The organism is Xylanibacter brevis ATCC 19188 (assembly GCF_000621725.1).
Lineage (GTDB): Bacteria > Bacteroidota > Bacteroidia > Bacteroidales > Bacteroidaceae > Prevotella > Prevotella brevis.
Map to the genome: position 1 here is coordinate 70,968 of NZ_JHXM01000001.1, position 219,828 is coordinate 290,795.

Annotated in this window: 129 protein-coding genes, 2 tRNA genes and 2 pseudogenes (1 of these 133 cut by a window edge); 54 read left to right on the forward strand and 79 right to left on the reverse strand. The window is 50.7% G+C overall.

What is annotated here, in order from left to right:
- Positions 1-77: the 5' portion of an aminotransferase class V-fold PLP-dependent enzyme gene (locus T433_RS0100255; protein ID WP_027454394.1), read on the reverse strand. The gene continues 1,144 nt to the left of window position 1, outside the view; only the first 77 of its 1,221 coding nucleotides appear in the window; the start codon lies at positions 75-77; its stop codon lies beyond the left edge, outside the window.
- Positions 78-252: 175 nt separating this feature from the next.
- On the opposite strand from T433_RS0100255, the gene T433_RS15690 reads away from it, so the two are divergent.
- Positions 253-2,679, forward strand: a complete 2,427-nt coding sequence (locus tag T433_RS15690; RefSeq protein ID WP_248616450.1) for an NPCBM/NEW2 domain-containing protein — start codon at positions 253-255, stop codon at positions 2,677-2,679.
- A gap of 419 nt (positions 2,680-3,098) precedes the next feature.
- Here T433_RS15690 and sufD read toward each other — a convergent pair whose 3' ends face one another.
- Positions 3,099-4,454: a Fe-S cluster assembly protein SufD gene (sufD, locus tag T433_RS0100265; protein ID WP_027454395.1), complete on the reverse strand. Its 1,356-nt coding sequence runs from the start codon at positions 4,452-4,454 to the stop codon at positions 3,099-3,101.
- Positions 4,455-4,513: 59 nt separating this feature from the next.
- Positions 4,514-5,269: a Fe-S cluster assembly ATPase SufC gene (gene sufC / locus T433_RS0100270; RefSeq protein ID WP_027454396.1), complete on the reverse strand. Its 756-nt coding sequence runs from the start codon at positions 5,267-5,269 to the stop codon at positions 4,514-4,516.
- A gap of 146 nt (positions 5,270-5,415) precedes the next feature.
- On the opposite strand from sufC, the gene T433_RS0100275 reads away from it, so the two are divergent.
- Complete coding sequence (locus T433_RS0100275) at positions 5,416-7,440, forward strand: sensor histidine kinase (protein ID WP_027454397.1); 2,025 nt, start codon at positions 5,416-5,418, stop codon at positions 7,438-7,440.
- A 7-nt stretch (positions 7,441-7,447) separates the two neighbouring features.
- On the opposite strand, the gene sufB is transcribed toward T433_RS0100275, so the two are convergent.
- The 6 genes from sufB to T433_RS0100305 form a co-directional block, all read right to left on the reverse strand.
- Positions 7,448-8,893, reverse strand: a complete 1,446-nt coding sequence (gene sufB, locus T433_RS0100280; protein ID WP_027450706.1) for a Fe-S cluster assembly protein SufB — start codon at positions 8,891-8,893, stop codon at positions 7,448-7,450.
- Between the two features lie 65 nt (positions 8,894-8,958).
- Entirely contained in the window at positions 8,959-9,903 is a 945-nt protein-coding gene (locus T433_RS15695; RefSeq protein ID WP_081778272.1) for an RsiV family protein, read from the reverse strand.
- 126 nt (positions 9,904-10,029) lie between these two features.
- Entirely contained in the window at positions 10,030-12,897 is a 2,868-nt protein-coding gene (gene infB / locus T433_RS0100290) for a translation initiation factor IF-2 (protein WP_027454398.1), read from the reverse strand.
- 108 nt (positions 12,898-13,005) lie between these two features.
- A complete protein-coding gene (gene nusA / locus T433_RS0100295; RefSeq protein WP_027450708.1) occupies positions 13,006-14,265 on the reverse strand; it encodes a transcription termination factor NusA in 1,260 nt (419 codons plus the stop codon).
- A gap of 13 nt (positions 14,266-14,278) precedes the next feature.
- Positions 14,279-14,746 (reverse strand): ribosome assembly cofactor RimP, encoded by a 468-nt coding sequence (rimP, locus tag T433_RS0100300; RefSeq protein ID WP_027450709.1) that lies wholly within the window; start codon positions 14,744-14,746, stop codon positions 14,279-14,281.
- A 139-nt stretch (positions 14,747-14,885) separates the two neighbouring features.
- Positions 14,886-16,577 (reverse strand): S41 family peptidase, encoded by a 1,692-nt coding sequence (locus T433_RS0100305; RefSeq protein ID WP_155808195.1) that lies wholly within the window; start codon positions 16,575-16,577, stop codon positions 14,886-14,888.
- Between the two features lie 169 nt (positions 16,578-16,746).
- Between T433_RS0100305 and T433_RS0100310 the strand changes: the two genes are divergently transcribed.
- The 3 genes from T433_RS0100310 to T433_RS0100320 all read left to right on the forward strand — a co-directional run bounded on the left by T433_RS0100310 (position 16,747) and on the right by T433_RS0100320 (position 18,743).
- A tRNA-Asn gene (locus T433_RS0100310) sits at positions 16,747-16,820 on the forward strand.
- Positions 16,821-17,133: 313 nt separating this feature from the next.
- Positions 17,134-18,081: a hypothetical protein gene (locus T433_RS0100315; protein WP_155808198.1), complete on the forward strand. Its 948-nt coding sequence runs from the start codon at positions 17,134-17,136 to the stop codon at positions 18,079-18,081.
- Positions 18,078-18,743, forward strand: coding sequence for an ABC transporter ATP-binding protein (locus tag T433_RS0100320; protein WP_155808201.1), 666 nt, complete (start codon positions 18,078-18,080; stop codon positions 18,741-18,743). The genes T433_RS0100315 and T433_RS0100320 overlap by 4 nt, the downstream gene beginning before the upstream one ends.
- Before the next feature lie 28 nt (positions 18,744-18,771).
- Here T433_RS0100320 and T433_RS16895 read toward each other — a convergent pair whose 3' ends face one another.
- Positions 18,772-19,320 (reverse strand): DapH/DapD/GlmU-related protein, encoded by a 549-nt coding sequence (locus tag T433_RS16895; RefSeq protein ID WP_044108884.1) that lies wholly within the window; start codon positions 19,318-19,320, stop codon positions 18,772-18,774.
- A gap of 876 nt (positions 19,321-20,196) precedes the next feature.
- Here T433_RS16895 and T433_RS0100330 point away from each other — a divergent pair.
- Positions 20,197-22,413: a glutamine synthetase III family protein gene (locus T433_RS0100330; protein ID WP_027450714.1), complete on the forward strand. Its 2,217-nt coding sequence runs from the start codon at positions 20,197-20,199 to the stop codon at positions 22,411-22,413.
- A gap of 623 nt (positions 22,414-23,036) precedes the next feature.
- On the opposite strand, the gene T433_RS0100335 is transcribed toward T433_RS0100330, so the two are convergent.
- From T433_RS0100335 to gltB, 4 genes are all read right to left on the reverse strand, one after another.
- Positions 23,037-24,272 (reverse strand): LL-diaminopimelate aminotransferase, encoded by a 1,236-nt coding sequence (locus T433_RS0100335; protein WP_027454403.1) that lies wholly within the window; start codon positions 24,270-24,272, stop codon positions 23,037-23,039.
- A gap of 222 nt (positions 24,273-24,494) precedes the next feature.
- The gene (dapF, locus tag T433_RS0100340; RefSeq protein WP_027454404.1) at positions 24,495-25,373 is read right to left on the reverse strand and encodes a diaminopimelate epimerase; all 879 of its coding nucleotides are present in this window, start codon (positions 25,371-25,373) and stop codon (positions 24,495-24,497) included.
- A gap of 15 nt (positions 25,374-25,388) precedes the next feature.
- Positions 25,389-26,837, reverse strand: a complete 1,449-nt coding sequence (locus T433_RS0100345; protein WP_027454405.1) for a glutamate synthase subunit beta — start codon at positions 26,835-26,837, stop codon at positions 25,389-25,391.
- Between the two features lie 171 nt (positions 26,838-27,008).
- Positions 27,009-31,616 carry a glutamate synthase large subunit gene (gene gltB / locus T433_RS0100350; protein WP_027454406.1) on the reverse strand — a complete coding sequence of 1,536 codons (4,608 nt, stop codon included), beginning with the start codon at positions 31,614-31,616 and terminating at the stop codon, positions 27,009-27,011.
- Positions 31,617-32,038: 422 nt separating this feature from the next.
- Between gltB and pyrG the strand changes: the two genes are divergently transcribed.
- The 5 genes and pseudogenes from pyrG to T433_RS16090 form a co-directional block, all read left to right on the forward strand.
- On the forward strand, positions 32,039-33,679 hold the full coding sequence (pyrG, locus tag T433_RS0100355; protein WP_027454407.1) for a CTP synthase: 1,641 nt from the start codon (positions 32,039-32,041) through the stop codon (positions 33,677-33,679).
- Positions 33,680-33,768: 89 nt separating this feature from the next.
- Positions 33,769-35,508, forward strand: coding sequence for an amidophosphoribosyltransferase (locus tag T433_RS0100360; RefSeq protein ID WP_027454408.1), 1,740 nt, complete (start codon positions 33,769-33,771; stop codon positions 35,506-35,508).
- Between the two features lie 43 nt (positions 35,509-35,551).
- Positions 35,552-37,252 carry an asparagine synthase B gene (asnB, locus tag T433_RS0100365; protein ID WP_027454409.1) on the forward strand — a complete coding sequence of 567 codons (1,701 nt, stop codon included), beginning with the start codon at positions 35,552-35,554 and terminating at the stop codon, positions 37,250-37,252.
- Between the two features lie 313 nt (positions 37,253-37,565).
- Positions 37,566-38,141 carry an ORF6N domain-containing protein gene (locus T433_RS0100370; RefSeq protein ID WP_027454410.1) on the forward strand — a complete coding sequence of 192 codons (576 nt, stop codon included), beginning with the start codon at positions 37,566-37,568 and terminating at the stop codon, positions 38,139-38,141.
- Positions 38,142-38,389: 248 nt separating this feature from the next.
- A pseudogene (locus T433_RS16090) lies at positions 38,390-38,533 on the forward strand (ORF6N domain-containing protein); the annotation flags it as partial.
- 132 nt (positions 38,534-38,665) lie between these two features.
- Here T433_RS16090 and T433_RS14170 read toward each other — a convergent pair.
- From T433_RS14170 to T433_RS0100395, 5 genes are all read right to left on the reverse strand, one after another.
- Positions 38,666-41,851, reverse strand: a complete 3,186-nt coding sequence (locus T433_RS14170) for a type I restriction endonuclease subunit R (RefSeq protein ID WP_081778273.1) — start codon at positions 41,849-41,851, stop codon at positions 38,666-38,668.
- Between the two features lie 117 nt (positions 41,852-41,968).
- The gene (locus T433_RS0100380; RefSeq protein WP_027454411.1) at positions 41,969-42,280 is read right to left on the reverse strand and encodes a hypothetical protein; all 312 of its coding nucleotides are present in this window, start codon (positions 42,278-42,280) and stop codon (positions 41,969-41,971) included.
- A gap of 62 nt (positions 42,281-42,342) precedes the next feature.
- Complete coding sequence (locus T433_RS0100385; RefSeq protein WP_027454412.1) at positions 42,343-44,871, reverse strand: N-6 DNA methylase; 2,529 nt, start codon at positions 44,869-44,871, stop codon at positions 42,343-42,345.
- Between the two features lie 814 nt (positions 44,872-45,685).
- Complete coding sequence (locus T433_RS0100390) at positions 45,686-46,603, reverse strand: bifunctional hydroxymethylpyrimidine kinase/phosphomethylpyrimidine kinase (protein ID WP_027454413.1); 918 nt, start codon at positions 46,601-46,603, stop codon at positions 45,686-45,688.
- Between the two features lie 78 nt (positions 46,604-46,681).
- A tRNA-Leu gene (locus T433_RS0100395) sits at positions 46,682-46,763 on the reverse strand.
- A gap of 136 nt (positions 46,764-46,899) precedes the next feature.
- Between T433_RS0100395 and T433_RS0100400 the strand changes: the two genes are divergently transcribed.
- On the forward strand, positions 46,900-47,991 hold the full coding sequence (locus T433_RS0100400) for a mannose-1-phosphate guanylyltransferase (protein ID WP_027454414.1): 1,092 nt from the start codon (positions 46,900-46,902) through the stop codon (positions 47,989-47,991).
- Here the strand turns inward: T433_RS0100400 and T433_RS0100405 are convergent.
- The gene (locus T433_RS0100405) at positions 47,988-48,377 is read right to left on the reverse strand and encodes an HIT family protein (RefSeq protein ID WP_027454415.1); all 390 of its coding nucleotides are present in this window, start codon (positions 48,375-48,377) and stop codon (positions 47,988-47,990) included. The genes T433_RS0100400 and T433_RS0100405 overlap by 4 nt on opposite strands.
- 175 nt (positions 48,378-48,552) lie before the next feature.
- Complete coding sequence (gene greA, locus T433_RS0100410) at positions 48,553-49,020, reverse strand: transcription elongation factor GreA (protein WP_027450724.1); 468 nt, start codon at positions 49,018-49,020, stop codon at positions 48,553-48,555.
- Positions 49,021-49,528: 508 nt separating this feature from the next.
- Between greA and T433_RS14175 the strand changes: the two genes are divergently transcribed.
- The 9 genes from T433_RS14175 (at position 49,529) to T433_RS14180 (ending at position 66,334) form a co-directional block, all read left to right on the forward strand.
- Positions 49,529-51,955, forward strand: a complete 2,427-nt coding sequence (locus T433_RS14175) for a glycoside hydrolase family 31 protein (RefSeq protein ID WP_081778274.1) — start codon at positions 49,529-49,531, stop codon at positions 51,953-51,955.
- Positions 51,956-51,967: 12 nt separating this feature from the next.
- Positions 51,968-52,888, forward strand: a complete 921-nt coding sequence (locus T433_RS0100420; RefSeq protein WP_027454416.1) for a SusF/SusE family outer membrane protein — start codon at positions 51,968-51,970, stop codon at positions 52,886-52,888.
- Between the two features lie 19 nt (positions 52,889-52,907).
- Positions 52,908-54,173, forward strand: coding sequence for a hypothetical protein (locus T433_RS0100425; protein WP_155808204.1), 1,266 nt, complete (start codon positions 52,908-52,910; stop codon positions 54,171-54,173).
- A 40-nt stretch (positions 54,174-54,213) separates the two neighbouring features.
- The gene (locus T433_RS0100430; protein ID WP_081778275.1) at positions 54,214-57,261 is read left to right on the forward strand and encodes a C10 family peptidase; all 3,048 of its coding nucleotides are present in this window, start codon (positions 54,214-54,216) and stop codon (positions 57,259-57,261) included.
- A gap of 6 nt (positions 57,262-57,267) precedes the next feature.
- Positions 57,268-59,199: a glycoside hydrolase family 97 protein gene (locus tag T433_RS0100435; RefSeq protein ID WP_027454419.1), complete on the forward strand. Its 1,932-nt coding sequence runs from the start codon at positions 57,268-57,270 to the stop codon at positions 59,197-59,199.
- Between the two features lie 42 nt (positions 59,200-59,241).
- The gene (locus T433_RS0100440) at positions 59,242-62,829 is read left to right on the forward strand and encodes a glycoside hydrolase family 38 C-terminal domain-containing protein (protein WP_027454420.1); all 3,588 of its coding nucleotides are present in this window, start codon (positions 59,242-59,244) and stop codon (positions 62,827-62,829) included.
- A 75-nt stretch (positions 62,830-62,904) separates the two neighbouring features.
- Positions 62,905-63,855, forward strand: a complete 951-nt coding sequence (locus T433_RS0100445) for an aldo/keto reductase (protein WP_027454421.1) — start codon at positions 62,905-62,907, stop codon at positions 63,853-63,855.
- 4 nt (positions 63,856-63,859) lie between these two features.
- On the forward strand, positions 63,860-64,672 hold the full coding sequence (locus T433_RS0100450) for a bifunctional hydroxymethylpyrimidine kinase/phosphomethylpyrimidine kinase (protein ID WP_027450731.1): 813 nt from the start codon (positions 63,860-63,862) through the stop codon (positions 64,670-64,672).
- 63 nt (positions 64,673-64,735) lie between these two features.
- A complete protein-coding gene (locus tag T433_RS14180; protein WP_081778276.1) occupies positions 64,736-66,334 on the forward strand; it encodes an SGNH/GDSL hydrolase family protein in 1,599 nt (532 codons plus the stop codon).
- 3 nt (positions 66,335-66,337) lie between these two features.
- Here the strand turns inward: T433_RS14180 and T433_RS0100460 are convergent, their stop codons facing one another.
- The 3 genes from T433_RS0100460 to queC all read right to left on the reverse strand — a co-directional run bounded on the left by T433_RS0100460 (position 66,338) and on the right by queC (position 71,142).
- Positions 66,338-69,211, reverse strand: coding sequence for a family 43 glycosylhydrolase (locus T433_RS0100460; RefSeq protein ID WP_027454422.1), 2,874 nt, complete (start codon positions 69,209-69,211; stop codon positions 66,338-66,340).
- Between the two features lie 326 nt (positions 69,212-69,537).
- Positions 69,538-70,434: a hypothetical protein gene (locus T433_RS0100465; RefSeq protein WP_027454423.1), complete on the reverse strand. Its 897-nt coding sequence runs from the start codon at positions 70,432-70,434 to the stop codon at positions 69,538-69,540.
- A gap of 54 nt (positions 70,435-70,488) precedes the next feature.
- Positions 70,489-71,142 (reverse strand): 7-cyano-7-deazaguanine synthase QueC, encoded by a 654-nt coding sequence (gene queC / locus T433_RS0100470; protein ID WP_027450734.1) that lies wholly within the window; start codon positions 71,140-71,142, stop codon positions 70,489-70,491.
- Positions 71,143-71,229: 87 nt separating this feature from the next.
- On the opposite strand from queC, the gene T433_RS0100475 reads away from it, so the two are divergent.
- A complete protein-coding gene (locus tag T433_RS0100475) occupies positions 71,230-73,896 on the forward strand; it encodes a GH92 family glycosyl hydrolase (protein WP_027454424.1) in 2,667 nt (888 codons plus the stop codon).
- 2 nt (positions 73,897-73,898) lie between these two features.
- Positions 73,899-77,144 carry a GH92 family glycosyl hydrolase gene (locus T433_RS14185; RefSeq protein WP_044108888.1) on the forward strand — a complete coding sequence of 1,082 codons (3,246 nt, stop codon included), beginning with the start codon at positions 73,899-73,901 and terminating at the stop codon, positions 77,142-77,144.
- Between the two features lie 18 nt (positions 77,145-77,162).
- Here T433_RS14185 and T433_RS0100485 read toward each other — a convergent pair whose 3' ends face one another.
- Positions 77,163-79,697 carry an LruC domain-containing protein gene (locus T433_RS0100485; protein WP_027454425.1) on the reverse strand — a complete coding sequence of 845 codons (2,535 nt, stop codon included), beginning with the start codon at positions 79,695-79,697 and terminating at the stop codon, positions 77,163-77,165.
- 282 nt (positions 79,698-79,979) lie between these two features.
- On the opposite strand from T433_RS0100485, the gene T433_RS0100490 reads away from it, so the two are divergent.
- The 4 genes from T433_RS0100490 to T433_RS0100505 are packed head-to-tail and all read left to right on the forward strand — an operon-like array spanning position 79,980 to position 86,034.
- Positions 79,980-81,212, forward strand: coding sequence for a nucleoside recognition domain-containing protein (locus tag T433_RS0100490; protein WP_027450738.1), 1,233 nt, complete (start codon positions 79,980-79,982; stop codon positions 81,210-81,212).
- Positions 81,213-81,222: 10 nt separating this feature from the next.
- Complete coding sequence (locus T433_RS0100495; protein ID WP_027454426.1) at positions 81,223-82,713, forward strand: oligosaccharide flippase family protein; 1,491 nt, start codon at positions 81,223-81,225, stop codon at positions 82,711-82,713.
- 36 nt (positions 82,714-82,749) lie between these two features.
- The gene (locus T433_RS0100500; protein ID WP_027454427.1) at positions 82,750-84,822 is read left to right on the forward strand and encodes a S46 family peptidase; all 2,073 of its coding nucleotides are present in this window, start codon (positions 82,750-82,752) and stop codon (positions 84,820-84,822) included.
- A gap of 33 nt (positions 84,823-84,855) precedes the next feature.
- Positions 84,856-86,034 carry an aspartyl protease family protein gene (locus tag T433_RS0100505; RefSeq protein WP_027454428.1) on the forward strand — a complete coding sequence of 393 codons (1,179 nt, stop codon included), beginning with the start codon at positions 84,856-84,858 and terminating at the stop codon, positions 86,032-86,034.
- Here T433_RS0100505 and T433_RS0100510 read toward each other — a convergent pair whose 3' ends face one another.
- Positions 86,035-87,108, reverse strand: coding sequence for a hypothetical protein (locus T433_RS0100510; protein ID WP_155808207.1), 1,074 nt, complete (start codon positions 87,106-87,108; stop codon positions 86,035-86,037). It lies immediately after the preceding gene.
- A 261-nt stretch (positions 87,109-87,369) separates the two neighbouring features.
- On the opposite strand from T433_RS0100510, the gene T433_RS0100515 reads away from it, so the two are divergent.
- From T433_RS0100515 to T433_RS0100545, 7 genes are all read left to right on the forward strand, one after another.
- Positions 87,370-88,548, forward strand: a complete 1,179-nt coding sequence (locus tag T433_RS0100515; RefSeq protein ID WP_081778278.1) for a tail fiber domain-containing protein — start codon at positions 87,370-87,372, stop codon at positions 88,546-88,548.
- Between the two features lie 9 nt (positions 88,549-88,557).
- Positions 88,558-90,483 (forward strand): C1 family peptidase, encoded by a 1,926-nt coding sequence (locus T433_RS0100520; RefSeq protein WP_081778279.1) that lies wholly within the window; start codon positions 88,558-88,560, stop codon positions 90,481-90,483.
- A 46-nt stretch (positions 90,484-90,529) separates the two neighbouring features.
- Positions 90,530-93,169, forward strand: coding sequence for a carboxypeptidase-like regulatory domain-containing protein (locus tag T433_RS0100525; protein WP_155808210.1), 2,640 nt, complete (start codon positions 90,530-90,532; stop codon positions 93,167-93,169).
- Between the two features lie 99 nt (positions 93,170-93,268).
- Positions 93,269-94,144 carry a leucine-rich repeat protein gene (locus tag T433_RS0100530; RefSeq protein WP_027454433.1) on the forward strand — a complete coding sequence of 292 codons (876 nt, stop codon included), beginning with the start codon at positions 93,269-93,271 and terminating at the stop codon, positions 94,142-94,144.
- Positions 94,145-94,620: 476 nt separating this feature from the next.
- Positions 94,621-96,126, forward strand: a complete 1,506-nt coding sequence (locus T433_RS0100535; RefSeq protein WP_027454434.1) for a GH3 auxin-responsive promoter family protein — start codon at positions 94,621-94,623, stop codon at positions 96,124-96,126.
- A 12-nt stretch (positions 96,127-96,138) separates the two neighbouring features.
- A complete protein-coding gene (locus tag T433_RS0100540) occupies positions 96,139-98,127 on the forward strand; it encodes an Ig-like domain-containing protein (protein ID WP_155808213.1) in 1,989 nt (662 codons plus the stop codon).
- An 8-nt stretch (positions 98,128-98,135) separates the two neighbouring features.
- A complete protein-coding gene (locus T433_RS0100545) occupies positions 98,136-98,954 on the forward strand; it encodes a DUF3108 domain-containing protein (protein WP_248616451.1) in 819 nt (272 codons plus the stop codon).
- 208 nt (positions 98,955-99,162) lie between these two features.
- Here the strand turns inward: T433_RS0100545 and T433_RS0100550 are convergent, their stop codons facing one another.
- Positions 99,163-100,917, reverse strand: a complete 1,755-nt coding sequence (locus T433_RS0100550) for a sensor histidine kinase (RefSeq protein ID WP_027454437.1) — start codon at positions 100,915-100,917, stop codon at positions 99,163-99,165.
- A 125-nt stretch (positions 100,918-101,042) separates the two neighbouring features.
- Here T433_RS0100550 and T433_RS0100555 point away from each other — a divergent pair, with 125 nt between their 5' ends.
- From T433_RS0100555 to ybeY, 10 genes are all read left to right on the forward strand, one after another.
- On the forward strand, positions 101,043-102,908 hold the full coding sequence (locus tag T433_RS0100555; RefSeq protein WP_027454438.1) for an AAA domain-containing protein: 1,866 nt from the start codon (positions 101,043-101,045) through the stop codon (positions 102,906-102,908).
- Positions 102,909-102,986: 78 nt separating this feature from the next.
- Positions 102,987-104,522, forward strand: coding sequence for an endonuclease (locus T433_RS15700; RefSeq protein WP_052356913.1), 1,536 nt, complete (start codon positions 102,987-102,989; stop codon positions 104,520-104,522).
- Between the two features lie 25 nt (positions 104,523-104,547).
- A complete protein-coding gene (locus T433_RS14195) occupies positions 104,548-105,537 on the forward strand; it encodes an HNH endonuclease signature motif containing protein (protein WP_081778281.1) in 990 nt (329 codons plus the stop codon).
- A 43-nt stretch (positions 105,538-105,580) separates the two neighbouring features.
- Positions 105,581-107,215: an endonuclease gene (locus tag T433_RS15705; RefSeq protein ID WP_052356915.1), complete on the forward strand. Its 1,635-nt coding sequence runs from the start codon at positions 105,581-105,583 to the stop codon at positions 107,213-107,215.
- A gap of 2 nt (positions 107,216-107,217) precedes the next feature.
- A complete protein-coding gene (locus tag T433_RS0100575; RefSeq protein WP_027454439.1) occupies positions 107,218-108,402 on the forward strand; it encodes a THUMP-like domain-containing protein in 1,185 nt (394 codons plus the stop codon).
- Between the two features lie 247 nt (positions 108,403-108,649).
- Complete coding sequence (locus T433_RS0100580) at positions 108,650-109,810, forward strand: hypothetical protein (RefSeq protein ID WP_027454440.1); 1,161 nt, start codon at positions 108,650-108,652, stop codon at positions 109,808-109,810.
- A gap of 103 nt (positions 109,811-109,913) precedes the next feature.
- Entirely contained in the window at positions 109,914-111,881 is a 1,968-nt protein-coding gene (locus tag T433_RS0100585; RefSeq protein ID WP_027454441.1) for a DNA topoisomerase IV subunit B, read from the forward strand.
- A gap of 11 nt (positions 111,882-111,892) precedes the next feature.
- The gene (locus T433_RS0100590; RefSeq protein ID WP_027454442.1) at positions 111,893-112,846 is read left to right on the forward strand and encodes a LuxR C-terminal-related transcriptional regulator; all 954 of its coding nucleotides are present in this window, start codon (positions 111,893-111,895) and stop codon (positions 112,844-112,846) included.
- Between the two features lie 41 nt (positions 112,847-112,887).
- On the forward strand, positions 112,888-114,435 hold the full coding sequence (locus tag T433_RS0100595; protein ID WP_052356916.1) for a S41 family peptidase: 1,548 nt from the start codon (positions 112,888-112,890) through the stop codon (positions 114,433-114,435).
- Between the two features lie 5 nt (positions 114,436-114,440).
- The gene (gene ybeY, locus T433_RS0100600; RefSeq protein ID WP_027450757.1) at positions 114,441-114,851 is read left to right on the forward strand and encodes an rRNA maturation RNase YbeY; all 411 of its coding nucleotides are present in this window, start codon (positions 114,441-114,443) and stop codon (positions 114,849-114,851) included.
- Here ybeY and coaD read toward each other — a convergent pair.
- The 20 genes from coaD to T433_RS0100700 all read right to left on the reverse strand — a co-directional run bounded on the left by coaD (position 114,838) and on the right by T433_RS0100700 (position 154,067).
- Entirely contained in the window at positions 114,838-115,305 is a 468-nt protein-coding gene (coaD, locus tag T433_RS0100605) for a pantetheine-phosphate adenylyltransferase (protein ID WP_027454444.1), read from the reverse strand. The two genes, ybeY and coaD, sit on opposite strands and share 14 nt — an antisense overlap.
- 59 nt (positions 115,306-115,364) lie before the next feature.
- Complete coding sequence (locus tag T433_RS0100610; RefSeq protein ID WP_027454445.1) at positions 115,365-115,580, reverse strand: helix-turn-helix domain-containing protein; 216 nt, start codon at positions 115,578-115,580, stop codon at positions 115,365-115,367.
- A 31-nt stretch (positions 115,581-115,611) separates the two neighbouring features.
- Entirely contained in the window at positions 115,612-117,387 is a 1,776-nt protein-coding gene (locus tag T433_RS0100615) for a hybrid sensor histidine kinase/response regulator transcription factor (RefSeq protein WP_081778282.1), read from the reverse strand.
- A 275-nt stretch (positions 117,388-117,662) separates the two neighbouring features.
- Positions 117,663-118,703 carry a Holliday junction branch migration DNA helicase RuvB gene (gene ruvB, locus T433_RS0100620; RefSeq protein ID WP_027450760.1) on the reverse strand — a complete coding sequence of 347 codons (1,041 nt, stop codon included), beginning with the start codon at positions 118,701-118,703 and terminating at the stop codon, positions 117,663-117,665.
- A gap of 384 nt (positions 118,704-119,087) precedes the next feature.
- Positions 119,088-124,595, reverse strand: coding sequence for an FIVAR domain-containing protein (locus tag T433_RS0100625; protein ID WP_027454447.1), 5,508 nt, complete (start codon positions 124,593-124,595; stop codon positions 119,088-119,090).
- A 47-nt stretch (positions 124,596-124,642) separates the two neighbouring features.
- The gene (locus T433_RS16360; protein ID WP_155808216.1) at positions 124,643-124,837 is read right to left on the reverse strand and encodes a hypothetical protein; all 195 of its coding nucleotides are present in this window, start codon (positions 124,835-124,837) and stop codon (positions 124,643-124,645) included.
- 18 nt (positions 124,838-124,855) lie between these two features.
- Positions 124,856-128,713 (reverse strand): hypothetical protein, encoded by a 3,858-nt coding sequence (locus tag T433_RS0100635; RefSeq protein WP_155808218.1) that lies wholly within the window; start codon positions 128,711-128,713, stop codon positions 124,856-124,858.
- Between the two features lie 83 nt (positions 128,714-128,796).
- The gene (locus T433_RS0100640; RefSeq protein ID WP_155808221.1) at positions 128,797-131,736 is read right to left on the reverse strand and encodes a hypothetical protein; all 2,940 of its coding nucleotides are present in this window, start codon (positions 131,734-131,736) and stop codon (positions 128,797-128,799) included.
- A gap of 52 nt (positions 131,737-131,788) precedes the next feature.
- The gene (locus tag T433_RS0100645) at positions 131,789-133,921 is read right to left on the reverse strand and encodes a TIM-barrel domain-containing protein (RefSeq protein WP_248616452.1); all 2,133 of its coding nucleotides are present in this window, start codon (positions 133,919-133,921) and stop codon (positions 131,789-131,791) included.
- Positions 133,922-133,948: 27 nt separating this feature from the next.
- Positions 133,949-136,966 (reverse strand): hypothetical protein, encoded by a 3,018-nt coding sequence (locus T433_RS0100650; protein ID WP_155808224.1) that lies wholly within the window; start codon positions 136,964-136,966, stop codon positions 133,949-133,951.
- Between the two features lie 70 nt (positions 136,967-137,036).
- Positions 137,037-137,768: a SusF/SusE family outer membrane protein gene (locus T433_RS0100655; RefSeq protein ID WP_081778283.1), complete on the reverse strand. Its 732-nt coding sequence runs from the start codon at positions 137,766-137,768 to the stop codon at positions 137,037-137,039.
- Between the two features lie 15 nt (positions 137,769-137,783).
- Complete coding sequence (locus T433_RS0100660) at positions 137,784-140,036, reverse strand: glycoside hydrolase family 31 protein (RefSeq protein ID WP_027454453.1); 2,253 nt, start codon at positions 140,034-140,036, stop codon at positions 137,784-137,786.
- Positions 140,037-140,241: 205 nt separating this feature from the next.
- Complete coding sequence (locus tag T433_RS0100665) at positions 140,242-141,822, reverse strand: DUF6377 domain-containing protein (RefSeq protein ID WP_155808228.1); 1,581 nt, start codon at positions 141,820-141,822, stop codon at positions 140,242-140,244.
- 469 nt (positions 141,823-142,291) lie between these two features.
- Complete coding sequence (locus T433_RS0100670; protein WP_027454455.1) at positions 142,292-145,276, reverse strand: efflux RND transporter permease subunit; 2,985 nt, start codon at positions 145,274-145,276, stop codon at positions 142,292-142,294.
- Positions 145,273-148,305 carry an efflux RND transporter permease subunit gene (locus T433_RS0100675; protein WP_027454456.1) on the reverse strand — a complete coding sequence of 1,011 codons (3,033 nt, stop codon included), beginning with the start codon at positions 148,303-148,305 and terminating at the stop codon, positions 145,273-145,275. Before T433_RS0100675 ends, T433_RS0100670 begins: the two co-directional genes overlap by 4 nt.
- A gap of 15 nt (positions 148,306-148,320) precedes the next feature.
- Positions 148,321-149,412, reverse strand: coding sequence for an efflux RND transporter periplasmic adaptor subunit (locus tag T433_RS0100680; protein WP_027450772.1), 1,092 nt, complete (start codon positions 149,410-149,412; stop codon positions 148,321-148,323).
- 1 nt (position 149,413) lies between these two features.
- The gene (locus tag T433_RS0100685) at positions 149,414-150,889 is read right to left on the reverse strand and encodes a TolC family protein (protein WP_027454457.1); all 1,476 of its coding nucleotides are present in this window, start codon (positions 150,887-150,889) and stop codon (positions 149,414-149,416) included.
- 364 nt (positions 150,890-151,253) lie between these two features.
- Complete coding sequence (locus tag T433_RS0100690) at positions 151,254-151,655, reverse strand: hypothetical protein (protein ID WP_155808231.1); 402 nt, start codon at positions 151,653-151,655, stop codon at positions 151,254-151,256.
- Between the two features lie 2 nt (positions 151,656-151,657).
- On the reverse strand, positions 151,658-152,809 hold the full coding sequence (locus tag T433_RS0100695) for a 6-bladed beta-propeller (protein ID WP_162164149.1): 1,152 nt from the start codon (positions 152,807-152,809) through the stop codon (positions 151,658-151,660).
- Positions 152,784-154,067, reverse strand: coding sequence for a BF3164 family lipoprotein (locus tag T433_RS0100700; RefSeq protein WP_027454460.1), 1,284 nt, complete (start codon positions 154,065-154,067; stop codon positions 152,784-152,786). The genes T433_RS0100695 and T433_RS0100700 overlap by 26 nt, the downstream gene beginning before the upstream one ends.
- A gap of 412 nt (positions 154,068-154,479) precedes the next feature.
- Here T433_RS0100700 and T433_RS0100705 point away from each other — a divergent pair, with 412 nt between their 5' ends.
- Both T433_RS0100705 and T433_RS0100710 read left to right on the forward strand, forming a co-directional pair.
- Complete coding sequence (locus T433_RS0100705) at positions 154,480-155,343, forward strand: BRO family protein (protein WP_027454461.1); 864 nt, start codon at positions 154,480-154,482, stop codon at positions 155,341-155,343.
- 140 nt (positions 155,344-155,483) lie between these two features.
- On the forward strand, positions 155,484-156,278 hold the full coding sequence (locus T433_RS0100710) for a glycerophosphodiester phosphodiesterase family protein (RefSeq protein ID WP_027454462.1): 795 nt from the start codon (positions 155,484-155,486) through the stop codon (positions 156,276-156,278).
- Positions 156,279-156,365: 87 nt separating this feature from the next.
- Here T433_RS0100710 and T433_RS0100715 read toward each other — a convergent pair whose 3' ends face one another.
- The 15 genes from T433_RS0100715 to T433_RS0100785 all read right to left on the reverse strand — a co-directional run bounded on the left by T433_RS0100715 (position 156,366) and on the right by T433_RS0100785 (position 179,721).
- A complete protein-coding gene (locus T433_RS0100715) occupies positions 156,366-157,493 on the reverse strand; it encodes a hypothetical protein (protein ID WP_155808234.1) in 1,128 nt (375 codons plus the stop codon).
- Positions 157,494-157,601: 108 nt separating this feature from the next.
- Positions 157,602-158,798: a 6-bladed beta-propeller gene (locus tag T433_RS0100720; RefSeq protein WP_044108898.1), complete on the reverse strand. Its 1,197-nt coding sequence runs from the start codon at positions 158,796-158,798 to the stop codon at positions 157,602-157,604.
- 86 nt (positions 158,799-158,884) lie between these two features.
- Entirely contained in the window at positions 158,885-160,015 is a 1,131-nt protein-coding gene (locus T433_RS0100725) for a 6-bladed beta-propeller (protein ID WP_027454465.1), read from the reverse strand.
- A 116-nt stretch (positions 160,016-160,131) separates the two neighbouring features.
- Entirely contained in the window at positions 160,132-161,310 is a 1,179-nt protein-coding gene (locus T433_RS0100730; RefSeq protein ID WP_027454466.1) for a 6-bladed beta-propeller, read from the reverse strand.
- Positions 161,311-161,397: 87 nt separating this feature from the next.
- On the reverse strand, positions 161,398-162,483 hold the full coding sequence (locus T433_RS0100735) for a 6-bladed beta-propeller (protein WP_044108900.1): 1,086 nt from the start codon (positions 162,481-162,483) through the stop codon (positions 161,398-161,400).
- Between the two features lie 96 nt (positions 162,484-162,579).
- Positions 162,580-163,632 (reverse strand): 6-bladed beta-propeller, encoded by a 1,053-nt coding sequence (locus T433_RS0100740; RefSeq protein WP_081778285.1) that lies wholly within the window; start codon positions 163,630-163,632, stop codon positions 162,580-162,582.
- Between the two features lie 79 nt (positions 163,633-163,711).
- The gene (locus tag T433_RS0100745; protein WP_027454469.1) at positions 163,712-164,896 is read right to left on the reverse strand and encodes a 6-bladed beta-propeller; all 1,185 of its coding nucleotides are present in this window, start codon (positions 164,894-164,896) and stop codon (positions 163,712-163,714) included.
- 1,156 nt (positions 164,897-166,052) lie between these two features.
- Complete coding sequence (locus T433_RS15710; RefSeq protein WP_162164150.1) at positions 166,053-169,331, reverse strand: metallopeptidase TldD-related protein; 3,279 nt, start codon at positions 169,329-169,331, stop codon at positions 166,053-166,055.
- A gap of 1 nt (position 169,332) precedes the next feature.
- A complete protein-coding gene (locus T433_RS15715) occupies positions 169,333-170,430 on the reverse strand; it encodes a thioredoxin family protein (RefSeq protein WP_081778287.1) in 1,098 nt (365 codons plus the stop codon).
- Positions 170,431-170,435: 5 nt separating this feature from the next.
- Complete coding sequence (locus tag T433_RS15720) at positions 170,436-171,797, reverse strand: TlpA family protein disulfide reductase (protein ID WP_052356920.1); 1,362 nt, start codon at positions 171,795-171,797, stop codon at positions 170,436-170,438.
- Between the two features lie 3 nt (positions 171,798-171,800).
- Positions 171,801-172,727: a hypothetical protein gene (locus T433_RS0100765; protein WP_027454471.1), complete on the reverse strand. Its 927-nt coding sequence runs from the start codon at positions 172,725-172,727 to the stop codon at positions 171,801-171,803.
- Positions 172,728-172,736: 9 nt separating this feature from the next.
- On the reverse strand, positions 172,737-174,356 hold the full coding sequence (locus tag T433_RS0100770) for a RagB/SusD family nutrient uptake outer membrane protein (RefSeq protein ID WP_081778288.1): 1,620 nt from the start codon (positions 174,354-174,356) through the stop codon (positions 172,737-172,739).
- A 13-nt stretch (positions 174,357-174,369) separates the two neighbouring features.
- Positions 174,370-177,831, reverse strand: a complete 3,462-nt coding sequence (locus T433_RS14220) for a SusC/RagA family TonB-linked outer membrane protein (RefSeq protein WP_162164151.1) — start codon at positions 177,829-177,831, stop codon at positions 174,370-174,372.
- A gap of 178 nt (positions 177,832-178,009) precedes the next feature.
- The gene (locus T433_RS0100780; protein WP_027454473.1) at positions 178,010-179,101 is read right to left on the reverse strand and encodes a FecR family protein; all 1,092 of its coding nucleotides are present in this window, start codon (positions 179,099-179,101) and stop codon (positions 178,010-178,012) included.
- A gap of 74 nt (positions 179,102-179,175) precedes the next feature.
- Positions 179,176-179,721: an RNA polymerase sigma factor gene (locus T433_RS0100785; protein ID WP_044108903.1), complete on the reverse strand. Its 546-nt coding sequence runs from the start codon at positions 179,719-179,721 to the stop codon at positions 179,176-179,178.
- Positions 179,722-180,164: 443 nt separating this feature from the next.
- Between T433_RS0100785 and T433_RS0100790 the strand changes: the two genes are divergently transcribed.
- The gene (locus T433_RS0100790) at positions 180,165-180,557 is read left to right on the forward strand and encodes an endonuclease domain-containing protein (RefSeq protein ID WP_027454475.1); all 393 of its coding nucleotides are present in this window, start codon (positions 180,165-180,167) and stop codon (positions 180,555-180,557) included.
- A gap of 924 nt (positions 180,558-181,481) precedes the next feature.
- Here the strand turns inward: T433_RS0100790 and T433_RS0100795 are convergent.
- From T433_RS0100795 to T433_RS0100860, 13 genes are all read right to left on the reverse strand, one after another.
- A complete protein-coding gene (locus T433_RS0100795; RefSeq protein ID WP_155808237.1) occupies positions 181,482-182,030 on the reverse strand; it encodes a DUF4488 domain-containing protein in 549 nt (182 codons plus the stop codon).
- Positions 182,031-182,147: 117 nt separating this feature from the next.
- The gene (locus T433_RS15725) at positions 182,148-182,879 is read right to left on the reverse strand and encodes a TonB family protein (protein ID WP_081778290.1); all 732 of its coding nucleotides are present in this window, start codon (positions 182,877-182,879) and stop codon (positions 182,148-182,150) included.
- 836 nt (positions 182,880-183,715) lie between these two features.
- Entirely contained in the window at positions 183,716-184,267 is a 552-nt protein-coding gene (locus T433_RS0100805; protein ID WP_155808240.1) for a hypothetical protein, read from the reverse strand.
- A gap of 396 nt (positions 184,268-184,663) precedes the next feature.
- Entirely contained in the window at positions 184,664-186,145 is a 1,482-nt protein-coding gene (locus T433_RS0100810) for an insulinase family protein (RefSeq protein ID WP_027454478.1), read from the reverse strand.
- 39 nt (positions 186,146-186,184) lie between these two features.
- Positions 186,185-187,477, reverse strand: coding sequence for an insulinase family protein (locus tag T433_RS0100815; RefSeq protein ID WP_162164152.1), 1,293 nt, complete (start codon positions 187,475-187,477; stop codon positions 186,185-186,187).
- 1,240 nt (positions 187,478-188,717) lie between these two features.
- Positions 188,718-189,965: a family 43 glycosylhydrolase gene (locus T433_RS0100825; protein WP_044108905.1), complete on the reverse strand. Its 1,248-nt coding sequence runs from the start codon at positions 189,963-189,965 to the stop codon at positions 188,718-188,720.
- A gap of 89 nt (positions 189,966-190,054) precedes the next feature.
- Positions 190,055-191,209: a SusE domain-containing protein gene (locus tag T433_RS14230; protein WP_044108907.1), complete on the reverse strand. Its 1,155-nt coding sequence runs from the start codon at positions 191,207-191,209 to the stop codon at positions 190,055-190,057.
- A 44-nt stretch (positions 191,210-191,253) separates the two neighbouring features.
- Positions 191,254-193,266 carry a RagB/SusD family nutrient uptake outer membrane protein gene (locus T433_RS14235; RefSeq protein WP_044108909.1) on the reverse strand — a complete coding sequence of 671 codons (2,013 nt, stop codon included), beginning with the start codon at positions 193,264-193,266 and terminating at the stop codon, positions 191,254-191,256.
- Positions 193,267-193,288: 22 nt separating this feature from the next.
- The gene (locus T433_RS0100840) at positions 193,289-196,396 is read right to left on the reverse strand and encodes a SusC/RagA family TonB-linked outer membrane protein (protein WP_027454482.1); all 3,108 of its coding nucleotides are present in this window, start codon (positions 196,394-196,396) and stop codon (positions 193,289-193,291) included.
- Positions 196,397-196,670: 274 nt separating this feature from the next.
- Positions 196,671-197,618: a glycoside hydrolase family 43 protein gene (locus T433_RS0100845; RefSeq protein ID WP_428837364.1), complete on the reverse strand. Its 948-nt coding sequence runs from the start codon at positions 197,616-197,618 to the stop codon at positions 196,671-196,673.
- Between the two features lie 48 nt (positions 197,619-197,666).
- Positions 197,667-200,036 (reverse strand): glycoside hydrolase family 76 protein, encoded by a 2,370-nt coding sequence (locus tag T433_RS14240; protein ID WP_027454484.1) that lies wholly within the window; start codon positions 200,034-200,036, stop codon positions 197,667-197,669.
- A gap of 5 nt (positions 200,037-200,041) precedes the next feature.
- The gene (locus T433_RS0100855; protein ID WP_027454485.1) at positions 200,042-201,508 is read right to left on the reverse strand and encodes a glycoside hydrolase family 125 protein; all 1,467 of its coding nucleotides are present in this window, start codon (positions 201,506-201,508) and stop codon (positions 200,042-200,044) included.
- Between the two features lie 185 nt (positions 201,509-201,693).
- Positions 201,694-203,001: an MATE family efflux transporter gene (locus tag T433_RS0100860; RefSeq protein ID WP_044108911.1), complete on the reverse strand. Its 1,308-nt coding sequence runs from the start codon at positions 202,999-203,001 to the stop codon at positions 201,694-201,696.
- Positions 203,002-203,206: 205 nt separating this feature from the next.
- On the opposite strand from T433_RS0100860, the gene T433_RS0100865 reads away from it, so the two are divergent.
- The 4 genes from T433_RS0100865 to T433_RS0100880 all read left to right on the forward strand — a co-directional run bounded on the left by T433_RS0100865 (position 203,207) and on the right by T433_RS0100880 (position 207,142).
- Positions 203,207-203,443 (forward strand): acyl carrier protein, encoded by a 237-nt coding sequence (locus T433_RS0100865; RefSeq protein WP_027450804.1) that lies wholly within the window; start codon positions 203,207-203,209, stop codon positions 203,441-203,443.
- 178 nt (positions 203,444-203,621) lie between these two features.
- The gene (fabF, locus tag T433_RS0100870) at positions 203,622-204,884 is read left to right on the forward strand and encodes a beta-ketoacyl-ACP synthase II (RefSeq protein WP_027450805.1); all 1,263 of its coding nucleotides are present in this window, start codon (positions 203,622-203,624) and stop codon (positions 204,882-204,884) included.
- A 60-nt stretch (positions 204,885-204,944) separates the two neighbouring features.
- Positions 204,945-205,973 (forward strand): ribonuclease III, encoded by a 1,029-nt coding sequence (rnc, locus tag T433_RS0100875; protein ID WP_027454487.1) that lies wholly within the window; start codon positions 204,945-204,947, stop codon positions 205,971-205,973.
- Complete coding sequence (locus tag T433_RS0100880; protein ID WP_027454488.1) at positions 205,970-207,142, forward strand: BaiN/RdsA family NAD(P)/FAD-dependent oxidoreductase; 1,173 nt, start codon at positions 205,970-205,972, stop codon at positions 207,140-207,142. The genes rnc and T433_RS0100880 overlap by 4 nt, the downstream gene beginning before the upstream one ends.
- On the opposite strand, the gene T433_RS0100885 is transcribed toward T433_RS0100880, so the two are convergent.
- From T433_RS0100885 to T433_RS0100900, 4 genes are all read right to left on the reverse strand, one after another.
- Entirely contained in the window at positions 207,139-208,185 is a 1,047-nt protein-coding gene (locus T433_RS0100885) for a lysylphosphatidylglycerol synthase transmembrane domain-containing protein (protein ID WP_044108913.1), read from the reverse strand. The genes T433_RS0100880 and T433_RS0100885 overlap by 4 nt on opposite strands.
- A 27-nt stretch (positions 208,186-208,212) precedes the next feature.
- A complete protein-coding gene (locus tag T433_RS0100890) occupies positions 208,213-209,196 on the reverse strand; it encodes a CDP-alcohol phosphatidyltransferase family protein (protein ID WP_027454490.1) in 984 nt (327 codons plus the stop codon).
- A gap of 55 nt (positions 209,197-209,251) precedes the next feature.
- On the reverse strand, positions 209,252-210,337 hold the full coding sequence (locus T433_RS16365) for a glycoside hydrolase family 43 protein (RefSeq protein ID WP_044108951.1): 1,086 nt from the start codon (positions 210,335-210,337) through the stop codon (positions 209,252-209,254).
- A 1,037-nt stretch (positions 210,338-211,374) separates the two neighbouring features.
- Positions 211,375-212,340, reverse strand: coding sequence for a glycoside hydrolase family 43 protein (locus T433_RS0100900; protein ID WP_044108915.1), 966 nt, complete (start codon positions 212,338-212,340; stop codon positions 211,375-211,377).
- Positions 212,341-212,617: 277 nt separating this feature from the next.
- Between T433_RS0100900 and T433_RS0100905 the strand changes: the two genes are divergently transcribed.
- The 3 genes and pseudogenes from T433_RS0100905 to T433_RS0100915 all read left to right on the forward strand — a co-directional run.
- Positions 212,618-213,043 (forward strand): T9SS type A sorting domain-containing protein, encoded by a 426-nt coding sequence (locus T433_RS0100905; RefSeq protein WP_027454492.1) that lies wholly within the window; start codon positions 212,618-212,620, stop codon positions 213,041-213,043.
- Positions 213,022-219,537, forward strand: a complete 6,516-nt coding sequence (locus T433_RS16095) for an RHS repeat-associated core domain-containing protein (protein ID WP_155808243.1) — start codon at positions 213,022-213,024, stop codon at positions 219,535-219,537. Before T433_RS0100905 ends, T433_RS16095 begins: the two co-directional genes overlap by 22 nt.
- 13 nt (positions 219,538-219,550) lie before the next feature.
- Positions 219,551-219,828 (forward strand): annotated as a pseudogene (locus T433_RS0100915) (hypothetical protein); the annotation flags it as partial.

Here is a 219,828-nt window from a genome sequence, read left to right on the forward strand (position 1 = left end):
AGATAGACCAGGGGTTTTCCATATACTTCCCGCTGCAGGATGGGGAAGTCTTCGCGTATCTTATCTATATTATACATCCTTATTCAATTTTGCATGCAAAAATACAAATAAAAGGTGAAAAACGATGCGCAATTTGCAAATAAATTAGTACTTTTGCACCGAAAACTACAAACTATTTAAATTATGAAAAAACTAACATTAACAATCATTTCCTTATTTCTTATGCTGAACACTTTGACAGCGCAAGAAGAAATGGCAACCTTTCGCACCTGGGCAATGACGCCCCCTATGGGTTGGAACTCATGGGACTGCTACTACTCATCGGTTACAGAAAAAGAGGTTCTTCAAAATGCACAGTACCTGGTTGACAACGACCTGGTGCGCCACGGATGGGAGTATGTCGTGGTGGACATACGTTGGTACTGCCAACATCCGTCACTGGGCGGTGGCAACTACAACCAGCGCGGCGACCAAGGCTACGTTATCGATGAATACGGACGATATCTGCCCTCACCTACTCGCTTCCCTTCGTGCATGGTCAATGGCAAAAACGAAGGTTTTAAGGCGCTGGCCGACAAGATTCACAAGATGGGATTGAAATTCGGAATCCACATCATGCGTGGCGTTCCCAAATCGGTGGTAGGCAGTAGCTACAAGCTGAAGGGAAGCGAGCAGACAGCCTGGTCGCAGGTTTACAATGGCACAACGTCGCCCTGCACCTGGCTAAAGGACAACCTGCTGGTGAGAAACAACGAAGCTGGTCAGCTGTACTACAACTCTATCATGGATCTGTATGCCGAATGGGGTGTGGACTTCCTGAAGATTGACGACCTGAGTAGGCCGTTCTACACGGACGAGATTCACATGATACGCAAGGCTATAGATCAAACAGGACGCCCCATAGTTCTGTCGCTATCACCTGGAAAAACACAGTATCAGTATGCCGAAGAATGTCTGCAGAATGCCAACATGTGGCGCATGATGGACGATTTGTGGGACAACTGGAGCGCTGTGGATGCCGTTTTCAACGAAGCCAACGAGTGGAGTCAGTATGCCCGACCTGGCAATTATGCCGACTGCGACATGCTGCCATTGGGACAAATTGCCATGACCATTGGCGACCAAGGATTTACGAATGCCGATAAAGGACGGTGGACGCTGCTGACACAGAACGAACAGATGACCATGATGACACTATGGGGCATCTGCCACTCGCCATTATTCTTCGGTGGCGAGATGACCAAGAATGATGCTTTCACGCTGTCGCTGCTGAACAACGAGGAGTATCACCGTATGCATAAATATGGCATCAATGCGCATCAGGTGAACAACGACGAGGACAACGGACGTGTAGTTTGGACGTCTAAAGACCCAGTGACAGGCAACCGCTGGCTGGCTCTGTTCCAACGCGACAACAACCGCTGGATAGCAGGCAACAAGGCGCTCTACAAGTCGGAGACGGTGGCTTACACGACCGACGGTCATGCTGTAAACGTGGATATCGAATGGCCCCAAGGAGCCAAGACCCTTGTTCTGGTTGTTGACGACGGCGGCGACAACTTTAACTACGATCACGGCGACTGGATTAACCCCACACTGGTGCTGCGAGACGGGACCGAGGTTGAACTGACCGGCACCTACAAGACGCGTCAATACACCAAGTCGTACTTTAACCGCGTGTATGAGAACAAGAACGTGGACCATGGTGGAAAGATGAAGGTGATGGGCACGACCTATGATCGCGGTTTCTCGACAGATGCCAATGCGGCTATTTTCTTCACGATACCCGACAACATGGATGTGGTTCGCTTTAAAGCAATGGCTGCTGCCGATGACTCTGGCATCGGACAGACGGGCGCCACAACTTCCGTGAGGTTTATGGTGTTCGACCAAAACCCATTGACCGACGAACAAGAGGATTATGCCGCGCGCTCTGGTCTTATCTCACGCACTGGCACCAAGTCGAAAGTGCTTGAAGCCGACATAACAGATGCCGAGCAACTGAAAATCTTTGTGAGCAACTATGGCGATGGTTTTGCCTACGACCGTGCCGATCTGATTAATCCCGTCTTGATTGATGCCGATGGAAACGAGACTTCATTGACCACATTAAGCCATAATTCGTATAGCTCGGAGTGGGGTTCTTTACACGTCAACAAAAATGTGGAAGGAAATACGCTGCGCGTTGATGGCGTGAACTATGAGACAGGACTGGGGCTCAACGGTCAGTGTACCTTAGTTTACAACCTGCCAGAGGGGCATCAGTTCAAAACCTTTAGGGCATTATGCGGTTATGATTCCAGCTGCGACACAGACAACCCATCGACCACGGGGACTACCATGGAGTTTTTCTTCTATGTCACAAAGAATGATAGCTACGATGTTGACCTGACACAGTTTGGATATTCGGCCGACGAAGACATCCCGCTTTACGACATTTGGGCAAAGAAGGATGTGGGCACCGTCAGCGGCACGCTGAAGACCAAGGTGCCCAGTCACGGCGTGAAACTGTTCAGATTGGGCAACACGCCTGTGCCTTCGGCAATCAAAGACACGCAGAAGGGGACGGCTACAAACCTGATACACAGCGACAAGTATTTCGATCTGAACGGCAGAGAAACAGCCAAGCCGCAGTCGGGCATATACATAACAAATGGGAAAAAGGTCATCAGCAGATGACCTTTTTTCTTTCCCCCCACATCCCGAGCAGTCCTCCTACAACTTCATACAGCCACTTTCATCATCCTGGAGCGGAAGTATTAAACCGTCAAACGGACACGATGAAACGACAACAGTAAAACAATGGTGTTGATTCCAGCCCCTGGAAAACTTGTTTTTAGCCCCTGGACGCATCATTTTCAGGGGCTAGAATGGGTGTCTCTAGGGGCTGGATGCGCGCGCTCCAGGGGCTAGATGGACACCAAAAGTGGCACTATTGCAGCGCAAAAGTGGCACTTTGATCTGATAAAAGCGATGGTTTGACGTAACGAAAGTGCCACTTGGGCCACGGCAAACAAACAACTTTCCCGTAACGAAAGCAGCGCTTTGGTTACGGGAAAGCAGCACGTCTGTGACGCGTCAAGGGGGGAAAAGTGCTCTTAGTGACAGAGCTTGCAGCCTTCACACTTGTTCAGTTCGCCACGGAAGCGCTTCTCTACCAAGTGGTGGAGACGGTCGCGGAGGGGTTCGAGCACCATCTTGTCGATGACCTCATTGATGAAGGCATTCTGCAACAGCAGTTTGGCTTCCTGCAGCGAGATGCCGCGCTGGCGCATGTAGAAGAGGGCGGCATCGTTGAGCTGACCTACGGTAGAGCCGTGAGCACACTTCACATCGTCGGCATAGATCTCGAGCATGGGCTGAGTGTACATGCGGGCCTCCTTGGTGGCCGTCAGGTTCTGATTGGTCATCTGCGAAGAGGTCTTCTGCGCACCATGTTCCACCAGCACTCTGCCAGCAAAGGCACCTACGGCCTTGTCGTCGAGCACATATTTGTAAAGTTCGTTAGAGGTACAGTGCGGTACGCGGTGAACGATCAGGGTGTTGTTGTCCACATGCTGCTGCTTGTCAGCTATCACGCAACCATAGCACTGGCACTCGGCACCCTCGCCATTGAAGACCAGGTCGAGGCGGTTGCGCGTGATGCCGTTGTGCAGGGTGATGACATTATGGTTCACACGGCTGTTGGCCTGCTGCGAGATATAGACATTGCTCAGGCGCACATTCTTGTGATGCGTCTCCTCCATGCAGTAGAGGTCGAGCGAGGCGTTCTCGCCGACGCATGCCTCGATGACCTGTGTGGCCAGGAAGTGGCGGTCGTCGGCAGCATGATCGCAAAACAGCATCTTGACCTCGGCACCCTCTTCGACCACAATCAGCACGCGGCGATTGACCATCAGGTCGGGCACCTGGCGTTGGGCGTTCTGGGGGGTGGTTTTCAGGATGTTGATGACCTGAATGGTGCGGTCCACCTTGACATTCCGTGGCACATAGACCAGCAGGCCGTCTTGCGCCAACATGGTGTTGAGTGCCGTGATGCCATCGTCAGAGGTTTTGGCCAACTTGCCATAATACTGGGCCACCACCTCGGGATAGTCGCGCATGGAACCCACGATGACGCCTTCAGGCAGATGCGCCTTGGGCTTGTCGTCGTGGAAGAACATGTCGTTGACCACGAAGTAGAGGCTGGTGCTGAGGTTGGGCACGTCGCAGTGGAAAGCCTCATAGGGATCTACGGGTATCTGCAAGCGGTTGATGTTGACGCCATAGTCGGGCTCAAAGAGCTTCTGCACGTCGGTGTATTTATAGCGCTCCACCTTCTTGCTGGGAAATCCAGCAGACACGAAGTCGCTGAAAGCCTCATCACGCACGGCGTTCATGGGCTCTGGGGCATGCGAGAAAATCAGCTCGCGCGCCTCTTTGTATAATTCTATGTATTGCTGTTCTGACTGCATATCAAGTGTGGTAGCAAAAATCTTCACTCTTCACTTTTCACTCATCACTGGCGTACGAGCTACTCTTCTCCGATCTCTTCCTTAATCCAGTCGTAGCCGTGCTCCTGAATCTGCTTGGCAAGTTCAGGACCGCCAGTCTTCACGATGCGGCCCTTGTAGAGCACATGTACAAACTGCGGACGAATCATTTCGAGCAGACGGTCGTAGTGGGTAATCACGATGCACGACGTCTCGGGCGTCTGCAACTTGTTGACACCCTCGGCCACGATACGCATGGCATCAACGTCAAGACCAGAGTCTGTCTCGTCGAGGATAGAGAGCTTTGGCTCGAGCATGGCCATCTGGAAAATCTCGTTGCGCTTTTTCTCACCACCGCTGAAGCCTTCGTTCACCGAACGGTTGGCCAACTTTGAGTCAAGCTCCACGATCTTGCGCTTCTCGCGCTGCAGCTTCAGGAACTCGGCAGCATTCAGCGGCTCCAGGCCGTGGTACTTGCGCTTCTCGTTGATGGCGGCCTTCATGAAGTTGGTCATCGAAACGCCGGGAATCTCTACAGGATACTGGAACGAGAGAAACAGACCCTCGTGGGCTCTGTCTTCGGGTTTCATCTCCAGCAGGTTCTTACCATTGAAGAAGGCCTCGCCCTCGGTCACCTCATAGAGGGGATTGCCCACCAGCACAGCGCTCAGCGTGCTTTTTCCCGAGCCGTTAGGACCCATAATGGCATGCGTCTCGCCATCATTGATTACCAGGTTGATGCCTTTCAATATCTCCTTCTCACCAATCTTGGCATGCAGATTCTTTACTTCTAACATCTTTTTCTTTCTTTTTGCCTGCAAAGTTACAATTAAGTAGGCACACTACAAAAGAAAAAATCATAAAATAAGAAAAATAATTAGCTTTGTTTTATGCTCGTCTAACCTTTTTATTGTATCTTTGCAATCATAAAGACAACAAGACTATGAATCTACTACGAATAACAAAACACTCCATATATGCACTGACCATCATGGCTGCCGTGCTGGTGCTACTGACAGCATGCAACAGCACGCAGGCTGAGCAGACCATCATCGTGAAGGCCGACTCGCTGATGAACGAGGCCTACCTGAGGCACGACTACGACTCGGTCTTGTTGCTGGCAGACCGCTTTGAGGCGAATCATGAGATGACACCCATGAAGGTGCACTACTGGCGCGGCTATGCCTACTCCAGACAGAAGAGGGTGAGACTGGCCGAGAAACAGTGGCGCAAGGCGTTCGAGATCAGTATCGACACCGACGAGGACATGGACTACTATGCCAAGTGCGCCAACCGCCTGTCGGGACTGCTGCTGGTGAAGGGCGACCAGGATGCCATCATGAAGGACATCGTGCCAGCCATGCAGCGACTGAAAGAAGTCAAGAAAGACAATAGCACAGACTTTGCCTTTATGCAGGTGGCCGTGGGATGCTGCCAACTGCAACTGGGCAACCCGAAGGATGCAACCGACGATTTCGAGGATGCCTACAAAAAATATCTCGACATCATCCGAAAAGACCCGAGCATCAGCAACTTCACCAGTGCCATCGTGGGCGTTATCAACATCACCGAACAGAACCTGGCAGCCAAAAACTATCAGGATGCTAACGACTGGACGGAGCACTTCGCCGAACTGCTGCAGCAATACATGCTGCTGCCTGCACCCAACAAGGTGTTCCTCGACAAGCAGCTGGGACGACTCAACTTATACCGTGCCAGTGCTCTGGAAGGACTGGGACACAAGGCTGAAGCCAAGGCGGCATACAACAGGGCCATGATGACCAACTATGCGAAGAGCGCCGAAGGACAGTATGAGGCCATCAGCTACCTGATGACGGCACAGCGCTGGCAGGAGGCTGCACGCAATTTCGAACGTCTGGACGAGCTGAATCAGCGCTATGAACGCACACTGTCGCTGGAATACTTGCACAACTTCCTGCTGCCGAAGTATCAGGCCAACATCAATGCGGGCAAGATAGACTCGGCACTGGCCGTAGGTACAAAGATCTACGTGGAACTGGACTCGGCCATCGCCCGCATGCAGCGCGACGATGCTGCAGAGCTGGCAATGCTCTACAACACGCAACAGAAAGAGACAGAACTGGCTGAACAGAAGGCGCAGATGGAGCGTCATCGCTTCTGGAACCTGGTGGTGGTGTTTGCCATCTTCAACATTGGTTTCTTCTTGATTCACTACCTACGCATGCAGTCGTCCAAACGACTGAAGAAAGCCTACCTGCAACTGGAAGAAGCTAACGAGCGAACCAAGGAGGCATCGCGCATGAAGACGTCGTTCATCCAGCAGATATCGCATGAGATACGTACACCTCTGAACATCCTTTCAGGTTTCACGCAGGTCATCACAACACCTGGCATGGAACTGGACGAGGAGACACGTAAGGACGTGAACCAGAAGATTATTGAGAATACCAACCGCATCACGGGATTGGTGAACAAGATGCTGGAGCTGAGCGATGCCAACAGCAAAACGGTGTTGGACCGCAACGACCATATCCCTGCCCTACAGGTGGTGGCCCTGGCCATGGATAGTTTCTCAAACACGGAGAAATACAAGATTCCCATCGACCTGGAACTGGGCGAAGGCACCGACAGCCTGATGATTACCACCAACGAGCAGGCAGCCAGACGTGCGCTGACGCTGCTCCTCGACAATGCTGAGAAATTTACGAAAGAAGGAAAAATCACGTTGAAGACGGAAGTTGACGACAAGCAGGTTCGCTTCATCGTGGAAGATACAGGTATCGGCATACCTGCTGACAAGGCCGAGGTGATCTTCGAAGAGTTCGTGCAATTGGACGACTACTACGAAGGTACCGGCATCGGTCTGACCGTGGCACGCAGTCTTTGTCGCCGTCTGGAAGGCGAAATCGTGCTCGACACCAGCTATACCGGCGGAGCACGATTTATCATGACGCTGCCCTTAGACAGCCCACAGTCGCAAAATTAAGTTTGATTTATCCCACAGTGCCTTCGAGCGATACGCTGAGCAGCTTCTGGGCCTCAACAGCAAACTCCATGGGAAGTTTCTGAATGACTTCCTTGGCATAGCCGTTGACAATCAGACCCACAGCCTGTTCGGTGGGGATGCCACGCTGATTGCAGTAGAGCAACTGATCCTCGGAGATCTTAGACGTGGTGGCTTCGTGCTCGAAGATGGCGGTATCGTTGTGCACATCCATGTAGGGGAAGGTATGAGCGCCACAGTCTGAGCCCAGCAGCAGCGAGTCGCAGCTGGAGTAGTTGCGGGCATTGTCGGCCGTAGCAGCCGCACGCACCAGTCCGCGGTAGGAGTTCTGTGAATGACCGGCGGAGATACCTTTTGAAATTATAGTTGACTTCGTGTTCTTACCAATATGTATCATCTTGGTACCGGTGTCGGCCTCTTGGTAGTTGTTGGTCACAGCGACACTGTAGAACTCTGCCACGCTATTATCTCCACGCAGGATACATGAGGGATATTTCCACGTAATGGCCGAACCGGTCTCTACCTGTGTCCACGACAACTTAGAGTCAACGCCGCGCAGGTCTCCACGCTTGGTCACCAGGTTCAGCACACCACCCTTACCATTCTCATCGCCCGGATACCAGTTCTGCACCGTAGAGTATTTCACCTCGGCACGGTTCATCACGATAATCTCGACGATGGCAGCATGAAGCTGGTTCTCGTCGCGCATGGGAGCCGTACAGCCCTCGAGATAGCTGACATAGCTATCGTCGTCGGCAATGATCAGTGTGCGTTCAAACTGACCGGTGTTACGGGCGTTGATGCGGAAATACGAGCTGAGCTCCATGGGGCAACGGACACCCTTGGGGATATATACAAACGAACCATCGCTGAACACGGCCGAGTTGAGCGCAGCAAAGAAGTTGTCCTTATAGGGCACCACGGTGCCTAAGTACTGGCGCACCAGGTCGCCATGCTCCTTGATGGCCTCACCGATGGAGCAGAAGATAACGCCCTTTTCGCGCAGTTTCTCTTTGAAGGTGGTCTTCACGCTGACCGAGTCCATGATAGCATCGACAGCCGTATTGCCAGAAAGAGCAAGACGTTCTTCCAAGGGTATGCCCAGCTTGTCGAAGGTTTTCTCCAGCTCCGGGTCTATCTTGCCGTCGCCCTCGGGCTTCTTGGCCATGGGATCGGCATAGTATGAGATGGCCTGATAGTCAATCTCGGGCACGTGTACATGTCCCCACTTGGGTTCCTGTTGCTCCTGCCAGTAGCGGAAGGCCTTCAGGCGGAACTCCAGCATCCACTCAGGTTCTCCTTTTTTCTGCGAGATGAGGCGCACGATGTCCTCGTTCAGTCCCACAGGAATAATTTCTGTATGTACATCGGTGGTAAAACCGAACTCATACTTCTGTTCGGCTACCTGTCGTACAAATTGATTCTTTTCTTCCATCACATTTTCCTTTCGCCTGCAAAATTACAATAAAAGTGCGAAATCCTTGTCTCTTTACCCTTGTTTTATTTCAAATAGTCCTTCAACAGGTTGAGGGCATCGTCGGTGAGAAACGGCTTGATCTTGCTGTAGGGCACCACAAACGACGGCATGCCATCGGCATAGCACGCTATCTCGTACTGGCCATAGCAGAACAGCAGTCCCTCGCTGGTGGGACAAGGTTGCCACAGGGGCAGGGGTATCTGACGCTTCGGACCGTCGAAAGGCAGTTGCAAGCGCTCAAACAGTTCGTCGGTGGTCATCGGCTGCTCGCCGGCCTCGCTGTAGTATTGCTTCAGTCCTTCCACGAGCAGTGGCTGCATGGCCACCACACGGGTGGTATCTACAAACTGACTGACGACATGTCCATCTGTCTTGTCAAAGGTGATATAGCCATCGCCGCCCATACCTCCGTGCGCACCACCGGTGTAGGTATAGTCTTGCGACAAGAAGACAACGTAGTTCAGCGTGTCGGCCGTCTTCAGCAACTTGTACTCATAGCCCCAGTTGGGCAAGTCGTTCAGCGCCTCTGATTTCTGCTCGGGTGTGAGCGTCGTGTCCTCTTCGAGATAGCGCTTACGCTCACCGATGTCGTTGGCTGAAAGCGTGTCGAGCAGCAGCATGGTCTCCTTGAAATAGTACTTCAGCTGTGTGGCAGCATCGTCGCTGTCTCCATGATAGAGCGGATAGGCGCGTCTACCCTCGTAGGAGGTCACATAACTGAGGCGGTCGCCAACAAGCTGGAGCAGGTAGCTACGCATCTTTGTCGTCACCTCATCGGCTGCCTCGGGCAACTCGATGTTGATGGTGAGGTAAGCATTGTCGGCAGAATCAGCATAGTCAAAGTGCTCGGAAACCACAACCACACTATCAGCGTCGGCCGAAGTGCCCTCGCCACCCTTCTGCTGCGAACAAGCACACATCAGGGTCAGCCATACCACTGTCAAGACAAAAAGACAACTCTTCTTCATTTGCAGTCTGTCAGATACTAAATTTGCAGTCAATCGAATACTGAATTTACATCAGTCAGATTCTAAAAGCGATTAAAATCCCGAACAGACGGAACCATTCGGGATTTTAGTATAGTGTTGCTGGTTTTACAGCTTCTGCTCCACCTCAATCTCGGTGAAGGTCTCAATCATATCACCAGCCTGGATATCGTTGAAGTTGACGAGCGAGATACCACACTCCAGTCCGGTGGCTACCTCCTTAGCGTCGTCCTTATAGCGCTTCAGCGCATCGATATTGGCTGTATGGATCACGATACCATCACGGATGACGCGGGCCTTATCCTTGTTGTGTACCTTACCTTCGACAACCAAGCCACCGGCAACAGTACCAACCTTCGAGATCTTGAATACCTGCTTCACCTCGATCATACCGCTGATCACTTCCTTCTTCACCTTGTCAAGCATACCCTGCATGGTTGACTTAACCTCGTCAATAGCATCGTAGATGATTGAATAGGTGTTGATCTCCACGCCCTCGCGCTCGGCCAGTCGGCGTGCCTCACTAGAAGGACGCACCTGGAAGCCTACGATGATAGCATCTGATGCAGAAGCCAGCATGACGTCGTTCTCTGAAATCTGACCCACGGCCTTGTTGATCACGTTCACCTGTACCTTCTCAGTAGAAAGCTTGATGAACGAGTCAGACAGAGCCTCGATAGAACCGTCGGTATCACCCTTGACGATGATGTTAAGCTCGTGGAACTCACCCAGAGCAATACGGTGTGAGATCTCATCCAGACCCACGGTCTTGGTGGTGCGCAACGACTGTTCGCGCTGCAGCTGAGTACGCTTGTTGGCAATATCGCGAGCCTCCTGTTCGCTGTCCATCACGTGGAAAGAGTCACCGGCAGTAGGAGCGCCGTTGAGACCCAGGATGATGGCAGGCTCGGCAGGACCGGCCTGGTTGATGCGCTGGTTACGCTCGTTGAACATGGCCTTCACCTTACCCCAGGCAGTACCTGCGATAACGACGTCGCCGACCTTCAGCGTACCGTTGGATACGAGTACGGTAGAAACATAGCCACGACCCTTGTCCAGTGAGCTCTCAATGATAGAACCTGTGGCCTTACGGTTAGGATTAGCCTTCAGGTCGAGCATCTCAGCCTCGAGCAATACCTTCTCCAGCAGCTCATCGACACCGATACCCTTCTTGGCACTGATCTCCTGACACTGGTACTTACCACCCCACTCTTCTACAAGCAGGTTCATGTTGGCCAGGTCCTCACGAATCTTATCGGGGTTAGCACCGGGCTTATCAATTTTGTTGATGGCGAACACCATAGGCACGTTGGCAGCCTGAGCATGGGCGATGGCCTCCTTGGTGGTGGGCATCACCGAGTCATCGGCAGCCACAATGATGATAGCAATATCGGTTACCTGAGCACCACGGGCACGCATGGCGGTGAAGGCCTCGTGACCTGGTGTATCCAGGAACGTGATCTGACGGCCATCCTTCAACTTCACGTTGTAGGCACCGATGTGCTGCGTGATACCGCCGGCCTCACCTGCAATCACGTTGGTGTTGCGGATATGGTCGAGCAGCGAGGTCTTACCATGGTCAACGTGTCCCATCACTGTAACGATAGGAGCACGAGAGATCAGGTCGTTCTCGTCGTCCTGTTCCTCGGTGATAGCTTCCTGTACCTCGGCACTTACATATTCTGTGGTGAATCCGAACTCCTCGGCCACCAGGTTGATGGTCTCGGCATTCAGACGCTGGTTGATACTTACCATGATACCTACAGACATGCAGGTACCGATAACCTTAACCACGGGCACGTCCATCATCGTAGCCAGCTCAGAGACGGTCACGAACTCGGTCAGCTTCAGCACCTTGCTCTCTGCTGCCTGTGACTCCATCTCTTCCTGCATACGTTCGGCCACTGCATCGCGCTTCTCCTTACGGTACTTAGCGCCTTTCTTGTTCATGGTGGTCTTCGAGGTCAGACGAGCCAGCGTCTCTTTTACCTGACGTGCTACATCCTCTTCGTTGGCCTCCAGTGGCTTGGTAGCCATGCGGTTCTTGTTCTTCTTGTTCTTACCGCCCTGCTGGCCGTTGTCCGAGAAGTTCTGGTTGCCGCCCTTGTTCTTCTTCTTGGCGTTGCCCTGCTGATTCTGCTGCTGTTGCTTAGCAGCCTCCTCGATATCTACCTTACCGGTACGGATGCGCTCGCGCTTGCGCTTCTCGCCATTCTGCTGGGCGTTGCCGCCGTGCATCTGGGCAGACTTCTCTTCGCGCTGCTTGCGCTTTTCCTCCTTGGTCTTCTTCTTAGGACGAGTGCTCTGGTTCAGTGCAGACAAGTCAATCTTGCCCAGCACGTTCACCTTTGGAGCCAGTTTGGCCTCACTCTTCAGCGTGAAGATACCAGAGTCTTTATTGGTCTCGGATTCCTTTTCAGCCTTCACCTCTACAGTCTTTTCCTCAGCCTGCTCCACCTCGTTAGTCTCTTCTACGACCTTAACGGGCTCGGGCTTCTTCTCTACGACCTTTACTGGTTCGGGCTTCACCTCCTCCTTGACGGGAGCAGGAGTTTCCTCCTTCACGGGCGTCTCCTCTACCTGGCTTTCGGCAGCAGCCTTTGGTTCGGGTTCGCTCACTGGTTTTGCAACAGGTGCGGGCTTCGGTTTGTTCAAGCTATCCAGGTCAATCTTGCCCAGCGGTTTGAACTGCTGGCGATGCTCTGAATGCTCCTCAGTCTGTTCCCTTGCAGGTTTCTCAGCCTTCTCTGACTTCTTCTCCTTTTTCTTGGGGAAGAGCATGTCGGCCTGCGTCTTCACGGCTTTATCGGTGCTAAACTCTCGCACCAGGGCTTCATACTGTTCGTCTGAAATCTTGGTGTTGAAAGTAGCATCGTCGCGAATTTCGCCCAGACTCTTTTTATTCTTTAGGAAATCAACTGCCGTCTGAAGTCCTATGTTCAGTTCTGTTAAAACTTTATTTAATCTAACTCCCATAATCTAAGGTAAAAGTGAATAGTGAGAAAGTGAAAGATAAGCTTTCGTTCTTCACAATCACTTGATTTCTTTTTTCTTTTTTATTGTTTAATTGTCACCGTAGCCTTCTTATTCGAATTCCGAACGAAGTACTTCAAGCATCTGATCGACGGTCTCTTCCTCGAGGTCGGCCTTCTCAATGAGCAACTCACGGGGAGCGTTCAGTACCTCCTTGGCGGTGTCGTAACCCAGTGCCTTGATGGCATCGATAACCCACTGGTCGATCTCATCGCTGAACTCGTCGAGGTAGATATCCTCGTCGCTCTCACCCTCGTTAACCACGCGGAATACGTCGATGGTATGCTCGGTCAGCATAGAGGCCAACTTGATATTCATACCGCCCTTACCGATGGCGAGTGAAACTTCCTCAGGCTGCAGGTAAACCTCGGCCTTGCTGTTCTCCTCGTCCAGGTTGATGCTGGTAACCTTGGCAGGTGCCAGTGCGCGCTGAATAAACAGCTGTACGTTGCTGGTGTAGTTGATCACGTCGATATTCTCGTTGCAGAGCTCGCGAACGATGCCATGCACACGACTACCCTTCACACCTACGCAAGCACCTACTGGATCGATACGATCGTCGAAGCTCTCTACGGCCACCTTGGCACGTTCTCCTGGCATGCGGGCCACCTTGCGGATAGCAATCAGTCCGTCGGCAATCTCGGGAACCTCGGCTTCCAACAGGCGCTTCAGGAACTCAGGACTGGTGCGGCTCAGCATGATGCGGGGGTTGTTGTTGTCGTTGTTCACCTCCTTCACCACGGCACGCACGGTCTCACCCTTGCGGTAGCTGTCTGCAGGAATCTGCTCGGCCTTCAGCAGGTGAAGCTCGTTGCCCTCGTCGTCCATCAGCAGCACTTCGCGCTTCCAGATCTGATAAACCTCGCCGCTAACGATGGTGCCCACCTTGTCCTTGTACTTCTGGTACAGGGCATCGTGGTCAAGTTCCAGAATCTTTGAAGCCAGTGTCTGACGCAGGTTCAGGATGGCACGGCGACCAAACTTAGTGAAGTCCACCTCCTCGCTCACTTCCTCGCCTACCTCATAGTCGGGCTCAATCTTCAAGGCCTCAGACAGTGCGATCTCCTTGTTCTCGTCCTTCACCTCACCGTCTTCTACAACGATACGGTGGCGATGAATCTCGAAGTCACCCTTGTCGGGGTTCACGATTACGTCGAAGTTCTCGTCAGAACCAAACATCTTTGCCAGTACGTTACGGAAGCTTTCCTCCAGTACGCTCACCAGTGTGGTGCGATCTATGTTCTTGGTCTCTTTAAATTCCTGGAAGGTCTCAAACATGCTGGGACCCTTCTCTTCTTTCTTAACTGCCATTATTCTTTTGTTTTTATTTGAATGCTAACACATATTTCGTTGACTTCACCTCGTCCATTGAGAACTGCTTGTCAACTTCCACTTTCACAGGGCGCTTCTTGCCCTCAGGTACTTGTTTCTCGAGCACCGTCACCGTGAACTGACGACCCTCAACGGCCTTCAGCACACCCGTCAGCTTCTTGCCATCGGCGGTCAGCACCTCTACCTCGTCACCGACGTGGTTCAGGTATTGCTGCTCCACCTTGAAGGGCTGGCCGATACCAGCCGAACCTACTTCCATCTCATACTCGCCCAGCTCTTCGCCCAGCTTGTCCTGCAGAAAGCGGCTCAGCTCTGCACAATCTTCAATCCAGACACCGTCTGCATGATCAATCTCAATAGCAATACGATCGCCATCCATCTGGATGTCTACCAGGAAGTAGTTGCCTTTCTCCGTCAGCCACTCTTCCACTAATGTCTTTACTGTCTCTTTCGTTATCATTTAACGTCAATTTATAAAGAAATGAGAGACCCTTTCGAGTCTCTCATTCCACTGAACGGGTGCAAAGATAATACTTTTTCCCGAACTAAACAAATATTTACTATGTTTTTTATGCTAACTGCTTAAAAAACTTATAGTTTCACTTCTTCTGAGGTTCAAGAATCTTCTTCATTTCATCCTCCGACTTCAGGATGCGAACAGCCTCTTTCAACTGTTTGTCGTAGGCCAGTCCGGCCTCGATGCTACCCTTCTGATAGTAGAAGGCCGAGATAATGTCCAGCTCTATCATCTGCTGAATGGTGGCGCGATGCTTATCCAACTGGCTGGCCACGTCGTGCTGCAGCTTCTTCTCCAACACGTCGAAGGCATCCTTTGCTTCGTCATAGTAGCCCTCGAACTTGGCTGCTTTGACCAGCTCGTCAAACTGCTTTTTGCTCATAGCATCGTAGGTAAAGCCACTCTTCACCACGCGCTCTTTAAATTCCTGCCAGTCTTGTTCCGTGAGGTGGAACGCTCGTGGAGCAGCTATCTGCGGGTGCTTGGCGATGTAGTCCACCACATAGTCGAACATCACCTCGGTGGAATCCAGTCCGCCCACCGACAGGTAGTACACGATATTAGGCATCGTGTCGTTCTTCACCTCTACGTCGGGCTTGATGCCACCGCCATCGCGCACCTCTCGACCATTACGGGTGTAGAACACGTGCGTCAGCGAGTCGGCGATGCGCTCCTTATAGCCCCCACCCTCACCACGCTTGTAGTTGATGGCCTGAATGCAACGGCCCGAGGGGATATAGTATTTCGACGTGGTAATCTTTACATTAGTATTATAGGGCAGATCCATAGGCACCTGCACCAATCCTTTACCGTACGTACGCGTACCTATAATGATTGCACGGTCTAAATCCTGCAGCGAGCCACTCGTAATCTCCGATGCCGAGGCCGTCTCGCCGTTCACCAGCACCACCAAAGGCATCACCGTGTCCACGGGCTCCAGTCTCGTCTTGTATACGCGGTTGGCCTGACGCACCTTGCCGCGGTTCTCCACCACGGTCTGTTCCTGTGGTACCCACAGGTTCACTATATCCACGGCCTCCATCTCGCTGCCGCCACCATTGCTGCGCAGGTCAAACACCAGCGCCTCGGCGCCCTGCTTCTTCAGTTCCACAAAGGCACGGCGCACCCCTTTGGCGCAGCCCTCCGTAAACTGGTTCAGGTTGATATAGCCTATCTTCTTTTCCTCATCGGCCAGCATGCCGTAGTAGGGCAACTCGGGCAGTTTGATGTTTTTACGCGTGATCTTAAACTTCATCACCTTTCCTGTCGAGGGGCGCTTCACCTTTAATATAAAGCTCGTACCGGCATCGCCACGCAGATGCGAACTGACGTAGCTCACCTGCTTGTCGGTCATCACCGAGTCGTCTATCGCCAAAATGATATCACCCTTCTTCACGCCAGCCTCAGCAGCAGGCATTCCCTCGTAGGGCTCGTCTATCACCACACGCTTCAGGCCCAGATGATACTTTATCATAGCACCGATACCCGCATACTTACCTGTCAGCATCATCTGCAGGTTCTTGGTCTCGGTCTCAGGATAGTATTCGGTATAGGGGTCCAGCGAGCGCAGCATGCCATCAATGGCAGCCGTCATCGTCTGCTGGGGGTTCAGTGTGTCCACATAGAACAAGTCCAGATTGCTGTACAGGGCATTAAAAATATCCATGCTTTTGCCCACCTCAAGGTTATGGTTTGCTTGCGCCAAACCTATCGTTTGCTGACAGCAAAGCACAACTATGCTCAGCAATAAGCGTTTCATCAGCTTCGTCATCATACTCTTTATTATTTCTTTTTCGACTGCAAATTTACACCTTTGCCACCAAAAACGGGCGAAAAGCAGTAACTTTTTGCAAAAAATTCGCTTTTCTCGCAAATTTTTCTCGAAAAAGTTTGCGTAATTAAAAAAAACGTCTTACCTTTGCACCCGCAAACAAGCAAACACTGCTTCAGTAGCTCAGTTGGTTAGAGCACCTGACTGTTAATCAGGGGGTCGTTGGTTCAAGCCCATCCTGAAGCGCGAAATCCTCAACTTCGGTTGAGGATTTTTTGTTTGTAGCAAAATTGAAATGAACAAGCAAACACTAAACCATTGAAAGTTGATCTTTAAGCATTGACCCAATAAAAGTAGCCGTTTTGTGTAGCAAAAGCTGCTGTTTCAGCGTCTAATAGTTATGGTATTGCATCGCAATTCGGTAAGTATTGCAAAGCAGCCAGAGTCTGGAAACAGAGCGACAGCCGAACTATTGGCCCCCGAAAGCCATCCACCAGGCCGGCGAAACGCCGAGAATTGGCAGTCCATTCGGCTCAAATTGGAATCAAGAAGATATAACATGAACGATATACTAAAACTATATTTCACACTGAGAGTGAAACGCCTTTGGCGAATGATCAAGGAACTGGGATTCGTGGCCATCCCAGCCATACTACTTCTTCTGTTCCTGTCAGCATACATGATTTCAGGACTCATCGCCTCCCCCATCTACTACAGTGTGGCACTTTATGCCCTCTTGTTGCCTGGGCTTCATTTCGTGCGTGGCGATGCTGCATTCCTCTATGCCCTTTTCGGCGTGAAGCAGACGCAGCTATTGTTTACCATAGAATACGCGCTGCTATCAATCCCCTTTCTATGTTTCTTCCTCTTCCGCGGCGAGCTTTGGGCCACAGCAATCCTACTGCTACCTCTGCCGATGGTGTACGCGATACCGAGCGGAGGCTTCTCTTTGCGTCTTCCCACATTCCCTTGCCTGACCTCCGGCAGCTACGAGTACCATCGGGCCGGACGCCTGTCCCTACCTCTATTCTTATTGCTCATGGCTGGCGGAGCGATTGGTGCATACATCGGGAATCGGAATCTGGTAGTGGCAGTCAGTCTGATTGCGGCTACAGTCATGAGCATGCTGTTGATGCGCGAGTGGCATGTGGAGTATCTGTTTCACTACAAGAGTGCCTTGAGGTTTCTCTGGCTGAAACTCCTTTTCGCCCTGAGAAACGCGTGCATCATCTTCCTACCGTTTATAGTATGCCTACTATTGGTCGATTTCAGTTTAGGAGCATTATATTATCTTGGCGCCATCCTACTGTTGTTTCAAGTGGAGATGCTATGCCTGTTGAGCGGCAGAGCCAACGGCGGCAATGACATCATATCAGCGTTTGCGTTTATGGTCCTGAATGCCATATTCTTCGCCTCACTGATCGTGCCACTCGTCATGCCGTTCTCTATCGTCACATCGGTAGTCCTGGCTTATTATGCCTATTCAGTAATAAAAAGATTAAAATGATGATAGAAGTTAAGAACTTGACCAAGAAATACGGCAAGTCAACCATCGTTGACGACTTTAGCCATTCCTTCTGCGAAGGCAAGGTATATGGAATCATGGGCGAGAACGGAGCAGGCAAAAGCACTCTGTTCAGATGTATTGCCGGCATCGAATCATACGATGGCACCGTCGTCATCGGCGAGAACTGCCAGGTAGGCTATATGAACGACACGCCCTTCTTCTACTCATACGTCACCGGCATGGAGCACATTGAGTTCTGTCTTCGCGCCAAAGGAAAGGACGTTAGCCGTGAGGCCATCAACAAACTGAATGACAAGTTTGCCCTGCCCCTCCATAAATATGCCAGCAGATACTCCTTAGGCATGAAAAAGCGACTGATGCTGCTGGTGCTCATGCTTCAAGACAACGACGTCGTCATCATGGACGAGCCATTCAACGGCATAGACCTTGCCGGCACCATCGTTCTCCGTCAGTGGCTAAAGGAGTTGAAGACCAAGGGAAAGTGCGTCATCCTATCCTCGCACATCATCTCCGCCATCTCTGACATCTGCGACGAGATCACCTACATTCACAAGGGCAAGGTCGTCGCCGACTTCTCCGGCATGTCTGCCGACTCCATCGAGCACCACATCCTCGAAGAATACCTTTCGGCTGGCGACTAGGGCATGGACCTTATGTTGGTTAGATCTGTCACTTAATTCTTTTAATGATTCGGGCGGGGTTGCCGCCTACTACGACGTTGTCGGGCACATCTTTGGTTACAACCGCGCCAGCGGCAACAACGGCATTTTTTCCAATGGTAACACCCGGACAGATGATGGCGCCGATGCAAATCCAGGCATTCTCTTTGATGGTCACTTGTCCAAAATGGAACAAGTTGTGCCGGTCGTACAGGTCATGATCTACCGTAGCAATCTTAACCTCGGGACCTATCAGCACATGGTCTTCTATCACCACCCTGCCTGGCGAGAGAATCGTAGTTCCCTTGTTGATGGTTATATGCTTTCCTATAGTCATCCTGCAGCCGCAATCACAATAGAACGGTGAAACGATAGCTACACTATCATCAACCTCACACCGAAATAGTTCTTCCAACAAGCCCTTATAATCAGGATCAGTTGGTTTCTTGGAGGAAATTTTCAGGCATAGTTCATGACTACGTATCATTTCAGCTTCCACTTCTCGCATCCGAGGGTCATCGTGGTAGCCGGATCCTGTGGCATCAATTACGTCAAACATACCATTTACTGTTTAAAAAAGAATATGATTCATTCTCTTACGCTATTCATCAATTCTGCTGCAAATATAAACAATATTTCCAAATAAATCAGACAGATGAGATAAAAAAGCGAAAAAACTGAAGTAAACCCAAGAAGCTACGTTCTACTTCTTGGGCTCACTTTAAACCTATCCCTATAATCTTCGCTTATTCTTCCACGATATTCGTGAAACGTTTCCAATAACTTTCTTTATAAGCATTGAGGCAACCTGACGGAACATACAAGGTAGCGGAAGAATACGTTTTTTTCCTCGAATATGTATATAATAGGAGGGAAAATAAATTAAAATAAGCCCTTTTGACCCGCTATCGCGGCACTTTGGCGGTGCTGCTTTGGCGCTTTGGCGAGGCGAAAGTGTAGGTATGGCGGGGCGTCTAGCCCCTGGAAATGTGCTTTCTAGCCCCTAGATGAGAGACATCTAGCCCCTGGATGCGGGCTGTCTAGGGGCTGAAATGGAGCTGGCCAGGGGCTAGAACGGGACCAAAAGTGGCACTCTTGCAAGTCAATAGTGGCACTTTTGCAGATCAATAGCGCCACTATTGCGTGGTGATAGGGGTGCTTTTGGGGAGTAAGAGCGGCACTACCGCGTGTGGGAAGTAGAGCTTTGCGGGGGCATTGCAGACGCAAAACTTTCACATCGGGCTTTCTATTTGGGGTCTAACTTTCAATTTGCAAGAAAAAGGGGTACGAATATAACAGATTGTTATTTTTGATAAAAAAGAAGATTAAATGTGTTTCACTGCGAAGTGATTTACTTTCTTATTGTCGTACCTTTGCAGCGAATTCATTGCAAAGTGTAATTTAATGTGTAACAAGCATCTGATATAAAATTATTATGGAAGCATTAAGATTTCAGGTTGTCGGCGAGGCATTCAAGAAAAAGCCCCTCGACGTAAAAGCCCCTAGTGAGAGACCTTACGAGTACTTTGGCAAGAAGGTCTTCAATCGTGAGAAGATGTACAAGTATCTGCCCAAGGACGTGTATGAGAAGATGGTGGATGTCATCGACAATGGTGCCCGTCTGGATCGTGCTGTGGCCGACGCAGTGGCTATCGGCATGAAGCAGTGGGCCACAGAGAATGGCGTCACTCACTATACTCACTGGTTCCAGCCCCTGACTGAGGGTACTGCCGAGAAGCACGACTCATTCATTGAGCACGATGGCAAGGGCGGTATGGTAGAGGAGTTTTCTGGAAAACTGCTCGTTCAGCAGGAGCCTGATGCTTCTTCGTTCCCCTCTGGTGGTATCCGCTCTACATTCGAGGCTCGTGGTTATTCTGCTTGGGATCCCACATCGCCCGTATTCATTATAGACGACACGCTGTGTATCCCCACTGTGTTTATCAGTTATAGCGGTGAGGCGCTCGACTACAAGGCTCCACTGCTGCGCGCCCTGCATGCTGTCAACGTGGCCGCCACTGATGTTTGCCATTATTTTGATCCTACGGTGAAGAAGGTAACCTCGAATCTCGGATGGGAGCAGGAGTACTTCCTCGTGGACGAGGGCCTCTATGCCGCACGCCCCGACCTGCTGCTGACGGGTCGCACCCTGATGGGGCACGACTCAGCCAAGAACCAGCAGATGGACGACCACTACTTCGGTGCTATCCCCGAGCGTGTGCAGGCCTTCATGAAGAACCTCGAGTTTGAGGCACTGGAGCTGGGCATCCCCGTGAAGACACGTCACAACGAGGTGGCTCCTAACCAGTTTGAGCTGGCTCCTATCTTCGAAGAGACCAACCTGGCCGTGGACCACAACATGCTGCTCATGTCGGTGATGAAGCGTATCGCCCGCAAGCATGGCTTCCGCGTGCTGCTGCACGAAAAGCCCTTCGCTGGCATCAACGGTAGCGGTAAGCACAACAACTGGAGCTTGAGCACCGACAACGGCATCCTGCTGCATGCTCCCGGCAAGACCCCCGAGGCCAACCTGCGCTTTGCTACCTTCATTGTAGAGACACTGATGGGTGTATATCGCCACAACGGTCTGCTGAAGGCTTCTATCATGAGTGCCACCAATGCACACCGTCTGGGTGCCAACGAGGCTCCCCCAGCCATCGTATCAAGCTTCCTGGGCAAGCAGGTGAGCGAGCTGCTGGATCACATCGAGAAGGCCGACGTAGATGATATTCTGGCCATGGCCGGCAAGCAGGGCTTGAAGATGGACATCCCCGTGATTCCCGAGCTGTTTATCGACAATACCGACCGTAACCGTACGTCGCCATTCGCCTTCACCGGCAACCGCTTTGAGTTCCGCGCCGTGGGTAGCGAGGCCAACTGCGCCAGCGCCATGATCGCCCTGAACAGTGCCGTAGCCGAGGCTCTGACCGACTTCAAGAAACGCGTAGATGCCCGCATCCCCGAGTTCACCGAGAAACTGAAGGGCACCGACCACAGCGCCACCTTCCACGCCATCATCGCCGTACTGCGCGAGGATATTAAGACCTGTAAGCCCATCCGCTTCGACGGCAACGGCTACAGCGACGAGTGGGTAGCCGAGGCTGAGAAGCGCGGTCTGGACGTAGAGAAGAGCTGTCCGAAGATCTTCGAGCGCTATCTCGACGACGCCAGCATCAAGATGTTCGAGAGCCTGGGCGTGATGACCAAGAAGGAGCTGGAGGCACGCAACGAGGTGAAATGGGAGACCTACACCAAGAAGATCCAGATTGAGGCACGCGTGCTGGGCGACATCTCGATGAACCACATCATCCCCGTGGCCACACGCTACCAGAGCGAGCTGCTGAAGAACCTGAACAACATGGCAGTGGTGTTCCCCATCGATACTGCCGACAAGCTCTCTGCTCGCAACAAGAAGATTATTCAGGAGATAGCCGAGCGCACCTTCGCCATTGAGAAGGGCGTGGAAGAGCTGGTAGATGCTCGCAAGAAGGCCAACAAGATAGAGAGTGAGCACGAGAAGGCCATCGCCTATCACGACGAGGTAGAGCCTAAGCTCGACGAGATTCGTTATCAGATCGACAAGTTGGAACTGATCGTTGACGATGCTCTCTGGCCACTGCCTAAATATCGCGAACTATTATTTATCAGATAACCTTTTTAATTCGTCCAAGGTCATTCCTTGTTATTGAACGCATTTGCCCGAAGCTGAGACAGTTTCGGGCAAATTTCATTTATAACTAGACCTCCAGACTCACTCCTAACCTCCGGACCCCCTCCTAACCTCCCCCTGAATGGGGAGGAATGGATAGTTTTTGGCTTTTGGTACTATATTCTTTTGTTCCTTGCGGGACATCCAAATTGGTTTTTAGGACCGAAGGTCCGCGGTTTTTCCTTTTTGAGACAGACAGCCCCAGAATGGGGTAACGGTATTGGTGGAAGACGGGCCGTGAACTTGTTCACGAGCTAGTCATCCACCAATAGCGTTAAAGACTCGATAGAGACTTCTGTCTCAAAAAGGGGGTTTATATGGTTTTTGTTATATCACAAGGGAAACAACCCAATCATTCCATGCATCAAAAAAAAAGTTGTTGATGAATTCACATTCACCAACAACTTCTGCAAAAAACTAGAATAAGGGGCGGTTTTTAGTCTTTCATTTACTGCTAATCGTTTCTTTTTTTGCTGTCTATCATCTTCCATTTAAAAGTCTAACCATTCCTCCCCATACAGGGGGAGGTTAGGAGGGGGTCCGGAGGGTCCGAGGTCTTACCCTGGCTATTTACCAGCACTCCATTTCTGAATTCTCTCCAGAGCCTCATCGGTGGACTCATGCGTGCCGAAGGCCGTGAAGCGCACATAGCCCTCGCCACTGGGACCGAAGCCCACGCCGGGCGTGCAGACCACATTGGCACCGTAGAGCAACTCCTCGAAGAACTGCCATGAAGTGGTGCCCTCGGGCGTGCGCATCCATATATAAGGTGCGTTCTCGCCTCCGTAGCACTCGAAGCCGGCAGCACGCAGTGTGCTGAGCATCTTGGAGGCGTTCTGCATGTAGTAGTCGATGGTCTGCTTCACCTGCTGCTTGCCCTCGGGGGTGTAGATAGCCTCAGCAGCGCGCTGCGAGATGTAGCTGGTGCCGTTGAACTTGGTGCACTGACGGCGGTTCCACAGGGGGTTCAGCGCTATGCGACGGCCGTCGATGGTGGCTGCCGTGAGGTCCTTGGGCACGATGGTGTAGCCACAGCGCACGCCAGTGAAGCCAGCGGTCTTGGAATAGGAGTGGAACTCGATGGCGCACTTGCGGGCACCACGAATCTCGTAGATGCTGTGGGGCACGTCGGGGTCGGTGATGAAGGCCTGATAGGCGGCATCATAGAAAATCAGTGTGTCGTTCTTCAGGGCGTAGTTCACCCACTTGCGCAACTCCTGTTTTGAGATGACCGTACCCGTGGGGTTGTTGGGATAGCAGAGGTAGATCACGTCAACACGCTGCTTGGGCAACTGTGGCGTAAAACCATTCTCGGCATTGCAGGGCATATAGACCACGTTAGACCACAGGCCGTTCTGCACCGTTCCGGCGCGACCTATCATCACGTTGGAGTCGATATACACGGGATAGATGGGGTCGGTGACACCGATGGAGTTGTCCCAGCGGATAAGCTCCTGGATGTTGCCGGTGTCGCTCTTGGCGCCATCGTTGATAAAGACCTCGTCGATGTCCAGATGGATGCCACGAGGCAGGAAGTCATTCTTTAGGATGGCCTCGCGCAGGAAGTCGTAGCCCTGCTCAGGACCGTAACCGCGGAAGCCCTGATGCGTAGCCATCTCGTCGGTGGCCTTGTGCATGGCCTCGATCACAGCGGGGCAGAGGGGTTGGGTGACGTCGCCAATGCCCATCGAGATGACGTTGGCATTGGGATGTGTTACTTTGAAGGCATTGACCTTCTTGGCTATATCTGCAAACAAATAGTTGTTGGGCAGTTTCAGAAAATGTTCGTTGACTAGTGCCATATATCTAAGCCCCCTAAGTTAGGGGGATGGGGGTCTGAACGCGAGCCCCCTAAGTGAGGGGGTTGGGGGTCTGAACGCCCCTCGTGTCTTTCCCGTTAATTGTTAATAATATGTGTAAGAGAGCCTGTTCAGACCCCTAAATCCCCTTATGAAGGGGACTTTGGCCTGTTCAGACCCCTGTTGCCCCCTCGCTCGGCTTTGCCGCTTGGCTCGTCCAAGAACTTAGGGGGCCGTAATTTCTCCATCGAAGGCGAAGGCTGCGGGGCCCGTCATATAGACATGGTTATCACTCTCGCGCCACTCTATGCTGAGAGTGCCTCCATCCATCACAATCTGCGAGGTGCGACCAGCCTTGCCAGTCAGAGCTGCAGCCACGGCTGTGGCGCAAGCACCCGTGCCACAGGCCTGGGTGATGCCGCTGCCACGCTCCCACACACGGGTGCGGATAGAAGCCTCCCCCTGCCCCTCCGAAGGGAGGGGAGATGCAAACTCAATATTACAGCGCTGGGGGAAGGCGGGATGAACCTCCAGGGCGCGACCTTTGGTCTCTACCTGATCGACGTCGTCGGTGAAGATGACGTAGTGGGGGTTGCCCATGGAGACAAAGAGACCCACCCCCTGCCCCTCCCTGTGAGGGAGGGGTGTTGATAGATTTGGGGTGAATAATTTATCATCTTCTAAAACCGGTTTGCCCATATCCACCGTGACGCTCTCCACGCTCTCGTTGACAATGTGGAGATGGAGCCGCTTGATACCCGACAGCGTGAGCAATCGAATCTCGGCCTCCAGGTATCCATCCGCCTCTCTCACAGGGAGGGGCCAGGGGTTGGCCTTCTCATAAAGATATTTGCCGATGCACCTCGAGGCATTGCCACACATCATCGCCTCGCTGCCGTCGGCATTGAAGATGCGCATGGTGAAGTCGGCCTCGGGGATGGGCGACTCGCCTATCAGCACCAGTCCGTCGGAACCGATGCCCTTATGACGGTCGCTCCACTGGATGGCAGCTGTCACGGGGTCGGCAATGGGATACTGCGTGGTGTCAACATAGATGTAGTCGTTGCCACAACCGTGCATCTTGGTGAATTTGATCTTGCGCATAGGATAAACGGGGGATTAATGGGTGTTCTGAGCGAGGAAGTCATGCACCTTCTGTGCTGTCTGTCGGCCGCTGGCCAGCGCACGCACCACGAGAGATGCACCATTGGCTGAGTCGCCACAGACGAAGACATTCTTGGGATATTCGGGATGTTCGGGTTTGAGGAATCCCATGGCCAGCAGGCAGAGCTCGGCCTTGATGATCTCGGGTTTGCCTTTCTCCACCATGATGGGGCGACCACCCTCGGGATTGGGTTTCCAGTCAATCTCCTGCACCTTGACGCCCGTCAGTTTGCCGTCCTTACCCAGGAACTCCAGCGTGTTGATGTTCCAGCGGCGCGTACATCCTTCTTCGTGCGAAGAGGTGGTCTTCAGCGTACGGGGCCAGTTGGGCCAGGGGTTCTGTGGGTCTTCAGGACCTTCCACGGGACGAGGCATGATCTCAATCTGGGTGACACTCTTGCAACCCTGACGGTGGGCCGTACCGATGCAGTCGCTACCGGTGTCGCCACCACCAATCACTAGCACATCCTTACCCTTGGCGCTGATGCGCTCGTCTTTCGAGAACTCGATGCCAGCCAGCACACGGTTCTGCTGCGCCAGCAGTTCGAGGGCATAGTGCACGCCCTTCAATTCGCGGCCGGGGGCTTTCAGATCGCGGGCGGTGGGGGTGCCTGATGCGATGACTATGGCGTCGAAGGCCTCCCCAAGCCCCTCCGAAGGAGGGGATGTTTGATTACCTGAAGCATCGGAATTGTTCCCTGAAACATTGGATAAATGTATCTCAACACCCCCTCCTTCGGAGGGGCTTGGGGAGGCTTCAACATTGTACTTAAACTCGATGCCCTCCTGCTCCAGCAGGGCGATGCGACGGTCGATCACTGCCTTGTTCAGCTTAAAGTTAGGGATACCGTAGCGCAGCAATCCGCCTGCAGCTTCGTTTTTCTCAAATACGGTGACGGTATATCCCATGTGGTTCAGGTCGTTGGCGGCAGCCAATCCGGCAGGACCAGCACCAATCACAGCCACCTTTTTTCCGTTGCGAACGATATCGGTCTTGGGCTGGATAAAACCCTCCTGGAAGGCCATCTCGATGATGGCACACTCATCTTCGCGGTTGGTGGTAGGCTCGTGGTTGAAGCGGTTCAGCACGCAAGCCTTCTCGCAGAGGGCCGGACAGATGCGGCCGGTGAACTCGGGGAAGGGGTTGGTGCTGCTCAACAGCTTGTAGGCCAGTTCCCAGTCGCCCTTATACAGAGCCTCATTCCACTCGGGCGCCTTGTTGCCCAGCGGACAGGCCCAGTGACAGAAGGGCACGCCGCAGTCCATGCAGCGTGAAGCCTGCAACTTACGTTCGCGGGTGCTGAGCGTCTGCTCCACCTCTCCGAAGTCGTGTATTCTATCGTTAATAGGGCGGTAGCCCGCCTCCTGGCGATGTATCTCTAAGAATGCTTTTGGATTTCCCATTTTTTTAAAATTTAAAAGTTGAAAGATTGAAAAATTGAAATTCTCTTTAATTCTTCCATTCTTTAATTCTTCAATTTTTTTTTGGATTTCCCATTTTTTTTAAATTTAAAAGTTGAAAGAATGAAAAATTGAAATTCTCTTTAATTCTTCCATTCTTTAATTCTTCAATTTTTAGTAGTCGCGCTGGATGTCGGCAATCTTTTCGTGCAGACGTGCCATCTTCTCCTCTTCGAGCACACGCTTATACTCGATGGGCACCACCTGAATGAAGTCCTCGATGTGGCGATGCCAGTCGTCGAGCATGCGTCCGGCCAGGGCCGAACCCGTGTGCAGGTAGTGCTGACGAATCAGCTCGAGCAGTTCTTTGCGCGACACAGAGTCCTCTACCAGCGAGAGTTCCACCATGTCCATGTTGCAGAAGTAGTCGAACGTATGGTCGGGGTCATAGACATAGGCCACACCGCCACTCATACCTGCGGCAAAGTTGCGACCGGTCTTGCCCAGCACCACCACGCGACCGCCAGTCATATACTCACAGCAGTGGTCGCCGGCACCCTCGATGACAGCGATGGCACCTGAGTTGCGCACGCCAAAGCGCTCGCCCACCTTACCGTTGACGTAGAGTTCGCCGCTGGTGGCTCCGTAGAGACCGGTGTTACCTGCGATGATATTGTCTTCGGCCTTGAAGTCGTTGCTGCGACGGGCGGGTGGCAGGATAGAGATTCGTCCACCAGAAAGGCCCTTACCGAAGTAGTCGTTACACTCTCCCTCGAGTTTTAGGTTCACGCCATGAACGGCAAACGCACCGAAGCTCTGACCGGCCGAGCCTTTGAACTTGATGTTGATCGTGCTGTCGGGCAGCCCGGCTTCGCCATATTTCTGGGCGATGACACCAGAGAGCATCGTGGAAACGGCACGGTCGGTATTCTTGATGGCGTAATCGAGCGTTATCTCCTCGCCATCGTTGATAGCCTTCTCTGCAGCCTTGATAATCTCCTCATCCTTCACACCGGTAACCTTGGTATATGCGCCACGGTCCCAATAGAGGGCCTTGTCTGTGTCGGGCTTATGCAGCAATCGGGCAAAGTCGATAGACTTCTGCTTGTCGGTAGCGTTCTCGGTGTTCACCTCTATCAGTTCAGTGTGTCCGATGATCTCCTTCAGCGAGCGAACACCGATCTCGGCGAGGTACTCGCGCACCTGCTCGGCCAGGAAGGTGAAGTAGTTCACCACATACTCTGCACGACCCTCGAAGTGCTTGCGCAGCTCTGGGTTCTGGGTGGCCACACCCATCGGACAGGTGTTGGTGTTGCACTTACGCATCATCACACAGCCCAGCACGATGAGGGGCAGTGTGCCAAACGAGAACTCGTCGGCACCGAGCATCGCCATGATAATCACATCCTTGGCGGTCTTCAACTGGCCGTCGGTCTGCAGGCGTACCTGGTTGCGCAGACCATTGACCACCAGCGTCTGCTGGGTCTCGGCCAGACCAATCTCGGGCGAGATACCTGCAAAGCGCATACTTGATGCGGGCGAAGCACCCGTGCCGCCCTCGGCACCACTGATCACGATGAGGTCGGCCTTTGCCTTAGCCACACCTGCGGCAATAGTTCCTACGCCACTCTCGGCTACTAACTTCACACTAACGGCAGCCGTGGGATTGATGTTCTTCAGGTCGAAGATGAGCTGTGCCAGGTCTTCAATCGAATAGATATCGTGATGAGGTGGTGGCGAGATGAGCGAGATGCCGGGAATGGCATTACGGGTCTTGGCAATGATGTCGTTCACCTTGAAGCCGGGCAACTGTCCGCCCTCACCAGGCTTGGCACCCTGTGCCACCTTGATCTGTATTTCTTCTGCATTCACCAGGTATTCAGCAGTCACACCAAAGCGTCCTGATGCAATCTGCTTGGTCTTTGAACTGAGGCTCACGCCATCCACCTCCGTGTGGTAGCGGGCGTTGTCCTCACCACCCTCACCGGTGTTAGAGCGGGCGCCCAACTTGTTCATAGCCAGTGCCAGCGCCTCGTGGGCCTCGATGCTCAAGGCACCAAACGACATGGCACCCGTCACGAAGTGCTTCACGATGCTCTCTACGGATTCCACCTCGTCGAGACTCACCCCCTGCCCCTCTCTGTCAGAGAGGGGAGTAGATACTTTCTTGAATCGAAGGAAGTCACGCAAGAAGATGGGAGATTCTTTCTCGTCAACCAATTTTGACCACTCTTTAAACTTCTCGTACGAGCCTTGTCGACAGGCCAGTTGCAGTTTGGCGATAGTCTCTGGGTTCCAGGCGTGCTTGATACCATCCTTGCGCCATGCAAAGAGGCCCTGGTTCTGCAGCAGAGTCTGCTCCTTGGCAGCCTCGTGCAGCGCAATGGCGTCGCGGGCAATCTCCTTCAGGCCCACACCACCGATGGTGCTCACCTCTGTACCGAAGTAGCGGCGCAGCAGGTCTTCGCCCAGTCCGATGCTCTCGAAGATCTTGGCTCCACGATAAGAGCGGATGGTAGAGATACCCATCTTCGACATAATCTTCTTCAGACCCTTGTCCACGGCCTTGATGTAGTTCTTCTCGGCGGTGGCGTACTCCTCCTGAATCTTGTGATGCTTCACCAGATCGTCGAGTACCGCAAATGTCATGTATGGGCACAGGGCGCTGGCACCGTAACCCAGCAACAGGGCAGCGTGCATCACCTCGCGAATCTCACCGCTCTCAACAATCAGGGCAGTCTGCACGCGCTTACCTACGCTAATCAGGTAGTGGTGAACGGCAGAAACGGCCAACAGAGATGGGATGGCGGCGTGCGTCTCGTCCAGGTCGCGGTCGCTCAGGATGATGTAGTTAACACCCTCGTCTACACTGGCTTCGGCCTGATGGCACAGATCGTCAAGTGCCTGGCGCAAGCCTTCCTCACCCTTGGCCATCTCAAACAGGATAGGCAATTTCTTGGTGTTGAAGCCCTTGTAGCGGATGTTACATAATATATCAAGTTGTGTGTTGGTCAAAACGGGTTGGGGCAGGCGCACCATCTTACAGTTAGATGCATCGGGCGTCAGTATGTTGGTACCTACGGCACCGATGTATTCCGTCAGACTCATTACCAGCTCCTCGCGGATGGGGTCGATGGCGGGGTTGGTGACTTGCGCAAACTGCTGACGGAAGTAGTTGAACAGCACCTGCGGACGGTCGGAGATGACTGCCAGCGGCGTATCGTTACCCATCGCAGCCACGGGCTCTTGGCCGGCAGTGGCCATGGGGATGATGGTCTTGTCGATATCCTCCTGTCCGAAGCCAAACTGCACCAGCTTAGCGTTCAGATGATCCACACCGTTGTCCACCTTGCGTCCGCTCTTCAGCTTCTCCAGCTGCACGCGGTTCTCGTTCAGCCACTCGCGATAAGGATGGGCCTTGGCGAGTTGTTCCTTGATCTCGCCATCGTAGTATATCTTGCCTTCCTGGGTGTCGATGAGCAGGATCTTACCTGGCTGCAGACGACCTTTCGATACCACGTCACCCGGCTCAAAGTCCATGACGCCGACCTCAGAGGCTACCACCATCATACCTTGCTTGGTGATGGTGTAGCGGCTGGGGCGCAGACCGTTGCGGTCCAACATTCCGCCTGCGTAGCGACCATCGCTAAACAGCAGTGCGGCAGGACCGTCCCAGGGCTCCATCAGGATAGAGTGATATTCATAGAAGGCTTTCAAATCTTCAGAAATGGGGTTCTTGTCGTTGAAGCTCTCGGGCACCAGGATAGCCATGGCTTGAGGCAACGAGAGTCCGCTCATCATCAGGAACTCAAACACGTTGTCGAGACTGGCAGAGTCGCTCATGCCGTCCTGCACAATGGGGCGCAGGTCCTTGATGTCGCCCAGCGCCTCGCTCGAGAGCACACTCTCGCGGGCCTTCATCCAACCGCGGTTACCACGGATGGTGTTGATCTCACCATTGTGGGCCAGCAGGCGGAAGGGCTGTGCCAACTTCCATTTGGGGAAGGTGTTGGTAGAGAAGCGCGAGTGAACCAGTGCCAGTCCGCTCGTGAAGTAATCGTTAGACAAATCGGGGAAGTAGCGACGCAGCTGTCCGCTGGTGAGCATACCCTTGTAGATGATATTCTTAGAAGAGAGGGAGCAAATGTAGAAATCGGACTCTCCCCCCTGCCCCTCCCTGTGAGGGAGGGGAGTAGATAGTTCTTCCATTTTGGCTACCCTATTCTCGATTCTCTTCCTTATTATATATAATGTGCGCTCGAATGTCTTCTCCTCTTCGTCTGGAGTGTAATCACTCCCCTCCATTACAGGGAGGGGATGGAGGGTGGGTCCCCTCTTCACGAAAATCTGTTTGATGTCTGGTTCCACCTCACGTGCAGCCACACCCAGCACCTCGGGGTTGGTGGGCACCGTGCGCAGATGCATCAGTGTGAGTCCCTCGCGCTCAATCTCCTCGATCATCACGCTCAGTATCTGCTGCTGTGCCTGCGCATCCTTAGGCAGGAACACCAGTCCTGTGCCATACTTTCCTTTCTCGGGCACGGGGATGCCCTGAAGCAGAATAAACTCGTGGGGAATCTGCACCATAATACCAGCACCATCGCCGGTCTTATCGCGTGTCTCAGCACCGCGATGCTCCATGTTCTCCAACACCTTCAGTGCATTGTCCACCAACTCATGACTCTTACCGCCATGAATATTAACCACCATGCCTACACCACAGGCATCGTGCTCGTATTCACTTTGATAGAGACCTTGATTGTTTAGTTTTCGTTGTGTCATATTATCCTCTATTAAACTTACGCTTTTTAAAAATTTGCGTGCAAAGATATTGCATTTGTCAACAAACTAGCCAATACTGCTGACGTTTTTATCTACTTTTTGTCCAAAAGTAACAATCTGTAAGTATTCTGCATTATAAACTAACAATTTGTAATTTACCCGATAAAACGACCTTCTATTTGTCTTTTTCTGCCGTTTTAAGACGGTTAAAAGCCGATAAAAAGGGGTTTTGTATATAGTTTTTTAGTACTCTAACGCAGTATTATCATTACATCATGATAATATTTCAATCCGAAAGAAAATCGTATAATTTCCTTTCGAATTATCAGTTTGGGCAAAAAAGTAGATAAAAAGTTGGGCGACTAGCAGGACTAATCGCATGGGAAAGCGTAATTTTGCAGTCCATAAAATAGATAAGTTTTATGGAAACAAAGTACATTTTCGTAACAGGAGGCGTGGTGTCTTCATTAGGTAAAGGCATCATTTCAGCCAGTATTGGAAAACTGCTGCAAGCACGCGGCTATAAGGTAACCATCCAGAAGTTCGACCCCTACATCAACATAGACCCAGGCACACTGAATCCCTATGAGCACGGCGAGTGCTACGTGACTGAAGACGGATTCGAGACCGACCTGGACCTGGGACACTACGAACGCTTTACCGGCATTCACACCACGCGAAACAATTCTATCACAACAGGACGTATCTACAAGACGGTCATCGACCGCGAACGCCACGGCGACTATCTGGGCAAGACAATTCAGGTAGTGCCACATATCACCGATGAGATTAAGAGGAGGATGCTGAGGACCTCCCCCCACCCCCCCAAAGGAGGGGAGAATGGTTCCTCCCCTTCGGGGAGGTTAGGAGAGGCCTTCGACTTCGTCATCACCGAGGTGGGCGGCACCATTGGCGACATTGAGAGTGCTCCTTTCATGGAGGCCATTCGCCAGTTGCGCTACCAACTGGGACGCAATGCCGTATGCGTACACCTGACGTACGTGCCCTATCTGAAAGCGGCCGACGAGCTGAAGACCAAGCCTACACAGCATAGTGTGAAGGAGCTGCAGGGCATGGGCATCCAACCCGACATTCTGGTGCTGCGCACCGAGCGCCATCTGGACGACGGCATGCGCATGAAGGTGGCCTCGTTCTGCAATGTGGACCTGGAGTGTGTGATACAGAGCGAAGACCTGTCGTCTATCTACGAGGTGCCCGTGAACATGCAGCACCAGGGACTAGACGCCGCCATCATGCGTAAGATAGGTATCCCCGTGGGCGAGACACCGGCCATGAAGCCTTGGCACGCCTTCCTCGACAAGCAACGCAACGCCACCACCGAGGTACACATCGCACTGGTGGGCAAGTACGACCTGCAGGATGCCTACAAGAGTATCCGCGAGAGCTTGAACCTGGCGGGCATCTACAACGACGTGAAGGCGCGCCTGCACTTTGTAAACAGCGAGGAGATCACACAACAAAACATCGCTCAGAAGTTGAAGGGCATACAGGGCGTCATCATCTGTCCGGGGTTCGGCAGTCGCGGTATTGAGGGCAAGATCATTGCTGCCGAGTACACGCGCACCAACGACATACCCACCTTCGGCATTTGTCTGGGCATGCAGATGATGGTCATCGAGTTTGCTCGCAACGTGCTGGGCTATAAGGATGCCAACAGTGCCGAGATGGACACCGAGACACCACACAACGTGATTGACATGATGGAGGAGCAGAAGACCATCACACAGATGGGCGGTACCATGCGACTTGGTGCCTACGGCTGCGAACTGGTGAAGGGCAGTCGCACCTACGAAGCTTATGGCGAAGAGTCACTCATCAAGGAGCGCCACCGCCACCGCTATGAGTTCAACAATGCCTATCAGGAGGAATACGAGGCTGCAGGCATGAAGTGCGTGGGCATCAACCCCGATGCCAATCTGGTGGAGATCGTCGAGATACCCGAGAAGCGCTGGTACATCGGCACACAGTTCCACCCCGAATACACCTCTACGGTGCTGAACCCACACCCCCTGTTTTTGTCATTCATTAAGGCATGCCTTTGAGAATTCTTTTAGTCGGCCTATGGCCTTTGTAAAAGCGTCACAAGTGCTGAGCGGAGAATTGATAATTGATAATTGACAACTGATAATTAATGGAGCAACTGAAGCATGAATGCGGCGTGGCGATGATTCGCCTGCTGAAGCCGCTGGATTATTACGAGAAGAAATATGGCACCTGGGCCTACGGATTCAATAAGCTCTACCTGATGATGGAGAAACAGCACAACCGCGGACAGGAGGGTGCTGGATTTGCCACCGTGAGCATGAGCAAGGAGGCAGGAACAGAATATATGTTCCGCGAAAAGGCCGAAGGCAAGAATGCCATCACTGAGATATTTGGCAGAGTGACCGAAGAGATGGCGGGCGAACTTTATATGGGTCATCTGCGCTACTCTACCACGGGCAAGAGCGGACTGCAATACGTGCATCCTTTCTTGCGCCGCAACAACTGGCGAGCCAAGAACCTGTGTCTGTGTGGCAACTTCAACATGACCAACATCGACGAGGTCTTTGACTATATCACAGCGCAAGGTCAGTCGCCACGTATCTACAGCGACTCGTACATCACACTCGAGCTGATGGGACACCGACTGGACCGCGAGGTGGAGAAATGCTTCGACGAGGCAAAGGCTCAGGGACTGGAGGGACTGGACATCACCAATTATATAGAGGACCACATGGAGATGGCCAACGTGCTGCGCACCACCATGAAGCACTATGATGGTGGCTTCGTGATGTGCGGACTGACGGGCAGCGGCGAGATGTTCTCGGTGCGCGATCCGTGGGGCATACGTCCAGCCTTTTACTATCGCGACGATGAGATCATCGCACTGGCCAGCGAGCGACCCGTGCTGCAGACCACCTTCGACCTGCAGGCTGAGGATATCCACGAGCTGATGCCGGGCGAAGCGCTTATCGTGAGAAAGAATGGCGAGAGCCACTTGGAACAGATCATGCCGGCACAGCAGTTGAGTGCCTGCTCGTTTGAGCGCATCTACTTCAGCCGTGGTTCCGACTGCGACATCTATCAGGAGCGCAAGCGCCTGGGCGTACAGCTCACGCCGGCCATCCTGAAGGCCATCGATAGCGATGTGGAGAACACGGTGTTCTCGTATATCCCCAACACGGCCGAGGTGGCCTACTATGGCATGACCGACGGTTTCCGTCAGCAGGGCTATAATGTGCGCACCGAGAAGGTGGTGTGGAAAGACATTAAGTTGCGCACCTTTATCTCTACCAACAACGAGCGCAACGACCTGGCTGCCCACGTCTATGACGTCAGCTATGGTTCGCTCAAGGCGCATGTGGACAACCTCGTGATCATCGACGACTCCATCGTGCGCGGCACCACGCTGAAAGAGAGTATCTTCAAGATTCTGGACCGCCTGCACCCCAAGAAGATTGTGATGGTGTCCAGCTCGCCACAGATTCGCTACCCTGACTACTACGGCATCGACATGGCCCGCCTGGAGGAGTTCTGCGTCTTCCGCGCCACCATGGCACTACTCGAGGAGACCACCCGCATCGACGGACAGGCACTGATACAGGAGGTATATAAGGCCTGCAAGGAGCGCCCCATGGAGGCCAACCACGTGAGAAAGCTCTACGAGCCCTTCACGGTGGACGAAATCAACAAGAAGATCGTGGAGATGCTGCGCCCGAAAGATATGCAGGCCCCCATCGAACTGGTGTTCCAGAGCATCGAAGGTCTGCACGAGGCGTGCCCCAATCATCCGGGCGACTGGTACTTCACAGGCCACTACCCCACTCCGGGTGGCATGCGACTCTGCAACAAGGCCTTTGTGAACTACATCGACAGCCTACAGAAATAGCTTATAACAACAAAAACAACCAAAATAAACTAGAAAAAAGACTATGTGTGGAATCGTTGGAATATTCCGCTCGGCAACGCCAGAAGGAGTTTGCCAGAGCAACAGTGAACAGGAACAGACGCCAGCGCTGCGCGAAAAGGCGCTGAGAATGAGTCAGAAGATACGTCACCGCGGACCCGACTGGAGCGGCATCTACTGTGGCGGTTCGGCCATCTTGGCCCACGAGCGTCTGAGCATCGTCGATCCCGAGAGTGGCGGTCAGCCGCTCTTCTCGCCCGACCGCAAGCAGGTGCTGGCCGTCAACGGCGAGATATACAACCATCAGGAGATTCGTCGCCGCTATGCGGGCCAGTACGAGTTTCAGACGGGTAGCGACTGCGAGGTGATCCTGGCGCTCTACCGCGAAAAGGGCATCGACTTCCTGGAAGACCTGAGTGGCATCTTCGCCTTTGCACTCTACGACGAGGAGAAGGATGCGTTCCTCATTGCCCGCGATCCCATTGGCGTGATTCCTCTTTATATTGGTTATGATGCCGACGGCACCGTGTATGTGGCCTCAGAGCTGAAAGCCCTCGAGGGCCAGTGCGAGCGCTACGAGCCTTTCCTGCCCGGCCACTTCTACTGGAGCTGTGACCCTGGCATGAAGCGCTACTACCAGCGCGACTGGTTCGACTATGACGCAGTGAAGGACAATGGCGCCAGCGTAGAGGCTATCCACGATGCACTCGAGAGTGCCGTGAAGCGCCAGCTGATGAGCGATGTACCCTACGGCGTGCTGCTCTCGGGCGGACTCGACTCAAGCGTCATCTCGGCCATCGCTGAGAAGTTTGCTGCCCACCGCATCGAGGACAACTCGCAGACCAAGGCCTACTGGCCCCGCCTGCACTCGTTTGCCGTAGGACTGAAGGGCGCCCCCGACCTGGCTAAGGCGAAGATGGTGGCCGACCATATAGGCACCGTTCACCACGAAATCAACTACACCATCCAGGAAGGTCTCGACGCCATCCGCGACGTCATCTACTTCATCGAGACCTACGACGTGACAACCGTCCGAGCCTCAACGCCTATGTACCTGTTGGCGCGCGTCATCAAGTCGATGGGTATCAAGATGGTGCTCAGTGGCGAAGGTGCCGACGAGATCTTTGGTGGCTACCTCTACTTCCACAAAGCGCCCAACGCCAAGGAGTTCCACGACGAGACCGTGCGCAAGCTATCCAAGCTGCACCTCTACGACTGTCTGCGTGCCAACAAAAGCCTGAGCGCCTGGGGCGTGGAGGGACGCGTGCCCTTCCTCGACAAGGAGTTCCTCGATGTGGCCATGCGCACCAACCCAGAGGCCAAGATGTGTCCAGGCTCGGTTGTTGAAAAAAAGATTGTCCGCGAAGCCTTTGCCGACATGCTGCCCGAGGAAGTTGTTTGGCGACAGAAGGAACAGTTCAGCGATGGTGTGGGCTACTCGTGGATTGACACGCTGAAGGCCATCACCGCTGCTGCCGTGAGCGACGAGCAGATGGCGCACGCCGCCGAGCGATTCCCTATCAACCCTCCCAAGAACAAGGAGGAGTATTACTATCGCTCCATCTTCGCCGAGCACTTCCCCAGCGACTCTGCTGCACTTAGCGTGCCCAGCGAGGCTTCCGTAGCCTGTTCTACGGCCAAAGCCCTGGAGTGGGACGAGGCTTTCAAAAACATGAACGACCCCTCGGGTCGAGCCGTTAAAGGCGTGCATGAGCAGGCCTATTAACGGAATGTCCTCACATTCCAAGGGCGTGCATGAACAAGCATATTGATATTCACTTTTTATAGGTTTTATTTTTGCTACGGCGGCAGGTGCTTTTCGCAAGAACCTGCCGCCAATTTCTATAGAGTTGCTATTTCAAAGGCTTTCTCTCTGATGAGCGGATACCAACTAGTCGAACCATTTCGCAAACATTGTTTTTATTCATATTCTACTCCAAATAATAGTGACACCTTTTTAATCTAAAGAGGGTTCTCTCTTAGAAAATTTGGAAGAATCAGAATTCTTTTATACCTTTGCACGACTAAATAGCAATCATATGACCGAATTACAAAACATCCAAAATCTCATATATGTCATTCGCGGACAGCGTGTGATGCTCGATTTCGACCTCGCAATGTTATATGAAGTTGAAACCAGGTCTCTTAACCAAACTGTCAAGCGCAATATCAGACGTTTTCCCGATGACTTTATGTTCCAGTTGACAGAACAGGAATGGAGTCTTATCTCATCACAATTTGTGATGACATCAAGAATGAAGCGCCCAAAGAAATCTCTACCATACGCTTTCACAGAACTTGGTGCCTTGATGCTGTCGAGCGTGCTTCGTAGTCCCGTTGCAGATGAGACAAGCATCAAGATAACAAGAGCGTTCGTTGCAATGCGACAGATGCTTACATTCTCTACCCTTCCTGAGAAAGTAGTCACCTTGGCCCAAGAATTATATAAGCTCAAAGAAGAGGTAAACGACATTCTTGCTGACCAAAACGACATCAATGAGAGCACCCGCGCCCAAATCGATGCCATCAGTACTGCATTGGCAGAGCTACAGGCCAAGCCTACTATAGGAAAGACTCGCCGTCCCATTGGTTTTATCCAACCAAAAGACGAGTAGTATTCTTAACTTCCTTGTGTCACTATGTCAAAGAACTCTTGCACGAAGATTCCTCTTTCGTGCTTTTTTTATATCGTTTCGTTTTGTACGTTAACTTCTAAGCTGTAGGGGTCAGTTTAGAAGGAAGAGGATAATACATAACAAATAGTTCTGATATATACCTGAAGCCTTTTCGCAACACGTCAGCTACTCCACGTTTCACCAACTGATTATTCAGTTCTGTAAAGAAACCCCTTTCAGACAAAGCATTAGATTTCGACCTTGCGACAATCTATCAGGTGGAAACTGCTCAACTCAAAAGACAAGTTCGACGTAATATTGAACGATTTGAAGGAGAGGATTTTATGTTTGAGCTTTCTCATGAAGAACTCTTGAGATGCAAAATTGGCACCTCAAGTTAGGGTGGTAGTCGTTAGGGGGGGTGCATGAGCAAGCTTATTGAATTTATTACTCGTATTTTTATAGGTTTTGTTTTAACTACGGCGGCAGGTGCTTGTGAAAAGCATCTGCCGCCAATTTCATTGTTACATCTTATCTTCTTCTGCTGCCATAGGATAACTAAGAGAAATCTCCTTCGCCTTAGGACTTGAAGCACCTCTTACCAGAGGAGTATAGGCTTCTATGATATGGCGCCAGTCGTTATTACTCATACCAAGATAGCGTTCACCAAACGTTTTCTGGACCTCTACTTGCAACTCGCCATTGCTGATGCTGATATCCATCTGCAGTCGGTCGAAGATAAGGTTGCGGACATCCCTGTCGTCTTCTACACTCTCCAACTTCCTGTACGACATCATCAGTCCGCTATATACCGAATCAAACACGCGATTGTTGATTGCAGCCATAAAGTCAGGATTGTCTAGATAGTAACGGCAGAACTCAGTATTCTCGTTCAACATGCCAGCCACAATCATCATCAACGACGCAGCACATTGCTGCATAGCCGTTTCCCTATTGCTGTTCTTTGCAGCATTGACAAACGTCTCGTCTGCACGCAGACGCTCAGGCAACTCCTCCAATTGCTCTTTAGCCTTTTCCATATTGCTGAAGTGAAGACTATTCCATTCGTTCAGAATGTCGCTCAACTTCACCATGTCCGGATCCTGTGGACCTTGGGCTGTTCCCACGGGTATCGGCGCAATCTCAGAGTTCTTATTCTCCAGTTCTATCTTTTTCTCATCATTCTTTATCAGGCGGTATTTATCAAAGTCGATAGACTTCAACAGTCCGTCCGTAAAGTCCTCGCCCATCAGCTTTGGCAGTTTGTGTACGAGCAATGAGAAATAGGTGTCTAGCATTTCCCACTCCGTACTCTTAAAGGGCATAACAGCTGCGATGAAGGGATAGGTGCGCATGAACGCCTTGATACTGCTCTTCGTAGTTATCTGCGTATTCTCGTTAAGTGTCTTGAATCGTTCCACCGCTTTGTTCACTATCGGGTCGAGCATGTCTCTTGGCGCATTGCTCCAATACTTCTCGTTCAGATCCCTCACCTCTTCCTCTGTATAGATGTTGGCCTCTTCTATCTGCATCAGCAAATCATTCAATTTATTGGGGTCTGTTTCCTTTGAGAGAATGGTGGTCTTGTAGAACCGCTGGAACGACTTCTGTATATCATCAGCCTCGTTAGCGAAGTCCAGTACAAAGGTATCACGCTTCTTAGGATGACAACGATTCAAGCGTGAAAGGGTCTGCACTGCCTTTACATCGGTCAGTACCTTGTCCACATACATTGTGTGCAGTAATGGCTGGTCATAGCCCGTTTGGAACTTGTCTGCCACCACCAGTATGCGATATGGATCGTGCTCCATATTCTCCTCAATATCCTTTGAGGGAAAGCCGTTGATGTCTGCTTCGGTCACATCCTTTCCACCATAGTTCTTAGAACCTGAGAAGGCTACGATAGCCTTGTATGGGCTCTTGCGTTCCTTCAGCAGGCGCATTATCTCATAATAGAACTCGATGGCTCTGACTATGCTACTTGTCACGACCATTGCCCTAGCTTGTCCGCCCACCTTTCCTTTGTCAATCACCTGCGTATGGAAGTGTTCCACAATGATGTTGGCCTTCTGTTGAATCGTCTCCGGTCTACCCTCCACAAAGGCGCGCAACTTCTTCATAGCCTCCTTCTTGTCGAACATGGGGTCATTTTCCACTGCCTTTACTATTTTATATAAAGAGGTATATGTGGTATAGTGCGCCAATACGTCCATGATGAAGCCCTCTTCTATGGCTTGCTTCATGGTGTATTCGTGAAAGGGTTTATGTCCTACCTCTCCGTCTGGCCGTTGGAAGGGTGTGCCAAACATCTGCAGCGTTTTGTTCTTGGGCGTAGCCGTGAAAGCATAGTAGTTGGCATTCTTCACCATCTTGCGTCCCTCAATGATTGCCAGCAATCTTTCTTCCAAATCCATATCGTCATCGCCTGCATTACCACTCAAGGCGATGTTCATCTTGGCACTCAGCGAACCGTTCTGACTGCTGTGCGCCTCGTCGATAATGATGCCAAAGCGCTTGTGTTTCAGTTCACCGCCGATAGCCTCCAAGATGTATGGGAACTTATGAACAATGGTGATGATAATCTTCTTGCCACTCTCCAGATGTTCCCTCAACGACTGAGCACTATCTGCCCAAGCCACCAAGTTCTGCAGACGCTTAAAGGCCACGATGTTGTTCTTTATCTGCGTATCCAAGTTCACGCGGTCGGTCACCACAATCACACTGTCAAGCAAAGCCTGAGTACCATCCAGCAATCCCACCAGCTGATAAGCCAGCCACGTAATAGAGTTCGACTTGCCAGAACCTGCAGAGTGCTGAATCAAGAACCGTTGTCCTACACCCTTGGCTTTTGTCTCTGCCAACAGTTTTCTGACGCAGTCCAACTGGTGGTAGCGAGGCCATATCACGCTTTGCTTCTCTGTATTGGTCTTAGGGTCGAATTTCTTCACCACCTGAGCATAATTCTCGATGATGTCAGAAAGCGAATGTTTCTCCAGTATCTCTTCCCAAAGATAAGCGGTGCGAACTCCATTCGGATTGACAGGGTTTCCTGCTCCACCATTCACACCCTTATTGAAAGGCAGGAACCACGAACTCTTGCCGCTGAGCCAAGTACACATCTTGATATCATCATCATCTACCGCAAAGTGTACGGCACAGCGCTTTGGTGCCAGCAAAGGGTCTTTAGGGTCTCTGTCTGTCTGGTATTGCTTCACGGCATTCTCAACCGTCTGCCCTGTATAGTGGTTCTTCAGTTCCATGGTGATCAGAGGCAGACCGTTCAGCGACACCATCAAGTCAATGCGATTGTCATTCTCCTTGCTATATGCCAACTCCTTGGTGATGCAGAAAATGTTTTTCCTGTATAGCTCCTGTGCCGTCGGGTTCAGTTCAGATGGCAATGGGTAGTACATGTCGAAGAGTTCTGATATATAGCGAAAGCCCTTGCGCAGCACATCCGTCACGCCACGATTAGCCAATTGTTTGGCCAACTCCATAAAGAACCTGCGTTCAGATATAGCATTGCTAAAACATGCCGTATTCTCCACTTTCAGCCTTTGCGTAGAAAGCAGGAAACGCTTCACTCGCTCCGTATCCAGAGCATAGTCTTTCACGTAGTCATTGCTCGCGCCCTCTTCATATCCCTGCTTGTCTCTCAGGTAAGCAAGAATCATGTCTTCGAGGTTCATTTCACTTACATTTGTCGGCATTGTCTTTATCTTGTTTTATTAACGTCTTAATTCTAATCAAGACAATAGCGACACAAGAAAGCGATTATTGCTTTTGATACAACCTTAAAGGTTTTCGCTCTGATGAGCGGATACTAATTAGTCGAGCCATTTCGCAAACATTGTTTTAAACTCGCCCATAGAAACGACTTCTCCACGCTCTACTTCAGCCAATTCTTCCTCAATATCAGAAGTGACCTGCAAAGTCCCATCAACTATGTTAGCATGGTCAACGGTTTCGGGCATTTCATAGTCTGTAACCATTGCTGTAGCAGCAACAGCTTCACCAGCCGTCATCACTTTGCCGTCCTCTTCGTCAATCCTTGGGTATGGTTTACTCTCTTTCATTTGCGTTCTTATCTTGGGGCAAAGATACGACCAATAATCGAGAATTCCAAAGATTTCTATCATTTTCTTGTGCCACTATGTCAAAGACCTCTTTTCTTGCACAGCTTTTCAGCCATACCTTGATTTTATATCATTTCGTTTTGTACGTTCACTTGTCCTGTTACGCAGTCGGCAATGAGTCGCTGCTTATATTCTTTCAAATAGTCTATTTCTGATTGTAGCTCAGAAGCAAGTTTATCTATCTTCTCGCACTTCTCTTCGATATAGGCAACTATGGATTGCTGCTCGTTGATAGGTGGTAGTGGAACAAAGATATTTCTCATTTCACTATATCTTGTTGTCCATAAATCAGCAACGATACCACGACCTATTCTATAATATTCTTCTATGTAGTCATTACTTCTGAAAAGGTGATGAAAGTATTGTACCTCAATATTCTCGCGAGGTGATAATACTATATTGATTAGTGATACAGAGCCTGTATAAGGGGAAACGCCACAAGAACCCTTTCTGTCAGAACGAGAGTTTACAACAAAATCGTTCTTGCATACTTTCTTGCGATTATCTCCATTGTCTGTTTTTACTGCAGTATCAAGTTGTGGAGTTATACCTTGCTTTGAGACTGAAAGTGCTGGATATTCTTTATCAGAAACTTTCTCCCTTCTTTCAATAAACAACGAACCAATCTTCTTTACTTCCCAATGCTCTGGTATTTCCCCAATCCACGAGATGCCACTATCCTTCATCTTCGCATCAGGATTCAAGCCTTTTGTGACTGCATCGGCAATATCTTCTTTAATAGAAAGGATTTCGTTCAACAATCCATCTGTGCGTTCCTCTATGCCACGAATATCCTGGCTGATTTCGTCGATAGTACGCAGCTGCTTGGGCTTATAGAAATATTTGGTGAATGAGAGTTCATAGCCTGTCTCGACACTCTTCATGTCGATGATAGCATCTGGAGAATATGGCTTGATTTCATTCTCAAAGAAACCTTCTATGCCTCCTTCATAGCGGAAAGGTATAATCTCAACATCCTTGCTCTTCTTATCTATCACAGGAACTCCTTTCTTCATGACGATGTTGCCCTGCTCATCACGCTGTGGCTGATAGACTTTCACACTCCAGTAACCAAACTCGTTGTTAGGGAATATCTTGCTTTGAGGTGTCTCTTTGAAGTCCATCAGCAGCTTCATAATCTGAGCACGGTCTGTATCAGAAGTCTCGCAGTTCTTCTCACCTAAGTTCTTACGCAAAGGTGTTTTTATCTCTGTAGCATCAATGAGCTGCACAAAGCCCTTACGACGCTCCTCTTTCCTGTTCGTAACAACCCAAATAAAGGTGCCGATACCCGTGTTATAGAAGTCTTTTTCAGGCATAGCAATGATGGCTTCGAGCAGGTCGTTTTCGATGATATACTGACGCAAGTTGCTGGCACCACTTCCTGCATCGCCCGTAAAGAGCGAAGAGCCATTGTGCACTTCCACAATACGGGTGCCAAGTGCTGTATCTTCACGCATACGGGAAAGGTTGTTGGCAAGGAACATCATCTGCGCATCGCCAATATCGGGAATAAAAGAGAGTTCCTTGCCCTCACTATCAAGTACTGTAAAACGACTGTCGGTAAACTTCTTCTTCTCGTTCTCGCCCAAGCCGCGTTTCTTCAAGTCCTCTTTCCAAGGCGTGCCAAAAGGAGGATTCGAAATACAGAAATCGAAGGTTTCGCCAGCATGACCGTCGCGACTGATAGTGCTGTCGAAAGCGATATACTCGCGTGGCTCTATTCCGTGCTGATACTGGAACGACTTGATGTTTTCTGAAATCATCAGGTCAGCCTTGCAAGTAGCAAAGGTATCGGGCTGCAACTCCTGTCCGAAGATATTGACATGCACGTTCTTGCCCCGTTCATGGGCTATCTCCAAGATACGATCCTGAGCGATGGTTAGGATGCCACCCGTGCCGCATGCACCGTCGTAGATGTGATAGGTGTTGTCGGTAATCTTGTCGGCAATAGGCAGTACGGCGAGGTCGGCCAGCAGTTTCACATAGTCACGGGGCGTGAAGTGTTCACCCGCCTCGGTCACATTGTTTTCCTCGTTGAACTTACGAAGCAGTTCCTCGAAGATAGTTCCCATCGTGTGGTTGTCGAGTCCTGGCAGGCGCACATTGCCATTATCATCTAGTACAGGTTTATTAGAAAGGTTTATCTTGTCGTCTGTAAACTTCTCGATGATACTGCCCAGTCGTTCAGCCTCTGTCAGATTATCCACCATCTGGCGCAGGTGGAACTTGTCGATGATGTCCTGCACATCCTTGCTGAAGCCATTCAGATAGTCAATGAAGTTCATCTTCAGGCGCAGAGGGTCGGTTTCGCTTTTCAGCGTCTTCATGGTGAACTTCGACGTGTTGTAGAAAGGATAGTTCGTTACAGTATATAGGATGGGGTCTTGATTCTGTATGTTGTTTGCATCTAGCATTTGCTTTCGCTTTAGCAGTTGCTCCTTGGTGGGTTCCAACAATACATCAATACGACGTAGCACCATCATGGGCATAATGATTTTCTTATACTCACCTTTTTCGAAGGCATACACCAAAACATCTGTTGCAATGTTCCAGATGAACGAGAACAGTTGATTATATTGACTTTGATTCATAGTCTATGCAATATTGTTTTAGGCAGCACACTCGTCATCGGTATTGTTACAGGCTCAAAAAAAAAGACTAGGGCCTCCAGACACAGAAAAAGCGTAGAACGCTACTTACCCATATCTGGAGGCCCTAGGAAAGCCCATATACCCTGATAAGTCGTGCCTACGCTATCGCATAGGCATCAATCTTGTCATTTGGATATATCTATCTTGTGAATTTCCTAGGTTCCCAGATATTACCAACAACATTAATGCTGTATTAATCTTCCTCAAAAATCATACCGCCACCCTGCGCTCAGGGAACAGGCCGTGGCTTTTACCGTTTACGGTGCATCGGCGATACTTGTTGCAAAGATACAAATAATTCTGATAATATGGTGTGTTTGGGAGAAATTAAATTTGAAATAGGACGTCTTACGCTGCCAAATGATGAACCTGTACCCCTGCTCCAACGGTATTTATAATATATAAAGGTATATAGACACTGAAGGGGCTGCACGATGATACCACTGGTTTTACTCGACAAAAGGGATGGAATGGTGGGGCTATTTCGGCCCAGAAGAAGGGAGAAATGGGTGCTTTCAGAATGTAATACGGGAAGTATGGGATTTATTCTAGACTCTGGAATGAACGATTCTAGAGTCTGGAAGAGGGGAATCTAGACTCTGGAATGGAGCGGTCTAGACTTTAGATCTGGGCGTTCTAGAGTCTAGAACGGATGCAAAAGTGGCACTATTGCATGGTAAAAGTGGCACTATTGGGAGTTCTTTGTGGCACTATTAGGGCACTAAAGTGATGTTTGGGGATGGTCCTTGCGACATTATGACTGGCCGCCAGACTTCAGCTTTTGAAGATACTCGGACGGCGAACAGCCTTTGTGCTTCTTGAAGTAGCGCGAGAGGTGGGCCTGCGACGAGAAGCCCAGGCGCTGGGCAATGTCTTTGAGGGGACGATGGGTGGAGGTGAGCAGCGAGGTGATCTCGCTGATGATGCGCTCGTCGATGATGGCTTTGGGCGAGCGGTTGGCGGTGCGACGCGTCACCTGCCCCAGGTAGCGGGCGCTGACATTAAGCTGTTCGGCATAGAAAGCCACGTCGGCATAGCGGTGGAAATAGCGCTCGACGGTGGCTAGGAACTGATTGTAGAGTTCGTCGCTGCGGGTGTTGCCTTCGGCATAGTCGGCAGGCAGCGTACGGAGATAGGTCTGAGCATGGAGCATAGCGTCGGCCTCCGTTTCGCCCAGACTGAGATAGTAGGCCAGGGCCGAGGCCAACTGGTTGGCATGTCCGTGACGACGAGGGCCAGGGGGCAGGTCGGAAGGCGAGAGGATGATGGTGCACAGGGGCATCAGCAGGCGCTGGATGACTTCATAGACGCGCGGCAGCACCAGCAGTTCGCCCTTGGCAGAATGCAGCACTGGGGCGTAGATGACATGCTGGGGGCGGTATTTGCTCAGCACGCCGGCCAGCACTTCTACCACGTCTGTGCGGCGCAGCAGACCGATCTTGACGATTTGAGGCTGAAGGTCATTGACGATGGCCTCTACCTGCTGCTGAACGACAGCGGCGGGCAGGTCGTAGAACTCCTGAATACCCAGCGTGTTCTGCACCGTGATCGACGTGATGACTGATGCCGCCTTGCCTCCCAGCGCATGTATCAGCTGGATATCGGCCTGGACGCCCGACCAGCCAGTGCCGTCGCTACCGGTGATGGTCAGTATGGTCTGTCTGTTGTTCATCTCATTTTCCTTTTCTTGGTTAAAATGAAAAGTGCCGCAAAGTTTCCCTTGCAGCACTCCATGCTTCTTGAGCTTTTGTACCCAGACCCGGGGTCGAACCGGGACGGGTTGCCCCACTGGTGTTTGAGACCAGCGCGTCTACCGATTCCGCCATCTGGGCTCTTAAAGCGGGTGCAAAGATACAACATTTTTTTCATTCCCGCAAAATATTCTGAAAAAATCTGCATTTTACTTGGTGCTATCATGATTATTTTGTATCTTAGCACCCAGGAATCATAAACTTTCTAATCTGATGTATGGAAAAAAACAGCAATAATTATTGTGTCATCTTAGCAGGAGGCCGCGGCAAGCGCCTATGGCCATCGAGTAGGACCGACCGTCCGAAGCAGTTTATCGACTTTTTTGGCACCGGAAAAACACTCTTACAGACCACCTTCGACCGCATGGCAGCCCTACTGCCGAAAGAGAATATCTACGTATGTACGTGCAGGGAGTTTGACACGCTGGTGCACGAGCAGCTGGGCGAGCTGGACGATGAACACATACTCTATGAACCCGTGAACCGCAACACGGCGCCTGCCGTGGCGTGGGCTGGCGTCACCATCCACCGACGTTGCCCGGAGGCGCGCATCGTGGTGGTGCCTGCCGACCAGATCATCTTCAACGAGGAGGCGTTCTGCAAGGACATCACCGACGGACTGGAGTTTGCCGCCGGCAAGGACTTCATACTGACCATGGGCATCAAGCCGTCGCGCCCCGAACCGGGCTACGGCTATATTCAGATGGGCGACCACACGCTGAAGGACAACATCTACAAGGTGCAGTCGTTCACCGAGAAGCCCGAGCGCGAGTTTGCTCAGATGTTTATGGACAGTGGTGAGTTTCTGTGGAACACGGGTATCTACATTGTCGATGTGAACCACCTGCGCAAGTTTTTCATCGAAGTGATCAAAGACCTGCCCCACCGCCTGGCCGACCTGCTGGAAATGCAGTCGAAAGAGGAGGTCGATGCCTACGTGAACATGCACTATCCGGCCTATCCCAACCTGTCGATGGACAAGGCCGCACTGGAAATGTCTGAGGATGTGTTTGTGATGTGCTGCAGCTTCGGTTGGGCCGACATCGGAACGTGGCACGCCATCTACGAGTGTATGCAGAAACAGGAGAACGACAACGTGGTCATCGACTCGGAGGTCATTCTCGAAGAGTGCAAGGACAACATCATCAAGTTACCAAAAGGACATATCGGCGTGATCAACGGACTGGAAGGCTACATCGTGGCCGAGCAGGGCGACGTGCTGCTGATATGCAAAAAGAGCGACTCATCGTCGCTCATTCGCAAGTATGTCAACGAGGTTGGCATACGCTATGGTGAAGAATATGTTTAGAAGTTCTTTCTAATCTCCTCTGCAATATGCTGCATCTCTTCTTCCAAGAGGTGCAGTTTTTCTTTGCGGAAGTCCACATCGGCCTCGGTGTTCATGGGGATGAGGTGGATATGTGCGTGGGGCACTTCAAGACCCAGCACCACCTGAGCCACCTTCTTGCAGGGGAAAGCTTTCTTCAGGGCAGCGGCCACGCGCTTGGCAAACACCTGATACTCGGCCAGTTCATCGTCGTCCATATCGAAAATGTAGTCCACCTCGCGACGTGGAATGACCAGTGTGTGGCCCTTAGCCACCGGACTAATGTCGAGGAAAGCATAGAACTTCTCGTTCTCGGCACACTTGTAGCTGGGAATCTCGCCAGCAGCAATCTTACTGAATATATCCATAATACCTTATTATTAATATTTAGATGAGAAATGAAAAATGAAAGATATGATTAGACTTTTTAGATGAGAAATGAAAAATGAAAGATATGATTAGTTCCAGCACAGAATCAAGCGAACGAATCTAATCATATCTCTCATTTTTCATCTCTCATTTTTCATCTCTCATCTGGAAAAATTATCCAATCGTGATCTTCTCGATGCGCAGTCTGATGGTGCCGCGTGGAATCTGCACCTCAACCTCGTCGCCCACCTTGTGGTTCAGCAGTCCCTGAGCGATAGGCGTGGTGATAGAGATCTTGCCTTCCTTCAGGTTGGCCTCGCTCTCGCTCACGATGGTGTAGGTCATGCGGGCCTTGTTGGCCAGGTTGGTCATCTCCACCTTCGACAGGATCTGTACTGAGTCGGTGCTCAGACGAGAGGTGTCCACAATCTTAGCCTCGGTGATGGCCTGCTTCAACTGGTTGATTTTCGACTCCAGATGAGCCTGAGCCTCCTTGGCGGCTTCATACTCACTGTTCTCACTCAGGTCGCCCTTATCGCGTGCTTCAGCGATGGCGGCCGATGCCTTAGGGCGCTCAACACCCTCCAAACGTTTTAACTCGGCTATGAGCTTATCATAGCCCTCTTGTGACATGTATGACATATTTACAATTTTTGGTTCATTAATATAGAAAAATCAAAAAACAAAGAATCCCGACTATCTCGTAAAGTCGGAATCCTCGTTATCTCTAATTTTCTTCTTTTACCTTTTCTTATTCGCAGGCAAAGTTAGGCATTTTTCCCGAATCCGCCAAATTTTTTTAGCACAAAGTTTTTTTGGTCCGACGGGGGCGTTTGGAAAATATCGTGTCAAGCAAGGCCACTATTTGGTCAAAAGCACCTCTGAAGAATGCATTAACAGGAGAAAAGACGTTGAAAACGGATTAAATTTTGTAATTTTGGACCCATGTATAATCAAAATTCACCAATATTATGTTAATACAAAACCAGCGTCAGCAAAATTTTAATCAGTTAGAAATCAGCCTATTACAATTTGTATAATTCAAAAACCACTTATACAAATCGGTTTCTCTATAGAAAATAGGAAGAAAATGCCGAACTTTGCCGGAGAAAAAGTTAGTAATAGTTTTAGTTAGGTTTTTATTGTTAGAATGAAGAAAATTGTTTCTTTGTTGACGCTGTTGGTCGGCTGCGTGGTGCAGCTGGCCGCAGCAGTAGAAAGTCCCAATCCGCAGGCAGACCCAGAGGCCATCGTCACCTCGGGCCGTGCACGATTCACTGTGTTGACACCCGAGATGATTCGCATCCAGTACAGCACCACCAAGAAGTTTGAGGATCGCGCCACGTTTGCCGTCATCAATCGTCGCCTTGCGGTACCACGATATACCACCCGCGAAGAGGGTGGCTACCTCTATATTGAGACCGACAAGCTCACCCTGCGCTACAAGGTGGGCTCGGCTATCAACCCCACCATGAAGTCGCCCAACAACCTCAACATCACCATGAAGGTGAACGGCGTGAACGTGACCTGGTATCCCGGCAAAGAGGATGCGCTTAACTTAAAAGGTACGCGTAGAACACTGGACGGCGGCAGCGGCGACAACTACCGCAACGACCTGGAAGACGGAATCATCTCGCGCGGCGGATGGGCCATCATCGACGAATCGCCCCGCACCACACGCGGCGACGGCTCCACCACCTTTGCTTTTGACAAGCAGGTGGACGGCATCGACTGGGTGGCAAAACCCGTAGATGCCAATGCCTACGACTGGTACTTCATGGGCTATGGTCACGACTATAAGAAGGCCATCGGCGACTATATCAAGATTGCCGGCCGACAGCCACTCCCACCAATCTACGCGCTGGGCTATTGGTACAGCAAGTATCAGCGCTATACACAGTCTGACTTCCTCAGTCTGGTCAACGAGATCCAGAAGAACAAGATACCCATCGACGTGATGATCATGGACATGGACTGGCACCTGGACGGATGGACCGGATGGACATGGAACAAGGATATCATCCCCAACCCCACAGGACTGATCCGCTGGATGCACGACCAAGGACTGAAGGTGTCGCTGAACCTGCACCCCGCCGATGGCGTGGCCAGTTATGAGGAGCACTTCTCGGAGATGAGAGACGACATGGGACTGAGCACCAGTGTGGACCGAATCCCCTGGGAACTGGAAGACTCTACGTTCTATCGCGCCATGTTCGACCGCATCATTCGCGACCGCGAGAAACAAGGTGTGGACTTCTGGTGGTTGGACTGGCAACAGAACCTGACCAGCGATGCCACCCCCGGACTGAGCGAGACCTTCTGGTGTAACCACGTGTTCTTCAACGACATGCGTCTGAACCGCAAAGACCGTCGCCCCATGATCTTCCACCGCTGGGGCGGTATGGGTAGCCACCGCTATCCCATCGGCTTCTCGGGCGACACCTATGGTACCTACGGTTCGCTGACCTTCCAGCCCTACTTCACCGCCACCGCCTCTAACGTATGCTTCGGCTACTGGGGCCACGACATTGGCGGTCATCTGCAGATTGGCGAGACCAACCCCGAACTGATGCTGCGCTGGCTGCAGTTTGGTGTATTCAGCCCCATCTTCCGCACCCACGGAGCCAGTCAGGCAGGCAACGAGCGCCGCATCTGGAAGTACGACAACTTCCCCTTGCTGCTGGAGTGCGTGAACCTGCGCTACGAGCTGATGCCTTATATCTATACAGCGGCCCGTCAGGCCTACGACACCGGCATCTCTATCTGTCGCCCACTGTACTACGAGTGGCCCGAGGAGAACGAGTCCTATCGTCAGGAAGGCGAATATATGTTTGGCGACGACATCCTGGTATCGCCCGTCACCACCGCAGCAGAAGATGCTGAGAAGACATTCCGCCGCACATGGCTCCCCAAGGGTACATGGTACGACGTGTGTCGCCACCGCCTCATCGAAGGCGAGCAGACCATCAGCGACTTCTATGCCATGAACGAGATACCTTATTTCATCAAGGCTGGCACCATCATCCCTTGCAATCCCCACATGGACAACCTGAAGACGCAGGCCGAGGAGCTGGTGCTGAAGGTAGTGCCTGGTGCTGAAGGCAGTACCGTGCTCTACGAGGACGAGGGCGACACTCAGGGCTATATGGAGGATGCCTATACGAACACCACCATCACCCAGACCATGGGCACGGACCGTCGCATCGTGAGCATCAGTCCGCGCGAAGGCGCCTACAAGGGCATGATCGAGGCACGCAAATACACCGTGATGTTCCTGGGCGAGACAATGCCCGACTGTGTGAAGGTTGACGGACAGGTGGTTGACACCTGGACCTTCGACGAGACGACCGGAACAGTCACCGTCACCATCGACAAGCGCAACTGCAACCAGCCGGTAAACATCGACGTGCAGCACTGGACCGAGCAGATACAGGACGCCACCACCCGCAACATGCAGAGCGAGCGCTTCTTCGACATGCAGGGTCGCGAACTGGCACGCCCCGAGATCGGTCATCCCTACATCGTACGTCGCACCTGGAGCGATGGCAACATTACAACGCAGAAAGTTATCCAATAAGCAAAGACCCCTATGAAGAAGATACAAACCATCCTACTGCTCATCACGTTACTACTGCCCGCAAGCCTGGCAGCACAAGGCTTCACCGCCCTTTGGGCCACAGGAAGTGCCGTGCCCAACGGCACACAACAACTGGCGAAGCTGCCCAACGGCAACTTTGCTTTCAAAGGTGCGCTGAACGTGGGCGAGGTGAAAGTGATGACCACCGAGACCTATCAGGAGGGTGTCACCCAGTTTCTGAAACCTCAGTTGACAGACTCATACCTGATCAACAAGGGCCTCAACTATGTCACCACCAAGGATGCCAGCCAGCCCGGATGGGTGGTGTCGTTTCAGGAAGACTACTATCATTTTGTGATCACGCCCAACGACAAGAAGTTGCAGGGCGAATTGTTCTTCCCATGGAACGAGCTGCTGATAGCCGGCAGCGCCATTCGCTATGGTGCCGACAACATAGAATGGAAACGAGACAACATGCTGCCTTTCGTGCGTGACCACGAGGATCCCTACCTCTTCACATGGGAAGGAGAATTGGGAGTATATAATAATGTGGTGGAACCCGGTTACTTCAAACTGGAAGGTCAGATGACCTGGGGACCACGCGAACTTCACCCCTATCAGCATGGTGAAGACATCCTGGATGCCCAACAGGTGTGCATCGGGGGTAATGACAACAAGTGGAAGGTGACCAAAAACGGCAGATACCGCATCACCGTGAACCTCTACACTGAGACCATCCACGCAGAAATGCTGCCCTCCAGCAGCTATCCCTCACAAGAGGTGCTGGGCATCAGCACAACAGAAGGTGAGGCAGGCACACCGGCATCGGTCTATGACCTGAACGGCATGAAACGAGCGTCGCTCGGTCCGGGACTGAACATCATACGTAGAACTGACGGACGAATCATTAAAGTCGCGAAAAGAAAAATATAATAAATAGTATTAAGTAATAATGAGTAAACTGATAGCAACATTGCTTATCACCCTTTTATGGGCTGCCGATATGGCAGCCCAATCGGGTATCTATGTGGGTGGTCATATCAGACGTGAGCGCCCTAACACCGTAACTAAACTAAAAAACTCTGGTTTCACGTATGCCATCCTGTTTAATGTCAACGTGGAAACCGACGGTACACTAACCACCGACGGCGAGACCATCTGTAAGGATGGCGTCTATGTCTTTGCCAACCAACAGCCTCACTACGTGGAGGATGTGGAGGCCCTGAAGACCTGGCCCACAGGCATCCAGCGCCTGGAGATTTGTATTGGCGGTTGGGGCAACGAGTCGTATTATCGCATCAAGGATCTGATCAACGCTCAAGGCACTGGCTCAAACACCATTCTCTACAAGAACTTCAAGGCTCTGAAGGAGGCGCTGCCCTGGGTTGAAGCCGTGAACAACGACGATGAACACTGCTACGATGTCGCCACCGCTGTGAAGTTCCACACCATGATGTACGACCTGGGCTACAAGACCACCGTGGCTCCCTATATGAACAAGTCGTTCTGGCAGAGCCTTGTGTCACAACTGAACAACAAGCGTGCTGGTGCATGCGACTGTGTGCTGATTCAGTGTTATGGCGGTGGCGCCAATAACAATCCCAACGACTGGCATTTTGGCAACATTCCCCTACATGCAGGTCGTGAGAACTACCAAGACGGCTCAAACCTTACAACCTGCATAGAGAAGATGCAGTCTTGGCACGACAACAACAACGTGACGGGTGGGTTCCTCTGGGTCTATAACGATGAGACATGGGATCTGAACAAGTGGGCATCGGCCATCAACCGTGTGTTCCCACCGAAACAAAACGAGGAACCTGTTGTTACGCTCTATAGCAGGAATAGCTATGGCGGTTATGCCGTTAGTCTGGCACCTGGCACCTATTGCGCCGGTGAGCTGTCTAACCACGGCATCGGCATGAAGGAGATTATGTCTATGAAATTGGCCGAAGGCTATCGACTGACTGCCTATCAGGAGGCCGATCTGACCGGCACCAGCAACAGCTGGACTGGCGGAGATTACCCACGTTTGGCAGCCTGGACACTGCGTATCAGTTCGCTGAAAATCGAAAAGATAGACGACACCGAAGGTATCAAGACCGTGAGCCAAGCAAGCAAGGACGATACGGTCTTCAACCTGCAAGGACAACCCGTACAGCAGCCTCAGCGCAAAGGCATCTACGTGAAAGACCAACATAAATTCGTAGTGAGATAAAAGCAATAATATAACCAAACTAAATAACCAAAACGTAATAATGATTAAGCACAAAATTACAACTGCTATGGCTCTGCTCATGGGCCTTTCTTTGCAAGCAGCAACAGTATCTGTCAACCAAGCACGTCAGCAGGCTCGCCAGTTCTTGAGCGAGCGCGGCATCAACCTTTCGGAAAAAACACCAGCCAAAGCTCCACGTCTGGGGCAAGGCACTGCCGACGAGGCTTCCTATTATATCTTTAATGCCGATGCCAACCGCGGTTTCGTCATCATCTCGGGCGACGACCGCACACCGTCTGTGCTCGGTTATACCGACCAGGGACATTTCGATGCCGACAATATGCCCGAAGGATTGAAATGGCTGCTGAACAGCTATGAGTCACAGATCAACGCCATTGGCACGACTACCGTTAAAAGGGCGCCTGCCAAAGCTGGCGATGCCAAACCTATGGCGCAGCCTGCCAAGCACAACATTGCACCGCTGATGACCACCACCTGGAACCAAGGCAGTCCCTACAACGACCTCTGTCCCAAATACATCAAGGAAGATGGCACCGAAGGCGACCGCAGTGCTACGGGTTGTGTGGCTACAGCCATTGCTCAGGTTATCAACTACTATCGTCAGCCTGAGGCGCTGTTGCGCACCATTCCAAACTATACGGTAGATTACAAAACCACCAGCGGCACGCGCACCGTGACCATTCAGGGCATCAAGAAGGGTGCCGTGATCGATTGGGACAACATGCTCGACAACTACAATGGCAGCGAGACGCAAGCTCAGAAGACCGCCATTGCTCAGCTGATGCTCTATGTGGGCGTGGGCTGCAAGATGGGCTATGGTCCTTCATCGGGCGCTGGTTTCCCCGAAGGTGTCAAGACACTGATCAACAACTTCGGCTTTGACGACGGTGCTCACATCGAGAACCGCAGCAATCACAGCATCGACAGTTGGAACAACCTGCTCTACAACGAGCTGGCCACGGGCCATCCCATTGCCTTTGCAGCTTCCAACTCGGGCGGTGCACACGCTTTCGTGCTCGACGGCTACGACATTCAGGGTCTCTATCACGTGAACTGGGGTTGGGGAAGTCTTGACGACGGTTACTTCCGTATCGATGTTATGGCTCCCGACAACAACAGCGGTATCGGTGCCAGTGCCACCCCCGACGGCTACAACATGGGACAGGACGCCATCATCGGCCTGCGCCTGTCCGACAATATCGTTGCTCCACGCGAGCAGCCTAAACTGACTGTCAACGACTGGGAACTACGTGACGGCAATAAGTTCTTTGCCAACTACGTCAACTGGTCGGGCACTGGTGGTCAGTGGGACATGGGTATTGGCTATATCAACGAAGCTGGCAAGCTCATACCTATTGCCAGCCAGACGAACAGGGAACTCGGCGCAAACTACTATTTTGGTTTGGAGTTCCAGATTACCAATTTGCAGCCAGGCACCTATCACCTGGTGCCCATCAGCAAACGCAGCGCCAGCTCTGATTGGCAGACGCACGTGAACCCTGCCATCCGCTATATCCTGGCAGAGGTTGACGGAGAAAACAACATCACACTCAGCATGCATCCCGTTGAGGACGTCACCGTGACGGGCATCACCTTCCCCGGCAACCATAAGGTCAACGAGAACCAGCCCATCAGCGTGAACTTCAAGAACAATGCCGACGAGTACTATCGCGAAATTCATATCTTAGTCAGCCAGACCGAAGATAAAGGTACTAGCATCGGACGCACGGCTGTCACCATGACCGAAGGCGGCGAAACCACCAGCTCGTTCATCTTCAAGCCAGAGAAGACCGGCACATGGAACATCTGGCTCTCTACAGACAACCGCGGCAACAACGTCATTGCACACGCCACCGTTGACATCACCGAAGAGGGTATCACCCGCAATCGCAACCTGCGCTATGTTTCACACACCATCAACAACAAAAGCAGCAACAACGTTTATGGCGACCGCATGCAGGGCACGGTAACCGTTCGCAACAATGCTAACGAGACTTACGACGACAACATCCGCCTCTGGCTGTTCAAACTGGAAAGCAATGGCTATTTCTATGGTGCCAACAGCATCATGGTGCCTGCACACATTGAACCAGGCGAGACTGCCGAGCTGAGTTTCAACTTCGACAACCTTGCCTTAGGTGCTAAATACAATATGAGCATTATCTATGGCGACAGCCAGGGTGGAGACATCAACGATGGTGGTTTGAAGGACATGGGTACCACTCAGAAAGGTGTTATGTACTGGACCATCGACAACGAGTTGAAGGGAACTGCTGGAAAGGCAACCTACACCATTCCTTCCGAAGCCGTGGCTGTGGATATGACCAGCATCAACAGCCTCATCAGATCGGTGCGTCCTAACAACAACCCCAACACACTCTACTTCCTGACTAAGGAGACCACGGGTCTGGAGAACGCCAATACCATCATCAACGGCGAGGCTGCGCGCATCACCCTGATTGACGGCAAGAACTTCATGTCGCCCAAGCGCTTCAAAGCTAAGGAGATTAATTATAAGCGTCCTGCCAACACCGCAAAATGGGAGACCATCACCCTGCCTTTCGAAGTTTCTCAGCTTCCTTCGCACACCGTTGTGAAGGCATTCGACCGCGAGGAAGACGGCATTGCCCACTTCGAGGCTGTAGAGAAGATGGAAGCTGGTGTGCCTCACATCTTCTACACAACAAAACAGGACACAATTACGTTTTATAGTAAAGACGCCACCGTGCTGAACTCTGCATCGGTCATGAAGGCCATGACCGACAACTACCAGTTTGTTGGTACTACAAACGCTAGCAACACAGGTGCAGATGCAATGGTTATCAACGAAGCTGGCACTGCCTTTGTTCATGCCGAGGCTGCCACATCGGTAGATGCTTTCCGTGCATGGCTCGTTGCGCCCACAGAGGCTGAGGACATCGTCATCGGCATGGAAGAGGTGCTGGGCATCACCACCACCCCACGCCAGCAGTCTTCTGACGTCATCTACGACCTGCAGGGCCGCCGCTCTTCGGGCAAGCAGAAAGGAATCTACATTCTTAACAATAAAAAATTTATCAAGAACTAAAAAACTATGCGAAAATTAATCCTTAACCTGGCCATTCTAGCCATGATGCCACTGAGCATGCTGGCACAGAAAACCTTGACTCTCACATCACCCAGTGGTGAAATCCGTGTAAATATAGCAATCGGCGACAGCCTGTCGTTCGCTATCGAGAAAGGCGCCGAACAGCTGCTCAGCCCCAGTGGTATCTCGCTGCAAAACGGCAAGAAGCTGTTGGGTGTCAAGCCACGCCTGCGTCAAGCCAAGCGTTCATCTATCAACGAACAGATTAAAAACCTGATTCCCTTGAAGAATGCCGTGACCCCCAACGTGGCCAACGTGCTGACCCTCCAGTTTGCCGACAACTACAACGTGGAGTTCCGCGCCTACGACAATGGTGTGGCCTACCGCTTCATCCTGAAAGGCAAGGGCACCACCGATATCGTCAACGAAGGCATGACCCTCAACCTGGCTCAGGACATGACCGCCCACCTCTCACAGTGCGGCTCGTTCATGACTTCCTATGAAGAGGAGTACTCTCACCTTCAGACCAGCACCTATAAGGCTGACGATAAGATGACCCACCTGCCCATCCTGCTGGAGACGCAGAAGGGCACCAAACTGCTTTTCTCTGAGAGCGACCTGCGCGACTATCCCGCCATGTTCCTCAAGAGTACTGGCAACAATGGTCTCACGGCCCTGTTCCCTCGTTCTCCCGAGAAGTGGGAGCCACGAGGCGACCGCAGCGAGACCATCACTCAGGAGGGCAACTACATTGCCCGCACATCGGCCAGTCGCAGTCTGCCCTGGCGCTTCCTGGTCATCGGCGACGATGCTACCATTGCTGCCAACGAGATGGAGCGCATCCTGGGAGGCAAGAGCCAGCTGGCCGATGCCTCATGGATTCGTCCGGGAAAGGTAAGCTGGGACTGGTGGAACCACTGGACCGTATGGGATGTGGACTTCGTTACGGGCATCAACAACCAGACTTATAAGTACTTCATCGACTTCTCGTCGAAGTACGGCATCGAGTATATCCTGCTGGACGAGGGTTGGAACAAGGATGTTCGCAACCCCTTCGTCACCATCGACGACATCGACGTGAAAGAGCTGGTGGACTACGGTCGCGAGAAAGGTGTCGGCGTGTGGCTCTGGCTGTCATGGCTCACCGTAGAGCAGAACATGGACCTCATCCCCTTCTATGCTAAGATGGGCGTCAAGGGTTTGAAGGTTGACTTCATGGACCACAGCGACCAGTGGATGGTGAACTTCTACGAGCGTGTGGCTAAGGCTTGTGCAGACAACAAGCTGATGGTTGACTTCCACGGATCGTTCAAGCCTGCAGGTCTTGAGATGCGCTATCCAAACATCGTCTCTTACGAGGGCGTTCGCGGCATGGAGAACAACCAGTGGTGCCGCACCGAGAACACCATCTGGCAGCCATTCATGCGTAATGCCGTGGGCGGCATGGACTTCACCCCCGGTTCTATGCAGTCTGCACAGCCCGAAGACAACCATAGCTGTGGCTCGCTGCCTCAGGGCACTGGCACCCGCGCCTATCAGATGGCCATGTATGTGGTCTTCGAGAGCGCCTTCCAGATGCTGGCCGACAGTCCTACCCGCTATCTGCGCGAAGACGAGTGCACCCGTTTCATTGCCTCTGTTCCCACCACCTGGGACGAGACCCGCGTGCTGGCAGCCAAGGCCGGCAGCTACTATGCCGTAGCTAAGCGCAAGGGCAACAAGTGGTATCTGGGTGCTATCACTGCCAACAATGCTCAGGAGCTCAAGCTGAACCTCGACTTCCTGAAGACCAGCGGTCAGCTGACCTCGTTCGAAGACGGTAAGAACGCCTATCGCATTGCCGTTGACTACAAGAAGCGCCAGCAGCCCGTATCGCCTGCTACCACCATGACCATCAAGCTGACACGCAACGGTGGTTGGTGTGGTGTCATCGAGTAAGGCATCCTTTCCAATACTTATAAACTAAAACATCCATTAACCATGAACAAGAAAATACTGATTATCGCTTTATCACTTCTTTCCCTGGGCGCCACCGCTCAGGAAAAGAAGATGAAAGCATATATGGTCTCTGACGCTCACCTCGACACCCAGTGGAACTGGGATGTTCAGGCCACCATCCGCGACCACATCCGCAAGACTCTGACTCAGAACCTGTACCTTCTGAAGACCTATCCTGACTACATCTTCAACTTCGAAGGTGCTGTGAAGTATGCCTGGATGAAGGAGTACTACCCCAGCCTTTATGAAGAGATGAAGAAATATGTGGCCGACGGTCGTTGGCACATCACAGGCAGCAGTTGGGATGCCAACGAAGCCGTGGTTTGTTCGCCCGAGTCGTTCATGCGCAACATCATGCTGGGTCAGAACTTCTACCGTAAGGAGTTCAACACCGAGGGCACCGACATTTTCCTGCCCGACTGCTTCGGCTTCAGCTACACACTGCCCACCCTGGCCAGCCACTGCGGCCTGATTGGTTTCTCGTCGCAGAAGTTGGCTTGGCGCGTAAAACCCTTCTACGAGGGCAACCGCCGCTACCCGTTCACTGTAGGACTGTGGCAGGGCATCGACGGCAGTCGCATCATGATGACCCACGGCTTTGGCTATGGTCAGCGCTATAAGGACGAAGACCTGTCGAAGAACGAGCAGCTGCAGCGCGAGGTCAAGGAGAGTCCGCTGAACACCGTCTATCGCTACTATGGCACCGGCGACACCGGTGGCTCGCCCAACATCCCCTCGGTCCGCGCCCTGGAGAAAGGTCTTAAAGGCGATGGTCCCATCGAGATCATCAGCGCCACCAGCGACCATCTGTACAAGGACTACCTGCCCTACGAAGGCCATCCCGAGTTGCCCGTGTTCGACGGCGAACTGCCCATGGACGTGCACGGCAATGGCTGCTACACCTCACAGGCAGCCATGAAACTCTATAACCGCCAGAACGAACACCTTGGCGATGCCGCTGAGCGTACGGCTGTTGTGGCCGACTGGCTGGGTGTCAACCAATACCCCGCCAAGCAACTGACCGACACCTGGCAGCGTTTCATCTGGCACCAGTTCCACGACGACCTGACTGGCACCAGCATACCTCGTGCCTACGAGTTTTCATGGAACGACGAGTTGCTGAGTCTGAAAGGTTTCTCCGATGTAATGACGCACAGCATCAACGGTATCGCCTCCAGACTGGACACCAAAGTGGCTGGACAACCCATCGTGGTGTACAACAACGAGACCTTCCCCGTTGACGGCATCGCACAGGTAGTCATCAACGACGGTAAGAGCTACCAGGTCAGCGGTCCCGACGGCAAGCGCGTAGCCTCACAGATTATTGAGAAGAACGGCCAGCGACTGCTGCTGTTCCACGCCACAGTACCATCTACCGGTTACGCCGTTTATAGCCTCAAGTCCGGTGGCAAGACAAGCACCGTCAGCCAGCAGGGCACCATCATCGAGAATGCAGCCTATCGTCTGCAGGTAGATAAGTATGGCGACATCACCTCACTGCTCGACAAGCGCGCCAACAAAGAGTTGGTGGCTGGCGGCAAGAGCCTCCGCCTGGTGGTCTTCGACGACTGTCTCTCTGAAGTATGGCCCGCATGGGAAATCCAGAAAGCCACCCTCGACCGCGAGCCCGTGGCCGTTCACGACAATGTCAGCATTGCCTTAGAGAAAGGTGCCATGCGCCAGACACTCATCATCCGCAAGAAGTATGGAACGTCTGACATCGTTCAGCGCATCCACCTTTATAATCATGGTCCCATCGACCGCATCGACTTCGAGAACGAGGTTAACTGGCGTTCCGAGAATGCGCTGCTGAAGGCTGAGTTCCCACTCAGCGTCAGCAACAAAGAAGCCACCTACGACATCGGTCTGGGCAGCGTGAAGCGCCCCAACAACCAAGACCACCTCTTTGAAGTCTATGCACACGAATGGGCCGACCTCACCGACCGTTCCGACAACTATGGCGTCAGCCTGTTGACCGACTCTCGCTATGGCTGGGACAAGCCCTGCGACAATACCATGCGTCTGTCGCTGCTCTACTCTCCAAAGGTAAAGAAGAACTATGTCTATCAGGCTCGTCAGGACATGGGCTACCATGTCTTCACCTACAGCCTCATCGGTCACCAAGGCGCACTCAACATGGCAGCAGTCAACCAGCAGTCGAAAGCCCTGAACAGTCCGTTGAAGACCTTCCGCACCACCCGTCATCAAGGCACCCTCGGCCGCTCTTTCTCTTTTGTCAGCTCCGACAACGACCAAGTGATGGTTCGTGCCCTGAAACGTGCAGAGCGCAGCAACGAGTATGTGGTTCGTGTTTACGAGTTGAGCGGCAAGCAAAACCAGAAAGCCAACATCACCTTCGCTGCTGACGTCACCTTAGCTGTCGAGGCCGACGGAACCGAGCGCACCATTGGTGCAGCACAGTTCGATGGTCGTTCGCTGCAAGTAGAACTGAAGCCCTTCAGCGTGAAGACCTATAAGGTCACCCTGAAGCGCCCCGCACAGCGTCAAGCTGTAGATTGTCAGCAGCTGGCTCTCGACTTCGACCGCCACTGCTTCAGCAGCAATGCCTTCACCGGTTCATCCAATTTCGAAGGCGGCTACAGCTATGCTGCAGAACTGTTGCCTACAGAAGGTCTGACTGTCAACGACATCCCCTTCACCTTCGGCGATACAGACGCAGCCAACGGTCACACCTGTCATGGCGACACCCTGCTGTTGCCCACCAACAAGCACTACCGTCACCTCTACCTCCTGGCAGCTTCCGACAAGAACGACCGTCAGGCACAGTTCAAGGTGACAGGTCGCAAGCAGACGTTCAATCAGCAGCTCACCGTGCCCAACTACACCGGTTTCATCGGACAGTGGGGCCATGACGGTCAGACCGAAGCCTATCTGAAAGATGCTCAGGTAGCCTACGTAGGCACTCACCGCCACTCTTCTGCCGGCGACGAGCCCTATGAGTTCACCTATATGTATCTGCTGAGAATTGATCTCCCTGCCGAGGCTACCCAGGTGATCCTGCCCGCTGACCAGCACATCGTCCTCTTTGCCGCCACACTGGCCAACGACAACAGCAGCACCACAGCTGCGGCACCCCTGTTCCAGACCTCTATGAAGAGTACCGAACAGAAAGGTGATGCCAGCAAGGACAGTCTCAAGGACAACCTGCTGAAAAAGGCCAAGGTAGTGGCTGTCTCTGGCGAGTGCAAGGACAACGAGCGTGCCGTCAACCTGACCGATGATAATGCAGAGACAAAATGGTGCGACGTGACCGATGCCCCCAACTATGTGGTGTACGACTTCGGTCAGCCCACCACCATCAGTCGATGGTATCTGCTCAACGCTGGCGCAGAAGACCAGTCGTGCATCACGCGCACCTGTCTGCTGCAAGGTCGCAACAGTGCCACCGAGGAATGGCAGACACTCGACATGTTTGACAACAACCGCAACGACATCGTTGACCGTCGTTTCAAACCAGCCAGTGTTCGCTACGTACGTCTGTACGTTGTCAGTCCCGCACAACGCCCTAACGATGCTACCCGTATCTATGAATTTGGACTCTATGAATAAGTTTTTCGCAGCCTTGTATGTCAGTTCGCATTTTTTTAGTACCTTTGTTCCCAAATTAATAAAGTAATAAGGAGTATGAGCATGACATACAAGGCTGACGAACACCGCTATGATGAAGGCGGTATGACATTCAAGAGATGTGGTAACAGTGGTGTACTGCTGCCACAGGTATCATTGGGCTTCTGGCATAACTTCGGAAGCGTGGATTCCTATGAGCGTTCACGCGAGATCACGCGCTATGCTTTCGACCACGGCGTCACCCATTTCGACCTGGCCAACAACTACGGTCCTGTCTATGGATCGGCCGAGGAGACCATGGGCCGACTGATGGACGACACCTTCCGCCCCTATCGCGACGAACTGTTCATCGCCACCAAGGCCGGCTACGACATGTGGCCTGGACCTTACGGCAACTGGGGATCCAGAAAGTACCTCATGGCATCACTCGACCAGAGTCTGAAGCGCATGCACCTGGACTACGTGGACCTGTTCTATAGCCACCGCTACGACCCCAGCACCCCGCTTGAAGAGACCCTCCAGGCACTGGTGGATATCGTGCGCAGCGGCAAGGCCCTCTACGTCGGCATCTCGCGCTGGCCTCTCGAAGCTACCCGCTTTGCCTACAACTACCTGAAGCAGCGCGATGTGCCCCTGCTCATCTATCAGGGTCGCCTGAACATGCTGGACCGCGAGCCACAAGAGTCGGGCATCATGGACTTCTGTGCAGAGCACGGTGTGGGCTTCATCTCGTTCTCGCCACTGGCCCAGGGACTGCTCACCGACCGCTATCTCAACGGCATTCCCGAGGACTCGCGCATGTCGAAGGGCAAGTTCCTGAAGGAGAGCATGCTCACCCCCGAACTGCTGGAGCGCCTGCGCGGCTATAATGCCAAGGCTCAGCAGGAAGGCATGACGCTGGCCGAATATGCCCTGCGCTGGATTCTCCAGCAGCGCGGCGTCACCTCTGTCCTCGTTGGCGCCAGCAGCACCGCCCAGTTAGAGAAGAACCTGAAGTGCGTGAAGTAACCCTATGAAACAAGTTCTTCTGGTCAACGATATCGCCGGTTATGGAAAGGTAGGCATGGCAGCCATGCTCCCCATCCTTAACTATATGGGTATCCCCGCTTTCAACCTTCCCACTGCCTTAGTATCAAACACCTTGAACTATGGCGACTTCGCACAACTTGACACAACAGAATATATGCGCCAGACGCTTCCCGTGTGGAAACGTCTGGGCTTTCGTTTTGATGCCATCTGCACCGGACTGATGTTCAGCGAGGAGCAGGCCCGCCTGGTGGCCGACTTCTGTCGCGAACAGGCCAAGACGGGCTGCACCGTGTTTGTAGATCCCGTGATGGGCGACGGCGGCAGCCTCTACCACGGCATCGGTCAACAACAGGTAGAGCTGATGCGCGAGATGGTCAGCGTGGCCCACGTCATCTTCCCCAACTACACCGAGGCTTGCTATCTGGCTGGCGTGCCGTTCCGGGAGGAAGGTCTGACGCGCCGCGAGGCCTGTCAACTGCTCGACCGCCTGGTGGCTTTGGGCGCCCATTCAGCCCTCATCACCAGTTGCATCATCGACGACAAGAACCAGGTGGCGGGCTACGATGCCGCCACAGGCAAGTACTTCCTTCACGAGTACAACGAGATTCCCGGCCTGTTTCATGGCACCGGCGACATCTTCTCGGCCGTGCTGATCGGCCACATGATGAAAGGCGAGTCACTCTCGGCCAGCACCCGCCAGGCCATGGATGTGGTTCGCGAGATGATCTATCGCAACCGCGATGTTGAAGACCGCATGTGCGGCATCTACATAGAACGCTGTCTGGACTTGCTCTAGACAGCTTCTATCCCCACATACAGTATAGTAAGTAAGTAATAATAACTAAAATTCTAAACACAAATGATGAAAAAAGCTTTAGTAGCACTCCTGCTACTCGTTTCACTAGTGGGCTATGCCCAGACCAAACTGTATCTGAAAGGAAACATCGTCACGTCCCCCATTCTCTTGGAACAGGTTGAAGACCAGGTGTGGCAGTCGGAGGTCACCCTCGACGACTCACGCGTGTTCCTGTTCAGCGACAAGTATGTTTATTTCGAGGCTGACGAGCCTTCTTACAAGTCCAACAATATCCGCATCAATGGCGGCACCTACACCGTGCGCTTCGACATGAAGAACAAGGCATGGAGCTTCACCGCCCCCGTCGATGCCAACCGCATCTCAGCCTTCGGCTCGTCGGTGTGCAACGGCACGGGTGCCTCGAACAACAAAGGCTATGCCTACCTCTATGGCGAACAGCTGAAGAGTCGCTTCAACAGCAACGACAGCCAGACACCCTTCTACGTATCGGGCATCGCCATTGGCGGCAACACCACCAACGACCTGCTCAACCGCTATGCCGAGATGACCCGCGACCATGCCCGCTACGTCATCATCGGTCTGTCGATGGGTAACGAGGGCATCCATGGTGCTGCCGACCAGCAGAAGATCTTCAATCAGTTTGCCAACAACATGCAGTTGCTCATCCGCAAGATCAAGGCCGACGGCAAGATCCCCGTGGTGATGAACAACTACACCCGCGCCGACTATACCGACCAGGACTACAGCTATATCAAACAGATGAACCTGCTCATCCACAGCTGGGACGTGTCTTCTGTCAACACGCTGGGAGCCATCGACGATGGCAAAGGCCACTGGGCCACTGGCTATAAGGACGACGACTACCACCCCACCACCGCCGGTCACCAGGAGTTTCTCTATGCCATGACACCATCACTCTTTGATGCCATCGCCAGCGGCAAGTCACAGCCCGTGCGCAACACCACCGCTGCCATGCAGCTGGGCCAGGGCGACGTGGTTAGCTTCCAGGGCGAAGGCACCGTGCATCCCTTCACCATCAGTCTGCGCGTGAAAGGCGGCAAAGCCGGTCGTCTGCTCACGCTGAAAGCCACCCGCGGCAGCCGCGAGGGCAACCTGACGGTCAACGACGAGGGTAAGGTGGTTTACACCAGCATGTATGGCGACCAGATGACAGCCGACGCATCCATCAACGACGACCAGTGGCACACCATCACGCTGACCCACTACTATGCCCAGCGCCGTGTGCTGCTCTATGTGGACAACAAATCGGTTGAGGCCACAGAGCGCATCAACACACAGTTTGCTGCCATCGTGGGCGACTCTACCAGTCAGGTATCACGTCAGTTCAGCGAACTGTTCTTCTGGCGTTCAGCCTTCTGTCCTGAAGAGGTCGAGCAGTTGACTGCCGGCAAGATGCTGAAGTCTAGCCTCGAACTCTACGTGCCCATGGTAGCTGCCGACCAGTTGGAGAACAAGGCCATGAGCCTCAACACCGTCAACTTCGTGTCAAAGCAGACCACAGGCATCCGTCCTGCGGTAAAAACAATCGCCCCAACAAGACGTTATGACTTGTCGGGGCGTGCCGTAAATACTAAACAAAAAGGTATTATCGTGCAGAACGGTCGTAAGTACGTGCTGTAAGCATCACTTCACGACGACCTTACGTCCGTTGATAATATACAGACCTCGTGGCAAATTGCTATCCAGCGATTTGCCATTTTTTATGGCTCGGCCTTGCAGGTCATAGACGGTGGTGGCCTGTTGGGCGGGCTGCTGTGTCATGTCGGCAATGCCGGTGGGGTTCAGCGTCCAGAAGTCAAACACGCGGTTTTCCATCGTGTTCAGCGCCAGTGCCTCGGCAAACGACAGCGAACGGTCGTACACGATGAGGTCGTCGTAGCGCGCATCGGCCGAGCCCCAGAAGCCACCATTGCCCAGATACAGATACTGGCAGGCCGACAGGTGATCCAGCACGAGACTATAGTCGAAGTCTGCCACCTTGTTGATGGCCACACCCTTCAGTTTGCCATTAGCGGTGCTGAACGTCTTCTGACCGCCCGAGACATAGAGCTTGATGCCATCCTTGGCGAAGCTCAGCGTCACGAGTTGCCATTTGTTCTCCGACAGCCACTTGCTCTCGATGGCATCGGGGTGGTTCAGGTCCAACCAGTTGTTCCACACCTCACTGCCGGCATCCTCTGTCTTGCCATCGTTGTAGCCCAGATAGGCATTACCCGTGAAGAACAGGCGTGCCGCACCGTCGATGGCGCCCAGCAGTGTGCCATAGAGGTTGCTGTTGCTGCGATTCACCCACACCGAGATGGCAGCACCATTCTCCAGGTTCTTGCCATAGAGCGGGTTGGGCACAGCCACGTAGCTCTCGCTCTTGTTCACCGATGGGAAGGTGTGTACCACGCGCCCGGTGCGCATCGGGTCGCCGTCTTCCAGTGCGGGCTTGGTGCCACTGCCGTTCTTGCCCAGCGTGGCCTCCTGCGTGGCGTCAAACGAGTTGCTGAGCTGCGAATGGTCGAAGCCATAGTGTGCCAGCATGCTGCCCTGCCAGTTGGCAGTGGGAATGCTCTCCTTGTTGGCATACACCTTGTAGTTCTGCGTCCAGAAGTAGTTGGCCACATCCAGGCGTGCCGTGAGTGTCAGCGGCGTGTCTTGCGTCAGTCCGCTGGGGTTATACTTTCCATATTCCGAGATCACCTCGGGCTGTTCGCTCTGCCAACTCAGCACCGAGTTGGGCGAGGTGCAACCGATGTTGTGCAGATACACATCCTTGCTGACGTATTGGTTCTGCTTCACGGGCACCGTCATGTTGTTCAGCATCCATGCCAGCTCGTACTTAGGCATCAGCTTATAGGCCCAGATGTTTGCACCCGTCGTGCCACAGGCCGTGATGGCCAGCGCATGCAGCGACTGGTTGTCCATAGTCTCTTCGACGACCACACCCTGATACTCTATCTTGTTCAGCGTCAGCGTGATATAGCTCGTACCCTCTGTCATGCGCCACGTGCCCGTGTACTTACCCGTCACGGTGCTGTCGGCATTCAGGTTCACCGTCACAGGCTCCACCTGTTCCAGCTGTGTGCGGTTGTTTGCGAACTTATGCATCAGCAGATTGTAGGTGCCCACCATCTCCTCCTGTGTGAAGGGCTGTTTGGTGGCAATATCCTGGTCGGTGGTTTGCTCGCCATTATACTCGAAGGGAGCAGCCACAAGCCAACCGTCCTGCGTCTGGAACACCTGGTGCACGCGCACCTGATGGCCCTCGTCACCATCTTTGTTGTCATTGCAGAAGCGCGTGTGATACACCAGATAGGTACGTCCGTCGGGTGCCGCGATGATCGAGTTGTGACCTTGCGAGCGCTCTCCCTGCTGCATGTAGCCCCAGTGACTGTAGGGGCCTAACAGCTTCTCGCCGCGAGCGGGCGCATTATTGCCGAAGTTCAAGACATAACTCGAATATATAGGCGAGCGCTTGCCGGGATCGGAATAGGGCCCGTCAGGATTCTCCGAGCGATACACACGCATGTTGTAGTCGCCGTTCTGCTGCAGTTCGCCATAGGTCACAAACAGATAGTAGTAGCCACCGATATATTCTATATAGGGTGCCTCGCCCGACGAGTAGTAGCCGCCGGCTATCTTCTTGCCGAAGTAGGCATCGCTGGTGTCGCTGTTCTCATACTCCACGTCATAGTCGCGCAGTCCCGTCTGCTCGTTCAGCTCCAGAATGAAGATACCACCCGACCACGAGCCGTAGGCCATCCACAGCTTACCCTCCTCGTCGTAGAACACACAGGGGTCGATATTGTTTGGGAAACTGGGCTTCGTAATGCTGGCCCAAGGACTGTTATAACGTGAGGGCAGCGACGGCTGTGTGCCCAGCACCAGTTCCAGGTCTGTCTTCTTATAGTCCGTGTTGGCGTTCAGGCCAAAGCCGCTGATCACCACCGGACCCTGATATTCGTAAGGTCCCTCGATATTATCAGACGTCAGCAGGATGATGCTCGAGTTCCACTTCGGTCCGTTGATGCTCAGATACTGGCACCACTTCTGCATGATGGGGTTCCAGATCACGTCGGGCGCCCACATGTTGCCGTTGATGTGCCATGGATTGCCGTTGCCGTCGCGCCAGTCAGGATAGGCTGCCGCCCACTCATAGGCATTGAAGGCTGGGAAGTCCACCTCCTGACCGCCCTTCATCACCTTCGTCACCTTGGGTGTCACGAAGGCATCAGTATTCGAGGCGTTGTTATTGGAGCCCACCTTCCAGGGCGAGCTAAACCACGTCCAGTTCTGCAGGTCTTGCGTCCAGGCCTGCGCACGGTGTGAGCCAAAGATGTAATATCGCTTGGAATTAGGTTCCCAGACCACAGAAGGGTCATGCACACTGACCCAGCGCTTGCTTGTAGTCTTGTACAAGGTCTTCGCCTCCGTCTGTGTCAACTCTGTCTGGGCGGTGCTGTTCAGTGCCAGCAATCCCATAGTTAACAGTGTAAAGATTCTCCTCATAATTATCTGCAGATTAGTTGTTTCTTGCTTGCAAAGATAAACATTGTTTTCTGTATAGCCAAACTTTTGATACAAAAAACAATCCAATCTCGGCCATATAGCGGTATAACAGAGCCACTTTTTCAACCTAAAAGTGCCGTTTCTGTAGTTCACGACTTAAGTCGAAAGGCACCAAAGGGACCGTTTTGCGCCGCTAAACCTCCACGCTTAGGTCGCCATGGCTTAGCTCTTGAGTTGCTGTTTCTGCCGTTGTGAAAAAGAACAGCTCCCATCCTGGCCGACAGGCAGTAGGATGGGAGCTGTTGTTATGTTGACAGGAGTCCTGCTTAATCGTCACTGTCCAGTTGCCAGCCCTTGTCTTCGAAATAGGTGTAGTGCAGTGTTGGCGAAACGAAGCGCTGACCGTCGTACACGCCCATCATGACACGACCCACGGGAGTCACGTCTTCATACTCCATCAGGATCTGGGCCTTCGCGGTATTGTCGCTCGTCTTGCACACGTTGCGTGCCTTAATCACGTCCAGCTCAAAGGCTTTAAGCATCACATCCTCGTACTTTTCCTTGGCTTTAGCCTTGTCGTAGGCACTGGCTTTAGAGTCAACGGCCTCTGTAGCTGGCTCATCGGGCTGGAAAGCTTCCTCGCTCTCTTCATATTCAGCCACCGTGTCGGGGGTCTCTACGACAGCTGGTGCTTCGGCCTGTGCTACAGGCTTTGAAAACTCCTCAGCTTCCACCTTGTACTCGGGATACTTGCTCAGGTCTATCTCCTGATCGAGCTTCAGCTCCTTGGTGTCCTCATCGAGTTCGGCTTCCTGGGGTTCATAGAGCAGAGCACGACCTTTCTCGGTCAGCTCGACGGTCACGAAATAGGTGTCCACCTCTTCGTTGACATAGTAGCTCTCGGTGGTCCAATATCTGTAATAGTAGCCTGCCTGCACGCGGCGCTTCTTCCTGACGCGCTCTGTCTTTTTCACCACGTCGCACTTGTAGGTCACGATGTCGTTGGCAGCCAACTGGCGCAGTTTGTAGCGATCCTCGTTGTCGTTGCACTCGTAATAGCCGGTGCGAACATTTGCAAAACCTTCAAGACGATGCGTACGCGCCATCTCTTTCTTAAACAGCTTCTTAGCTTTTGATGCACCCAGACTGTCGGGACTGTCACTGCAAGCCGTCAAACACAGGGCGGCCACCAGAATCAATAACAATGACGATAGTTTCTTCATAATGTAGTAATATTAAAAGGTTAGTATAAAAGTAGTTATTGGTATGCAGTAGGATTAGTCTTCATAGACAGTACGGTCGTCGATGCCTGCCAGCTCAAACGCCTCACGGCGCTCTACGCAGGTGCCACAACGACCACAGTGGTGCTCACCACCACGATAGCACGACCACGTCTCGCTGTAGTCGATGCCCAGCTCCTTGCCGCGGGCGGCAATCTGTGCCTTGGTCAGGTTGGTATAGGGCGACAACAGGCGCACGCCATTGTACGTGCCGGCCTGCGCCGTGGCATCGAAAGCATCCACAAACTCGGGGCGGCAGTCGGGATAGATAGTGTGATCGCCGCCGTGGTTGGCCATCATCACATACTGCAGGTTGTTGCTCTCAGCCATGCCCACAGCGATAGACAGCATGATGCCGTTGCGGAAAGGCACCACCGTTGACTTCATGTTCTCGTCGGCATAGTGGCCCTCGGGGATGGCATCAGCGCCCGACAGCAGCGAACTGCGGAAATAGGTGGCCATAAACTGCAGGGGGATGGTGATATGACGGATGCCCAGTCGCTCGCAGTGCATGCGGGCAAAGGGTATCTCGCGGGCATTATGATTAGAGCCATAATCAAACGAGATGGCCATGGCGATACGGTCTTTGTAATCGTAGAGCATGGTGGTGGAATCTACGCCACCGCTCAAAATCAAAATGCTGTCTTTCATATTCTTTCTCTGCTATTCGGTTGCAAATATATGCAATTTATTTTAATTGGAGCACATTCAAAAGGAAAAAATGTATATCTTTGCACTATGAAACTAAAAACCATACTACTATTTACAAGTCTTCTGAGTCTTTTTTCGGAACTGTCGGCCCAGTGCTGGCAATATGTGGATCCGCGCATCGGCAGCGTGGGCGTGGGACGCACGTTCCCTGGCCCCTGCATGCCCTTTGGCATGGTGAAACCAGGTCCCGACTGCGGGGTGCTGCCCAATGCGGGATGGGCCGAGATGCCTGCCAAGGTGACGGGCTTCTCGCAGACGCACGTTAGTGGCACGGGAGGCGGACAGAAGTATGGTAACATCCTGATACAACCATGCCTCACGGACAGTGACTGCAGGGAGCAGGCACGCCGTGAGGAGCATTTTGCGCTGGGCTACTACGCCACCACCTTCGACAACGGCATCCGCACGGAGATCACCACCGATGAGCGCTGCGCCTACTATCGTTTCCACTATCCTGCCAAGGGGGCACTACTACTGGACGTGACCCACTTCCTGGGCAAAGACCCTGTGCCCAACCAGCGCGAGCGACAGCAGTTTGTGGAGGCGGCCTACCGCGTGGTGAGCGACCGCGAGGTGCAGGGCTACTCCTGCATCCGGGGCGGTTGGAACAATGGCGGCCCCTACACGGTATATTTCTCGCTACAGACCGACCGGCCCTTCACAGCCAAAGGCAGTCTGCTGTGCTTTGACGATACCACGGTCAACGTGAAGATAGGCATCTCTTATGTCAGTCAGCAGCAAGCCCAACGGAATGTGGGCAAGCGCTCGTTCGACCAGCAACTGCAACATCTGCGCACCACGTGGGAGGGGTATCTCTCCAAGGTGCACATCGACGGCACCGCGCAGCAGAAGCGGATGTTCTACACAGCGCTCTATCACACCATGCTGATGCCGGTGGACAAGACGGGCGAGAACCCACGATGGAAAGAGGGTGATTACTATGATGACTACTACGCCATCTGGGACACCTACCGCACGTCGTCGCCTCTGCTCACGCTGCTTTGCCCCGAGCGCGAGGTAGCTATGGTCAACGCGCTGCTCAACATCTACAAGCACGAGGGATATATGCCCGACGCACGCAGCGGCGATTGCAATGGCAGGACACAGGGCGGCTCGAATGCCGACGTGGTCGTGGCCGATGCACTGGCCAAGGGACTGAAAGGCATTGACTACCAGCTGGCGCTGGAGGCCATGCTGAAAGACGGCGAGGTGGATGCCGGCAGCGACCACGAGAAGCACGGGCGCGGCGGACTGAACGAATATATCTCGCTGGGATACATCCCCTATGGCATTCCGCGAGCCGGCACCCGCACCGTGGAATATGCCTTCAACGACTGGTGCATAGCCCAGGTGGCCCAACAGTTAGGCGAGACAGAGGTATATCAGCGCTACTTGAAGCGGTCTGACAACTGGAAGAACCTGTGGCGCAAGGATTATACCTACGACGGCATGCGTGGCTTCATCATGCCAAAAGACGCACAGGGCCAATGGCTCGACGCTGTACCCTGGGGCCACTCCAAGGTGTTCCACCCCACCATCCCCTATACGCCCACAACCAAGGTGGCACCGTGGTACCTGCCATGGTGGGACACGTTCTTCTACGAGGCCACCAGCGAAGAGTACTCACTCAGCATCCCGCACGACGTGGAAGGACTCATCGAGGCCTGCGGCGGTCAGGAGGCTTTCCAACAGCGCCTGGACCTGTTCTTCCAGAAGGGATATTACAACGTGCAGAACGAGCCCTCGTTCCTCTCGCCCTGCCTCTATCACTGGATCGGGCGCCCCGACCTGAGCACCCAGCGCATCCACCAGATCATCAACGACCACTACACCGACAGCCCCGACGGACTGCCCGGCAACGATGACTCGGGCGCCATGTCGTCGTGGCTGGCCTTCCACATGATGGGCCTCTACCCACTGGCAGGCACCGACACCTACCTGCTCAACCTCCCGCTACTGCCCCACTACTGCTTCACCCTGCCCAACGGCCAGCAGCTGGAGGTAGAAAGAACGGGCGACGGCCCCCACTTCGCCGCCGTCACCTGGAACGGCCGCCCGCTCCCCGCCGCCCGCATCACCCACCAAGACCTCCTAAAAGGCGGCAAGCTCCATTTCACCGCCGCCCCTGCTCCCGCAGCCTCGAAGCCCGAGCCCGCTCTCTCCGAGCCAGGCCAAGCCCTTTCCGCCCCCGGCGTTGCCCTCTCGAAGCCCGGGCCCGCTGCCCCCGCAGCCCTTCTCCGTAGGCCAGCCGTTTCGGCTGGCACTCCCGCCTCCCCCAGCGCCCATATCGCCTTCACCCTGAACCGCCAGTACCGCAGCTGGCCCCTGGCCTACAGCTGGCGCGCCGACACGCTGGTGCTCACCTGCAAGCAGACCACCTACCACATCCCGCGCCAGGAGGTAGAGCAAGCCACCACCTTCTGCTGGCTCACCCCGCAGCAAGACGGCACCACCTACCACGCCGTCAAGGGCACCTTCGCCTTCATTTCGCAAAAGGCCTATGCCGAGCTAAGGACAAAGGGCGCCTTCGTTTACGACGCCATCACTTGGCGCAAGGTAGATGAAACGCCCGACGTGGTGCACGTGAAGGCCGACATCGACGCCACGGAGATGTGGATCGTGAAGAACGAGACACTGCCGCTGGTGCTGGAGATGAGACACAACCCACTTGGTATTGACTGGACAATCAGATAGCAATGAGAAGACTAAGCATCCTAACAACGTGCCTGCTATGGGCACTGACAAACCTGGCGCAAGCGCTGTCGCCCGAACAGACGGGCGGCGTGTATTATGCCTACCCCGTGACAGTGGCAGAGAAATGCACCTTTCCCGATGGATTCGACGTTTTTTATATCTCGCACTACGGCCGCCACGGTTCGCGATGGTTGCCCGACGAGCAGCGCTACACGTGGGTGCTGCAGCAGTTTGCAGACGATGACAGGCTGACGCCGATGGGCCGCGATGTCAAGAAGCGCTTGCTACGGGTATGGAAGAACGCCAAAGGAAACGCGGGCCAACTGACACCACTGGGCGCCAGGCAGCACCGACAGATAGCTCAGCGAATGGCGAGAAACTACCCACTGGTCTTTGCTAAAGGGGCCATGCTGCAGGCACGTTCGAGCACGGTGACGCGCTGCAGGGCGTCGATGCTGGCTTTCTGCAGCCAACTGCCCAACAAGGACATCCGCCCCGAGACAGATGCACGCTTCATGGCGTATATCAACTACGAGTCTGACGAGCTGAAAGCGCTGTCGCAAAAAACCAAGAGTCAGCTCAACATCTCAACAGAGCGCTTCATCAGTCGTCTGTTCAAGTCGCCACTGGCCGACCCCACGACCGAGAGGCGCCTGCTGTCTGAGCTGCACACCATCGCTGCCGACATGCAAGACATCCCGATGAGACTGCAGTTTTGGGACCTTTTCACCGAGGAGGAGATGCTGGCTGTGCACCAGGCAAACGACGAACGAATGACGATGATCAACGGACAGACACCCCTGAACGATGGCATCCCTGCCCGTTCGAGCATCCCCCTATGGGAAAACATCGAGCAGGAGGCCGACGCCATGATAGCCAGTGGCGGCCATGGGGCCTCGCTGCGCTTCGGCCACGACACGGCCCTGTTCCGCCTGTTGACACTGCTGCAGTTGTCATTACCCGGCAGCGGCATGGAGGACATCGTGCCGATGGCGGCCAACCTGCAGATGGTCTTTGCCCGAAATGCGGAAGGCCAGGTGCTGGTGCAGCTGCTACACAACGAAAAACATCAAAAACTGCCCATTTTATCGGTTGGCGACAGTTACCGATGGGAGGATGTAAAGACCTACATGCACCAGCGCATCCACATGCTGAGCCACGTCAAACAACTGGCCGCCCTGAACACGATGGTGGGCACTGCACCCGCCAACACACAGTCGGCAGGCTTGTTTGGAAAAGGATCCGAGGAACACGGACAGACGTTGCCCGCCGTGCTGGTGCCTCACGGCCAGACGTTCTGGACACCACAGACGCGCGACACGGAAAAAAAATGTGTGGCGCCTTATTACTATACCGACTCACTATTTCAGGGCATACGGGCCAGTCACTGGCTGGTGGGTGGCTGCACGCAGGACTACGGGTCGTTTACGGTGGCAGCCCTGAGCGGCAAAGCACGCCTTACGGCAGCGCAACGGGCCACACGCTTCTCGCATGCTGACGAGGTGTCGCACCCTTATTATTATAAGGTATATCTGCCCGACGAGCGACTGACCATCGAGATGACGGCACTGAGCCACAGCGCCATCATGCGCGTCACACCATCGGAAGATGGTCCTGTGCACATCGTGGTGAGCACCAATAGCGATGAGAACGAGGGATGGATAGGCCACGACAGCACGAGTCAGTCGGTAGAGGCATGCAACCCCGTGCACCGCATCTATCAGGGATGGGGCGAACGGGCAGGCTTTAGCGGATATTTGAGGATGACCTACAGCGATGAAATGGCCGCTTTTTCGTCATTTCATCAGGGTATTTGCCTCACCTTCAACGGCCAAAAGGGGCGCCCCATGGAGTTCCGGTTGGCCACCTCGTTTACTGGAAGAGAAGGGGCAGAAAGGAACCTGAACGAACAGCTATCGTTTGAGGAAATGATGGAGGCAAACATCAAGCTATGGAACGAACGGATGCACACCATCGACGTGAGCGACAGCGATGAAAACAAAGTGAGCCAGTTTTACGGTGCGCTGTATCGGACCTCGTTCCTGCCGCGCGAGATGAGCGATGTGGATGGAACATATCCCACCTTTGCGGGAACAACAAATCAAAAAGGGAATGGCAGAACGCACTATGGCGACTTCTCCATGTGGGACACCTACAGGGCCGTGCACCCGCTGCTGAACCTGATAGACCCACAGCGCTCGGCCGACATGATGCAGTCGCTGGTGGACATGTACGAAGAGGGCGGCTGGCTGCCCATCTTCCCGTGCTGGAACAGCTATACGGCGGCGATGATTGGCGACCACTGCGCATCGGTGCTGGCAGACGCCTACCTCAAGGGTATCAGGAATTTCGACGCGACGAAAGCCTACGAAGGCATGCGGAAAAATGCGATGGAATGGCCAAAAACAGAAACTGAATACAAGGATGGACTGGGCCGCAGGGCACTGAAATCGTACCTGAAATATGGCTATATTCCCATGGAAGACCATGTAGAAGAGGCTTTTCATACGGATGAACAGACCTCGCGCACCCTGGAATATGCCTATGACGACTTCTGCGTGGCGCAGATGGCCAAGGCTTTGGGCCATGAGGCCGACTATCAGAAGCTGATGGCACGCAGCGAGAACTGGCGCAACGTGATCAATCCGCTGACGGGCTATGCCGACGGGCGCCATGCCGATGGCCGCTGGGAGAACAACAGCGACCTGACTCATCGCAAGCAGTACATCACCGAGGGCGCCACTTGCCACTACACGTGGTACGTGCCACAGAACATGCCTGGACTAATACAACTGATGGGTGGGCGCCAGGCTTTTGTGGCTAAGCTCGACTCGATGTTCAGCGAAGGGCGCTACTGGCATGGCAACGAGCCATGTCATCAGGTGGCGTGGCTCTATGCCATGGCGGGTGAACGCGAGAAGACGTACCAACAGGTGAGCCATATCCTGAAGACTGAATACAACAACACACCTGGCGGACTGAGCGGCAACGACGATGCCGGACAGATGTCTGCATGGCAGGTGTTTGCCATGATGGGCTTCTATCCTGTTTGTCCGGCCACCACGGAATATGTGGTGGGTGCACCAGCCTTCGAACATATCACGCTGAACCAGAGCAACGGACAAATATTCACGATTTCATCGGGAAAAAGCGGTGGCAACCCCACATTAAACAACCACCCCTTACAACGCAACAGCATTCAGCATGAAGACATTGTAAGGGGCGGCAGTCTGGAATATTTGCCTTAACAGCAATCTGACCTCTTATTATTTATAGACATCCTCCGTGGTAGGATATTTATACCAGTCGGTGGCTTGCTTCTGATCGCGGGCCCACTCTACGAAGGAGTGGCCTGGCGTTCTGTAGGCACCAATCACCTCACCACTCTTGTCGTTACCAATGGTGGTCCACTCATAAGGATACTTGAAGTTGCCCGGTACGCAGATGGCCCATGGGAAGTTGTCGCCATAGAGCTCTTTCTTTCTGTTGGTGGCATAGTCTCTCATCACCTCGTCAGTCTTGTAAGGCACGGTGTGCACCTCCCAATAGGCCGAGTTATAGGGCTCGAGGATGAACACATCGAGATCCTTCTCAGAGAAATGAGCGGCAGCCTCAGCACTGTTCAGCTCGAAGGTGAAAGTCACCTCGGCAGGTGTCACACCATTCTTCTTGCCGGCATAGCCACTGGTGGGGTTGACGGTGTTATAGAACCAGTTCTGCACTGAACCGATATTGGCGATGGTACGACCAATAGACCAGTGGGCATTGTTGAAGAGTCCGATCACCACATCGGTGGTGTTGTTCTTGGCACTGTTGCTGACCAGTCCGTTCTCGCCCATGCCATTGATGATGACACGTGAGGTGTTAGGATAGTTGGAGTCGAGGTTTCCCGTACGCACACAACTCTTAATATCACTGTCTTTCAGGCCAACCACGCGGATGGCTGCAGCCAACTGCTTGGTAGCACCCACGGCATCGAGGGTCACCTTCAGTGTGACGTTCTTGCCATTGACGGTAGGTGTGACGGTGAGCACGACGTCGTTGAAGTCGTAGTCACCCAACTGCGGGAAGTTATCCTCGAAACAATAGCGGAATCCCAGAGGACCTGCCTGAGGCTCTTCCTCCTGAGGCTGACCGCCATAGCCAGGCGAGCACTGGCCGGCCTCAATCTTCACATCGGCACCATTATACGATGACATCTTAGCACCCGATCTGCTGTCCAGGCGGTAGAAGGGCTGGTTGCCTATTTCGCCATTGGCAATCTGTTCGTCGCTCTTGTCGCTATAGCCGAAGTTGAAGTGCTTGTCGGTGGCCACATAGACACGGTTGAAATAGTTAGCTACAAAGCCCTGACGAGGATTGATATTGCTACGACGGGTTATCTCTTTGGCCTGGAACACGGCATAGCCGCCTCGGGTGGGACCGTAGATGCCATAGACATCCTTGGTAATGGCCATATAAGCCTTGCCAGTGACATGGAACAGCGAGCCTGAACCCATCTTGATGAAGCCAGGACCAGAGAATTCAAAGTCCTTTGTGACCACAGAAGCGCCACCATTCAGCTGGAAGCTGTTGCGATCGGTATCACCCAAACCGATGTAGAAACGGTCGGTGACAATCATCTTACAGTTGTTGATCACGTCGGTACTACCGGCTGTGTAGGTAAACTTCTGAGTTGTATAGGTACCGTCGTTGTGCCAGGTAGCCTGGTTACTGCTGACGGTGGTCTCGCCCGTGACGGTCATATTACCGTCGTTGTAGAGGTCGGCACTGCCAGCCACACCGACAGTTCCTGCTGTACAGGTGCCCTCGTTGATAAAGAGCGATTCGGTGTTCTCTACGCCCAGATGACCACTCACGGTCATGGTGCCCTTGTTCAGGATCTGACCAGTCTCTGCCACATTAATCGCAGCGGCGGTGATTGTGCCGGCATTGACCAACTGAGAATGGCTATTGACATTGATAGTGCCAGAAACCCTCACGGTTCCTTCATTATACAAGGTTCCATCAGAAGCATTAGGATCATTCCACCATGGATTATACGAACTATAGAGGGTCAGGACAGAAACATTCATAGTACCCCTGTTATAGATATGCACATTGGTATTAATACTGCTCGTCAACGTAGCACCCTGAGCCACATAGACATTGACATTGCCATATTTCATACCAACATCCATCGTGACCACTGCACCAGACAGCAAGTAGATATTTGTATTGTTGTTAACACCCGTGAGCTTCACATTGTAAGTACCTGCTCCGAAATACAAATTACAGTTACCGTTCCACACGTTCACCTGTGTATCACTGGTTCTCACATAGTAGTTACCGCTCTGTGTCTCATAGTACCTGTCAACCGTCTTTGCGCCATTTGGAATAGAGGTAGCGAAAAGCGATGCGCTGGGTGCGTCGGGGAAGTTGACGTTATGCGCCTTTTGACGCTGAGGAGCCATCTTTCGCGATTCCTCAGTAGGCTCATCACTGATGACGCCCTCTATCTTACCGTCGGTGATGCCGAAGGGATAGACGCTCATATAGCGGTCTTTGTCGAACAAGGCCACAAAGACATAGTTCTTATCCAATGTATAGCTGAGCACGGTGGAAAGAGTCTCACCGTCGTTGACGGTACCCTGTGCCAGCAAGGTGAGTGAGTCTGGGTTACCGATAGGGTTCTCATCGTAAATTCTCACGTCGTACGTCTCGCCAGTACCCATGTTCACACCGAGTTCCACGCTGGCCGTACCGATAGTTGTCCATGTATGTTCTGGGTCCACATTCATCACTGGGAATGCGGCAGCCACGGTTTGTCTATACTTCTCTAAGTCGAATAAATCCCTCTCGCAAGAGGTAAAAACCAACGATAATAAAACAAAACTGAAAATAGATTTTCCGTTCATCATAAATCTTCTAAAATTATATACCATTACCAATTCGGATGCAAAATTATATATTTTTTTTCAGTTGACAATCATTACATTTCTCTTTTTATCTATAATTATGTACGCAGGCGTACATTATTAACATAGCTTAACTTATCATTTCTTTTGCATATTCCAATATTTTACACTACCTTTGCATTTTGTATGGTACTGAATTATATTTGGATTGCATTCTTTATCATCGCCTTTGTGGTTGCATTGGTGCGATTGATATTCCTGGGAGATTTCGATGTCTTCCCAGACATGATGGACTCTACGTTTTCATCTTCGAAGACGGCGTTTGAGATTTCACTCGGATTGACAGGCGTGTTGTCCCTGTGGTTGGGCGTGATGAAGATAGGTGAGCGCGGTGGTGTGGTCAACGTGCTGGCGCGCCTGCTGAGTCCTGTGTTTGTAAAGCTGTTTCCGGATGTGCCAAAAGGTCATCCCGTGACGGGCAGCATCTTCATGAACATCGCTGCTAACATGCTGGGACTGGACAATGCGGCCACGCCCTTAGGTCTGAAGGCCATGGAGCAACTGCAGGAGATCAACCCGAAGAAAGACACGGCTTCTAACCCCATGATTATGTTCCTGGTGCTGAACACCAGCGGACTGACGCTGATACCCGTCAGCATCTTGGTTTACCGTGCACAGATGGGCGCTGCCCAACCCACCGATATCTTTATTCCCATCCTTCTGGCCACCTTCTTTTCCACGATGATGGGCGTACTGATCACGTCTCTTTTCCAGCGCATCAACCTTTTCAACGTGCCCGTACTGGCCACATTAGGCGGTGCCTGTCTGCTGGTGTCGGCCATTATCTGGGGCTTCAACCAGTTGGACAGTTCACAGATGAACCTGGTGAGCACCTCGGCAGCCAACATCATCCTGATGAGTATCATCATCTGCTTCATCACTGCAGGACTGCTGAAGAAAATCAATGTCTATGATGCCTTTGTGGAAGGCGCCAAAGATGGCTTCACCACAGCCGTGCGCATCATCCCCTATCTGGTAGCCATCCTCGTTGGAATCGGCGTTTTTCGCGCCTCGGGAGCCATGGACTTCCTGATAGACGGCATCCGCTACGGCATTGAGTCGATGGGCATCGACGCCCAGTTTGTAGGCGCCTTGCCTACTGCCCTGATGAAACCGCTCAGCGGCAGTGGTGCCCGTGGCATGATGATTGACGCCATGACCACCTATGGTGCCGACTCGTTCGTAGGCCGCCTGTCGTGTGTGTTCCAAGGTTCCACAGACACCACGTTCTATATCCTGGCCGTTTACTTCGGTTCGGTGGGCATCCGCTATACGCGTCATGCCGTAGCCTGCGGCCTGCTGGCCGACCTTGCCGGCATCATCGCCGCCATCTTGATAGCATACATGTTCTTTGGATAAAAGAAAACCCATGGCAAATCTTAAATCACTAGTAAAAGACACGGCCATCTATGGCCTTTCGAGCATTGTTGCCCGCTTTATTAATTACCTGTTAGTGCCCATCCAGACCGCACGCTTTGCGGCCTCGGGCGGCGAGTATGGCGTCATCACCAACGTCTATGCCTACGTGTCCATACTCATCATCCTGCTCACCTTTGGCATGGAGACCACCTTCTTCCGCTTTATGAACCGCGAGGGCGAGCAGCCGGAACGCATCTATTCCACCACCCTGCGCATGCTGGCCACCACCTCGCTGCTGTCCATCGTGCTGGTGCTGTTGCTGCTTGACCCCATAGCCAGTGCTGTGGGCTATGCCGACCATCCGGAGTATGTAGCAGTGATGTACGTCACCGTGGCCATCGATGCCTTTATGGCGGTGCCCTTTGCCTACCTGCGCTATCAGCACAAACCCGTGAAGTTTGCGGCGCTGAAGATCATCAACATCCTGCTGAACATCTCGCTCAACCTGCTATACCTGATCATTCTGCCGGCCCTGAAGCTGAATCCTTTCGGCATCTACGACGAACAGTTCACGCTCGACGTGGCCTTTGTGTTCTACATCAACCTGGTTTGCACGCTCTGTTCGCTGCTGCTGCTTTGGAAAGAGTTGCGCGGCTTCCGCTTTGGCTTCGACGGTGCAGCATGTCGGCGTATGCTCAGCTACACATGGCCACTGCTCATCATGGGTGTGGCAGGACAGCTCAACCAGGCCGCCTCACAGATTCTGTTCCCCTATCTCTACGACGGTTCCGTCGAGGAGGCGCGTGCACAGCTAGGCATCTATGGTGCCTGCATCAAGATAGCCATGATCATGGTCATGATTACCCAGGCCTTCCGCTTTGCCTACGAGCCCTTTGTCTTTGGCAAGTCTAAGGACAAAGACAACCGCGAGACCTATGCCCAGGCCATGAAGTTCTACGTGATATTCACGCTGCTGGCCTTCCTTTGCGTCATGGGTTTCATCGACGTACTGAAGTACATCATCGGCGAGAGCTACTGGGAGGGTCTGAAGGTGGTGCCCATCGTGATGGCCGCCGAGATTATGTTTGGCGTGTTCTTCAACCTGTCGTTCTGGTATAAACTGACCGACCGCACCATCTGGGGTGCCTATTTCTCGGGCTTTGGTGCACTGATACTGATCAGTATCGACATACTGTTTATTCCCCGCTTCAGCTATATAGCTTGCGCATGGGCCGGCTTTGTGGCCTATGCAGCATCGATGTTGCTGTCGTACTTCATCGGTCAGCACTATTATAAGATCAACTATCCACTGAAAGACATCGCCCTCTACGTCGGTGCCGCAATGATACTCTTCGTATTCATGCGCAGCACCAGCAGTTGGCCACTCTTAGGCTCGCTGTTGTTCAACGCGCTGCTCATCCTGCTGTTTGTGGCACTCATCGTGAAGCGCGACCTGCCCCTGGCCGGTCTTCCCGTCGTTGGCAAATACTTCAAGAAATAATATAAAAAACACACACAAGTTATTTAAACAACAACAATGAAAAAACTATTATTCTCATTCCTCACCATGCTGGTCGCCCTTGGAGCAAAGGCCGACGAAGGCATGTGGACTCTCTACGATCTGCCCCAGGCCGTCTATGAACAAATGCAAGGCTATGGTTACCAGCTCCCCTACGATCAACTCTACAAGGCCGACGACGCCATCATGAAGTCGGTGGTCTGCTTCTCGGGCTACTGCTCGGGCGTGGTGGTGAGCCCCGATGGCTTGGTGTTCACCAACCACCACTGCGGCTTCGAAGCCATCCGCTCGCACTCCACCGTTGAGCACGACTATATGCTGAATGGCTTCTGCGCCAAGTCGTTCGAAGAAGAACTTCCCAACGAGAATATGTTCGTGGCATTTATGGTTGACCAGAAGGATGTCACCGACGAGCTGATGAAGCAGGGACTGGGCACCATGAGCGAGAAGGAACGCTCGATTTTCCTCGATTCCATCGAGAACGAGATGTCTAAACAGCTCAAAGCCAAGGACTCTACGCTGCGCCTTGAATTAAAACCCTTCTACGAGGGCAACCGCTACTTTGCCACCACCTATCGCGACTTCACCGACCTGCGTCTGGTCTTCACCATTCCGAAGTCTATGGGTAAGTTTGGCGGCGAAACCGACAACTGGATGTGGCCACGCCAAACGTGCGATTTCTCGGTGTTCCGCATCTATGCCGACCCCAAGACCAATGGTCCTGCGGCCTATTCAAAAGATAATGTGCCCTATCATCCCGAACACTGGGCCCGCATCTCTGACGAGGGCTACAAGGAGGGCGACTTCTCAATGACTATTGGTTATCCCGGCAGCACCAGCCGCTACCTGTCGAGCTATGGCATCGAAGAGCGCTATGTGCAGAACGCCATTCGTGCTCAGGTGCGCGGCGTCAAACAGGAGGTCATGAAGCGCCATATGGACGCCTCTGAGGCTGTACGTATCAAGTACGACTCAAAGTATGCGCAGTCGTCCAACTACTGGAAGAACTCTATCGGCATGAACAAGTGCATAGACAGCATCCAGCTGATACAGCAGAAGCGCGACTTTGAGAAGACGCTGCAACAATGGCAGAAAAACAGCGGTTTCCTGGCTGGAAAGCTTAACTTCGACAAGATGAAAGAGCTGTATGGCCAGCGCATCAAACTGATGGAGGCGTATATGTACTGGATGGAGACCTTCCGCCGCACCGACGAGCTGTCAACACGCGCCATGTTCGTCCACAACGGGGCATCGCCCGTGGGCAAAGGCAAGCGCCAGCGCATCACGCTGAAAGACAACAGCGAGACCTTCGACCAGGCTACCGACTGCGAGATACTGGGCACGCTGCTGCAGAACTTCCGCCAGCAGATGACGCAGAAGCAGTATCTCTCGGCCGTCTATGAACTCATCGACAAGCAGTTTGATGGCGACTGCCAGAAATATGCCGACTTCCTCTATGCCGAGTCAAAGCTCATGAAGAAGGGTGCACGCCTCTATCCCAACAAGAAGTCGTTCATGAAAGATCCCGGCGTGTGGTTTGGCTTTGAGTTGACCGACATGATGAACCAGCTGCGCGAGGGCATGCAGAAAATCAACGATTCCATCGCTATCCAGGAGCGCTACCTCTGCGACGCCAAGATCCGCATGGAGCAGGATCTGCCCCACTATAGCGACGCCAACATGACCATGCGCCTCAGCTATGGACAGGTGAAGGAATACAACCTGGGTGGCAAGCCCTCCGGCTACTTCACGGCTGCACCCAGCATGGTGGAGAAGATGAAGACCGGCGACCGCATCGAGGACTACAAGGTGGAACCCGAGATGATTCCCCTGATGGAGAGTGCCGGCAATATGAACCTTTGTTTCCTCACCACCAACGACATCACGGGCGGCAACAGCGGCTCGCCCATGTTCGACGGCAAGAACCGCCTCATCGGTCTGGCCTTCGATGGCAACTGGGACTCGCTCTCCAGCGACATCTTCTTCGACAGCCACTTGGCTCGTTGCATCGGTGTGGACATCCGCTATGTGCTCTTCATGATGGACAAGTGGGGACATGCCGACCGCCTCATCAACGAGATGAAACGATAAACCATCATCACAGCAACCATCTGCTGACAGCCTATGACACGATGGATACTACTTTTAGCGAGCTGGCTGTGCATCAATGCCGATGCACAGTTAGCTCGCTACTCGTTGGATTTCACGCTGTCGCACAAAGATTTCGTCGATTCCATCGCCATTGAATGGAATCGTCAGCAAATCTATCTGCCAGTCGAAATCAATGGTCGCCAACATCGTTTTCTGTTAGATACTGGCGCCGGCCAAAGCGTTATCTTCAGCGACACCCAACCGGAAGGCTGTCTGCCAGCAGGACTGATGATTGCCTACGATGCCAACAACCAGCGCGACACGGTCGCTGTGGTGAAGTTACCGCCACTCACGCTGGGCCACCTAACGCTCACGGGGCTGCAAGCCACCGTTCAGCAGCGTACAGCAAACAATCAAAACATCGATGGAATCATCGGTTTTGACATCTTTTGCAAAGGTATTCTTGGCAAGATTGATGTAGCCAACCGCCGCCTCATCCTGACCGACCGAAAGAAGTTCTTCGACCGGGATGCAGGTTTTGACGTGCGCTATCGTCTAAATTATCACGTGCCCTACATACAGGTGAAACCTTTCGAACGCTACAAAGAACGCGTGCTCTTCGACACGGGCAGTCGCTGTTTCTACGTAATGAACAAGCAGAGCTTTGATCGTGGCAAAAAGAAGAATGCCCGCACAATCTTCACCCAGATAGAAGGATGCAGCGAAGGACGTCATGTCATGGGACATTTTGGTGTAGAACAGCGCGGCGAGGTGGTATTTCTCCATCTTCATCAGTTGTGCATGGGCGACTTCCTCTTTACCGACCTCCACGCCATCACCACCCAGGGCGGCTCACATCTTGGCGCTGCCGTGCTGGACTATGGTTCGCTTATCATCAATCCCTTGAAACACCGTCTGCGCTTCCTGCCCTATGACGGTCAGCCCTTTGCACAGATCAGCAATCCCCAATTAGAGATTGCCTTCATCGAAAAAGACGGTCTTCCCACCGTAGGCTTGGTGTGGGAAGGCGGCACACCCTATCAGCAAGGCTTTCGCGAGGGCGACATCATCCTGCAGATAGACCACCGCCCGGTGCGCAGTTTCCAGCAGTTCCTACGCTGGGCTTTCGAACCGGGCCGTGAATATCGTTTCACCCTTCGCGATGCCCTCGGCACTCAGCGCGAGGTACACTGGGTGAGAATCAGCAAATAGTTACTCTTTCGTCTGCTCCGGATCCCATGTCACGGGTACATTCTGCAAATAGATGTAGCCAGAATGGTCACCACCATCCAACTTCACGCAGAACCTCATCACGCCCATGCTCCGTATGGCCTTTGACATGTTCTTATAGCGGGTATTATCATTGAGCACCACGCGCAGCGGTTTTCCCGGCTCAAACGTAAATGCATCCGACAGGTTCTTATAAGGCATATACAGGTTGGCATCTTGGTCAATGGCCAGTGTGGGAGCACTACTACCCCAGTTGCTGCCTATTGCCACACGCTTGAATGGCTGCTTGGGCTTCAGCGTGAGCACCGTATAGATGGTACCAAAACCCTCTTCGGTTGTCTGACCATATACACCTTCCAACTGAATATCCAGCACATCGCGCAGCGGATTAATAATCAGAGGAACGCCAACAGGCGGCTGGCTACTCATCTCCAAGTGCACCTTCGGCTCCACATCCCACTGGATGGGCACATCTCTCAGTTTCACCACCTTCCATTTCGTGTCCTGCGTAGAGAACATATAGTCCACCAGGGCTAAGTGTGTCAACGATCTAGGCACATCCACAAAGCGGCGACTGTCGTCCAACTTGATACGCACAAAGAAGCCTTCCTGCACATCATAGTTACCAATAATATTCATTTTCTGCTTGTACGCAGTACCCTTTGCATCATAAGCAAACGTGTTGCCGGCGTTGCCGTGGTCACCGCCAATACCAAGATTCGTCTGTGGCACCTTCATCTTAACCTTCAACACAGCATACACTTCACCAAACGATGGCGATGTGGTGCGACCATACACGCCTTCGCACTCCACATCCATATAGTCAGCCAGCGGATTCTCCAGCATACCGCCGCCTTCAATATTCACCTGCACTGTTCCCTCCGGCAGCTTTGCCGCCTCCGTATTATTCTCACCCACGATAGCATTAGTCACCTCGCTGGCCTTGTCAATGGCATCACCCATCTTCTTCAGCAGTTTACCAAACTGGGCATTCGCCGGTGTACACATCATGATTCCAAGAACCACAAGTCCGAAAAGTCTCATTAGGTTTCTCATAATCCAAATCTATTAAATGAATAATATTCTGTTTGCAAAGATAAACAAAAAACGCTATCATTCTTCCATTTCCCTCATTTTTTTGTCACCGATAACTGTCACAAGTGACAAGAACGCTCAGCAAAACATCACATTAAGGACAGAAAGAAGTTTGTCACTTTGTTTGTAATGTTTAACGTTTTATGTTTGCATGATACTGAAAAGATATTTATATTTGCAAAATAATTCCATACAATAACTAATAACTAAAACTAATCAATCATGAACAAAAGAATTATCTTCAGCGTATTCGCATTGTTATTGTTGTCCGAGTACACTTCAGCTCAGTTGAAAGTCACATCTGATGGGAAAGTGGCTGTAGCGACAACTACACCATTGTCTTTGGCAAAGCTTACCGTGGGGAGTAATAGCTTCAACAACTCTCTTTATAACATGGGAACATACTCCCATATTGATGGTTTCCATTCTACTGTCGGTGTTGGCGTTTATGGTTATGGCCATAATACACTCAAGCCTTCTCCTTGTTTAAGTATTGGCGTAATGGGCGTTGGAGCATCTTCTGCCGGTGGGACAGAGTATGGCGTGCTTGGACTTATCAGCGGTTCTATGAATGGTGCTGGTGTATTAGGCACGAAGTCTCCGCGAGGATGGAATGTTCCAGGCAGATATGCAGGGTTCTTTTATGGTGACACATACGTTGATGGTTCACTGACTACCGATGAGGTAATTACTCCATCAGATATGAATCTTAAGGAGAACGTCTCGCTGCTTAGTGATAGAAAGGGGGATGTACTTGATAACATCATGAACATGAATGTTATTACATACAATTACAAATATATCTCTCCATCCGAAAGTGAAGGACTTCCCGGTATTGAAGATAACAAGGAGCTATCCTTGGGTTTGAAGGAGGCGGAAACAGATGCTCGCAAGAGGGCAGCCCAGAAACATTTTGGTCTCTCAGCTCAGGAACTACAGACTATCTATCCTGAATTGGTACGCAAAGGTCAGGATGGAAACCTCGGTGTAAACTATATTGAGTTGGTTCCCATATTGATTCGTTCTATACAGGAGCTGAAAGCAGAACTTGACGAAGTAAAGGGGAAAGACGATGCCATGCGCAGAGCATCATCTAATGCAATGGAAGTTGCTTCTATTGCAACCTCAGATGCTATTCTCGAGAAAGCAAAGTTATTCCAGAACACCCCCAACCCTTTCAGTTCTCAGACACAGATTCACTTCACTCTGCCTGATGATGCAAAAAGTGCATATATCTACATCTTTGACATGACTGGCAAGATGCAGAAACAAATTGCTGTTAATTCTTCTATGGAATCTGTCACCATCAATGGCTACGAACTCTCAGCAGGTATCTACCTGTACTCTCTTGTGGTAAATGGTCAAGAAGTTGACACGAAACGAATGATATTGTCGAAATAGTGTAAGACCATGAAAAAGACATTTATATTCTTGGTATCCCTATTTGTCGTAAGCTATGTCTTTGCAGACGATTGCTTCTCCTTGCGCAGCTCGGCCAAGCGGACAAGAGGAATGGATATCTGTTTTGAACAATCAAGTAGATATCATATACCAGACCTGAATCAGAAGGTAGGTGGATTCTCTATTAGTGGCACACTCGTAAAAAAGAGTCCAGAGTATTCCGCCTCTGTTATTCTCAAAGATACTGAAGGAAAGGAATATTTGGTGATGGAATCCTATGAGGAGCTGAATAGTGATAGCGTCTATATATTTTCCAATTATTGCGACGAGACTGCAATCCTGGATGGTGTAGTTCCAGATAGTCTTATCGTTTATCTTCACGATGCAACCTTGACTATTTCCTGTTGTCAGACTTCAAATACGGACAAGCGCCTTCGTGCATCTGCTGTTAATTTGAGGAGAGAGCAACTGAATAGCAAAATAGACAGAATAAACGCATATAACAAAGCAAATCGTCGTTTATGGAAAGCTGGAGAGACCGAAATGTCCAAACTTGACTATGCGCAGAGAAAAAAGATTCTTGGTTTTCCCGACAGCATGTCTACAGGTGGTCTCGAATACTACGTTGGTGGAATCTTTGAATTTGGTCATACAAGGGAAAAAGCTTCCGCAAAGTCGTACACTCCGTATGCAGACAGTTTTGATTGGCGTAATCGGCATGGGAAGAATTGGATGACGCCAGTTAGGAATCAAGGAATGTCGAATTATTGTACTTCTTTTGCAACAGCTGGATGCGTTGAAGCTATGACGAATTTATTTTTTAACAGAAAGATTATTGATAGTCTGTCTGTTCAAGAACTTGCCAGCTGCTCGTATGAAGAACCCCAGGTTTGGTGGGAATTCTCCATATCACCCTATTATACTTTAGAATATGCTAAAAACCATGGAATATACGATGAATTGTCATATCCATTTATAAATCACAAAGATAACAACTTAATGTGTAATAGTGATATTATTACCCCAAATGAAGTTATTAGAATAAATGATTATCATTCTGTACTAGGACAAGAGGAAAAACTGAAAAACGAGTTAATAAACAAAGGACCACTTCTATCAGGATACAGTACATCAGGAGATCTTCACGCAGTAGTTTTGGTGGGATATGGAACGATACATTGGGGAGATACTATTCCTATAAAAAGATATATAGAATCTAATAGCGAGTTCCAACCAATAGGAGTGGTTTACGATAGCACTTTAATAGGAAAAACATATTGGGTCTTCAAAAATAGCTATGGCAAAGAAAATGATCAGGATGGATATAAATATTGCCTATTCCATAATACGAATTTCCTTCCGATGAGCAATTTGACATACGCGATAGAAACTCCAATATATTCAATGAAGTATTCTAATGACGACATCCTTATAGAAGATGCCGATGGTGATGGTTATTACAACTGGGGTATAGGTCCAAAACCTTCTACATGTCCTTCATGGATATATGAATTCCCTGATGGCGACGACTCTGATAGTACGATAGCGACAATGGATTCCTATGGAAATATGATGCCTTTTGAAAAGCGTGGTAGCATTGATACATGGCCAGGTAGAACTTATTCTGAAAACGAGACGGAGAGCGCCGATCTTATTATAACACATTGGACTGAGGTTAACGTAACAGGTTCTTTATGTATGCTGGGACGCACCACTGGTATTTATATGAATTATGGTGGCTCTTTGAATATTGATGGCGGTGTTCTTGCCAATGCAGATGTACACATGTCGCCAGAAGCATTTCTTAATATTTCAAACGGCGGTAAAATGTATATGCGAAAAGGAGTTGATTTTGAAGTGCCATTAGGATGCTCACTTGAGATAACTGAAGGCGAGATTTGTGGACCTTACAAAAAAGATTCCCAGAATCCATGAAACGCAAGGTTTAAGTATATATCTGTAAACGAAACATTATTAGATTATGAATAGAACGATATTACTATTACTGACTTTCTTTGTGCAAATTGTTATTGCACAAACGGGCTACAAGCCCTTGTTGGAAGACGGAAAGGTGTGGACAGTAAATTCTGGTAATGCAATAGATGAGCCTTTGCGGATGATGAAGTTCGTGGTTGCAGGAGATACTGTTTGTGATGGTGAGACATTCAAGAAAATCAACTGGGATTATTATGGCATAATGATGCATAGCAATAAATTAGAGCATGTTGATAGCGGGCTATATTGCTTAATGCAGGAAAAGGACAAGAAGATATATGGCAAACTGAGGGGAGATAAGAATCCTCGCTTGCTTTATGACTTCAGCATGGAGGTTGGTGACACGATGAAGTATGAAGACCGTTATGACAAGTTGCTTCATCAGATATTGTTGACAAAGATCGACACGATAGAAGTAAGGGGGAACTCCTATAGGCGTTTTCATCTTCAAAATCTTGACAGTGGTTACCATGAAGGCTATCAAGATGGTCTTCATTCTTACTATTATGAGTGCTCCGATTTCATTTGGGTAGAAGGTATCGGAAGTCCTGTTGGTTTCCTGAATCCATTCCCTTCCCTACCAGAGTTCTCCATACGTAGTTTCTATTCTTGCTCAGACGACACAGGAGTGTTGTTTTTCAAACATGACTTCTTTACTGATCCCATATCAGAAGCAAATCAGAATGATTACATTACCTCAACATATACTCCCATGACAAGCAACAAAGTGGGGACAGGTGCTCCGGTGTTAGCGACATCGGCAAAGACGAAGTCACAGATCAACTATAGCAACATCCCTGATAATGCCAGAATAGTCAAGATGACATTCCGTGGATATAACGAGGGCGAGAATGTGACACGCCATGCCAAGGTGTATTTCCTCGAAACGTCTCAAGTACTTACACTGGAGACTCCCTTTATATCAACCTCAGATATGACTTGTGTTTTTGACGGAGACTGCGTGATTAAGAAGGGAGGCACTGCCACTCAGCACGAGAACATACTGGAAATAGAACTAAGCCAGCCATTTGTCAGTCATGGCAAAGTATTGTATGTCGTCATGGAACTCTCGGGAGAAACCACGGACACCGATGTATATTTCGAACAAGATACATATACCAAATGCGCCATGGCTATTAGCGATAACCCCAATGAAGATTTGCCCAATAGCTCTATGCTGGGAAATACGCCAAGCGTTGCTTTTACCATCCAAACCCCTATGCAACATCTCTCTGGACGCGTCGTCGATCAAGACGGACAACCGGTTATTGGAGCAAAGGTACAGATGGGACGAGGCGACTATGGTTCGTTTGAAGCCATGTTTGAAGGCACTACTGATGCCACTGGCTACTACGACATCCGGGTGGAGAGCACACAGCCTTACTATAGCATTGCTTGTTCTGCGCTGGGGCATCTGCCTTTTTACTGTAGGGGCATAGATTATGACCAACAGGATATTGCCGAGATGAACTTCAGACTATTTAATCGTGTGACCTACCCCGCTGGCCAGCGCTGCACCATTGTACTGCCCGTGAAGCCCGACGCCACCGCAGGCCGCTATTACCGGTTGTATGAAGAAGTGGCAGACACTTTGTTCTTTATGCGCGAGCCAGAACCAAAGGCAAACATGCCATACCTATTCTTCCCTGAGCGCGACTATCAGGTAGAGGTCAGCAACTTGGATCTGACGCCAAAAACAGTAGAACCCAGCACTCAAGGAGTTTCGTTCTTCGGTATGTATTATAGCAGTGACGTAGGGATCGTGCATGCAGGCAACTACGGAACCTTCATCACTGACAGAACGTTAGGATGTTCGCGAGACACGCTTTGCGGACTACATGCATATTTCAATGCCTACATGACCAGTTGGAAAGCTCTTCAAGAAGAGAACTTCAAGTTCTTTGAGCAGGAGCCTAAGACAGAAGGCTATATCCCGCTATTGAAGGATGGTCGTACATGGAACTACACCAGTGCTACAGGCAATTTCCGCGAATTCATCGATGGCGACACACTGATAGCAGGTGAGACTTGGAAGAAAGTATTCATTGAGAAACCACTCGGCACACCAGCTGTCTATGAAAAGGCGATGCGTGAACAGGGACGAAGAGTATATGCGATGACTCCCCACATCAACAATATCAATGTGGTGAGCTACCTATTTGCCGACTATTCCTTAGACACAGAAGATAAACTCGACGGCACGCTATTGCGACTCTTTTGGGATTTTTACAGATTAACCGTGGCTGAGAAAGATTCTATTCAGTCGTGTGGGCGGCTTTATCCGCAACTAAAACTAGTGCAACATATTCCAAATGAATCTTCAACGGGCAGCACCACATGGATAGAAGGCATCGGAGGCGATTGTGGCATTTATAATGCCGTGCTGTGGTCAAACGGTAACTTGGCAGGATTGTTCGACCCCACGGCAGAGCTATTGACTTGCTATGACAGCGATGTGTGCATCTATAATCGCGATGATGTCAGCGACAAGACCGATGGAATTATTTCACGCAAACTATTCCATTCACAAGGAGAGGAAGCCATCTTCGACCTCCAAGGCCGTCGCCTCAGTCGCATTCCTGAGAAAGGGATGTATATTAAGGATGGGAAGAAGTACGTGAAATAACAGAAGGTGAAATCAGTGGGCCTTACAGAAAAGATTCTCAAAACCCATAAGAATTAAGAATTACATAATTGCACTTATACACCTATTATTTTACGCATTATGAAGAAAATACTTATACTATCCATTGTATTAAACGTATTCTTCTCCCTAAACATATTTGGAGAGGGAGAGGGCGTTCTTATTGACGGTCTTTATTATGTATTATTTGAGGAATCTGACGAAGCGATAGTGGCCAATGGGAACAATACGTGGAACGGAGAATTGAGAATTCCTGAAAAAATAACCTATAATGAAAAAGACTATACGGTAGCATATATAAAATCGCTGGCCTTTATGAATTGTAATGGGTTAACAAAAGTGTTCATTCCCTCATCAATCAAGGATATATTGCACGTCTATCAAAATCTGGACAGATATAAGAATCCCTTTATATATTGTATAAATTTAGATTCAATAAACGTTGATCACGACAACCAGTATCTTACATCACAAGATGGGGTGTTATTCGATAAAGAAAAAAAAGAACTATACGCCTACCCAAGTGGAAATAGCCGAGTGTCTTACAACGTTCCTGAGGGTACAACAAAAATTTACGATCTAGCCTTTGAGGGAAGTAAGAACTTAGCATGTATTCAAATACCCACTTCTGTGAACAGAATTGGCGGCAGCGCTTTTGCTGGCTGCACATTAGACGCCCTTGTCATTCATGGCATTCTTAAAGATGATATCACGCAAGACATATTCCAGTATATGGATACATCAACGGTAATCTATACTCAAATCTGTCAAATTGAAAAAATCCAAAAGATCTATAAAGGTAAAGTTCTGCCATTATCAGATTATAGTTTGCGGATTTCAGAATTGCACCAATTGAAAGGAAATGAGACAATCATCGACCTCCAGGGCCGTCGCCTCAGCCGCATTCCAGAGAAAGGGATGTATATTAAAGATGGGAAGAAGTACGTTCAGAAGTAGAACAAAGCCACAATGCCATCGAAAAATGACGGTTTGACGCATGAAAAGTGGCGGTTTGACGATGCAATACCTTTGGTTTGATGATGTCATTCGGTAAGTTTTACTCCGCATCCAGCCCCTGAAAAGGTCAAATCCAGGGGCTGGATGCGGTCGTTTCAGCCCCTAGACGCGGTCAGTCCAGGGGCTGAAAACAGGCTTTCCAGGGGCTGGAACAGAAATGATTGTTTGGGTTTTAGACTTCAGAACTGCAACTTTCAGACTCTAAAACCACTACTCCTATACTTTAAAAATAATGCTCCAAGACTCTGGATTGGAAACTCTCCCTCGGAAAATTGCAAATTAATTTGCTTTTTCGCTCACTTAATCGTACCTTTGACAAAAATGTCGAAGATACTCACGCTCGACAAAAAAAGAATAAAATTCTTTGTTTTGTACTCGCTTATTCGTACCTTTGAAAAATATTAACAAAAGAACAAATGGATTTTACAGGAATAGCAAGAATGGTGTTTGCTTCGAGAGCGCGAGAGATAGAGCGCTACAACAACGAAGCAGAGGCACTGCAGAGAGCAGCGCTCAATCATTTATTGGACAAAGCTAAGGATACGGAATACGGACGGAAACATATCTTTGCCGCCACCCGTGGCTACGAGGACTTTGTGAAGAACACACCCGTGAACACCTACGAGGAACTGAAGGGCGACATAGACCGCATGCGCCATGGTGAAAGCGACGTGCTGTGGCCCGGACGAGTGAAGTGGTATGCCAAATCGAGCGGCACTACCAACGACAAGTCGAAGTTCATACCCGTGAGCCCCGACGGACTGAAGCGTGTGCACTACCGTGGTGGTACCGATGCCGTGGTGCTCTACTTGAGAAACAACCCACAGAGCCGCATGTTCAGTGGCAAAGGCCTGATACTGGGCGGCAGTCATGCGCCTAACTACAACCTGCCGGGCTCGCTGGTGGGCGACCTTAGCGCTATCCTGATAGAAAATATCAACCCCATGGTGAACCTATTTCGCGTGCCTGCAAAAGAGACTGCCCTGCTGAGCGACTTCGAGATCAAGCGCGACCGCATTGCCAAGGAGGCCATGACCAAAGACGTGACCAACCTGAGCGGTGTGCCCTCGTGGATGCTCTCGGTACTGAACCGCGTGATGGAACTGTCGGGCAAGCAGCACCTGGAAGAGGTGTGGCCCAACCTGGAGGTGTTCTTCCATGGTGGCGTGGCCTTCACGCCCTACCGCGAACAGTATCAGCAGCTCATCACCTCGCCACGCATGCACTACATGGAGACCTATAATGCCAGCGAGGGCTTCTTCGGATTGCAAGACGATCCTGCCGACAAGTCGATGCTGCTGATGATAGACTATGACGTGTTCTACGAGTTTCAGGAGATGGGCACCGACAACATCGTACCTCTGTGGGGCGTGGAGAAAGGCAAGAACTATGCCATGCTGATCAGCACCTCGTGCGGTCTGTGGCGCTACATGATTGGCGACACGGTGATGTTTACCTCTACCAATCCCTATAAGTTTATCATCTCTGGTCGCACCAAATACTTCATCAATGCCTTCGGCGAGGAGCTGATACAGGATAATGCCGAACAGGGACTGGCCTATGCCTGCGAGAAGACTGGCGCACAAGTGCTGGAATACACCGCTGCCCCCGTATTTATGGACCAAAACGCTAAGTGCCGCCACCAGTGGCTCATAGAGTTCTCTACACCACCTGCCGACATCAACGAGTTTGCCTCGATACTGGACCGCAAGTTGCAGGAGCTGAACAGCGACTACGAGGCCAAGCGCTACAAAGACATCACCCTGCAACCACTGGAGATTGTGGTGGCACGCCAGGGACTGTTCAACGACTGGCTGAAGGCTAAGGGAAAACTGGGCGGACAGCACAAAGTGCCCCGACTGAGCAACGAACGCAAACATATTGAGGAGTTACTGGCTCTTTCATCGGAAGATGAGAGATGATAGATGAAAGATATGATTAGATTTAACAATAAGAGCCAACGGAAAGGTGTGTTTGGGAATATGGTAATCATATCTCTCATCTTTCATCTTTCACTTTTGGGTGGGATCTTCTCTTCCTGCGCCCGCATGGGCAGCCCAGACGGCGGCTGGTATGACGACACACCACCACGCGTGGTGAGCGCCTCGCCAGCAGAAAACGGGGTGAACGTGAAGAGCCACAAGGTGGTGATCAACTTCGACGAGTATATCAAGGTGGAAGACATACAGAACAAGGTCATCGTGTCGCCACCACAACTAGAACAGGCCGACATCAAGGCCACGGGCCGACGCATCGTGGTGGACCTGAAAGACTCGCTGAAGGCCAACACCACCTACACCATCGACTTCAGCGATGCCATCACCGACAACAACGAGGGCAACCCCATGGGCAACTATACGTTCAGCTTCTCTACCGGCACACAGATAGACACTCTCGAGGTGAGCGGCTACGTGCTGAACGCAGAGAACCTGGAGCCCATGAAGGGGGTGCTGGTAGGACTGTATCAGAACTTTGCCGACTCGGTCATTCACCGAGAGCCCATGATGCGCGTGTCGCGCACCAACGGCAGCGGACGCTTCACGGTGAAGGGCGTGGGCCCAGGTACCTATCGCATCTATGCGCTGCAGGATGCCGACGGCGACTTCCTCTACGGACAGAAGAGTGAATACATGGCTTTCTCGCACGACAGCATCGTGCCCAGTTGCATGCAGGACATGCGCCAGGACACCATCTGGCGCGACTCGCTGCACATAGCCAACATCGTGAAGGTGGGCTACACGCATTTCCTGCCCGACGACGTCACACTGCTGTGCTTCCAGGAGCCACAGACCGACCGCTTCCTGCTGAAGACCGAGCGCAAGGAGCCCAACCGACTGGACTTCTACTTCACCTACGGCAGTGACTCGCTGCCCGTGCTGAGGGGACTGAACTGCAACCTGGACGGCACCGTGATACCGGAATACTCGCTGAAGAACGACACCATCAGCTACTGGCTCAGCGACACCACGCTGGTGAACCAAGACACGCTGTTGGTGGAGTTCAGCTATCTGGCAACCGACACGCTGGGACAACTGGTGCAGCGCACCGACACGCTGGAACAGATTGCCAAGACGCCCTACGCCAAACGACTGAAGGAGCAGCAAAAGGCCTTTGAGAAATGGAAGAAAGAACAGGAGAAGCGCAAGAAACGCGAGGAGCCTTACGACACCATCATGAAGCCCAAGGCACTGGAGGTGAAGATCAACGCCAACCAGAGCATCAGTCCGCTACACGTGCTGCGCTTCGAGATGCCTGAGCCACTGGCACACTGCGACACTAGCCTTGTGCACCTCTATTCAAAAATAGACACCGTGTGGTATCGCACACCCCACGACTTCCGACAGATTGGCACCCGCATCTACGAGATGGACGTGGACTGGCGACCCGACACGGAATATAGTCTGGAGATAGACACGGCGGCCTTCGAGGGCATCTACGGACAGGTATCAAAACCCATCAAGCAGGGCATCAAGGTGCTGAACGACGACGCCTTCAGCACGCTGACCGTGGAGATTAGCGGTGCAGAGAGCGCCGACTCGGTGGTGGTGCAGCTGATGGACAACAGCGACAAGGTGAGACGTCAGGCGGTGGCTCACGGTGGTCAGCCTGCTGAGTTCTACTACTTGCAGCCTGGCAGCTACTACCTGCATGCCTTCATCGACAAGAACGGCAATGGCATCTGGGACACCGGTCGCTACGACGACGACTTGCAGCCCGAGCCCGTGTTCTACAACCCCGAGATAGTGGAGTGCAAAGCCAAATGGGACGTCTCGCGACAGTGGAACCTCACATCACTGCCCCGCTACAAGCAGAAGGCAGCTGCCATCACCAAGCAGAAGCCCGACAAAGAAAAGCAACTACGTAACCGCAACCTTGACCGAGCCAAGAAGCTGGGCAAGGAGTATATTGATAATATTAAATAATATAAGGTATGATAAAGAGAATCATTTTTACCGCTATCATAGGCATGATGAGCATCATCAGCGTGAATGCACAGTCGTGCGGCATTGAGAACAAGGCCTTCAAATCGGGCGAGTTCCTGGTCTATGACCTCTACTTCAACTGGAAATTTGTGTGGGTGAAGGTGGGCTCGGCCTCTATGTCAACCATGGAGTCGCGCTATGCCGGCAAGAAGGTGTTTCGCAGCAGTCTGACCACACGCGGCAACCAAAAGTTGGACGGCATCTTCGTAATGCGCGACACGCTGCTGTCCTACTGTGATGCTGCCACGCTGGCTCCCGTGTATTTCCGCAAAGGTGCCCTGGAGGGTAAACGCTACTACGTGGACGAGCTGTGGTACAGTTATCCTGGCAACAACTGCCGACTGAAGATGCACCGCATCGATGCCGACGGCGAGCAGCACTGGATCAACAAAGAATATACGGATTGTGTTTACGACATGATGAGCATCTTCTTGCGTGCACGCAACTTCGACGCGTCGAAGATGAAGAAGGGCGACATCATCCCCATGCCCATCAGTGACGCCCGCCGCCTGACGAACTCATGGCTCAAATACCGTGGCAAGGAGAACTTCAAGGTGGATGGCACCGGCGAGAAGTTCCGCTGTCTGGTATTCTCGTTCTACGAGAAAGAGGACGGCAAGGACCACGAGCTGATCCGCTTCTACGTGACCGACGACCAGAACCATCTGCCCGTCAGACTAGACATGTTCCTCAGCTTCGGCTCTGCCAAAGCCTTCCTCAGAGGCTATAAGGGCGTTAGGAATCCGATGAGCGCGAAAATAAAATAACTTTTCGGGCGAAAAGTTATTAGATGAAAGATGAAAGATGAGAGATATGATTACTTTCTGCGCTAAGTGAAGCATATAAGTCTAATCATATCTCTCATCCTTCATCTCTCATCCTTCATCTCTCATCCTTCATCTCTCATCTCTCATCTCTCATCTTTCATCTCTCATCTTTCATCTCTCATCTTGCGGCAACGCCGCACCTCTCAGTTCACGCATACACCGGCAGCGTAATCACAAAGCGGGCACCTTGGCGATAGGTAGTGTCCAGAGAGACGACGCCACCCAGGTGCTTCACCAAGACACGACAGAGGGAGAGGCCAAGGCCAAGACCCTCCTTAAAGTCGTCGAGCTTCACAAAGCTCTCGAAGATACGCTCGGCATCGACCTCAGAGACACCGATGCCCGTGTCTGTCACCGACATAATGAGCTGACGCTCGTCGAGCTGGGCTGCCAGCGTGATCGTACCAGCAACGGTATATTTCTTCGCATTCTCTATCAGGATGTTGAGAACGCGCTTAAGCACCTTCGCATTGGAACGGAAGGCAAAGTTCTCGTCAACCATGCACTCCACCGTTATCTTGATCTTCTCGCTCAGCTGTTCGCTGTTCTCGGCCTGCACCGCATGAAGCAGCGGGCACACCTGCACCACATCGTTTTTGTCGATACTGGTGGTGGACTCGTTTTCTGAGAGTTCCAATATCTCATCTACCAGCGAGGTGATGAGCTCCGTGTTCTTGGAAATCATCTCAGCATGCATGCGGCGCTCCTCAAGACTGGGTTGCATGGTGGGATCGGTGAGCAACTGCGAGAACCCGCTGACGATGTTCAGCGGTGTGCGTATCTGATGGCTCACGTTTCTGATGAACGCACGCTTCATCTTGTCGCTCTCCAGCGCATGCTCGTAGGCCGACCTCAGCTGTGCCGTGTGGCGGCGCCGGCTATTGACGATATAGAACAAGGCTACCACCAGCATGAACAGCAATACAATGATCACCGTGAGGCCAATCATCCTGGCGCGTGCCACCTCACGTTCGCGCTCATAAGACGCCATGTCGTCCTGCAGACCCTGCATACTGTTGATCAGCACCACATTAGTAATAGAGTCGTTGGCCACCATCAGGTCGTTGAGCGCATTGAAGGCCTTCTCCCACATACCCGCCTTCTCGTAGATGATGGTGATGGCTTCATGACCGTCGTCGCCCAACTGGCGGGCCATCTCTACAGCCTTCTCGGTGTTGCCAATGGCAGCTTCGTGATAAGCCTCCACCAGGCGGCCGTGCACAGAGCTCTGTCCTTCCTCCACACCTTTGCGGTAAACCTCGTAGCCTTTCATAAAGAGGTCCTTCTTATCTGCCGAGAAGTAGCTCACCGTCTTACGCGTATCGATATCAAAGACGCGCTCGGGCGAGTACTTGACGGCTATCTCGCGGGCCTTGTCGAGCAGGCTCAGGGCCTCTTCGGCATTGTCGGTCAGCGTCAGATTGACAATATTCATATAGATAGGGGGCATGCTCTCATAGTAGCCCTGCTTCTCCATGCGCTCTATCACCTCGCGGAAATTAGCCTTGGCCGCCTCGATGTTGCCACAATAGCTGTTGATATGGCCCATCATGTTGACGGCCATATACATCTCGCTGTCCAGCTTCTTCTCCTGCAGTTCGGCAATGAGCTTGCGCGACAGCTTATAGGCTTCGAAGATCTGCTGGCGGTTCATCAGGAAGATGATCTCGTTACACCGCTGGGTGTAGTAGCCATGCAGGTCGTCGTGCGCCAAAAGATAGTTTTCAAGATCACTCAGCGCCGCATAGAAGTGAATGCTGTCATCATTATTAAAATAATACACCAGCGTGTCGCGCAGTGCAACATACTTAGGATCCTTATTTTTCTGAGGTTGTGCGTGGACTATGCCTACGCTGAGGCAAATAGCCAGTAAGGTTATTACTATCGATTTAAAGCTCATCATAAACTCATTAGGTAAGATTATATTCGCTTGCAAATATACGAAAAGTTTCTTATATGACAATAAAATGACATGTTAATTTTTTGATTCGCTTGTCTATTTCACTCATTTTTAGTACTTTTGCACTGATGAACGAGACGCTATCACCCATTTTGGAACTCCAACAGCAACGCCTTTTGCTGCAGATGGAGTATGACGAGGAGAAGAAGGCCTTCCAGGAGCATACCAAGACCATCGGCATGCTGCGACGCGTGAGTCGCGGTGATGCCTGGATGCCGCTGCGACTGGGCAAGAGCTACTACAACTCGCTGAACCAGTTGTGCGTGGAGGTGTATCGCAACACGGAGGACGACACCGACCACAACTTTGAGTTTGGCAAACCCGTGCAGTTTTTTGTGCAGCGCGAGAAAGACATGCACTTCTTCTCAACGCCCGGCACGGTGAGCTACGTGGATGGCGACCGCATGGTGGTGGCCGTGCCCGACAAGTTTCCCGTGGCCGACCTGCAGGTGAGCGACGGGCAGCTGGGCGTACAGCTGTTCTTCGACGAGACCAGTTACCGACTGATGTTTGAAGCGCTGGAGCGCACCATGCGCGCCAAAGGGCGCCTGGGCTACCTGCGCGACCTCTTTTATACGCGCCAGAAGGCAGAGACGTTCTCGTTTCCCGACATGGGGTTCCCCTACCTCAACGCCACGCAGGAGCACGCCGTCAACGAGGTGCTGCGTGCCAAGGACGTAGCCATCGTTCACGGACCACCGGGAACAGGCAAGACGACCACACTGGTAGAGGCTATCTACGAGACCTTGCGCCGCGAGAGTCAGGTGCTGGTGTGCGCTCAGAGTAATATGGCGGTGGACTGGATCAGCGAGAAACTGGTGGACCGCGGCCTCAACGTGCTGCGCATAGGCAACCCTACACGTGTGGACGACAAGATGCTGTCGTTCACCTACGAACGACGCTTCGAGGCACATCCCGACTACCCACAGCTGTGGGCCATCCGCAAGGCCATACGCGAACTGCGGTCGCAACGCAAGCGCAGCGACAACTGGCACCAGAAGATGGACCGTCTGAAAAGTCGTGCCACCGAGATAGAGATACGTATCAACGCCGAACTGTTTGGCGAAGCGCGCGTCATTGCCTGTACGCTGGTGGGCTCGGCCAACCGCCTGCTGGACGGCATGAAGTTCGGCACACTGTTTATCGACGAGGCTGCCCAGGCACTCGAGGCGGCCTGCTGGATACCTATCCGCAGAGCCGGACGCGTCATCTTTGCCGGCGACCACTGTCAGTTGCCCCCCACGGTGAAGTGCTACGAGGCGCTGAAGGGCGGACTGGGACGCACGCTGATGGAGCGCATCGCCAACCTGAAGCCCGAGGTAGTGACACTGCTGCGCATCCAATACCGCATGCACGAAGACATCATGCGCTTCTCGAGCGACTGGTTCTACCACAACCAGATGGTGTCGGCACCCGAGGTGAAGCACCGCAGCATACTGGATCTGGACCTGCCCATGACGTGGATAGACACGTCGCAGTATGAAGGCAAGGAGGAGTTTGTGGGCGAATCGTTCGGACGTGTGAACAAGACCGAGGCCGAACTGACGCTGCTGTCGCTGCAGGCCTACTTCGAGATGATTGGCAAGGAGCGCATCCTGGACGAACGGCTGGACGTGGGCATCATCTCGCCCTATAGAGCACAGGTGCAATACCTGCGCCAGCTGGTGCGCAAACGTGAGTTCTTCAAGCCATTCCGCCACCTGATCAGCATCAACACCGTGGATGGCTTCCAGGGACAGGAGCGCGACATCATCATCATTTCGCTGGTGCGCTCGAACGACGAGGGGCAGATAGGCTTCCTGCGCGACCTGCGCCGCATGAACGTGGCCATCACCAGAGCCCGCATGAAGCTCATCATCCTGGGCGACCGCCACACCATGACGAAACACCCGTTCTACCGCAAGCTGTGGGATTATATCGCAGCACTGAGATAATTTTCGGGCAATTGTTTCGCCATTACAAAATTAATCCTTACTTTTGTAGGCTGAACCTTTCTAAAAATAGATACGACTATGAAGAAAACGCTACTCTGTCTGGTAGCCTGGACCATGACGATAGCCATGGGTGCACAGGCGCCCCACAACACTGGCACATACTATGCAAGCGCTCATGGGAAGAAAGGGGCCGAGCTGAAGACGGCTCTCTACGAGATTATCAACACGCCTGCCGTGGTGGACTACGACTCACTGTGGCATGCGTATCATTTCACGGACGCCATACCCACAGACACGGTGCCCATCATTTGGGACATGTACTCGTGTAAGTCGGCCTACTCTATCTACACCACGCTTCATAGAAACGGGAAATTGGGCACCGACCCTGAGGGCACAAAAGGTTTCCAGCGCGAGCACTCCATGCCAAAAAGCTGGTTTAACCCTGCAGCTAAGAGCGGAAGCAGCTATACCTACAAGGACATCAAACCCATGTATTCAGACATAGTACACGTTATCCCGGCAGAAGGTATCGTCAACAATAAGCGCAACAACAACCCCTACGGCACCAACAACGGTGAGTTTTACACCTCGGAAGAAGGTTTTAGCAAGATGGGAGCTTGCACCTTTTCGGAGGATTACAAGGGTCGCTGCTTTGAGCCCAACGATATGTACAAGGGCGACCTGGCCCGCATCTACTTCTACATGGTGACGGCCTACGAGAAGAGACAGCCCACATGGAGCAGCACGCGAGATAGCGTTGGCGACCACTGCGGCACGTGGACGGGAGCCATGTTCAACCTGACAGACGAGTCTGTCTATCAGCCTTTTGCCCCGTGGGCCCTCGACATGCTGATGCAATGGTCTAAGCAGGACCCCGTGAGTCAGAAAGAGATTGACCGCAACGAGGCCGCCTACCGACTGCAGGGCAACCGCAACCCCTTTGTGGACTATCCCGGCCTGGAGGACTATATCTGGGGAGAGAAGAAGGAGACGGCCTTTGACTATGGCGGCGAACCGGTGGCCGACGACCAGACGGTGGCCTCCGACTGCACCATCCCGCTGAACGAAATGACGTTTGGCACCGACTGGAGCAGCACGAACTATCTGCGCGACTACTTCGAGCGCATACCCATATCGGTAGAGCAGGACGGCATCGACCTGACGTTCTCCTACGGCATTGAGGGCCTTCGCATGTACTGCGACGCCACGCAGATTCGCTTGTACAACAATAACAAGTTGACCTTCAAGGCGCGCCACAACGGCCTCAGCCGCATTGAGTTCGTGGTGCCCGAGAAGTCGGCCGACAAAGAGTTCATCCCCACGGTGGGCGAGATGACCGGCAACGTGTGGACGGCACCGGCAGACACGCTGGTGAGCTGCGTGGAGTTCACATCGACCTACACCGGCAATTACCCCGTGAGCAATGCCAACAAGCACATCCAGATAGAGCAGGTACTGGTGGAAGTGGTGAACAAAGCAGGCTTAGACCACATCACTGCAACGACCAAGCAGCGCCGCCATCACGTCTATAATATGTATGGCATGCGGATGGACGAGCGCCATCTGCGCCCAGGTATCTTTATCTCTAACAACAGGAAGTATATCATCAAATAACCAATTGTAAAAAAAGCCATCGACTATGAGAATAGCTGAAAGATTTACGGCCATGATAGCACTGGTGCTGACCAGCATCAGCCTGTGGGCACAAGGGCCCAACAACTCTGGCACTTACTATCAGAATGCCGACGGAAAGAAAGGTCAGGAGCTGAAGACGGCACTTTGTGGCATCATCAATCCACATACAGAACGTACCTACGGAAACCTCTGGATTGACTTCCGCACTACCGACGTGCGTGAAGACGGAAAGGTATGGGACATGTACTCGAGCATCACGAACTACGAATTTGGAACGGACCAGGCAGGAAATTTCTCGAAGGAAGGCGACAAGTACAACCGCGAGCACTCTTTCCCTAAGAGTTGGTTTGGCAGTAATTCACCCATGTACACCGACCTGTTCCACCTTTATCCCACCGATGGTACGGTAAACGGAAAACGCGGTAACTTCCCCTTTGGCGAGACCGACGGCAAGGACTACAAGTCGGCAGGCAACTTCAGCAAGCTTGGCACGTGTACTTACCCCGGCTATACGGGAACGGTATTCGAACCGAACGACGAGTATAAGGGCGACTTTGCACGCACCTACTTCTACATGGTGACCTGCTACGAGGAGAAACTGGCCGGCTGGTACACCAACAACGCGGAGTCGCGCCCCACACTGGACGGCAACACCTATCCCGGACTGAGCAGTTGGCAACTGGAGATGCTGATGAAATGGGCCAAGAACGACCCCGTGAGCGAGAAAGAGACCAACCGCAACAATGCCGTCTTTGGCATTCAGGAGAACCGTAACCCCTTTATCGACTATCCCGGACTGGAGGAATATGTATGGGGCGACAAGACCACGGTGGCCTTCAGCTATGACAACTATGGCAACACAAACGGCATCTACCTGGTGAACAGCACGCTGAAGAGGGCGACAAAGGGCACATTCAACCTGCAGGGACAGCGCATCAAGAGTCCTGCAAAGGGCCTCTACATCATCGACGGCAAGAAGGTCTTCGTCAGATAAGCACACACAACAGAAAGAAAAACCACACCATTATACACATATTATGAAGAAAACACTGACGCTGCTCGCGGTGCTGTCGATAGCACTGCTGAACAGTTGGGCACAAGGCCCAAACAACTCTGGCACCTACTATCAGGAGGCCAACGGAAAGAAAGGCGAAGCGCTGAAGACCGCTTTGCACAGTATCATCAAGAACCACAAGACGCTGAGCTACTCGGCATTGGAGGAATACTACGAGAAGACCGACAAGCGCCCCGACGGCCATGTGCGCGACTGGTACTCGAACATCACCAACTATGATTGGGATGACGATAATGGCAACAAGAATGAAGGCAGTGGATGGAACAAGGAGCACACCGTGCCACAGAGCTGGTTTAACGAGGCCACTCCGATGAAGAGCGACATCATCCACGTGGTGCCTACAGATGCTAAGATCAACAATATGCGCTCATCGTACGTCATCGCCGAGGTGAAAGACATCACAAAGGCGTCGGCCAACAACTACAGCATACTGGGCTCATGCAAGACACCTGGCTACAGCGGTACGGTGTTTGAACCCAACGACGAGATAAAAGGCGACATTGCACGCATCTACTTCTATATGGCCACCTGCTATCAGGACAAGTTGAAGAACTGGAGCAAGGGCGAGGTGAAGAAGGTATTTACCGATGATGCCTATCCAGGACTGAAACAGTGGTACCTCGACATGCTGTTCCGCTGGTCGCAGCAAGACCCTGTTGACGAGGTGGAACGCGCTCGCAACAATGCCGTGGCGCGCAGCGATGTGCAGCAAAACCGCAACCCGTTTGTGGACTATCCAGGACTGGAGGAATACGTATGGGGCTCGAAGACGGAAGAGGCCTTCAGCTATGACAACTACGCGGGCGGCGGCAGCGTGGACCCCGACTTCGTGATGCAGCCTGTGTTCACACCGCAGGGTGGCAGCTACGTCGAACAGGTTGAGGTGAGCATGAGCTGCACTACACTGGGGACCACCATCTACTACACCACCGATGGCACCGAACCTACCGAGCAGAGCAGCGTCTATACGGCACCTATCACCATCAGCGAGACCACCACAGTGAAGGCTATCGCCCTGAAAGGTGACAAGAAGAGCGCCGTGACGTCGGCTACCTATACCATCACCGCAAAGTCAAACGAAGAGCTGACCGACAGTACGATCATGCTGAACAACAGCTTCTTTGGCGTTTCATGGCAGGGCTCCTGGAAGAATAGCTATGAGGCGACGCTCAGCGGTAAGCAAGGTCCCGTCACCATCACCTATGCGAAGGGCACCAGCGCCAACATGTACTGCAACGACTCGCAGATCCGTATGTACGGCGGCAACACGCTGAAGGTGGAGACCAGCGATGGCACCATGACCAAACTGGCTTTTATCACCATAGACGGCATCAAGAAGATGACAGCCGACAAGGGCACCATCGACAACGACTATGTGTGGACAGGTGAAGCCCGTGAGGTGACCTTCGGCGCAGAGGGCAACCACATCAAGATCAGTGGCGTCAACGTGACCCTCGCCATAGAGCAGCCCAACGGCATCCGCGTGATTGCCAACGACCGTCTGAGCACCACGGTGTTCAACCTGCAGGGACAGCGCATGAAGCACCCACGCAAGGGACTCTATATCATCAACGGAAAGAAAGTAATACTGAAATAAAGATGAACGATAAAACCCGCGATTTCATCGAGCAAAACAGCCATGCCGACGTGCGCCAGCTGGCGCTGAAAGGTTGCCGCGACAAGGACGTGGACTTCGCCTTGGCGCTACGTCAGATTGCGGGACTACAAAAGGCCCGTCAGAAGTTGCCCTCGTGGGCAGCTACTGACGGGCTTTTATATCCTCAGCACCTGTCGCTGGAACAGTGTTCTAGCGAACAGACTGCCCTGTATAAGAAGAACCTCTGTCGGCGACTGACGGCAGCGGCAGAGCGCCTCGTGGACCTGACCGGTGGCTTCGGTGTGGACATCTCGTTCATGAGTCAGGCCTTCAAAGAAGCCACCTACGTAGAACAGAACGAGGAGCTCTTTGCGGTGGTGAAGCACAACATGCAGCAGTTGGCCCCCAACGTGACGTGCACGTGTGGCGACGGTGTGGCCGTGCTGCACCAACTAGAGCATGTTTCGATGATCTATATGGACCCGGCTCGCCGCGACACTCACGGTGCTCGCACCTATGGCATCGGCGACTGCACGCCCAACGTACTGGAACTGCGCGACGAACTGTTGCAAAAGGCCGACGTGGTGGTGCTGAAACTGTCGCCCATGCTCGACTGGCGAAAAGCCGTGGAAGACCTGGGGCCACAGTACGTCAGCGAGGTGCACATCGTCTCGGCACAGAACGAATGCAAGGAACTGCTCATCGTGATGCGCCAACAGGCAGAAGCGCTGCAGCTCTACTGCGTGAACGATGAGCAGGTGTGGCTGGTGTCGGCAAGCGCGCCAACGACCATGGTCCCCTCGACAGACGAGCCCGCCGAAATAGGCATATACCTCTACGAACCCAACGCCTCTATCATGAAGGCCGGTTGCTTCGCAGAAGTAGAAAAGGCGTTCGGCGTCAAGCAGTTGGCACCCAACAGTCACCTGTTTACCTCCAACGAGGAGCGCCCCCAGTTTCCAGGACGCCGCTTCCGCATCACGGCTGCCACCACGATGAACAAGAAAGAGCTGAAAGCAGCCCTCGCCGACATCACAAAAGCCAACATCAGCGTGCGCAACTTCCCCCTCAGCGCCGTCCAGTTGCGCCAGCGCCTGAAACTGAAAGACGGTGGCGACCACTACATCTTTGCCACCACCCTGCGCAACGGGCAGCACACCCTGCTCATCTGTCAGCGCACCTCGTAATGTCATTCGGCAACGATGGCTACGCCAAACCATCACTTTAGTTACGGCAAAGTGCCACTTTAGTTACGGTAAAGTATAGGTTTAGTTACGGCAAAGTATAGGTTTGGTTACGGCAAACCTATCGCCTCTTTTCTTCAATTTACGAGAAAAGTTGCAAAAAACTGTTTATTTCTGCTGATATGTCTAAAAAAAAACGTACCTTTGTATGTTGAATTAGCATCTATTTATTCATCAAATAAAGAAAGAAATGTCATCAGTTACGATTGAGAGAGTCATCGACAAAAAAGGGTTGAAAGCCTTTATCCAACTGCATTATGACCTGTATAAAGGCAACCAGTACGATGCTCCTAACCTATACAGTGACGAACTCCACACACTTAGTAAAGACAGAAACTCGGCTTTCGAATTTTGTGAAGCCGAATATTTCCTGGCCTATCGCGACGGCAAACTGGTGGGTCGTGTAGCCGCCATCATCAACCACCGTTACAACGAGCAATGGCAGCGCCCCTGCGTGCGCTTCGGTTGGCTGGACCTCATCGATGATGCCGAAGTGATGAAAGCACTCCTCAAGGCCGTAGAAGACTACGGACGCGAGAAAGGCATGAAAGAGATCATCGGTCCGCTGGGCTTCACCGACATGGACCCCGAAGGCATGCTGACCGACGGCTTCGACCAGTTGGGCACCATGGCCACACTCTACAACTACCCTTACTACCCACAGCTGATGGAGCAGATGCCCGGCTACGAGAAGGACAACGACTATGTGGAATACAAGGTCTTTGTGCCTAAGGAGGGCATGCCCGACAAGATGAAGCGCGTGGCAGAGCTCTGCATGTCGCGCTACAACCTCCACGTAAAGAAGCTGAAGAAGGAAGACATCTACGGTCCGAAGAAATACGGCTATCGCGTGTTTGAGGTCATCAACAAGACCTTTGGACATCTGTATGGTTACTCAGAGATGTCGAAGAAGCAGATGGACGAGTATGTGGACATGTACTTCAAGTTCATCGACCTGGAGATGCTCTGCATCATCGAGGACTGGAACACGCCCGACCACGACTGCATCGGTGTGGGCATCACCATCCCATCGCTGTCGCGCGCACTGCAGAAGTGTCGCAACGGTCGTCTGTGGCCCTTCGGATGGTGGCACCTCATCAAGGCGCTGAAGTTCAAGAAGACCGACATCGTGGATTGTCTGCTCATTGGCATTCTGCCCGAATACCGCTCGAAGGGCGCCAACGCCCTGTTGTTCTACGACCTGATCCCCATCTACCAGAAGTATGGTTTCAAATGGGGCGAGACCCACGTAGAGATGGAGACCAACGGCAAGGTGCAGAGCCAGTGGGGCTACTTCGACAACGAGCAGCACAAGCGCCGCAGATGTTACAAGAAGAACCTCGAGGCCTAGCCAGAGGCGCCCACCCCACTCACGGGGAAGCATGAAGCGAAACAAAGAAAGAGAACAGATTGCACTTGCCGCATCAAGAAGATAAAAAACAGAAAGACAAAACATGAATGAGAACGAGACAGAGAGACTAACTGCTCCCCTCTCAGCCGAAAGAGGGATTGGAGGAGAGGTTGACTACAACGACGACAACATACGCACCCTTAGTGGCACAGAGCATATCCGTCTGCGCCCAGGTATGTACATCGGACGTTTGGGCGACGGTCAACTTCCCGAAGACGGTATCTACGTCCTGCTGAAGGAAGTCATCGACAACTCTATCGACGAGTTCAAGATGAAGGCAGGCGACCGCATTGAGATCAACGTTGACGACCAGTTGCGCGTCAGCGTCAGAGACTATGGCCGCGGCATTCCTCAGGGCAAGATGATCGAGGCCGTCAGCGTGCTGAACACCGGTGGTAAGTACGACTCAAAAGCCTTCAAGAAGTCTATCGGTCTGAATGGTGTCGGTGTGAAAGCCGTCAACGCGCTGAGCGCCCACTTCGAGGTGCATAGCTTCCGCGACGGTAAGGTGCGCAAAGCCGTGTTCGAGAAAGGAAAACTGGTCAGCGACGTGACCGAAGACACCCAGGACGAGAACGGCACCTACATCTACTTCGAACCCGACAACACCCTTTTCCTGAACTACAGGTTCCACGACGATATTGTGGAGAACATGCTCCGCAACTATACCTATCTGAACATCGGACTGGCCATCATGTACAACGGCCGACGCATCCTGTCGCGTCGCGGTCTGGAAGACTTGCTGAAAGACCGCATGAGTGCCGATGCCCTCTACCCCATCATCCACTTGCAAGGCGAAGACATCGAGATAGCCTTCACCCACGCCAACCAGTATGGCGAGGAGTACTACTCGTTTGTCAACGGTCAGCACACCACCCAGGGTGGTACCCACCAGAGCGCCTTCAAGGAGCATATCGCCAAGACCATCAAGGAGTTCTTCCAGAAGAACTTCGAGTATGGCGACATCCGCACGGGTATCGTGGCAGCCATCGCCCTCAACGTGGAAGAGCCTATGTTCGAGAGCCAGACCAAGATTAAGCTGGGCTCGCTGACCATGGAGCCCAACGGCGGTGTCTCTATCAATAAGTATGTGGGCGACTTCATCAAAGAAGAGGTTGACAACTACCTGCACAAGAATGCCGACGTGGCCGAGGCGATGTTGCAGAAGATACAAGAGAGCGAGAAAGAGCGCAAAGCCATGGCCGGCGTCACCAAGCTGGCACGCGAGCGTGCCAAGAAGGCCAACCTACACAACCGAAAGCTGCGCGACTGCCGCATACACTATAGCGACGTGAAGAACGACCGCAAGGAGGAGTCGTCTATCTTCATCACCGAGGGTGACTCTGCCAGCGGTTCTATCACCAAGAGTCGCGACGTCAACACGCAGGCTGTGTTCTCGCTGAGAGGAAAACCCCTGAACACCTTCGGACTCACCAAGAAGGTGGTCTATGAGAACGAGGAGTTCAACCTCCTGCAGGCGGCCCTCGACATTGAGGAAGGCCTCGACACGCTGCGCTACAACAAGGTGATCGTGGCCACCGATGCCGATGTCGATGGCATGCACATCCGCCTGCTCATCATCACCTTCTTCTTGCAGTTCTTCCCTGAACTGATACGCACGGGCCACGTCTATGTGCTGCAGACGCCGCTGTTCCGCGTGCGCAACCGCCGCACCAAGATCAAGAACAAGAAGATGCTGGAAGACGGTAAGAAGACCGACTTCATCACCCGCTATTGCTATAGCGAGGAGGAGCGCCTGCAGGCCATCCAGGAACTGGGTCCCGATCCCGAGATCACCCGATTCAAGGGTCTTGGCGAAATCAGTCCTGAGGAGTTTGCCGGCTTCATCGGTCCCGACATCCGCTTGGAACAGGTGACGCTGCACAAGACCGACCAAGTGCAGAAGCTGCTGGAGTACTACATGGGTAAGAACACCATGGAGCGCCAGAACTTCATCATCGACAACCTGGTTATCGAAGAAGACCGCCCCGAAGAGGACGTTTACGAATAAAACTACGAGGTATGAGAAATCAAAAGATGTATGAGGCCGACGACAAGATGATATCGCTGATACGCGATAACTACGACCTCTTGCAAATGCTGGGAAGCTTTGGCATCAGCCTGGGCTTCGGCGACAAGACCGTCAAGGAGACCTGCGAGGACAACCGCGTGGACACCTACACCTTCCTCGCCGTAGTCAACTTCACTATCAATGGCTACAGCGATGCCGAGAACGACGAACAGTTGTCTGTGCCCACCCTGATGCATTATCTGCAGGCCAGCCATGCCTACTACCTGGACTTCCAGCTGCCCTTCATCCGTCGTGAACTGGAAGACAGCCTGAATCTCGACGACTCGCTGGGCCAACTGATACTGCGCTTCTACGATGCCTACGCACAAGAGATTCGCCGCCACATGCAGTACGAGCAGAAGACGCTCTTCCCCTACGTACAGTCGCTCATCGACGGACGTCCCACTGCAGACTATAGCATCGAGACCTTCTCGAAGCACCACGGCGCTGCCGACAAGAAACTGCGTGAGCTGAAGCTGCTCATCATCAAATACCTGCCCAGTGACGGACTGCACAACAACAAGCTCACCGCCACGCTCCACGACATCTACGACAACGAGGAATGGCTGCACCAGCATGCCATGGTCGAGGACCACATCTTCGTGCCGGCCATCCGCCGCCTGGAGCAGATGGTGAAGCAGAACGACATCACCCGCAACATCAGCGACATGGTGTTCAAGAACAACGAGCAGGATGCCATCTCCGACCGCGAGAAAGATGTCATCGTGGCCCTGGTGCAGGGCATGTCCAACAAAGAGATTGCCGACCACCTCTGCATCTCGGTGAACACGGTCATCACCCACCGTCGCAACATAGCCCGCAAACTGCAGATACACTCACCTGCCGGTCTGACGATCTACGCCATCGTCAATGGTCTGATAGACATCAGTAGCATCAAACTATAACACACACAAACATGCTCAACAGACACTGTTTACTGATAGCAATGGCACTGATCGCACAGAGCGCCTTTGCACAGTTCCAACCCAAAAGCGAAAGCAACCTGCGCAAGCTGAACTATGCCGAGCAGGTCATCACCAACCTGTATGTCGATGAGGTCGATGAGACCAAACTGGTGGAAGACGCCATCCGCGGCATGCTGGAGAAGCTGGACCCCCACTCCAGCTATACCAACCCCCAGGAGACCAAGCAGATGACCGAGCCCCTGAACGGTTCGTTCGAAGGCATCGGCGTGCAGTTCAACATGGTGGAAGACACCCTGCTGGTCATCCAGCCCGTCACCAAAGGCCCCTCGGAGAAGGTGGGCATCCTGGCTGGCGACCGCATCGTACATGTCAACGATACCGCCATTGCCGGTGTGAAGATGTCGAGAGAAGAGATCATGCGACGTCTGCGCGGACCTAAGGGCACCATCGTCAAACTGGGCGTGCGCCGTCAGGGCATCAAAGACGAACTGGTGTTCATGGTGAAGCGCGACAAGATACCCGTACACTCTATCGATGCCACCTATATGATCAAGCCCGGCATCGGCTATATCCGCATCAGCAACTTCAGCGCCACCACCTATAAGGAGTTTATGGAGAGCATGGAGAAGCTGAAAGCAGAAGGCATGCGCGACCTCATCCTCGATCTGCAGGAGAATGGTGGCGGCTATCTGCAGGCTGCTGCCGACCTGGCTGGCGAGTTCCTGAACCGTGGCGACATGATTGTCTATACCGAAGGCCGCCGCGTGCCTCGTCGCGACTATAAAGCGCCGCGCGACGGCAGCTTCCGCGAGGGCAAGGTCGTGGTGCTCATCGACCAGTTTACGGCCTCGGCTGCCGAGATTGTGACCGGTGCCATCCAGGACCAGGACCGTGGTATGGTCGTTGGTCGCCGCTCCTACGGCAAGGGTCTGGTGCAGCGCCCCGTCGATCTGCCCGACGGTTCGATGATTCGTCTCACCATAGCCCACTACTACACCCCCTCGGGCCGCTGCATCCAGAAGCCCTATGAGAAGGGCAACAGGAAAGGCTATGACGAAGACCTGCTGAACCGCCTGAAGGCTGGCGAGCTGACCAATGCCGACAGCATCCACTTTGCCGACTCACTGAAGTACAACACCCTGAAGGAGCACCGCATCGTGTATGGCGGCGGTGGCATCATGCCCGACTACTTCGTGCCGCTCGACACCACCAAGTACACCCGCTACCACCGCGAACTGGCCGCCAAGAGCATCGTCTTGCAGCAGAACCTCCGCTACGTCGATGGCAAGCGCAAAGAACTGAAGAAGCGCTATCCCGACTTCGCCACGTTTAAAGCCCAGTACGAGGTGCCACAGTCGTTGGTGGACCAGATCATGAAGGAAGGCGAGAAACAGAACATCAAACCCAAGGACGAGGCCGAGCGCCAGCAGACGCTGCCCTACCTACGCCAGCAGTTGAAGGCCCTGATAGCCCGCGACCTGTGGGACATGAGCGAATACTTCTCTGTGTTCAACGACACCAACGACACCGTGAAGCGCGCCCTGGAGTTACTAACAGACAAACAGTAAATACGATGATAAGCTACAGTTCAGAAAATGTGAAGTTCCCCGCCATCAAGCGACGCGAGACCACAGCATGGATCAAGAAGGTGGCTGCCACCTATCAGAAGAAGATAGGCGAGGTGGGCTACCTGTTCTGCGACGATGAACACATCCTCGAGGTGAACCGCGAGTACCTGGGTCACGACTACTACACAGACATCATCACCTTCGACTATTGCGAAGACGATGTGCTGAATGGCGACCTGGTCATCTCGCTCGACACCGTACGCTCAAACGCAGAGCTCTTCAACAAGCCCTACGACGAGGAGCTGCACCGTGTCATCATCCACGGCATCCTGCACCTGTGTGGCATCAACGATAAAGGTCCCGGAGAACGAGAGATTATGGAAGCGGCCGAGAATCGCGCCCTCAGTCTTCGTTAGGCGTCGGCAAGAAGTCGCTGACATCCACCCCGAAGTGCTGCAGTTCGCGCACCATCGACGATGACACGCTCGACAGCTGCGGCTCGCTGTAGAGAAGGATGGTCTCTATCTCGCCGCCACTGATCTGGCGGTTGATGTCGGCCTGCTCGCGCTCATACTCGAAATCCTTCACCGAGCGCACCCCTTTCACAATGAAACGAGCACCCACACTACGGGCAAAGTCGATGGCCAGGCCATAGTAAGGTTTCACCTCTATACGCGCCTCGTTGCGGTAAAGCTTAGCGATGGCTTCCATACGTGCTTCAGCAGGCACCATACCAGGCTTCGACACATGGTCGCCCACCACGCCGATGACCAGGCGGTCGAACAGCGGCAGCGCTCTTCTCACAATAGAGTCATGCCCCACAGTGAAGGGATTAAAGCTTCCCACAAAGATACCAATCTTCTCTTTCATGGGTACAAAAGTACAAAAAAAAGGCAAGAATCAAAACGTTCCTGCCTTTTTTCTATGTCTTACTTATTCTTCTTCAGGCTCAGGTCTTTTGACAATTCCTTAAAAAAGTCATGATTCAGAATAACACAAAACTGCTCCAACAGCTTTGTATTAATGTCCTTGCGAGCATAAATGTTGTAAATGTTGGTGCGCTCGCAATTGATGATCTTAGCGATGGCGATGGCAGACATGTGCTTTTCCTTCATCACCTCTTTGATTCGGTTTCCGATGTGCATAGTGTTCGTGAGTTTAAAATTTGTTTATAATCTATATTTGTTTCCGATATTGCGAAGGAGTAATGTCGAATGTCTGTTTAAAGATCCGACTGAAATAGGCCACATCATCGAAGCCACATCTCTGCGCCACGTCGCCGATAGTCATATTGACATCGGCCTTCAGCAGGCGCTTGGCACGCGCCAGTCGCAGCTGCATGATATAGGTGGACGAGTTCTGGTTGGTGATGGCCAGCATGCGTCGGTTCAGCTGACTGCGACTCATCGCCATCTCCCTGGCCACACTCTCAATGTCCACATTGCCCGAGGCCATCAGGCGGTACACCACGTCCAGCAGATGCGTCATGAATGCCCGGTCTTTGCGTGGCAAACTCTCCACAGACACCTCTGTCTGGCCGGCCACCTGCTCAAACTTCTGTTTCAGCAGTCTCTGGCGCTCAATGAGCTTGCGCACCCTCACCACCAGCTCCTCGGAGTTGAAAGGCTTCATCAGGTAGGCATCGGCACCAGCCTCCAGTCCTCTGATCTTGTCTTCCTCGGTAACCTGCGCCGAGATAATAATCACCGGAGTATGGTTCAGCTGGTCGTTATTCTTCACCTGTCGGCAAAGCTCCAGTCCATCCTTGTCGCCGGGCATCAGCACATCCGTGATGATGATATCTGGCATATTTTCCAAAGCCTTCTCCATGCCCTCTTTAGCACTGCGCGCATAGATCAGCTTGCACTGTTTCAGGTGCATTCCTATGAAGTAGGCCAAATCCTGGTTGTCCTCTACGATCAGCACCACCGACGAGTCGATGGCCGAAGCCTCCTTGCCTGCCTGCGACTGCTCTGCAGCCGCTTTCTTCTGACCGGCAGGCAGTGATGCCGTCGCTTCAGCATCCGTCACGCCGAGAGGCTCCACCTTTCCTGCATATTTCATGGGCAGACGCACTGTGAAGGTGGTACCTTGACCCACTGTGCTCTCCACCGTGATACTGCCTTTCATAGCTTCCACCATCATCTTGGCCATGGGCAGGCACAGCAACCTGACAGTATCATCGCCGGCGTGAGACCCATGCGAGAGCATGTCAAACAGACGGGGCAGCTCATCGGGTGGAATCCCCGCGCCATTATCTTTGACCTGCACCATCAGTTCCGCGCTACCAACCACCTCCAGCGACACATCGATGTTTCCATAGTGGTCGGTATATTTGATGGCGTTTGCCACCAGGTTCGACAGCACGCGGTGGATATAGGCCGGTACAAAGTCCATGTCGATGGCCGTCAGCGAGTGGTGATATCTCAGGTGCTGACGCTTTCTGTCGGCATCAGGCTGGTGGTTCTGCAGGATCATGCCCACATAGGTCACAATATTGCCGTGCTTCCACTTAGCCTCGCCAATCACCGTCTGCACGCGTGTGATGTCGAGCAAGTCTGCCACCAGTGCCAGCAGCGTCTCCGTCTGTCCGACCAGTGTCCTTGCCATGGTTGGCACCGTCGTCTTGTTCTCATCGCAGGGCTTTTCCAGTTGTTCGCCCAGTCCCTTGATGAGCGAGAGCGGGTTGCGAAACTCATGGATCACGTTCGCCAGAAAGCGCTCGCGCACAGCAAACGTCTGCTGCATCATCTTACGACGGTGAATGCCGATGCGAACCTGAATGACCAGCAAGATCACCAACACCAACAGGATTACCAACACCGTGACTAAAGCTACAAAAATGACAGCCTGGCTCAGAAACAAAGGCTCAACGCGCATTGTCGCACCAAAGACACCGTGTGCCGTTATAGCGAAAATAGCTGTTGTGATAAGTCTTAGATAGGTGTGCATTTTGTTGTAGTTTATAATCCCGTTATGATATTTGCAACAAAAGTACAAAAAAAATTGTATTTTTTCTCTCCCAGAGCAAAAAATCCATCATTTTTTGACCAAAGTCTGCAACAAAGATTTTACTTCGTATTTAGTTATCATTCAACCTGTTGCAAGCAACAACGCGCCAATATTACAAAACGAAAAGAATGAAAAAGACTGATATATCCAATAAATCTAAACAAAATCCATTTTCCAAATCCACATATTTGACGACAAAAATCATACTTCCAGCCCTATTCATCGAACAGTCCTGGTTGCATGATGCCCCCCGAATAGGGGTTGCGGCCAAAATGGCGATAGGCCAGATCGGTCACCATGCGCCCACGTGGGGTTCGCTTGATGAAACCCTCCATGATGAGGAAAGGCTCATAGACCTCCTCCACCGTGCCAGCATCTTCGCCAATGGCAGTGGCAATGGTGGTGATGCCCACCGGACCACCACGGAACTTGTCGATGATGGTGAGCAGGATCTTGTTGTCAATCTCATCTAATCCATATTTATCGATGTTCAGCGCTGTCAGTGCCACACGCGAGATGGCCGTATCGATGGCGCCATTGCCCTTCACCTGGGCAAAGTCTCTGACGCGGCGCAGCAGTGCGTTGGCAATACGTGGCGTGCCACGACTGCGCCCTGCTATCTCGATGGCGGCATCTTCGGTGATGGGCACGCCCAGGATAGATGCCGAGCGCTCGATGATGCGTGCCAGCGTCTCGGGGTCGTAGTACTCCAGGTGCATGTTGATGCCGAAGCGTGCGCGCAGTGGTGCGGTGAGCAGTCCGCTGCGTGTGGTGGCACCCACCAGCGTGAAGGGGTTCAGGTCTATCTGGATAGAGCGAGCCGAGGGGCCCTTGTCTATCATGATGTCTATGCGATAGTCCTCCATGGCCGAGTAGAGATACTCCTCGACCACGGGCGACAGGCGGTGAATCTCGTCGATAAACAGCACGTCGCGCGGCTCCAGCGAGGTCAGGATGCCAGCCAGGTCGCCGGGCTTGTCGAGCACCGGTCCGCTGGTAATCTTGAAGCCCACACCCAGTTCGTTGGCAATGATGTTAGACAACGTGGTCTTGCCCAGACCTGGAGGTCCGTGCAGCAGGGTGTGGTCGAGCGGTTCACCACGATATTTGGCAGCCTCAACAAACACTTCCAGATTCTCTACAATCTTCTGTTGTCCGCTGAAGTCGCCGAAACGCAGTGGTCGCAGGGCATTCTCGAAATCCTTTTCGCCGCCCCCGGCATACCGTTCTTCTCGTATATCGAAGTCTTCGTCCATCATTTGCGCTGCAAAGATACGAAGATAAAATCAAATTATGGCCATTATTGATTTGATTTTTGGTCAAAATATCATAAATTCCGGCGCCTTTTCCCATACAATAGCGCCACTTTCGCCTGCCAAAAGTGGCACTTTCGCAGCTTTCGACTTAAGTCGTGAGACCTGTTGACTTAAGTCGTGAACATTGTTGACTTAAGTCGAAAGGTCTGTTGACTTAAGTCGACAACTATCAGAGTGGCACTATTAGGGCTCAAAAGTACCGCTATTGTATGGGAAAAGGAGCCGGACTGCTACACAAAAAAGCCCGTATGCCATCAAGACATACGGGCTTCGTTAGTATCGGGTGTCAAGACGCAGGGCGCGTCTTGTCCATTTACGTGCGGTTTACTTCACCACCACCTTCTTATTGTTGATGATGTAAACGCCCTTCTGGGCCTTCTTCACCTGCTGACCCTGCATGTTGAATGCCTTGCCAGCCTGGGCTGCAGACTCGATGGCGTTGATGCCGTTCACGATATCTGCCAGGTTGTTGATGGCAGTCTGCAGGTTGGTCTTAGCTGTGGTCAGACTTTCAACGGTAGCATTCTCGGCAGCGAGAGCAGTCTCAGCATTAGTGATAGCATTGCTCAGAGCTGTTGCACTCTCAGAGGTCTTTCCTGTGGTGTCGATAGCCTTAGCGGTAGCAATCAGAGCAGCAAGACTATCCTTGGCTGCCTCAAGGGCAGCTTTTGCAGGATCGCCAAAGTAAACAAGACGGAAGTTATCTACAACTACCCAGTCTTCATCGAAATTCTTACTGTTCTTAGATACACCAATTTCAAGTTTACCATCGTTGCCAACAACAACGTCGAGTTCAACTTTATACAGACCTAGCTGGAAGAAGTTGCATGCCTGGTCGCAGTTGTCTGGGAGTTCGCCAATTGCTGTGGCTACGCCTATACCAGGAACCATGTCTTTCTCTGCAACGATATTGGGAAGCTGAATAGATTGCTCACCTGCATAGAGGCTTGCCAACTGTGCGGGTTCATTGCTAGCGGAAATCAGTTCAACCTGATTTGCCAGATTGCCATCGCGGAAGAAGCCCTGTACACTAACCTTATAGTTACCAGAGGGCAATCCTTCGATAGTCTGGCTAAGCTTATTGCTCTCTTTGTTCCATGATTCGCATGCGAAATCTGGGTGGTTTCCACCACGACCCCAGATACTGATATCAGTCATCGCCCACTTGTCGATAGAAGCACGCTGGTCAAAGCCGGGAGCCTGAATCTTGTAAGAGAGGTCAACGGGGTTCTCTTCAGAAGCCAGCTCAATCAGGGCATCGCGCTCAGCTACGCTAACAAGTATCCACTGGTTCTCAGGCAGAGAACTATCATGACGGTCTGAATGTACAATATTGTAGGTTGTGGTGTCATAACCCAACAGATCGTCCTGGCTCTCGGTACGAGCGAGAACATATACACCATCCTTGCCAGTAGAAACCAATGTCCATGTAGTTGTAGCATCGGTATCCATGTAACCATTATAACCTAGGTAATGACTGTTACCACCATTTGACAGGTGAGTATCAATGCGGTAGTTACCGTCAGTACCTGTGAAGGTCAGAAGTTGTCCAGGGAATCCTACTACACAGTGAGCGCCCCAGTCATCACCACCACAGAGGAAGCGCTTAGCACCTACGTTGTACAGATAGAAGTCACCCTCAGCAGGCTGGTTGCCCTTGAATACGTTTTCGTGAATATCAGCAGCATTCACACGACGAGCAATACGCAGTGAATTCAAAGCATTGTCAACAGGAGCAGAGGTGGTTGCCTCGGAAATAGCTGTTCTGGCGGCATCAACGTTGATACCTTCTGCTTCAGCCAGTTCTGTGGTTTTCTTAAGAACGGTTATGTTAACAGCCTTGGCAGCATTCAGAGCAGCATTCAGATTCGCGGTAGCAGTCTCAATCTCTCCCTCTTCCACAGAAGTCAGCTTAGCCTTCGCGTCAGACAGCGCATCAGCCAAGGCACCTGCCAGAGCGGTAGATGTGGTAGTAGCGTCGAAGGCCTCAGCAGCCTCGATAGCTGTTCTCAGAGCATTCAGATATTCCTCCAGACCCATGCTGTTACCCATGTAAACCAGGCTGAAGTCATCGAATGCCAACCAGTCTTTTTCGTTCTTCTCCAACTTCTCCAGACCGATTGTCATCTGACCAGTTGTTACCTGAGAAGTAACACCAGCATTGAGATAGCTGTTAGGATAATCCTGGAAAATACGGTTGAAACCATCTGCATTGTCAGGATAGTATCCATAAGGAGCAGCTGCATCAGCAGCAGGATAGAAGAACAGACCATCTACCCAGTTCTCGCTGGCACCATCGAGGATAGACATCATAGGAGCCTTGTCCTCATTGATGAAGTAGTTGGCCAGGATACGCTCCTCACCAGCCTGACGACGAGCAACGACCTGATCCTTGTCACCATCACGATAGTAACCCTTCAAGGTCAGCTTGTACTGTCCGTTGGGGACATTTGCGATAACCTGTGTGAGTTTGAAGCTCTTAGAGTTCCAGATAGCATAAGAACGACGGTTTCTGTACCAGCGCACATCATCGCGGGCACCGCCATCAAGGTTCATGTCCCAATTCCATGCAGCAGCACGTTCGTTCTCATTAACGAAACGTGGGTCGCTAATCAGGAAGGTGGCATCAATAGGATTCTCCTCGCTTGCATTCTCCTTCATGAACTTGATACGGTCTGCCTTGGTAACGAGCTGCCACTCAGCAGCACGACCTGTGTTCCAGTCCAAGTTATTGTCATTGTTCAGACTCAGCACGCGGCCATCATCGGCCTTAATCTGGTAAGCGATCACACCCTCATTGGTGTTCAACTTCTCAAGCTTCCATGCAGAAACATCACTTTGAGTATCCAGATAGAAGTTGCTGATATTCATGCTATGATTATGACCGAACTTAGGATCGAGTTTATAGCCACCATCAATGGCGCTGATTCCGAATTCGAATCCATAGTCACCAGTAGCACCACGGGTATTCCAGTCGCCAGTGTTCTTATCGTTGTTCTGCAGCCACAGACCGCTTGTGGGGTTGTATATGAAGAAATCGCCATCAGCAACTTCATTACCTGCATAGTCAGATTTCACAATGACAGTCTGCCACTCGGTAGCATACAGCACAGGGTGTCCACCCTCTGCAGCACTCAGGAACCATACGTAAGGAGCAGCCTCAGCCAACTTAGCATAGACAACACCATTGGTGAAGTCCTCGATGTTCACTTTGTTCAGGGCAGGCCATGAAGTTACTGCATCGAAGCAGTTGGTGATCTGGATATTGTTACCACGAGCATAAGACTCACCATTGATTACAGTACCCATGTTATAGCAGTTCTCGGTAATAGCATCGTTGCCGAACCAGCCTGAGAGACCACCGGCCTCGTTACCTGACTTGATAGCACCAGCGTTGTAGCAGTTCTTAATGGTCAGCTTCAGCTCACCAGAGGTGTTGCAACCTACGAGTGCGCCAGCATTCTGATTGACAGTCTCTACGGTACCTTCATTACCCAAGCACTCCAGCAGAGCAGAGCCGTTACCACTTACATGTCCAACAAACGCACCAGTGAAGGCCTTACCCTTGACAGAACAAGAAGCATCGATGGTGAAGTTCTTGATCACAGCACCATTGTCGATCTCGTTGAAGAAACCAATATTGCTTTCCTCTGGCTGGTCGATAACCATGTTCTTCACGATATGACCCTGACCATCGAAAGTACCGGTAAAGTGATTTGAACCATTACCAATACCTGTGAAAGTAACATCAGCGAAGTCAACATCAGCAGTCAGACGAGCATTGGCATTGCCACTGCCACTGTTAACCAAAGCAGCAAACCACTTCACATCCTTAGCTGAAGCCAGGTTGTAAGCACCGTCGGTCTCTGCAATATAGTTAGCATCGAAAGCACCACAAGCAGTGCAGAAACCATCAGCAAACTGATGCTCGTCGCGGGTAGCGCCCTCGGTATTAGAATAGGTCTCTTCCGAACCAGCCTTCGCATTTCCTGCACAGTCAAGTTCACCGTTGGCATAAACCACGCCACCCTCCTTTGCACAAGGCACAGGGTTAGCATCGGTTCCAATAACCTGATACCAGACAACATCTGTGCTCTTATTGCCATTCAGCATATAAGCCAGCTTACCGGAAGCAAGGTCTGCAGCAGTGAAAGCAGTTCCCTGAATACCTTCAATCTGGAACATGTTCTCGCCCTTTACCTCGCCTTTACGCCAGAGAGCCTCGCCATTAACATTAGTAGCAGTACTGTAGCAATTGCTGATAGTAGAGTTATCACTACCCATCCATGCACAGATACCTGCATTCTCACGATTACCTGTGATAGAACCTGTGTTGTAGCAGTTAGAGATGTGAATAACCTTGCCCTGTGAGCAACCCACGATACCTGCGCAGTTCTCCTGAGAGCCTTCGATATTAGCCTCATTACCGCAATTGCGGATAATCACATTGTCGCCCCATACCTGAGAAAGGATACCGGCAGTACGTGAACCACCCTTGATGACACAAGAAGCATCGATAATCACATTTTCGATGATGGTGCCACCAATAGCCTGGCCGAAGAGAGCCTGATTGTTATTGTTGGCGTCGGTCTTAAGATTCTTGATACGATGCCCCTGACCATTGAAATGGCCCTGGAAGTCATGTCCATCCTGTCCGATAGGTGTCCAAACCTGGTCGGTCATATCAATATCTTTAGTCAGCACAGCCTTGGCACCACCGTTGGTGGTACGTACAATCTCTGAATAACGATTCAGGGCTGCTGCACAACCGATCTGATAGAAACCCTCAATCTCTTGCAGTGCACTACAAACAGTGCAGATGCCATCCACAAAGCTATGCTCATCTACTGTAGAGTTTGCAGTATTTGAGAAAGACAGTGAGCTACCCTCCTTTGGAGTGATACCATCACACTTCAGCTCACCATTAGCATAAACGATGTCTGTTCCAACTGCAGTAGGCTTTGCATCAGTACCAATCTTCTGGAACCATGCAGGCGTCTCGCTCTGCTTTTGATTCAGCAGATAGCAGAGCTCACCACTCTGAGCCTGAGCATCAGTAGCTGCAACAGCTCCCTTGTCATTCTTCAGGCCATCTATGCTGCCCAGATAATAGCAGTTGATAACAATCGCATTGTTACGGCAGATAACATCATTGTTTGATTCCTTCTTCACATTGAGTGTTGCTGCAACCAGACAGTTGCGAATGATGTTAGTGTTGTTGCTCTGATTGGTCCAGCCAACAAGACCGCCACAACCTTCACGGTTAGGTGCATTGATAGCACCAAAGAAAGCACAGTTCTCAATGACGTTGGCACCATTCACATCCTCGAAGCTACCACAAATACCACCATGAGTAGCGTCACCGCTATTGGTGTCATTGATGGTTACATAGCTAACACAGTTCTGAATGGTTGTACCACTCTGCCATAGTCCACCAACAAGACCAGAAGCCAACTTAGAGGTTGTCGTAATGGTACCCTCTACAATCAGATTCTTGATGGTAGCACCGTTGATACGACGGAAAGGAGCTACACGCTCTTCGTCCAGGTTATAGCTGACAATCAGCTTATGTCCCTGTCCGTCGAAGGTTCCGCGATAAGGCTTTCCACCTCCATTAATACCTACCATGGCATTACCATCTACCGTCACATCGGCAGTAAGAACAGCATTCAGACGTTGGTTGGTACCATCATTGTGCAGGGTACAGAACTCTGCCCAATCTTGTGCCGAACCAATCTGATAGACGCCGTCCACTGGCTCGATAGCCATAGCACCCACGCTTGTTAGCCATCCAATGGCCAAAGCAAGCACAAATCTTAGGTTCTTCTTCATAAATTAAACGTTTTAGTTGATAAAAAGTTATTGATCACAAAATTATATTATTCATCAAGTTCGTTTTCTTCATCAGCCCAGATATCATTGTGGCGACGGGACAATCCCACCGAAGGATCCGAGGGAGTAGGATCTGGGATAAGTCCTGGCTTGCCATCAACCTTACCAGAAACAGCCATTAGCTGTTGCATCTGTATTTCCACCACTGTTACTGTTGGGGATACATATATCATTTTCTTCATAGTCATACACCTTATTTATTATCTAACAACCTGTTTCTTTCCGTTTACAATATAGAGTCCTTTCTTCAACTGAGAAACCTTGCGACCCTGCATATCATAGACAGCATCCTGAACCTTCATCAGTCCGTCCTCAATAGAAGCAATGCCTGTCGTCTCTTCGTCGATGACGAAGTTCGTTAGGCGAGCACCACTACCCGTGTTGTGGAAATAAGCGCGAAAGGCCTTCAGTTTACCAGTACCATCACTTGGTGTCAGTTTATTGCCCGCAGCCACGAACAGATCGTTAGCCACAACAGCTGTTGGCTGATAGATACCAGTAAATTCATAGCCACCCTCTGTCGTTGCAGCAGGAGCAGTAGCATCAAGATCAACAGTCAGCTCCTCTTCAGTCATAGCCACAGTAGGCTTTACAAGATAAGCTTTGCCTGCCTCGATAGTAGTAACTGTGGTAAAATTAAGTGTCTCGCCAATAGCACCAGTCAGTTCAGCCACCTTAGCATCGGCGCCAAAGAGCGATGCAATCTGTGTAGCATTCAGTGCAAATGGCAAGCAGATGGTGTTCCATGTGTCAGCAACAGTGGTACGCTTCAATGTCAGGTCAACACCATTCTCACTTGAGAAACGGTTAGGCACATTCTCGCTCAGCACTTTCTTGGCAGGGTCATAGAGCACAGGGTGAGCCCAGCCCTCATATTCCATGCGCCAAACATTACCGTCCACAGCATCATACAAACCAGCAAACACAACGCCCATCGTCGTTTCGTTTACCTCCATAATTTTGTGATCGCCAGTAAATGCGGAACCCCATGAACCATTATTCGTGCCCCAGTCTCCAGTTCCGAAGTCATAGCAGTTGGTTAATTCCTGGCTCCAACCCCTACTAAATTGCTGTCCATTTTCAAAACCATAACTAACATTATTGTTATCTTTTTCATCTTGTGAAACAATACTATAACAATTCGTTAGCTTAGCCTTTGGCATCCATCCAGAGAAGCTACCACCACCATTCGAGCTATGGATAACGCCAACATTATAACAGTTTTTGAGGTTTGGAATTACATCATCATCGTATTTACAACCGATGAAACCTGCAGCATTAGCACCTGTTGAACTAACAGCACTTTCATTACCACAGTTACGAATATAAAGGTTACCCGCTGTTCCACGAACAGCACCTATAAACGCTGCGACTGCACTTTCTCCTTTAAACTCACAAGATTTCGCCATTGTGAGATTCTGCAGATTTGCTCCAACTGTAGCTGTATTTACGAAACCCACACCATTGCGATTATAGTCCATTTTTAAATTAGATATGATGTGACGCTGTCCATCAATCTCACCTGAAAAACGATTTGCTTCTGATTCGTTTGAGCCAAAGCCGCCAAACTTCTCTCCTGTCATGTCGATATTCGTCATTATCCTAACTTTCATTGCTGCATTGGTAGAATTCTGAGAGATTGCTGCTGTCCAACGAAGCTGACGAGCTGTTGAAACCTGATAATAGCCATCAGAAAGAGTCATGTAAGAGGGATCCAGTTCTTCACAAACAACACTACTACCATTCAAATTATCACAGAAGCCCTCGTTGAAATGGTGATCGTCACGATTAGAACCCTCCACATTTGAATACGAATCACTTCCCTTTGAAGTTCCATCACAATAGAGGTCACCATTCTTATAAACGATGTTGGCACCCCAAGGAATAGGATATGCATCGGCATCTGTACCAAGTTTCTGGAACCAAACTACGTCAGTGCTCTTATTTCCATTCATCATATAAGCTAATTTACCGCTTGTCAAGTCTGAAGCAGAGAAAGGTGTTCCTTGATCACCTGCCATTCCTTCTAGCTGATAGTTATTGCTTTTTACAATATCCGTCTTACGAATCAGATAGTTATTACCATCAAGTCCAGTAACAGATCCTTTGCTATAGCAATTTCTTAATTGAGAAGAACCGTTACCCATCCATCCACAAATTGCAGCACTTTCTTTCGAACCAGTGATGTCTCCTAAGTTATAGCAATTCAGGATACTAACAATATTTCCGGAACAACCAACGATACCTGCTGCATTAGCGCCTGTTGAGATAACAGTTCCTTCGTTACCACAATTCTGAACAACAACATTGTTCTCCCAAATACGACCAAGAACACCGCCCGTATAGTCTTTTCCATTTATTTCGCCTTTATTAAGACAACCACTAATTGTTATTGCCTTATTGAGAGCGCCCACAATACCACCGACTTCATTTACTATGCCTATGATATGACCTTCATTAACGCAGTTTGTAACCTCAGACTCCTGACTATCATTCCATGCTCTAGCTAAAATACCTGCTGCTGAACTTTCATTACTTTTGATTTCTCCTTTATTGATACAATTCTGAATAAAAACTTTCTTCTCTGCAGTAGCTACAATGCCAGAAGCCTGACTTTCAGACGATTCCACAGAAGCTTCATTCACGCAGTTTCGAATAATAGCTCCGTGCCCCCATACGTGACCAAGAATTCCTGCCACATGTTGTTTTCCTTTGATTGAACATGAAGCATCCATTATAACATTTTCGATAATTGCTGTTCCAACAACCTGACCGAAAAGTGCCTGATTATTGATAGTGGGATTATTTACTACCAGATTTTGAATGCGGTAGTTTTGACCATTAAAATGACCTGCGAAGTCTTTGCCATCTTGTCCTATGGGAGTCCAAGACTCACCATCCATATCTATATTCTTAGTCAGAACCGCATTTGAGCTACCATAACCACTATTTACAATCTCCGCAAATCGTACGAGTGCATCTCCGCAACCTATCTGATAGATTCCACCTACAGATTTCAAATCGCGGCAAACAGAACAGATGCCATCAACATAGTTATGAGAATCTATCGTATTTCCCTCGACATTTGAGAATGTCAGTGTACTGCCCTCCTTTGGAGTGATACCATCACACTTCAGTTCACCATTAGCATAAACAACAGCACCATCCTTACAAATAGGCATAGGGGCATTATCTGTTCCGATGGTCTGGTACCAATTAACTGATGCACTTTGAAGACCATTCAGCAAATAGCAAAGTTCACCGCTAGCCAGCTGCTCGGCTGTAGCCAGAGTAGCATTTTTACTATTGTTCATGCCCTGCAGATTGACATAATAGCAATTGGTAATAGTTGCTGAGTTACGAACAATAATATCGTTATCCGAGCCTGTGGCCAGATTAAGAGTACCAGCCATCAAACAGTTCTGAATCTTTACTGACGCGCCACCATTGTCTGGCCATCCGATAATACCACCACTACCAGAGCGGTTGGGGGCATCGATAGTACCGAAGAATGCACAGTTGCGAATTGTGATGTCACTTTTATCAGAGATACGCGCCACAATACCGCCATGGGTAGCATCGCCACTATTCGTGTCGGTAATAGTTACTGTTGAAACACAGTTCTCCACCACAGCAGTCTGCCAAATACCAGAAACAACACCACCTGCTAACTGACCGCTAGTGGTAATGGTTCCTGCCACTTTCAGATTCTTAATAGTAGCACCATTGATACGGCGGAAGAGTCCGCACTCACCATCTTGTCCAGTCTTATCCATCGTGAAATTGATGGTAATAGTGTGTCCCTGTCCATCAAATGTTCCCTTATAAGCATTACTGGGAATGCCCACCATAACAAGTTCGTTAAGCGTAAAATCCTGAGTTAGCACAGCATTGAGTTCATGCTGACGTCCATCTTTGTTCACGATTTCCGCAAACTCTGCCCAATCTTGTGCCGAACCAATCTGGTAGACATCACCCACGGGCTCTATAGCCCATGTGTTTCCTGCCATCCAAGAACCAAGGATGGTAAGGGCTAATAGTTTCAAAGACTTCTTCATGTCAAATAGATTTTATGTTTTTAATTATTGGTAAGTTATATTGGTTAGTTGTTTTTAAGGTGGGGATATCTGAGGTGATGCACTCACCTCAGATATTTTTTCCCATCCTTGATATAAAGGCCGCGAGTCGGCTTGCCTATGCGCTGACCGTTCATATTATAAATACGGTCTGTCGCTGCATTGGTACGGGGACTCGAGATTTCTTTGATTGCAGAGACGATGCCTGTATTGTAGAGCACAGGATGTCCCTTCTCCTCACTGCTGAGGAACCAAATGCCTGGAGCTGCCTGATACAGTGCATTGAACACCACATCGTTGGTAAAGTCTTCAACAGCACTCTTTGGCATAGAAGCCCAGTTTGTGACAGGGTCGAAACAGTTCGTAACGTTGATATTGTTGCCACGAGCAAACGATTCTGAACCGACACCAGCCACAGTACCCATATTATAACAGTTGGTAAGCTCGGCCTCATCGCCCAGCCATCCACTCAGACCGCCAGCCTCGATGTCGGCACTGATGGTGCCCGCGTTATAGCAGTTAGTCATCACCACCTTCAGCGTGCTACTGCTGTTGCTACCCAGGATACCACCAGCATAGAAGCTCTGTGAACTAACGGTGGCCTCGTTGCCCAGCTGCTCTAAGGTCAGCTTGCCAGCAGCCACAACAGGAGTCGAACCGATAAATGCGCCCACCTCATGACGACCAGCAAAGCTACAGCTGTTGTCAATCGTGAAGTTACGAATCTGTGCACCTTCGCCTGCCACGCCAAAGAAGCCCACGGGCTCGTCGCCCTCAGTCTGTGTCATGGTCAGGTTGCTGATAATGTGCCCCTGTCCATCGAATGTAGCAGCAAAGGGTTTGGCATATGTACCGATACCTGCAAAGGCGATGTCTTTGAAGTCCACATCGGCCGTCAGGCGTGCATTCTTCACCTCGTCATTCTTAGCATAGGCAGCATACCATACCACGTCGGCTGCACTGCCCAACTCGTAGATATCGTCCACGGGCTGCTTATAGTCCATATCGGCAATGCCGCAAACGGTGCAGACACCCATCTCCCACTGGTGGGGCTGATAGACGATCTGCGCATCCTTGTCATTAGTAAAACTGGTTTCGCCCACCGGCTGACCATCACAGGTGAAGGTGCCCGAAGGATAGACCAGTCCATTCTCTACACCGCAAGGCACGGGCAGTGCGTCGGTGCCGATGCGCTGCAACCAGGTGCCAGCTGCCGTATTATCGTTGAGCAGGTAGGCCAGCTGACCCGTGGCGGTGATGTCGGCAGAGATTTTCTCTCCCTGTTCGCCAAACTGACCATTATTGAGGACATAGACTGCCGTCAGGTTAGAGCAGTTGCGCACCACAGCCATGGAGTTGCCACTGGTTGTCAGCGCCGTGGCAGCCACCAGACAGTGGCTGAAGCTGACCTCCTGGCCACCATTGGCATAGCCCAGCAGACCGCCATTGCCCGTGGCATTAGGCGTCTGGATAGAACCAAAGAAGCCACAGTTGACCATCTGTCCCTGATCGTGCATGTAGGCACCGATACCACCTACGGTAGCATCGTCGCCACTGTTGCGCTGGAAGTTGACGAAGCTGGCACAGCATTCAATCTTCGATGTGCCACGCGAACCGGCAAAGATACCTCCCGAGCAGGAGTTGTTTTCATTCTGGATAGAACCATCGGTGATGAGGTGATGGATATAGGCATTCCTCAGATAGCGGAAAAGTGCCACATTCTTCTGGTTGACCTGGTATTTCACCGTGACACGATAGCCCTGACCGTCGAACTCGCCCTGATAGGCATTCTCATTGTCGCCATCGCCAATCATGTCTTGATAGTTGCTGAAGTCGATGTTAGAAGTGAGACGTGCGTTGATGGCACGGTTCTCACTGCTGTTGACCAAGGCAGCAAACCAGTGCAGATCCTGGGCCGAAGCCAAAGAGTAGAAGCCCTGACCATCAGCCTGCAGATAGTCGGGCTGAAGGGTGTGACACGCAGAGCAGAAGCCTGTGCCGTCCCACTGGTGGTCGTCGCGCACGGTGCCCTCAGAAGAGTTGCTGAAGGTCACCTCACCCTTAGGTGTGCCGTCGCACTTCAGGAGACCGTTGGCATAGACAGTGCCTGCGCCCTGAGGCGAAGGAACATCATCGGTACCGATAGTCTGGAACCAGGCAGGATTATCGCTGGTGTTGCCATTGAGCAGGAAGCAGAGCTGACCGCTCTTAGCCTGTTCCACGGTAGCAGCGATGCCGCCTTTCTCGTTCTTCATACCTTCATAAGTGCCCACGAAATAGCAGTTCTCTGCCACACCATTGTTGCGGAACAACACCTCGTTGTTATCGTTCTTAGCCACATTGAGCGTAGCGGCAACCAGACAGTTGCGCACCACGTTACCACCATTGATCCATCCCACCAGACCACCGCAGCCATTACGGTTGGGGGCGTTGATGGTGCCCAGGAAGGCACAGTTCTCAATGATGTTGGTGCCGTTCACATCCTCATAGCTACCACAGATGCCGGCATGGGTGGCGTCGCCACTACCTGAGTCGTTGATGGTGACATAGCTCACGCAGTTCTGAATCAGCGAACCGCTCTGCCACAGACCACCGATAAGACCGGAGGCCAGTTTTGCAGAGGTGGTGATAGTGCCTTCTACAATCACATTCTTGACGGTGGCACCGTTGATACGACGGAAAGGAGCCACACGGTCTTCGTTCAGATTATAGTTGACGATGAGCTTGTGTCCCTGACCATCGAAAGTACCACGGTAAGGCTTTCCGCCACCGTTGATACCCACCATGTTGTTGCCTTCAATGGTAATATCGGCTGTCAAAACTGCATTCAGGCGCTGATTGCTGCCCGTGTTGTGCAACGTACAGAATTCGTTCCAGTCCTGAGGCGTGCCAATCTGATAAACACCGTCAACAGGTTCGATAGCCATAACAGCAGTGCTTGTTAGCCATGCCGAAGCAATGGCTAACAAGATGCTTGATTTATAATTATTCCATATTTTAGTCATATTGTAGAGGTTAGGTGTTGTGTAAGGTTGTTTGTATTGGTTGAGTATCTTTTCACTTCTTGATCTTCATGGATGCCTGGTTGCCCGTCTGCCATGCAGAGTACTGCACCTTGCCGCCCTTCACGTAGGCGATGCGCAGTGTGCGCTGGGGCTTCTCCATCTGTCCCTCTACCTTATTTAATACAATAGAGAGCTGCTTCTTGTTGAGCGAAGCTTCGATCGTAGAGAGGCTGTAGTTACCCTCGCGGTATGAGAAGCCATCACCTTCATCCTCGTAAAGCTGACCTTTGGCTTTGCCATCGGCATCCAGACAAACGTAGAGGGTGAGCGAGTCGGTGGTCATCTCGGTGGTGCTCTGTGCCAGGTTGGCCATAGGAATCACCGAACCAGGACGCTGACGCAGTTCCGACTGATAGATGTCGGTGTTCTGTTCCAGCGTGAAGGGCTGCCAAGAGCCACCATTGGGCTGTGCCACATTCTCGGCCCAGCGAGGTGTGATCATCAGGTCGCCACCCAGGAGGAAGGCCTTGTCTTCGCTGCGCAGCGAGAGGTCCTTGGCATCGGCCATGAACAGGGGGCGCATCACAGGCATACCATCTACGCTGGCTTCACGGAAGGCGGTGTAGATGTAAGGCATCAACTTGTAGCGACGCTCAATGGCGGTACGACAAGCGTTGAGCACCTCGGGAGTGAAAGCCCAAGGCTCCTGGTCCACACTGTTGTCGATGGTGTGGTTGCGCACAAAGGGGAAGTAAACACCCATGGCGGTCCAGTCGGCTACGAGCTCAGCGGTAGAGTTCTCGCAGAAACCACCAATGTCAGGACCGTTGAAGGGCTGACCAGACAATCCCAGTGTCAACGTCATAGGAACGCTGAGCTTCATCTGATCTACAGAAGAGAGGTTGTCGCCCGTCCAGGTGGCAGCATAGCGATGACCACCCAGGAAGTTAGAGCGAGAGAGGATGAAGGGGCGCTTGTTGGGGTTAGCATAGAGCAGACCCTGACGACTGGCACGCACCATGTTCAGTCCGAACACATTGTGGAAACGAGCATGAGGACCAGGCAGTACGCCGTCGCCACCCATGTGCTTGTTGTCCACGGGCATGGTACCATCAGGACCGCCGAAGACAGAAGGCTCGTTCATATCGTTCCACACGCCATCGATGCCTGTAGCCATATAGTCCTTATAGAGTGTAGCCCACCAGGTGCGCACCTCAGGACGTGTGAAGTCGGGGAAGTGGCAGGGGCCAGGCCAGCAGTTGCCCACGAAAGGCTTGCCGTCCTTATCCTTCACCCAGTAGTCGGCAGCTGTTCCCTGGTCGTCCACGAAATAGCCGTTCTCTACCTTCACGCCTGGGTCGATCATATACACAGCCTTCAGGTTCTTGCTGTGCAGATAGTCGTTCAAACCCTTAGGGTCAGAGAACTCTTTGGGGTGGAAGGTGAAAATCTTGTAGTTGTCCATGTAGTGGATATCCATCCAGATAACATCCGAAGGGATGCGGTTAGAACGCAACAAATCAGCTATCTCCTTCACACGGGTGTCAGGATGGTAGCTGAAACGACACTGCTGATAGCCGAGCGACCACAGGGGTGGCAGCTCCATCTTGCCGGTCAGGTCAACCAAGGCCTGCATCAGTGCCTGAGGGTTCTCGCGTTCGATAACAACCACACGGAAAGCAGGACCCTCACTCTCGAAGATCACCTGCTTATCCTGTGTGGTGATGCGTTGTTTCCAGGTATTGTCTGCTATCAGTCCGAAGGCTGTACCATCCTTACGAACGCCCATCACCCAGGGATGACTCTGGTAGAGGTGCGTGCCGTTGTCTACGCCATAGGCGGGTGTGTCGATATTCCATAGTCCCACCGTATAGCCGTTACGGCGCAGACTGCCCGTTACCTCGCCAGTGCCATAGAAATCGACACTGTCTTCAACGTTGATGGTTGCCACGTTTCTGCCTCCATAGGTAGTGAAGACAGGGCGCACTTTCCAGTCGGCAGCAAGCGTGTTGATAGCTGCTGGCTCGTGCTCGAAAATAGGTGAAGGCAGGTGCTGTTTTGCATCATATCCGTTAGGATAGAACACCGCCACTTTGTCATTGGTCATAAAAGCAGTCTGAGCCATCGCTACGGAAGCGATGGCCAGACTACTAAGAAACATACTGACTCTTAAAGTCATCTTCATTACTACTTACTATTTACTATATAATTACTATTTCATGATCTTCTTCACGCTGCCGTCAGCCATACGTACGATGTTGATGCCGCGCTGCAGCTGCATCTGACGAGCACCAGAGAGAGAGTAAACCACCTGGATGCCGCTCTTCTTAGAGACTACAGAAGTCTCGATACCAGAAGCCGATGCGTCGTTGCTGTAACCACCATCTACGGTCTCGTAAACCACAGCGTGTGTATTGTCGAAGACAGGATAAGCATCGGTGCCCAGAGTCTGGAAGAAGATGGGAGCCTCAGCATCCTTGTTCAGCAGGAAGCAGAGCTTACCGCTCTCCACATCGTCCAGAGTAACCTGGTTAACCTGAGTACCCTCAACCTCGTAGCAGTTTACGAGCTTCACATTGCTGCCATTGAAACGAGCGAATGAGCGCTCGCCATCAATCGCTTCTGGATTAACAAAACCAGAGTTCCAGCAGTTCACAACCTCTGCAACATCACCCAGCCATCCAGAGATGGCGCCACACTCACGCTGACCAGTGATAGTACCAGTGTTGTAGCAGTTGATGATGCGTACATAAGCCTCGCTGAGGTCGTTCACACCCAGAATACCAGCACCGTTAGCACCGTCGGGGCCCACATTGACAGTAGCCTCGTTACCACAGTTCTCGATGGTCAGTGTACCGTTGCCACAAGCTGTACCTACGATACCGGCAGAGTAACCTGTTGACCAGATTTCGCAGCTCTCATCTACAATAATATTCTTAATGGTAGCACCGCTGGCCAGGCCAAACAGACCTACGTTGCCAGTCTGCACGTCGATATACATGTGAGAGATCTTATGACCATGACCGTCGAAGATACCAGAGAAGGGGCGCTTCACGTCGCGGGTGATGGGGTTCTGCTGCTCGTCCACCTCACCAGTGAGCTCGGTGGTGCGAGTACCAATACCGGTGAAGTCCTCGATCTCAGACATGTCGATGTCCTCAACAACGTCAACAATCACCTTACCATCAATCTCACCACTGTTGATAGCGTTGGCCAGAGCCTCCAGCTGTGTAGCATTGCGAATGATGCGGGCACCACAAACGGTGCAGATGTCATTTTCATAGTTGTGCTCATCGCGTGTCACACCAGTCTCGTTGTTAGTGTAGGTCACATCGGGTTTCAGTGTGCCATCGCAAGACTCAGAACCAGCCACATAAACCATCTTATGGTCAGCGAAAGGTACGGGATAATTATCGGTGCCCAGATCCTGACGCCATGCGTCGATACCATCGGCAGCATTCAGCAGATAGCAGAGCTCACCAGTAGCCAGAAGGTCTTCGCTGATGATCTCAACAGAGTTGTCAGAAACAGAAACGATATTGTCTGTGTAGTAGCAGTTCATCTTAGTCTTCACGTGGCGGGCAATCACGGTAGAACCATTGGCCAGCAACAGTTCAGAAGGCGCTACATAACAGTTCTTGATGATGGTCTCTACCTCACCATGAGCATAACCGATGATGGCAGCACTTCCCTCACAACCCTCAGCTACCATTGAACCGATGAAGGCACAGTTGCTGAAAGTAGGAGTCTCGTGAGCTACGGCGCAGATACCGCCATGGGTAGCATCGCCCACGTACGAACCGTTAATGTCAACATCAACCACGATGTTCTCGAACGTAGAGTTACCACGTGTAACGAACATCAGACCACCAGCAAAACGATTGCTTGTTTCGATAGATCCCTTAACCATCAGGTTCTTGATGGTTGAGCTTTCAACGACCTTGAACAGGCCAACGCCGTCGTAACTTGCAGCATAGTCAATGATAATAGTATGACCAGCACCATCAAAGACGCCATTGAATGCGCGGACGGGATCCTCCTCTTCGGCAGAGAAAGCGTCACCACCAATCATCACGTCGTCCTGTGTATATCCCGTAAAGTCGATGTCGGCAGTCAGACGAGCCTTCACCTTCTTATTACCGTTGTTTACAAGAGCAGCAAACCAGTTCAGATCCTTGGCAGTCTCCAACAGATAGAAACCATCTTCTGTGAGCTCCTTATAGTTCTTGTCGGCAGCACCGCAGTTAACGCAGACACCATCGTCGAAGGAGTGAGGGTCACGGTTTGACTCGTTGGTGTTAGAGAATGATACGTCAGTCTCGTCCTTTGGTGTACCATCGCAGTACAGGTCACCAACAGCATAAACAATTCCGTGAGAAGCGAATGGATAAGGATGGATGTCCTTATCAAGGTTCTGGAACCACAGAGCATCTTCGCACTTATTGCCGTTCAGCTGATAGCAGACAGCGCCACATTCCATATCAAATTCATCTTCGCTGATCTTTGTACCCTGGGCACCAGCTATATCAAAGTTGTTCACGCCCTTACCGCGATTGTTGCGCCACAAAGAATATTGACCATCCTGACCAATTACGTAACCAGCCTGGTAACAGTTCTCGATTCTGCTGCCGTTATCGCCAACCCATCCGCAGAAAGCAGCAGCCTCTCTATCTGCAACAATGCCTGCAGTGTTGAAACAGTTCAGAATCACGATACCACACTGTGAACCCATGCTCACACCGCAAATACCAGCTGCATTCTGCTCAATAGCAGTAATGGTGGCCTCGTTACCGCAACGTTCGAAGGTGGCTGTGCCACCACCATTGGTACCACCAGCGATACCTCCAACGAAGGCCTTACCCTTAATCCTACAAGACTTGGCAATGACCACATCGTGGATATAAGCGCCACCACCAATCACACCAAACAATCCTACGTACTCTTGATCTTCCGATTCGAGAATCAGGTTTTTGATGCTGTGCTCCTGGCCGTCGAAAGTACCAGTGAACTTACTGCTCGTAGAACCGATAGGAGTGAATTCCACATCGGTCATGTCGATATCGGCTGTCAAAGCACCCGAGATAGAACCATTGCCACTGGCAACCATGTTTGAGAATGCCACCAGATCCTGGGCTGTACCGATCTGATAAACGCCCTCTACTTGCTCAAGAGCAAAAGCTACTGAGCTTGCAACCCAACAAAGGAGTGCAAAGAGTAAACTTCTTTTCATAATCATTGTTTTTAGTTATTCGAAATATAATTATTATTACTTAATATATTGTTTGCGGTTGAAATCAGGACTACTTAATCAACTCTGCCTTGACAGTTTCGTTGAACAGGTCAATCTTGATGCGATAGCGTCCGGGCTTAGAAATCTTCCATTTCGTATCGTCACCACCTGTGCGGAACTGACCGTCAGTCAGAATGTCGGCATCGGCCTTATAGGGATGAATGCCCTTGGGCGACCAGCGGTCCTGTCCCTGGAACTTAAAGCTCTCGGGCTCCTCAATACCAGGATGGCTCTTCAGCTCGCCTTCCCATGTCCATACGTAGGGGTTGTTCACATCCTGCTTCATCAGCAGCATCTTTCCTTCGCACTTCCATCCTGCATCGGTAGCACCGCCGGCAATGAACAGCTCGCCCCAGGGATAGAACACCTCACCCTGCAGCTTCATGTCCTTTGTGTTGACGGTGAAACGATAGTGATCCTCAGCGAAGGCCACCTGCCAGCCTGCTTTGCTGGCATCGGTGGTCTCCTGATATGACAAGCCACGATTCACGATATTTGCATCGGCGAGCAGGGGCAACAGGTAAGTGGTGTTCTTACCTGCCTTCTTGGTGGTCATGACGCGAACCTCGCCCTCAGACAGTTTGCCGGCATACTTAAAGCTGCCGTCGCCGCCCTTCACCAGTTTCTGCACGCCGCCGGGCACTGCACTACCTGTGATCCATAAGTCCTGATACTTCTGGGCTGTAGCGGTGCTCAGACCCATCATCAAGCATCCTATTGTATATATCAAAAACTTCTTCATATTAGTATTCCTCCTTTATTTTTCCAGGTTTACATTGATCTTCTTGTCGCAAGCGGTAGCGGGCACAAACACGGTTACCACACGACGATTCTCATCATAGTTCCAGGTGCCATTATCCTGCTTCTTGCCATTCACGGTAACTGCTGTAGGACAGTCGGTGCTCAGGAACTCAACGGTATATGCGCGCTTAGCGGGCATGCCGGGGAATGAACCCTTGCGGGGGTGGATGGTCAGGCTGTTGTCCTTATGAGTCATCTTCACCCAGCTGAAGGCACCTTCCTTATAGCCCTCGGTGTCGCCCTCGTCCTCGTAGAGAGAGCTCTCGCCATCGGCGCCGGGCACCACCTTCACAATCAGACGGTCAGGACGGGTGTTGAGGTTCATCATTGGAGGATTATTCACGATCACAGCACCAGCGCGGTAGAAATAAGGAATCTCGGGCTGTGTGTAGCTGTCGACGAAGATGCGGTTACCGTCAACCACCTTATTGCGGCACACGTCAAACCACTTGCCTTCGGGCAACCAGGTGCGGCGCTCGGCCTTACCATTCTTTCCAGCAGGTGTCACTACTGGAGCAACCAGGATATCGTCGCCAAACATATACTCATCTTCGAAGAGATAAGCATTGTTTGCCTCGGGAGAATCATAGTAGAGCGGACGGCACATGCTGACGCCAGTGTCGTAGGCCTGACGGGCTGCGGTGTAGATGTAGGGCATCAGGGCATAGCGCAGCTTCACGGTCTCGAGCAGCAAGGGGAAGTTCTCATACTTCCAGATGCGGCGCTCAATGCCTTCCCAGTTGGTAGCATGTGTACGGAACACGGGGGTAAACACGCCATACTGCATCCAGCGCAGATAGATTTCGGGGTCGTTGCCACCAGTCTGCTGGTGTCCACCCAGGTCGTGTCCCCAGTAGCCGAAGCCTACGTTCGAAGCAGTAGCTGTGAAGTAGGGCTGCCAAGCCAGTGTGCCATAGGTTGTGAACGAGTCGCCCGAGAAGCCAATAGGATAGCGATGGCTGCCCAGTCCACCCCAGCGGTGGAAAATCAAAGGACGATGGTTAGGACGGTTCAGGCGCATGTCGTTATAGAACACGTGGTTGCACCAGAAGGTCTCGCTCAGTCCGTCCACGTACTTACTGGTGAGGTTCTGCTGCCAGTCCAGCCACCAGAAGTCAACGCCCTGGTTCTCGCGTGCGCGGATGATACTATTGAACATGTGATGGTAGAACTTAGGATCGCTCAGGTTCCATGGCACCACCTTCGTAGCGGCATCCATGCCCATCGAGTCGCGCAACTGTGCAAACATATCCTCGTCGTCGTCAACACCGTCGGCGGGGTGCAGGTTCAGCGACACCTTCAGGCCGTTGTCGTGCATAAACTTGATCAGTCCTTCAGGATCGGGAATAGCGGTGCGGTCCCAAGTCCAACCTGTCCAGCCCTGAGTGTGCCAGTCCATATCGAAGATCATCACGTCCATGGGAATCTGATTCTTCTTCACGTCGTTCACGATTTCCATGAACTCCTCGCTGGTGTAGCGCTGATACTTACTGTACCAGTAGCCCAGCACGTAGAGTGGAGGCATGGGCTGACGACCGGCAATCTTGATATAGTCGCCCAGCGCCTTCTTGTACTGATGGCCGTAGCCCAGGAAGTACCAGTCGATGGCTTCCTTATCGACGGGCTGTGCCACCCACTCGATGCCGTCCTGACTCTTGTCGAAGGCAAAGGTGGTAGAGCCATCGCCACGCTTGGTGCGGGGCGACTCGTCGATGATGCTCCAGCCAGCACGTGAGAGCAGGCCGTTCTCCATCTCCTGACGCTTGTTGTCACCTATCTGTCCGTCCAGCGTACGTGTGGTGCCTTTCAGGTTTAGCTTGTCGTCCTTGCCGGGATACCACGTCACCTGACGTCCATTCAGATTAAACTGGATGGTGAGCACCTGGTCGTTGGGGCGGTTGTCTATCCTGCCACCCATCTTGTAGCGCAATGTCAGCGCATCGGTGGTAATATACAAATAGCCGTCGCGTACCTCTTTTTTATAATGAGGCACGGGCAGACGACGATTGACCACGGCAAAGGTAGCGCGGTCTTCAAACTGCTGTTTTCTACTGTACTGAATACGAATCATTTCGGGAGTAAGCACGGTGAAACGTGCTTCGCCGGCATTAACAATTGCGTCGGCGTTTGCCAGAGGGTTCATGCTGTCGGCAGCCGTTGCGGGTAGCAGACCAACCAAGAGCAGAATTGCGGTGAAAATCTTTCTCATAATCTAGTGAAACACTTTGGTTCTTAGTTTGTGCAAAGTTCGGCATTTTCCCGCGTATATGTATATAAAATAAGAATTGTATAACTGGTTTTTGATTAATACAAAATATAAGCACCTGGAAACCAGATGCTTATATTTTTGACTATTGCCGTTTTGTATAACGGATATATAACGAAAAATGAGGTATATTTGTCTAAAAAGCAGGTCAAATTTGCATGATGAGCTCCTCAAATTGCTCACTCTTGTAGCGCGAACGGTTCCTGATTCGTGTCTTATAGGTGTTCACGGTGTGCACAGAGAAGTTCAGGAATTTGGCTATACTTTCACTGTCAGTGACACCCAGACGCACCAATGCATAGATGCGCATCTCGGTGGTCAGCGAGTTTTCCTTCTCGGGCACCTTACGGTCTTCCTCGTTGAACAGCTCGTTATAGCGAACTACAAAATCGGGGAACAACGACAGGAACGTGTGGTCGAAGGCCTCAAACATGTTGTCGCGCTCGCTGTTCAGCGTCGATAGCTTCACCATGAGGCGCAGGTCTTCATACTGCTTGGCCACCAGCTTGCGGTCTATGCTCAGGAACAGCTTCTCCAGTTTGCTGATAAACTCGGCAGTGGTGTAGAACGTGCGACCGATATAGGCATTCTTAATCTTATCGTCCTCCTGCAGATGGCTGTTGGCCACTTGCAACTGCTCCAGGTTCTCGGCAATGGTCTGGCGAGCCTCCTTCAGCTTCGCATTGCTCTTGCGAATAAACACATAGGCAGCAGCCATGATAAACAGCAGCACAAAGAACAACACCGATGCTGCTATCAGCCAGTTGCGCTGACTGCTCAGCGCATCATAGCGGTCTTGCTCGATGATGGGCAGGATGTCGTTGATCTCCACCTTGCGCAGACGCGTGTTGAAGAAGTTCACCTCCTCCAGTGCCTGATGCACATAGATGCTGGCACGCTCGTAGTCACCTTTTTTATATATAAAGCGAGCCAGATGATAAAGTGCCGTGATCTCGCGCGTGGCCGACTCATTGTCTGCTATGGCCGAACGGGCAAACAACTGGATGGCCTTATCCTCGTCGTTCAGGTTGAAATAGGCCCAAGCCAGTTCAGCAGAAGTGGTAGCCTCCATGCGCAAGTCGCCTTCACACATGCTCAGCACCCTCAGCAACGACTTCTCGGCCTTGGCATACTGGCCCGTGCGCATCTGCAGCATACCGGTGTAGGCCCACCACTCTATAGTCCCCACGGGGTGAAGCGCAATGATAGAGTCGTTGTAGGCATTACAACGGGTGATGTATTTCGTGTAGTAAGGCTCCTCGTGGATATAGTCGGCCATATTGCGCCAAAGGTTGCAGTTCAGGTCGTAGTATGACTCCAACTGGTTGGCAGGAATGGCGGCCCTGTCGATGGTCTTCATCATGTCCTCTGCCTCGGTCAGGATGCCGGCGGTGATCAGCGTGAAGATGACGGCCTGCTTGGCCTCCAGCATCTTTTCTGCATTATTCAGGCGCTTGGCTTCCTCGTAGCACAATTCAGCATAATGATGGGCAGAATCATAACTGAACACCTTATATTCCAAATAAATAGAATATAATTGTTCGTAATACCTACCTTCGCGCTTCGATGCAGGTAATGCACTTTTCATATCCTTCACCCGCGAAAGCTTATTCTGATGTATCTGCTCATAGCGCTCCAAACTGGCATCCAGTTTGTCGAGCCACTCCTCTGTTTCTTTGGAATATTCAGCACTTACGGTTTGTGGAAGAGCGAATAACAGTAAAATCAAACAATAGAAGTAATTATTCATCATTTCTAGTTAGGTGTCAAGCGAAATAATCTCGATTCGAAAGCAAAGGTAGGTAAAAAAGACTGATAACACAATTTTATTTAATAAAATTAACAAAAAACTTTCACGTTGTAATTCTTTGAGTTTACGGTTAGCAAAGCAGCCCTTTTGAAGTACAAAAGTGGCACTTTTGAAGCGTGATACTTAAAGTATTAATTTTAGTCTAAAGTCTAGAATGGTCATTTCTAGACTCTGGAAATAGTGTTTCTAAACTCTAGACGTGAGGTTTCTAGAGTCTAGAAATAACCTTTCTAGACTCTAGATTCGACCCAAAAGCGTAAGTATTGCACCTCAAAACCATAAGTATTGCAAATCAAAAGCGTAAGTATTGCAGCGTGAAAGCAACTATATGCCGATGCAATACTTATTGAAAAAGAACAGTATCCTGCTCCAACGGAGAGGATACTGTTCATCCTTTTCCCTTCCTTTGGGAGCGTCGGGATGGCGTAAATACGGGCATTGCAAACACCAATGCCAACAAAGAGAAGAGCAGTCCGCCGATAGAGCCCATCGCAAAGGAATACCAGAAATGGTTTTCGTCCTGGTCGAAGACAAAAGGCACAAGTCCCAACACCGTTGACAGAATGGTGAGCAGGATGGGAATGATTTTATGATTATAGGCTCGCAGGTAGTTCTTGCCATTGTTGTTATACTCGTTCATCAGATAGATGCCGGCATTCACCGTCAGTCCCGAGAGCAGCACCAGGGCCGCAAAGCCGCCAAGTCCGAACTCCACGCCTCCGAAATGATAGACCAGGAAGGCGCCGACCATCGAGATAGGAATCAGCAGGATGATGACCAAGGCCTTGTAAAGACTCTCAAAAACAATACTGCAGATAAAGAAGATGATGATGGCCACCAGTCCCAGCAACAGGTATTGCTGGTTTTCTTCCTCGTCGAACCTATATTCATTCTGAAGACAGCGGAACCCCACAGGCATCATGGCGTCAAACTCTTCCATGTATCGGCGAACAATATTATAGGTGTAGTTATACGACCCCAGCACGTTGAAAGCCAGCGTGATGACATATTCCTGGTTCTCGCGCTTGATGCTTTTCTTAGCCTCTCGTTGCGAGATGTTCATAAAGTCCGACAGACGCACCTCGCGGTCTTGAAGCTTCAGGAACGAGTTCTCCATCTGCCATTGGTCAAAGCTGTTATACTGGTGGGGGCGCAACACGATGTCTGTATTTCCCTTCCTTCCTACATAGTATTCAGAGAGTATGCTGGCCATGCGCCCATACATCTCGTTGACGTTCATGCCATAGGCCGTCAGCTTCTCGCGGTCGTATTCCATATACAGCTCCTGTTCCTGCTCTCCCTCGCCCACATTTCTAATCACCAGGTCCACCACGCGCGGGTTCTCCTTCATCTTCTTCTGCATGATTTCAGCATAGCGGTACAACTGATCATAGTCGTAGCCCGCTATCACGATCTGCTGCGAGCGATACTGCAGGTTGAGCGAGTTGCTGAAGCCGCGCTCACTCACGCCATGTGTAGCCCAGTCGGCCCCACCGATAGACACCAGCTTACCGATGGTCTTGTTTTCCAACTTATAAGGAAAACTGGTATTCTGCGCCTCGTCAGTAAACTCCACCATCATCTGGGCGCCGCCGTCACTGACATACGATTCAAAGTGCTTGATTTCCTTAAAGGTCGAGAGGAAAGCCTCAACATCGAGCACCTTCTCGTTCAGCTGTGCCGCCGTGCCGCCTACCGGCATCTTGCCAGATATATAGAGCTTCACCTCGCGTTTCTCTCTCTCGTAATGGCTTTTGTTCACCGTGTCCAGAAACAGGCACAGCGTCCATCCGAAAAGTCCGAAGAATGCCAGCATGATAGGCCATCGCAGAATACGATGCTGCGCCACCCTCATATACCCCCTGTAGAAGCGATTCCACAACAAGATTATGCGGAGGTTACGGGGTCTGCCTGCTTTTCTGCACGAGTAGTTCATCCGCGTCACCAAGGCCGGCACAAACAAGGCCGACACCAACAGCGCCACGGCCAGATTCACAATGATCATCCATGAGAAATCGTAGAGCGAATCTCTCATCGAGTCGGGCAACCAAAAGACAATGATCAGGGAGCCTATCGTGGTGAGCATCGCTGCCATAATCCCCGTGAAAGCACGATGGTCACGATGATAGCTGTAATGATCGACCATCACGATCGTGGAGTCAATGATCAGTCCGAGCGAGATGGTGACACCCGCCATGGAGAAGGGTTCCAGACGCATGTCGAACAGATCATAGCATATCACGGCAAGCAACAGGTTGGCCAACAGCGACACTGCCACAATAAACAGATACTTCCAGTCGCGCTTACACAAGAACACGAACAGCAGCAGTATGACCAGCGAGATGGCACTACGCCTGATGAGCACCTGAAACTCCGAGAATCGTTCTTTCGCACGGTCTGTGTCGCAGGTGAAATAGAGAGACCGTCCGTTTATCTCGCCCGAGTCGTCGATGATGGTCTTCACCTGGTCGGCCACCTTGTTGATGTTCACGTTCTCCTCAGCATACACCGTCAGATAGACCGTGTTCATGCCGTTCACACGATAGAAAAAGTGCGGCACCTTTTCCTTAAACGAACAGGTAGCCAGGTTGTTCAGGTAGATAATCTTTTCGCCCACGGTCACCACCGGTATCGACTCAAAGTCTATCTTGTCGCCATCCACCTTCAGAAAGAGCGTGATGCGCGACAGGTGCCCTTCGCTGTCATGCCTGTAAGCATCGCCCACCACATTCTCTCTGCCCAGATACGACCTGATAGCGTCGGCCAGGTCGCCCGCCGTTATACCATAGTTAGACAGCAGGTCGGCATCGTAAGCCACCTCCATCTCCAGGTCCGAGCCGCCACTCACGTCCACGGTCCTCACACCGTCCACACGCATCAGGTAGGGCTTCACCTGTCGCTCCACCAGCTCCCGTATCTCCCTGTCGGACATGTCGGCATTGATATGATACGTCAGGATGGGTTGATCGTAGTCGCCCGACGACCGTGTGACCACCTCGCCGCCCGCCAGTTGCGGATAGCTCACCCCTGGTGGCAGCTTGTCGCGGAGCTGTCTCAGCAGCGATGCCACCTCGAATTTCACGCTCGACACCGACGCCTCCGGCTTCAGCCTGATCTCCACCCGTCCATGACCGAAATTCGATTCTGACGATACACTTGCCACGCCATTGACCATCCCCACGACGCCCTCTACCCTGGAGGTCACCTCCTGCTCCAGCACCTTGGCCGACGCGCCGTTCCATCCGAATGTCACCGTCAGCGTGCGCCCCTGTCTAGGACGCGGCTGGTCGCTGACATCCAGTCGGGTGATGAGTGCTGCGCCCACAATCATGAGCACACACATGGTGAGCAGGATGGAGAATGCGTGTTTCATTTCTTCTTCCGGTCTTTAAGATGATAGATTACGTAGTATTCCAGTGGTACGATGAACAGACTGACCAGTGTTCCCACCACCATTCCAACGGTCAGCGTCAGCGACAACGGGAACTGCAGTGCCGACCCCATGTCGCCGCGGTGCAAAAACGGCACCAGCGCCAGGATGGTGGTGAGCGACGTCATCACAATAGGCTTCAGACGGCGGTGTCCGGCCTCAACAACGGCATGGAGCAGTGTGTGTCCCGAGCGATAGAGGCGGTTCATCGTGTCCACCTTCAGGATAGAGTCGTTGATCACGATACCACTCATCACCACCAGTCCCGTCATCGACATGATGTTCAGCGACTCGCCGCAGACAAACAGCACCAGCATCACCACGCTCACGTCCACCACCACCTCCGAGATGATGATAAACGGCTGCAGCAGACTCTCAAACTGGGCAGCCATGATGAAATAGAGCAGCAGTAGCGACACCAGCAGCACCACGGCCAGTTCGCCAATCATCTGGCGCGACTCGAAGTAGTTGCCCTTATAGCCTACGGCCACCTTGCTGTTCTTATCCCGACAGATGTTGTCGCAGTGTTTCATCATCCGTCCCACCGTCTTATCGTCGGCATGCTCTATGCTCACGGGGTAGTATTCGCCGTCAATGCTGGCATGCAGTCGTTTATAGTTCTCTACCCTTCTCTCCTTGACAAGGAAGGAGATGGGTATCTCCACATTCTCGCTGTTGGCGATGGTCGATTGCATCACCACGTCAGCCAGTCTGCTGTCTTGTCCCACCACGATGGGCACCATCTGCGTGCCGATAGATATCTCATGCACCTTGTTGCCACCCAACAGTTGGTGCAGTCGGCTGTACAGCTGCTGATAGCTGACGTGATAGAAAGCCAGCTGTTCCAGGTCTGCCACGTATTGCAGGTTCTCTTCCACGGCAACCGGCTGTATGCCAACGTCAGGAAACGTCCGGTGCAGGTCCACGGTCATCTCGCGTGCCAGCGCCACCGAAGGTCTTCCGCCGTCCACGTTCTGCAATCTTATCTCCAGGTCGGGTTTGTCTGTCTGGAATATTGCGTCATACACGTTGCCCGCCACCTTATACTCCACCTTCGCCTTCGGATAGTGTTTTGCCAGGTATTGGCTCATGGCCGTCTGTGCCGAGTCGAGCGCCTCCTTGCTCTCCGTCTTGAAATAAACGATGGCCTCGCTGCCCGTGATATCCTCTGTATGCGACAGCACAAACTCCTGCGTGCCCATCATGGCCGTTGTTGCGGTCATGCTCTGCCTGGCCACCTGCAGCACCTCGTCCGTGCGTCGGGCATTCTCGTGTCCCGATATGCCCGCGTTCCAGTCTATCACCATCAGCGCATCGCTATGCTCGATATACGGCATACGCTCTTTCTTTACAAAAGGAAAGAGCACCACTATCAGCACCACGGCGATGCCGAAGAACGACAGGCACAGCTTGCCGTGCCGCATGGTCCACTGGTTCATCGGCATATACCACCTCATGAGCAGTCGTTCGCCCGGTGTCACCCGCTTCTTGCCGCGGAGTCCTTTTCTCAGGTAGAGGTTGTGAAAATACACAGGAATCACCATGGCCGCCACCAGCAGCGAGGCGGCCAGAGCCATCGTCACGCCCATGGCCTGGTCGTAGAAGAGAGCACCTGTGGTGCCATTCAGGAATATCAGTGGTATAAACACCGAGCAGGTGGTCAGCACCGAGCTCAGCATCGGCACGAACACCTCGCCCGTACCTCTGACGGCATCTTCCCGCTGCATGATATTGTCAATCACGATGATGGCGTTGTCCACCATCATGCCCACGCCGAGAATCAGTCCCGACAGCGAGATAATGTTGATCGTGATGCCAAACAGATAGAAACAAAGCAGCGTCAGCACCAACGACAACGGAATAGAGATGATGATAAGCAGCGGTGTGCGCCATCCGCCATTGAACACGAAGAGTATCAGGCAGGCCAGCAGCGCACCCAGCGCAAAGTTCCACTCCAGGTTGCTGATAGAGTATGAGAGCAGCTCTGTCTGGTCGCGGTTCACCACCAGCTCGATGTCAGGATAGTCTGTCCTCAGTTGTTTTATCAGCTCTTCCATATGTTCCTTCAGCACCTCCATCTGCGCATCGTTCTGTTTGATGACGGCCATTGTCACCGCATCCTTGCCGTTGCTCTTCACGATGCCGTTTCTCACCGCCGCATGCTCCTTCACCTCGCAGATGTCCTTCAGCCTGGCCATGCGGTCGCCATGTCTCACGTAGAGGTTCTCAATGTCCTCTTTGCTCAGTATCTGGGCATCGAAATGCACGCTATAGCGATAGATGCCGTTGACCACGCTCAGTGCTCCCAGCGTGATGTTGTTGTCGCGGATGGTGCGTTCAATATCTTCCACGCCCATACCCATAGCGCTGAGTTTGTCCATGTCGGGCACGCACTGAATCTCCACGCCCACCGTACCGCTGAAGTCCACCATCGCCACCTCTGGAATCTGTTCGAAGCGTTTCAGTATCACGTTTCTCACCAGTTTCGACAGTTGCGCCAGCTTCTGCTCCGACGTTGCACTGTCGTCGCCTTTGTCGTTGGCAGTCGTGATGTCCACATAGAAGGCTGGTATGTCCAGCACGCTGGCCTTGATAATCTTCGGTCTGCTCACCTGTCGGTCGAATCCGTTCATGGCACGGTCCACCTTCTCGTTCACATCGATGAACAGCAGGTCCATGTCGGCACCGGGTTCAAACGACAGTGTGATGGTGCCTATGTCCATGCGCGACACGCTCTCGATGTCCTTCAGGCCTGCCACCTGTGCCAGCTGCTGGCGCATGGGTCCCACCAACTGCTGCTCTATCTCCGTCACCGAGGCGCCCGGGTTCGACATCTGTACCGTGATGCGTGGAATGTCTATCTGCGGCATCATCGATACGGGGATGTGTCGCAGCGCCACGATGCCCACCACCATAACTGCCACCACAATCATGCTTACGGCGATAGGCCGGTGTATCAGTTTTCTCAGCATATCAAGTGTACCTCTTTATTTATTTTCACGACTGATGGTCACTTCTGTATCGTCAGCCAGGTTCAGGTTGCCCGAGACAATGACGCACGAGCCCTCGTGCAGGGTGGTCTCCTTCTTCTCGCAGCCCGTGATGGCAAACTGTCCCAGATTGCTGTACAGCACATCCACATAGGTCCATACGGCCCGTTGTGTCTGTTTGTCGTAGAGGAAAATCACGTGATAGCCATCGCGCTCCACCACAGCCTCTTTTGGCACCACCAGCATGTTGGGCACAGCGTTTTCCACGATGACGCGCACGTTCATGCCGTCCATCATCCCGTCGCCGCTGTTCTTCACCCTTGCCGTCACGGCCACCAGTCCTTTCTCGTCGACCATCGGGTTGATGCCCGTCACCGTGCCCAGATACCTCTTGTCCTTATCTGCAAAGGGCGACACCACCACCTGCTGTCCCGTCTTCACGAAGTTCAGTTCTGCCTCCAGAATCTTGAATTCCACCTCGAAGAAGGCGTCGTCTATGAGCACACAGAACTTCCCTCCCGGCTGGTTCTCGCGCGCCTCCAGGTTGGCCACACGTCCGGCAAACGGAGCCCGGAGCTCACAGTCCTTCAGTTGTTTCTGCGAAGCCTGCAACTGATACTTCGCGGCATAATAGCCCGAGATCACCTCGGCGCGCTTCAGCACCTCGGCAGGCACCTTTTCAAGATTTCCGTCGTAGCCCAGCCCTATCAGCTTGTCTTGCAGTTCCACGCGCGACCGCTCCATATCGTGCTTCGACTTTTCCAGCTCTGCCTGGTATGTCCGTGTGTCGGCCACACAGAGCAGTGTGCCCTTGCTCACCACCTGTCCGTTCTTCACGCACACCCGCTGCACCAGCGAGCCCGGCTGCGGACATGGCAGCTCGGCCTTCTGTGCTGCCACCAGTTTGCCGTTGCAGAGCAGTTGCTTTTGAAACACCTGTCGCTGCAGTGTGATGGTGTCAACCTCGGCCACCATCTGCTCCATGGCAGCCATGTCTTCGTTGTTTTCCTTTTCCTTTTCACCTTTGCAGGCAGCCAGCGACAGCAGTGCAAGGACAGCCACTGCGGCTTTTATTCCATTGTTCTTCATGTTATTTCTTCGATATTTTTTCGTAATCAACAGTTATCTCACAACCATTTCTCCAGTCATAGAGCGTCGTCTTCTGTAGGGCATAGTATTTCGACCAGAACTTGAACAGCTGACTGATGTATTGCGATTTGGCCGACTCCAGTTCCTGTTGTGCTGTGTTCAGGTCGGTCACCGAGATGGTGCCCGTCTCAAAGCGCTTTTTTGTTATCTCGTAGCGCTCTCCGGCAATCTCCTCGGCACGTGCTGCGTTTCGGCACTGCAAGGGCAGCGTGTTGAAGTCTGCCACGTCGCGCCTCAGGTCCTGCACATAGTCCAGATGGGCCTGCTCGTTTTTGGTCTTGATGACGTCCAGTTCGGCCTGGGCCATCTTCACCCTTCCCTTGCTCATGCCCCAGTCAAAGATAGGCATCGACAGGGTGACGCCCACCACCTCATTATCTTGCAGATGCGAGTAGGCACCGCGGAAGTCGGGGGCCGACTGTCTGAAGCCCACGTCGCCCGTCAGCGTCATCTGCAGCCCACGTGCCGACTTTGCCCTTGCCAACGACATCTCTGCGTTGAGTTCCTGCAACTTCATCTCGCCATTGTGCGACGAGTTCTGCAAAGCCTTCTGCACCACATCGTCGGGCACCAGCAGCAGTTCTGGCACATGGCGTGGCGAAAGCAGCACCGCATCCTCGTAGCTGCTAAGTCGCAGATACGAGAAGAGCCTGTACATAGCATTGTCTAGGTTCAGCTTGTTCGACGTCTGTGCCACGCGTGCATTCACCAACGACAGCTCCATTTGCAACATCTCACTGCGTGTGGTAGTGCCCAGTTCCAGTCTGCGCCGAGCCATTTCCAACAGTTGTTCGCGGTCTTTCACCGTGGTCTCGCTCTGCCTATACTCCGATTGCGCCGACAGCACGTTGAAAAACAGTGCCGTTGTCGTCATGGCGACATCCTGCATGGCAGCAGTATAGGTCTTCTGTGCTATCTCAAACTGCAGCGGAGCCGTCTTCTTTTCCCATTTCGATGCGTTGTAGGCAAACAGTGGCTGCGAGTAAGACACCTCCAGCGGTTGTGTGTTGATGGTGTTCAGGTTGTAGTCGAACTGTCGCAGGTGGTACAGATAGGACTTCAGCGAGATCACGCCCCCCGTCTCCACAATCTTCTGGTCGAGCGACAGCGTGACGCTGTTCGTCATCGAGTTCTCATCGACATAGGCCTGCTGTCCCGTTTCGTAGTTGCGCACGCCCACCAGCGAATGGTCGAATCCCAACAGGTTGGCAGACAGGTTGACCGATGGTTTCAGGTCGGCCTTGAAAGACCTGTAGGTCCAATAGCTGGACATAAACGAGAGTTTGGCCACCTGAGCATCAAACGAGTTCTCCTGCGCAATACGGATCACGTCATTGAGTGTCAGCTGCTGAGCATGAACCACAGCCGACAGCATGAATGCCGCCGCAGTGATGGCTAATCTGATCTTCTCTTTCATGGAGGTTTCTAATGATTGGTTGTTGATTGACAGGACGACAGCTGCATCCTTTCTCTTTACTTACTACTTTAGTGTCCGTACGCATTCTCGTCATTGTTCACGGCAAAGGCAATACCTACGCACTTTTCACGACACAAAGATATAAAAAATGACACATATCGACGACTCTTCTCTTTGCATTTTATAAAATTTTGACATATCTACACTCATCATCTCATTTTACCACCAGACTTGCCGCCCATTTTCATAAGAAAAGAAGGAAAAAAATTCTTGCTTTCATTATTTTAAAGAGACCTTATTCCATAACACTTACTTGAGGCCGTTCCGGGAATACGACTACCTCGTGTCTTTCCACATGTGTACATTATTCCTTGAAAATTTTCAGTCTCTTTATTTTGCTATCATTTTCGTTTGTCAGCACGTATTCTGTACCGGCTGAAGATAATATTTTCTCGTATTTATAACACTTTTGCATGCCATCTCCACTCACGAAAATACTATCATCACGGAGGCAATAATTATATCGTTCGCCCTGTAAGAGAATAATCTCATTGTCTTTTATTTGAAATCTTTCAATCTTTGCTATATCATCTTTCATATCCTCAAATGATACAGAATCTTGGAATTCAATACTAACAACGTTATAATTACCGTCTTCTAAACTGCTCGTTTTTTGGCATGACATGAAAAATGCAAAGGAAATGCACACCATAGAAATTGTAACAGTTGTTTTTCTCATAAGAATCTCTTTAATAAATGTGTTCATAACTATTTAATTGTATATATTGCTAATATTGGGTTTGTATTTGATTTAAAATTGGGCATCATTCTTCTTATAGCCTCCTTATCTTGACTATCTGGCAACATCATGCATATCATGAGTTCGTTATTCAGATACATCATATGCCCATAAAGTTTCTTATCATTAATGATATCTTCTTGGCGCGAGATGTCATATTGCTTTTTATTAATCTTATCATAAATCGTTGTTATTGTACTTTCCATATTAGAAGAAGAAAACATCAGCCACTTGCGATTTTCAAAATAAGAATATTTCGTATAGACTTCACCCTGATGCTTTTCGTAATCTGATAGTGGGTCGCTAGCTAATTGTGAAGGAATAGAGAATCCATAATCTATGTGATATTGTGTTTTTACAGAATCACCATGAACCAGATAAATATTGTCTTTATCTTCTCCCCCCATTAAACCAACACTGTCTCTGCCTATATGAATCAAATAGTCTGGATATATTCCTCCACTTTTGAAATCATCAGAAATAGAAACTAAATGCTTTTTATATCTGCCAAGACTATCACAAAGCCAAAGGCCTCGTCGTGCATTTTCGATATAATCCGGGGTGTACATCAAATAATCGCCATTTGACATCACTGTAAAGTCCCTAACAACGTCTTCACATTTAATATCACGCAGATAATCGCCATCCTTTGAAAAAACAACAAATCGATTCGTCATGGCATCCAAGATTATAATTTCGCCTGTTGTCTGCGAAACATCCATATTACTAATTGAAACATACTCATTTCTAGCTCGACCTTTACAATCAATTTTTCTAATGAGTTTCCCTTCCATACTAAAGCAATAGATTACACCAGCATGCTTATCACAGGCAAATAGATTCTTATCAAAAACTTTCAGTTCGTCAATAAATCCTATTAAGCAAGAGTCGTCTAGTTGTATAAAAGAAACGGTATCAATCATCTGGGACACTCTGAATGGAGTATTTTTGCTCATATTAAATTCAACATTTAAAACAAGTGCCTCTGTATCCATTTCTCTGCTTGCACATGAGAAAAACAGATATGACATCGTCACTAATGAAATTACAAATAATGTATTTCTGGTTTTTCTAAAGGTGTTATTATACATATTATTATTCAAATATTCTACTAATATCATATTGATAGATACATCCATTTACGTCATATCCATATAGAAAGGAATGATTTTCATCACATGTGAACGAATAAATACCTTTATCCAGGCATATCTGGCCTTTCAAATTACCATCCCAGTCTATTACCAACAAGGTCGGACTCTTCGTAACCTCATCCCCATCTAAATCGTTTGCCGAACATCTGTCTTGGAGTAAATATATATAACTGTCACTTAAATACATGGCATGATTATACAAAATCATCTGCTTTTGAAGTTCAGAGGCACTCCTTATCTGTTCCACCTCTTCAAAATTATATGTTCCAGCTTCCTTTATACCAAGTACATGACCTGTTTTTACATCAACAATATTTATAATGTCCATAAGGCAAAGAGCCTCAACAAGTTTTGCCTTATCTGGTTTGATTCGCGTGATTGCTCCATACAAGAAATGCAACAGACCAGTATTATCAGACTTTATAATTTTTGGATAGACAACAATATCCTGTGCTTGATTGGCCACATAGCGAGTTATCTTGGGAGGAAAGTAGATTTTGTCTCTAGGATCAACATATGAAAGTCCCTTTCTAACGATAGATGTATCATTATTTAAACAAAAATAATCATCCACTGCCTCGTGATGAATTCGAGACTTTGCAAAAACGCCCCTCTTTTGCTTAATAGATTCGTTGAAATCAATGACCTTTGTTGATTTCACATCAGAAATGCTCATTAATAATTGCTCACCTTCTTTCTCAAAAAAGCACACGGTCGGAGCTTTCTGAAATTCATTACTTGAATGACCGATTTCGCCAAAAGAGAACATAAGATCACACGAATTGACATTATACAAGTAGAATAAATTTGGCAAAGAAGAATTCCCCATCACAATCAGAATAGAGTCATGGATATCAATCCCCGAAACGCTCAATTCTGTAGATAGCACCAGTTTCCCCTTTATCGTATCCTTATTCTGACTAATATGCAATTCCTTTAAATCATCTACACGATAATAATCCCTATCTCCTGTGCACGATAATTGCATAGAGACACAGAGTACAACTAATACACAGAATGATATACTTGAACGTTTTCCTCCGTTCTCTCCATCAGCCATCGCCTCCACATTAGCCATCAGGAGGCCACAAAAGTCATTTACTGTATAAGCAAATGAGCGGAGGCCAATCCACTTAAATATACTTGATAAAACAAAGATAGTACCAACGAACTTCAAAAGAAATTCATTGACGCAATTAGGAACATTTGCTACTATATTCTTCATGAGAATACTTGGTTAAAGTATTATTGGTCTTTAGTCGTTGCAAAGATATCACATTATTTTGACATTTTCATATAGAATAACGGTTTGTATTAATGGTTTTACGATAATACAAAATGTAAACAACTGATTTTCTTCCTTTTACAAATACAGACTAACAAGAAATGTATTACCGAAAATACTTCATTTATCTCCATTTTCGACATTTTATATTCTCCATAATCTTTCAAAATTCAATTTACCACTATGTTTTTCACGCCCAGCACACCTTTGAAGTTATTATTTCTATAATAGCCACCTTTACAAAAATTTCAAAAAAATGTGCACCATATCATGTTAAAGTCTGTCATATCAAAGCCTACTTGAAGAATATTTCGTAACTTCGCAACCAAATTATCCATAGGATTGTATCATCATGAACGAGAATTTCGCTATAAAGCTCTTTGAGGGCAAGAAAGTGCGCATCGTATGGGATGCGGAGCAAGAAAAGTACTATTTCTCTGTAACAGATATAGTGCAGGTCTTGACAGATTCCGTGAATCCACGCGATTACATTAAGAAAATGCTTCGTCGTGACCCTGAGCTGAAATCCAAGTGGGGGACAATTTGTCCCCCTGTTGAAATGTTGGCTCCAGATGGTAAGCGACGTAAGACCCAGGCTGCTGACCTCAAAGGTATTTTCCGAATCATCCAAGCCATACCCTCCAAGAAAGCCGAACCTGTGAAGCAATGGCTTGCCGAGTTGGGCAGTATGCGTGTTGACCAAATGATTGACCCGGAACTGACCTTCCAGATGGCAGTTGAGGATTATCGTCGTCAGGGTTATAGCGACCGTTGGATCAATGAACGTATGCGCTCCATAGAGATGCGCAAGGAACTGACAGACGAATGGCATCGTTCTGGCATCCATGAGCCGAAGGACTTTGCCATTCTGACAAATGTGCTGACAAAGGCGTGGAGCGGCATGACCACGGGCGAGTACAAACGACACAAGGGATTGACGAAAGAGAATCTGCGTGACAACATGACAAACGTGGAACTGGCACTCAATACCCTTGCAGAAGTTGCAACAACAGAAATTGCCCGCCAGCGACAGACGCAAGGTATGAGTGAGAGTCGTCAGGCTGCACAAGCAGGAGGTCAGATTGCGAAGAACACCCGCGATGATTTGGAGCGTCAACTTGGTCGGACTGTAATATCCTCCGAACGTGCCTCCGACTATATCAAGCCTATCGAAAGTAAGGATGCTGAAATACGACCACTTCCAAAAGAAGAATAATAACACTATCAAGCAAGTAGCTTGATCATGGGGACTCTAGTGATCTGTTGATCAATAGAGTCCCTCTGATCACTTGAGAGTCCCCGTGATCCCTCATTTGGAAATAATAATATAACCATTTAACATTAAAGACCAACAAAATGAAAACCCTGAAAATCTTCGCAATCCTCACCCTATCGATGCTGACGGCAACCCTTCAAGCACAAGAAAAAGAAAAGCCCCTGTCGCCCAAAGGCACACAAGTCATCGCCCACCGCGGCCACTGGAATGTCGACGGGTCTGCACAGAACTCACGCCGCTCGCTGCAGCTCGCCCTCGACATGGACATCTACGGCAGCGAGATAGACATCTGGCTGACACGCGACGGCCACCTCTTCGTCAACCACGATGCCAGCTACGACGGTGTCACCCTGCAGGATGCCACGGCCGACGAGTGCCGCGCCCTCATTCTGAAGAATGGCGAACACATGCCCGAGCTGAAAGATATGCTTGCCCTGCTGAAGAAGAGCACCACCTCGACGAAGCTCATCATCGAAATCAAGGAATGCCGCACGCTACAGCAGAACCTCGAGTCGGCGCGACAGATCGTGAAGGCCGTGCGCAAGGCCGGCATGCAAAAGAAGGTGGAGTATATCTCTTTCTCCCTGGCCGCCTGCGTAGAGATAGCACGCCTCGACCCGACGGCCCGTGTAGCCTTCCTCAGCGGATGGATAACGCCGAAAGAACTCCACAAGCTGGGCATCACCGGTCTGGACTACCACCTCGCCGTCTTCCAAAAGCATCCGGAATGGGTGAAGGAGGCTCATGAGCTGGGTATGTACACAAACGTATGGACGATTGACAATGACGAGCATTTCCGTGAGTTTCGCGACATGGGCATCGACTACATCACCACCAACAACCCCGAGGGTGCCGTGAACGTCGTCAGCCAATAGCCAACAGCTAGTTTGATCATGGGGATGGTTCTGGTGATCTGTTGATCAATAGAACCATCCCCGTGATCTCTATATCTTAGATCAACACTATTTCAACATACCAGCATATATCTTTCCACTTGCCACATCTATCGCATACATTTTATGGTGTGAATCATCGTATGCAATGTTTGAAATGTTTTTGTCTATACAATAAGCAAACTGGCAGTTGCCATCCCAATCATATCCACACAACTTCAAGCCTTTGTTTTCCCTTCCGCTGTCTTCATCACGGTTGATCTCGTCAAGGGTTTTGCCACTCTCCAAGACAACAAAGATTTCGCTAGCTGCGCAAGCAGACACGTTGTAGAGCCTAATCTTTTCATGAGCATTAGACTCTGTTATCTCCTTCTCCAGGAATTCATACGTGTAGCTATCAGGATTAACAATACCCAATGATTGCTTTTTGCTGAGATCAAAAATCGTTGTTATATCGATATTGCTATTCACGCTGGCTACATGAAGACCGTCTGGCGACACAATCAACATTTGATCATAATATGCATCTGCACTTTGCGGGAAGTCTTTGGGTTTTACTATATCGGGGTAAACATCCCATATCTTCTCTTCGTCGTCTATGAGACAGAATTCTGGCGGGTAGAACAAATTGTCTCTAGGGTCATCGTAACTGACTCGCTTGTATATGAAACGTTTCTGACCAGGCAAATAGAACGTGCTATGAAAAACACTTCTGTTCTGTCCTTTAATGACACTTTTCACTACACACTTCTTCGTGGCAACAGACCTCCTTAGGTCTATAACCTTTGTGCATGCCCCATCTTTCACAAATAGCAGCGGCAGTCCCTTTTCGTCTCGCAGACAATATATTTGACCTTCGAAGAATGGGAAGTTGTCAAACTCGTTGAGTGCATGCCCCAATTGGCCAAAGACGGCAAGTTCTTTTTCGGTCGAAGTATCCAGCACCCTAAAAAGGGCATCCTTATCCCTTTGGGCCAAAATCAGATAACTATCTATGCAAAGTAGTTTATATACATCTGCATTCAGAGATTGCATTTCGCTTAACTGAAGCGTATCACTGGTGGTTCTTACATCTTTATCTCTTCGGATGTCAGGATTGTAATACCTGTGCGACAGGTCGCATGAACATAAGGCTATGCACAATGCCACAGTAAACAATATATTTTTCATATCCAGCATAAGGAAGAGGACCCTCATAGCCCCTCCCTATTAATTAATCACGCTTTATTTTAATACGCCATGAACTTTGTGAATATCGGTCTACACGTTCTACTACGTCACAATCTTTGAGAAGATATTTCCTAGTTATCGTAATGTTTTGCATAAATAATATTTCACTATAAAGGGATTCCCATTTGGGTTGATATTTTTAAACTTCTTTCTAATGTTTTTTACTTGCTGAGGATAACGCTTTTCAAAATCCATAGACTCAACTCCACCTTTCCAAGGATAATAAACAGATTGTGCCTGCACTGATGTATAAATTGCATCGTCTGTCATGTCAACAACATGTCCGAACTCGAAAAGATAATCGCCACAATACGTATCTAACCTATAGGTTTGAGTGTTGTTTTCTTTTTTATTCTGTACCGTAAGATAATAACATCCCTGATACAGGTAATAGAACATAATATAATTATCCGTTTCCCTAAAATCACAGATGTTCATTACATACTTATTTGAAATCTCAAACATACGCTGCCAATCAGAATAGTCATCAGCCGTTAAATGAGGAGGATTCGCTTCGCCACAATCCAACATAAACAACAAAGACGGCTTAGAGTTGATGCCGTTTAATCGATAGACTTCCCTACCTGAGTTCGAAAAGAAATACAATTTATTTTCAGCCATGGAAAATGTAGCGATATCACTATTATAAATACCTTCCAGATTGGGATTTATATCAACGTATGAATTTAGAATTTTGAAATCCTTATCCATAACCCACAAGTTATGAAACGCTTTTCCATCCTCACTACAATTTCCCATAAATCCCACATATCCGCCATCGTAAGAAACAATTCGTCGGAAAGACATTGGAAGAGTTATAACCTCAAGCAATTTGGTACCAGCAGCATTATATTTCAGTATTTTCTTATCAAGCCCACACAATATGTTGATACAGCCATCTTGCTTATCAACAAAAATATCGTCTATCTCAATATATTCATTAGCAGCATGTCCTACATTAGATATTTTTGAGAGAAATTGTCCTGTATGAGAAAACACATAAACAGCTTTGCTCTTTTGATCCATCACATACAGAAGAGTATCAGATTCTACAACCTTATCAATTTTTTGAATCCACGAATCTGTGCCTTGTAGAGAGATGATGTCAACACTATCAATAATATCCTTGTCTGATAACGACTTAACATTATTCAGATTTGCATACACAACATTAGAAACAACTTCGCCTTCTGCGCATGATTCGAATAGACACACACAGCTGGACAAAAAGAGTCCTATGACCTTACAAAAGATATTCTTAAATACCATCATACAAATTATTAATCATAAATTCTCATTTCATTAATGCCAAAATGACGTTGGACAATTTCTTGGTTGGCACAAGTATACTTGATATGTCATTTTACGCTAAAGAAGATTACTGCCGGGAGTTTTGTCTTTCCATCGTATATTCTCTGCAGTTGCTCAGGCACTCTGTTATAACCGTAATCATACATTTCTTTGCTAAAAGGTTCTCCAGCATCGAACACAAGTGAAATAATTTGGTTTTCATTCACAAAGAAATTATAAAGACCGCTGAAGCCATCTATCAAGGCAGTACTTGTGATGCTTTTCTTACTTTTTTTGTTATACAGCCAATAAGTACAGACAGATTGATACGTATATCTTAAAAGAACCAGGTCTTCTGTTTCTTGATAGTAATCGAGTCCTCTCACCCCTTTATATGCACTTATCTCCTTAGGGGTATGTTTGCCGACAACAAGAGTGGGTTCTTCGTCCATAATGAACCTGCCATTAAAATCGAACTTTACGACTTTCTCAAGGCTATCACCTTTAAACACCAGCACCGAGTCTGAAAACAACGGTATATGGGACAATCTATCACCGTTAGCATAAAACGTTTGCTGTGAGGCAGCGTAAGTATAGACGTCTTCACGCTGCAGCAGCTCCCGTTCTACATAATTATATTTATCACACTTCACCAAGACAGAGTTGCTTTCATTTTTATTAATATTAAAGTCGAACATGTATTCCTTATTCGACAGCATTCCAAAATCTTCCGGATGGAGATACGCAACATCAACAACCTTATCGGTAGTACCAGAATCATTAAAGATAATTATCTTATATGCGTTACCATCGAAGACGTGAAGACAACGATGGTCATCGACGAAAAAGTCTGCAGGTCCGTCTATATACTCGTTCTTTGCTCTTCCCCTTTCGCCTGCACGAAACAAGAACTTACCTGAAGTATCAAAAACATATATCGTCTTATCAAATTCCGAGTCCATGACATAGATTCTGCCGTTCTTAACAACAATCTTTGTGGCTTCATGCAGCTCCATCCCACTCGGCAACGATAATTCGCAAACAGAATCTACGGTGTACTGATTCTGTCTTAACCCTTCATTATCTGCATCTGGCTTGAGTCTTACGACCTCCCTTTTATAGTCACCAAGTGCGTTATACATAGACTGAGAGCACGAAATGACGGCTATAACTGTAAACAACAAGAATATTTGTTTCATATGCGCATATATATATATTAATTATTGACCAGAATTACTACATACTTCTTCTTTACCACTTTGACATGATAAAAAGAATACTGCTAACCCTAAGAGACAAAACACGACAACACTCTTCATTTTGCCTGTTGTTTAATCCTAAACTTCAGGAAAACAGGATTACCTGGGTTTGATTCTCTATCTGCAACAGTAGTCGTCAATTGCTCCCAATATTTTTTCTCTACTGGTTCTTTATCTGCTTCCATTAGTTTGACATCATTAATTATTTCGTCTCCTGCATAGACATCATAAACATGATTACCACGAAAATAAAAATTGTGCAATCCCAGATGATACATACTTGAGACATATATACCCTTACACAGCAAGGCAATTTCTTTACTCTTCTGATTTATCACAAGCTTATAAATACTATCCCCTAGACTAAATTTTACTAACAGGAAGTCATCTGAAGACTGTATTTGTTCTATGCCCAAAACGTATTTATCTAAATCTCCCTTCAATTCTTGCATCAGCTCTATGGCATCCATGCCTTTGCAGTTCTCCGGAAGATTATATTTGCCAAAATCGAGCGTTATAAAAGGCTCACACTTACCTTTCGTCACCTTGTATATGGTGTTTGACTCTCTATCGGCATAGAACATCGTATCAGCAGAACAAGGTGCACAGCAATTATCACAATCAAGACCAGGTCTTTTCTCAAAAGGGAGATATGACGCAACTAATGTGCCGTCTTTCGTAATTTCAAAGAGGCCCTTTTTACCTTCTTCCGTTTCACTTCCTTGATTGACAAGGAACAAATGGTCATCGATAACAAAGATGTAATTTGCCCAATATCTCTCAATGTTTGTAGAACCTTTGAAAGTTCCATCATAACCGTACTCAATGACCTTCTGTGATGACAAATCCAAAATATACACACTGCCATTGGCTGCATAGAAATCGGTTATCTCTATATATTCCTTAGACGATTTGCCAAGATGAGAAATCTCATTTTCGCAGACGCCCTTACTATTCAGAACATGAATTTTCTCACGATCGTCGCCCAACACAAAGATTCTATCTTTATCAAACTTCATGTCCTCCACTTCACCAATTACAGAACTGCAACTGACAGATAACAAATCTCCATCATCAGGAACAAGCAAGCGTGCTTCATCATTGGTAATTACCGGTTTTGAACTATCAACATCCACAAACAGGACGCTACCTGTCTGGTTGGTATCAATTGCCCTGCCACAACACATCAACATTAAAGCGAGCAATGCAATTCCAAAATTATACAATACTTTCATACAGTCTATTGTTAAATATGTGTTTGGTAAAAGTTTATAGTGCTAACTGCAACGGGGAGTTTCCCCGAAACAGCACTATCGATTGTTTCATGGTAATGGCTTATACTTAAGAATTACGTGTTGATCGGTTTCCTTTGCTGGCTGGCTAACGAATGTATATTTCACGTTTGCGTTGTCCAGAAATCCGCCCATATCTTCATCGTGGTAATAAATAAATTCGCCTATCAACGAGCCATGGACACCAACTTTAGGAAGAATATAGTTCTGACACCCATCTGCAATCACTTTGTGATTATTCCTGTCTATTAAGCATACCCGAAGTGCAATAGCATAGGAATATGTCACCATCATGATGCTATCTGTGACCACTACCTTTGCGATTTTGGGGAAAGGATATTCAAACAGCTCTTCTTTTTCTAATTTCGACTTTGTCATTCTTTCCATTGTTTCACGCTCGTTGGGATATGACAGATGGATAAGATTCTTTATTTCATTGCCATTGATAGCAAAGATTGTTGAGAAAGGCTCGGGAGTAAACAGAAGACCAGCGTCCGTCTTATGGAAAATGGTGGATTCACCATACACCCAAGCTCGTGTTTCGGGAATATCCATAAGCAATGTCGTCGTGTCGCCTTGCAACACGTCCAACTTGTGCAGGTAGTAAGAATAGAGATATATGCGCCCGTCAACAACTGCAAGACGCTCATAATCGCCCTGAGTTTCTATGGAACGAGAGAACTGGAAATCAGGTGTCAGCTCTATGATTTTCTCTGGATCACAGAGAAGATATATCTTTCCACTTACAGAATCCACATCAAAGTCCTTGATTCTCGCATACTCATTTCTGCTCCTACCTTGCTTTTCATAACAATTCTTCTGTCTGCCGTCTTGAAGATCAAACAGATACACGCCACGGTCGCCAAGAAGGAACACAGAATCTCCGCTATTAACCATCTTATGCACCAATCCCAAGAAAACTGTTGAGTCGAGTGGAATAGCTGTCACCTCTTTAGAGATATCGGAGACCTTTATGCTGTCATTTCTCTCTCCGACCATATAAGTGTTTAATGCACCTGCTGTAATATCTCGTCTTTCCTTATTACCACAGGAATAAGAAAAAAAAAGTATGACACCACATAACGAATAGAGAAGTGCCTCATTCAATTTATTCATAAAAACAACTCTTTTTAAAATTTTATTATTTCTTTAAGGACATCCGACCTTTCATAATTTAAGCATCTAAACGAAGTTTGCTTGGACAAGCATTCATTATAGTTTTTCATTGAGTTTTAAAAATATGACAACTGGATTATGTACGTCCTGCAGACCATTATCAACCACAAACTTCCTCATGTATGAGTTCTCGCCAACATATTCGGGATATAGCAATGCATAAAACTGGTCTTGGTAGGTTCCTACTATGCCATAAGCTTCATCGAAGGGAGCCTTGCCAAAGAACACCTGTCCACTCTTTTTGTTTATATAACCTTTGTAAATGCAATGATGGGGGCCTCGGAATTCTGTATAAAGCCATGTCTTCGTCTCACATGCACGTTGCAAACACTTGAAATAATCTTCCATATCGTCAACCTTCTCGAATTCCGGGCTTGACAGAGGTCTCATATTCTCGGGAAGCGCATCTTGGCCCATATCAAACTCATAGATGCGAGACAACTTCCCATCCTTGTATCTATCAATGAAAAATTGACCATAGTCTGAAACCACCATTGTCTCTTCTTGATTACGATAGAAGACATCTGAAAAGAACGCGTAGCCTGTCTTGTCGCGAACGCCAGCAATTTTCCCGTTTTTTAAACATGTCACACTATATCTGCTGTCTTGACCATAAAATAGGATATCACCCTCTGAACTAAAATCAAACAACGCCACATCATCCATGGCCATGCGTTTCTTGAACTTTAAAGAGGAATCATACCACAAAAGGCCACGCGAATCTGCTACCACAAGATCACCGCTGCTTTGGTCGTATGCGATATCACTGATGCCAAGATATTCTGATTTCGCACGGCCTTTTTCGCCAACAGTTGATAGAAATTTCCCTTCAAGAGAGAACTTATACACCTTATCAAACTTTCTGCAAAACGCATATATCGCACTGTCACCAATCACACATTTGTCAACACCGGATAACAGGCTATTATCGGTTTCCTCTAGTACGATGTATTTTTCTACACTGACAAGCTGGTCCCACCTGTCAAAATCATGAGTTGTCATGTCAAAAGTGCGACAATTGTTCTGTTTTGCACAACCACAAACAAACAATGACACGACACAAAACACTATTACCTTTACTATTTTCATATCTCAATGCTTTTTAGAGATCACATTGGCATGTAGTAATGCTTCTTGTGCTCTCGTTCCTGGAAGTCGTAGTATAAGTTTAGTCTTTAAACCTTATCTGAACAATAGCTGGAAGACCGTATTTCTTGCACAACAAGTCCTTTACCACGGATGGGGTAACAGACCATTCCTTCTCTTGTTCTTTTTTTGAACTGCTTTTGTTTATGGCTAGATCCATTATCATATCGACATCTTCTTTAGTAATCAGCCAATATGATGTTGAGCCACTCAATGTGTAGGCTTGGGCTGGGAAAAAACCTTTAAACGGAACGGTCAGGAATTGATACTGAGATCCTGTCCTCTTGTCTATAATACAATTTACGTTTAACATCGATTTTGAGTAAGACAGATTGATATATCTAGGAGTTTCATAATAGTTTCGAATTCCATTAATACCTTCATATCGCATATATTCCTCGATGTCGCCTACATTCGCTTTTTTCTTGATGTCACTAGTAAGAAAAGGAGATTTAAAACAGATTTTCTTCACTTCCACCAGAGAGTCTGACTTGAAAATTAGTACAGAGTCTGAGAAATTCGGAATGTGGTATAAATAATCTCCGGATCTAACAAAACACATCTCGTCGTTAATAAACTCATGATTGCAATCTATTTCAAAAAATGGCTTGACAAGTTCCTCATCATGGTTGAATATACCCAACTGCAAGCCTCCCCCGGCTTCTTCGTTGTCAAAAGCAGCCATTATGTTATTTTCGCTTGTAATTCCTATTGCATAAGGCCACATCTTTAACCTCACGAAATTCTCCTGCTTGCCAGAACGGGAGAAGATATGGACTCTAGGGGTACTTCTTTCGAAAACCTCAACTCTATTATGCTTGGAATCCACGAAAAAATCGGAAGGCTTTTCTATGTACTCATTATTTGCATGTCCTCTCCGACCAAGTGATGCAACAAAATTTCCGAGACTATCAAACACAAGAACCGAATGATTCACTTCCTTGTCTAACAAGTAGAAATAGCCATCAACATATTCCATTTTCTCACACTGCAGCCCCAAAAATCGTTCTGGAACAGACAATGGGATGACCCTGTCTATTATATATTTAGTTGAATCACAGCGAAGGTCAAAACGCATGCTGTCATCATTAATCTCAAGCTGGTTTCTTGCATATGACGTATGCAAACTTCCACGTGTACATGCGGAAAAAACTGCAACAACAAGAAACGCTGCAATGCAGGGCAGCAAGAATAAGTTCTTTTTCATTGGTTTTTTTTATTGGTAAAAGTTTATAGCGCTAACTGCAACGGGGAGTTTCCCCGAAACAGCACTATCGATTGTTTATGGTTATATGGCCCATGTCTCTGCATCTTCACCACATCCTTACCCATGTGGTCGGGCCATCTCTTCAGTCAGCACATATATAATTGGCAGCAAAGGTAAAAAGAAAGACAACACCCCGCAAACCTTTTGTGTTAAAGTTTTTAAAATACGAATATACTTTCACTTTTTAACCAGAAACACATGCCACAAAGCATTTCGCGGCATCCATCACCATCATTGAGCCACAAACTTTTTCATCGTCTTTTCTTTATTCTTTTTGTTTGGTTTTATTCTGAGTAAGACTGTTGGAAGACGAATATGGAGTATCAGATGGTTTGCATCTTTTTATGCTTACAACAAGGGCGTCATATAAACAGGAAGATTTTCCTTAGCTTGAACCTTGCGTAGCCCCTCCCCTCCCATGTAGGGGAGGGGTCGGGGGTGGGGTCAGTATTGTTCTAACTGCAAATGGAGTTACAGACCCCACCCCTGCCCCTCCCCTTGAAGGGAGGGGAGTGCCTACGTAGTCCTTGGATTTTCAACCGCACAGTACGAAATTTTTCGCTTCATAATAGTGCAATTTACACCTTTTTGAGATTTTTTATGATGCAAATATACACCTTTTTGAGATTTTTATTCTATTAGGTTTTACACCTTTTTGAGATTTTTTGCAAGGATTTTGGCAAAAAAGAGTAAAACTTTTATTTCACTTCCACAAACCAAAAGTGTTACAGACCCCACCCCTACCCCTCCCCTACATGGGAGGGGAGTTCAGCAGATGATATATGCAATTATAGAACATACCCCAATAAGGAATCTTTCGTACTATGCGGTTGAAAATCCAAGGTCCCTGTAGGTACTCCCCTCCCATGTAGGGGAGGGGGCGGGGGTGGGGTCAGTGTTGTTCTAACTGCAAATGGAGTTACAGACCCCACCCCTGCCCCTCCCCTTCTTGCGTCCCTTCGGTAGCAAGCGAGCAGAGCTCGAGCGGAAGGGAGGGGAGTGGCTGCGCAAGGTTCAAGCTAAGAAAAGAAAAAGCCCCCGAAAGTCGGGAAGGAGACTATCGGGGGCGCGTTAGTGAGTTTTATTGGAATATGTTTTATCGTGGCATCTGTACGGGGAAAGGCATGTCTTGCTTAGGCTTTTTCATATAGAACTCCATGTTCTCTATGATTATGCCCGCAGGCGTGATGAACGACGTGCCGACACCATTGATAATGGTGTTGGTGACATTCTCCTCTTTAGAGGCAGCAAGGATGTGCAGCAGATCGCTCTTCTGAACATCAGGCAGCTGGTCGGAACGAACCAGCTCCTCCTCGCCAGTAGCCACGTTGACACGATAGAGGCAAGGGTTGCATCCCGCAGGCTGACGGATGATAAAGGCCGTCTGCAGTCCCTGGTTCTTGGCTGTCTTGCAAAGCAGTCCCTTCAGCTTAGCAAATGGTTTGGCATTGTCCACCGAGACCTTCAGTATGCCTGGGACAACAGTAGAGCCTACCGTCTGTGAGGCATTCATAAAGCGGTTGTTGCCAGTGGACGACAGACTGTTGAGGGCTGGGTAGCGTCCGTTGAGCAGTTGACGCACGAAGCCACCCTCTAGCAGTGTCAGCTCCTTGGCCGGTCTGACGCCATCGAAGTCGTATGTGTAGTTGCCAAGCAGTTTGACCGACTTGTAGATAGGCATGTTTGTGTACTGCCTGATGGACAAGTGAGGATCCAGGATACGCTTACCTACGAGCAAGCTGGACAGGCTGCTACCCTCTTCCAGTGTACGTTTAGCCGTCAGCAATGGAAGAATCCTGGCGTTTATGACGTTACAGATGGCCGTGCCTTCAATCATTACCGGACCACTATAATAGTCGTTGACAGCCTTTGACTGGCGTATCTGCATGAGGTGTTCGGCAAAGTTGCGAACCTCTGCCATCAGTGCCGGTGACTCGAGTTCTGCATCCGAGCATACCAACTTCTGCAGGTTGTCATGATACTCGTTGCCATCAAGGGTACGGATGCTGGCCACGACGTCGATCTCGGCAAAGCCATGATTGCTCTTTATCTTGATATTTTCCGATGTAAGCCTATACAGGGAACTGTTGCGGGCATACAGGCTGACACTTGAGTTGTAGATATCAGGATAGTCGCTGAAGATGGCAGAAAGACGCATGGCCACCTGTTTCATCTTGCTATAGTTGATAGTGTCGGTGACGGATGGCTCGATAATCTCTGTCGGTTTCATGACCAGTATGTCGGGGATGGCCTTTTCCTCTTCCGACTGGGGGTTGTTAGCACGAAATGTCATCTTCTGCGAGAGACCGTTCAGTCCGTACTTGTACAGATAGTCAGACGCTGACCAGAACCCGTGGCGGATGTTGTTGTAATCGACCTGATCAGTGAAGTCGATGGAGACCACCTGACCGGGCTTCATGTCGCCAATGAGCATACTGTTGCCCATCGAGAGATTCATGCTACCCGTCGTGGTAGCCGGCTGATAGGTCTCCTGCAGATTGCCGCCCAGCACCGACCGTATATACGCACTATGGTTACGACTGATGTTGTAGCTGACGAGGAATGGCGTAGGGTAACCGGGATAAGACAAGCGACTGGTGCGGTCCATCTCGTCGCTCATGGCCTGGAAGATGACATCCTCCTCCCTACTGCCGTTCAGCTCTTTGACCTCTGGTGCAGGCAGGATTTCGGGCTTCTGCAGGTTCTCCATGCGGCGCTGCGTCTCGATTTTAGAAACATAGATCATGGGAGAAGTGGCAGATACAGGCACCCAACCAGACTCGGCGCCACACATGCCCGTGAAGGTGCTGCTCTCGTTGCCGGCAGCCGTGATGTTGGAGAACATCGATAATGGTGTGCCAATCATATCCACGCCACGTACAAGTTCGTCGGGGCGTCCGTCGGTGAACACGCGGTAAACCTCGAGTGGTGTGACATTAAACGAGTTCAGACTGCCGCCCTCGCCAGTCAGCGTGTAGCCGCTGGTGACACTCTTGAAGAAGTAGCCGTAAGCCTTGCCCTGCTTCTTTGCCTCGGCGATGAGCATTGAACGGAGCTGATCTTCGGTGTACGACTTGGTCGTTTCGACAATCAGGTTTGACTGACGCGACACTGGGTCATTGCCACCTGTGGTACGACCGTGACCATTACTCTCGGGGAAGCCATCAAGCGGCACACGGCTCATCAGGAAGCTCGTCAGCACACCATTGGTCACGCAATCAACACGACGGGCGCGTACGCCTTCGTCGTCATACAAGTAGTGACCGTTGAGTGCGGCACCCTTGTATTCCTTCAGCGTGGGGTTGCAGTAAACATTGAATGTCGAGGGCAGAACCAGTTCGCCAACCATCTTCTTGAACGTCTGTCCACCCTTCTTCAGGCGATGGCCTTCGAGTCGGTGACCAAATATCTCGTGAAAGAAAACACCGCTGGCCGGACCTGACAGGATAGCCGGGCCGGTGTAGGGGTCGGCAACAGGTGCGTTCTTCAGCGCCTTCAGGCGTTCTATCATGTCCTTAGCATCACTGATCATCTGCTGTTGCGAAGGCATGTTGTCCAGCTCGTAAGCAAAGTAGTCCTTGTGCAACGGACAAGACATGCCGTCGAAAGCCTTCACCGAAGCCTGCACGATGATACGAGCCGCCTTGCGGTTTTGCACAACACGGCTACCCTCAGAGTTGGTGAAGTAGGTGCGGATGACCTGGAAGGTCAGTTCGGCTGTCCCCGCGTCAATGTCAGAATATGAGCGAAGGACACGCGTGATTTCGTTCAGGCGCTCCTTCCATTTCGCTACGTCAATCTTGGTTGCCGCAGCAGGCAGAGGTTGCTCATAGTACTGTTCAACTGGCGCCTTAGAAAAGCAAGGTGCCTTGTCTTCGTCTTCCGAACTTGTGAAGGCCTTGGCCTTGGCCGCGTTATAATTATTGACAGCAATCTGATAGCGGCGCAACACCTCCTGCCAAATGGCCTGGCGCATGGAGGGGATGACGGCACCGTTGACGGGAATGTTGATGCCTTGGCCATTGCGCTGATTATCGCCCGAGCCCTGATTCTGGTATTTGAAGTTGTCGAGCGCCTCGTCGCCCAGACGAATCTGTGGCGTGATTATGCGGCTGTGGGCGGTATTGACGGTAGCAGCACCGAGATTACTGCGGACGATGGTGCTCTGCTCGTCAACCAGGCGCAAGCTCATGAAGTAGGGAATATTGTTGGGCTGCTGTTGCAACTGGCTCATGTTGTAGCGGAGCTCAGTGCCCAGAGTCACTAGGAGCGAATCGGAGTCCAGCGATTGTGCTGAGGCAACAGCGAGATTAAAGATGCACGAGAACAGAAGAAGTCGTCTCCTCATTACTACTAACAGATGGTTTGTGTTCATATTATTTCTTGGCTTTTGCATCCTGTTCCTTCATGAACTTCAGACTGTTCTCCATGCCCTGAGCCTCATAGGTAGCAGACTTGACGAAGCTATTGACATAGTTCTCGTATTTCGCCTTTTGGGCATCGTTCATCTTGGGATACTGAGCCTGCAGCAGTCCGTTGAGGATCACCTTGAAGGCATCGTTGGCGGGGACATAGCGCACCACCTCGTCGTAGAAGTCAATGAGCTTGTCGTAGTCCTGCTCAATGACATGCAGTGCGATGCGTGGCACCAATGCGATGCCCTCGGTGGGAGGAAAATCGAGCATCGCCGTGATGAGTGCCGCCTTGCGCACGTCGTCCACCGTGTAGTCATGTTCGCGACCGCTGGCTACCAGGTACATGCCTGTACGATAGGAGTCGAGAATCATGCGTCGCGTCTGTTCTGTGCCGATATGCTTGTTCAGTCGATCAATGTCGAGCATGATCTTGTCGAAGCGTGGTGAGCGGAAGTCGGTGTTGGCCAGAACCAGTGCGAAGAACGAACGGTCGTAGCGCTGTGACTCCCACTTGTTTTTCATCATCTCGTCAATCACGGGTGCCGGGTCCTGTCCATGGTCCATCATGGCCTTAATGAGTTTCATGCCCAGTTCGTATTCCGGTTCGCTGAAGAACTTCTTCTTCATCATGGGAACAGAGTTATCGGGCTTCTGTGCCTCCTCAACGCGCTTGAGGAATTCGTCCAGACTTGAAGAGCCGCCAGTGATGCGGTTGATTTCGTCGCCATTGCCATCAAAGATAATGAACGTAGGGAAAGCCTGCACTTGGAACTTCTTCATCAGTTCGACGCCTTCACCCTTCTGCATGTCAACCTGTATGCTGACAAAACGCGAATTGAAATAGTCGCCACATTCCTTCAGTGGGAAAATCTCCTTGGCCATTTTGGCGCAAGGCACACACCACGACGTATAGCAGTCCATGAAAAGCATCTTGTTTTCCTTCTTGGCCTTGGCAACAGCCTGCTTGAAGGTGAGGCCTGTGGTGAAAGCAATGCCCTGGGCCTGGCAGATGATGGCTGAGAACAGCAGCACAACAAATAATATGTTTCTTGGCTTCATAAGAATCAGTTCTTTTTCAGTTCGGTTTCAATCAGTTGCTTCAACTCTGGCTCCGAGGGGCGTGGCGCATTGGTAGTAACGACGTTGCCCTGTCTGTCGAACACCATGAAGCGGGGAACGGCATCGATGACGTAGTCGTCAACAAGTGGGCCTTTGCGGTAGCTGATGAGCTGAACGCCTCCCATGTGTTTTTCGGTGATCATCTTCTGCCAGGCGGCACGGTCGGTGTCGAACGAGACACTCATGAAGACAACATCCTGACCCTGGAACTCCTTCTGGAGCTGTTCGAGCATGGGAATCTCCTTCTTACAGGGGGCACACCAGGTAGCCCATACATCAACGACAACCACCTTACCCTTGTAGTCAGAGAGCGCTTTCTGCTTTCCGTCCACATCTTCATAGGCGAAGTCGATGGCTGGATTGCCAGGCTGGTTGACCAACCAGCGGCGCAGCAGGGCGTCGCGGCGTGCCTTCTGGTCGGCCGTAACAAAGCTACTCTCGTACTGCTTGCAGCGCACGTCACAGCTATCCAGCAAGTGGCGGTTCATGGCTTCAATCATAACCTCGCCGCGTAGCTGAGGGTCAGAGATGTAGGTCAGGGAAATAGGCAGTGTGGGACCCATGATGAAATTATAGACCCAAGCACGGCCAAAGGCATAGATGCTGATCAGATCGAAAGGAGCAGCACTGTAGTTCCACATGTCCATGCTATCATACTGGTAGTTGTTGAAGAGCTTCTGCAGATAGGCAGGATAGTCCGTCTTCTGGCCAAACTCAATGCCGTTGGAGAAGACGTTCAGCACATCATACTGCAGGTTGTAGGGCATGGCCTTCTTGACCCAGTTGTCAAAGTAGCTGTTGCCCGTGTTGACCTTGGCAATCAGCTGTTCGGCCAGCGGTGTGATGCTGTCTATCAACTCGTGGTAGCGCTGCGACCCCGTGCTGCGGCCCAGGGGTGTATAGTCGAGCTGGCGCAGAGGGGCCAACAAGCTGTACCATGCAGCGAAAAACTTGTTTTCCTTGCTGAGCTTTCCATTGAAACGGATGGTGCCGTCCTTGACGGTGAAGTCGATGGTCTCGCCCTGTTTGATGTAAAGGGGGTAGAACTCGCCGTCGGCTCCCACATAGTTCACCTTGCCGATGATGCCCATGTTGGGTGTGACGTTGACCTGGAAAGAGCGGTCGGTAGAGCGGAGGCCAGCCATGGTCTTAGGTACGAGCTGACCCTTCTCGTTTTGTGCAATATAGAGCATATTGCTTTTTTGTCCCATAACGTCCTTCAGGAATGTTCCTTTCAGGCTTGCATTCTGGGCTCCCGCTGTGAGAACAGTCAGCAGGAGCCCCGTAAGAAAGAGATTTTTTTTCATTATTTATTGAATGGTTTCTATGATTTCCTTGAGGATATGATACTTCTCCATGATATAGGGATACTGACCATAGAGCGCTTCAAACTCAGCTTCATCATACGTGAGAATGGCCTGGCAGTACATCATGATGTCCATGAAGGTGCTGGCCGGCGTATAATAACTGTTAGAGGGATCAGGGCCCAGGAAGCCCACCTCCTCGACGGTGGGATGATTCCAGTCAGTGGGGTCGGCACCTGTCACATACTGTCGGAGATAGCCCGTGTACATGTTGTAGATATCTTTTGAGGGCGACAGGTCTCTCGACACGTTGTAGAAGCGCTCCAGCTTGGCGTTATACTCATCCGTGTGCGTGATATAGTCGCCATAGAGCACGCGCAGGATAGAACCTTGCATGGCCTTCTTTTCCTTGTCGCTCATGTTGGCCAGATTAGCCACGTTAGAGATGACGAGGGTGTTGAGACCCTTGAAGGCATCATTGCCGAAAGAGCGGCTGTACATCTGGTCAACGAGCAGAATGCTGTGGATGTGCACCTTCTTAGGTGTCAGCGGCATGATGCTAGCACGCAGGTAGCGCAGAAACGCCGGAATATACTTACGAGTGGCGTAGGTGAAGTTGTCAACCACCGGTTCTATGTTGGCCGAGGCACCTCCACCCATGGAGTAGCTCAGTGTGAGCGTCTCGTAGTGTGTGTATTCGTGTCCGAAGACGTCCACGCGCTGCTGCTGACCTATCGTGTCGTTGGCAAACACGGGGATGTTGTAGTCCTTATAGAACTGATACATCGCGTGAGCAACCGAGTCGTCAGGGTTGTCCTGAAGCTCAAACCAGTTCTTCGTGTAGTCTGGAAACTCGGTGATCTCTTCTTCCTGGCATGCTGACAGGGCCAGTGCTGCAAGGACCGTTGCGAAGATATACTTATATGTTTTCATTGCTTTAATTTAGTTTTTGATGATTGTACGTGTCTGACGGAGAAGGTTGGTCAGGGTTCCTTCGTTGAAAGTGATGGTGGCACTGGGTATTGGCATCATCCAGGCTGCCTGGTCGTACTTGAACGCACCCAGACGATAGTCGCCAATGTGATAGTACGTGTTGGAAACAGCATCGTAGGAGTAGGCCGGGTGTGTGATGGCAAAATCCTCGGCGAGCGGATAGCGGCTGTTGACTGCATAGCGACGGAGGTCGAACCAGCGGTGGCCCTCAAAGCAGAGCTCCATGCGGCGCTCGGTGCGGATAAACTCTACCAGCTTCTCGTTGTCCGTAGGAATGTCGGCCAACTGAGCATCCGTCAGTCGCTTCTCGCGCAACTGCTGCAGGGTGGCACGTGCCTGCTCGGTCTGATTGAGCATGGCCAGAGCCTCAGCTCTGTTGAGCAGCACCTCGGCATAGCGTAAGGTGAAGATGTCGGAAGCCATATCCTGGAAGTTGTAGTCATCGGGCTGGGGGAAGTACTTGTTGGGCAGTGGTGCCTTGTTCTTCGAACTGTTGCGGAAGAAAAACTCACGGCGCAAGTCGGTGGGCTTGAAGTTGTCCATCAGGCTGCTGCTGGCCTTGAAGCTGCAAGCACGGTTGTCATCGCCATTCCACGAGCCGGTAGAGTCGTTGATGAAGATGAAACTGGCATTGTAAGTGCCGGTAGTGAAGATCGTCTCGCTGGAGTTGCGGTTGCTGAAGCTGTTGGCAGCATCATGCTGACGGAGGTCGGTGAGCTTGTAGCCCAGCTCCTTGAAGGCATCAGTAGCATCGATAGCATCCTGATAGCGCTCCATATAGAGAGCCACACGCGACTTGAAAGCCTTGACAGCACCGATGCCTACACGCAATGTGAAGTCGGGGGTGTAGCCGTCCAGCTCTTTCTCGGCGGCCTCGAGGTCGGCCCATATCTGATTATAGACCTCCTTGCACGATGCCCGCTTGAAGTGCTTGTCTTCGATAACCTCCGACACCTTCAAGGGCACGCAGAAGTCTGTATTGGCAGTAGCCTCCGAGTAAGGCATTCCATAGGCATTAGCCAGGTAGAAGTAGTAGAAAGCACGGAGGAAGTGGGCTTCGCCGCTGACATGCTTCAGCAATGTCACCTTCTCCGTTCGTGTATCTTTACCAGTTATCTCCTGTGCCTGGAAGATGATGGAGTTTAGGGCGCCGATATGCTTGTACAGTTTGGTCCAGTCCTTATCCTCCCACTGTATGTTCTGAATACTGCTGAAGGGGTCCTCGTTCCAGTTGGCCAGCTTGCCCAACATGTAGTATGGCGTGCCTACATCCTCTGTAACATAGTCAACGAGGAACGCCTCGGCATCGTCATCGACCACGTGAATCCAGGGGAAGTAAAGGCTCTGGGCGTCCGTCGTCTCCAGTTCCGACTTGCTCATGGTTCCCTGTCCGTAGATAGCCCCCTTTCTGAAGCCCAGAAAGCCTTCGCCAATCATCAGTGCCTCGAGGTCATCCACATTTTCACAGTAGCGCTGGTCAGTAGAATACTCTTCCAGGAAGTCGCCACACGACGTCAGGAGCACGGGTGCCAGGGCCAGCAAAAGCGCATATATTGATAGTCTTTTCATTTTGCAGTGATTTTTAGATGGTTACGTTGATGTTGAATGTGTAGGTAGGACGTGTTGACAGGTTGATAGAGGGCGAGCTGCCGCTCTGTGTAGGATCCTGTCCCTTGAGTTTCTTGCTGCACAGCGTCCAGAGGTTGTTGCCCGTGAAGGTGATGTACATGGACTGCAGTCCGAGCGCCTTGACCAGGTTGTCCTCCACATTGTATTTGAACGACAGCGACTGGAGCTTCAGGTAGTTACCGCTGACAACGCGGATGTTAGAGTTGTCGTACATTTCATACATGCTGCCGGCAAACTCATAGGTCGTTGCAGGATACTGCTGCCACCAGGACGTGTTGTAAGCCTGGTCGATGACGAGACCTGGGATGTTGGTAAACGCCTCATCGCCCGGACGGCGCCAGCGGTTGACATACTCCTTACGCAGGTTCTGCTGCGGATAGATGATGTTGGTGGCATAGCCAGAGGCAATCTTCAGCATACGGATCTTGTTACCCAGCGAGTAGGTGAAGTTGAACGACAGTCCGAAGTTACGCCAACCGAAGTAGTTAGTGATACCACCCTGGATGTAGGGTTCGCGCGTGCCCGATTCCTCCATGACGGTCTCGAAGATCTCCTCCTTGGTCATGTTGGCATACTTAGCCATCAGTTCGTCTTTGTTCTCGTCCTCTGTGTTGTAGAACGTGGGCGCACCAGTGTTGTGGTCCAGACCTTTGAACTTATAAGAATAGAACGTGCCGATAGGCTTTCCTGTAAACTCGATGGAGCCATTGAGGTAGTCTTTATAAGTGACCACATCGTGCAGCACGTTGTTCTTCTTGTTGAGGGCACGGTTGGCCACCTTGTTGATGACCTCGCCAATCTGGGGATCGATACGCCATACGAAGCCACGCTTTGATGTTCCACCAATGTTTGTAGCATTGTTGATGGGCGTAAAGCTGAAGGCCAGCTCAATGCCTCGGTTGTCGAGTGTACCGCCATTGATGACATACTGATTGACACCATTGATTTCCGACACGGTCTTGGTCAGGAAAGCATTGGTGGTGTGCTTGTAGAAGTAAGACACCGTACCGCGAATCTTGTTGTTCAGCAGTGCGAAGTCAAGTCCGGCATTATAAGAAGCCGTGCGCTCCCACTTCAGGTCGGGGTTAGGATACTTGTAGATGGTGGCATAGTTCTCGTTGAAGTCATAGCTGGTGAGCTTTGACTGCTGGATAATCATGCGCGCGGTCTGACCCGGCAGCATGTTGCCCTGCCAACCCCACGAGAGGCGCAGAGAGGCATCGTCCACCCAGCTCGTGTTCTTCAGCACGTCCTTCTTCATATTCCAGCGACCGGAAACAGCCCAGATGGGCGAGAACTCCTCGTTGGCGCGCGTACCGAAGAGGTTGGAACGTTCGCCACGCAGATGGACATTGAAGATGTAGGTGTCCTTATAGCCATAGCCACCGGTGGCATACCATGCCATCTCGTTGGTGAGCTGACGGGTGCGATAGCCCAGTCCCTCCTTCGATGCCATAAACGACGAGTAATACATTGAATAGGTGGTTGGCACCTGGTCGAAGTAACCGCCAAACTCGGTGAAGTAGCCGCGGCGGGTGATGTTGAAGCCCTTGTACTCTGTTGACTTTGCCTCGATACCGGCAGAAGCCGTGATCAGGTGACTACCCTTCTGACCGAGTGTCTTCATGAAGTTGGCCTGCAGACGGGCCGTGTAGTCGGTGTTGCGTGTCTCCTCGCGCTTCAGCTGACCGCCGACGGGACACATATCGTTGCGGAGCGAACGATCAGAGCGGAGGTTGTTGATGTAATACGTATCCTTGGTGTAGTATTCCTCGTGCGTGGTGTTCTGGATACCGTAGGCCAGCACGGCATCTACGTTCAGGCACGGCAGCAACTCGTAGCGCATCTGGGCACGGAGGTTGATGGCATTGCCATCGGTGTTGTCACCCGAGTTAGCCATCTCGTTGATGATGTTGTAGTCATAGCGGTTGCCATACATGTCAACGCGTGGATAGTAGAACAGCGAACCGTCGGGATTGTGCGCAGGCATGGTGCGGCTCATGTTGTAGGCATAGTCCATCACGTTGATGTCCGACGGGGTGTAGGTGCGCTCAGTGGTATTGGCGGCCAACTGGAACTGAGAGCTGAACTTGCGGTAGTTGGCCGAGAGGTTCAGCATGGCCGAGTAGCGGTCGTTTTGCTCTTTCTTGATAGCACCGTCCTGCTGGCTGTATCCCACAGAAGCATAGTACTTGATGTTGGGAGAACCACCAGAGAGGTTCACGGTGTGGTTGTGCGAGAAGGCATCGCGCGTCAGCAGCCCGAGCCAGTCGGTGTTGACGCTGCCGTAGTAGTCGGCACGCTGCTTGAATGTGGCGTAGTCGATGTTGCCACTATAGTAGTCCATCAGTGCCTCTTCATAACCAGACCACTGGGTCACATTATTATAATACATCTTGCGATCGATCAGTTCCTTGCTGACGTCCAGTCGCTCGGCAGCGTTCATCATATAGATGTCGCGGTCAGAGTAGCGGGGACGACGGGTAAAGGTGAAGCTGCCGTTATAGCCCACCGAAGGTTTGCCAATCTTACCCTTCTTGGTGGTGATCACGATGACACCATTGCCGGCCTTGGCACCATAGAGCGCGGTGGCAGAGGCATCTTTCAGCACGTCAATCTGCTCAATGTCGTTGGGGTTCAAACCAGAAATGGCGTTGCCCAACAGATTGACGAAGTCTGGGTCGTTGATGCTCTGGGGATCAACATTCACAGGATCAGAAAGAACGATACCGTCGAGCACCCACAGCGGTTCGCGATTGCCGAGGATGGTTGAGGTACCACGAATGCGCAACTTGGGCGCAGCACCCAGCTGACCGCTATTAGGCATGAAGATCATGCCAGGCACCTTGCCTTCCAGCATCTGGTCGATGGTGTTCATACCAGGATTGATGATGTCGTCCATCTTCAGTGTTGTAACAGCCGACGTGAGTTTCGAGCGGTCAATGGTCTGGTAACCGGTGACGATGACGTCGTTCAGTGTAGCCACGTTTTCGTGCATGACCACATCAATGTTTGAACGGTCAACGAGCACCTTCTGCTGCTTCATGCCGATGAAGCTGAAGCAGAGCACGTCCTGCTCGTGCACCTCGATGCGGTAGTTACCCTCGCTGTTGGTGACGGCAGTGCCCTTCTTGCCCGAAACTGTCACGGCCACTCCAGGCAGAGGCTCGGAGGCCTCATCCATGACATGACCTGCTACAACGATCTTCTGTGCATCGGCATTGGCCTTGCGTATCACGGCACAGTCGCCATCCCACACCACCTCCAGGTCCAACTGCTGACAAAGACGGGCCAGGAAGGCGGCCACCGTTTCGTTCTTGGCCGTGATGGTGGCTTTCTTGCCTTTCAGCAGGTCGGCATTATACACATACGTGAACCGAGTCTTTCCCTGAACAGACTCCAGGATTTTAATCACATCTACATTGTTGTAGTTTCCTGAAAAACGTTGTTGCTGTGCCCACGAGGCATGAAGAGAGCAGCAGACCAACGTAAGCGTAAAGAAAAGTCTTCTCCCTTTTGTCAAGAACCTCGGGAGCGCAGAAAAATAATTGTTACTCATTTTTTTTCTTTGGTTAAGTTTTTGTTTTTTGTAACTATTGAATGGTGATCTTGTTTCCGTTAATCTCGTAGTCAAACTCGTCGGTCAGCCTCATCTTCTGCATGAACTCATCGACGGTCTCCGTTCTCCGGCATTCGCCCGAGAAACGGATGTCTCTGACGTCGGCCTTAAACTCCACCTCGACGCCATAGATGCGTGCTATCTCGGTCATGATTGCCTCCAATCGCTGGTTGCGGAACACGATGAGTCCGTTGCGCCAGGCCGACGCTCTGGGGTCGCTGATAGGCTGAATGGTAATGTCGTTGCCCTCTTTCACGACTTCCTCGCCCGGAGCGAGCAGGTAGTCGTTGTCGCCTGCGCTAAACATCACCTGGCCCGAGTAGAGGGCCACGCCAGCATGGTTGGCGTCATAGCTTCTCACGTTAAACGTGGTACCCATGACGGTTATCGTGCCTGCGCTGGTGCTCACCTTGAAGGGGCGACCAGTCTTCTTGACGTCAAAGTAGGCCTCACCCTCCAGATAGACGCGCCGGCTGAGGTCCATTCGGTTGGGGAACTTCAATTTAGAGCCCGAGTTCAGGGTGATGGCAGTACCGTCGGGCAGTGCTATCTGGTATTGCCGTCCGTATGGCACCACCAGTTCCAGGAGCGATTCTTCTTTGTCTGAATTATTCATAGCAATACCACTCTCGGTGACATAGGCCGATGTGCCCGCTACATCCATGTTGTCATCAGCATGGTCGAGCATGATAACCTTGCCCGTGCTGGTGGTAATAACGGGCACCGAGTCTGTCAGTGCAGGGATGTGCTTTTCCAGCATCGCCATGACCTCGTGAGACGGTTTGTTGTCGCTCATGAACGGTATCATCATGATGAAGCCGGCAAAGATGGCAGCTGCCGCCCAAGCCACATAGCGCCGATATGCCACGGGGCGCTGCTCATGGGTATTGCGAAGAAACAATTTGTAGGCTTTTTTGATGTTGTATTTCTGGTAGTGAGCCAGTCGTTCGGAAACCATGGTGCTGCGATAGAAGTGGCGCACCTCTTCCAATCGTGGGTCAGCCTGTTGCTCATCTCGGGCAATGGCGTCAATGGTATCTATAAAGTGTTGCTCGTCGGTATTCATACTTTTACTTTTTAAGTATATTATGCAAAAAAACGCAAAAGTATTATCGCAAAGCTAAAAAAAATAATATTTTTCTATAAAAAGCAGATCAGAGGGTTGTCTTTGGCATACTTCCTCAGCGACTCGATAGCCTTTGCCTTGCTCTCCTTGACCGTACTGAGGCTAATCTGCAGAATCTCGGCAATCTCTGCCCCTGTCTTCCCTTCTATAGACAAGGTGATAACCTCACGCCGACGCTTGGGCAACTGCTGTATGCCCTCATATAATTGTCTCACCAGTTCTTCTTTTACCGCCATGGCGAAGTCGTCCTCGTGATGCCCCAGAGAGATGGCGTCAGATATCTCGACGTTGACAAACTGCTGGTGGTCGCGCAGGTGGTACAGCGTGTTGTTATAGACAGCCCTGTAGAGATAGAACGACAGGTGTTTCTGACTTTCAAACGTCTTGTCGTTGTTCCATAGCTTCATCAAGGTAGTCTGCACGATATCCTCAGCCAGCATATCGTCGTGCAGCAAGTCGCTGGCGAAAGCACACAAAGGGGCGTAGTAAAAGTCAAAAAGAACCTTCCATTCTTTTTCGTCTTTATTGTTTATGTGTTCGATACGCAGACCAGTTTGCATTGTGTACTTCTGAATTCGTAGCAAAGGCAGAAATTTGCCATATCAGAACTTTCGCCTACCTGAAAAAAGTATTTCGACATCAAGCGAAATCATCAATGGCATGGGGGCAAAGGTACAAATAAAAACTGAAAAAAGAAATCCTTATGGTGGAATATTTTATGTAAGCAATCCAGAAAGTGGCACTTCTGCATGTCTTTCCTCCTTCCATTCAAGGAGTTGCTGATAAATTTTTCAACCTGTGCGGTTGTTTCCTTAGCTTGAACCTTGCGTAGCCACTCCCCTCCCATGTAGGGGAGGGGTCGGGGGTGGGGTCAGTAACTAAAACAATATTCAGCAGATTTCTACGTAGGCACTCCCCTCCCATGTAGGGGAGGGGCTGGGGGTGGGGTCAGTAACTAAAACAATATTCCGCAGATTTCTACGTTATTACAAGAAAAGCCCCTATGCACTATCCTACAGCTAAAGCAAACGCTACAGAACAAAAAGAGTATCGCAAGGCTCTTCGCAGCAACATGACCGCAGCAGAAGCTACGCTCTGGCGTGCCCTGAAGGGTCGTGGGGCTGGCGGCATGAAATTTCGTCGTCAGCAAGGTATAGGCCCTTATATTCTTGACTTCTACTGCCCTGGGCATCGGCTTGGCATAGAACTCGATGGTGCCAGCCATGATTACAAATACGAATACGATGAGCAGCGAACTGAATATCTTCGCCAACAGGGTATCCGTGTGCTCCGCTTTAGCAATCAGCAGGTGCTTACATCCATGCAAGGTGTCTTGGCTGAGATTGTGCGCGCAGCCAATGAAGTTACTGACCCCACCCCCAACCCCTCCCCTTGAAGGGAGGGGAGTACCTACTGGGACCATGGATTATCAACCACGCAGTACGAAAGATTCCTTTTTGAGGTATGTTCTATAAATTGCATTTATCATCCGCAGCCTCTCCCCTCCCATGTAGGGGAGGGGTCGGGGGTGGGGTCAGTGTTGTTCTAACTGCCAATGGAGATACAGACCCCACCCCAACCCCTCCCCTACATGGGAGGGGAATGGCTGCGCAAGGTTCAAGCTAAGGAAACAACCGCACAGTACGATTTTTTTCGCTTCATAATAGTGCAAATTTGCACCTTTTTGAGATTTTTACTCTATTAGGTTTTACACCTTTTTGAGATTTTTCGCAAGGATTTTGGCAAAAAAGAGTAAAACTTTTATTCCACTTCCACTAAGCAAAAGTGGCACTTTAAGGATGGAAAACAGCTGCTATTGCGGGGCAATAGTGGCCGTTTGGAATAGCAAGAGTGGCACTATTGGTGCCAATCTAGAGTCTAGAAACACTATTTCTAAAGTCTAGAATGGGCGGTTTTAGAGTCTAAAAGTGGCAGTTCTAAAGTCTAGAAATGGCAGTTCTAGAGTCTAGAACCAAAACAATAGTTTCTGTTCTAGCCCCTGGAAAGCCCACATCTAGCCGCTAGAACAGCCACTTCTAGGGGCTAAAACGACCGCGTCTAGCCCCTAGAATTGACCTTTCCAGGGGCTAGATGCGGAGCAAAAGTGCCACTATTGCAAGACAAAAGTGGCACTATTACACGACAATACCTAAGCTATGACTAGGCGAAAGTGCCACTATTAACAAGAATAGCGGCACTTTTGTCAGTTCCTCCTTATATTTATTTATGAAGAGCCATCCGTTTTCAATCTCGTGGTCACGCCATGTTCACCACTATATTTCTATAGAGTCAATGGTATCGACCATTAGAAGCTGCTATTTCAACGAATATAGCAATCATCATAAGGAACTCTACCAAACATCATTTTCGCCCTTTGCATATACTCGTCCCAGTTATCTGCCACCTTCTTCAGAAGTTCCTTGCGCTCTTTCTCGTCATAGACAGCCTTTATCCACACATCAGTAATGGTACGCTTAGTGCCATCGGGGAAGACATGCGTGAACTCTGCAAGCAAGATACGACTATTCAGAAACTTATAGGTGAAATAAGCATCTGTCTCCCACTGCGGCCCTGCCTGGTGCAGCGTTATCTTTTCATGATAAGTGTTGTCGCTGGTAACCTCATAATTACCAAAAAGCCACGGATTGAAATCAAAATCCTCATAGTGATTGTAATCAGCGGGATTTAAGTAAAAGCCGAACAAACGTCCATCGGGCATAAACACCTTACCAGCCGAGCCAATCATTATAATGCCAGGGCCTCTGTATTCCACTTTCTGCCATACTCCGACCAAAGGATTGTTTTTACCGGCAAAAGACACCATTGAACACAATGCCATAACGGCAAACGAAAAAAGAAACTTTTTCATGATTACAAATTGTTTTTAGTGATTATTGGTTTTTTATATTACACAAAATTCTTCGTCACTCCTTATTCACAATCTAAGGAGCTTGTCTTAGAGGTTGTTAGCTTTTGGCTCTCTATATTATTTAAAAAGGATGGGTATCGTATATTTCACATTCACGAGGTGCCCTCTATGCATTCCCGGTTGCCACCTTGGCATGTGCTTAATAGCATACAAGACTACATTGTCTAGACAGGGACAGACACTCTGAATCACTTTCGGATTGCATACCTTGCCATCTTTCCTGACAACCACAGTCACAACGACCCGTCCCGACAGCTTATGGGTTTTAGCATAAGTCGGGTAATACAAATTCTCTGTCAAGAATTTATTCATTCCCTCATCACCTCCAGGAAATGATGGAAAATGTTCGACAACACTCATAACATTATCTGCTGTCAGAGTCGAATCGATGCCATTATCCTCATCAATGTCGGTAACCATGTATGACGTCTTCTCTTTCTTGACCTGATAACGAATATCATGTTGACGTTCCCTTTCCGTGTTGAGGTCAGAAATAAAGTAAACAGAATACCAGTCTTTGCCTCGTGGGATAACCTTCAAAGTCGCCAAATCCGTTGGTGTGCGGTCATAGTTGTCATAGATAACAAAACAATGGCGTTCTTTATTCAACCTGTTTATTTTATCACAGCATGCTTCAGTCATATACTGGTTCAGATCAACAGAATTCGACGTGAGAATGTCTGTATATACATTTTTCAAAAACGCCACAGCTCCCTCATCAAACTTCTGAGCATAACTGCCACACACAGCCATACACAGCAAGCATATCAAAAAAAGTTTCTTGTTCATTTGTTATTTATAGTTATTGGTTTTAATTGGTGTGATTAATATCTTGCTGCAAATGTAACAAAAAAGAGAATACCAAAATCGAATAAACAAAACAAATTTATAAGTCAAATAAGTCAAAAGCATGATTTGACCGGTATTTTTCCTTCTTTTACTCAATATTGTTGTTTTTCGTACCCATATCATTTTATACGCTAGTCACAACAATAGCAGCGCATTGATTCCGCAGAATAACTTCCCCATGAAAAAACGAACATTTCCGAACACGTAAACGAACCATTTTGAACATGAGTAACAAAAACCTCAAAAACCCGCTTCTGTTGTTGATGGTCCTTCGGCCCATCCGTTTGTTGCCAATGCTTCATCGAAGTCAAGCAAGCTTGCCTTCGCCACCGCATTACCCCCAAACCGCCTGACGGCTACAACAACAGAAGCGAAAAACCAAGAAAACCGCCTACGGCTTGGTAAATATTAACTGTGAGTAAGGCTTTAGGAGTCAGATTGGTGTATCGCAAAACCTATGCAATTGCAACTGAGCCCACTAAATTTCTACTGAGCCAGAATTACACCCTCCCTTGGGAGGGCCGGGGTGGGGTTCCTTCTGGAGGGCCGGGGTGGGGTTCGGTTTTCAGGACCGAAGGTCCGTGGTTTTTCCTTTGTGAGACAGAAGCCCCAAAGGGGGCATGGTGTCAGTGGGAAGCCTGATGTGAACTTGTTCACAAGAAGGATTACCACTGGCAACATGAAAATCTCGACAGAGATTTCTGACTCACAAAGGGGTTTTCTCGGTTTTTGTTCAATCTTTAGTTATTGATTATCCAAGATACACATTGATGTAATTACGTGATTTCGCGAATACGCTTATCGAATTCTTTCGCAGTACCTCTTTCGGAGAATATTTTCCGCATCAATCGCTTTCTCACCACCGACACATTCTTGGATGATGGATAGTCCATCAGAGTCAACATCTCTTTGGGTTTGAATCCCAACCTTATCAACAGACACAGACGATATTCCTCTTCGCTGATATTATTCTCGTCACCATAAATCGTGGCAAAAAAGCTTGGAATCTCGCTGTTGATCATATCATGCAATGCCATCCATTCGTCAGGTGTCGGAGTCAATGACGGATTCAAGAGTATCTCGCGAAAACGAAGGTATATCGGAGTGGCGTGCATACGACGCATCAGAGAATCGTCAAGCCGATTGTCTGAAGCCTTTTCATGGCATAACTTTTCATGTTTCAGTCTTGAGACGAGCGCACTATTCTCTTCTTCCAATTTGCAGTAGCGCTGCTCGTTTAAGGCCAGCTGTCTGCGTTGCTGCAGAACCTGCACACTCAGTTCTCGGACAGACGCATGATACAATTGTTCGCGTGATCTGTATCGCAACCAGCTTGCATGAAGTTTTGTCGTCAAATAGGAAGCAACGACGATGATTACTGCTATCGCCTCGTAAACAGCTTTTGGATGGTCTGCTAAAAAGTTTTCCATTAAAGTTTTTAGTTATATTGCTGCAAAGTTACGAACTTTTATACATCCATGCAAGAAAAAAGCAATTTGTATAACCGCTTTTCCGGTAATACATCATTATACAAAATCATACCATCCAATATGTCAGTCCATTACAAGAAAGAGGAATTAAGGCAGAGCAAGAAAATGTATAACCAAAAAAAAGGGGAAAACAGCTATTTTTCCAGACGAGAACCACGAAAATACTTCATCATCGGTTCAAGAAACATCAAGATTAAGCTGGCCCACCATCATACTCCGGTGAGCCAGCTTCTCTTACTTTTCCATTTGCTCAAAATGCTGCAAGACGGATTCCAACTTCGCCTTGATGTCGGCATCGGGATATCCATAGGGTGTGGAGCACACAATCCTCAAATCATAATCTTTGAAAATGGCCCTACCATAGTCCATCATTTCCTGAGCACTGACTTCATTGAAGAAATAGTTATACGCTAGTTCCATCTTGAGAAGGGGCGAGGAATAGACAAAGTTGTTCTTAATCATGGAATGAGTATCCAACACTACATATTTAGGAAGATTTTCCATCACCTTCTGTTGCTGTTCCTTCAACTTCTCTGCCGGCAAAGAGTCTATGTTAATCTGTATTCCATCATGAATGAGGTTATCCAGCTTTTTCGCTAAGTTATCGATAAAGTCTGTGAATTGTGTTTTGCTGGCATAAGGGTCTAAGCCCTTCTTACAAGTCAGTCCAAACACAGGCCTTTCAAGATACTTGTTATTTTCCTCCACGAAAGGCATGGCTGTACCCATGAAAGATAATTTCAGAATATCGCAGTAGCGATAGCGTGATATGGACTGTCTGAGATCATCCAGGGTTGCTAATCCCAAACGCATATCGCACGGTTGCACGAAGAAGAACTTGACGACACATTCCGGATTATTTGACTTCACAAATAGCAGTTTCTTGTCGCTTAATGCCTTCACGTTGCTCTCAGGAGCTGGCGCACTTGGACGGTTGCCGAATTTCTGCTTTATCATATCAACGACATTGGCAGGTGCTTTTCCAAACACATAGAGGCACTGATTCTGCGGGATATACCATTTCTGGTAGTATGCCTCCAGCTGCTGAAGGGTGATACGACGAATACTCTCTATTTGTCTGGTAGTCTTTTCTTCCAGAGTCGTTCCTTCAACAAACATGGCTATCATGCCGTCTGACTCGGCTTTAGAAAGATCGTATGTACCATTAGTAATCTCATTCACGAGCAGTTCTTTCTGGTGTTCCAGTTCCGACTCAGAGAAATGGGCTGCACCACCGATGGCTGACAACAAATCCATACACGATGCTACATAGGCCTGTTCTTTTTTCAACTGAAACAAGCAAAACTCCGTACATCTGTTATCGATTTCTGAATGGTAGGCAGGAACACCGGGAGTCAGCCCCCAAAATTTTTCTTTCCGTTCCAACTTCAGACCTTCAAGTCTGTTTTTCAGCATGCCGTCTGTTCCTACAGAGAGATTTTCAGAGGCGAGCATTCTTTTCAGCAGGAGCGAGATGCCTGGCGCTTCCACATCATCGTCGGTTCCCGATTTCTGAATGAGCCTCATCTCCAGCTCATTGCCAGGCCTGTTATTATTGCAAATATAATAGCGAAAGCCATTGTCCAGGATACCCTGGTAGATATTAGACGAGTCGGTCACCAGAAAATCCTCATATCTGACATTCTCGGACTGGGCCAACACTTGAATGGCGAAACAAAAAACGACCGAGAAAAGAAACAGTTTCGTTTTCATCATGATAATCAAAAGCTTTTTTATAGTTAAGACTGAATCAGGTTAATTATTATATTGTCTCAGAAGAGCATTCAACTTCTCAGAAATCTCACGCTCGGGATAGCCGTATGGCAGGATACACTCTATCTTTAAGCCAGACTTTTTGAGAAACTGCTTGCAATAATCCGACACATCTTTGCCGCTGAGTTCATACGACCAGTAAGCGTCGGTGTCTTCCTGCTTGTAGAGTGGCAAGGAATAAATGGCGCATTCACTTATAGGCGTTACAGGATCAATGGTGTTGTCCTTGCCGTCGCCCTCTTGCAATTTCTTCAGTGCCTGCGCACGTTGCAGCGCAAACTCTTTCTTGTTAAGCATATCCTTAGGCATTTTTATCTGTACGCCATTGTTGCGAATGTCATCGAGGATGTTTGCCACGCTATCGGCGAGAGCTATCAAGCCGCCATCTGCGTCCTCGCCATTGATGCTGTATGTATATTGCATCAGTAAAGAGAAACGATCTTCCAAACGATAGCCAACAACCAAAGCCAGATCGTCACTTGCTCTCTTCGTCATTCTGTCATGTAGTGCAGAACAACTTTTTTTCAGCGCAAAGTAGTCTTTAAAAAACTTGGGGGTCTCTTTCTCTGACTGAGTCAGAAGAGGCTGTGTGAACGTTAGCTTGATTCTGAATTCCGCTTTCCCGTGTCTTTCTATCATCAGATTCTGCTTACTAAAGTCACTTACCGCCACTGCAGGGGTCGGCATGCTTGGACGACTGCCGAATTTACGCTTTATCATGTCCTCCACCCCATCGGTGACATCACCTATCAGCACAAGGCACTGATGCTGTGGCTGATACCATGTGTTATAGAAGTTCTCAAGCTGAGACCGTGTCATCCTCTTTGTGCCGTCCAGCCTCATCTGGTGGCATTCGTCGGGAGTGCTTCCTAACAAGAAAACGGCTTCAGAAGCATCTGCCTGTCTGGCAAAGACATTAAAATATCTGTTGTACACCTCATTATACATCCTTTCTCTCTGTTCTTCCAAGTCCATGGCACAGATACTGGCGCCACCGGCAATATCAGAGAGTATCTCCATGCAAGAATCAACATACGCCTCGTCAGTTCTAGTGCTCACTAAGTCATATTCCGTAAACGTCCTATTAGTATGGGCGTTGAAGTTCATGCCGTAGTCCATACCAAGCTTATTAAGATAGCTTCTTAACGTATCTCCTGTTGCCATCACTCGGTTAGCGGTCAGCATCATGTGCTCCACGAAATGCGAACACTCTACCGTTTCTCCATCTTGCAAGAATCCGGTTTTCTGTATCAGGGACATTTGCAGGCTTCCCATTGGTTGCTTTTGTATAAAATACCGAAAGCCATTGTCCAGCGTTCTACAAATAACACGTGAAGAATCCTTCCAGAGAAAATCTTCATACTTAACCTTTTCTGTTTTCGCCATTGCCTGTAATCCCAGAAAACAGACAAGCAAGAGTAACAGTTTATTTGTCTTCATAAGTTTTAGTTTTTATATCCTAATCGTTGGTTATAGATACACAGTGGTTGTGAAAAGAAGAGAACAGCTCCCATCTTTCCATTCAGCAATCCGCAGTTTGACATGAAACTGGAGTACAACATCAATCGGCGTGCGATTGACGACAGCTCAGCTGACGCGCTAAGGTTTTTAATATTGGTCATTATTACTTGTATTTAGGTTGACAATTTAGCAATTGGTCGGGTACAAAAGTAGAAACAATTATTGAATCAGCCAAAGGTTTTTCCAATAAAAAATCGAACATTTTCGAACATTTTTGAACACGTAAAATGAACATTCGGCGAATTCTTCGATGAAACCGATGTTTTTTGAAGCAAAAAGAAATCGCTATCAAGCACCTTTTTTATATAGAAAATCGAGAAAAACATGATATTTTTTCTTTCCATCCCACCCCAAGCAAGCTCTTCAGCCATTTTTTAGTAACAAAAACCTCAAAAACCCGCTTCTGTTGTTGATGGTCCTTTGGCCCATCTGTTTGTTGCCAATGCTTCATCGAAGCCAAGCAAGCTTGCCTTCGCCGCCGCATTACCACCAAACCGCCTGACGGCTACAACAACAGAAGCGAAAAACCAAGAAAACCGCCTACGGCTTGGTAAATATTAACTGTGAGTAAGGCTTTAGAAGTCAAATTGGAAAGGACAGAATTACTCCCTCCCTCGGGAGGGCCGGGGCGGGGTTCCCCCATTGGTTTTCAGGACCGAAGGTCCGTGGTTTTTCCTTTGTGAGACAGAAAGCCCCGAAGGGGGCATGGTGTCAGTGGGAAGCCTGATGTGAACTTGTTCACAAGAAGGATTACCACTGGCAACATGAAAATCTCGACAGAGATTTCTGGCTCACAAAGGGGTTTTTCTGGTTTTTTTCTATAAAACAAGCGAAAAATGAAAGGTCTCAGAAAGCTGCATTTATCGGTTTTTGTTCAACAAACACAGACTGAAGACGAACCACTAAGGCGGTGCCGATTGGACTGAGACAAAAAATCGGGCTCCATACCTTTTGGCTGGAGCCCGACAAACATCGAGATATCGCTGTGCGATAGTTATCCTTTGACGATCTTTTTAGACTGATGACCGTGCTTGTTTTGTACTTCGATGACATACATGCCTGAGGGCATCTGCGAGGCATCCACGATGATGGTGCCCGTGCCGGAGCCCTTGAGCTTCTGCACGCCATTGGCACTGACCAGGCGCCAGGTGTAGGGCTGACTGTCGGGGCTCTCTATGCGATACATGCCCTGTGCCTCGGTGGGCAGGAAGAGGAACTCGTCGTCGGCCGAAGCAGAGACATTGTCGATGCCAGCAGCAGCGCCAAAGAGGGGCTCCTCGGCCTCGGTAGAGGGCATCGAGTGTGCAATAGAGGGCCAGCCGTCTTTTTTCCATACGATGCGGTCCAGATAGGTGACGCGACCCTGGTTGACATTGTCGGCAGGGAAGCCATGATAGAGCACCCAGGTCTGTCCGGCCTCGTCCTCGACAAACTCGGAGCAATGGCCGGGACCATAGACCTCAGGACTCTTTTGGAGCAGAAGTGTGAAATTGTCGCCAACGGCAGTACGTCCGTTGCGGTCGAGATAGGGTCCAAAGATATCTGTTGCACGCGTCATCACCAATCGGTAGGTGCTGTTGGCACCCTCGCAGCACGAGCCTGCCGAGCCGATGAGGTAGAAGTAGCCATCGTGCTTGACAATCATCGTGGCCTCGATCAGTCCGCCGGCAATCTTCTTGGGTGTGCAGCCCTCCTTGATGGCCAGTCCATCCTCGGTGAGCTCCACGCCATAGATGTCGTGGAACGAGCCCCAGAACAGATAGTTGTGGCCGTCGTCCTCGATGAAGAAGGGGTCTATGCAGTTTTCGATGCCAATCTCGCTGGAGAGGAATAGCTTGTGGGCGCTGTGGAAGCCGCCGTCGGGACGGCTGCTGACAGCCACGCCAATGCCGTTCTCCCAGGTCTTGCCCCACTCCGACTTGGAGTAGTAGAGCACGTACTGACCATTGATATAGTTGATGTCGGGCGCCCAGATGCCGCCATTGGGACAGTAGTCCATGGGTCGTGTGGCGTCGGTGAAGGCCGTGCCGGCATAGCGCCAGTTCACCAGGTTCTTAGAGCGATAGATGGGCACGTTGTGGGTGTCTTCGGTGGCATAAAGGTAGAAGTAGCCATCGGAAGCCTTGATGACGCTGGGGTCTGGCAGACTGCGATTGATGACGGGGTTGTAATAGTAGTCTTGCGCCATGCTGAGCGACAGCTGGCAGCAGACAAGTGATAATGCAACAAAGAATCTTTTCATTATATTAATTTAAGGGGGAGTTAAGAAATGGAAGCCGAAGGGGAATGATGTGTTTCCCCTTCAACTCCCAATTATACTCCAGTTATAACTTACTCGAACTCGAGGTGCAGGTCGTCGGCCAGCAGGATGAGCTTCAGGGTGTGGACACCCTCGCCCTCGGCAGGTACCTGCCACTTGTTGTCTGATCCGCCCTGTGTGCGAGGACCGTCGATGCCAAGATCGGTCATGGGGTTGGCACCGTTAGAAGGTGCGAAGAAGAACTGACCATTGTAGTCGCTCTCCAGACCGATCTTGAACATGCCTTCAGAGCCATCCTTTGCAGAGTGGAACTCGCCTGTCCAGGCATAGATCCAAGGCTCGCGCAGACCGCCAACCATCTCGAAGAGACCAGCAGAGTTGTTGGGGTTCCAACCTACTGAGCATCCGTCGCCCACAATCCAGATATGGCCGGGACGTGGCAGCTTGATCATCTCTACGATGCGGCAGTCGCTATAGTCGTCGTTGAGGTCGATGATCATGGTGCGATCGCCAGAAGCGGTGGTTGAGAAGGGCTCATAGTCGCCATCATTCACATACTTCAGCTTCTCACCACTGTCGTGGGCATAGACGGGATACTCGTCTGTGGCACTGGTACCAAAGACGAAGGTAGAGGGTGTGAGGGGTGCGGTGTACTGGTAGATGCCCGAACCGGTCTCCACCTGCTCCAGACGCTCGGTCTTGGTGCTACCCGTAGCATTGTCGGTGATGCGGAGGTAGAGGTAGGTGGGGAACTTCTCGAAGCAGGTGACCCAGAACTTAGCCTCAGAGACAACGGGCTTCACGAACTTCTGCTCGTTGAACACATAGCACAGCAGCTGGGCGGTCACCTCGATGGGCACATCGGGGTGGATCCAGCGCGACACGATGTTGTTGAGCTCATTATGTGTGAAGCTCTTGGTCGTGGCGCTACCCATGGGGATGGTGTCAGAGATATGCTCGGTCTTGGATGCGGGATCGTAGAAGCGCAGGAAGTAGGCCACCGAGTCGTTGGCAGACAGGGGGCTCTTGACGGCATCCCAGTTGAAGGTCACTGCGGTAGCATCGCTGGTGGACTTGTCGAGCTGGATGCGCTCCTGAGAGCAGGTGAGGTTCAGATTCATGCTGCCAGACACGTCGGGCACCTGGTAATAGGTGGGGTCTTCATTACATGAGGCCAGCATGGCAAACATGCAAACGATACTTGCGAAACTAAATATCTTTTTCATAACGTTCTTTCTTTGATGTTGTATTAAAACTGGTACACTCATGATTATTCATCACCACCATCGGTATCACCATCGGTATCACTGTCGGCAACAGTCTTGTCCCAGAAAGGTGGCTGCTTCAGCTTGGGGTTCTTGTCGGCTTCCTGATAGTAGATGGGGAACCAATAGTAGGCAGGACGCCATACGCGGGTCATGAACTTGGTGCGCTTGAAGAAGTCGGCCTTGTTGTCGCCCTGTGCGTTCATGCCGTAGCAGGCACCGTTCATCTCGGGGATGTCTTCGGCCAGCATCAGACGACGGATGTCGAACCAGCGGTTGTTCTCGCAGCTCAGCTCTACGCGGCGCTCCATATAGACAGCCTTGCGCACAGCCTCCTGGGTGTTGTCGATGTGGATATAGTCGGGATCCTCGATCTCAACAGCATCGAAGGTGTACTGGCGCACGCCGGCACGCTCACGAATCTTGTTCAGATACTTCAGCGACTCCAGGCGGGCAGCGTCGGTGTCGTAAGCCTCGTTCTCAGCCTCGGCATAGTCGAGGTAGGTGAAGGCCAGACGATAGATGAAGCCCTGACGGTCGGTGATAGTACCCTCCTTATAGTTGTCGGTCACGCAAAGTCCCTTACGAGCCAGGTAGCCGTTCTGAGGAGCATCGTGGGGAGATGACGACTGAATGTTGTCGGTACCATCGTAGAAGAAGTTGTAGGCACGCTCGCCACCAGTCACGCAGAGGCGTGAGCCATGGAACGAGACAGCATTGTAGAAACGAGGCTCACGGTTGCAGTACATGGCATAGATGCCCTTGCCCGTGACCTCACCGGGCTTGCCTGTGCCATACTGCCAGGTGGTCTCGTCTGAACGATCGTCAACCTTTGTTGAAAAGATAGGCGTGCCGTCTGCCTTGTTTTCCTGATAGCCAGAGTTAGGATCGCTGATGGGCAGACCATTCTTGGTGAAGAATGCATCTACGAAGCCCTGGTAAACACCCAGACCATTACCACCACCGTACTGACGAACAGAAACGACGCGCAGGAAGGTGTTGCGGTAGTCGTTGCCCTTGGTCACAGGGAAAGTTATCTCGCGGTTGCCCTCAGACCATTTCTTGATGTGCACGTTATAGGTTGACATGAAGGGGTCGATCTTGCCGTTGGGGCCCTGCTCGGTATAGAGGGCATAGCCTGCTTTCTCGGCCTCGTCGATACAGAGCTTACAAGCCTCGGCAGCCTTGATCCACTTGTTGTGGTCATAGACGGGATTGAAGATCTGCTCGTCCTTGTCGTTTTTATACTCTGCATATTCTTTAGCAAACTTCTTGTTGCCGTTGACCAGTGGGCTGGCAGCAAAAAGCAGCATGCGTGAACGCACGGTCAGCGCCATGATCTTGTTGATACGTCCATACTTAGCAGGGTCGCTATAGACAGCAGGCAGCGCATTGGCAGCCTCGAGCATCTCCTTGTCGCAGTAGTCCACCACGTCGTCGAACTTGGCCTGGCCGGTCATCAGCGTAGAGATGTCGGCATCGGTAGCGGCAATCGTGTTGCCTGTGAAAGGCACACCACCATAGTTCTCGGCCATGAGCCACCAGGCATAGGCACAGAGGAACTTCACCTCGTTCTTCATGTTGTCAACCTCGCTCTGGGGCAGGTCGTGGTCGGGCATGGCATGAATCTTCTGCTGGAAGATCAGGCCGTGGCGCACGAAGAGGGGCATACGTGCCCAGAGGTCGCCATCCCAAGGAGAGTTGACGGTCCATGAACCAGTGATCTTATCAACCACCTGTGCCCAGTCCCACTGGCGCCAGCGCTCAGAGGGCACCATATCGTCGGACATGACCTCGTAGCCATCGGCCGTGAGCGACCACTTGTCGGGCTTGTGAATAACGTTATAGACAGTAGCCAACCAGCCATACACCTTGTCGCGGTTGGAGAACACCATGTCAGTGTCGAGCTCGGTATCGGGCTCCTTGTCCAGATAGTCGGAACAAGAAGTGGTGAGCTGTGTGAGCGACAGGGCCATCAGTCCGGCCGCCATATATTTTGTGAATTTAAATTTCTTCATAATTCTTTGATGCTTTATACGATTAGAATGTGATATCAAGACCGAACATAACAGAGCGGTTGAGCGGGTAGTTCAGACCGTTGCTGGTAGAAATCTCGGGGTCCCACAACTTGAACGAAGAGAGGCAGAACAGGTTGTTGCCGCTGACAAACACACGGCAGCTCTTGCCATAGATAGGCTCAATCCACTCCTTAGGCAGGGTGTAGCCAATCTCGATGGTCTTACAGCGCAGGAAGCTCATGTTCTTCTTCCACCATGTAGAAGCACGGTAGTTGTTCTTGTTAGGACCATAGGTCAGACGAGGCCAGAAAGCATAGGGATCCTGGTTGTCCTCGGTCCAGCGGTCGTTGATATACATAGAGTAAGCATTACCCTCGGTTGTGGTACCACCACCAGGGAGGAAGTAAGGCTGACCACCAATGATGCGATACATGTCGCCAGAACCCTGGAAGAAGAAGTTCAGGTCGAGGTTCTTCCAGCTGACAACGCCACCGAAACCATAGACGATGCGGGGGTTGAGCGTACCGCCGATGAAGCCTTCATCCTTGTCGTCGATGACCTTATCGTCGTTCACGTCAACGTACTTGATGTCACCAGGCCATACGGCTGCAGCACCTGCATTCTGATGAGGAATGCCTTCGAGGAGGATAGGATTGCCGGCACCGTCGAGCTTCAGCGAACCATCGTCGTTGAGTTCGAAGTCGCTATAGCCGAAGAGGCGCTCGGCTGTGAGACCATAGAGCTCGCCCATTGAGCGACCTGTCTGGCGCTGGTGTGCGGCCTTAGCCTCGGGCTCGTCGTACTCTGTAATCTTGTTCTTGGCAAAGGTGAAGTTACCATAGGCTGAGGTGTACCAGTCCTTGTTCCACTGTTTGTGGAAGTTGAGGGTGAACTCGATACCCTTGTTCTCCATCTTACCATAGTTAGCGTAAGGCTGGCTCTCGTAGGGGATACCACTCTGTGAGGGCACGCTGCTACGACGCATGAAGATGTCCTTACGATTCTCGGTGAACACATCGAAGGTGAAGTCGATGGCATTCAGTGCAGAAATCTCGAAACCGAGGTTCTTCTTCAGCACGGTCTCCCATGTCAGGTTGGTAACGCCATACTCTTTCTCCTTGATACCAGAGGTGCTACGCTGACCGGTGGTACCCCAAGAGTAACCATAAGCATCATCATAGCCCACAACGCCGAGGTATGCGAAGCGGCGACCACCAATGTTATCGTCACCAGCCAGACCGATGCTACCACGCAGCTTGATCTTGCTGAAGGTTGACTTCAAAGACTCCATCCAGGGCTCTTCGCTGATCAACCAACCGAGTGCGAATGAGGGGAAGAAACCGAAGCGCTGACCCTTGGCAAAGTTCTCAGAACCGTTGTAACCGAAGTTGAACTCAGCCACGTAGCGGTTGTCGTAGGTTCCAGACAGACGTCCGGCAACACCCTGCTTACGGTAGTCCTGGATATCGCCACTGTCGTAGGCCTGCTGGTTGTAGAGGAACAGAGCATCAACGTCCATCTTGCCGAAGCGACGGCTATACATCAGGTCGGCCTCGAGATAGATATTGGTGTTACCATACTCACCCTTAGAATAGTGAGGCATAGACTCGTCACCCGTCTGATACTGGGTGTAAACGAGGTTACCCTCTACATCGCGGCCAGTGGCAGGGAACACGGTGCTCACGTTGGTGTTGCGGCCGCGCTCACTCTGGTTCCAGCGGTCGAAGCTGAACAGCACCTTAGCCTTCAGGCCTTTGGTGATCATCTTCAGATCCTGCTCTACAGAGAAAAGGGTCTGCAACTTAGAAGAGGTGCGGAAGTTATAACCACCCTGAGTCACGTCGAGCCAGGGGTTTGAACGGTTTGATATCAAGGGAATGGCACCATCGCTATAGCGTGCGGGATAGGCGAACGGCAGCGTCATGAAGGCATGGTCGAAAGCCACGTTGGTGTCAACGCCCTGCTTCTTGAAGCGGTTCAGGTAGCCACCGATATTAACGCGCAGCAAAGTGGTCTTGGTGACGTCCATATCGATGTTGGTGCGCAGGTTGAACTGCTGGTTGTTGGTGGCATTGTCAATAGGCAATGTCTTGTCCTGCTCGAGGATACCACCCTCCTTGAAGTAAGAAGCTACGATAGAGTAACGAAGGAAGTCGCTACCACCGCTGACGTCCACATTGCCACGTGTGGTGTAGGCATGATCCTTGGTGATGACATCAATCCAGTTAACATCGGGATAGAGGTCGGGGTCATAGCCAGAACGTGTGCGGTCGATACGCTCCTGTGTGAAAGGAAGTGGCTTGCCATCCTGGGCAGCCAGAGTGTTCAACAGGGTCATATAGTCGGGAGCATTCAAGAACTCGGGGAACTTGGTGGGCTCGCTGATGGCGTGCTCTACGTGGAAGCGCACCTGTGGAGCACCAATCTTACCACGCTTGGTGGTGATGACGATGACACCGTTGGCACCACGCACACCGTACATGGCCTGAGCCGAAGCATCCTTCAGCACTGAGAATGATTCGATCTCGGCTACATCGACGTTGTTAAGGTCGCGAGCCACACCATCGATCAGCACCAGAGGGGCGTTGTTGCCATGGAACGTTGACATACCACGAATCCAGAACTCTGAATCGTCGTAGCCAGGCTCACCAGAACGCTGGATACCAATCACACCGGCCAGCTTACCAGCCAGATTATTAGATAATGTACGCGTAGTACCGAACTGCAGCTCGGCAGGTTTGATGGTCTCGATAGAACCGATGATAGAAGCCTTCTTCTGGCTGCTATAACCGGTAACCACTACCTCGCTGAACTCGTTGACGTCTTCCTCCATCTGAACGTTCAGCAACTTGGCGCCATTCAGCTTCACCTGCTTCTTCTTGAAGCCCATGTAACTGAACTCCAGCATGGTGTTGCTCTTGGTGGGAGCCATGATTTTAAACATACCATCGAAATCTGTGATGGCGCGTACATCAGAACCAACCACCGTCACGGTAACACCGATAAGGGGCTGTTTCTCACCGTCGGTCACCAAACCGGTCACCTGTGCTTTGTTGGCACTCTGCTGTACATCGGCGCGAGCCTCCTGAAGGACAGGAGCTCCGACCAACATAGTCATTGTGCAGAGCATCATGGTGCCTGTTGGCAGCCACTGTTTGCAAAACTTTGATAATTGCTTTTTCATCATACTTACTTACGTTTTTAGCTATTAATGACTTTTGTGCAAAATTAAGCATATTTTAAAATAATAACTAAGGAATAACGGTTTGTATTAATGGAAAACGATTAATACAAATCGTAACATAACTGATATTCAAGCAATTATAATTTCGGAGAAACGGGTTTTGTATAACGAAAATATTAGCTTTTTGGCGTTATACAAGGCAAAAAAAAGGTAGCCGGAGCTACCTTTTTCTAAGCGGAGAGGGGCTGACGCCCTCAAAAGTCATCTTGACGGGTTTGATAAATCCTTGGTCATCGAACTCTAATTTATCGATGCAGGTGACGCGGTGATCGCGCCCCGTGTCGCCCAACGGACGACGGTGATAGACGATGTACCACTCGTCGGCGCCGGCTCCCTTCACCACAGAGTGATGACCAGCGCCGGTGGCCACTGCTGGGTCTTGCTGCAGAATCTTGCCGATGCGCTTGAACGGACCCATGGGCGTGTCGCTGATGGCATAGGCCACACTGTAGTGGGGACCTCCCCAGCCGCCTTCACTCCACATGAAGTAGTACTTGCCGCCGCGTTTCAGCATGAAAGGTCCCTCAACATAGTTCTCGGGGGTCACCTCTTTATACATGGTTCCATCGGCAAACGGCACCACGCTGAGAAGGTCGGGGGCCATCTTGACCATATTGCAGTGGCCCCAGCCACCATAGTACATATAGTACTGACCGTCGTCATCGCGGAACACGAACTGGTCGATGGGCTGTGCACCATTCACAATATTCTGAATCAGGGGCTTGCCAAGGGCATCCTTATAGGGGCCTTGTGGCTTCTTGCTGACAGCCACGCCGATGCCGCCTACCTCGCCCTCGTGAACATCGTTGGCCGAGAAGAACAGGTAGTAGAGACCGTCTTTCTCAAGAATAGCTGGTGCCCACATGGCACGACGCGCCCAGCTGACATTCTCGCTGGTGAGCACGCGTGAGTGCTTCTTCCACTTCACTAGGTCGCGCGAAGAGAACGCATCGAAGTACAACTGGTCGTCGTACTCGGCAGAGAAGGTGGGGAATATCCAATACTGGTTGTTGAGCACGGCAGCCTCGGGATCGGCATACCACCCCTGGAACAGGGGGTTACCGCTGGTGCGCACCTTCTTGGCATAGGTCATAGAACCTGCGCACATCAGCAGCGAAAGAGCAAAAACTATCTTTTTCATCATAATCCTTTTTATTTATTTGACCAAAACCTTCTTGTTGCCGTGGATGTAGAGCCCAGGCCTGACGGGCGCATCATACTTGACGCCTGTCAGCGAATACCAGGCCTGCGACTGCGAGCTTTTTACCACAGGGACAATGGCGGCGGGGTCGTCAACTCGGGTGAGCTGAATCTTGTCGATATAGGGCGCACCGCCATTATCGTTGCCAAACGTGAGCAGGTTGGTGCCGGCCTTCAGCGTCACCTGCAGGCGCTTCACCTTGGCCTTGGCCGCATCCAGCGAGCCGGTGCTCTCGTAGGTGGTGGAAGCCTTGGTGCCGTTGTTCACGCGGACGTACATCTGGCGGTTCTGCGAGTAGAAATAGGTGACGTCCACATAGTAGTCGCCAGCCTCAGCAGCATCGTATTTAAAGGTGATCGTGTTTGAAGAGCCATTACCGATGTTGCGGGCATACATGCCGCCAGAGGCGTCGTCCGACTGGCTCAGCGTCACCTGACCGGTGGTCACGGCATGCTCTGCCTCCAACTGATTAAAAACGTCGCTGAGGTAGGTCACCTCTATCTTTTCTATGGCGGGCAACTTATTGCTGCTGTTGCTGAGAGTGAGGGTGTTCTCGCCAGCCTTGAGGGTGGCGAACAGCATGCGCTGGCCCAGTGTACTACCGGTGGAAGCCAACGAGTTAGAACTTGCGCTGCCGTCATTAACCGTCAGCGACACGTTTGTCTTGCCGTCGGCACGATAGTACACCTTCACCATGTAATGGCCAGCACGCTCGGCCTGATAGGTGAAGGCCATGCTGCGATTCTCTTCGCGCTGCGCGTCGTCCGATGAAATGGCTGTTTTTTGCAGTTTTCCTACAGGCACGCTGAAAGCAGCAGCCAACGAGGCTGCACCACCGAAGGCACAACCCTGGAGGCTGTAGTCAACCGCATCGTTGCCGCTGCCGAACATAAAGTCCTCGCTGGCCTTGGTCAACCAGGCGGAATGACCAAACGAACGAGAGTTCATGTTGTTGTAGGCACGCGCTGCGTTGGCAAGCACCCACTGCTGGTAGTCCTCGTTGTTGAACTCGCGAGCATACAGGCCAGCATAGCGCATCAAGATGCCCTTGAAGCCCTGGAAGTCGCCATCGGCACTCTGACAAACATGGATGATGCCTTCGTTATTACAGAGGTCAACGCGCGCTCTGTTGATAATCTTGTCAGCATCCTGCTTATACTGCTCCGTGCCATAATGGCGGTACAACAAGATGGCAGCACCCAGCATGGTGCCCTGGTTGTAGGTAGAAACCCAGTTGTTGCGACTCTTCACCGCCAGGGTGTTGGGGTCGAGTACCACGCTGTCCCACACCTTTCCGGTAGAGGGTTCAAACAGGTACTGGCGCTGATTCTGATACAGTTCGCGGGCTTTCTCAAAGTAGCTCTCGTCGCCGGTGCCCATGCCGATGTAGCAGGCAGCCACCTCGGCAGGTCCGTTGATACACGAGTTGGTGCCATTGCGATCGCCCGAGTTCTCGGCCCAGCGCAACATACCGATATATCCCAGATAAGCACGATTCCAAATCGTGTTGAAGTTGTTCTTGGCATCGGCCAGATAGGCCGTCTTGCCCGTCAACAGATGGGCACGGGCAGCCGCAATGATGAGCCACATCACGTCGTCGTTGAAGTCGTGGCCATACCACTTATAGTCATCCTTATAGACCAGCTTATTCCAGCTGCTGCCTACCTGCTGCTTCAGATAGTTATAACAAGACTCGAAGACATCGAGCACACGGCTGTCGCCCGTGGCCTCATAGCAGTCGAGGATGCTCTCGAGGGTCTCGGCCTCACCCCATCCGCCGGCACAGAACGTGCGGTAGCCCGTGCCGCGGTCTTGCATATACTGCTGCAGATAACCGTTGAGCATGCGCTGGCGTGCCGTCTCGTCGAAGGTGGTCTGTGGCTGAACCTCCTCGAGGAGCCACAGCGTGCCAGTGCCGCCAGCGATGGGTTGGCGCCCCTCGGTGGGGTTGGTCAGACGGAGTGACAACCTCTGCTTCAGCGTGTAGCAGCCTGCCTGCTCGGCATTGGCAGTCAGCGTCCAGCCCGTCTGGTTGGCAACTTGTGTCAGCGAAGCACTGGTGGCATCGAGATACATGCCCGTATAGACATTGCGAAAGGCCATCTTTCCATCACCAGCATCCTCAGCCGTCCACTGTTGGGCGGGCACGTTGGTCTCGGTCCACACCACCACTGGCGCACCAGCGCTCGTGCTGGCATTGCTGACCATCAGCGACTTGGAGGTGTCGGCCACCGGCGCGATGCGATAGCTCTTGCCCACCTCTATAGCCCCCATGGCTGCAGTAGATGCAGCCAGGAGGATCAAACTAAAAAAAGACTTCTTCATGGTGTTTACTGCTTCTGCACTTTCTTCAAAAGCTCCAGTTTTCCTTCGTCAATCAACTTCAGGATCAGTTCACCAAAGAGCGAGTTCTGCCAAGCAAACCACGAACGGGTATAGTTGGAGGCATCATCCTTGTGGAAAGACTCGTGGATGAAGCCCGTGCCATTGTCGGTGTTCACCAACTGCTGCAAGCACCACAGGATTTCAGCGTCGTCCTGACTGGTGAAGGCCTTCATCATGACAGACATCGGCCACACCATGTCGTAGCCCACATGAGGACCACCGATACCCTCGCCAGCCTTACCGCTGAAGAAATAGGGGTTGTCCTTGCTCCACACGAAGCGGCGGGTGTTCTGGTAGATAGGATCATCTACGGGCACATCACCCAGGTAAGGCATAGCCAGCAGACTGGGCACGTTGCTGTCGTCCATCAGCAGGTGGTTGCCGAAGCCATCCACCTCGAAAGCATAGATCTTGCCATACTTAGGATGGTCATAGACTGCATATTTCTTCAGCGCTGTCTCTACCTCGTCGGCCAGCACCTTGCACTCCTTGGCCAGGGTGGCATTGTGGTTCACCTTGGTCAGCACCTCGGCAGCCTTGCGCAGAGAGGTGACAGCAAAGAAGTTAGAGGGCACCAGGAACTGGAACGTGGTGGCATCGTCTGAGGGACGGAAAGAAGACACGATCAGGCCAACGGGGTTGACGGGTGTGCCGTAACCGTTGTTGCTGGTGGTGTCAAACTGGCGGTTGGTCTTACGCTCGAAGTGGTATGGACCGTGGTTCTCCTTGCGCTGCTGCTCGCGGAAGGTCTGCAGCACTTTCTGCATGGCCTGCTGCCACAGGTCGCCAAAGATACTGTCGTCGCCCGTCACCAGCCAGTAGTAGTAGGCCAGACGGATGGGATAGCACAGCGAGTCGATCTCGTACTTGCGCTCGTGCAGTTCGAGCTTCATGTCGGTATAGTCGCTCTGCCACTCGCCACCGGTGGGACCGAAGTTGAAGGCGTTGGCATAGGGATCGATGATGATGCACTTCAGCTGGCGCAGAATGGTGCCGCGCACCATCTTGCGGATGTCCTTATCCTCCTTGGCAAACTGCACGTAGGGCCACACCTGTGCGCCAGAGTCGCGCAGCCACATGGCGTGAATATCGCCAGTATAGACAAAGGTGTCATCGTCGCCCTCGCTATCACTGTAGTGCACGGTGGTATCCAGCGTGTTGGGGAAACAGTTCTCAAACATCCAAGCCAGGTAGGGTGCATCCTTCAGGAGCTTCTTTACCTCCTTGATCTTCTTCTCTATGACCTCGGCATGGAAGAGACGCTCTTTGGCTGACGGACGTCGGCACACTTTAATGTTGTCGGCAGGCACAGCGATCTGGTCTGCATACTTCATGGATACTTGGTTTGACTGTGCCGCCGCGGGCATAGCCATGGCGACCATTACTGACAAAGCAATTGGTTTTAGGTTCATAAAAATACGTTGTTTTACTAGTTACTATTCAGTTCTGCGTGCAAAATTACACATTATTTATATGATATGAAAGAAAAAACAAATCAAAAAACAAAAAAAGTGTTTCTAATGGTCGTTCTTTTTCTTGTTGTTCAGCCTCCTTTGCCGCGTATTTTTGTCGCTCTTTAGCGGCAAAACGGGTGCTTTTAAGCGGTAAAAGGGCTGCTCTTCATTTGATACAGCGTACACACGGCCCCTCTGGCGAGGAGATAGGCGATGAAAGCCAGCCACAGGGCGTGGTTCTGCATGACGGGGAACAGCAGCCAGTAGATGAGGAAGAAGCACAGGGCTGCCACCAAACAGGAAATGAGCATGCCGCGCGTCTGCAGGATGCCGATGAAGATGCCGTCCCACACAAAGGCGGCCATGCCGGCAAAGGGCACGGCCACTGCCCACCACAGGAAGCCCGTGGCCGTCAGTACCACGGCGGCATCGGTGGTCAGCAGGCTGAGCACGGTGGTGCCGCCCAGATAATATGCCAGCGTGAAGAGCGTGGCCACCACCACACCCCAACCGAAGATATAGCGGATGGTGCGCTGCAGCATGGCCTGGTTGCGGGCACCCTGATAGCGCCCTGCCAAGGCCTCGCCGGCAAAGGCAAAGCCATCCATCACATAACTGAAGAACATGAAGAACTGCAACAGCAGCGTGTTGGCTGCCAGTATCTCGGCGCCTTGGCGGGCGCCAGCCGAAGTAAAGTACAGATTGACGGCCACCAGGCACACCGTACGCAGGAAGATGTCCAGGTTCAGGCTGAAGAAACGGGCCAAGCCCTGACAGAGTTCGCGCCACGGCGATGGATGGCGCCTGAGCATTCGGCCATAGAACCTGAGTATCAAGGCGATGCCCACCAGAAAGGTGGACCACTGTGCCACCATCGTGCCCAGCGCCACGCCGCGTATCTCCATGTCGAAGCCAATGACCAAGAAGAGCGACATACTGATATTGACCACGTTCTGACCGATGGCCAGCAGCATCGGCACACGCGTGTTCTGCATGCCTATCAGCCATCCCATCAGCACATAGAGGCCCAACATAGCAGGTGCTCCCCATATACATATATTATAATAAGAGGCACAAAGGGGTGCCACCTCGGGCGTGAGTTGCATCAGAAAGAACATGAGGTGGCGCAAAGGCCACTGCAGCACCACGATCAGCAGTCCCACCGCCAGCGCCACCAGCAAACCGCGGCGCAACATGGTGGCGGCCACCTGCAGTTGGCGAGCGCCAAAAGCCTGTGCCGTGAGCCCGCTGGTGCCCATGCGCAGGAATCCGAAAAGCCAATACATCACATTGAAAATCATGGACCCCACGGCGATGGCTCCAATATGGCGCGCACCCCCCACATGCCCCATCACCACCACATCGCAGAGGCCCAAAAGAGGCACGGTGATGTTGGAAACGATGCTCGGCACCGCCAAATTTATGATTTTTTTGTTCAATGATGTATCCATCTCGAATGCAAAAGTAATAAAAATCAGCAAGATTGCTTAAAAAAAGTAATATATATTGCACAAAAGCACCCTGTGTGTGCACACAAAAGGTAGTTTTCTTAAAAAAAATTTGCGTAATTGAAAGAAAATGAGTTACTTTGCACCCGATTTTGGAGAAAACTTAATCACATTGAACATAAGTATTAACAATTAAAAGAAAAAAATCATGTCAGAAATTGAAAGCAAAGTAAAGGCTATTATCGTTGATAAGCTCGGTGTTGATGAGGCAGAGGTTAAGCCCGAAGCAAGTTTCACAAACGACCTGGGTGCAGACTCACTGGACACTGTAGAGCTCATCATGGAGTTCGAGAAGGAGTTCGGTATCTCTATTCCCGATGATAAGGCCGAGAAGATTGGCACCGTTGCCGATGCTATTTCTTATATTGAGGAGAACGCGAAGTAAAAAGGATAATAGTGAAAAGTGAAGAGTGAAGAATTTGCTACCGCTATGACCTTCACTGAAAAGGACGAAGGACGGTAGTAAATTCTCTACTCTTCACTCTTTTTTTAGGGATATTGTATCGGAAGCATATTTTTTACTCTTCACTATTCACTATTCAGTCTTCACAAAAATAAAACCTATGGAATTAAAAAGAGTCGTTGTAACAGGTCTGGGCGCAGTTACACCAGTGGGCAACACTCCCGACGAGATGTGGAACAACCTCATCAATGGCGTAAGCGGAGCAGCACCTATTACACATTTTGATACCACAAATTTCAAAACCAAGTTTGCTTGTGAGGTGAAGAACCTCAACGTAAACGACTTCCTGGATCGCAAAGAGGCTCGCAAGATGGACCGCTACACTCAGCTGGCCCTGATTGCTGCCAAGCAGGCTGTAGCAGACTGCGGATGGGATCTTGAGCAGGAAGACAAAGACCGCATCGGCGTTGTCTTTGGTGTAGGTATTGGCGGTATTAAGACCTTCGAGGACGAGATCACCTACTACGGTGTTCATCGCGAGGACGGTCCTAAGTTCAACCCCTTCTTCATCCCTAAGATGATTGCCGACATCGCAGCCGGACAGATCTCTATCATGTACGGCTTCCATGGTCCCAACTACATCACATCTTCAGCTTGTGCTTCATCAAGCAACGCACTGGCTGACGCCTTCAACCTGATTCGTCTGGGCAAGGCCAACGCCATCGTTACCGGTGGTGCCGAGGCTGCTATCTGCGAGAGCGGTGTTGGTGGTTTCAACGCCATGCACGCCCTGTCAACTCGCAACGACGAGCCCGAGAAGGCCAGCCGTCCATTCAGCGCTTCGCGTGATGGCTTCATCATGGCAGAAGGTGCTGGTTGTCTCATCCTCGAGGAACTGGAGCACGCCAAGGCTCGTGGTGCCAAGATCTATGCCGAGATGGTTGGTGCAGGCATGAGTGCCGACGCTCACCACATCACAGCTTCTCACCCCGAAGGTCTGGGCGCTAAGCTGGTGATGAAGAACGCTCTGGAGGATGCCAACCTGCAGCCCGAGGATATCGACTACATCAACGTACACGGTACGTCAACACACGTAGGTGATATCTCTGAGGCAAAGGCTATCAAGGAAGTCTTTGGCGACGCTGCCTTCAAGCTGAACATCTCTTCTACCAAGTCAATGACTGGTCACCTGCTCGGTGCCGCTGGCGCTGTAGAGGCTATGGCCACCATCCTGGCTGTGAAGAACGACATCGTTCCTCCCACCATCAACCATGAGGATGGCGACGAGGATCCCGAGATTGACTATAACTTGAACTTCACCTTCAACAAGGCACAGAAGCGCACCGTACGCGCTGGTCTGAGCAACACCTTCGGTTTTGGCGGACACAATGCCTGCGTTGTATTCAAGAAATTTTCAGAGTAAGTGAGCAAAGTGAAAGCGTGCTTTCATTTTCGAACGAAAGAAAATTCATCGAAGATAAGTATGAAGATTAAAGATATCATTAATCGTATAAAGCTCCCTTTCCGCAAGGAAAAGGAGCTTTATTCTTCTCTGCGTGCCATCATCGGCTTCTACCCCCACAACATCAAGTACTACAAAACGGCCCTGACACACAAGAGCTCTGGTAAGCGCAACGAGAAGGGTCGTCCGCTGAACAACGAGCGCTTGGAGTTTCTGGGCGACGCACTACTTGATGCCGTGGTGGGACACATCGTCTATGAGCACTTTGCCGGCAAACGAGAAGGATTTCTCACCAACACACGCTCTAAGTTGGTGAGCCGAGAGACATTGGGCAAACTGGCCCAGGAGATGGGACTCACCGAACTGATACAGAGCAGCGGCACCCAGCGCTCGCACAACAGTTATATGGCTGGCAACGCCTTCGAGGCACTGGTTGGTGCCATCTATCTGGACCAGGGCTACGATGCCGTGATGACATTCATGAAGCAGCGCATCCTGGCTCAGATGGTGAACATCGACAAGGTGGCCTATAAGGAGGTGAACTTCAAGTCTAAGCTGCTGGAGTGGACCCAGAAGAACCGCGTACGCATGGATTTCAAGATACAGAAGGAATCGCAGGACGAGAACGGCTCGCCCGTGTTCTGCTTTGTGGTCATGATCGAGGGCGTGGAAGGCGGCAAGGGTCAGGGCTTCTCGAAGAAGGAGGCCCAGCAGAACGCCTCAAAGGAGACGCTGCAGCGCCTGCGTCGCGAACCGCAGTTCATCGATGCCATCTTCCAGGCTAAGTCCGAGCGCACCAAGATGGAGGAAGAGCCCACGGCCATTGCTCCCGACCTGGAGAAGGAGAAGGAGTTCATCATCCAGAGCGACAAGAGCGAGAAGAACGAGGCTCCAAAGAAAGCCGACAAGCCTGCCGAGCCCAAGAAGCAGGAGACTGCCGGCAGCAACGATGTTGATGAGTTTGACCTCTCGGACATCAGCCATCAGCCCAAGGAACAGTCACGCGAAGATATTATCGCAGCTGCCGAGGCCGCTGCTTACAACGCATGAAGACAGCAATCGTAGGAGGCGGCGCAGCAGGCTTCTTTCTGGCCATCAACCTGAAAGAAATGTGTCCAGGAATGCAGATTGACATTCTTGAAGCCGGCTCACGCGTATTAAGAAAGGTAGAAGTTTCGGGTGGCGGGCGCTGTAACTGCACCAACTCTTTCCGTGAGGTTGCAGACCTGAAGAATGTATATCCGCGCGGCCACCGACTGCTGAAACGCCTCTTCAAGCAGTTTGACCACCGCGCTGCCTATCAATGGTTTGAGCAGCGCGGTGTCAAACTGGTCACTCAGGAAGACCAATGCGTCTTCCCGCAGTCACAGGATTCACATACCATCATCAACCTGTTTCTCAGCGAGGCCCACCGACTGGGCATCACCATCAAGACCAATCAGCGCGTACACACACTGGAACAGCTGAGCGACTACGACTACATCGCCGTCACCACTGGCGGCCTGTCGCCACAGTCCACCCTGCTGGCCTCCCACGAACTGGAGACGCCCGTACCCTCACTGTTCACCTTCAGCATCAACGATGCCAAACTGCGCGACCTGATGGGCACCGTGGTCGAGGCCAGCGCCATGATTCCCGGCACCAAGTTCAGGGCCTCTGGCGCCCTGCTGATCACACACTGGGGGATGAGTGGTCCTTGCATCCTGCGTCTCTCCAGCTATGCTGCCAGAGCGCTGAGCGAAGCCCACTACCAGATGCCGCTGGCAGTCAACTGGACAGGCAGCAATGAGGCCGAGGTGCTGCAGGTGCTCGACGAGACCATCATTGCCAACCGCCAGAAGCAGCTGTCGTCTGTACGCCCGTTCAACCTCCCCACCCGCCTGTGGAACTACCTGCTGGAGAAGAGTCTGGGCGCCCGCGCACATGCTCCCTGGGGCAGCCTCAACCGCAAAGAGCTGAACCGACTCACCAACACGCTGGTCAACGACACCTACCCCATCCAAGGCCGTGCCGCCTTCAAAGACGAGTTTGTGACCTGCGGTGGCGTGGCCCTGTCGGCCGTCAACCCCTCGACGCTCGAGAGTCGCATCCAGCCACACCTCTACTTCGCCGGCGAAGTGCTCGACATCGACGGCGTCACGGGTGGATTCAATTTCCAAGCAGCCTGGACCACAGCCTATACCGTAGCCCAAGCCATCAGTCAATCAGTAAATGCTTAATTACTCGTCTTATCGAGCTTCATCAGTAGAAGACCGATAAGAATCCAAATGATTTCTCGCACACGGCAGATGATGCTGACAAAGATGCCGAGGGCAGCCGAGAGTTCCATCACAGCGATAGACACCACGAAGCCGCCTTCCTGCACACCTATCTGCATGGGCAGCCATCCTATCAGGTTGGCCAGCAGCGAGGTGAACGAGAGTATCAGCACCGAGTGCAGGAACGTCAGCACCAGTCCGCTCATGCCGCCACCACAGTCGATGCCAAAAAGCAGCAGCATGAACATAATCTCAAGGCTCTGTACCACGCGTGAAAAATACTCCAGCAGCAGACTGCTATAGAAGGCCCGCTTGTCGGTATGATGCAAGGCAGCAATCTGCTCGTCCACATGATGCAGCGTCTCGGCATGCGTCTCCAGCATGCGGGCGCTCCAGTTCTTCAGGCCCGGCACCTTGCCAATCCAGCGCACGCCCTTCACCACCAGGCCCTTGCGATAGCCACGCGAGAAGAGGTAGAACGCCACCAGACAAAAGACGATGGCCAAGGCAAACATGAAGGCCATCACTGGCGTCAGTTTCAGGTCGCCAATGGCCACCAGCGCCAGATAGAGGAATATCGATGTGAACCAAAACCAGAAGTGGGCAAAGATGTGCATCATGGCATAGAGCACCACCGACGAGGAGGCATGTTCCTTGCTCATATCGCGCGACAGGGCGATGATGCGATAGGGCTCGCCGCCTAGTCCGCCCACGGGTGTGGCATAGTTCAGGGCATAGCCCGTAATGGTGAGACGGAAGATGCGCCAGAAGCCCACGTGCTCGTCGTCGCTGCTCACGCTGCGTATCACGCTCTGCCATGCCAAGGCGTTGATGCCATATACAAACACCCACACACCCACGATTGGTATCAGCCAATAGCCGGCGTGACAGATGTGCTGCCACAGTTCTACGAAGCTCACGTCGAAGGTGAACATCATCACCACGACAGCCAATACACCAATAAAGAATAAGAAATTATTGATTTTCTTTTTAGTCCACGTCATGTGTATGCCCGTTCTTTTAATTACAACCTAAGAGAGTTTCTCCACCATCTCTTTACAGAAGGCCTCATGGCGACGGTTGATCCACCATGCAATGAATCCCAGACCGATGATCTCCCACAGGAAGTTCAGCACGGGCACGTCGAGCAGGCAGAACAAGAACAGGAAGGCCGAACGGAAGTTAAAGACAATGAGACCTACGCACTTCACCAGCGGCTTAGAGCAGGCATGCAACTGTGCACGCACGTCGCGTGGAATCTGGTCGCAGGCGCCAAACTTCTTTTTCAACACGGCCATCAGGCGCTGGAACTGCGGTGTCACGCGCTCCTGCTTCTTGGTGTATTCCACGTATTGCTGTTGGAACAGGCGCTCTACGAAGGGAGCATCCTTAGGCATCTGGTCCAGTATCTCCTGCTGGCGCTCGGAGTTATCCAGCTCACAGCCCTTCTCACCCTTCTGGAAGAACAGGTGCACCTGGATGTAATAGTCGGCCAGGCGCTGCTGTCCGGCCAGTCCGTGCAAACCGGAATAGGCAGCCAGGGCAAACACCACGATGGTGGCAATGATGGCATTCGTGGGTGTGTCTTCGATGCCCAGCCATCCGAACTCGATGTCGTGGTGCTGATAGAAGCGCCAGATCAAGGCCAAATAGATGGGGGTGAACCACGCAAAGCCGGCCACACCGTCGAGGATGCGACCCATGCGACTCTTCTTGCCCGAGATGCGCGCCAACTGTCCGTCGGTGCAATCCAGGATGTCGCCCACCATCAGCAGCAGGATGCCCACCAGGTTGAACAGCAGTCCTGCCCACGACTCATAGTGATAGCTGCCATGGGCAAAGAAGAAGCAGCTGGCAGCCCCAAACACCATCGACCAAATGGTCACGGTGTTGGGGTGAATACCGAACTTATTGAAGAATTCTGCCAGATAATAACATATCGGGCGAACTATATAAAGATCAAAAATATCCTCCGTTTCCGTTGATTTTAGGCTCTTTAGTATCTTTTCGTTCATGGTCCTTTTTTCTAAAAACTCCGCAAAGTTACTAATAAGTGAGGAATAAAACAAATTATTCTCCACAAAATTCGTCACACCAGCGCACAACGGGTTTGTTGTCTTCAAAATCAATGGGCAGCCAGACGTAACGAGCATCGCGGGGATGGCGCGGACGCCAGATGTCGGCCATGAAGATATGACGACCGTCGTCGAGCGTCAACACGTAAGTGCTCTGTCCGCCGAAGGTCTTCTCGGCCTTGGGTCCGCGACAGGGATTGGGGTGCTGCGTCCATGGGCCCCAGATGCTGGGTGCCGAGAACATGCGGGCCTCGTTGGGGTCCCAACCGGTGCAACCCGAGGTAATCATCCAGTAGGTGCCGTCGTGCTTGAAGATGGCCGGTGCCTCGTTTTGTCCGCCTGCTGCCACACGGGTGTAACGACCGGTGTGATGCAGGTAGTCGGCCGTCAGCTCAGCCACGTGCAGTGTCATGTTGTCTTCCGACGAGAAGATGTGGTAGGCCTTGCCGTCGTCATCCACATAGAGCGTCATGTCGCGCGCCATCTGCCCTGTGGCGAAGTCGCGCTTCACGAAGAGTCCGTTTCGCAGGGCTTCGTACCATGCTGGCGTCCACCACTTCTCAAAGTGGGCCACGTGGAGTGTGTCTAATAGCGCCTGACTCTGTGCGTTCTGCATTTCCACAGGCCACGTGCCCGCATTGGCCCTTTGCGAATACAAGAACTTATAAGGTCCTTCGGGGCGATCAGCCACTGCCACGCCATAGCGAGCGGCTGCGTAGCCCCGTCCTTTCAGTTCCAGGTGGAACCACATGCAGAACTTGCCCGTCACCTTATTATATATTACCTTCGGTCGCTCCAATATGCAGCCGCGTTCTATGTCGTGGCCGCGCTCGTCGCTGACGCTTAGCGCCACGCCACAGTTGCGCCAGTTCACCAGGTCTTTCGAGGCGTAGCACATCACGCCCACCAAGGCATTGCTGGTATGGTCGTCCTTATGTTCGCCAAACCAATAATACGTATCGCCATATTTCATGACGCCGCCACCGTGGGCATTGATGTGGCGTCCGCTCTCGTCGCGCCACAGTGCGCCATTGGCAAGGGTACGCGGCTTCTGTTGTTGCTGGTTCCAATACTGTTCCAGTCGCTTGGCCTCTGCCTTGGTGATATGAATCACCGAACCGTGCTTGGGCGACTTCACCCCCTTTATCTTCATCACACCCTCATTGAACCTACCCAGCGGCTTGAAGGTCTTGAAGTCGGACGTCTCCACAAAGCCGAAGTTATGAGGGTTGACGCTGTAGATATCGTACATCACCACCCATTTATTCTCGCCGAGGCGCTTCCACACGTTGGGGGCCTCGCAGCCACTGTTCTCGCCGTCTATCTGCTGGGCATGGTAATCGTCGAAGTGGTTGATGCGGTCACTCGTCATATACTTGATGCCGCCAGGGTTCTCTTGCGACACATAGGTCATGAAGTAGCGTCCGTCGGGCATCGGGCAGATGTCAGCGTCGAGCACCTGTGTCTGCTCGTCGGGGTATTCAAAGAGCAGCTGGGGCTCGGTCTCCAGTGTGGTGAAAGCCTCATCGGCATAGCTATAGTACAGCTTGGTGCGCTCGCCGGCCTTCTCGCGGATGGTGAAATAGACCATGGGCTTGCCCACCGTGGGGTCCCAGATGGTCTGCGGTGCCCAGGCGCATCCTATCTCTGCAAACTTTTCTGGAAAGAGCTTATCAATGCGTGCCACATGGTGCGTCCAGTGAATCAGGTCGTCGCTGGCCATCAGCACCAGTCCGCGGTTGTTGCCCCAGCCATACCTGTCGGGGCGTTCCCACTGTGTGGTGCGCAGACCTTTCTGCTTGCCAAACACATGCAGGTCGGTCATGGCTATATAGAACTTGCCGTTGGGTGCCCGGTAGATGTGTGGATCGCGTATGCCGTTCTGCTCTGCAATGCTGTCGCCGGCAATGATAGGTTCACCATTGTTCACGGGTGTGAAGTTATAACCATCATAGCTAATGGCCATGAACAGCGAGTGGGTGGGATCGGTGAAGTAGGTGAAGAGATAGGCACCCATATCTTTCTCGGTGAGTGTGCGTTTCTGTTTGCCTGCCATTGGCATAACAGCCACCACGGACAGGATCAGGGTGTAAAAGAATCGTTTCATTGGTCAAGGATTTATTTTTGAGTTTTTACAATCAGTTTGTCGCCGCTCAGGTCCACCTCGAAGAAGTGTGGTATGCGAATGGTGCGCCCGTGGGCGTCTTTGGAGTGGTGGTGCACCGACATCATCCACTGTCCGTCGAAGCGCTGGAAAAGCATCGAATGACCGAACCCTGGCGGTGTGATGGGCTCTGGCTCCTGTATCCACGGTCCGTCCAGCGTCCCGCTCTCGGAATAGGCCACACCTTGTGTATATACATCATAGATCCACGAGGTCCACAGCATGCCCAGTCGGCCTGTGGCGGTGCGGAAGACCCACGGCCCGTCGGTCACCTTGTTCCAGGTGATGCGTCCTTCGTCGTCCTTCTCACGGCTCCAGGGCGAGTCGCTGGCACGGAAGAGCACCTTCGGTTCACCGATGGTGCCACTGAGGTCGGACTTCAGTTCTATCTTCTCGATGGTGCCGTTCCAGTTTTGCAGCCATTCGCCACAGAACACCATATAGGGTTTGCCGTCGGCATCGCGCCAATAAGTGCCATCGAGCGTAGGGCGGTTGGCAGGCAGATAGGCTGCATCGCCAAAGGCACGATAGGGTCCCATGGGGTTGTCGGCCCGCAGCACCTGCGAGGCGCGTCGCTCTATCACGTTGCCGCGCACCGAGTCAATCTTCACGGCCTGATTGGTAAACGTTGCAAAAAAATAATAGTAGCCATCGCCCGTCTGGTGCAGCTCTGCTGCCCATATCATGGGGTGTGGTCCCATCCACGAGTTGGGTTCAAACTCCGTCACGCGGAAAGGTCCCTCCCATATTTTCAGATCCTGGCTGCGCCACATCATGCCGCCCGTGCCTGTCATGTAATACAGGCCCGTCTTTTTATCGGGCAGCACTGCCGGGTCGCTCAGTCGGATAGAGTCTGTTGGCAGATGTCTGACCGTCCATCCGCGAGGTGAACGGTTAGAATGAGGCTGTGCCATCGTCATAGGCACGAACACAAAGCAAAGAAGAAATACTAGTAATAGTTGTTTTAGTTTCATGCCGCAAAGATAAGCATTATTTCCTGAATTATGCTACAATAAGGACTTGTTAACTATCCTTTCCCCCCAACATTGACAAGAAAAGAGCATAACGTGCTACAAAACGCTACCTTTTGCTTATACTCTATTTCTTGTAAAAAGATTTATATGTAATTGCGTTTTAAAAAAATTTTTTTTACCTTTGCACCGCAAATGTTTTTAAAAATATTCAACTATAAGCTACATGTACAGAAAGATTGTTTTATCCTTGTCTGTTGCTTTTATGACATGTCCAAGTCTGAATGCACAGAATGAAGTTCGCTTCGCTTATGATGAAGCAGGAAACAGAGTTAAGCGTGAACTTGTGATAGCACGTTCCCGTTCTCCAAAGAGATCGTTCTCCAAAGAAAATGTCTATTATGACGAGTTAGGTGGAGAAACCGTTAGAATCAGTTCTAATAATACGGGAGCTATAATTATTACCGTACTTCGCATGCTGTCTGCGGATGAAGGAAACGTAGAAGTTTATACTCTTAGCGGTGAAAAAGTACTTAGTTGTTCTCTCTCTTCAGAAACTGTGGTAGATCTCAGCGACAGGTCACATGGCATCTATATCTTGAAAGTTACTTTAAATGGAATAGTCACAACTTGGAAGATTACAAAGAAATGAGAACCGCTCTTAATAACACCCTTTTGTTATTCTCCTTTTTATTGGGATCCTCATCCGTTTGCTATTCGCAAAAATTGTTTCCTGATTTTCCAATAGACCCAATAACGCCACCAGTCGATTTCAATCTTCCAGAAGAACCTACGGTTCCGACCGTTGATCCTGACCATCCAGACATCCCAGTGGTGCAAAATATATATGATGTTGGTAATTCAGCAGGAGAACTAACTGTTAGTAGAACTGGTGCTGCTCAATATCAGCTGGCTATTGACTGTCCTAATGGTGGTGGCCTTAATCCTCAGATATCTCTAGTATATAATAGCCAAAGTTCTGGTTATGGGTTGGCAGGCTATGGTTTCACCGTTTCTGGGATATCTTCCATAACGAGAGGAGGGAAGAGATTGTTCCATGACAATAGTATTAGTGGAGTAACATATACGGCAAATGACAATCTTTTCTTGGACGGCAAACGCCTAATACTTCAGTCTGGCAGTTCTTGTCAGGAAGGAGCTGAGTACTGTCTTGAGGGCGACCCTTATACAAGAGTGATTGCGCATGGAGTTTATAATGACAAAACCACAAACACATGGTTTGAAGTAAAGACCGCAGACGGAAAGACCTATCAGTATGGGAACAGTCAAACTTCGGCTATTAACTATGTGAACAAAAGTGGAACCCCCCGCATAGCTTCCTGGTATATCAACAGAGTTGAGGATGTCTATGGCAACTACATGACATACGATTATCTTGTCAGTGAGCTTTACGCCTACCTCCATTGCATAACATATGGTCTGAATAGCCAGAAAAGCCGTGGTATCACTAATAAGGTTCTCTTCAATTATTTGTTGATGGGCAATAATAGCAGTTTCTTCAATATAGAGGATCAGAAAGGAAGAATCAGTAAATGTATTTCCTCTATCACGACATCTTGTAATGATACCATTTGGCGAAAATACCAGTTGTTGTATGACTCAACATCGGATCAAAGTACATATAAATACACCCGACTGACAAGCATCCGCGAAGAAACCGGAACCGGAATGTGCCATGCTCCGATACAATTGGAATGGCACCACCTACCATCAGCAACCGTCAAAAACAATCCGATAGATGTTGAAACAAAGGATGGTCCTATGGTAAAAGAGTCTAATAAGATCTTCTTTGCTGTAGATGTGAATGGAGATGGAGTTAGTGATATTATAAGACTTTCCGATGAGAATGTTATAGAGTATAACGAAAGAAACCAAGGGTATGAAGTCAATAAGACAAATGTATATATTAGTGTTAGCAAATTGTCTCCATCTGGAGAAATAACCTTTAAATTCCCCGTCGTGATCCAAATACCGACTCCACTCAATATGGATCATTATATCCGTGAGATGGCTGGACTACGCGCTACTGACCTAAATGGCGATGGCTATAACGATTTGGTATTCCCTTATTATAATCAGATAGACAATGATTATGCTCAGTTAGCCTTTTGGGTGATATATGGTCATAAAAGCTCAATAGCCGGAGTGCCGGCAGAGCCAATTTACATAAACACAAATGCATCAGAGAAAGCCCCGCTGATAGCTGTATTTGATGCGGATGGAGATGGCAAGGATGAATTTGTATGCATAGAGCAAAGCCTAAAGAATGGAACCTTCCCTGCGTTTATAGTAAAAGAAAACAACGGCTTTATGCGGACGGACTTTTCGCTGAGTATCCCGCAGGAGCCCAAGAAACTATTCTGTGCTGATTACAATAATGATGGTCTTATAGATATAATCCTGCTACATAATGATGGCTACAAAATATTATTCAATAATGGCGGTTCAGACTTCTCACAGCTATTCAAGGACTCCAATTCAAAGACCGGAACCGATTTGTGCGACTATTGGCGTGTTGACCAGGGAGACTTCGATGGAGACGGACTAACAGATTTCGTGTATAATGTTTCTGGTGAGACTTGTCTTTGGACTGCTCGTAATAACGGAGACGGAAGTTTTACTTCCACTAAGTCAGATGATGTTGGCGTCAGGGATTATGGTGATTCTAGCAAGGATGATCATGCTTTTGCATTGTTGGTATACGACAATGACCACGACGGGAAATCGGACGTAATGGTGTGCAAGGCAAACTATACCTACCATAGCGGAAACATTTTTTCGCATAGCTATTACAGGTACATAAACACGGGAATAAGATGGCTCTACTCTGACGGAACAAAACTAAAGTTATTCGGAAGTATGGCGAATACACACAAGGAAGATGCAAATGAGCCAACAATCTTTGTTGGTGACTTTAATGGTGACGGATACGCCGAGGTTGCAAACTACGGTAGTGATTTGACTAACATTGACGGCTTTTTTGTTGAGGACAAGATAAATGTGTATAAGAATCAGGCAGACGTGACGCAGTCTGGAAAGATTGTCAGGATTACGGATTCTATGGGTAATAAGACAAGTATCACGTATGCTCTAGCTACTAATCCTGTAGTTTACACGAAGACCTCTTCTTCCAGTGAAAATACATCTCCTGTCAATATTTATTCATTTCCCCTTTCGGTAGTAAGAAATGTAATATCTACGAATGGCATAGCCGGTGCACAGACAACGGAGTATTCCTACAAGGATCTTAAGGTTCATGTGAAAGGTGCTGGTATGCTAGGCTTCTCAGAAACTATGACTTCCAATACTACAACTGGCGAGCAAATTGTATCTACAATCGAGGAATATGATCAGGAGAGATGGATTCCTGTAAAAACCAAAGTCGTCACAACCATTGGCGAGAATACTTCTACAGTCCTTTCTAACACAACAATAGAGAATGTTGGCAATACATATTTTGCCTATGAATCATATAATCTTGCAACAGATATGTACGGTCATACTGTAGCAACAACAAGTCAGTATGATTTGGAAAAAGGCGTCATTCTTAATCAGAAGATAGAGAATGACGGCAGTGATATGTATAAAGAAGTAAAATATGCTGATTTTGTAAATAAGGCTGGTGTATGGCTTCCTCAAATAGTAACCACAAAACAGAAACATATAGATGACGCTTTACCATATGAAAACATTACGAAATATAAATATGATGACAATGGCAATATTCTTACTCAGATTTTGAATTATGGGCAGCCATTGAAATTGACGAACTATTTCTACTATGATGTCTATGGTAATTGTGACAAGTCTGTTTCCCTCGGTAAAGGAGTTAAATTCTTCATGCGTCATAACGACTTTGATACTAGCGGAAGGTTCGTAACTAAGAGCTATCAGTATCCCAGCGCGACGGTCAACATGTATACTTACGACATATGGGGCCATAAAATAACGGAAAGCGATATCACAAATCCCGAAAATCCTTTAACCACCTTATATGTTTATGACGGATGGGGGCAGATGGTTTCTTCGCAAGCACCTGATGGGACTAAAACCTTGATAACTATAGGTTGGGGAGATAGTGAGGATAAAAAGTACTATGCATTAGAAAAGAAATCTGAAAGTCCTTGGAAACTGACATGGTATGACAATGTTGGCCACGAGGTCTTACAACAGAGCTTCGGCCCTAAGAATGTGCTGGTTTCTAAAACTACAGAATACGATACTAAGGGACTTGTCAAGAAAGTCACTAACACTGAAGGTTTGCTTTCTATGGCAGAATCATTTGTTTATGATGAGCTCGGACGCCTAAGTATAGAAAAATTAAGTTCTGGCAGTATAGTGTCTTACAGCTATGGTGACCGCACCGTCACAAAGGCTATGGGTGAACGTAGTAATACAAGGAAGACTGATGCATGGGGCAACATAGTATCCTCAACTGATGCTGCAGGCACGGAGGTCAGATATTACTATAAATCCAATGGTAAACCTGATAGGGTTGTTACCAATGGCATGGCTGTATGCATGGAATATGACGAAGTTGGGAATCAAATATCCCTGACGGACCCCGATGCAGGTACTATAACCTATGAATATGCTGCTGATGGTACACTGCTGAAACAAACAGATGCAAGAGGAATTGTTACAAATAAGACCTATGATTCCCTTGGCCGGCTTTTGAAAGTAAAAATTGGAGCGAATGTCATAGATTATACTTATGGCACAAGGGGGAATGAGAAGCTTCAACTGACCAAGATGGCGATGGGTGGCAATTCTGTTGAGTATCAAGATTTCGATAAATATGGACGTCCCCATAAGGAGGTGCGTACTATTGCAGGAGAAGGTCGCTACGAGTTCTGTTATCATTATGACGACAGAAATCGATTGGACAAGACGACTTATCCTGGCGGTTTGGAAGTGTCATATGAGTATGATGACTATGGTTTTAAGACAAGAAACATTGCAGACGGCAAGATTTCATGGCATCTGGGAGCATACAGCGGTCTTGTCACAGAAACATATTATTTCGATTGTTATTGCCTTAAAAGGACTAAAGACAATAACGGGCATAATAAATCCGTTGTTCTATTAGAGAAACTTAGGGCCAAGGTATTATCTAACATAAATAGTAAAGAGGATATTTCTTTAGTGACAGTAAACAGCAACATGACATTGAAACCTTGGAATCGATATCCAGGGAAAGTGAAAGATAGGTATGAGACCTGCTATGACTCCATAACGGGAAACCTTCTGGCCCGCCAACGTGATAATCATAGTGTAGAGGTATTCGAATATGACAATTTGGATAGGCTGACATCGGTAAGTACAAGTACAGCAAGGACCGTGACTGAGCATGGGCAGTTGACAAATGTGATGAACATCTCATATGCCTCTAATGGCAATATTCTTTCAAAAACTGGCATAGGAAATTATACCTATAACAGTACGTTCAAACCGCATGCTGTTATGTCAGTAGACAATATGGATGGGATGATTCCCTCTGATGCCTTATCAACTGTCTTCAATGATTTGGGAAAGATACAGTCTATTGAAAACGAGGATAATAGCAAACGTATGGACATTGTCTATGGTCCAGACTTAGAACGCTGGTATTCCTCGTTGACAACCGACGGTCAGGAGGAAAGAACAACTGTTTATGCGGGCAACTATGAGAAAATAACGGAAAACGGCGTTACACGTGAGTTCTATTATTTGGATGGCAATACAATAATTATTAAAGAGAATGGCAAGTTCAAACCTTATCTTGCCCTTACAGATAATCTTGGTAGTATTCTTTCCGTGGTTGATGAAGATGGCGCTAATGTGTTTGATGCCTCGTACGATGCATGGGGGCAGCAGACCGTGACACTCAACGAAATTGGTCTGCATCGTGGCTACACCGGCCACGAGATGCTGTCGGAGTTTGGTATTATTAATATGAACGGCCGCTTGTACGACCCCATTCTCGGAAGATTCTTCAGTCCTGATAACTATGTACAGCTACCAAACTTTTCGCAAAGTTTCAACCGCTATAGCTACTGTTTGAATAATCCACTGAAATATACGGATCCGAGCGGTGAGCTGTTTGGAATAGATGACTTGATACTTCTTGGCGCGGCCTACGGCGTGTATACTAGTGCAATGATGGCTTGGGGTAACGGAGAGAATCCTTGGAAAGCGGCAGGGGTAAGTCTGTTGTCATCTTGTTTTTCATATGGAATTGGTCAAATGTTCGGCTCAATAGGCAACTTTGGACATGAGTTGTTGAGAGCAGGGGCTCATGGCCTTTCAAGTGGCGTGATTAGTGTATTGAGTGGAGAGTCATTTGGCAGTGGTTTTCTCGCAGGTGCGATTTCTTCAGGTCTAGGTTCTGGTTGCCAGGCATTAAATGTGGATAATAGGCTTATGGTTCCCTTGGCTTCTGTCGCAGGTGGCGTTGCAGCGTGGGCAACAGGTGGAGATTTCCTACAAGGTGCGCTCCAGGGAATGCAGATTGCAGTATTAAACCATAGTGCTCATGATGGAAGTGGATTTGTTTCATATACGCACGATTCAAGTGGAAATATTCAGGGAAAGATTCCTGAGATTGTATGCACCCCTGATGGAACATCAGCGTTCTCAGATTATCTGTCATTTGCTTTGGCAATAAACACAACTGCTGATTGCATAGGAAAGTCTTTGAAAAAGAACAGCGGGAACTCTACTGTTGGTAGCAACGGAAAGTTTTATTTTCGTAATGCGGGACAACGAGGTTTCTATGGAAATAAGTATGTGAAGACAATGAAACTAACAACAATTGGCAATGGAATAACAAAAGTTACGGGACCTTTAGGCTACATCTTAAGTGGAAAAGAAATCTATGATGGCTATCGAAAAGATGAATATCAAGTTGGATATCATACGGCTCGCGCGACTGCCGATGTCGCAGGCGGATGGGCTGGTGCAGCAGCTGGTGCAACATTGGGCGCAAAAGCAGGCTTCGCAATTGGCGTATGGTTTGGTGGCGTTGGCGCTGGTCCTGGAGCGCTTATTGGCAGTGTTGTTGGAGGTGCTGCAGGAGGAATTGCCGGTTCATTTGGTGGTAGCTGGATAGGAACAAGTTCTGTTGATATGATTTATGGTTATTGATTTGTTGTGAGTAATGAAAAAGAAATTTGAATACTTTTTAAATGCCATACATTATTGTTTGTGGCTTGGTGATATAAAAATTGGAGATTTTATGGAGAGGATAGTAGATATTCTGCTTTCCCCTGTACCAAAGTATCTTTTTACAAAAGAATATAAGAAAAAGTATGATGAACGTATGTCAAAAGTACAAACGGCGAAGGAAAAAATCTTCTATGACAAGAAAAGCGGATACCATATAGGATGGGCCAATCATTGGTTTGGTTATCTCTATTCCGGATATCCTGGTTTCCT

Bases quoted from the DNA above. Each gene is read 5' to 3' on its own strand.
- T433_RS0100880 (WP_027454488.1), top strand. From the start codon at position 205,970: ATGAAGACAGCAATCGTAGGAGGCGGCGCAGCAGGCTTCTTTCTGGCC.
- T433_RS14180 (WP_081778276.1), top strand. From the start codon at position 64,736: ATGATGAAAAAAGCTTTAGTAGCACTCCTGCTACTCGTTTCACTAGTG.
- T433_RS0100590 (WP_027454442.1), top strand. From the start codon at position 111,893: ATGAGAAATCAAAAGATGTATGAGGCCGACGACAAGATGATATCGCTG.
- T433_RS16895 (WP_044108884.1), bottom strand. From the start codon at position 19,320: ATGTTTGACGTAATTGATGCCACAGGATCCGGCTACCACGATGACCCT.
- T433_RS0100790 (WP_027454475.1), top strand. From the start codon at position 180,165: ATGCACTATCCTACAGCTAAAGCAAACGCTACAGAACAAAAAGAGTAT.
- T433_RS0100520 (WP_081778279.1), top strand. From the start codon at position 88,558: ATGAAAAAGACATTTATATTCTTGGTATCCCTATTTGTCGTAAGCTAT.
- T433_RS0100425 (WP_155808204.1), top strand. From the start codon at position 52,908: ATGAGTAAACTGATAGCAACATTGCTTATCACCCTTTTATGGGCTGCC.
- T433_RS0100490 (WP_027450738.1), top strand. From the start codon at position 79,980: ATGGTACTGAATTATATTTGGATTGCATTCTTTATCATCGCCTTTGTG.
- T433_RS0100865 (WP_027450804.1), top strand. From the start codon at position 203,207: ATGTCAGAAATTGAAAGCAAAGTAAAGGCTATTATCGTTGATAAGCTC.
- T433_RS0100435 (WP_027454419.1), top strand. From the start codon at position 57,268: ATGCGAAAATTAATCCTTAACCTGGCCATTCTAGCCATGATGCCACTG.
- rimP (WP_027450709.1), bottom strand. From the start codon at position 14,746: ATGATAACGAAAGAGACAGTAAAGACATTAGTGGAAGAGTGGCTGACG.
- T433_RS0100460 (WP_027454422.1), bottom strand. From the start codon at position 69,211: ATGAGGAGAATCTTTACACTGTTAACTATGGGATTGCTGGCACTGAAC.
- T433_RS0100695 (WP_162164149.1), bottom strand. From the start codon at position 152,809: ATGATATTAGTAGAATATTTGAATAATAATATGTATAATAACACCTTT.
- T433_RS0100445 (WP_027454421.1), top strand. From the start codon at position 62,905: ATGAGCATGACATACAAGGCTGACGAACACCGCTATGATGAAGGCGGT.
- T433_RS0100770 (WP_081778288.1), bottom strand. From the start codon at position 174,356: ATGAAAAGACTATCAATATATGCGCTTTTGCTGGCCCTGGCACCCGTG.
- infB (WP_027454398.1), bottom strand. From the start codon at position 12,897: ATGGGAGTTAGATTAAATAAAGTTTTAACAGAACTGAACATAGGACTT.
- T433_RS0100550 (WP_027454437.1), bottom strand. From the start codon at position 100,917: ATGATGAGCTTTAAATCGATAGTAATAACCTTACTGGCTATTTGCCTC.
- T433_RS0100500 (WP_027454427.1), top strand. From the start codon at position 82,750: ATGAAAAAACTATTATTCTCATTCCTCACCATGCTGGTCGCCCTTGGA.
- sufB (WP_027450706.1), bottom strand. From the start codon at position 8,893: ATGGAAGAAAAGAATCAATTTGTACGACAGGTAGCCGAACAGAAGTAT.
- T433_RS0100810 (WP_027454478.1), bottom strand. From the start codon at position 186,145: ATGATGAAAACGAAACTGTTTCTTTTCTCGGTCGTTTTTTGTTTCGCC.
- T433_RS0100855 (WP_027454485.1), bottom strand. From the start codon at position 201,508: ATGAACCTAAAACCAATTGCTTTGTCAGTAATGGTCGCCATGGCTATG.
- T433_RS0100825 (WP_044108905.1), bottom strand. From the start codon at position 189,965: ATGAAAAGATTCTTTGTTGCATTATCACTTGTCTGCTGCCAGCTGTCG.
- T433_RS14185 (WP_044108888.1), top strand. From the start codon at position 73,899: ATGAGAAGACTAAGCATCCTAACAACGTGCCTGCTATGGGCACTGACA.
- T433_RS0100660 (WP_027454453.1), bottom strand. From the start codon at position 140,036: ATGAGAAAGATTTTCACCGCAATTCTGCTCTTGGTTGGTCTGCTACCC.
- T433_RS0100370 (WP_027454410.1), top strand. From the start codon at position 37,566: ATGACCGAATTACAAAACATCCAAAATCTCATATATGTCATTCGCGGA.
- T433_RS0100505 (WP_027454428.1), top strand. From the start codon at position 84,856: ATGACACGATGGATACTACTTTTAGCGAGCTGGCTGTGCATCAATGCC.
- T433_RS0100405 (WP_027454415.1), bottom strand. From the start codon at position 48,377: ATGGATATATTCAGTAAGATTGCTGCTGGCGAGATTCCCAGCTACAAG.
- T433_RS0100720 (WP_044108898.1), bottom strand. From the start codon at position 158,798: ATGATGGTATTTAAGAATATCTTTTGTAAGGTCATAGGACTCTTTTTG.
- T433_RS15710 (WP_162164150.1), bottom strand. From the start codon at position 169,331: ATGAACACAAACCATCTGTTAGTAGTAATGAGGAGACGACTTCTTCTG.
- T433_RS15700 (WP_052356913.1), top strand. From the start codon at position 102,987: ATGAAGAAAACGCTACTCTGTCTGGTAGCCTGGACCATGACGATAGCC.
- T433_RS14195 (WP_081778281.1), top strand. From the start codon at position 104,548: ATGAGAATAGCTGAAAGATTTACGGCCATGATAGCACTGGTGCTGACC.
- T433_RS0100595 (WP_052356916.1), top strand. From the start codon at position 112,888: ATGGCACTGATCGCACAGAGCGCCTTTGCACAGTTCCAACCCAAAAGC.
- T433_RS0100320 (WP_155808201.1), top strand. From the start codon at position 18,078: ATGATGATAGAAGTTAAGAACTTGACCAAGAAATACGGCAAGTCAACC.
- T433_RS0100655 (WP_081778283.1), bottom strand. From the start codon at position 137,768: ATGAAGAAGTTTTTGATATATACAATAGGATGCTTGATGATGGGTCTG.
- T433_RS0100725 (WP_027454465.1), bottom strand. From the start codon at position 160,015: ATGAAACAAATATTCTTGTTGTTTACAGTTATAGCCGTCATTTCGTGC.
- T433_RS0100535 (WP_027454434.1), top strand. From the start codon at position 94,621: ATGGATTTTACAGGAATAGCAAGAATGGTGTTTGCTTCGAGAGCGCGA.
- T433_RS0100585 (WP_027454441.1), top strand. From the start codon at position 109,914: ATGAATGAGAACGAGACAGAGAGACTAACTGCTCCCCTCTCAGCCGAA.
- T433_RS0100740 (WP_081778285.1), bottom strand. From the start codon at position 163,632: ATGAAAATAGTAAAGGTAATAGTGTTTTGTGTCGTGTCATTGTTTGTT.
- T433_RS0100795 (WP_155808237.1), bottom strand. From the start codon at position 182,030: ATGAAAAAGTTTCTTTTTTCGTTTGCCGTTATGGCATTGTGTTCAATG.
- pyrG (WP_027454407.1), top strand. From the start codon at position 32,039: ATGGAAACAAAGTACATTTTCGTAACAGGAGGCGTGGTGTCTTCATTA.
- T433_RS0100645 (WP_248616452.1), bottom strand. From the start codon at position 133,921: ATGAAGATGACTTTAAGAGTCAGTATGTTTCTTAGTAGTCTGGCCATC.
- ybeY (WP_027450757.1), top strand. From the start codon at position 114,441: ATGATAAGCTACAGTTCAGAAAATGTGAAGTTCCCCGCCATCAAGCGA.
- T433_RS0100690 (WP_155808231.1), bottom strand. From the start codon at position 151,655: ATGAACACATTTATTAAAGAGATTCTTATGAGAAAAACAACTGTTACA.
- T433_RS0100465 (WP_027454423.1), bottom strand. From the start codon at position 70,434: ATGAAGAAACTATCGTCATTGTTATTGATTCTGGTGGCCGCCCTGTGT.
- T433_RS0100700 (WP_027454460.1), bottom strand. From the start codon at position 154,067: ATGAAGAATATAGTAGCAAATGTTCCTAATTGCGTCAATGAATTTCTT.
- T433_RS0100380 (WP_027454411.1), bottom strand. From the start codon at position 42,280: ATGATAGAAATCTTTGGAATTCTCGATTATTGGTCGTATCTTTGCCCC.
- queC (WP_027450734.1), bottom strand. From the start codon at position 71,142: ATGAAAGACAGCATTTTGATTTTGAGCGGTGGCGTAGATTCCACCACC.
- T433_RS0100515 (WP_081778278.1), top strand. From the start codon at position 87,370: ATGAACAAAAGAATTATCTTCAGCGTATTCGCATTGTTATTGTTGTCC.
- T433_RS0100640 (WP_155808221.1), bottom strand. From the start codon at position 131,736: ATGACTAAAATATGGAATAATTATAAATCAAGCATCTTGTTAGCCATT.
- T433_RS0100705 (WP_027454461.1), top strand. From the start codon at position 154,480: ATGAACGAGAATTTCGCTATAAAGCTCTTTGAGGGCAAGAAAGTGCGC.
- T433_RS15705 (WP_052356915.1), top strand. From the start codon at position 105,581: ATGAAGAAAACACTGACGCTGCTCGCGGTGCTGTCGATAGCACTGCTG.
- asnB (WP_027454409.1), top strand. From the start codon at position 35,552: ATGTGTGGAATCGTTGGAATATTCCGCTCGGCAACGCCAGAAGGAGTT.
- T433_RS15690 (WP_248616450.1), top strand. From the start codon at position 253: ATGGCAACCTTTCGCACCTGGGCAATGACGCCCCCTATGGGTTGGAAC.
- dapF (WP_027454404.1), bottom strand. From the start codon at position 25,373: ATGCGCAAGATCAAATTCACCAAGATGCACGGTTGTGGCAACGACTAC.
- T433_RS0100390 (WP_027454413.1), bottom strand. From the start codon at position 46,603: ATGAACAACAGACAGACCATACTGACCATCACCGGTAGCGACGGCACT.
- T433_RS0100440 (WP_027454420.1), top strand. From the start codon at position 59,242: ATGAACAAGAAAATACTGATTATCGCTTTATCACTTCTTTCCCTGGGC.
- T433_RS0100745 (WP_027454469.1), bottom strand. From the start codon at position 164,896: ATGAAAAAGAACTTATTCTTGCTGCCCTGCATTGCAGCGTTTCTTGTT.
- T433_RS0100735 (WP_044108900.1), bottom strand. From the start codon at position 162,483: ATGAATAAATTGAATGAGGCACTTCTCTATTCGTTATGTGGTGTCATA.
- T433_RS0100905 (WP_027454492.1), top strand. From the start codon at position 212,618: ATGTACAGAAAGATTGTTTTATCCTTGTCTGTTGCTTTTATGACATGT.
- T433_RS14170 (WP_081778273.1), bottom strand. From the start codon at position 41,851: ATGCCGACAAATGTAAGTGAAATGAACCTCGAAGACATGATTCTTGCT.
- T433_RS0100545 (WP_248616451.1), top strand. From the start codon at position 98,136: ATGATAAAGAGAATCATTTTTACCGCTATCATAGGCATGATGAGCATC.
- T433_RS0100530 (WP_027454433.1), top strand. From the start codon at position 93,269: ATGAAGAAAATACTTATACTATCCATTGTATTAAACGTATTCTTCTCC.
- T433_RS0100335 (WP_027454403.1), bottom strand. From the start codon at position 24,272: ATGGCACTAGTCAACGAACATTTTCTGAAACTGCCCAACAACTATTTG.
- T433_RS0100845 (WP_428837364.1), bottom strand. From the start codon at position 197,618: ATGTGCGCAGGTTCTATGACCTATGCCAAGAAGGTGCGCACCAGCGGT.
- T433_RS0100315 (WP_155808198.1), top strand. From the start codon at position 17,134: ATGAACGATATACTAAAACTATATTTCACACTGAGAGTGAAACGCCTT.
- T433_RS0100540 (WP_155808213.1), top strand. From the start codon at position 96,139: ATGATTAGATTTAACAATAAGAGCCAACGGAAAGGTGTGTTTGGGAAT.
- gltB (WP_027454406.1), bottom strand. From the start codon at position 31,616: ATGACACAACGAAAACTAAACAATCAAGGTCTCTATCAAAGTGAATAC.
- T433_RS0100575 (WP_027454439.1), top strand. From the start codon at position 107,218: ATGAACGATAAAACCCGCGATTTCATCGAGCAAAACAGCCATGCCGAC.
- T433_RS14230 (WP_044108907.1), bottom strand. From the start codon at position 191,209: ATGAAAAAGATATTTAGTTTCGCAAGTATCGTTTGCATGTTTGCCATG.
- T433_RS0100615 (WP_081778282.1), bottom strand. From the start codon at position 117,387: ATGCACACCTATCTAAGACTTATCACAACAGCTATTTTCGCTATAACG.
- T433_RS0100785 (WP_044108903.1), bottom strand. From the start codon at position 179,721: ATGCAAACTGGTCTGCGTATCGAACACATAAACAATAAAGACGAAAAA.
- T433_RS0100680 (WP_027450772.1), bottom strand. From the start codon at position 149,412: ATGAAGAACAATGGAATAAAAGCCGCAGTGGCTGTCCTTGCACTGCTG.
- T433_RS0100685 (WP_027454457.1), bottom strand. From the start codon at position 150,889: ATGAAAGAGAAGATCAGATTAGCCATCACTGCGGCGGCATTCATGCTG.
- T433_RS16360 (WP_155808216.1), bottom strand. From the start codon at position 124,837: ATGAAGAAAATGATATATGTATCCCCAACAGTAACAGTGGTGGAAATA.
- greA (WP_027450724.1), bottom strand. From the start codon at position 49,020: ATGTCATACATGTCACAAGAGGGCTATGATAAGCTCATAGCCGAGTTA.
- T433_RS0100635 (WP_155808218.1), bottom strand. From the start codon at position 128,713: ATGAAGAAGTCTTTGAAACTATTAGCCCTTACCATCCTTGGTTCTTGG.
- T433_RS0100610 (WP_027454445.1), bottom strand. From the start codon at position 115,580: ATGCACATCGGAAACCGAATCAAAGAGGTGATGAAGGAAAAGCACATG.
- T433_RS0100675 (WP_027454456.1), bottom strand. From the start codon at position 148,305: ATGCTGAGAAAACTGATACACCGGCCTATCGCCGTAAGCATGATTGTG.
- T433_RS0100710 (WP_027454462.1), top strand. From the start codon at position 155,484: ATGAAAACCCTGAAAATCTTCGCAATCCTCACCCTATCGATGCTGACG.
- T433_RS15695 (WP_081778272.1), bottom strand. From the start codon at position 9,903: ATGAAGAAGAGTTGTCTTTTTGTCTTGACAGTGGTATGGCTGACCCTG.
- T433_RS0100385 (WP_027454412.1), bottom strand. From the start codon at position 44,871: ATGAATCAAAGTCAATATAATCAACTGTTCTCGTTCATCTGGAACATT.
- T433_RS0100420 (WP_027454416.1), top strand. From the start codon at position 51,968: ATGAAGAAGATACAAACCATCCTACTGCTCATCACGTTACTACTGCCC.
- T433_RS0100650 (WP_155808224.1), bottom strand. From the start codon at position 136,966: ATGAAAAGAAGTTTACTCTTTGCACTCCTTTGTTGGGTTGCAAGCTCA.
- T433_RS0100555 (WP_027454438.1), top strand. From the start codon at position 101,043: ATGAACGAGACGCTATCACCCATTTTGGAACTCCAACAGCAACGCCTT.
- T433_RS0100400 (WP_027454414.1), top strand. From the start codon at position 46,900: ATGGAAAAAAACAGCAATAATTATTGTGTCATCTTAGCAGGAGGCCGC.
- T433_RS0100860 (WP_044108911.1), bottom strand. From the start codon at position 203,001: ATGGATACATCATTGAACAAAAAAATCATAAATTTGGCGGTGCCGAGC.
- T433_RS15720 (WP_052356920.1), bottom strand. From the start codon at position 171,797: ATGAAAAAAAATCTCTTTCTTACGGGGCTCCTGCTGACTGTTCTCACA.
- nusA (WP_027450708.1), bottom strand. From the start codon at position 14,265: ATGGCAGTTAAGAAAGAAGAGAAGGGTCCCAGCATGTTTGAGACCTTC.
- T433_RS0100840 (WP_027454482.1), bottom strand. From the start codon at position 196,396: ATGCTCTGCACAATGACTATGTTGGTCGGAGCTCCTGTCCTTCAGGAG.
- T433_RS0100430 (WP_081778275.1), top strand. From the start codon at position 54,214: ATGATTAAGCACAAAATTACAACTGCTATGGCTCTGCTCATGGGCCTT.
- T433_RS0100580 (WP_027454440.1), top strand. From the start codon at position 108,650: ATGTCATCAGTTACGATTGAGAGAGTCATCGACAAAAAAGGGTTGAAA.
- T433_RS0100495 (WP_027454426.1), top strand. From the start codon at position 81,223: ATGGCAAATCTTAAATCACTAGTAAAAGACACGGCCATCTATGGCCTT.
- T433_RS0100330 (WP_027450714.1), top strand. From the start codon at position 20,197: ATGGAAGCATTAAGATTTCAGGTTGTCGGCGAGGCATTCAAGAAAAAG.
- T433_RS0100360 (WP_027454408.1), top strand. From the start codon at position 33,769: ATGGAGCAACTGAAGCATGAATGCGGCGTGGCGATGATTCGCCTGCTG.
- T433_RS0100815 (WP_162164152.1), bottom strand. From the start codon at position 187,477: ATGGGAAGCCTGCAAATGTCCCTGATACAGAAAACCGGATTCTTGCAA.
- T433_RS0100715 (WP_155808234.1), bottom strand. From the start codon at position 157,493: ATGAGGGTCCTCTTCCTTATGCTGGATATGAAAAATATATTGTTTACT.
- T433_RS0100765 (WP_027454471.1), bottom strand. From the start codon at position 172,727: ATGAAAACATATAAGTATATCTTCGCAACGGTCCTTGCAGCACTGGCC.
- ruvB (WP_027450760.1), bottom strand. From the start codon at position 118,703: ATGGACGAAGACTTCGATATACGAGAAGAACGGTATGCCGGGGGCGGC.
- sufD (WP_027454395.1), bottom strand. From the start codon at position 4,454: ATGCAGTCAGAACAGCAATACATAGAATTATACAAAGAGGCGCGCGAG.
- T433_RS0100890 (WP_027454490.1), bottom strand. From the start codon at position 209,196: ATGAACGAAAAGATACTAAAGAGCCTAAAATCAACGGAAACGGAGGAT.
- coaD (WP_027454444.1), bottom strand. From the start codon at position 115,305: ATGAAAGAGAAGATTGGTATCTTTGTGGGAAGCTTTAATCCCTTCACT.
- T433_RS14175 (WP_081778274.1), top strand. From the start codon at position 49,529: ATGAAGAAAATTGTTTCTTTGTTGACGCTGTTGGTCGGCTGCGTGGTG.
- T433_RS0100345 (WP_027454405.1), bottom strand. From the start codon at position 26,837: ATGGGAAATCCAAAAGCATTCTTAGAGATACATCGCCAGGAGGCGGGC.
- T433_RS0100525 (WP_155808210.1), top strand. From the start codon at position 90,530: ATGAATAGAACGATATTACTATTACTGACTTTCTTTGTGCAAATTGTT.
- rnc (WP_027454487.1), top strand. From the start codon at position 204,945: ATGAAGATTAAAGATATCATTAATCGTATAAAGCTCCCTTTCCGCAAG.
- T433_RS0100275 (WP_027454397.1), top strand. From the start codon at position 5,416: ATGAATCTACTACGAATAACAAAACACTCCATATATGCACTGACCATC.
- T433_RS0100625 (WP_027454447.1), bottom strand. From the start codon at position 124,595: ATGAAGAAGAACCTAAGATTTGTGCTTGCTTTGGCCATTGGATGGCTA.
- T433_RS0100450 (WP_027450731.1), top strand. From the start codon at position 63,860: ATGAAACAAGTTCTTCTGGTCAACGATATCGCCGGTTATGGAAAGGTA.
- T433_RS0100885 (WP_044108913.1), bottom strand. From the start codon at position 208,185: ATGACGTGGACTAAAAAGAAAATCAATAATTTCTTATTCTTTATTGGT.
- sufC (WP_027454396.1), bottom strand. From the start codon at position 5,269: ATGTTAGAAGTAAAGAATCTGCATGCCAAGATTGGTGAGAAGGAGATA.
- T433_RS0100900 (WP_044108915.1), bottom strand. From the start codon at position 212,340: ATGACGATGGCACAGCCTCATTCTAACCGTTCACCTCGCGGATGGACG.
- T433_RS0100305 (WP_155808195.1), bottom strand. From the start codon at position 16,577: ATGATGACGAAGCTGATGAAACGCTTATTGCTGAGCATAGTTGTGCTT.
- T433_RS14240 (WP_027454484.1), bottom strand. From the start codon at position 200,036: ATGAAGAAGTCTTTTTTTAGTTTGATCCTCCTGGCTGCATCTACTGCA.
- T433_RS14235 (WP_044108909.1), bottom strand. From the start codon at position 193,266: ATGAAGAAATTTAAATTCACAAAATATATGGCGGCCGGACTGATGGCC.
- fabF (WP_027450805.1), top strand. From the start codon at position 203,622: ATGGAATTAAAAAGAGTCGTTGTAACAGGTCTGGGCGCAGTTACACCA.
- T433_RS0100475 (WP_027454424.1), top strand. From the start codon at position 71,230: ATGAAACTAAAAACCATACTACTATTTACAAGTCTTCTGAGTCTTTTT.
- T433_RS0100730 (WP_027454466.1), bottom strand. From the start codon at position 161,310: ATGAAAGTATTGTATAATTTTGGAATTGCATTGCTCGCTTTAATGTTG.
- T433_RS0100670 (WP_027454455.1), bottom strand. From the start codon at position 145,276: ATGAAACACGCATTCTCCATCCTGCTCACCATGTGTGTGCTCATGATT.
- T433_RS0100780 (WP_027454473.1), bottom strand. From the start codon at position 179,101: ATGAATACCGACGAGCAACACTTTATAGATACCATTGACGCCATTGCC.
- T433_RS0100510 (WP_155808207.1), bottom strand. From the start codon at position 87,108: ATGAGAAACCTAATGAGACTTTTCGGACTTGTGGTTCTTGGAATCATG.
- T433_RS15725 (WP_081778290.1), bottom strand. From the start codon at position 182,879: ATGAACAAGAAACTTTTTTTGATATGCTTGCTGTGTATGGCTGTGTGT.
- T433_RS15715 (WP_081778287.1), bottom strand. From the start codon at position 170,430: ATGAAGCCAAGAAACATATTATTTGTTGTGCTGCTGTTCTCAGCCATC.